General features: G+C 64.9%; 173 protein-coding genes and 1 pseudogene (1 of these 174 cut by a window edge). 91 read left to right on the top strand and 83 right to left on the bottom strand.

Translation table 11 applies throughout. The features are described 5' to 3' along the window. The 3 genes in view from MF4836_RS18170 to MF4836_RS18160 are tightly spaced (at most 13 nt apart) and all read left to right on the top strand, a layout consistent with a single transcriptional unit that may run on beyond the window. A protein-coding gene (locus MF4836_RS18170) for an ABC transporter substrate-binding protein (RefSeq protein ID WP_078471432.1) crosses the window boundary here: on the top strand, nt 1-415 show its 3' end. Its footprint begins 941 nt before the window's first position; the window shows 415 of its 1,356 coding nt (coding positions 942-1,356); the start codon falls outside the window, past its left edge; it ends in the stop codon at nt 413-415. Between the two features lie 3 nt (nt 416-418). Further along, nucleotides 419-1,186, top strand: a complete 768-nt coding sequence (locus MF4836_RS18165; protein ID WP_020300647.1) for an ABC transporter ATP-binding protein — start codon at nt 419-421, stop codon at nt 1,184-1,186. A gap of 13 nt (nt 1,187-1,199) precedes the next feature. Beyond that, nucleotides 1,200-2,636 carry an FAD/NAD(P)-binding protein gene (locus MF4836_RS18160; protein ID WP_078471431.1) on the top strand — a complete coding sequence of 479 codons (1,437 nt, stop codon included), beginning with the start codon at nt 1,200-1,202 and terminating at the stop codon, nt 2,634-2,636. Between the two features lie 3 nt (nt 2,637-2,639). Here MF4836_RS18160 and MF4836_RS18155 read toward each other — a convergent pair whose 3' ends face one another. From MF4836_RS18155 to MF4836_RS18135, 5 genes are all read right to left on the bottom strand, one after another. Beyond that, a complete protein-coding gene (locus MF4836_RS18155) occupies nt 2,640-3,749 on the bottom strand; it encodes a Gfo/Idh/MocA family protein (RefSeq protein WP_078471430.1) in 1,110 nt (369 codons plus the stop codon). A 271-nt stretch (nt 3,750-4,020) separates the two neighbouring features. Next, nucleotides 4,021-4,788 carry an SDR family oxidoreductase gene (locus MF4836_RS18150; protein WP_020300650.1) on the bottom strand — a complete coding sequence of 256 codons (768 nt, stop codon included), beginning with the start codon at nt 4,786-4,788 and terminating at the stop codon, nt 4,021-4,023. Between the two features lie 31 nt (nt 4,789-4,819). Further along, entirely contained in the window at nt 4,820-5,887 is a 1,068-nt protein-coding gene (locus MF4836_RS18145; protein ID WP_078471429.1) for a phosphotransferase family protein, read from the bottom strand. A gap of 159 nt (nt 5,888-6,046) precedes the next feature. Beyond that, nucleotides 6,047-6,997, bottom strand: a complete 951-nt coding sequence (locus MF4836_RS18140) for a 2-hydroxyacid dehydrogenase (protein WP_078471428.1) — start codon at nt 6,995-6,997, stop codon at nt 6,047-6,049. Nucleotides 6,998-7,150: 153 nt separating this feature from the next. Continuing rightward, nucleotides 7,151-7,693, bottom strand: coding sequence for a cysteine hydrolase family protein (locus MF4836_RS18135; protein ID WP_078471427.1), 543 nt, complete (start codon nt 7,691-7,693; stop codon nt 7,151-7,153). Between the two features lie 511 nt (nt 7,694-8,204). Here MF4836_RS18135 and MF4836_RS18130 point away from each other — a divergent pair. Next, a complete protein-coding gene (locus MF4836_RS18130) occupies nt 8,205-9,485 on the top strand; it encodes a serine/threonine transporter (RefSeq protein ID WP_078471426.1) in 1,281 nt (426 codons plus the stop codon). A gap of 169 nt (nt 9,486-9,654) precedes the next feature. Then, on the top strand, nt 9,655-11,325 hold the full coding sequence (locus MF4836_RS18125; RefSeq protein WP_443217353.1) for a SulP family inorganic anion transporter: 1,671 nt from the start codon (nt 9,655-9,657) through the stop codon (nt 11,323-11,325). A 51-nt stretch (nt 11,326-11,376) separates the two neighbouring features. Here MF4836_RS18125 and acnB read toward each other — a convergent pair whose 3' ends face one another. Further along, nucleotides 11,377-13,977: a bifunctional aconitate hydratase 2/2-methylisocitrate dehydratase gene (gene acnB, locus MF4836_RS18120; protein ID WP_078471425.1), complete on the bottom strand. Its 2,601-nt coding sequence runs from the start codon at nt 13,975-13,977 to the stop codon at nt 11,377-11,379. Nucleotides 13,978-14,385: 408 nt separating this feature from the next. Here acnB and MF4836_RS18115 point away from each other — a divergent pair, with 408 nt between their 5' ends. Beyond that, a complete protein-coding gene (locus MF4836_RS18115) occupies nt 14,386-14,856 on the top strand; it encodes a DUF1289 domain-containing protein (protein WP_078471424.1) in 471 nt (156 codons plus the stop codon). 189 nt (nt 14,857-15,045) lie between these two features. Here MF4836_RS18115 and MF4836_RS18110 read toward each other — a convergent pair whose 3' ends face one another. After that, complete coding sequence (locus tag MF4836_RS18110) at nt 15,046-15,909, bottom strand: universal stress protein (RefSeq protein ID WP_078471423.1); 864 nt, start codon at nt 15,907-15,909, stop codon at nt 15,046-15,048. Between the two features lie 225 nt (nt 15,910-16,134). Here MF4836_RS18110 and MF4836_RS18105 point away from each other — a divergent pair, with 225 nt between their 5' ends. From MF4836_RS18105 to MF4836_RS18075, 7 genes are all read left to right on the top strand, one after another. Then, nucleotides 16,135-16,740 carry a tRNA-(ms[2]io[6]A)-hydroxylase gene (locus MF4836_RS18105; protein ID WP_078471422.1) on the top strand — a complete coding sequence of 202 codons (606 nt, stop codon included), beginning with the start codon at nt 16,135-16,137 and terminating at the stop codon, nt 16,738-16,740. A 175-nt stretch (nt 16,741-16,915) separates the two neighbouring features. Further along, nucleotides 16,916-17,623, top strand: a complete 708-nt coding sequence (locus MF4836_RS18100) for a winged helix-turn-helix domain-containing protein (protein ID WP_078471421.1) — start codon at nt 16,916-16,918, stop codon at nt 17,621-17,623. Beyond that, on the top strand, nt 17,624-18,910 hold the full coding sequence (locus MF4836_RS18095) for an ATP-binding protein (RefSeq protein ID WP_078471420.1): 1,287 nt from the start codon (nt 17,624-17,626) through the stop codon (nt 18,908-18,910). Between the two features lie 90 nt (nt 18,911-19,000). After that, entirely contained in the window at nt 19,001-20,119 is a 1,119-nt protein-coding gene (locus MF4836_RS18090; RefSeq protein WP_078471419.1) for an AAA family ATPase, read from the top strand. After that, nucleotides 20,116-20,553, top strand: coding sequence for a bpX5 domain-containing protein (locus MF4836_RS18085; RefSeq protein WP_078471418.1), 438 nt, complete (start codon nt 20,116-20,118; stop codon nt 20,551-20,553). The genes MF4836_RS18090 and MF4836_RS18085 overlap by 4 nt, the downstream gene beginning before the upstream one ends. 1 nt (nt 20,554) lies before the next feature. Further along, nucleotides 20,555-22,378 (top strand): hypothetical protein, encoded by a 1,824-nt coding sequence (locus MF4836_RS18080; protein ID WP_078471417.1) that lies wholly within the window; start codon nt 20,555-20,557, stop codon nt 22,376-22,378. Beyond that, entirely contained in the window at nt 22,371-25,319 is a 2,949-nt protein-coding gene (locus MF4836_RS18075; RefSeq protein ID WP_078471416.1) for a bpX6 domain-containing protein, read from the top strand. The genes MF4836_RS18080 and MF4836_RS18075 overlap by 8 nt, the downstream gene beginning before the upstream one ends. Nucleotides 25,320-25,342: 23 nt before the next feature. Here the strand turns inward: MF4836_RS18075 and MF4836_RS18070 are convergent, their stop codons facing one another. After that, nucleotides 25,343-25,909, bottom strand: coding sequence for a GNAT family N-acetyltransferase (locus tag MF4836_RS18070; protein WP_078471415.1), 567 nt, complete (start codon nt 25,907-25,909; stop codon nt 25,343-25,345). A 312-nt stretch (nt 25,910-26,221) separates the two neighbouring features. On the opposite strand from MF4836_RS18070, the gene MF4836_RS18060 reads away from it, so the two are divergent. The 3 genes from MF4836_RS18060 to MF4836_RS18050 all read left to right on the top strand — a co-directional run bounded on the left by MF4836_RS18060 (nt 26,222) and on the right by MF4836_RS18050 (nt 28,908). Next, entirely contained in the window at nt 26,222-26,656 is a 435-nt protein-coding gene (locus MF4836_RS18060; RefSeq protein WP_078471413.1) for an HD domain-containing protein, read from the top strand. Between the two features lie 200 nt (nt 26,657-26,856). After that, nucleotides 26,857-27,396, top strand: a complete 540-nt coding sequence (locus MF4836_RS18055) for a CbrC family protein (RefSeq protein WP_078471412.1) — start codon at nt 26,857-26,859, stop codon at nt 27,394-27,396. Between the two features lie 156 nt (nt 27,397-27,552). Beyond that, on the top strand, nt 27,553-28,908 hold the full coding sequence (locus tag MF4836_RS18050) for an MATE family efflux transporter (RefSeq protein ID WP_078471411.1): 1,356 nt from the start codon (nt 27,553-27,555) through the stop codon (nt 28,906-28,908). A 55-nt stretch (nt 28,909-28,963) separates the two neighbouring features. Here the strand turns inward: MF4836_RS18050 and MF4836_RS18045 are convergent, their stop codons facing one another. Then, complete coding sequence (locus MF4836_RS18045; protein WP_078471410.1) at nt 28,964-29,686, bottom strand: pirin family protein; 723 nt, start codon at nt 29,684-29,686, stop codon at nt 28,964-28,966. Between the two features lie 249 nt (nt 29,687-29,935). Here MF4836_RS18045 and MF4836_RS18040 point away from each other — a divergent pair, with 249 nt between their 5' ends. Beyond that, nucleotides 29,936-30,886, top strand: a complete 951-nt coding sequence (locus MF4836_RS18040; RefSeq protein ID WP_078471554.1) for a GlxA family transcriptional regulator — start codon at nt 29,936-29,938, stop codon at nt 30,884-30,886. 186 nt (nt 30,887-31,072) lie between these two features. Continuing rightward, nucleotides 31,073-32,578 carry an ATP-binding protein gene (locus tag MF4836_RS18035; RefSeq protein ID WP_078471409.1) on the top strand — a complete coding sequence of 502 codons (1,506 nt, stop codon included), beginning with the start codon at nt 31,073-31,075 and terminating at the stop codon, nt 32,576-32,578. Here MF4836_RS18035 and MF4836_RS18030 read toward each other — a convergent pair. Then, nucleotides 32,543-35,365: an ATP-binding protein gene (locus MF4836_RS18030; RefSeq protein ID WP_078471408.1), complete on the bottom strand. Its 2,823-nt coding sequence runs from the start codon at nt 35,363-35,365 to the stop codon at nt 32,543-32,545. The genes MF4836_RS18035 and MF4836_RS18030 overlap by 36 nt on opposite strands. 350 nt (nt 35,366-35,715) lie before the next feature. Between MF4836_RS18030 and MF4836_RS18025 the strand changes: the two genes are divergently transcribed. Both MF4836_RS18025 and MF4836_RS18020 read left to right on the top strand, forming a co-directional pair. Continuing rightward, on the top strand, nt 35,716-36,282 hold the full coding sequence (locus MF4836_RS18025) for a flavodoxin family protein (protein ID WP_078471407.1): 567 nt from the start codon (nt 35,716-35,718) through the stop codon (nt 36,280-36,282). Between the two features lie 55 nt (nt 36,283-36,337). Continuing rightward, nucleotides 36,338-37,162 carry an alpha/beta fold hydrolase gene (locus MF4836_RS18020; RefSeq protein ID WP_078471406.1) on the top strand — a complete coding sequence of 275 codons (825 nt, stop codon included), beginning with the start codon at nt 36,338-36,340 and terminating at the stop codon, nt 37,160-37,162. Nucleotides 37,163-37,206: 44 nt separating this feature from the next. On the opposite strand, the gene MF4836_RS18015 is transcribed toward MF4836_RS18020, so the two are convergent. After that, the gene (locus MF4836_RS18015) at nt 37,207-37,692 is read right to left on the bottom strand and encodes a helix-turn-helix domain-containing protein (RefSeq protein WP_078471405.1); all 486 of its coding nucleotides are present in this window, start codon (nt 37,690-37,692) and stop codon (nt 37,207-37,209) included. 264 nt (nt 37,693-37,956) lie between these two features. Here MF4836_RS18015 and MF4836_RS18010 point away from each other — a divergent pair, with 264 nt between their 5' ends. The 6 genes from MF4836_RS18010 to ycaC all read left to right on the top strand — a co-directional run bounded on the left by MF4836_RS18010 (nt 37,957) and on the right by ycaC (nt 43,268). Beyond that, a complete protein-coding gene (locus tag MF4836_RS18010; protein WP_153050241.1) occupies nt 37,957-38,301 on the top strand; it encodes a hypothetical protein in 345 nt (114 codons plus the stop codon). A gap of 89 nt (nt 38,302-38,390) precedes the next feature. Continuing rightward, complete coding sequence (locus MF4836_RS18005; protein ID WP_078471403.1) at nt 38,391-39,302, top strand: LysR family transcriptional regulator; 912 nt, start codon at nt 38,391-38,393, stop codon at nt 39,300-39,302. Nucleotides 39,303-39,605: 303 nt separating this feature from the next. Continuing rightward, nucleotides 39,606-40,022 carry a DoxX family protein gene (locus MF4836_RS18000; RefSeq protein WP_078471402.1) on the top strand — a complete coding sequence of 139 codons (417 nt, stop codon included), beginning with the start codon at nt 39,606-39,608 and terminating at the stop codon, nt 40,020-40,022. Further along, nucleotides 40,015-40,656, top strand: a complete 642-nt coding sequence (locus MF4836_RS17995; protein WP_078471401.1) for an antibiotic biosynthesis monooxygenase — start codon at nt 40,015-40,017, stop codon at nt 40,654-40,656. Before MF4836_RS18000 ends, MF4836_RS17995 begins: the two co-directional genes overlap by 8 nt. Nucleotides 40,657-40,768: 112 nt before the next feature. After that, entirely contained in the window at nt 40,769-42,607 is a 1,839-nt protein-coding gene (locus MF4836_RS17990; protein ID WP_078471400.1) for an amidohydrolase, read from the top strand. A gap of 43 nt (nt 42,608-42,650) precedes the next feature. Next, on the top strand, nt 42,651-43,268 hold the full coding sequence (ycaC, locus tag MF4836_RS17985; protein WP_078471399.1) for an isochorismate family cysteine hydrolase YcaC: 618 nt from the start codon (nt 42,651-42,653) through the stop codon (nt 43,266-43,268). A 157-nt stretch (nt 43,269-43,425) separates the two neighbouring features. Here the strand turns inward: ycaC and MF4836_RS17980 are convergent, their stop codons facing one another. Together MF4836_RS17980 and MF4836_RS17975 are read right to left on the bottom strand one after the other, a co-directional pair. Continuing rightward, on the bottom strand, nt 43,426-44,856 hold the full coding sequence (locus MF4836_RS17980; protein WP_078471398.1) for a mechanosensitive ion channel family protein: 1,431 nt from the start codon (nt 44,854-44,856) through the stop codon (nt 43,426-43,428). A gap of 83 nt (nt 44,857-44,939) precedes the next feature. Beyond that, a complete protein-coding gene (locus tag MF4836_RS17975; RefSeq protein ID WP_078471397.1) occupies nt 44,940-45,959 on the bottom strand; it encodes an alpha/beta hydrolase in 1,020 nt (339 codons plus the stop codon). A gap of 159 nt (nt 45,960-46,118) precedes the next feature. On the opposite strand from MF4836_RS17975, the gene MF4836_RS17970 reads away from it, so the two are divergent. Then, nucleotides 46,119-47,000, top strand: a complete 882-nt coding sequence (locus MF4836_RS17970; protein WP_078471396.1) for a LysR family transcriptional regulator — start codon at nt 46,119-46,121, stop codon at nt 46,998-47,000. 176 nt (nt 47,001-47,176) lie between these two features. Next, on the top strand, nt 47,177-47,824 hold the full coding sequence (locus tag MF4836_RS17965) for a hypothetical protein (protein WP_078471395.1): 648 nt from the start codon (nt 47,177-47,179) through the stop codon (nt 47,822-47,824). A 51-nt stretch (nt 47,825-47,875) separates the two neighbouring features. On the opposite strand, the gene MF4836_RS17960 is transcribed toward MF4836_RS17965, so the two are convergent. Further along, nucleotides 47,876-48,763, bottom strand: coding sequence for an NAD(P)/FAD-dependent oxidoreductase (locus MF4836_RS17960; RefSeq protein ID WP_078471394.1), 888 nt, complete (start codon nt 48,761-48,763; stop codon nt 47,876-47,878). A 152-nt stretch (nt 48,764-48,915) separates the two neighbouring features. On the opposite strand from MF4836_RS17960, the gene MF4836_RS17955 reads away from it, so the two are divergent. Further along, a complete protein-coding gene (locus tag MF4836_RS17955; RefSeq protein ID WP_078471393.1) occupies nt 48,916-49,380 on the top strand; it encodes an Rrf2 family transcriptional regulator in 465 nt (154 codons plus the stop codon). 9 nt (nt 49,381-49,389) lie between these two features. Here the strand turns inward: MF4836_RS17955 and MF4836_RS17950 are convergent, their stop codons facing one another. Then, nucleotides 49,390-50,010, bottom strand: coding sequence for a LysE family translocator (locus tag MF4836_RS17950; protein WP_078471392.1), 621 nt, complete (start codon nt 50,008-50,010; stop codon nt 49,390-49,392). 310 nt (nt 50,011-50,320) lie between these two features. On the opposite strand from MF4836_RS17950, the gene MF4836_RS17945 reads away from it, so the two are divergent. Further along, on the top strand, nt 50,321-50,797 hold the full coding sequence (locus MF4836_RS17945; RefSeq protein ID WP_443217358.1) for a GAF domain-containing protein: 477 nt from the start codon (nt 50,321-50,323) through the stop codon (nt 50,795-50,797). A 168-nt stretch (nt 50,798-50,965) separates the two neighbouring features. Continuing rightward, nucleotides 50,966-51,586, top strand: a complete 621-nt coding sequence (locus tag MF4836_RS17940; protein ID WP_078471390.1) for a LysE family translocator — start codon at nt 50,966-50,968, stop codon at nt 51,584-51,586. 21 nt (nt 51,587-51,607) lie between these two features. Here MF4836_RS17940 and MF4836_RS17935 read toward each other — a convergent pair whose 3' ends face one another. Next, nucleotides 51,608-52,504: a DMT family transporter gene (locus tag MF4836_RS17935; protein ID WP_078471389.1), complete on the bottom strand. Its 897-nt coding sequence runs from the start codon at nt 52,502-52,504 to the stop codon at nt 51,608-51,610. 134 nt (nt 52,505-52,638) lie between these two features. Between MF4836_RS17935 and MF4836_RS17930 the strand changes: the two genes are divergently transcribed. Together MF4836_RS17930 and MF4836_RS17925 are read left to right on the top strand one after the other, a co-directional pair. Next, complete coding sequence (locus MF4836_RS17930) at nt 52,639-53,970, top strand: aminotransferase-like domain-containing protein (protein WP_078471388.1); 1,332 nt, start codon at nt 52,639-52,641, stop codon at nt 53,968-53,970. 84 nt (nt 53,971-54,054) lie between these two features. Beyond that, on the top strand, nt 54,055-55,254 hold the full coding sequence (locus MF4836_RS17925) for a PrpF domain-containing protein (protein WP_078471387.1): 1,200 nt from the start codon (nt 54,055-54,057) through the stop codon (nt 55,252-55,254). 14 nt (nt 55,255-55,268) lie between these two features. Here MF4836_RS17925 and MF4836_RS17920 read toward each other — a convergent pair whose 3' ends face one another. The 6 genes from MF4836_RS17920 to MF4836_RS17895 all read right to left on the bottom strand — a co-directional run bounded on the left by MF4836_RS17920 (nt 55,269) and on the right by MF4836_RS17895 (nt 60,032). Beyond that, complete coding sequence (locus MF4836_RS17920) at nt 55,269-55,718, bottom strand: WapI family immunity protein (RefSeq protein WP_178102964.1); 450 nt, start codon at nt 55,716-55,718, stop codon at nt 55,269-55,271. A 30-nt stretch (nt 55,719-55,748) separates the two neighbouring features. After that, a complete protein-coding gene (locus MF4836_RS17915) occupies nt 55,749-56,075 on the bottom strand; it encodes a low molecular weight protein tyrosine phosphatase family protein (protein ID WP_078471386.1) in 327 nt (108 codons plus the stop codon). Between the two features lie 151 nt (nt 56,076-56,226). Beyond that, complete coding sequence (locus MF4836_RS17910; RefSeq protein WP_078471385.1) at nt 56,227-57,006, bottom strand: DUF4272 domain-containing protein; 780 nt, start codon at nt 57,004-57,006, stop codon at nt 56,227-56,229. 38 nt (nt 57,007-57,044) lie between these two features. Continuing rightward, on the bottom strand, nt 57,045-57,332 hold the full coding sequence (locus MF4836_RS17905; protein WP_078471384.1) for a barstar family protein: 288 nt from the start codon (nt 57,330-57,332) through the stop codon (nt 57,045-57,047). A gap of 46 nt (nt 57,333-57,378) precedes the next feature. Further along, nucleotides 57,379-57,978: a helix-turn-helix domain-containing protein gene (locus tag MF4836_RS17900; RefSeq protein ID WP_161955751.1), complete on the bottom strand. Its 600-nt coding sequence runs from the start codon at nt 57,976-57,978 to the stop codon at nt 57,379-57,381. Between the two features lie 92 nt (nt 57,979-58,070). After that, complete coding sequence (locus MF4836_RS17895) at nt 58,071-60,032, bottom strand: oxidoreductase (protein ID WP_078471382.1); 1,962 nt, start codon at nt 60,030-60,032, stop codon at nt 58,071-58,073. 214 nt (nt 60,033-60,246) lie between these two features. Between MF4836_RS17895 and MF4836_RS17890 the strand changes: the two genes are divergently transcribed. Then, on the top strand, nt 60,247-61,296 hold the full coding sequence (locus MF4836_RS17890) for an ABC transporter substrate-binding protein (RefSeq protein ID WP_078471381.1): 1,050 nt from the start codon (nt 60,247-60,249) through the stop codon (nt 61,294-61,296). A 72-nt stretch (nt 61,297-61,368) separates the two neighbouring features. After that, nucleotides 61,369-62,181, top strand: coding sequence for a class II aldolase/adducin family protein (locus MF4836_RS17885; RefSeq protein ID WP_443217350.1), 813 nt, complete (start codon nt 61,369-61,371; stop codon nt 62,179-62,181). 130 nt (nt 62,182-62,311) lie between these two features. Here the strand turns inward: MF4836_RS17885 and MF4836_RS17880 are convergent, their stop codons facing one another. From MF4836_RS17880 to MF4836_RS17850, 7 genes are all read right to left on the bottom strand, one after another. Next, nucleotides 62,312-63,106, bottom strand: coding sequence for a hypothetical protein (locus MF4836_RS17880; protein ID WP_078471380.1), 795 nt, complete (start codon nt 63,104-63,106; stop codon nt 62,312-62,314). Between the two features lie 166 nt (nt 63,107-63,272). Then, the gene (locus MF4836_RS17875) at nt 63,273-63,626 is read right to left on the bottom strand and encodes a DUF2493 domain-containing protein (protein WP_078471379.1); all 354 of its coding nucleotides are present in this window, start codon (nt 63,624-63,626) and stop codon (nt 63,273-63,275) included. Continuing rightward, nucleotides 63,614-65,317 (bottom strand): Na/Pi cotransporter family protein, encoded by a 1,704-nt coding sequence (locus tag MF4836_RS17870; protein ID WP_078471378.1) that lies wholly within the window; start codon nt 65,315-65,317, stop codon nt 63,614-63,616. The genes MF4836_RS17875 and MF4836_RS17870 overlap by 13 nt, the downstream gene beginning before the upstream one ends. 28 nt (nt 65,318-65,345) lie before the next feature. After that, a complete protein-coding gene (locus MF4836_RS17865; RefSeq protein ID WP_078471377.1) occupies nt 65,346-65,552 on the bottom strand; it encodes a hypothetical protein in 207 nt (68 codons plus the stop codon). An 84-nt stretch (nt 65,553-65,636) separates the two neighbouring features. Further along, a complete protein-coding gene (gene mgtA, locus MF4836_RS17860) occupies nt 65,637-68,354 on the bottom strand; it encodes a magnesium-translocating P-type ATPase (protein ID WP_078471376.1) in 2,718 nt (905 codons plus the stop codon). A 284-nt stretch (nt 68,355-68,638) separates the two neighbouring features. Next, nucleotides 68,639-68,929, bottom strand: a complete 291-nt coding sequence (locus MF4836_RS17855; protein ID WP_078471375.1) for a hypothetical protein — start codon at nt 68,927-68,929, stop codon at nt 68,639-68,641. 412 nt (nt 68,930-69,341) lie between these two features. Next, complete coding sequence (locus MF4836_RS17850; protein ID WP_078471374.1) at nt 69,342-69,698, bottom strand: hypothetical protein; 357 nt, start codon at nt 69,696-69,698, stop codon at nt 69,342-69,344. A 396-nt stretch (nt 69,699-70,094) separates the two neighbouring features. Here MF4836_RS17850 and MF4836_RS17845 point away from each other — a divergent pair, with 396 nt between their 5' ends. The 7 genes and pseudogenes from MF4836_RS17845 (at nt 70,095) to MF4836_RS17815 (ending at nt 76,846) form a co-directional block, all read left to right on the top strand. Beyond that, nucleotides 70,095-70,400 carry a hypothetical protein gene (locus MF4836_RS17845; RefSeq protein WP_078471373.1) on the top strand — a complete coding sequence of 102 codons (306 nt, stop codon included), beginning with the start codon at nt 70,095-70,097 and terminating at the stop codon, nt 70,398-70,400. Next, nucleotides 70,393-71,298, top strand: a complete 906-nt coding sequence (ltnD, locus tag MF4836_RS17840; protein WP_020298321.1) for an L-threonate dehydrogenase — start codon at nt 70,393-70,395, stop codon at nt 71,296-71,298. The genes MF4836_RS17845 and ltnD overlap by 8 nt, the downstream gene beginning before the upstream one ends. 10 nt (nt 71,299-71,308) lie before the next feature. Next, a complete protein-coding gene (gene otnK, locus MF4836_RS17835; RefSeq protein WP_078471372.1) occupies nt 71,309-72,601 on the top strand; it encodes a 3-oxo-tetronate kinase in 1,293 nt (430 codons plus the stop codon). Nucleotides 72,602-72,621: 20 nt separating this feature from the next. Further along, nucleotides 72,622-73,260 carry a 3-oxo-tetronate 4-phosphate decarboxylase gene (otnC, locus tag MF4836_RS17830; RefSeq protein ID WP_078471552.1) on the top strand — a complete coding sequence of 213 codons (639 nt, stop codon included), beginning with the start codon at nt 72,622-72,624 and terminating at the stop codon, nt 73,258-73,260. Nucleotides 73,261-73,436: 176 nt separating this feature from the next. Beyond that, nucleotides 73,437-74,896 (top strand): annotated as a pseudogene (locus tag MF4836_RS17825) (GntT/GntP/DsdX family permease). 21 nt (nt 74,897-74,917) lie between these two features. Next, nucleotides 74,918-75,700 carry a 2-oxo-tetronate isomerase gene (gene otnI, locus MF4836_RS17820; protein WP_078471371.1) on the top strand — a complete coding sequence of 261 codons (783 nt, stop codon included), beginning with the start codon at nt 74,918-74,920 and terminating at the stop codon, nt 75,698-75,700. A 69-nt stretch (nt 75,701-75,769) separates the two neighbouring features. After that, nucleotides 75,770-76,846, top strand: a complete 1,077-nt coding sequence (locus MF4836_RS17815; protein ID WP_078471370.1) for an alpha/beta fold hydrolase — start codon at nt 75,770-75,772, stop codon at nt 76,844-76,846. A gap of 89 nt (nt 76,847-76,935) precedes the next feature. Here the strand turns inward: MF4836_RS17815 and MF4836_RS17810 are convergent, their stop codons facing one another. After that, on the bottom strand, nt 76,936-77,742 hold the full coding sequence (locus MF4836_RS17810) for a DeoR/GlpR family DNA-binding transcription regulator (RefSeq protein WP_078471369.1): 807 nt from the start codon (nt 77,740-77,742) through the stop codon (nt 76,936-76,938). Nucleotides 77,743-77,901: 159 nt separating this feature from the next. Here MF4836_RS17810 and MF4836_RS17805 point away from each other — a divergent pair, with 159 nt between their 5' ends. Beyond that, nucleotides 77,902-78,237 (top strand): hypothetical protein, encoded by a 336-nt coding sequence (locus tag MF4836_RS17805; protein ID WP_078471368.1) that lies wholly within the window; start codon nt 77,902-77,904, stop codon nt 78,235-78,237. Here the strand turns inward: MF4836_RS17805 and MF4836_RS17800 are convergent, their stop codons facing one another. Both MF4836_RS17800 and MF4836_RS17795 read right to left on the bottom strand, forming a co-directional pair. Beyond that, nucleotides 78,238-78,561: a hypothetical protein gene (locus tag MF4836_RS17800; protein WP_078471367.1), complete on the bottom strand. Its 324-nt coding sequence runs from the start codon at nt 78,559-78,561 to the stop codon at nt 78,238-78,240. A 59-nt stretch (nt 78,562-78,620) separates the two neighbouring features. Then, nucleotides 78,621-79,052 (bottom strand): SPOR domain-containing protein, encoded by a 432-nt coding sequence (locus MF4836_RS17795; RefSeq protein ID WP_078471366.1) that lies wholly within the window; start codon nt 79,050-79,052, stop codon nt 78,621-78,623. A 360-nt stretch (nt 79,053-79,412) separates the two neighbouring features. Between MF4836_RS17795 and fabV the strand changes: the two genes are divergently transcribed. The 6 genes from fabV to MF4836_RS17765 all read left to right on the top strand — a co-directional run bounded on the left by fabV (nt 79,413) and on the right by MF4836_RS17765 (nt 86,644). Further along, nucleotides 79,413-80,609 (top strand): enoyl-ACP reductase FabV, encoded by a 1,197-nt coding sequence (gene fabV, locus MF4836_RS17790; protein WP_020298331.1) that lies wholly within the window; start codon nt 79,413-79,415, stop codon nt 80,607-80,609. A gap of 270 nt (nt 80,610-80,879) precedes the next feature. Then, entirely contained in the window at nt 80,880-81,578 is a 699-nt protein-coding gene (locus MF4836_RS17785) for an AzlC family ABC transporter permease (protein ID WP_078471365.1), read from the top strand. Next, nucleotides 81,578-81,889, top strand: a complete 312-nt coding sequence (locus MF4836_RS17780) for an AzlD domain-containing protein (protein ID WP_020298333.1) — start codon at nt 81,578-81,580, stop codon at nt 81,887-81,889. The genes MF4836_RS17785 and MF4836_RS17780 overlap by 1 nt, the downstream gene beginning before the upstream one ends. A gap of 53 nt (nt 81,890-81,942) precedes the next feature. Continuing rightward, nucleotides 81,943-82,932, top strand: coding sequence for an SMI1/KNR4 family protein (locus MF4836_RS17775; RefSeq protein ID WP_078471364.1), 990 nt, complete (start codon nt 81,943-81,945; stop codon nt 82,930-82,932). Beyond that, nucleotides 82,929-83,888 (top strand): NUDIX domain-containing protein, encoded by a 960-nt coding sequence (locus tag MF4836_RS17770; RefSeq protein ID WP_078471363.1) that lies wholly within the window; start codon nt 82,929-82,931, stop codon nt 83,886-83,888. The genes MF4836_RS17775 and MF4836_RS17770 overlap by 4 nt, the downstream gene beginning before the upstream one ends. 179 nt (nt 83,889-84,067) lie before the next feature. Further along, on the top strand, nt 84,068-86,644 hold the full coding sequence (locus MF4836_RS17765; RefSeq protein ID WP_078471362.1) for a bifunctional diguanylate cyclase/phosphodiesterase: 2,577 nt from the start codon (nt 84,068-84,070) through the stop codon (nt 86,642-86,644). A 3-nt stretch (nt 86,645-86,647) separates the two neighbouring features. On the opposite strand, the gene MF4836_RS17760 is transcribed toward MF4836_RS17765, so the two are convergent. Both MF4836_RS17760 and MF4836_RS17755 read right to left on the bottom strand, forming a co-directional pair. Further along, complete coding sequence (locus tag MF4836_RS17760) at nt 86,648-88,060, bottom strand: DUF2252 domain-containing protein (protein WP_078471361.1); 1,413 nt, start codon at nt 88,058-88,060, stop codon at nt 86,648-86,650. Nucleotides 88,061-88,223: 163 nt separating this feature from the next. Continuing rightward, a complete protein-coding gene (locus tag MF4836_RS17755; protein WP_238596156.1) occupies nt 88,224-88,781 on the bottom strand; it encodes a hypothetical protein in 558 nt (185 codons plus the stop codon). Nucleotides 88,782-88,998: 217 nt separating this feature from the next. Between MF4836_RS17755 and MF4836_RS17750 the strand changes: the two genes are divergently transcribed. Next, nucleotides 88,999-89,925: a pyridoxal-phosphate dependent enzyme gene (locus MF4836_RS17750; RefSeq protein ID WP_078471359.1), complete on the top strand. Its 927-nt coding sequence runs from the start codon at nt 88,999-89,001 to the stop codon at nt 89,923-89,925. Here MF4836_RS17750 and MF4836_RS17745 read toward each other — a convergent pair. Both MF4836_RS17745 and MF4836_RS17740 read right to left on the bottom strand, forming a co-directional pair. Further along, entirely contained in the window at nt 89,919-90,734 is an 816-nt protein-coding gene (locus tag MF4836_RS17745) for an AraC family transcriptional regulator (RefSeq protein ID WP_078471358.1), read from the bottom strand. The genes MF4836_RS17750 and MF4836_RS17745 overlap by 7 nt on opposite strands. 100 nt (nt 90,735-90,834) lie before the next feature. Then, nucleotides 90,835-91,236, bottom strand: a complete 402-nt coding sequence (locus MF4836_RS17740; RefSeq protein WP_078471357.1) for a hypothetical protein — start codon at nt 91,234-91,236, stop codon at nt 90,835-90,837. Nucleotides 91,237-91,360: 124 nt separating this feature from the next. Here MF4836_RS17740 and MF4836_RS17735 point away from each other — a divergent pair, with 124 nt between their 5' ends. Together MF4836_RS17735 and MF4836_RS17730 are read left to right on the top strand one after the other, a co-directional pair. Continuing rightward, entirely contained in the window at nt 91,361-92,149 is a 789-nt protein-coding gene (locus MF4836_RS17735) for a DeoR/GlpR family DNA-binding transcription regulator (protein ID WP_078471356.1), read from the top strand. 71 nt (nt 92,150-92,220) lie between these two features. Further along, nucleotides 92,221-94,341 carry a hypothetical protein gene (locus tag MF4836_RS17730; RefSeq protein ID WP_078471355.1) on the top strand — a complete coding sequence of 707 codons (2,121 nt, stop codon included), beginning with the start codon at nt 92,221-92,223 and terminating at the stop codon, nt 94,339-94,341. Here the strand turns inward: MF4836_RS17730 and MF4836_RS17725 are convergent. Then, nucleotides 94,338-95,210, bottom strand: a complete 873-nt coding sequence (locus MF4836_RS17725; protein ID WP_078471354.1) for a LysR substrate-binding domain-containing protein — start codon at nt 95,208-95,210, stop codon at nt 94,338-94,340. The two genes, MF4836_RS17730 and MF4836_RS17725, sit on opposite strands and share 4 nt — an antisense overlap. 107 nt (nt 95,211-95,317) lie before the next feature. On the opposite strand from MF4836_RS17725, the gene MF4836_RS17720 reads away from it, so the two are divergent. Together MF4836_RS17720 and MF4836_RS17715 are read left to right on the top strand one after the other, a co-directional pair. Beyond that, nucleotides 95,318-95,677: a carboxymuconolactone decarboxylase family protein gene (locus MF4836_RS17720; RefSeq protein WP_421547043.1), complete on the top strand. Its 360-nt coding sequence runs from the start codon at nt 95,318-95,320 to the stop codon at nt 95,675-95,677. Nucleotides 95,678-95,682: 5 nt separating this feature from the next. Next, on the top strand, nt 95,683-96,060 hold the full coding sequence (locus tag MF4836_RS17715; RefSeq protein WP_078471352.1) for a tautomerase family protein: 378 nt from the start codon (nt 95,683-95,685) through the stop codon (nt 96,058-96,060). 144 nt (nt 96,061-96,204) lie between these two features. On the opposite strand, the gene MF4836_RS35815 is transcribed toward MF4836_RS17715, so the two are convergent. Together MF4836_RS35815 and MF4836_RS17705 are read right to left on the bottom strand one after the other, a co-directional pair. Then, a complete protein-coding gene (locus MF4836_RS35815; protein WP_238596155.1) occupies nt 96,205-97,218 on the bottom strand; it encodes a hypothetical protein in 1,014 nt (337 codons plus the stop codon). A gap of 34 nt (nt 97,219-97,252) precedes the next feature. Further along, a complete protein-coding gene (locus MF4836_RS17705) occupies nt 97,253-97,954 on the bottom strand; it encodes a fimbrial biogenesis chaperone (RefSeq protein ID WP_161955749.1) in 702 nt (233 codons plus the stop codon). 502 nt (nt 97,955-98,456) lie between these two features. On the opposite strand from MF4836_RS17705, the gene MF4836_RS17700 reads away from it, so the two are divergent. The 12 genes from MF4836_RS17700 to lapD all read left to right on the top strand — a co-directional run bounded on the left by MF4836_RS17700 (nt 98,457) and on the right by lapD (nt 110,679). Continuing rightward, nucleotides 98,457-99,551 carry a methyl-accepting chemotaxis protein gene (locus tag MF4836_RS17700; RefSeq protein ID WP_443217349.1) on the top strand — a complete coding sequence of 365 codons (1,095 nt, stop codon included), beginning with the start codon at nt 98,457-98,459 and terminating at the stop codon, nt 99,549-99,551. A gap of 42 nt (nt 99,552-99,593) precedes the next feature. Next, a complete protein-coding gene (locus MF4836_RS17695; RefSeq protein ID WP_020294535.1) occupies nt 99,594-99,959 on the top strand; it encodes a response regulator in 366 nt (121 codons plus the stop codon). A gap of 4 nt (nt 99,960-99,963) precedes the next feature. Then, nucleotides 99,964-100,281: an STAS domain-containing protein gene (locus MF4836_RS17690; protein WP_078471350.1), complete on the top strand. Its 318-nt coding sequence runs from the start codon at nt 99,964-99,966 to the stop codon at nt 100,279-100,281. A gap of 3 nt (nt 100,282-100,284) precedes the next feature. Next, the gene (locus MF4836_RS17685; protein WP_078471349.1) at nt 100,285-102,318 is read left to right on the top strand and encodes a chemotaxis protein CheA; all 2,034 of its coding nucleotides are present in this window, start codon (nt 100,285-100,287) and stop codon (nt 102,316-102,318) included. 18 nt (nt 102,319-102,336) lie between these two features. Beyond that, the gene (locus MF4836_RS17680; RefSeq protein WP_078471348.1) at nt 102,337-103,971 is read left to right on the top strand and encodes a methyl-accepting chemotaxis protein; all 1,635 of its coding nucleotides are present in this window, start codon (nt 102,337-102,339) and stop codon (nt 103,969-103,971) included. An 11-nt stretch (nt 103,972-103,982) separates the two neighbouring features. After that, complete coding sequence (locus MF4836_RS17675) at nt 103,983-104,501, top strand: chemotaxis protein CheW (RefSeq protein WP_078471347.1); 519 nt, start codon at nt 103,983-103,985, stop codon at nt 104,499-104,501. Further along, on the top strand, nt 104,491-105,315 hold the full coding sequence (locus MF4836_RS17670; protein WP_078471346.1) for a CheR family methyltransferase: 825 nt from the start codon (nt 104,491-104,493) through the stop codon (nt 105,313-105,315). Before MF4836_RS17675 ends, MF4836_RS17670 begins: the two co-directional genes overlap by 11 nt. Next, nucleotides 105,312-105,803: a chemotaxis protein CheD gene (locus tag MF4836_RS17665; RefSeq protein ID WP_020294529.1), complete on the top strand. Its 492-nt coding sequence runs from the start codon at nt 105,312-105,314 to the stop codon at nt 105,801-105,803. Before MF4836_RS17670 ends, MF4836_RS17665 begins: the two co-directional genes overlap by 4 nt. Then, entirely contained in the window at nt 105,800-106,852 is a 1,053-nt protein-coding gene (locus MF4836_RS17660; protein WP_078471345.1) for a protein-glutamate methylesterase/protein-glutamine glutaminase, read from the top strand. The genes MF4836_RS17665 and MF4836_RS17660 overlap by 4 nt, the downstream gene beginning before the upstream one ends. A gap of 249 nt (nt 106,853-107,101) precedes the next feature. After that, a complete protein-coding gene (locus MF4836_RS17655) occupies nt 107,102-107,758 on the top strand; it encodes a response regulator transcription factor (protein ID WP_043228240.1) in 657 nt (218 codons plus the stop codon). Nucleotides 107,759-108,004: 246 nt separating this feature from the next. Then, nucleotides 108,005-108,721: a cysteine protease LapG gene (gene lapG, locus MF4836_RS17650; protein ID WP_020294526.1), complete on the top strand. Its 717-nt coding sequence runs from the start codon at nt 108,005-108,007 to the stop codon at nt 108,719-108,721. Between the two features lie 11 nt (nt 108,722-108,732). Beyond that, nucleotides 108,733-110,679: a cyclic di-GMP receptor LapD gene (gene lapD, locus MF4836_RS17645; RefSeq protein WP_078471344.1), complete on the top strand. Its 1,947-nt coding sequence runs from the start codon at nt 108,733-108,735 to the stop codon at nt 110,677-110,679. A gap of 55 nt (nt 110,680-110,734) precedes the next feature. Here lapD and MF4836_RS17640 read toward each other — a convergent pair whose 3' ends face one another. Further along, nucleotides 110,735-111,073, bottom strand: a complete 339-nt coding sequence (locus MF4836_RS17640) for a tryptophan synthase subunit beta (RefSeq protein ID WP_078471343.1) — start codon at nt 111,071-111,073, stop codon at nt 110,735-110,737. 124 nt (nt 111,074-111,197) lie between these two features. Further along, nucleotides 111,198-127,793, bottom strand: coding sequence for a retention module-containing protein (locus MF4836_RS35380; protein WP_078471342.1), 16,596 nt, complete (start codon nt 127,791-127,793; stop codon nt 111,198-111,200). Between the two features lie 344 nt (nt 127,794-128,137). Between MF4836_RS35380 and MF4836_RS17630 the strand changes: the two genes are divergently transcribed. The 3 genes from MF4836_RS17630 to MF4836_RS17620 are packed head-to-tail and all read left to right on the top strand — an operon-like array spanning nt 128,138 to nt 133,062. Next, entirely contained in the window at nt 128,138-129,490 is a 1,353-nt protein-coding gene (locus MF4836_RS17630) for a TolC family outer membrane protein (RefSeq protein ID WP_043228256.1), read from the top strand. Between the two features lie 52 nt (nt 129,491-129,542). Next, nucleotides 129,543-131,696 carry a type I secretion system permease/ATPase gene (locus MF4836_RS17625; RefSeq protein ID WP_078471341.1) on the top strand — a complete coding sequence of 718 codons (2,154 nt, stop codon included), beginning with the start codon at nt 129,543-129,545 and terminating at the stop codon, nt 131,694-131,696. After that, nucleotides 131,686-133,062 (top strand): HlyD family type I secretion periplasmic adaptor subunit, encoded by a 1,377-nt coding sequence (locus MF4836_RS17620; protein WP_078471340.1) that lies wholly within the window; start codon nt 131,686-131,688, stop codon nt 133,060-133,062. The genes MF4836_RS17625 and MF4836_RS17620 overlap by 11 nt, the downstream gene beginning before the upstream one ends. Nucleotides 133,063-133,256: 194 nt before the next feature. Here the strand turns inward: MF4836_RS17620 and MF4836_RS17615 are convergent, their stop codons facing one another. The 7 genes from MF4836_RS17615 to MF4836_RS17590 form a co-directional block, all read right to left on the bottom strand. Beyond that, entirely contained in the window at nt 133,257-134,204 is a 948-nt protein-coding gene (locus MF4836_RS17615; RefSeq protein ID WP_078471339.1) for a sensor domain-containing diguanylate cyclase, read from the bottom strand. A 134-nt stretch (nt 134,205-134,338) separates the two neighbouring features. Further along, complete coding sequence (gene dapA, locus MF4836_RS17610; protein WP_078471338.1) at nt 134,339-135,241, bottom strand: 4-hydroxy-tetrahydrodipicolinate synthase; 903 nt, start codon at nt 135,239-135,241, stop codon at nt 134,339-134,341. A gap of 303 nt (nt 135,242-135,544) precedes the next feature. Beyond that, the gene (locus tag MF4836_RS35545; RefSeq protein ID WP_178102963.1) at nt 135,545-135,718 is read right to left on the bottom strand and encodes a hypothetical protein; all 174 of its coding nucleotides are present in this window, start codon (nt 135,716-135,718) and stop codon (nt 135,545-135,547) included. A 28-nt stretch (nt 135,719-135,746) separates the two neighbouring features. Further along, complete coding sequence (locus MF4836_RS17605) at nt 135,747-136,796, bottom strand: dihydroorotate dehydrogenase (RefSeq protein WP_078471337.1); 1,050 nt, start codon at nt 136,794-136,796, stop codon at nt 135,747-135,749. Nucleotides 136,797-136,818: 22 nt separating this feature from the next. Beyond that, nucleotides 136,819-137,751: a DUF6282 family protein gene (locus tag MF4836_RS17600; RefSeq protein ID WP_078471336.1), complete on the bottom strand. Its 933-nt coding sequence runs from the start codon at nt 137,749-137,751 to the stop codon at nt 136,819-136,821. A 32-nt stretch (nt 137,752-137,783) separates the two neighbouring features. Beyond that, the gene (locus MF4836_RS17595) at nt 137,784-138,554 is read right to left on the bottom strand and encodes an HpcH/HpaI aldolase family protein (protein WP_078471335.1); all 771 of its coding nucleotides are present in this window, start codon (nt 138,552-138,554) and stop codon (nt 137,784-137,786) included. Beyond that, a complete protein-coding gene (locus MF4836_RS17590) occupies nt 138,551-138,955 on the bottom strand; it encodes a cupin domain-containing protein (protein WP_078471334.1) in 405 nt (134 codons plus the stop codon). The genes MF4836_RS17595 and MF4836_RS17590 overlap by 4 nt, the downstream gene beginning before the upstream one ends. A gap of 264 nt (nt 138,956-139,219) precedes the next feature. On the opposite strand from MF4836_RS17590, the gene MF4836_RS17585 reads away from it, so the two are divergent. The 4 genes from MF4836_RS17585 (at nt 139,220) to MF4836_RS17570 (ending at nt 144,689) form a co-directional block, all read left to right on the top strand. After that, complete coding sequence (locus MF4836_RS17585) at nt 139,220-140,650, top strand: NAD-dependent succinate-semialdehyde dehydrogenase (protein ID WP_078471333.1); 1,431 nt, start codon at nt 139,220-139,222, stop codon at nt 140,648-140,650. A gap of 30 nt (nt 140,651-140,680) precedes the next feature. Next, nucleotides 140,681-142,273: a GMC family oxidoreductase gene (locus MF4836_RS17580; RefSeq protein ID WP_078471332.1), complete on the top strand. Its 1,593-nt coding sequence runs from the start codon at nt 140,681-140,683 to the stop codon at nt 142,271-142,273. A 59-nt stretch (nt 142,274-142,332) separates the two neighbouring features. After that, on the top strand, nt 142,333-143,676 hold the full coding sequence (locus tag MF4836_RS17575) for an MFS transporter (RefSeq protein WP_078471331.1): 1,344 nt from the start codon (nt 142,333-142,335) through the stop codon (nt 143,674-143,676). Between the two features lie 191 nt (nt 143,677-143,867). Next, the gene (locus MF4836_RS17570; protein WP_078471330.1) at nt 143,868-144,689 is read left to right on the top strand and encodes an IclR family transcriptional regulator; all 822 of its coding nucleotides are present in this window, start codon (nt 143,868-143,870) and stop codon (nt 144,687-144,689) included. Nucleotides 144,690-144,739: 50 nt separating this feature from the next. Here MF4836_RS17570 and MF4836_RS17565 read toward each other — a convergent pair whose 3' ends face one another. From MF4836_RS17565 to MF4836_RS17545, 5 genes are all read right to left on the bottom strand, one after another. Further along, nucleotides 144,740-145,555 carry an ABC transporter permease gene (locus tag MF4836_RS17565; protein ID WP_078471329.1) on the bottom strand — a complete coding sequence of 272 codons (816 nt, stop codon included), beginning with the start codon at nt 145,553-145,555 and terminating at the stop codon, nt 144,740-144,742. Beyond that, nucleotides 145,555-146,763 (bottom strand): ABC transporter permease, encoded by a 1,209-nt coding sequence (locus tag MF4836_RS17560; protein WP_078471549.1) that lies wholly within the window; start codon nt 146,761-146,763, stop codon nt 145,555-145,557. Before MF4836_RS17560 ends, MF4836_RS17565 begins: the two co-directional genes overlap by 1 nt. A 17-nt stretch (nt 146,764-146,780) precedes the next feature. Further along, on the bottom strand, nt 146,781-147,827 hold the full coding sequence (locus tag MF4836_RS17555; protein ID WP_078471328.1) for an ABC transporter substrate-binding protein: 1,047 nt from the start codon (nt 147,825-147,827) through the stop codon (nt 146,781-146,783). 90 nt (nt 147,828-147,917) lie between these two features. After that, entirely contained in the window at nt 147,918-149,042 is a 1,125-nt protein-coding gene (locus MF4836_RS17550; RefSeq protein ID WP_078471327.1) for an ABC transporter ATP-binding protein, read from the bottom strand. 47 nt (nt 149,043-149,089) lie between these two features. Next, complete coding sequence (locus MF4836_RS17545; RefSeq protein ID WP_078471326.1) at nt 149,090-150,460, bottom strand: aminotransferase; 1,371 nt, start codon at nt 150,458-150,460, stop codon at nt 149,090-149,092. 396 nt (nt 150,461-150,856) lie between these two features. On the opposite strand from MF4836_RS17545, the gene MF4836_RS17540 reads away from it, so the two are divergent. Further along, nucleotides 150,857-151,639, top strand: a complete 783-nt coding sequence (locus MF4836_RS17540; RefSeq protein WP_020296126.1) for an IclR family transcriptional regulator — start codon at nt 150,857-150,859, stop codon at nt 151,637-151,639. Here the strand turns inward: MF4836_RS17540 and MF4836_RS17535 are convergent, their stop codons facing one another. The 14 genes from MF4836_RS17535 to MF4836_RS17470 all read right to left on the bottom strand — a co-directional run bounded on the left by MF4836_RS17535 (nt 151,640) and on the right by MF4836_RS17470 (nt 161,318). Further along, on the bottom strand, nt 151,640-152,359 hold the full coding sequence (locus MF4836_RS17535; protein ID WP_078471325.1) for a class I SAM-dependent methyltransferase: 720 nt from the start codon (nt 152,357-152,359) through the stop codon (nt 151,640-151,642). It lies immediately after the preceding gene. A gap of 137 nt (nt 152,360-152,496) precedes the next feature. Next, the gene (locus MF4836_RS17530; protein WP_078471324.1) at nt 152,497-153,654 is read right to left on the bottom strand and encodes a glutathionylspermidine synthase family protein; all 1,158 of its coding nucleotides are present in this window, start codon (nt 153,652-153,654) and stop codon (nt 152,497-152,499) included. Between the two features lie 13 nt (nt 153,655-153,667). Continuing rightward, on the bottom strand, nt 153,668-154,384 hold the full coding sequence (locus MF4836_RS17525) for a DUF1190 domain-containing protein (protein WP_078471323.1): 717 nt from the start codon (nt 154,382-154,384) through the stop codon (nt 153,668-153,670). A 20-nt stretch (nt 154,385-154,404) separates the two neighbouring features. After that, nucleotides 154,405-154,833 (bottom strand): DUF350 domain-containing protein, encoded by a 429-nt coding sequence (locus MF4836_RS17520; RefSeq protein WP_078471322.1) that lies wholly within the window; start codon nt 154,831-154,833, stop codon nt 154,405-154,407. 15 nt (nt 154,834-154,848) lie between these two features. Next, nucleotides 154,849-155,499, bottom strand: coding sequence for a DUF2491 family protein (locus MF4836_RS17515; RefSeq protein ID WP_078471321.1), 651 nt, complete (start codon nt 155,497-155,499; stop codon nt 154,849-154,851). 80 nt (nt 155,500-155,579) lie between these two features. Continuing rightward, the gene (locus tag MF4836_RS17510; RefSeq protein ID WP_078471320.1) at nt 155,580-156,143 is read right to left on the bottom strand and encodes a rhomboid family intramembrane serine protease; all 564 of its coding nucleotides are present in this window, start codon (nt 156,141-156,143) and stop codon (nt 155,580-155,582) included. A gap of 78 nt (nt 156,144-156,221) precedes the next feature. Beyond that, a complete protein-coding gene (locus MF4836_RS17505; RefSeq protein ID WP_078471319.1) occupies nt 156,222-156,920 on the bottom strand; it encodes a PspA/IM30 family protein in 699 nt (232 codons plus the stop codon). A 25-nt stretch (nt 156,921-156,945) separates the two neighbouring features. Further along, a complete protein-coding gene (locus MF4836_RS17500; protein ID WP_078471318.1) occupies nt 156,946-157,635 on the bottom strand; it encodes a YjfI family protein in 690 nt (229 codons plus the stop codon). Between the two features lie 113 nt (nt 157,636-157,748). After that, nucleotides 157,749-158,468 carry an anti-sigma factor gene (locus MF4836_RS17495; RefSeq protein WP_078471317.1) on the bottom strand — a complete coding sequence of 240 codons (720 nt, stop codon included), beginning with the start codon at nt 158,466-158,468 and terminating at the stop codon, nt 157,749-157,751. Next, on the bottom strand, nt 158,465-159,019 hold the full coding sequence (locus MF4836_RS17490; RefSeq protein WP_078471316.1) for a sigma-70 family RNA polymerase sigma factor: 555 nt from the start codon (nt 159,017-159,019) through the stop codon (nt 158,465-158,467). The genes MF4836_RS17495 and MF4836_RS17490 overlap by 4 nt, the downstream gene beginning before the upstream one ends. Nucleotides 159,020-159,127: 108 nt before the next feature. Further along, complete coding sequence (locus tag MF4836_RS17485; RefSeq protein WP_078471315.1) at nt 159,128-159,670, bottom strand: DUF3455 domain-containing protein; 543 nt, start codon at nt 159,668-159,670, stop codon at nt 159,128-159,130. A gap of 112 nt (nt 159,671-159,782) precedes the next feature. After that, on the bottom strand, nt 159,783-160,247 hold the full coding sequence (locus tag MF4836_RS17480; protein ID WP_078471314.1) for a hypothetical protein: 465 nt from the start codon (nt 160,245-160,247) through the stop codon (nt 159,783-159,785). A gap of 19 nt (nt 160,248-160,266) precedes the next feature. Beyond that, a complete protein-coding gene (locus tag MF4836_RS17475) occupies nt 160,267-160,758 on the bottom strand; it encodes a GNAT family N-acetyltransferase (RefSeq protein WP_078471313.1) in 492 nt (163 codons plus the stop codon). Then, entirely contained in the window at nt 160,758-161,318 is a 561-nt protein-coding gene (locus tag MF4836_RS17470; protein ID WP_078471312.1) for a GNAT family N-acetyltransferase, read from the bottom strand. The genes MF4836_RS17475 and MF4836_RS17470 overlap by 1 nt, the downstream gene beginning before the upstream one ends. Nucleotides 161,319-161,429: 111 nt before the next feature. On the opposite strand from MF4836_RS17470, the gene MF4836_RS17465 reads away from it, so the two are divergent. After that, nucleotides 161,430-162,017, top strand: a complete 588-nt coding sequence (locus MF4836_RS17465; protein ID WP_078471311.1) for a LysE family translocator — start codon at nt 161,430-161,432, stop codon at nt 162,015-162,017. Between the two features lies 1 nt (nt 162,018). Here the strand turns inward: MF4836_RS17465 and MF4836_RS17460 are convergent, their stop codons facing one another. From MF4836_RS17460 to MF4836_RS17445, 4 genes are all read right to left on the bottom strand, one after another. After that, nucleotides 162,019-162,852 carry an AraC family transcriptional regulator gene (locus MF4836_RS17460; RefSeq protein WP_078471310.1) on the bottom strand — a complete coding sequence of 278 codons (834 nt, stop codon included), beginning with the start codon at nt 162,850-162,852 and terminating at the stop codon, nt 162,019-162,021. A gap of 124 nt (nt 162,853-162,976) precedes the next feature. Beyond that, nucleotides 162,977-165,457, bottom strand: coding sequence for a TonB-dependent siderophore receptor (locus tag MF4836_RS17455; protein ID WP_078471309.1), 2,481 nt, complete (start codon nt 165,455-165,457; stop codon nt 162,977-162,979). A gap of 106 nt (nt 165,458-165,563) precedes the next feature. Continuing rightward, entirely contained in the window at nt 165,564-166,559 is a 996-nt protein-coding gene (locus tag MF4836_RS17450) for a FecR domain-containing protein (protein WP_078471308.1), read from the bottom strand. A 3-nt stretch (nt 166,560-166,562) separates the two neighbouring features. Then, nucleotides 166,563-167,105, bottom strand: coding sequence for a sigma-70 family RNA polymerase sigma factor (locus MF4836_RS17445; protein WP_078471307.1), 543 nt, complete (start codon nt 167,103-167,105; stop codon nt 166,563-166,565). Nucleotides 167,106-167,273: 168 nt separating this feature from the next. Here MF4836_RS17445 and MF4836_RS17440 point away from each other — a divergent pair, with 168 nt between their 5' ends. Both MF4836_RS17440 and MF4836_RS17435 read left to right on the top strand, forming a co-directional pair. Further along, nucleotides 167,274-168,632, top strand: coding sequence for an XAC2610-related protein (locus MF4836_RS17440; protein ID WP_078471306.1), 1,359 nt, complete (start codon nt 167,274-167,276; stop codon nt 168,630-168,632). Between the two features lie 113 nt (nt 168,633-168,745). Next, the gene (locus tag MF4836_RS17435) at nt 168,746-170,845 is read left to right on the top strand and encodes an EAL domain-containing protein (RefSeq protein WP_078471305.1); all 2,100 of its coding nucleotides are present in this window, start codon (nt 168,746-168,748) and stop codon (nt 170,843-170,845) included. Between the two features lie 10 nt (nt 170,846-170,855). Here the strand turns inward: MF4836_RS17435 and MF4836_RS17430 are convergent, their stop codons facing one another. Beyond that, entirely contained in the window at nt 170,856-173,327 is a 2,472-nt protein-coding gene (locus MF4836_RS17430) for a hypothetical protein (RefSeq protein WP_443217357.1), read from the bottom strand. A 257-nt stretch (nt 173,328-173,584) separates the two neighbouring features. On the opposite strand from MF4836_RS17430, the gene MF4836_RS17425 reads away from it, so the two are divergent. From MF4836_RS17425 to MF4836_RS17410, 4 genes are all read left to right on the top strand, one after another. Next, nucleotides 173,585-173,842 (top strand): transmembrane sensor/regulator PpyR, encoded by a 258-nt coding sequence (locus MF4836_RS17425; RefSeq protein WP_078471548.1) that lies wholly within the window; start codon nt 173,585-173,587, stop codon nt 173,840-173,842. Continuing rightward, nucleotides 173,829-175,001: an NnrS family protein gene (locus tag MF4836_RS17420; protein ID WP_078471303.1), complete on the top strand. Its 1,173-nt coding sequence runs from the start codon at nt 173,829-173,831 to the stop codon at nt 174,999-175,001. The genes MF4836_RS17425 and MF4836_RS17420 overlap by 14 nt, the downstream gene beginning before the upstream one ends. Before the next feature lie 114 nt (nt 175,002-175,115). After that, entirely contained in the window at nt 175,116-176,084 is a 969-nt protein-coding gene (locus MF4836_RS17415; protein WP_078471302.1) for a GGDEF domain-containing protein, read from the top strand. 57 nt (nt 176,085-176,141) lie between these two features. After that, entirely contained in the window at nt 176,142-176,741 is a 600-nt protein-coding gene (locus MF4836_RS17410) for a SagB/ThcOx family dehydrogenase (RefSeq protein WP_078471301.1), read from the top strand. A gap of 209 nt (nt 176,742-176,950) precedes the next feature. On the opposite strand, the gene MF4836_RS17405 is transcribed toward MF4836_RS17410, so the two are convergent. From MF4836_RS17405 to gloB, 7 genes are all read right to left on the bottom strand, one after another. Continuing rightward, nucleotides 176,951-178,561: an ABC transporter ATP-binding protein gene (locus tag MF4836_RS17405; protein ID WP_078471300.1), complete on the bottom strand. Its 1,611-nt coding sequence runs from the start codon at nt 178,559-178,561 to the stop codon at nt 176,951-176,953. Between the two features lies 1 nt (nt 178,562). Further along, the gene (locus MF4836_RS17400) at nt 178,563-179,582 is read right to left on the bottom strand and encodes an ABC transporter permease (RefSeq protein WP_020296098.1); all 1,020 of its coding nucleotides are present in this window, start codon (nt 179,580-179,582) and stop codon (nt 178,563-178,565) included. 1 nt (nt 179,583) lies between these two features. Continuing rightward, entirely contained in the window at nt 179,584-180,657 is a 1,074-nt protein-coding gene (locus MF4836_RS17395) for a microcin C ABC transporter permease YejB (RefSeq protein WP_078471299.1), read from the bottom strand. A gap of 1 nt (nt 180,658) precedes the next feature. After that, nucleotides 180,659-182,509 (bottom strand): extracellular solute-binding protein, encoded by a 1,851-nt coding sequence (locus MF4836_RS17390; protein WP_078471298.1) that lies wholly within the window; start codon nt 182,507-182,509, stop codon nt 180,659-180,661. After that, on the bottom strand, nt 182,506-184,335 hold the full coding sequence (locus MF4836_RS17385; protein WP_078471297.1) for an extracellular solute-binding protein: 1,830 nt from the start codon (nt 184,333-184,335) through the stop codon (nt 182,506-182,508). The genes MF4836_RS17390 and MF4836_RS17385 overlap by 4 nt, the downstream gene beginning before the upstream one ends. Before the next feature lie 331 nt (nt 184,336-184,666). Continuing rightward, nucleotides 184,667-186,100, bottom strand: coding sequence for a transglycosylase SLT domain-containing protein (locus MF4836_RS17380; protein WP_078471296.1), 1,434 nt, complete (start codon nt 186,098-186,100; stop codon nt 184,667-184,669). Between the two features lie 99 nt (nt 186,101-186,199). After that, on the bottom strand, nt 186,200-186,967 hold the full coding sequence (gene gloB, locus MF4836_RS17375) for a hydroxyacylglutathione hydrolase (RefSeq protein ID WP_078471295.1): 768 nt from the start codon (nt 186,965-186,967) through the stop codon (nt 186,200-186,202). Between the two features lie 65 nt (nt 186,968-187,032). Between gloB and MF4836_RS17370 the strand changes: the two genes are divergently transcribed. The 5 genes from MF4836_RS17370 (at nt 187,033) to MF4836_RS17350 (ending at nt 192,147) form a co-directional block, all read left to right on the top strand. Next, nucleotides 187,033-187,791 (top strand): class I SAM-dependent methyltransferase, encoded by a 759-nt coding sequence (locus MF4836_RS17370; RefSeq protein WP_078471294.1) that lies wholly within the window; start codon nt 187,033-187,035, stop codon nt 187,789-187,791. A gap of 95 nt (nt 187,792-187,886) precedes the next feature. Beyond that, nucleotides 187,887-188,339, top strand: a complete 453-nt coding sequence (rnhA, locus tag MF4836_RS17365) for a ribonuclease HI (protein ID WP_078471293.1) — start codon at nt 187,887-187,889, stop codon at nt 188,337-188,339. A 72-nt stretch (nt 188,340-188,411) separates the two neighbouring features. Beyond that, complete coding sequence (gene dnaQ, locus MF4836_RS17360; RefSeq protein ID WP_020296090.1) at nt 188,412-189,173, top strand: DNA polymerase III subunit epsilon; 762 nt, start codon at nt 188,412-188,414, stop codon at nt 189,171-189,173. A gap of 119 nt (nt 189,174-189,292) precedes the next feature. Next, a complete protein-coding gene (locus tag MF4836_RS17355) occupies nt 189,293-191,548 on the top strand; it encodes an Orn/Lys/Arg decarboxylase N-terminal domain-containing protein (protein WP_078471292.1) in 2,256 nt (751 codons plus the stop codon). Between the two features lie 14 nt (nt 191,549-191,562). Beyond that, on the top strand, nt 191,563-192,147 hold the full coding sequence (locus MF4836_RS17350; RefSeq protein WP_078471291.1) for a GNAT family N-acetyltransferase: 585 nt from the start codon (nt 191,563-191,565) through the stop codon (nt 192,145-192,147). Here the strand turns inward: MF4836_RS17350 and MF4836_RS17345 are convergent. Both MF4836_RS17345 and MF4836_RS17340 read right to left on the bottom strand, forming a co-directional pair. Further along, a complete protein-coding gene (locus MF4836_RS17345) occupies nt 192,144-193,037 on the bottom strand; it encodes a LysR substrate-binding domain-containing protein (protein ID WP_078471290.1) in 894 nt (297 codons plus the stop codon). The genes MF4836_RS17350 and MF4836_RS17345 overlap by 4 nt on opposite strands. A gap of 89 nt (nt 193,038-193,126) precedes the next feature. After that, entirely contained in the window at nt 193,127-193,363 is a 237-nt protein-coding gene (locus tag MF4836_RS17340; RefSeq protein ID WP_078471289.1) for a hypothetical protein, read from the bottom strand. 229 nt (nt 193,364-193,592) lie between these two features. On the opposite strand from MF4836_RS17340, the gene MF4836_RS17335 reads away from it, so the two are divergent. Next, the gene (locus MF4836_RS17335) at nt 193,593-194,150 is read left to right on the top strand and encodes an NADPH-dependent FMN reductase (RefSeq protein WP_078471288.1); all 558 of its coding nucleotides are present in this window, start codon (nt 193,593-193,595) and stop codon (nt 194,148-194,150) included. A gap of 132 nt (nt 194,151-194,282) precedes the next feature. Then, nucleotides 194,283-195,569, top strand: a complete 1,287-nt coding sequence (locus MF4836_RS17330; RefSeq protein ID WP_078471287.1) for an arsenic transporter — start codon at nt 194,283-194,285, stop codon at nt 195,567-195,569. A gap of 1 nt (nt 195,570) precedes the next feature. Here MF4836_RS17330 and MF4836_RS17325 read toward each other — a convergent pair whose 3' ends face one another. Both MF4836_RS17325 and MF4836_RS17320 read right to left on the bottom strand, forming a co-directional pair. Next, nucleotides 195,571-197,013 carry an efflux transporter outer membrane subunit gene (locus tag MF4836_RS17325; RefSeq protein ID WP_078471547.1) on the bottom strand — a complete coding sequence of 481 codons (1,443 nt, stop codon included), beginning with the start codon at nt 197,011-197,013 and terminating at the stop codon, nt 195,571-195,573. A gap of 53 nt (nt 197,014-197,066) precedes the next feature. Continuing rightward, complete coding sequence (locus tag MF4836_RS17320; protein WP_078471286.1) at nt 197,067-197,876, bottom strand: helix-turn-helix transcriptional regulator; 810 nt, start codon at nt 197,874-197,876, stop codon at nt 197,067-197,069. 587 nt (nt 197,877-198,463) lie between these two features. Here MF4836_RS17320 and MF4836_RS17315 point away from each other — a divergent pair. The 3 genes from MF4836_RS17315 to MF4836_RS17305 all read left to right on the top strand — a co-directional run. Next, nucleotides 198,464-204,877, top strand: a complete 6,414-nt coding sequence (locus MF4836_RS17315; RefSeq protein WP_078471285.1) for a non-ribosomal peptide synthetase — start codon at nt 198,464-198,466, stop codon at nt 204,875-204,877. Between the two features lie 291 nt (nt 204,878-205,168). Continuing rightward, nucleotides 205,169-227,962, top strand: a complete 22,794-nt coding sequence (locus tag MF4836_RS17310) for a non-ribosomal peptide synthetase (RefSeq protein WP_078471284.1) — start codon at nt 205,169-205,171, stop codon at nt 227,960-227,962. Next, nucleotides 227,959-230,686: AMP-binding protein (locus tag MF4836_RS17305; protein ID WP_153050240.1), on the top strand; the 2,728-nt coding region annotated here is incomplete at its 3' end. The genes MF4836_RS17310 and MF4836_RS17305, both read left to right, overlap by 4 nt.

Raw genomic sequence — 230,686 nt, 5'->3', positions numbered from 1 at the left:
CCCGGGCAAGAGTGATCTCAAGGACCTGAAAAACTTCGGCAGCGTCTACTACAACTCCGGGCTGGTGAATGCCGCCGTGGCGGTCGAGGCGATCCGCACCGCCCAGGGCAAGTTCGGCAAGCGCCCGCTCAACGGCGAGGAAGGGCGCTGGGGCCTGGAACATCTGAATATCGACGATGCGCGGCTCAAGGCCATGGGTTACCTGGGTCTGATGCAGAACCTCAAGCTCTCTTGCCGTGACCACGAAGGCGGCGGTTCGGCCCGGGTGCAGCAGTGGGACGGCAGCCAGTGGACCCTGGTCAGCGAATGGATCGCCGCCGATCGCGCTTTGCTGCGGCCGCTGATCGACGAAAAGTCGGCCGCCTTCGCCAAGGAAAAAAACCTCACGCCGCGCACCTGCACTGGGGATGAATAAGCCATGAGCCACGCCGCCAGCGCCGTTTCGAGCGACCCGCTGTTACAGGTCCGGGACATTGAAGTGATCTACGACGGCGCGATTCTGGCCGTGGCCGGGGTCTCCCTGAGTGTGCCCAGGGGCGGCATCGTTGCCTTGCTCGGGGCCAACGGCGCGGGCAAGAGCACCACGCTCAAGGCCATCTCCGGGCTGGTGCGGGCCGAGCGCGCGGAGGTCAGCCGGGGCAGCATCGAGTTTCTCGGCCGCGACACTGCGGGCGTCGACCCCAGCCACCGGGTGCGCCAGGGCATGGTCCATGTGCTGGAGGGGCGCCATGTGTTCCCGCAGTTGACGGTGGAAGACAACTTGCGCAGCGGCGGGTTTGTCCGGGGCCTGAGCCGGCGCGAACTGGCTCAGGACCTGGAGCGGATCTACGCCTGGTTCCCGCGCCTGAAAACCAAACGCAAGACCCAGGCCGGCCTGACCTCCGGCGGCGAACAGCAGATGGTCGCCATCGGCCGCGCGCTGATGACCCGTCCTACTTTGGTACTGCTCGACGAACCGTCCATGGGTTTGGCGCCTATTATCGTCCAGGAGATTTTCCAGATCGTCGCCCAGCTCAATCGCGAGGCGCAGGTGAGCTTTCTGATCGCCGAGCAAAACATTAATGTGGCGCTCAAATATGCTTCCAGTGCCTACGTGCTCGACACCGGGCGCGTGGTGCTGTCGGGCAGCGCCGACGAGTTGCTGGCCCGTGGCGACCTGCATGATTTCTACCTAGGTAAACACTGACCGTGAGAACCCCATGAGCGAACCACACAACGCCCAGGTCCACCCCGAGACCGGCAGCGCCGATATCCTGATTGTCGGTGGCGGGCTCAGCGGAGCCTTGCTCGCCGGGCAGCTGTTGCGCTTGCCGGGACGGCGCCGGGTGGTGGTGCTCGAGTCGCGCAGCGAGCTGGGGCGCGGCGAGGCCTACAGCGCGGTGGAGTTGGGCCATACCCTGAACGGCAATGCTGCGCGCATGAGTGTCGACCCGGACAACGCCGATGACCTGACCCAATGGCTGACCCGCTACCTGGCGGACGGCGGCTGGCCCGAGGCGCACGAGCAAGGGGTGCCGATCAGCGAGTTGTTTCCGCCACGGGGCCTTTTCGGCCTGTATGCCCAGCAATGGCTGGCCCAGGCCGAAGCGCTCGGCGCGCGCGAGGGATCGACCGTGCGCCATGTCCGAGGCGAAGTGGTGGACCTTGAGATCGATGCCGACGGCACGCTGCTGACCCTGGCCGATGGACGCCAACTGCGAGGCGCCTATGGGGTGCTGGCCACCGGCATGTTTCCCGCCGCGCGCACGCCGCAGACCGAATCCAGTGGCTTGAATGCAGCGGCGCTGGACCCCTGGGATGTGCAGGCCATGGCCCGGCTGGACCCGCAGGCGAGGGTGCTGATCATCGGCTCCGGGTTGACCATGGTCGATGCCGTGGTGTCCCTGGAACAGGCCGGGCATCGCGGGCCGATCGAGGTGTTTTCCCGCCATGGCCTGTTGCCCCATGTCCGTCGCCAGCCGCCGGTGTGGGAAGACTTCCTGGCCCGGGATCCGGGTATTCGCAGCCCCCGGCAATTGCTGCGCGAGCTGCGCCGTCAATGTAGGGCGGCAATTGCCCAGGGGATTGACTGGCAGGCACCTTTGGACACGGTGCGTGCCCATATCGGCCGCCTGTGGAGCCAGGCCAGCGACCGCCAGCGCCGCCAGTTCGTGCGCCATGTACGGCCCTGGTGGGAGAGCCATCACCATCGCTCGCCACCCTTGAGCGCCGAGCTGGTGGCGCGCCTGCATGAGCAGGGCCGGTTGCGGATCCACGCGGCGTCGTTCCAGGGCCTGGAGCCTGGAGCGGGTGGGCGCCTGGCAATTCGCATCCGCCGCCGTGGGGAGTCGCACACCACCCAGGTGCCGGGTGATGCGCTGATCAACTCCAGCGGTATCGAATACGACTGGCGCCGGGTGGCGCGCGCGCTGCCCCGGCAATTGCTGGCCCGGGGCCTGATCCAGCCCGGCCCGCTGGCCCTGGGGATTGCCGCCGACCCCGGTGGCGCGGTGCTGGATGCCCAGGGGCAGGTGTCCAGTCGCCTATTCGCCATGGGCCCGCCACTGCGTGGCCTGTGGTGGGAAAGTACCGCCGTGACCGACGTCGCCCTGCAGGCCAAGCACCTGGCGGCACGCCTGGCCGCGCTGCCCCTGTAGCCGCTACGGCAGGCTGACCCAGCGTTGTTCCAGGGCCGCTAGGCGGATGGCCGTGGCCAGGCGCTCGACTTCCCAGGCCTCCTGGAAGTCGGTGCCGCCCAGGCCCTGGCCGGCTACGGCCATCAGCAGCTCGTGAACCTCCAGGGTCTTCAGTTCGTTGTAACCCAACTGGTGGCCGGGAGCGGGGCTGAAGGCGGCGTAGCCGGGCAGGTCGGGGCCGGCCAGCAGGCGCTGGAATCCTGCTTCGCCGGCACGGTACAGCCGCAGTTCGTTGAGTCGTTCCTGGTCGAAGGCCAGGGTGCCGCGAGTGCCGCTGATCTCGAAGCTCAGGTGGTTTTTGTAGCCATGCTTGAGCCAACTGCTGCTGAACGTCCCCCGGGCGCCGTTGGCGAAACGCAACAGGGCGTGGGCCTGATCGTCCACGGCAATCGGCCGTTGTTCCTGGCTGCCGTTGCTGGCCGGGCGCTGGCGGTGCACGGTCTGGGTGTCGGCGCATACGGCGCTGACCGGGCCCATCAGGTAGCGGGCCATGGCCAGCAGGTGGCTGCCAAGGTCGGCCAGGGCGCCGCCGGCGTGCTGCGGGTCGCAGCGCCAGGACCAGGGCGAAGCCGAGTCGGCCATGAAGTCTTCGCTGAACTCACCCTGGAAGCTGAGCAACTGCCCCAGTTCGCCAACCTCGATCAGCTCGCGAGCGCGGACGATCATCGGGTTGTGCTGGTAGTTGTAGCCGACCCGAGTCACCACGCCAGCAGCCTTGGCCGCCTGCTGCATCTGTTCGGCCTGCTCGACGCTGACTGCCAGCGGCTTTTCGCAATACACCGCTTTGCCGGCCGCCAGCGCAGCCATCGCCATGGGGAAGTGCAGGTGGTTGGGGGTGGTGATGGCCACCAGGTGCACCTTGGGGTTGGCGATCAACTGCTGCCAGTCGCCGTGGGCCCGCTCAAAACCCCAGGCCGCCGCGCAGTGTTCGGCCCGCTGGCAATCGGCATCGGCCAGGGCGGCCAGGTGCAGACGCATGGGCAATTCGAACACCGCGCTTACATGACGAAACGCCAAGGCGTGGGCCCGGCCCATAAAGCCGGTGCCGATCAGACCAATTCCAAGCTCATGCATAGCCGCGCCCTTCAGAATTTTTATTTTAAGAAGGGCTATTTATGGAATAAATATTCGCTAATTGCAATCCGTGGAATAAAAATTCACACGCGCCAGTAACCGCTGCCGAGCCCGCGAGGCTGCAACAGGCGCCATTGCATTTCAGTGTGATTGGGTTGTTCGGGAGGGCCAGCGCAGCCTAGCGGCAGCGGTTACAAGTGCTAGGCTGCGCTGGCCGCAACAGGCGCCATGGTCTTTCAGATGGAGTCGTGTCGTCCGACAGCAGACGAACTCAGGAAAGGAACCCGCCATCCACATTCAAGGCCACGCCGGTGGTGTAGCTGGAGGCATCGCTGGCCAGGTACAGCACGGCGCCGGCCATTTCGCTGGGGTCGGCCACGCGCTTGAGGGGGATTTGCGCCAGTGCGGTCTTGAGGATGGCGTCATTCTTCACCAGGGCCGAGGCGAATTTGGTGTCGGTCAGGCCCGGCAGCAGGGCGTTGCAACGGATGCCGAACTGCGCGCACTCCTTGGCGAAGACCTTGGTCATGTTGATCACCGCAGCCTTGGTCACCGAATAGATGCCCTGGAAGATCCCCGGCGATATGCCATTGATCGACGCCACGTTGATGATGCTGCCGCCACCGTTGTCGCGCATCAGCTTGCCGGCTTCCACCGACATGAAGAAATAGCCGCGAATGTTCACGTCGACGGTTTTCTGGAACGCGCCCAGGTCGGTGTCCAGCACGTTGCAGAACTGCGGGTTGGTGGCCGCGTTGTTGACCAGGATGTCCAGGCGCCCGAATTGCTCGCGAATGCCGGCGAAAACCTGGCTGATCTGCTCCATTTCCCCGATATGGCAGGCAATCGCCGTGGCCTTGCCGCCGTCGGCAATGATGGCGTCGGCCACGTGCTGGCAACCTTCGAGCTTGCGGCTCGACACAATCACGTGGGCACCTTGCTGGGCCAGAAGCTTGGCGATGGCTTCACCGATACCGCGGCTGGCGCCGGAAACGAAAGCGATCTTGCCATCGAGGTCGAACAACTGGGTCTTGGACATGGTTATTCCTTGTTGTAGGCGAGGGGCGCCATCAGAGGCTGGATTTCTGGATGACTTGCAGGCTCATCTGCTCCAGCAGTTTGTTCATGTGAATGAACTGCGCGAAGCGTTTGTCCTGGGTCTGACCGTGGAAGAAGCGGTAGTAGATCTGCTGCACGATGCCCGCCAGGCGGAACAGGCCGTAGGTGTAATAGAAGTCGAAGTTGCCAATCTCGATGCCTGAGCGCTCGGCGTAGTAATCGACGAACTGCTGGCGGGTCAGCATGCCCGGGGCGTTGCTCGGTTGCCGGCGCATCAGTTGCACTGCTGGTGGGTCGCCGGCTTCGATCCAGTAGGCCAGGGTGTTGCCCAGGTCCATCAGCGGATCGCCGAGGGTGGTCAGCTCCCAGTCGAGCACGCCGATGATCTGCATCGGGTTGGCGGGGTCGAGGATCACGTTGTCGAAGCGGTAGTCGTTATGCACGATGCTCGAGGTCGGGTGGTCGGCCGGCATCTTGTCGTTGAGCCAGGCTTTCACCGCTTCCCATTTCGGCGCGTCCGGGGTCAGGGCTTTCTCGTAGCGGTCGCTCCAGCCGCCGATCTGGCGTTTGACATAGCCTTCGGGCTTGCCCAGGTCGGCCAGGCCGCAGGCGTTGTAGTCCACGCGATGCAGTTCGACGAACTTGTCGATAAAGCTCTTGCACAGGGCTTGGGTCTGGTTCGCGTCCAGGCCCAGCTCCGGCGGCAGGTCCGAGCGCAGGATGATGCCCTTGACCCGTTCCATCACATAGAACTCGGCGCCGATCAGCGACTCATCGGTGCAGTGCACATAGGCTTTGGGGCAGTAGGGGAAACCGTCTTTGAGCTGATTGAGAATGCGGTACTCGCGGCCCATGTCATGGGCCGACTTGGCCTTGTGGCCGAAGGGCGGGCGGCGCAGGACGAACTCCTGTTCCGGGTATTCCAGCAAGTAGGTGAGGTTCGAAGCGCCGCCCGGAAACTGGCTGATCTGCGGTGTACCGCTAAGGCCTGGAATATGCGCCTTGAGGTACGGATCGATCAGGTTGGCATCAAGTTCTTCGCCGGAACGAGTACGGGTGGACTGGTCAGTAAGCGCCATGCTTATCCCTTCTGCTTATTCTGGAGGCCAGAGATTATTGGCTAATCTAATGCGCACACCGGGCCGCCACAATCGTGGCGGGCCTTTATAGGTGAGCGTGTTGCCGGGCAATCATTGCTTTTGATACAAGCGTTTGAAAACCCCAGGCCTGACTCTAGTTCAGTTCGGCGCAGGCAGGGTGAGGGGCGTCAGCAAGGGTTGGCCGGAGAAGTAGGCCCGCAGGTTTTTACCGACCATTTCCACAGTGTCGCGGGCGGCTTCCGGCGAATGGCCGGCGACATGGGGCGTCAGCACCACGTTGTGCAGCCCCTTCAACTCCTCGGGAACCTGGGGCTCGTGATCGAACACATCGAGGGCCGCGCCGGCGATGCTGCGCTGCTCCAGGGCGTGCAGCAGGGCGGCGGTATCGACCACGCTGGCGCGGGCGATGTTCACCAGAAAACCATCGGGCCCGAGGGCCGCCAGCACCTGTTTGTCGATCAACTGCCGGGTGTCGGTGCCGCCCGGGGTGGCGATGACCAGGTAATCCGATTGGCGCGCCAGCTCGGCCGGGGTTTCGCAATAGTGGTAGGGCAGGTCGGTGCGCGGCCGGCGGTTGTGGTAGCTCACGCTCATGTCAAAGCCCAGGGCGCAGCGTTTGGCGATGGCCAGGCCCACCGCGCCCAGGCCGAGAATCCCCAGGCGTTTGCCGGCCAGGGACGGGCGCATGACCTTGGGCCATTCGCCACGGCGCACAGCGGCATCGGCCCGGGGAATGTCACGCACCAGGCTCAGCAGCAGCGCCAGGGCATGGTCGGCCACCGACGAGGCGTTGACTCCGGCGCCATTGGTCACGGCAATTCCGCGGTTGCTGGCGGCCTGCAGGTCGACCTGTTCATAACCGGCGCCGATCACGCAGATGATTTCCAGGTGCGGCAAGGCGGCGATTTCTTCGGCATGCAGGCCCAGCGGACCACGGGTCAGCACGGCGTTGATCTGCCCGGCATGGGTCTTGATGGCTTGGGCGCGCTCACTGGGCGTGGGTGCGAGGATCAGGTGAAAGCCTTGGGCTTCGAGAATTGGCAGGTATTCGTTGATGGTTTCAACCAGGACCAGAACAGTGGCGGGCATGGCGGGTTCCTGAGGCGGAGGACAGGGCGCTCAAGAGTGCTGGTTGGAGGGGCTTTTGGCAATCGCCGTCGGTGCGCAAAGGTTCAGGCCAGAGGCCTCGCAATCAGGTCTTGAGGAAAAGCCCGCCAGGGCGGCGGGCTGATCAGGGTGGCGTCAGAACGCGATATCCACGGTGTTTTCCAGGCGTACGAAGGCACCGTTGAGGGTGGCGTTGTGGTGATCGATGATCGCCTTGGCCGTCAGCACGGGAGTGTCCATGCAAGTGTGGGCATCGGCTACCAGCACGGGCGCAAAACCCAGGTCTGCGGCGGCGCGGCAGGTGCTGTCGATGCAGTATTGAGTCTTCATGCCGACGATCACCAGTTGGCCGATGTCGGCAGCGTGCAGGCGCTCGGCCAGTTCGGTGCCGAAGAAGCAGTTGGGGCGGGTCTTGTCGAACAGGGTGTCGTGTTGCTCATCCAGCTCCAGTGTCGGCAGCAACTGCCACAACGGGCTGCCGGCATGAATGGGCGACTCGGCCGGGCCGGTGTGGCGCACGGCGAAGATCGGCACGCCGGCCTGGCGGGCGCGGCGGATCAGTTGGTTGATGTTTTCCAGTACGCGTTCGCGTTCGAAAGGTTTGTCCGGGCCGTTGAACAGTCCGACTTGCATGTCGACGACCAGCAGGGCGGGGCGCTTGGCTTGGGCTGATGGCATGGTGTTTCTCCTTGAAAGCCAGCTGGACGGAGAAACAAAAGGCCCCGTCCATCGCTGGCGGGGCCTTGGTGTCACTGCGCTGTATTCAACTCTCGCAGCCACCATCCGACCCGCCGAAGGCAGTCGTGGTGGTGGAGGTGGGGTTGAGCGCGTAAATATTCATGGGGTCCGATCATGCCGTCGTCGCCCCAGGGCTGTCAACGTCGCGCGCGCCATTCACACTGGTCCCTGTAGCCGCTGCCGAGCCCGCGAGGCTGCGCTGGTCGGAGCGGGCGCCGTGGAGTGTCAGGTATGGACACGTTGCTGCTGATGGCCAGCGTCCGAACGCGGCCCGAGCCGTCGGCAGCGGCTATAGCCATGCCGGCAAATACACCGTTCCTCAGCTAAGTCTTTGCTTCTGTTACCGAATCCCGGACAATCGCGCCCCTGTTTCGACCAGGGCGCTGCCTGTCGGGTTTTCCGACTCGTCCTGGCCGAGTGGCAAATGACCGGAATGCGGAGATCCGACCGGATGAATGATCAGGCCAATAGCGTTGATCAACGCTTTGAAGCGGCAGCCCCAGCGACCCTCAGTCGCTGGGATCGCCATGACACCACCTGGATGCTGGGCCTGTTCGGCACCGCCATCGGTGCGGGTACCCTGTTTCTGCCCATCAACGCGGGCCTGGGCGGTTTCTGGCCGCTGCTGATCCTGGCGCTGCTGGCATTCCCCATGACTTTCTACGCCCACCGGGGCCTGACCCGCTTCGTGCTTTCCGGGCGTGACGGTGCGGACATCACTGACGTGGTGGAAGAGCATTTCGGGCTCACCGCCGGCGCATTGATCACGCTCCTGTACTTCCTCGCGATCTTCCCGATCCTGCTGATCTACAGCGTGGCCCTGACCAATACCGTCGACAGCTTCATGACCCACCAGCTGCACATCGCGCCGCCGCCCCGGGCGATCCTGGCCCTGCTGCTGATTTTTGGCCTGCTGGCGGTGGTGCGCTGTGGCGAGCAGGTGATCGTCAAGGCCATGAGCCTGATGGTCTATCCGTTCATCGTTGCCTTGCTGTTCCTGGCGGTGTTCCTGATCCCGCACTGGAATGGCGGCATCCTCGCCACCGTCAGCGATGTCCCCGCGCCTTCGGCCTTCCTGCATACCCTGTGGCTGGCGATTCCGGTGATGGTGTTTTCGTTCAACCATTCGCCGATCATCTCGGCCTTTGCCGTGGACCAGAAGCGCCGCTATGGCGAACACGCCGAACAGCGCAGCTCGCAGATCCTGTCCCGCGCCCACCTGTTGATGGTGGGCATGGTGCTGTTCTTCGTCTTCAGTTGCGTGCTGACCCTGTCGCCGGCGCAACTGGCCGAAGCCAAGGTCCAGAACCTGTCGATCCTGTCCTACCTGGCCAACCACTTCAACAACCCGACCATCGAATTCGCCGCGCCGTTGATTGCGTTCGTGGCCATTGCCAAGTCCTTCCTCGGCCACTACATCGGTGCCAGCGAAGGCCTCAAGGGCCTGATCGGCAAGAGCGGCCGGCGCCCGGGATCGAAAACCCTGGACCGGGTCACCGCCGCTTTCATGCTGGTGATCTGCTGGGCCGTGGCGACCCTCAACCCGAGCATCCTGACGATGATCGAGACCATGGGCGGCCCGGTGATCGCGACGATCCTGTTCCTGATGCCGATGTACGCCATCCACAAGGTGCCGGCCATGGCTCGTTATCGCGGTCAGGCTTCCAATGTCTTCGTGACCCTGGTCGGCCTGGTGGCGATCTCGGCGCTGGTGTATTCCCTGAGCGTCTGATCTGCCGAGCTCCACTGACCGCCCCGGGTTGCCGCCCGGGGCGGTTTTTTTTGCCTGGAACAAGGCGCGACATAGGCACGCTCGCCGAGATATCTGATTGATATCAAGAGTCTTGCCGCGATAGCGACTAAGCTTGGGGGCCACGATCGACCTCCAGGATTGCATCGCCTTGCCGTCTCCCGAACTCCCTGTTGTCCAGCGTCCGGAACGCTCCCGTGACCTGCTGGCCGGCCTGTCCATTGCCGGCCTGTTACTGCCCGAGGCGGTTGCCTATTCGAGCATCGCCGCCTTGCCGCCCCAGGCCGGGGTGATTGCCCTGTTTGCCGGCCTGCTGTGTTATGGCCTGCTGGGTAACAGCCGGTTTGCGATTGTCTCCGCGACCTCTTCTTCCGCGGCCGTGCTCGCGGCGGCGACCCTGTCTCTGGCCGGCGGTGACAGTGCCTTGCGCATGAGCCTGGCGTTTGCGCTGGTGCTGTTGACCGGCGGCTTCTTCGTCCTGGCCGGATTGTTCCGCCTGGGCGGGGTCACGGCCTTTATCGCCAAGCCGGTGCTGCGCGGCTTTGCCTTCGGCCTGGCCCTGACCATCGTCATGAAGCAGGTGGCCAGCGTGGTCGGGGTCCACCTCACGGACCCCAACCTGGTGCGGTTCCTGCCGCAGTTGCTGGAGCAACTGCCGCAGTGGAACTGGGCCGGCGCCGCCGTGGCGCTCACCGCGTTGCTGGTGCTTTGGCTGTGCGGGCGGATTCGCTACCTGCCGGGCGGGTTGCTGGTGGTAATCCTCGGCATCGCCGCCGGGCAGTGGCTGGACCTCGAGGCCCACGGGGTCAAGCTGATCGGGGTGATTGAACTCAAGCTGGAAGTGCCGAACCTGCCGGTGCTGCCGTTTGCCGACTGGTTGCGCCTGGGGGAGCTGGGCTTTGCCATGGTGATGATCCTGTATGCCGAGTCCTATGGCTCCATCAGCTCATTTGCCCTGAAGCACGGCGACCGGGTGTCGTCCAACCGAGACCTGCTGGCCCTGGGCGCGTCCAACCTGCTCTCGGGGCTGTTTCACGGGATGCCGGTCGGCGCCGGTTATTCCGCGACCTCGGCCAACGAAGCTGCCGGCGCCACCTCGCGCCTGGCGGGGCTGACGGCGGCACTGGTGATGCTGGTGATCGTGCTGACGGTATTGCCCTATATCGCCCTGACCCCGGAGCCGGTGCTGGCGGCGATCGTGATTCACGCCCTGGGGCGAGGCCTGAGTCTGGAGCCCCTGGGGCGTTATTTCATCTGGCGTCGCGACCGGCTGCTGGTGATCTGCGCGGTGGCCGCGGTGTTGGTGCTGGGGGTGCTGGACGGCCTGCTGATGGCGGTCGGGGTGAGTATCGTGCTGATGCTGCGCCAGCTTTCGGGGGCGGATATCCAGATTCTCGGGCAGTTGGGCAGCGGGCATGATTTTGTCGACCTCAATCGCCATCCCCAGGCCCGGCAAGTCCCCGGGGTGTTGATCCTGCGGCCGAGCGAGGCGTTGTTCTTTGCCAACGCGGAACGGATCCTGGGCGGTGCGCTACGGCTGATCCGGCATGCCGAGGCGCCGGTGCACACGGTGGTGCTGAGCCTGGAGGAATCCCCCAACCTGGACGGCACCAGTATCGAGGTCCTGGACGATTTCTTTCTGCGGGTCAGCCAGGAACACAAGGGCCTGGCCCTGGCCCGGGTCAAGCACAGGGCGCGGGCCGCCTTGCTTGCGCTGCCTTCGACCGAGGCCCTCGGGGTGCTGATCAGCGGCACCAGTGTCGATGACACGGTGCAGGCGGCGCTCAATCTCCGGCCCGCCGAGGACAAATCCCAGGCATAAAAAAACGCCGCGTATTGTGGAATACGCGGCGTTCTTCAGTGCTTTACAACGTTAGGCTTGGATCACCGGAATGTTGGCATTCGCGGCAGCCTCACGGAATTCGGCGATCTGGTCAAAACTCAGGTAGCGATACACATCGCTGGCCATGGTGTTGATCTGAGCGGCGTATTCCATGTACTCCTCGACGGTCGGCAGGCGACCCAGGATCGAAGCCACCGACGCCAGCTCGGCCGAAGCCAGGTAGACGTTCGCGCCATCACCCAGACGGTTCGGGAAGTTACGGGTCGAAGTCGACACAACGGTCGAGTTCGGCTCTACGCGTGCCTGGTTACCCATGCACAGCGAGCAGCCCGGCATTTCCATGCGCGCGCCAGCCTTGCCGTAGATGCCGTAGTAGCCTTCTTCGGTCAGTTGGTGAGCGTCCATCTTGGTCGGCGGCGACAGCCACAGACGGGTTGGCAGCTGGCCCTTGACCTGATCCAGCAGCTTACCGGCAGCGCGGAAGTGACCGATGTTGGTCATGCACGAACCGATGAACACTTCGTCGATCTTCTCGCCAGCAACGCTGGACAGCAGACGGGCGTCGTCCGGGTCGTTCGGCGCGCAGAGCACAGGCTCCTTGATTTCAGCCAGGTCGATTTCGATGACTTCGGCGTATTCGGCGTCGGCATCAGCCACCATCAGCTCAGGGTTGGCGATCCAGGCTTCCATCGCTTGAGCACGACGTTCCAGGGTCCGCGCATCGCCGTAGCCTTCGCCGATCATCCAGCGCAGCAGGGTGATGTTGGAGCTCAGGTACTCGGTGATCGACTCTTTCGACAGCTTGATGGTGCAACCGGCAGCCGAACGTTCGGCCGAGGCGTCGGACAGCTCGAAGGCTTGTTCGATGCTCAGGTTGTCCAGGCCTTCGATTTCCAGGATGCGGCCGGAGAAGGCGTTCTTCTTGCCTTTCTTTTCTACGGTCAGCAGGCCAGCCTGGATCGCGTAGTAAGGAATGGCGTGAACCAGGTCACGCAGGGTGATACCCGGTTGCATTTCGCCCTTGAAGCGCACCAGGATCGATTCCGGCATGTCCAGTGGCATAACACCCGTGGCGGCGGCGAACGCTACCAGGCCGGAACCGGCCGGGAACGAGATGCCCATCGGGAAACGGGTGTGGGAGTCACCACCGGTGCCGACGGTGTCCGGCAGCAGCATGCGGTTCAGCCAGCTGTGGATGATGCCGTCGCCTGGACGCAGCGATACACCGCCACGGGTCATGATGAAGTCAGGCAGGGTGTGGTGGGTGGTCACGTCGATCGGCTTTGGATAGGCCGCGGTGTGGCAGAACGACTGCATCACCAGATCGGTGGAGAAGCCCAGGCACGCCAGGTCTTTCAGTTCGTCACGGGTCATTGGACCGGTGGTGTCCTGGGAGCCGACGGTGGTCATTTTCGGTTCGCAGTAAGTACCAGGACGAACGCCTGCTACGCCGCACGCCTTGCCGACCATTTTCTGCGCCAGGGTGAAACCCTTGGTGCTTTCAGCCGGTGCTTCAGGCTTCTTGAACAGGTCCGACGGTGGCAGACCCAATTCGGTACGGGCTTTCTCGGTCAGGCCACGGCCGATGATCAGCGGGATACGGCCGCCGGCACGAACTTCGTCCAACAGGACCGGGGTCTTCATTTCGAAGGTGGTCAGGACTTCATCGGTGCCGTGTTTGCAGACTTTGCCAGCATGGGGGTACAGGTCGATCACGTCGCCCATGTTCATGTTGGTAACGTCGAACTCGATAGGCAGTGCGCCGGCATCTTCCATGGTGTTGTAGAAGATGGGAGCGATCTTGCTGCCGAAGCAGAAGCCGCCAGCGCGCTTGTTCGGCACGTAAGGAACGTCGTCGCCGAAGAACCACAGTACGGAGTTGGTGGCCGACTTACGCGACGAACCGGTACCGACCACGTCACCGACGTAGGCGATCGGGAAGCCTTGGCCGCGCATTTCTTCGATCTGCTTCATCGGGCCGGTCTTGCCTTGCTCGTCCGGCACGATGCCTTCGCGAGCCATTTTCAGCATGGCCAGGGCGTGCAGCGGGATGTCAGGGCGGGACCAGGCATCCGGGGCAGGGGACAGGTCGTCGGTGTTGGTTTCGCCGGTGACCTTGAACACGCGCAGGCTGATCTTGTCGGCCAGGGTTGGGCGGTTCTTGAACCACTCGCCGTCGGCCCAGGACTGGATCACGGCTTTGGCGTGCTGGTTGCCGGCCTTGGCTTTTTCAGCCACGTCGTGGAACGCATCGAACATCAGCAGGGTGTGCTTGAGTTGGGCGGCAGCGACCGGCGCCAGCTCGGCGTCGTCCAGCAGTTCGACCAGGGTCACGATGTTGTAGCCGCCTTGCATGGTGCCGAGCAGTTCAACAGCGCGTTTCTTGTCGATCAGAGGGGAAGTGGCTTCGCCCTTGGCCAGGGCAGACAGGAAACCGGCCTTGACGTAAGCAGCTTCGTCAACGCCTGGTGGAATGCGGTTGGTGATCAGGTCAACGAGGAATTCTTCTTCGCCAGCCGGAGGATTTTTCAGCAGCTCGACCAGGCCTGCGGTTTGTTCGGCGTTAAGCGGCTGGGGAACGATACCCAGGGCTGCACGCTCTTCGATATGTTTGCGGTAGGCTTCAAGCACAGTTATTACCCTCATCAGTGGTCCCAAATGGGTGTCCGGGACGCTCATCCCGAAATTGCCGTACTCATGCGCTGCGTGGCGTTGTGGGCCACTTAGCCAGAATTACCGACAATTCCTTACAGAAGCTGCTTTCAAAGTTTTACGCCTGCAGAACGGGGAGCTGATGAGGGTTGGCGTTGGGCTTTTCCCCGCTGGAAAAACCCTTCGCCAACACCGTTCTGAAGGAACGACTGTGCTCGTGACGCTTTGAAAACAGCTTCAAACGGACATTGGCGCCTAAAAAGGCTGGCTGATTCTACGGGAAAAAAAATTTAAAGGTAAGTTAGGCCCCGAAGTTTGAGGGGTGATCAATGTTAGACAAAGGGCTAACATGCGCTCCTGTTTTGCTTTTCCGCGTACTCCCTACCTATGCCCAATCAGACTATCAAGACTCCCTGCGTCGGCCTCTGCTCCACTGTCTACGGTGATTTGGTGTGCCGTGGCTGCAAGCGCTTCCACCATGAAGTGATTCACTGGAATGGCTACAACGAGGAAGAAAAACGCGCGGTGTGGCTGCGTCTGGAACAGCTGCTGGTGCAGGTGATGGCCGGCAAACTGGAGATTTTCGACGCCCAGCGCCTGCGCGGGCAGCTGGAGGCGCGCAAGATCCGCTTTGTGCCGCACCAGTCGCAATACTGCTGGGCCTACCAGTTGATCGCCCGTGGGGCGCGGGTCATCAGCCAGCTGGATGCCTACGGGATGGTGTTGCTGCCGGAGTTCCGCGACTGGAGCCTGCCGGAACTGCGCGATGCCATTGATCGGGAATTCTTCCTGTTGTCGGAAGCCCACTACCAGCGCTACATCGCGCCGGGGTTTCTCAAGGACGCATTTGGCGCCTGAGTGAACACCTGTGGCGAGGGGATTTGCTGTGGCGAGGGAGCTTGCTCCCGCTGGCCTGTGCAACAGGCCCCAACCCTGTCACGTCAAGCTGCCTGACCCACCGCCGCGCCCTCATTTACGGCCGCTGCGCGCCCGTGCGGGAGCGAGCTCCCTCGCCACAAGAGCGCAATGCCCGCGCTAACAGGCTTTTCAGCCCTTGGCCGCCAACTCCTCCAGGTGGTCCATCATTTCCTGCGGCTTGAGCACCAGCACGTCGCTTTCCAGGGAATCGAGCACCACTTCCGCGGTATTGCCGATCAGGGCGCCCGACAGCCCGGTGCGTGCCACGGTGCCGATGATGGTCACCGCCGCCTGCAACTGGTGGGCGGTGTGGGGGATCAGCACATCCGCCGGGCCTTCTTCGATATGCAGGTGCGCGTCGTCGATGTCGAATTCGGCCTGGAACGCCTTGCACTGCTCGCGGTAGCGCGCCTCGATGGTTTCCTTGAGTTGGAACACCGGGTCGGCCGCCGACAGCATGGGCGAGGGGTGGGCGCTGATCACATGCAGCCGGGCCTTGGCCAGGCTGGCGATGTCGAAGCCGTGGTCGACGATGCTGTTGTGCAGGGCGCGGTGTTCGCCGTCGGTGTTGCCGACGTCGATGGCCGCCAGGATCACCTGGCCGGCCCAGGGCTTGGAGGTCTTGACCAGCAGCACCGGGGTCGGGCAGTAGCGCAGAAGCTTCCAGTCGGCAGGGGTGAGCAGGGCCTTTTTCAGCGGGTTGTCGGCAAAGTGCTGCTTGATCACCAGGCCACAGCCCTCGGCCTGCTGCACGTCGATGATGGTCTGGTGCAGGCTGTCATTCCAGGCCTGCTCGGTGGTCACGCTGTAGCCCTCGCTCGACAGGCTGCTCTTGAGCACGCTGAGCAGCGCCGAATGCTCGTGCTTTTTATCGCAGACCAGCAGGTGCAGGTGGGCCTGGGTCACCCCGGCGATCAGCTTGGCGCGCTTGAGCGCGAGGCTTTCGGAATGCTCGGGCTCGATAACCACCAGGATGCTGCGGATGGCTTGCATGTCGGGATCTCCAGAAGGGATGAGGGCGTGCCTGCACAACTATAGTTGCTGCGCACCGGGCAGGATGTTGATGCACATCAAGCGGCGCGACTGGTGGTCTGTGGCGCGGCCGGTATAATCGGCGCCCTTCGCCGTGAACCTTTTGTCCGTGAGCCTCATGTTATTGACCCGTGATATTGCCGCCGCCCTGCCTTGTGAGTCCTTTGCCCCGCTGGAAATGCAGCTATGAGTCTGCCGGAAATTCACGAGTTCCTCGGCTGCCGCACCCCGGATGGCTGGGTCCAGGCCGCGCTGGCGGATCAGGAAACCCTGCTCATCGACCACAAGAACTGCGAGTTCAAGGCCGCCAGCACCGCCCTGAGCCTGATCGCCAAGTACCACTCCCATGTCGACCTGATCAACCTGATGTCGCGCCTGGCGCGTGAAGAGCTGGTGCACCACGAGCAGGTCATGCGCCTGATGAAAAAGCGCAAGATCGAGCTGCGCCAGCTGTCGGCCGGGCGTTATGCCTCGGGCCTGCGCAAGGTGGTGCGCAGCCACGAGCCGGTAAAGCTGGTGGACACCCTGGTGGTCGGGGCCTTTATCGAAGCTCGCAGCTGCGAGCGTTTCGAGGCCCTGGTGCCGCACCTGGACGAAGAGTTGGGCACGTTCTATTTCGGCCTGCTCAAGAGCGAGGCCCGGCACTTCCAGGGTTACCTGAAGCTGGCCTACCAGTACGGTGACGCCAAGGACATCGCCCAGGTCATCGAGCGGGTGCGCGCGGCGGAGCAGGAACTGATCGAGTCGCCGGACGTCGAGTTCCGCTTCCACAGCGGCGTGCCTACTCTGTAAAACGGATCGGGTCCGTGTAAAAAAACAGGCAAATTGTAAAAAACTCTTAAAAGAATGAAAGTTCGCGCAAAGCCGGCCGCAATGGCCGGTTTTTGCGTATTGGCGTAGCCGTGGATTCACCTGTTGGGCCCTATAATGCGCGCACTGAAAATGGGCGGGTCGCAGACGGGTACTTATGGATAACCTGGGTCTTGGCAAAGTATTGCTGGTGGAGGATGACGAAAAGCTCGCCGGGCTGATCGCGCACTTCCTTTGCCAGCACGGATTTGAAGTCCGCACCGTGCATCGCGGCGACGTGGCGCTGGCCGCGTTCCTTGAGTTCAAGCCGAAAATCGTCGTCCTCGACCTGATGCTGCCGGGGCAGAGCGGGCTGCACGTGTGCCGGGAAATCCGCGCGGTGTCCGACACCCCGATCGTGATCCTCACCGCCAAGGAAGATGACCTGGACCACATCCTGGGTCTGGAGTCCGGCGCCGACGATTATGTGATCAAGCCGATCAAGCCGCCGGTGCTGCTGGCTCGCCTGCGCGCCCTGCAACGGCGCCAGGTGCCCGAGGCGCCGGCGCGCGGCAACTTGGAGTTCGGCAGCCTGAGCATCGATCGCAGTTGCCGCGAAGTGCGCCTTGAAGGCGAAGGGATCGAGCTGACCACCATGGAGTTCGAACTGCTGTGGCTGCTGGCCAGCTCGGCGGGCAAGATCCTGTCGCGGGACGACATTCTCAACCGCATGCGCGGGATCGCCTTCGACGGCCTCAACCGCAGCGTCGACGTCTATATCAGCAAGCTGCGGGCCAAGCTCAAGGACAACCCGCGCGAGCCGCTGTGCATCAAGACCATCTGGGGCAAGGGCTATCTGTTCAATCCGTTCGCGTGGGAGCTTTAGATGCTGCGGCTTTTCCTGGGCTTGTACATTGTCCTGGCCATTGGTTTTGCCGGGGCCATCACGGCGGTCGACCATATCTTCACCACGGTGCTCAGTGACCCGCTGGAAGCCTATAACCGTGATGCGGTACGCGGCCCGGCCTACAGCCTGACGGAGAAACTGCGGCCCTACGACAGCCAGGGGCGCGAGCAGCAACTGGAACAGCTCAAGCCGCACTATGGCTTGCAATTGAAGCTGGTGCAGGCCGCTGAACTGGGCCTCAGCGCCCGGGAGCAGGCGCTGCTGGACAGCAACCAGCTGGTGGTGCGCCAGACCTTCACCGAGTTCATCGCCAACATCGACGGCGGCCCGCAGCTGCTGAGCATCAAGCTGCCGGAAGAACCCTCGCTGACCATCCTCTACACCATCGCCGCCTATGCCTTGCTCGGCGCGTTGGTGGGCATCGTCCTGTACTTCTGGGTGCGCCCGCACTGGCGGGACCTGGAGCAGCTGCGGCTGGCCGCCGAGCGTTTTGGCAACAACGACCTGGGCACGCGCCTGCACCTGTCGCGGCGCTCGAACATCCGTGACCTGGCCGAGCACTTCAACCGCATGGCCGGGCGCATCGAGGGCCTGATCGCCAACCAGCGCGAGCTGACCAACGCGGTGTCCCACGAGCTGCGCACGCCGATTGCCCGGTTGTCCTTTGAACTCGACCAGCTCCGGCAGCAACCCGACCCCCGGGAAAACCGCGAGCTGATCGCCGATATGTACTCGGACCTCGGCGAGCTGGAGGAAATGGTTTCCGAGCTGCTGACCTATGCCAGCCTCGAACGCGGGGCCACGGTGATCAAGCGCGAAGATATCCAGGCCCACAGTTGGCTCGACAGTGTGGTGGGCAGTGTTGCCCTGGAGGCCGAGGCGGCCGGGGTGCAACTGCGGGTTCGCACCTGCCAGGTCGATTCGATCCGCATCGAGCCACGGTTTATGGCGCGGGCCGTGATCAACCTGCTGCGCAACGCGATTCGCTATGCCGAACAGCGGGTCGAGGTGTCGCTGGTGCGCCAGGGCGACGGTTATGAAGTGCGGGTCAACGACGACGGGCCCGGGGTGCCGATCGACGGGCGGGAGAAGGTCTTTGAACCCTTTTCCCGCCTCGATGCCAGCCGCGATCGGCGCACCGGCGGCTTTGGCCTGGGCCTGGCTCTGGTGCGGCGGGTCTCGCAATCCCATGGCGGGCATGTCGAAGTCGGTGATTCGGAGTGGGGCGGTGCCTCGTTCCGCATGACCTGGGCCCATCTGGAATAAGGCGCCGCCCGACGCCCCGGCGCAATGCGCGCTTTGCGATCAGGGGCGGATCAGGCAGAATCCTGCGCTTTGATTTCAGGGAAGACAGTGATGATCGCCTCATTGCAGAGCGCCGCGGCGCAGGTTCGAAGCGCGGTCCGGGTCGCCACTGAAGGCCTGGTAGGCCGTGAGCAACTGGCCGAGCTGATTGTGCTGGCCGCCGTCGCCCAGGAGCACCTGCTGGTGATCGGCCCGCCGGGCACTGCGAAAAGCGCCGTGGTGCGGCGTGTCGCCCAGTCCATGGGCGGGCGCTACTTCGAATACCTGCTGGGCCGGTTCACCGAGCCTTCGGAGCTGTTTGGCGCGGTCGACCTGAAAAAACTGCGTGAAGGTACGGTCGAGACCGATGTCAGCGGCATGCTGCCCGAGGCCGATATCGTGTTTCTTGATGAGGTGTTCCTCGGCTCCACGGCCATTCTCAACACCCTGCTCGGGGTGCTCAACGAGCGGCGTTTCCGCCGTGGCCACACCCAGATCCAGTGCCCGTTGCGGGTCTGTGTCGGCGCCGCCAACGGCCTGCCGGACGACGAGGCCCTGGCCGCGTTCGGCGACCGCTTCCTGCTGCACCTGTTTGTCGAATCGGTGCCGGACAACCAGCTCGAAGCCATGCTCAGCGGCGGTTGGCAGTCCGAGCAGCGTCCGGTTCAGCAATTACTGGGGCTGAGCCAGCTCGACACCCTGAGCCAGGCGCTGAAAAGCGTCGACCTCGACCAGGCGCGGCCACTGCTGGCCACGGCCATCCGCCGTCTGCGCGAAGCGGGCATTGCCCTGTCCGACCGGCGCATCGTCAAGTCCCAGCGCCTGATCGCCGCCGCCGCGCTGTTGAGCCGCCGCACCCAGGCCACCGACGCCGACCTGTGGCCGCTGCTCTACGTGCTGCCGACCCAGGAAACCCAGCAACGCGGGCGCGAAGTGCTGCGCGAGCTGTTTGCCGCGTCGAGCAACAGCCATCTGTTCAGCGCGGTGGAGGAGGCGACCTTGCAGCCGCTGTCGCGGGTCAATCGTCTGCAGGAAACCGCCCTCGAACTGTTGCAGCGCCCGCTGGCCGATCACGCCGCCGTGGAAAGCCTGCTGCGGGAAATCGACGCCAATTTCGACAGCGCCACCTTGCCCGAGCCGTTGCAAGGCCTGCGGGGCCAATTGGCCAGCCAGTTGTCTGGCGGCGCATGACGCAAGCGCCTGGATTGAGCTGGAACTGGCAGCCCCGGGCCGAGCCGGTTGTCGCCCGCGCGGCGGTGGCCTGGGGCGATGTCGCCCGGCGCCTGCACGCCCGACTGCAACAGCTGCCGGCCCCCCAGGCCGCGCGGCTGCAAGCGACGGCCAATGCCCAGGTACTGCTGGTGCTGGGCGAAGAGGCCGATCTGCCGTGGATCGAAGGCTTGCAATACGCCGCGCCCGACCCTGAGGCTCCGCAGCTCTGGCTGCCGACCCACTACCAGCCCGACGTGCCGCCAGCGTTGCTGGCTCAGGCGTTGCTGGCGCGTTGTTCATCGACGCCGCTGCTGCTCTGGCACCAGCCGAAGGCGCTGATCCCCCGGCACCGACAACTGCCGGTCAGCGCGCAACACCTGGCGCGAATCGCCGCCTACTGGGCGGAGCCCTGACATGCAATTACCTCAAGCGCTGGAACCCTGGAGCGAATGGCTAGGCTGGTTCGCTCCCGAACTGCTGCCCGGGTTCGCCGATTTGCTGGGACGGATCAACTCGGTGCTCGGGCCGTTGCGTGGTCGCCAGCAAAATGGTGTGCCCGAGCCCGACGGCCTGGGCGACTTGCAACGCCGAGGGCCCTACGAGCGGCTGTTGTCCAGCGAATGGCTGCTGGCGGAGGAAGTGCCCGATGAGTTTCTGCGGCGGGCCGCCGGTGGCGAGCATCTGTTTGTCGCCCCGCAGTACCGCGCGCATCAGGCCAATGCGCTGATTGTGGTGCTGTTTGATGCCGGTCCATTGCAACTGGGTGCCTCGCGCCTGGTGCATGTGGCACTGCTGATCCTCCTGGCGCGTCGGGCGCGGGAAGCCGGCGCGCAGTTTCGCTGGGGCATCCTGCAAGCCACGCCGCGCCTGTACGAGCTGGACTCGGTGGCGCAGATCAAGCGCCTGCTGGACCAGCGGGTGTTTGCCTGCGTCAGCGCCGCGCACTGGCAGGCCTGGAGGGAATGGCTGGGGCAGCAGGAGCTGGCGGCGGGCGAATGCTGGGCGGTGGGGCAACGCCTGCCAATCGACGCCAACGACCCGCTGTGCAGCCACCGGGTACAGGTGCAGCGGGACCTGGATGGCAGCGCCCTGAGTTTCGAGGTGCTGGGTTCCGGGCGTGCCCGGTTGCAGTTGCCAATGCCCGACAACGCAGCAGCCATGGGTTTGCTGCGGGGCGAATTCGACAGCGTGCAAGCCGCCCCGGTGCGTCATGACGAGGCCGCGCCACGGGTGGCCCTGACCCTGCCACCGGTGATCTCCAGTGCCGGCAACTATGTGGCCCTGGCGCTGCTGGGCCAGCCCGGCGCAGTGGTGATCAAGCTGCCCACCGAGCAGCAGAAGAAGAAAATCGAGATCCGTCGCCACCTCTGGGCGGCCGGTCGCAGCCCGCTGAGCATGGCCTTTCTCAGTCGCACCTTTGGCGCGGTGCTCAGCGATGAGCAGCAGTTGGTGTTCTGGAAAATGTCCGGGCTGGTGAATGTGCCACGGCCGGGTATCGAGCAGCTGAAGATCCCGCCGGGCACCGCCAGCCTGCTGCCCACCGCCTGGCTGCGCAGCCGCGACGCCGGGCGTCTGTACCTGCTCGATACCCAAGGCCATTTGGCGTTCTGGACCATGCGGGTCTACCCGCTGCGCGCCGATCAAGAGCTGGGCAAGACCCATTTCCTCGCCGACCGGGTGCTGGGCATGGCCAAGGTCGAGCACGAAACCCTGGTGTATGTCCGCAATGAGCGTGGCCAGTTGCAGGCCCACACCGCCGGGGTCAATGGCGGCGGGCTTGACCGCTTCGTGGTGGGCGCTGCCGAGGGCGTCAGCCAGGTGCTGATCGCCGCCGGTTTCGCCTGGCGCCACGGCTTCGGGGCCTGTGCCTTGCTGACGGTGAACAAGGGCAGTGAAAGCTGGCGCCTGCTGACCCCGGCCAGTTACCCGGCCCCGCACGAGCAGAGCAGCCTGGCCCCGGGCTGGCGTGGGCTGGGCCTGGTGCGCAAGGACGAGAGCTGTTCGATGCTGCTGATGGGCCCCGACCAGCAGACCTTTGCCCTGTACTTCGAGGGCCGCCAGGAGGTGCTGTTCAGCACCAGCCACCCGGTGGTCAAAAGCAGTTTCTGCCCGATCAGCGGGTTGCTCGCGGTACTGACCGGCGCCCGCGAGCTGCTGGTGTACTCGGTGCGCCAGCGCAAAATGCGCCTGCAGCTGTTCTGTAACCTGGCGCCCGAGAAGGATGCAGCCCATGCATGAGCCAGGCCTGGAGCCGATACGCCATCCGCTGTTGCGTGGCCGGCAGCGCATCGAAGGCCTGTGGTTCAGTGCCGAACGCTGCCCGGAACCCGAGCGTCGGCGCCTGATCCTCAGCCACTGGCAGGCCGGGGCGCGGCTCTACCGCTTTGCCCAGGGCGATCTGCTGCGCTTTGCCGCCCCCCAATCGGTGCTGTGCGAGGCATTGCTGGGCTGGCCCCTGATTCGTCACGGCCGGGCCCTGTGTTCGGCGCAGCTGGATGCCGGGGAAATCGCTCGGCTGCCGGCGGCCGACCTGTGGCTGGTGCGCGGCAGCCAGGTCCTGACCTTGCACCTTGGCGACGGGCAGTTGATCGAACCCGGGCGCTGGCTGGAGGTCGGTGACTACCCGCTGCTCGACACCTTCGATTGTGTGGTCGCGCTGCCGGCCCCGGTGTTGCAGCCCATCGCCGTGGAAGCCGACCTGCGGCAGGTGCTCGGGCCTGCGCTGGCGGCGCCGGACCCGGAGCGCGCCGCGGTGATGCAGGCGATGATCGAGCGCCAGCAGCAACAACAGCGCGAGGGGCGGCAGGCTCCCGCGAGCCCCGCGAACACCGGTGCCAGCCCTGGGGCGCGGACGGGCAGCGGTATCGGCGGCATCGGTGGGTTCTGGGAAAAACTGCTGCTGGCGGGCCTGGTCCTGGCGGGGCTGTTGGCGTGGCTCAAGCCCTGGATCCGCGATCGGGCCAGCAGCCTGCCGAGCGCGGCGAGTCCGGAGCCGCTGAAGTCGGCGGGCGATTTCGGCGGCTGGATCCTGGCCCTGGTGCTCAGTGCCATCCTGTTCACCGCCCTGCTCGCGCTGCTGGGCAAGCTGCTGCGGCGTAACAGCCAGGGCTGGGCGCCGTCGGCGCCGGCCAGTGCCGCCGCGCCGGCCGCCCCGGGCATCCGTCAGCGGGCCCAGGCCGGGCGCGCCAAACCGGCCCAGTGGCGGCGCTGGCTGAGCCGCCTGACCCTAGGCTCGCGCCTGCGGGATCTGTACGGCAAGCGCCAGGCGGCCTATCTGCGGCGCATGCTCGACATGTTCGAGCGCGGCGACTTGCAAGAAGCCCTGCGTCACGCGATCCCCCTGGGGGGCGAGCCCTCCGGCGAGCAGGCTTTCGGCACCCCCGAACGGCGCCAGGAACTCAAGCTCGGGGAGGCCCGTGGGGCGAGTCGGGCGATGTTGTTTCCCGATGACATGCAAGCCCATCTGCGGCAGCTGTATCGGCAAAGTTTTACCCGCCTGGATCGGGAAGGGCGGATCGAAGAGGCGGTGTTCGTGCTCGCCGAGCTGCTGCACGCCCGCCAGGAGGCCCTGGATTACCTGGAGCGCCACCAGCGCTTTACCCAGGCCGCCGAACTGGCCCTGGCCTGGGACATGTCGGCGCCACTGATCGTGCGCCTGCTGTGCCTGGCCGATGACTGGCCACGGGCATTGCAGGTGGCGCGCCGGGACGATGCCTTCAACGAAGCGGTGTTGATGCTTCAGGGCAAATGGCCGGAAATCGCCAACAAACTGCGCCTGGAATGGGCCGAGGCGCTGACCAGCAAGGGCCTGTGGTTGCAGGCGGTGGAGGTGATCTGGAACCTGCCGGATGAACGGGAGCGCGCAGCCCGCTGGTTGCTCGATGCCGAAGCCGCCGGTGGCGGGCTGGCGGCAGCGGCCCTGGTCAAGCGCGCGATCCTGCTGCCCGACACCCTGGAGACCTACCGCGGCTATGTGCAGCAACTGCGCGATGACCCGCAGCGCTGCGAGGAGCGCGCGGTGCTGGTCCGGGCGCTGTTGCAGCACCGCAGCCATGGCGGTTCCCTGGCCTGGCTGGCGGGGGCCATTGTGCATGCAGTGCTGGCCGACGTGGCGCAAGGCCTTGGCCCGTTGCTCGCCCATCAGGTGCAGTTGCTGGTCAAGTTGAGCAGCGACAAGCTGCTGCGCGTTGACCTGCCGACCCAACTGTTGCAGCGCTCCAAACCGACACCGCTGCACTCGGTCCTGTCGACCCTGGAATGGGTGGCCGGGGAGAGCGGCAGCCGGGTGATTTTCGATGCGGTGCTGCTGGACGATGAGCGCTACCTGCTGGCCTTGGGCGAAGCCGGGACGCTGGTGGTCGATCGCCACGGCGCGCCCCTGTTCAGTCTGGCGGCCCCGGCCTGGCACATTGTGCTGGGCCATAGCCGGCAGGTGGCCCTGGTGCTGGCCCGGCGCGATGCGGTGTGGCGCGTGAGCAAGCTGGACCTGGTGCAGCGTCGGGTGATCGACCTCGGGGTGCTGGTGATGGAGCATTTTTCCCGAAGTTTCGATGGCTGCGCCTGGACCATAGGCGCCGAGCGCCAGGTGCGGGTGGTGGATGTCGATCGCGGGTTCGAGACCTTGTGGCACGTCAGCGACCTGCCGGGCAGCCTGTTGGGGATCAACGGCGACGCCGAACACGAGTACCTGTTGCTGGATGCCGGGGAGCGCGGCAGCGAGCGCTGGCATTACCGGTTGCCGGGGCGACGCTTGCAGGGTCGCGATGATGTGCCGCCGCTGACCGAGGTCGGCCAGTTCCAGGTGCTGACGGCCTCCGGGGATGTGTTGCAGGGCTCGATCAAGGACGGCGACAGCGCCGAGTCGACCCTGGTGCTGGCCGTGGGCGGCAGTCGCAAGAGCTGGTACCTGCCGGGCCTAGGCGAAGACCTGTTTCATCCGCCCCAGGTGTTTGCCAGCCAGAAGTGGCTATTGATCGATTACCTGGTCGGCGAGCACGAGCAGCGCTGGCACTTTATCAGTCGCAGCGACGACCGCCTGGCGGCGACCCTGACCTGGCCGCAACAGAGCATCGCCCACCTGCGCATGGGTGATTCCCACTGGCTGCTGTTCGACCGCGAGGGGCGCCTGTGCCATATCGATGTCGACACCTGCGAAGTGCGCCACCTGAGCATCCATTGAGCCGCGCCCCTGGTTCCAGGGGCTTACAGGTCCAGGCTGTGGATCACCTGGGTGGCGTCGTCCGGGTCGGTCCTGTGGCTGAAGCCCAGGGCGCTGGTCAGCTCGCGGATGCTGCGGTTGGCGGCGCTGTCCACCGAGTACAGGTGTTTGAAACCATTGCTGCGGGCTTCGTCGATCAGGTGCTGCAACAACAGCGCGCCGAGGCCGCGTTGTTGCCAGTCATCGGCCACGGTCACCGCGATCTCGCAGACATCCGCGCCATCCCCGGCCTGGGCATAACGGCTGATGCCGATCTCCCGCAGGCTGCCGTTGTCGTGGACCAGCGCGACAAAGGCCACTCGCTCCCGGGTGCCGACATCCATCAACTGGTCCAGCAGGCGGCCGTCGACTTCCTTCACTTCACCCAGAAAGCGCTGATGCCGGGTCAGCGGCGAGAGGTTTTCGATAAAGGCTTTTTCACGCTCGCGGTCCTGGGCGCGCAACGGACGGATCAGCACCGGGCTGCCGTCGTTCAGGCGATCGATCCAGTGCTGGCCCTGTTGGGCCGGAAATGACAGCGGGGCAGGGCGCAGGCTTGAGGTGCTGGGCATGGTCGAGTCTCTGAAAAGTGAAAGGGTTGCTGATCATTTACGCCTGTGGCGCGGGCGGCACTTGATCAGGGTCAAGCCTTGCGTGGGCGGCTCGACGGATCCGATCACCGGTAGGGCGGGCAGGCAATTTATGTCGCAGGTGGAACTGCGGGCGCCAAAGGCGATCTGTTGCTGGCCCTGGCACGCAATTGATGGCGGCAGACGGCTCGGGGCGCTTAAGATCGAGCACCGCGGATCACAGGAGGTATCCATGAACAACACCGGCACAGTACTCACCCACGGCCATCGGCCCCGCGCAGCAAGGGTCAGCCCATGAGCACCCTGGAGCGAGCCATCGCCATTGCCGCCCAGGCCCACGAGGGCCAGTTCGACAAGGGCGGTTCGCCCTATATCCTGCATCCGCTCAAGGTCATGATGCGTGTCTCGACGCTTGAGGAACGCATGGCCGCGGTGTTGCACGACGTGGTGGAAGACACCCCGGTGACCCTCGACGAATTGCGCGAACAGGGCTTCAGTCAGGCGGTGCTGGCAGCCATTGACGCCCTGACCAAGCGCGAGGGCGAAGACTACCCGCTGTTCGTCGAACGTGCCGGCCGCGACCCCATCGCACGGGTGGTAAAACTGGCGGACCTGGCCGAAAACAGCGACCTGGCGCGCCTGCACAACCCCACCGAAAAAGACTTCCAGCGCCTGGAAAAATACCGCAACGCCATCGCCTACCTCACCGACCTCCACCCACCCTTGTAGCCGCTGCCACAGGCTGCGCTGGTCCTCTGGAACACCGCACCTGCACCTGACCCGACACGGCGCCCATGCCGGTCAGCGCAGCCTCGTGCCTGCGCGGTAGCTACAACGCGGTGAGCGGTACAGGACAAGATGGCGAGTGACTCTTGCGTCGACTGATGGCAGGCTTCAGGGCGAAATCGCCTGAGCCAGGAGCTGTCCAGATGAATCTGCCCCATTTCAATTACCACCCCGACCCGGTCGCCAGCGGTTCCGTCGAGCCGTCCGAGGCCAGCTGCATCTGTTGTGAGCGGCCCCGAGGCTTGATCTACGTGGGCCCGGTGTACGCGGTGGAAGAGTATGAAGAGAGCTTCTGCCCTTGGTGCATTGCCGATGGCAGCGCCCATGAAAAATTCGCCGTGACCTTTACCGACGAAGACAGCATCGGCCCCGACGACGATGACCTCGACGAACAGGTCCGGGACGAAATCAGCCAGCGCACCCCCGGCTTCAATGGCTGGCAGCAGGAGCAGTGGCTGACCCATTGCGGCGACGGTGCGCAGTTTCTGGGCAAGGCCGGTCACGCCGAACTGCTGGAACTGGGGGCCGAAGCGATCCTCGCGGTGCAGGATTCCACCGGCCTGCCCAACGGCCCGCAATGGGAAGGTTTTTTCAATGCCCTGGATAAACACCAGGGCCCGACGGCCTACCTGTTCCGCTGTCGCACTTGCCAGGCACTGGCGGCGTATCAGGATAACCACTGAGGGCTGCGCCAGGCGCCGCGTCTGCCTGGCTTGAGTCGAGCCGTGGCCCGTCCCCCTGGACGTGCCGCTGCCGGCTGTTTCGTCCCGCCCCTTGACCGCCCATGACGTAGAATCTTCCTGCCTGCCCCTCATTTGCCGCCGAGACCTGCCCCCTCCATGCAAACCCCCACACAACGCCCGCTATGGAAGATCTACCTGGCGTTTCTCGCGCCGATGGTGCTGTCCAACTTCCTGCAATCGATGTCGGGCACCCTGAACAGCATTTACATCGGCCAGATGCTCGGCACCCAGGCCTTGGCGGCGGTCTCGGGGATGTTCCCCATCGTGTTTTTCTTTATCGCCCTGGTGATCGGCCTTGGCGCCGGGGCCGGCGTGCTGATCGGCCAGGCCTGGGGCGCGCGGGAGCCGGGCACGGTCAAGGCGATTGCCGGTGCGACCCTGTTGCTGGGGGCGATCATCGGCTTGCTGGCGGCGGTGGTGGGCAGCCTGTTTGCCCGGGAAGCCTTGCAGGGCTTGGGCACCCCGGCGGATGTGCTGGAGGACGCGGTGTCCTATGCCCGGGTGATGATGCTGACCATGCCGCTGCTGCTGGTATTTGTGCTGTTCACCCAACTGCTGCGCGGGGTCAGTGACACGCTGTCGCCGCTGCTGGCCCTGGTGGTGTCGACCTGCGTCGGCCTGCTCCTGACCCCGGCGCTGATTCGCGGCTGGCTGGGGCTGCCGAGCATGGGCATCCAGAGTGCGGCGTTGGCCGGCCTGGCGGGCAATATCGCGGCCATGGCGGTCCTGGCCTGGCGCCTGAACCGCAAGCGGCATGTGCTGGCGCTGGACCGTGGGCTGTTCGCGGCCATGCGCCTGGACCTGAACATCCTCGGCAAGGTGCTGCGCATCGGCCTGCCGACCGGCTTGCAGATGGTGGTGATCTCGCTGTCGGAGCTGGTGATCCTGGCCCTGGTCAACCAGCACGGCTCCCAGGCCACGGCGGCCTATGGTGCGGTGACGCAGATCGTCAACTACGTGCAGTTCCCGGCGCTGTCGATTGCCATTACCGCCTCGATCCTCGGCGCCCAGGCGATTGGTGCCGGGCGCCTGGAACGTATCGGGCCGATCCTGCGCACCGGGTTGCTGATCAACGTCTGGCTGACCGGCGGCCTGGTGCTCCTGGGTTACTTGTTGTCCCACTGGCTGCTTGGGCTGTTCATCACCGACCCGGCAACCCAGGCTCAGGCCCAGCACCTGTTGCACATCATGCTCTGGAGCATGCTGGTGTTCGGCTTCCAGGCGGTGGTGGGCGGCATCATGCGCGCCAGCGGCACGGTGCTGATGCCGGTGACGATTTCGATTTTCTGCATTCTGGCGATCGAGGTGCCGGCGGCCTATCTGTTCAGCGCGCACTTCGGCCTTGAGGGGGTGTGGATGGCTTTCCCGGTGACCTATCTGTGCATGCTGGCGTTGCAGAGCGCCTACTACAAACGGGTCTGGCAGCATCAGAAGATCCAGCGCCTGATCTGATCCACGCCACAACGCAACCCGGCAGGGGACGTCGCCCGTGCCGGGTTGCTGTGGGTCATGGCAATTGCGGCAGGTCCTGAGGTCGCAGGTCGAATACCAGGACTTCGGCATCCTCGCCCTGGTCGAGGTGGATTTCCCGCTCATTGCGCAACCGCGCGCCGTCGCCTTCCTGCAACCGCTGGCCATTGACCGTCAGACTGCCGCGCGCCACGTGGATGTAGGCGTAGCGCTCGGCGTCCAGGGTCAGGCTGGCGGCTTCGGCGCCGTCGAACAGACCGGCGTAGACCCGCGCGTCCTGGCGCACATGCAGCGAACCCTCGGCCCCGTCCGGGGAGATGATCAGCTGCAAGCGTCCGCGTTTTTGCTGCGCGCTGAAGTGCTCCTGCTGATAACGCGGTTCGGCGCCGCTGACCTGGGGCACGATCCAGATCTGCAGGAAGTGCACCGGCCGGGTCGAGCTGTGGTTGAACTCGCTGTGGGCCACGCCGCTGCCGGCACTCATCAATTGCACATCGCCGGGACGGATCACCGAACCGGTGCCCAGGGTGTCCTTGTGTTCCAGGGCGCCTTCGAGCACATAGGAGAAAATCTCCATGTCGCGGTGCGGGTGCTGGCCGAAACCCTTGCCGGCGGCGACCCGGTCGTCATTGATCACCAGCAGGTCGGAAAAACCCTGTTCCTTTGGGTTCCAGTAGTTGGCGAAGGAAAACGTGTGGAACGACTTCAACCAGCCATGGTTGGCGGCGCCGCGGTCCGAGGCTTTGCGAAGGGTAAGCATAAGGTCTTCTCCTGAAGGGGAGCGGGGCTGCGAGATGCAGGGCTCCGGCGTTGAGAAGAAGGTTAATGGTTACCGGTCGGCTCAAAAAGCGCCTGAAAGTTGAATGACTGTCGCTTTTGGGTTGACAGTGGGTGAGCGGTATTTACCCCCGAGTTGCGGAATATTCCACCCGGGGCGAGACCTTCGCCATAATGCGCGGGCCTGATTCCAGGCCTGCAAGCTTTGCCTCCGACGAGTGCCTTCTTTGTGATCAAAACCGTGGCTATGGTGCTGTTTCCGGACTTCCTCCTGCTCGATATGGCCGGGCCCCTGGAGGTGTTTTCCATCGCCAACCGTTACCTGCCCGACGCCGACCATTACCGGATTTCGACCATCGGCACCGAGCGGACGGCGCTGCGCGCCTCGAACGGGGTGCTGGTGCATGCCGACCACCCTCTGGAGCAGTCTCTGGACAGCTATGACCTGCTGCTGGTGCCGGGCGGGCCGGGGGCCTACAACCAGCAGCACCAGCCGTTGCTGGCCTGGCTCGAATCGGCGCCGCAGCGTGCCCGGCGCTACGGTTCGATCTGTACCGGGGCCTTTATCCTGGGGCATGCCGGGTTGCTCGACGGCCACCGCGTGACCACCCACTGGCACTACACCGAACGCCTGGGCAAAAGCTTCCCCAAGGCCCTGGTCGAGACCGATCACATTTACCTCCAGGACCGTCGGCTGATCACCTCCGGCGGGGTCACGGCGGGCATCGACCTGGCGCTGTCCATCGTCGCCCAGGACCATGGCAAGAAAGTCGCCCTGGAAGTGGCCAAAGTGTTGCTGGTGGTGATGAAACGCCAGGGCAGCCAGGCCCAGTTCAGCCCGCTGGTGGCGGCCGTAGCGCCCCAGGACTCGCCGATTACCCGGGTGCAGAACCATGTCCTGGAGCACCTGGAAGAAGCCTTCAGCATCGAGCGCATGGCCAGCCTGGCGGCCATGAGCGCGCGGCATTTTGCCCGGGTCTTTGCCCGCGAGGTGCAGATGACGCCCATGGAGTTTTTGCAGAGCGCGCGCATCGACCGCGCCCGCAGCCTGCTGGAAAGCAGCGACCTGCCGCTGAAGACGGTGGCCTTTCGCAGTGGCTTTGGCAGCGTGCGGCACATGCGCTTTCTGTTCGGTGAAAAACTCGGCCTGACCCCGACCCAGTACCGCCAGCAGTTCAGTTGAGGGGCGGATGGCCGTGCAGGGCACCGTGATGTCCGTGCCGCTCCCCGTGCCAGCATTGCCCTGCCATGTGTGCCTGCCAAGATAGCGTCGAGCCCTCTGGAAAAGGATGCGCAGAGCTTGGCCTGGCCCGTCCGCCGATTGAGGACGCAGTGCCTGGCCAGGTCATTTCGCGCCACAGTGCATGACATGAACCGCCTTGAACCCCATGACCCCGACGCGGTGCTGCGTTTCGGGCCTTTCACCCTGCAGCGCCAGCAACGCCTGGTCAGTGAAGCGGGGCGGCCGCTGCCGTTGGGCGGACGGGCCCTGGAACTTCTCCTGGTGCTGGTGGAGTGCGCCGGCCAGTTCGTCAGCAAGGACACCTTGATCGCCCGGGTCTGGCCGCACAGCGTGGTCGAGGAGATCAACCTGCGGGTGCACATCGCCGCGTTGCGCCGGGCCCTGGCCGATGGCCGCGACGGCCAGCACTACATCGTCAACCTGCCGCAGCGCGGCTACTGTTTTGTGGCCCCGGTGTATGGCCGCGCCCCGGGCGAAAGCCTGGCCAGCGACCCGACGCCTTCGGGCCCACGGCACAACCTGCCGGCGCGGCTGAGCCCGGTGATCGGTCGTGAGGAACTGCTGGGCAGCCTGCTGCGGCGGCTGTCGGGGCAGCGCCTGGTGACGCTGGTCGGCCCGGCCGGGGTCGGCAAGAGCACCCTGGCCCTGCGCCTGGCCGAATTGCGTTTGCCACGCTGTCGCGATGGCGCCTGGCGGGTCGACCTGGGAGCGCTGCGCGAACCGGCGGCGCTGATCAAACACCTGGCGCACGGCCTGGGGCTGAGCCTGGAACCCGAAGGTTCGCTGAGCGATCTGTGCCGGCAACTGGCCCCGCGGCAGATGCTGTTGGTGCTGGACGGCTGCGAGCACCTGCTGGCGCCGTGCCGGGCCCTGGTGCTGGCGCTGTTGCAGGCGGCGCCCCAGGTGTCACTGCTGCTGAGCAGCCGCGAGCCGCTGCGGATAGCCGCCGAGTGGGCACAGGCGGTGCCGGTGCTGGCGCTGCCACCGCTGTCGGCGCTGCGCAGCGTGAACCAGGCACTGGCCTATCCGGCGGTGCAGCTGTTTGTCAGTCGGGCCCGTGCCGGGCAGCAGGGCTTTTGCCTGCGCGAGCAGGACCTGCTGGCCCTGCGCGATATCTGCCGGCGTCTGGATGGCCTGCCCCTGGCCCTGGAATTGGCGGCGGCCCAGGTCGCGGCGCTGGGCATCCAGGGCTTGCAGGCCCAGCTGGAGAACGGCTTGCAGGTGTTGGGCAAGGGCCGGCGCACGGCCGTGGAGCGGCATCAGACCCTGAAGGCCGCCCTGGACTGGAGTTATGAACGCCTGAGCCTGCCCGAGCAGTGGCTGTTCCAGCACCTGGCGTTGTTTCCCGGCGGCTTCAGCCCGGCAGCGGTCAGGCGCAGCGTGGTCGGCAGCGCCCTGGAGCACGCCGACCTGAGTCACCTGTTGAGCCGCCTGGCGGCCAAGTCCCTGCTGAGCCTGGAACCGCGACCGGGTGCCCTGCGCTATCGGTTGCTCAACACCACCCGCGCCTACACCCGCGACAAACTCGATGACCCGTTGCAGTTGCAGCATTTGCAGCAGCGTTATGCCCATTACATCGGCTGCCCGAGTTGGGTCTCAGGCCGCGAGCTGGCGTTGCAGGTCGTCGAGTAGGAGCCGCACCTGCATCAGGTCGGGGGTGGCGAAACCTTCAGTGAAGCGCGCGTAGATCGGCTCCAGCACATCCCGTGCCTGCTGGTAGCGACCCTGCTGCTGCCACAGCCGCGCCAGTGAGGTGGCGCTGCGCAGCTCCCAGGCCAGGGCGCCCTGGCGCCGAGCCACGGCCAGCGCCTCGAGCAATACCCCTTCGGCGCTGCGGGTCTGTTGCGGGCAATCCTGGCTCAGCAGGTTGTCGGCCCGTACCCGCAGAATCTCCGGTGCGCTCCAGCCGGCGGCACCGCTGTTGGCGCGTTGCAGCAGGGCGTCGTCCACCACCTCGGGGCGCAGGGTCAGCATGATGTCGCGGATCAGCCCGTCGCCCTCGGCAGTTTCGGGGTCGGCGCCGCCGGGGGTTGCTTCCAGCACCTGGGCATAGTGCCGGCCCCAGGTGTGGAACAGCCGCACCGAGTGTTTCTGCGCCTGTTGCAGCAGCAGTTCGAGCAAGGCCCGGGCCGTCGGCGCGTCGCCGTTGTAATGGGCGATGACGCAGCCGGACAGGGCCAGGGTGTAGCAGATCGAGGTGCCATGGTTGATCTGCAACGCCAGTTCCAGCGCCTGGCTGGCGGTGCGCCAGGCCTGCTCCGGAAAACCTTGCAGCCACAGGATCCGCGCGAGGATGGTCAGGGACGCCACGCTCTGGTCGTACTGCACGCCAAAACCGTGGGTAAAGCGATTGAGGTGGCCACTCTGGGCCATGCGCTGGATCACCTGTTCGGCGTTGTGCCGGGCCAGCACCTGGTCCCCGACAAAATGCTGCGCCAGCACCTGCAAGCGCTGGGCGCTGAGGGCCAGAACCGGTTCCTCGTGGGGCCCCAGGCGCTCGAAGTGCCGGCTCTGCTCCTGGGCCTGCCGGTAGTTGCCGCAGCACAGGTTGACCGCCATCAGCCCCGAGACGGCCTTGAGCTGGCCGAGCAGGTCGGCGCAGTGTTCGGCCAATTCCCGGGCACTGACAAAGGCCTGAAGGGTGTGCGCGGTGGCGCCGCGGGTGTGGTACGAAAAACTGCCCATGGCCAGCTGCAGGCTGATGTTCAGGCGCGGGCAGGGCGTGGCGAACTGCTCCAGCAGGGCCAGGGCCTTGCTCACGAACAGCCCGTGCTCCTTGAGCAGCGACAGTTCCTGCCACAGCGGCATGGCACTGGCGGTCAGGCGGATGGCCAGGATCTGCGGGCCGTGGGGGCCAAGGCCCCAATCGAGCGCGGCGCGGATGTCTTCGCGGTGCGGTGCATAGCGGCTGATCCACTGTGCGCTGGGGAGCAGCTCCCAGTCATGTTCGGCCTGTTTCATCAGGGCCAGGCAGCGTGCGGCGTGGCGTTCGCGGGTGGCGAACAACTCGGCGGCAGCGGCGAGTTTCTCCCGGGCGTAGCTGCGGGTGGTGTCCAGCAGGCGGTACGCCACCTCGTCGTCGCCGGCTTCCACATTCAGCAACGACTTGGCCACCAACTGCGTCACCGAACCCAGCACCTCGCCGGGGGCGATGTGTTCGCCGCCAATCACCGCCGCCGCCGACTCCAGGGTAAAGCTGCCGCGAAACAGCGCCAGGCGCCGCAGGCAGATCTGTTCGCAGGGGGTGAGCAGGGCGAAGCTCCAGTCCAGGGTGGCGCGCAAGGTCTGCTGGCGCGGCAGACTGCAGTCGCGGCCACGGGTCAGCAGGCGAAAGCGCCCCTGCAACTGGGTCAGGAGCCCGGGCAGGCCAAAGCGGGCGATTTGCGCCGCCGCCAGTTCCAGGGCCAGGGGAATGCCGTCCAGACGACGGCAGACCTCGATGGCCAGAGGCAGCTCGGCGTCGCTCAGTTCGAAGGTTTCCTGGTTCGACAGCGCCCGTTCCAGCAGCAATTGCAGGGCCGGGTAGCCGAGGGCCCGGGCGCGGTCCGGGGGGTCGGTCGCCGGTGGGCAGGCCAGGGAATCCAGACGCTGCACAGACTCGCCCTCGGCCCGCAGGCTTTCGCGGCTGGTGGTCAGGATGTGCAATTGCGGGGCGCTGCGCAGCAGGGTCTCGCTGATCAGGGCGATGGCATCGAGCAGGTGCTCGCAATTGTCGATCACCAGCAGCATCTGCCGCTCGCGCAACTGCTCGGCAATGCCTCCCAGCGGGTCCTGGTCACGGGGGGTGAGGTCGAGCAGGGCCGCGAGGTTGGGCACGATCAGCGCCGGGTCGTTGAGCGGCGCCAGGTCCAGCAGGCGGATGCCGTCGCGGTAATGGCCGATCAGCAACTCGGCGACGCGCAGGGCGACGGTGGTCTTGCCGATGCCGCCGGCGCCGGTCAGGGTGATAAAACGCTGTTGCGGCAGCTGTTGCACCAGGCTGTCGATCAAGGCCTGGCGCCCGATCATCCGCGTGCGTCGCAGCGGCAGGTTGTGGCCGAGGCTGGCATGGGGCAGGGGGGCGCTGTGGCAGGGCGCCGGTTCGATGCTCAGGGGGGCGACAAAACTGTAGCCGCGCTGAGCCACGGTGACGATGTAGCGCTGGCCGGCCTGGCCATCGCCCAGGGCCTTGCGCAAGGCCGCCATGTGCACCCGCAGGTTGCCGTCCTCGACGACGCTTTTGGGCCAGACACGGGCGATCAGTTCCTGTTTGCTCACCACATTGCCCGCGTGTTCCAGCAGGATCAGCAGGATATCGACCGCCCGCTTGCCCAGGCGCAGCGGACGCCCGGATTCCAGCACCAGGCGCTGTTGCGGGTGGATGCGATAGGGGCCGAAATGCACGGCCTGGTCGCTGGCAAGGGGCTTGTACTGACTCATGGGGCGGTCTCTTTTTCGGCTCGCGAAGCCCACGGCCACACCCGACCCAGGCGGGCAGTGCGCTGACTGGCGATGAACCTGAGCATATTCCTCAGGTTTTACCCGCTGCGCAACGAGGACCGCGCCCGCTGCACGCCGGCGATTTTCCTCCAGGGCGCGTCGCAGAGCGGTTGCGCGCCGGATTTACGGGGCATTGCCGATCGTCTGCTGGCGGCGCAGGGGCCAGAAAATTAACAACGTTTAACTCGTACTGACGCGGGCCCAAGCCCAACCATTGGCGGATTAGAGGCCGTGCCACGGAGTCGCCCGGGCGCCCGGAACCGGCAGGGCCAGCCATCGAGGATGCCAGGATGAGCAGGGTGGCGATTGTCTATCACAGCGCGTACGGCCGGACCCGCAGCCTGGCCGAAGCGGTGTTGGCCGGTGTCGAGAGCCAGCCCGGGAGCCATGGCTGCCTGATCGCGGTGGAGCAGGTGCAGGAGCACTGGGACGAGCTGCACCGCGCCGACGCGATTATCTTCGGCGCGCCCACCTGCATGGGCAGCCTGTCGGCGCCGTTTCGCGGGTTTATGGACGCCACCGCCGCCTTCTATCTGGCCCAGCCCTGGCGCGACAAGCTGGCGGCCGGGTTCACCCATGCCGACAGCCTCAGCGGCGACACCCTCAACAGCCTGCTGCAACTGGCGGTGTTTGCCTCTCAGCACGGGATGATCTGGGTCGGCCTGGGCCTGCTGCCTGGCACCGGCGGCGAAGGCTCGTCCCTGAACCGACTAGGCTGTTCCCTGGGTGCCATGGCCCAGTCGTTGCCCGAACACTCGCCCCAGGCGGCGCTGGCGCTGGCCGACCGACGCACCGCGGCCTGTCTCGGCCAACGCGTGGCGCAGATTGCCGTGCGCCTGCGGCCTGATCCCGATTGACCCGGCGCTCGGCGCCGATTGTTGTTCGTCCGACCCACCCACGAGGAATCCCACCATGAGCACCTTTACCACCCGCGATGGCAGCGAGATCTACTACAAGGATTGGGGCAGCGGCCAGCCCGTGGTCTTCAGCCACGGCTGGCCCCTGAACGCCGACAGCTGGGAGGCGCAGATGTTGTTCCTGGCGTCCCGAGGCTACCGGGTGATCGCCCACGACCGCCGGGGCCACGGTCGCTCCAGCCAACCGTGGGACGGCAACGACATGGACACCTATGCTGACGATCTGGCGCAACTGATCGAACTGCTGGACCTGCAGGACGCCGTGCTGCTGGGCTTCTCCACCGGCGGTGGCGAGGTGGCGCGTTACATCGGTCGTCACGGTACGGCGCGGGTGGCCAAGGCCGGGCTGATTTCTTCGGTGCCGCCGCTGATGCTCAAGACCGAGGCCAACCCCAAGGGCGTGCCGCGCGAGGTCTTCGACGGCTTGCGCCAGGGTTCGCTGGCGGACCGTTCGCAGCTCTACCGTGACCTCGCCAGCGGGCCGTTTTTCGGTTTCAACCGGCCGGGGGCCGAGGTGTCCCAGGGCCGCATCGACTGGTTCTGGATGCAGGGCATGCTCGCCGGGCATAAAAATGCCTATGACTGCATCCAGGCGTTTTCCGAGACCGACTTCACCGAAGACTTGCTCAAGTTCGATATCCCGACCCTGGTGGTGCACGGTGACGACGACCAGATCGTGCCCATCGAAACCGCCGGTATCGCCTCGGCGCGCCTGGTCAAGGGCGCCCAGCTGCTGGTGTACCCGGGCGCGCCCCATGGCCTGACCGACACGCACAAGGAGCGTTTGAACGCCGATTTGCTGGCGTTTATCCAGGGCTGAAGGTAGCCGGCGCGGGCAAGGCCCGCGTCGGCCGGATTACCGGCTCAGGTAGGTGCTGCCGAAGCGCGCCCGCAAGCCATAGTTGAAGAGCCCTCGCTGAAACCTGGCAGGGCGTTGCGCGTCGCGGCGAGCCGCAGTTGGTGGCTGCGCCAGGTCATGGGGTTGACCCCTTCGCTGCGAGTGAACATATGGCAGAAGTGGGCCTGATCGCAGAAGCCGCATTCCTGGCTGATCTGGGTCAGGTTGAGGGTGGAGCGGGTGATCAGTTCCTTGGCCCGGGCGATGCGCTGCTGGCGGATCCATTCCTGGGGCGAAAGGCCGGTGCTGCATTTGAAGGCGCGGGAGAAATGGCTGCGTGACAGCGCGCAGGCGCGGGCCAGCTCGCTCACTTCCAGGCTTTGCGCCAGGTTGGCCAGGATCAGTTGCTTGATCAGGCGCTCGCGCCGCGCGCACAGGCCTCCGGTGGCGGGCCTTGGGCTGTTCGGCTGGCCATTGTCGAAGCACAAGGCAGGTTGCTCAAGTCGGGCCATGACAAGTATCCGTGGTCGATGGGAACGCACATGCCGGGTCGGTCGCCTTGCTCGAAAACACGTTCCCGGTGCGGTGGAAAAAAAACCGGGGTAGACCTGGGTATTTTTCGCCCCGGGGCGCGGGCTGACGAGTTAAACGTTGTTAATTTCAGCGTTGGCGCGGGCTATCCGTTACTGGCCATGGTGGCTATCGAGAGCAGTGATTTCTGCGGCGCCGGGAGGCTGCCCACAATGGCGCCATTCACTGTCCCGGAGCTTCTCGCCATGTCTCGCCACCCTTTATCCCTGCGTTGCGCTGCAATCACTGGCGCCCTCCTGATGCTAGCCGTGCTGGCGGGCTGCGCCAGTTCCCGGCCGGCGTTACTGATGGATAACAGCCAGGCCCGGCAGATTGAATGCCACGGTGTGTTCGGCAGCTGGGCCGGGTGCCGCAGCGAGGCCGTGGCGGTGTGTGGTGGCGGGGCGTATCAGGTGCTGAGCCGCAATCGCGAGGAGGGCGCCTCGGAGGCGCAAGTCGATGCGTACAACGCCGAGGTCGCCTTCCAGGAGCGCAGCATGCTGGTGCGCTGCGGTGTCGAGGGGCCGCTGCGGGTCGCGCTCAACGGATGACGGCGGGCACAACACAGCACAGGCGTCCAAGGCAAAACCGCTGCGCTGTGTTCAGGTGCGGGTTTGCCCTCCTGTGCCCGGACCGATTTATGAACCGCAATGACCTGCGCCGCGTCGACATGAACCTGCTGGTGATTTTCGAAGCCCTGATGTTCGAGAAGAACCTGACCCGGGTGGCGGAAAAGCTGTTTATGGGCCAGCCGGCGGTAAGCGCTGCCCTGAGCCGCTTGCGCGATCTGTTCGATGATCCATTGCTGTTGCGCAACGGCCGGGGCATGGAACCCACCGCCCGGGCGCTGGCGATCCTGCAGGAGCTGCAACCGGCGATGGACACCATTTCCGGCGCGGTCAGCCGAGCCAAGGCGTTCGACCCGTCCAGCAGCTGCGCGGTGTTTCGCATCGGTTTGTCGGATGACGCCGAGTTCGGCCTGTTTCCACCTTTGCTCAGCCAACTGCGCGAAGAGGCCCCGGGGATCGTCGTGGTGGTACGCCGCGCCAACTACCTGCTGATGTCGTCGTTGCTGGCCAGTGGCGAGATCTCGGTGGGGGTCAGCTACACCACCGACCTGCCGGCCAATGCCAAGCGCAAGAAGCTGCGGGATATTCCGTGCAAGGTCTTGCGCGGCGACAACCGCCCCGAGCCCCTGACGCTGGACGACTACTGTGAACGGCCCCATGCCATGGTCTCGTTTTCCGGTGACCTGAGCGGCAATATCGACCTTGATCTGGCGCGGGTCGGACGTGCACGCCGGGTGGTGCTGGCAGTGCCGCAGTTCAGCGGCCTGCGGGCGCTGCTGGCCGGCACCGAAATGCTCGCCACCGTGCCCGATTACGCCGCCTGCGCCCTGACCGAAGGCAGTGCCCTGCGCGCCGAAGATCCGCCGCTGCCGATCGATGCCGCCGAACTGTCCATGGTCTGGAGCGGCGTCCACGACAACGACCCCGCCGAACGCTGGCTGCGCTCGCGCATCGCCGAGCACATGTCCCAACCCATGGCCTGAAACCCAGCGCCTGTTCACCGACCCACCCCGAGGCAGGTGCCTGTAGCCGCTGCCACCAGGTTCGGGCGGTGTTCGGACGCTGGCCCTCAAGACCGCCTCACTACACCTGACCTTTCACGGTGCTTGTTGCGGCCAGCGCAGCCTCGTGCCTGGGCAGCGGCTACGGAGGGCGAGGTCATCCTTGCTGATTCGGCCCTCGGAAAGAGAGCACGTACATGCAATTTTTCTGCGGCAACGGGTCGCACACTGGGCGCTCGATCAAACAACGCGGCCCGGGGAGGGGTATCCAATGGTGTTCGAGCAATGACGCGCTCAACCGGTGAGGCGCGGGCCCAGGACTTTGGCCTGTTGTTCCTGCGGGTCAGTGCCGCGCTGTTTCTGCTGTGGGTCCACGGCTTGCCCAAGTGGCTGCACTACAGCGCCGAAGTGTCGCGCATCGAGGATCCGTTCCACCTCGGCGCCGACCTGACCCTGTCCCTGGCGATTTTCGCCGAAGTGCTGTGCCCGCTGTTGATCGTGGCCGGTGTCCTGGTGCGCCTGGCCTGCCTGCCGGTGTTGCTGCTGTTGGCGGTGGCGCTGCTGCTGGTGCACCCGGATTGGAGCCTGGAACAGGGCCAGTTCGCCTGGCTGTTGCTGATCCTGTTTACCAGCGTGCTGATCGCCGGCCCCGGGCGTCTGGCGCTCAATTCACGTTTCAGTGGAGTACTGCGCCATGTCTGAACGGATTGCCGAACCCTCTATGCCCCAGCCGCGGCCGGGCCTGGATGAAGTCGTGACCCTGGTGGTCAAGCACCGGATCAAGGCCGGCCACGAGGCGGACTACGAAGCCTGGCTGCGCGGCATTGTGCGGGTGGCCGGGCAATGGCCGGGGCATTTGGGGGTGGATGTGGTTCGCGGCCGGCTGGGCGGGCTGGCGCACTTCACTTGCGTGCTGCGCTTTTGCTCGACCGAAGCCATGCAGCGCTGGCTCGACTCGCCGCAACGCCTGGCACTGATCAACCAGGCCGCACCGATGCTGGCCGATGGCGACCAGACCGAGGTCGCCGCGCTCAATGAATTCTGGTTCGCCCCCCTGGCCGACGCCGCGACACCGCCGCCGCGCTGGAAGCAGGCGGTGGTGACCCTGTGCGTGATCCTGCCGCTGACCCTGCTGATCCCGCTGCTCTGGGGCCCGGTGCTGCGCCTGCATCCCTGGCTTTCCAATTACCTGGTCAGCACCTTTGTGGTGACCCTGACTATCGTGTTGCTGGTGGTCTACCTGTTGATGCCGGCCGCCACCCGGCTGTTCGCGCCCTGGCTGCAGGCTTCCAGCGCCCATGAACACCTGGAGCCCGAGCATGGCCAGCAAGGATGACCCGAGCGATCCACGGCGGCGCCAGCTACTGGCGGCCGGCTCGTTGCTCAGCGCCGCGGCGGCTTTCTGGCCACGGCTGTCTTTTGCCTCATCACCTTTACAAGGAAACCCGATGAACGCCGATCTGATTCTGTTCAATGGCCAATTCCATACCGTGGACCGCGAAAATCCCCGGGCCAGTGCCGTCGCCATCAGCCAGGGGCGCTTTGTCGCCGTGGGCACCGACGCCCAGGCCATGGCCCTGCGCGGCAGTGGCACCCAGGTCATCGACCTCAAGGGCCGCACGGTCATCCCCGGGCTCAACGACTCGCACCTGCACCTGATTCGCGGCGGCCTCAACTACAACCTGGAGCTGCGCTGGGAAGGCGTGCCGTCCCTGGCCGATGCCTTACGCATGCTCAAGGATCAGGCCGACCGCACGCCGACCCCGCAGTGGGTGCGGGTGGTGGGCGGCTGGAACGAATTCCAGTTCGCCGAAAAACGCATGCCGACCCTGGAAGAACTGAACCAGGCCGCCCCCGACACCCCGGTATTCGTCCTGCACCTGTATGACCGGGCCTTGCTCAACCGCGCCGCCCTGCGCGTCGCGGGCTACACCAAAGACACGCCGAACCCGCCCGGCGGCGAGATCGTGCGCGATAGCAACGGCAATCCCACCGGCATGCTGGTGGCGCGGCCCAACGCGATGATCCTGTATTCGACCCTGGCCAAGGGGCCCAAGCTGCCCCTGGAGTACCAGGTCAACTCGACCCGGCAATTCATGCGCGAGCTCAACCGCCTGGGCCTGACCAGCGCCATCGACGCCGGTGGCGGTTTCCAGAACTACCCCGACGACTACGCGGTGATCGAGCAGTTGGCCAAGGACCAGCAACTGACGGTGCGCATCGCCTACAACCTGTTCACCCAGAAGCCCAAGGAAGAGCTCAGCGACTTCAAGAACTGGACCGGCAGCGTCACCCTGCACCAGGGCGACGACTACCTGCGGCACAACGGCGCCGGCGAGATGCTGGTGTTTTCGGCGGCGGATTTCGAAGACTTCCTCGAACCCCGTCCCGACCTGCCGCTGACCATGGAACAGGAGTTGGAGCCGGTGGTGCGCCATCTGGTGGAGCAGCGCTGGCCGTTCCGCCTGCACGCCACCTATGACGAATCGATCTCGCGCATGCTCGACGTGTTCGAGAAGGTCAATCGCGACATCCCGTTCAACGGCCTGCCCTGGTTTTTCGACCATGCCGAGACCATCACCCCGAACAACATCGAGCGCGTGCGGGCCCTGGGCGGCGGCATTGCGATCCAGGACCGCATGGCGTTCCAGGGCGAATACTTCGTCGAGCGCTACGGGGCCAAGGCCGCCGAGGCCACGCCGCCGATCAAGCGCATGCTGGCCGAAGGCGTGCCGGTGGGTGCGGGCACCGACGCCACCCGGGTCTCCAGCTACAACCCCTGGACCTCGCTGTACTGGATGGTCAGCGGGCGCACCGTCGGCGGCCTGGAGCTGCACGCCGAGGGCCTGCCACGCCTGACTGCCCTGGAACTGTTCACCCACGGCAGCGCCTGGTTCTCCTCGGAGCAGGGCAAGAAAGGCCAGATCAAGGTCGGCCAACTGGCGGACGTGGCAGCGCTGTCGGCGGACTTTTTCAGCGTCGACGAAGAGGCCATCAAGTGGATCGAGTCGGTGCTGACCGTGGTCGGCGGCAAGGTGGTGTACGGCGCCGGTGACTTCGAGGACCTGGCGCCGACCCGCGTGCCGGTGCTGCCGGACTGGTCGCCGGTGGTCAAGGTCCCGGGCCACTGGCGCCCGACCTCGCCGTTGCAGGCTCAGGTGCACCAGTGCAGCGGCCCGTGCGGCGTGCATGCCCACAGCCATGAGCGGGCGCGCCTTTCCAATGTGCCGGTCAGCGACTTCCAGGGTTTCTGGGGCGCGTTCGGCTGCTCGTGCTTTGCCTTTTGAATCCGCTATTCCCCGAACCCAAGCACCCCCAAAGGAGTTACCCATGACTTACAAACGCTTGAACAAAGATGAAGCAGTGGTGCTGTTGGTCGATCACCAGACCGGCCTGATCTCGCTGGTGCAGGATTTCTCGCCCAACGAATTCAAGAACAACGTGCTGGCCCTGGCGGACCTGGCCAAGTTCTTCAAGCTGCCGACCATCCTCACCACCAGCTTCGAGCAGGGCCCCAACGGCCCGATCGTGCCCGAGCTCAAAGAGATGTTCCCGGACGCGCCATACATTCCGCGCCCTGGCCAGATCAATGCCTGGGACAACGAAGACTTCGTCAAGGCGATCAAGGCCACCGGGCGCAAGCAACTGATCATCGCCGGGGTGGTGACGGACGTCTGCGTGGCGTTCCCGACCTTGTCGGCGCTGGCGGAAGGTTTTGATGTGTTCGTGGTGACCGATGCGTCCGGCACCTTCAACGAAACCGTGCAGCAGGCGTCCTGGGCGCGCATGACCGCGGCCGGCGCGCAGATGATGAACTGGTTCTCGGTGGCCTGCGAACTGCACCGCGACTGGCGCAACGACATCGAAGGCCTGGGCAACCTGCTGTCCCAGCGCATCCCCAACTACCGCAACCTGATGAACAGCTACACCGCGCTGACCGCCAAGTAAGCGTCGGACCCCAACCGCTTGCCTACCCCAGGCAAGCGGTTTTTTTGTGCCCGCTGTAGCCGCTGCCGCAGGCTCGGGCCGCGTTCGGACGCTGGCCCTGACAGGCGCCGCGTATGGCAGGTGAACTCCGGTGGTGCGCTCAGCCAGAGCCCCATCCTCAATTGCGTTTTTGCAGCCAGCCGAGGAAGCCGCTTTTGCGGGTGTCGACGGGTTTGCCCAGCAGCACCGAGCGGCTGCTTTGCTGGCGTACGGCCTGGAGTTTGTTCAGGGCGCTGTTCACCTCCTTGCGCTGGGCCATGCAATCGCGGGTCAGGGTTTTGTCCAGGCGGTAGACGATGCAGGAAGTCAGCGCAGTAAAGCGGGCCTGGGATGGGGTGTCGGCGAGGATGCTCTGTTCGCCCATGACCTCGCTGGGCCCCATGCGTCCGGCTTCGACCTGGCGGTTGCCCTCGGTCACGGTGGCACTGACCACGCCGGTGGCGATCACCAGCAGGGCCTCGGGCACTTCGCCCAGTTCCAGGATCACTTCGCCAGCGGCGTACTGCCGGGGCGTCATGGCCTGGGCCATCAGGTCCCGTTCATGGCCATCCAGCGAACGAAAGACCTTCACCTCATCCAGCAACACCCTGGCCCTGGAACTGGGCTCGGCGAAACCTTCGGGCTGGCGCGAAATGCCGGCGGCCTCCAGGTGCCGGTGCGCCAGGTCGAACAACTGATTGCGCACCTGACCCTTCTGCCCCAGTTCGGCGATAAACCCGCTGGCGACATATTCCGACAGGCTCTCGCCGGCCTCCTTCAGCAGCACCTTGGGCGGCGGGTCGAGCAGCAGGCTGTTGCTGCCCTGCAAGGCCCGCTCCAGGGCATCCAGCACCCGCCGTGGACGAATGTGATTAGGCACCTTGATGCTGATCGACACCCCGTGCCGGTTGCTCGGCCGGCTGAGGTTGACCAGCTTGGCCTTGGCCGCCACCGAATTGGGAATCACCGCCGTGGTGCCGACGCTGGTCAGCAGGTGGGTGGCGCGCCAGTCGATGTCCAGCACCTTGCCTTCGACGCCGTCGATCATGATCCAGTCATCCACCTGATACGGCTTGGTGGTGTTGAGCACGATGCCGCTGAACACATCGCTCAAGGTGCTTTGCAGGGCCAGGCCGACAATGATCGCCATGGCCCCGGACGTCGCCAGCAAGCCCTTGACCGGCAGCTCCAGGACATACCCGGCCGCGGCGACAATCGCCACCAGGAACACCAGGGCGCCAATCACGTCCTGCAACAGGCGGCCGCTGTGGCCGATACGGCGGATCAGCACCAGGCCGATCAGTTCGGTCAGCACCCGCGCGGCGTACAGCCACCAGATGATTGCCAGCGCCGTGGCGCCCAGTTGCAGCACGTTGTTGTCGGGCCAGCCTTGTGCCTGCAACGGGCTGACGCCGGCATTGATGATCAGCGCGCTGTACCCCAGAAACAGCGCCAGGCGCAGGGCAACCCGCGGCAGGCGCTGCGCGAAGGGCACGAGGTGCCACAACAGCGCGTCCACCAGCAGCAGGCAGGCACTCCAGAGCAACAGGTGATGAGCGAGAAAAGTCATGGCGGCACCGCACGGAAGGAGGGCAAAAAGGAGAGGAGTCGGGCAGGCGACCGCGAAGTCGACGGCCCGGCGTCAGGTATGGCTCAGTTGAGGTGCGCCTTGAGTTCGGCGGCGGCCTGGCGGACCGCGGCCTGGACTTCGGGAATGCTGCTCAGCGGATTGAGCAGGCCGAAGTCGTGGATCATGCCGTTGTAGCGCACCGCCGTGACCGCGACTCCGGCACTGTCCAGCTTGCGTGCATAGGCTTCGCCTTCATCGCGCAGCACGTCGAACTCGGCGGTCTGCACCAGGGCCGGCGGCAGGCCGCGCAGCTGTTCGATGCTGGCCTGCAGCGGCGAGGCGTGGATCTCGGCGCGTTGCTGTGGGTCGCTGGTGTAGCTGTCCCAGAACCAGTTCATCATGCCCCTGGTCAGGAAGTGGCCCTCGGCAAACTGCTGGTACGACGGGCTGTCGAAGCGGGCGTTGGTCACCGGCCACAGCAGCAGTTGGAAGCGCAGGTCCGGGGTCTTCTGCTCCTTGGCCATCAGCGCCACCACCGCCGCCATATTGCCGCCGACGCTGTTGCCGGCCACCGCCAGGCGACGGCTGTCGACGCCGATTTCCCGGCCGTGCTCGGCGACCCAGCGGGTGGCGGCGTAGGCCTGATTGATCGCCGTCGGGTACCGGGCTTCAGGCGACGCGGTGTAGTCGACGTAGACCGCCACGGCACCGGAGCCCAGCACCAGGTCGTGGATCAGGCGTTCGTGGGTCGGGTAATCCCCCAGCACCCAGCCGCCACCGTGGAAGAACATGAACACCGGCAGCTCGCCCCGGACCTTGGCCGGGCGCACTATTTTCAGCTGCACCGGCTGCCCGGCTACCTGAATGCTGCGTGAACTGACCTCAACCCCGGACAGGTCGACCTTGACCGAAGCCTGGGCTCCGCTGAGCACTGCGCGGGCGTCCCTGGGGCTCAGTTGTTCCAGCGGCTTGCCGCCCCCGGCGGCCAGGGCGTCGAGGAAGGCCTGGGTCTGGTGCTCCACCCCCGGGCTGTCAGCGGCGAAGGCGCTGTTCACGGACAAGGCGAGGAGGCTGGTAGCGAGGACTTTTTGCAGAGTGTTCATGGGCGGCAATCCTTTCGAAAAATTGAGTTTTTAGTTGTTTATTCAATGGGTTGCGCTGTGGTGTGAAGGGTCTCAGCGACAACCTGTGCTCAGATTAATCTGATGCCTAATCGTGAAAAAGCCGCTATAAAGCGTTTGACTGTCAACCGAGACGTGACAATGAACCCGTTTGAAGACATGCGTATTTTTTGCCAGGTGATGGACTCCGGCAGCTTCACCGCGGCGGCCGACAAGCTGGGGTTGTCCAAGCAGTTCGTCAGTCGCCGCCTGATGCAGCTCGAAGAACGCCTGGGGGTGCGCCTGCTCAACCGCTCCACGCGTCGCCTCGACGTCACGCCCCTGGGCCAGAACTACTACGAGTCGGCGCTGCGCCTGCTGGGCGAGGTCGAGGAGGTGGAGCAGGGCATTGCCGGGCAGAACAGCGAACCGCGCGGCACCCTGCGCCTGAGTGCGCCGCTGTCGTTCGCCCTGGCGCACCTGGGGTGCCTGTTGCCGCTGTTTTTGCAGCGCTACCCCCAGGTGTCGGTGGAGGTCGACCTCAGTGACCGTCCGGTGGACCTGCTCAGCGAAGGTTATGACCTGGTGCTGCGCATCGGCGTGCTTGAAGACTCGACCCTGATCGCGCGCCGCATCGCCACCATCCAGCGGGTGTACTGCGCCAGCCCGGGCTACCTGGCCAGCCGTGGCGTGCCGCAACACCCCGAGCAACTCAGTGGCCACGATTGCCTGCCCTATGGTCATGGACGCCAGGTGCAGTGGCGCTTCCAGGTCAAGGGCAAGCCCATGAACATCAACGTCGGCGGGCGTATGCGGGTCAACAATGGCGAGTTGCTCAAGGACGCCGCCGTTGCCGACCTGGGCATCACCTACCTGCCGACCTTTATCGTCGGTCAGGCGCTGCAGGATGGGCGCCTGGTGCGGGTGCTGGAAGACTTCGAGCCCGAGCCCCTGACCTTGTCGGCGGTCTACCCCCAGCATCGCCAGGGTTCTCGACCGGTGCAGGCCTTGATCGAGTTCCTGCGCGAACGGCTGATGGATTGAGCGCGGCCCTCAGCGCCGGGGCAAAGTGCCACGTGCGCATGGCGGCGCCCGCACAAGTGGTTTATATTCCGCGCCGCTCACGCCCGGGCTTTTTTCCGCCTGGGGTGTGGAGTCTCCATTCCCAAGGATTCGGGTGCGCAACGGACCCGTTTCGTTCTGACAAAGAAAGGAAATCAATGTCTTCTCAACTTCTGCGTGCCGCGTTCGTTCTGGGCGCTGTCGCCATTTCTTCCCAGGCCAGCGCTGCCCCTGATTTCGCCGCGTGCTTCAGCCTCAAGCCAGGTGTTTCCTTCGGCGCCGAAGGCACCACGGTCAGCATCGAAAAAGCCAAGTTCATGGGTCAGGACGCGATTGCGGTGACCCAGTCCGAAGGGGGCGTCAGCTCCGCCAGTTTCTACGACGCCAGCGGCCGCAAATTGCTGGGCAACGTGCGCTACGGGATCTCCGCCATGGGCGGCGATGCCAAGGCGCCGCTGATGACCGAGTCCTACAGCAAGGCACCGGAGTTTCCGGGCAAGGCGGCACCGGGCGCCAAGTTCAAGCTCAGCGGCAGCGGCAAGCTGGAAAACCATGCCGACGAGACCAGCACCCCGCTGGAATACGAAGGGTTCAGCGACTACACCTTTGTCGGCTTCGAAGACCTGCCGACCAAGATCGACTACAAGGACCGCACCTTCAGCAACACCTGCCACCTGAGTGCAGAGTTCGAAGGCGGGCGCATGGAAGCGTGGTACGCCCCGGGTTTTGGTCGGGTCAAGTTCGAGCGCTACTCGGGTGATTCGCTGCTGATGGCCGAAGAAATCGACTCGGTGATCCAGGAGTAAACCCCTGCGCCGCCCACGCCTTGCGGTGTCGGGCGGCGTTGCACCTGGGCCTTAGCGCAGCACCAGCGATTGGTGCGTCGCCGCGCCGGCCCGGGCGCCATCCCCCACGGCGATCGCCACCGAGCCGAACGCCAGCGCCGCATCGCCGCAAGCGAACACCCCGCCAACGCTGGTTTCGCGGCTGGCATCGGTCTTGATGAAACTGCCCATCGCCCCGGCTTCAAGCTCGCAGCCCAGGCGCTCGGCCAAAGGGCTGGCCAGGTGGGTGCGCGGTTGGGTGAACAGGCCCTTGAGGCGGATCACCCGCTGGTCGACCAGCACCACATCGGCCTGATCGCCGCTGATATGGCTCAGCCGTTGCTCCTCCAGAGTCACCCCGCGTTTGGCCAGTTGTGCCCGTTGCTCGGCATCGGGCACGAACACGCCATTGGTAAAGAACGTGGTGGGGCCCCATTCGGGCAGCAGCAGGGCGTGATGCATGGCCAATTCGGAGTTGGCCAGCACGCCGATCGGCCCGCCCTCGAGTTCATAGCCATGGCAGTAGGGGCAGTGGAAGACGCTTTGACCCCAGCGCGATGCCAGGCCTTCGATTGCCGGCAGTTCGTCGACCACGCCACTGGCGAGGATCAGCCGCCGGGCGCTGTAGCGCTGGCCATCGAGGGTGTCGACCTCGAACAACCCGGCTTCCTGGCGCCCATGGCTGGCGATTGCCGAGACCCAGGTCACCGTGGGGTAGGCCAGCAACTGGTTGCGCGCATCGTTGGCGATGTCGGCGGCGGGGCGTCCGTCCTGGCCAAGAAAGCCGTGGGAGTTGCCGGCAAAACGGTTGCGCCGTTGCGCCGAATCCAGCACCAGCAGCGTTCGTCGCGCCCGCGCCAGCTGCAAGCCGGCAGACAGCCCGGCATAGCTGCCGCCCACAATAATCACGTCGTACACCATGCAATACACCTTCAGTGGGGTCCCTTGAAGGGCTTCAAGGATTTCACGACACACCGTAAGTTACGTGAAAGTTGCCTGTCAACACTCTCGTAACTTCACTGGTTGCAAGCGATACTCGGTCCGCCCCGATTCAGGCCGACCACGAGGACAGGATGAGAACCGACACCCGACTTTCCCGCATGCTGCATGTGCTGATCCACATGGACCGCCACCAGCAATGCGCGACTTCCGAGACCATCGCCCGCATGCTCGGAACCAACCCGGTGGTGGTGCGCCGGACCATGGGGCTGCTCAAGGAGCAAGGTTATGTGCGTTCCGAAAAGGGCCATCAGGGCGGCTGGACCCTGACCTGCAGCCTCGCCGACATGACCCTGCTGGACATTCACCAGGCGCTGGGCGCGACCTCGATCTTCTCCATCGGCCTGTCCACCGACCACCCGGAGTGCCTGGTGGAGCAGGCGGTGAATGCAGCCCTCACCGACGCCTTCGATGCGGCCCAGGCGCTGCTGCTCGAGCGCCTGGGGCGGGTGACCCTGGCCGAGCTGGCCGAGGATTTCGACCGGCGCTTTCAAACCACCCTGAGCGACGCCGCCGCACCAGACGCCGACCGGGCTTGAGGCCGCGGCTCAGCGTTTGCTGAAGGCCAGGCGCGCGGCGAACAACAGAAACAGCGTGCCGGTGGTGCGGTCCATCCAGCGCATCACCGGCGCTCGTTGCAGGACGGCACTCAGCGGGCGGGTGGCGCCGATCAACAGCAGCGACCAGGCCAACCCCAGCACCACATGGATGGCCACCAGGCCAAAGGTCCACGGCACCAGTGGGCTGCCCTGGGGGATGAATTGCGGCAGGAACGATACATAGAAAATGCCGATCTTGGGGTTGAGCACATTGCCCAGCATGCCCTTGAGAAACCAGTTGGCGCCGCGCTGGCCCGGGGTCTTGGCTGCCGCCATGGTGCTGCGCGGCGCCAGCAGCATGTTCAGCCCGAGCCAGCACAGATAAGCCGCGCCGCAGTACTTGAGGGCGGTGTAGGCCAGTTCGGAAACCATGATCAACGCGCCCAGGCCAAACGCCACCGCCGCGCCCCACAGCAGGCAGCCGGCGTTGATCCCGAGGGCCGCCTGAATCGCCTGGCGCTTGCCTTCGACCGTGGCCGTGCGCAGCACCAGGGCGGTGTCGAGCCCGGGGGTGATAGTCAGGAGCGTGGCGGCCAGGGTGAAGGCCAGGAGGCTGTCGGCAATGGTCATGGCAAGGTTTCGCGGCGGGATGTGGCGGGCAGATTAGCACCTGGCCAGCCTGAACCTTTTCCCTCGGCCGCTTTCTATCCCAAATCACCGCTCCCCGGCGCCCGGGGTCTTGCACGCAGCCGGTCATTCGTCGCAGCAGGCTCAAGCCGAGGGTGCTGTTGCCGATCATTTCATAGCACTGGCCTGTCATGCCTCGAGCGGTTCGGCACAACCCGCAAGCGGCCGATGGCAACCGCAGGACTTTCAGGGGGCGCTATGGCGTCCATGCCGGGGGAGGGTGTTTTATCCATTATTGTCAGGAGTGTTGGTCATAAAAAATCTTACCGCTGAAGAACGGGCTGCGATTGCTGAAATAGAAGTCACCTCAAATATCCTGAGGCTGACCACCCGTTTGACCCGTATGCGATTCGCCGCGATTTCCAAGATGACCGACACCCATTGGGTCGCCTGCGCGGTGCATGACGAATTGCAGTTCGGCGTGAATGTGGGCGATGAACTCTTGATCGAGGCCACCCTGTGCAATCAGCTGCGCCTGGCCCGCAAGCCGATCGTGATCGAACACGCCAGCCTTGACCCGGTGTTCTCCGAACACCCGCTGCCCAAGCACCATGGTTTTGAAAGCTACATCTCACTGCCGATCGTTTTCGCCGACGGCACGGTTTTCGGCACCTTATGCGCCCTCGATACGTTGCCCAGAAAACTGGAAAACCCGGAGACCATGGAGTTGCTGAGTATCTTCACCCGACTGATCGGCACCACGCTGGATCTGCAGCGTAAAACGGTTTGAAGCGCGGTTGGTTAAAACCCCCAGGGCGGCCAACGAAACCCTGAATGAGTGATGGGGGGGTGGACTATGGAAGGGTGGCTTGCACTGGCGCTTGCATCGCGCCCGGATGCTCTTTAAGTTTTCCGGTCTTGACTAAAAACCGTCACCCCACCTGCACTTGGAGCTCCCATGAACCTGGCCACCCTGGCGCTGTTCCTCCCGGCCTGCTTCGCCCTGAATATGGCCCCCGGGCCGAATAACCTGCTGTCGGTCAGGAATGCCACGACCTACGGCTTTCGCACGTCGTGCCTGGCTGGCGTGGGTCGGCTGCTGGCGTTTTCGCTGATGATCGCCCTGGCGTCGGCCGGGCTGGCGGTGGTGCTGCAAGCCTCGGAGCTGCTGTTCTACGGGATCAAGATTCTCGGTGCGGGCTATCTGTTGTACCTGGCGCATCAGTTATGGCGTGCAGATACCCGGGTCGAGGCCGAGAGCAACACCGCGTCCCTGGGGTTGCTGGCCCTGGCGCGACAGGAGTTCCTGGTGGCCATCGGCAACCCCAAGGCCATCCTGATTTTCACTGCGTTCCTGCCGCAGTTCGTCGATCCGGCTGCACCGATCTCTGCGCAGTTCCTGGTGCTGGGCGGGTTGTTCCTGGTGCTGGAGTGGATCGCCATCAGTGGCTACGCCTTTATGGGGCTGTACATGCGGCGCTGGTTTGCCCAGCCCGCGGGCAAGCGCATCTTCAATCGCTGCTGCGCCGCCTTGTTGTCGGCGGCGGCCTCGGTGCTGTTGCTGGCGCGCCGCGCCTGAGTCTCGCGAAGGTGCGCCGGGCTAGCGGGAAAACCGCTTGGCCCCGGCCACGCAGGCGATCACGGCCACGGTGACCCCGAGCATGCCCAGGCTGACCTGTTCGTGGAGCAGGGTCGCGGCCAGCGCCAGGCCGAAGAAGGGTTGCAGCAACTGCAACTGGCCGACGGCGGCAATGCCGCCCTGGGCCAGGCCGCGATACCAGAACACGAAGCCGATCAGCATGCTGAACAGCGACACGTAGCCCAGGCTCAACCAGGCCGGCAGGCTGATGCCGGCAAAGCGGGCCGGGGCCAGCAGCCAGGTGGCCCCGGCCATGACCGGCAAGGCCAGCACCAGCGCCCAGCAGATCACCTGCCAGCCGCCCAGGCTGCGCGATAGGCGGGCGCCTTCGGCGTAACCCAGGCCACAGATCAGCACCGCCAACAGCATCAGGATGTCGCCTTCAGGCGCTGCGCTCAGGCCCTGGGACAGGGCGAAACCCATCACCAGCGCGCTGCCCAGGATCGAGAACAGCCAGAACACCGGACGCGGCCGTTCGCCGCCGCGCAACACGCCGAACACCGCCGTCGCCAGGGGCAGCATGCCGAGAAACACGATGGAGTGGGCGGAGGTCACATATTGCAGGGCCAGGGCGGTCAATAGCGGAAAGCCCAGCACCACGCCGATGGCGACAATCAACAACGGCAGCACCTGGCTGCGGGCAGGGCGCGGCTGCTTGAACGCGAGCAGCATGCACAGCGCCAGGAGGCCGGCAATGGTGGCCCGGGCGACGGTCAGAAACACCGGGTCGAACTCCAGCACCGCGACCCGGGTCGCGGGCAGCGAGCCACTGAAAATAATCACGCCGATCAATCCGTTGAGCCAGCCGCTGGAGGTTTTTTCCAGAGTCGGGTGGGTTGGGGTCGATGTCTGTTCCATCAGGGGCACACTCGATTGCAGGGAGGGAAAGGGCAGGGCCAGGGTCAGGATTGCAGTGGCATGACGGGTGGCATGAAGCGCATGCTATGACCCGCTCCCGATACAATCAAAAAATTGTCATGGATACATTGCTCATGCCTCGCGCCCGCTATAAAGCCCTGGTTGATAGCTTCGCCGCCGACATTCGTGCTGGGCGCCTGGCGCCCGGTACGCGCCTGCCGACCCATCGCCAACTGGCGGCCGAGCACCGCCTGGCCCTGGTCACTGCCAGCCGGGTCTACGCCGAACTGGAGGCCATGGGCCTGGTCAGCGGCGAAACCGGGCGCGGCACCTTTGTCCGGGAGACCGCGCTGCCACCGGGTCAGGGTATCGACCAGCCGGATGTGGTGGCGGGCATGCTCGACCTCAACTTCAACTACCCCTCGGTTCCCGGGCAGGCCGACCTGCTGCGCACGGCCCTGCGCCAGTTGGCGTTGTCCGGTGACCTGGAATCCCTGCTGCGCTACCAGCCCCATGCCGGGCGTTTGCATGAGCGGGCTGGCGTCGCACATCACCTGCTGAGCCGCGGGTTGCAGGTGCAGGCCGAGCAGGTGCTGATCGTCAGCGGCGCCCAGCATGGCTTGGCGGTGGCGCTGATGGCGCTGCTGCAACCGGGGGATGTGATCGCCGCCGACGCGCTGACCTACTCGGGGTTCAAGGTGCTGGCCGAATCCCTGCACCTTGAAGTGCTGCCAATCCCTGCAACGGCCGAGGGGCCGGACCTCGACGCCCTCGACCAACTGTGCCGCCAGCGTTCGGTGCGGGCGGTCTACACCATGCCGACCCTGCACAACCCCATGGGCTGGGTGATGGCGCTGGAACAGCGCCGGCAACTGGTTGCGATTGCGCGCGAGCATGGGCTGTCGATCATCGAGGATGGGGCCTATGCGTTTCTGGCCGCCGAGGCGCCGCCGCCGATTGCCGCCCTGGCGCCGGAAAGAACGCTGTATGTGTCCGGGTTTTCCAAGAGTGTCGCCACCGGCCTGCGGGTTGGTTTTATCGCCGCGCCCCTGCCGCAGGTGCCGGCGCTGGAGCGCAGTATCAGGGCCACCACCTGGAACACCGCAGGGATGCTGACGGCGATTGCCTGTGCCTGGATCGACGATGGCACGGTCGCTCGGCTGGAGGCGCAAAAGCGCGCCGACGCCGAGGCCCGGCAGGCCCTGGCCGACCAGGTGCTGGCGGGGTTGCCGGTGGTGCGCCACCCCTCTTCGTACTTTCTGTGGCTGCCCCTGGCCGAAGAGGTCCGCGCGGACCAGATCGCCATGGAGTTGCTGCGTGAGCAGGTGTCGGTGTCCACGGCCGAACCGTTCGCCACCTCGGCCCATGTTCCCCATGCGCTGCGCCTGGCCTTGGGCTCGCTGGAGATGGGGGCGTTGCGCGAGGCCTTGCTCAAGGTGCGGCGGGTGGTGGGTGCCTATTCATGAGCGGCGCTGGCGCAGGGCTGGTCAAAAGCCGGGCAACGGCTTTAGGCTTTGCCCCCTGACTTCGCCAATCGCCCCGAGCCGACCATGAACACAGACCCGCAGCGCTGCACGCTTGACGCCGGCATTCTTCAGTTTCCGGTGTTTCACATGCGCGGCGGCACCTCGACCGGGTTGGTCCTGGCCCGGGAGGCGGTGCCCGAAGACGAAGCGCTGCTGGAGGAGTTGCTGCGCCACCTGATGGGCGTGCCGCTGGTGGGGGAATGGCCGGGCAACACCCAGATCACCGGGCTGGGCCGGGGCATCCCCACCAGCAACAAGGTGTTTATCGTCGAGCGAAGGCCCGGCGAGACGCGCATGACCAGCACCCTGGCGCAACTGGCGGCCGGCAAGAGCCACATCGACTGGAGCGTCAACTGCGGCAATATGTCGGCCGCCTTGCCGCTCTATGCCCTGGCCCGGGGCTGGCTGGCACCTGAGGAGCCGACGGCGCAGATCGAAATCTTCAATACCAACACCCGGACCACGCTCTATGCGCGCCTGGGGTTTGCCAATGGCCGTCTGCTCAGCGACACCCGGATCCCTGGGGTCAACGGGGTGTTTCCCGGGGTCGATCTGTTTCTGCACGACCCGGTGGGGGCCAAGACCGGGGCGTTGTTTCCCAGCGGCCTGCGCCGCGACAGGCTCAATGGCATTGCCGCGACCTGCATCGACGTCGCGGTGCCGATGATCATCGTCAACGCCGCCGACCTGGGCAAAAGCGGTTATGAAACGCCAGCGCAACTGGACGCCGATCCGGTGTTCAAAGCGGCCCTGAGCGATCTGCTGGTCGAAGGCGGCCAGCGCATGCAACTGCGCAATCGCAGCGGCGCCCTGATGAGCGCCGATGAACTGCGGCGCAGCGAGACCCTGCCAAAAATCTGCATCGTCAGCCCGGCACAGGCCGGTGGCCACATCAACACCCGCTACTTCACCCCGCAAAGCGCCCATCCGTCCCTGGCGGTTTCCGGTGGCTGCTGTCTGGCGGCGGCGTGCCTGATCGAGGGCACGGTGGCCCATGACGTGCTCAGCGCGCCCCAGGCCCTGGGCGCCAGCGTGGGTGAATTCCCACTGTCGATCGAAAACCCTGCCGGCGTGCTCGACACCCTGATCACCGCACGCCTGGACGGCGAGCAGGTGCTGATCGACGCGGCGGCCTATCGGCGCAGCGCCCAGGTGCTGGTGCGCGGCAGGATGGCGCTGTACAGCGCCTCGGCGGCCTTGAGTGAGGCCTTGCTGGCGCGCTGATGTCGCTCAGCGGTTCAAGGCACAACCGGGAAGCGTGCGATCAATCCCTGGACCCTGGCTTGCAGCACCTCGGGCCTGTTGGTGGACAGCGGCACCTGCAACGACACGCCTTCCAGGCGTTGCTCGGCGCTGGCCCAGGGGGGCGCGGCCTCGTGGGACAACACCAGCTCCAGGACCGGGTGCGGCCCGGGGTTGAAGTGAAACGCCAGGCAAGGCTCGGTGAAGTAGCAGGACTGGATGGCCGGCGCGCCGGGATCCAGGGCCCCCAGCCAACGTTCCAGTTTCAGCAGTTCCTGGGTGGTCAGGCAGGGGTCGACAAAGCTCCAGCTGCCGCGCGGGTCTTCGATCCGGCCGCGAACCTGCAGCCAGTTGGCATCCAGGCGATCCGTGTGCCCGGGGAACTGATAGTTCTCGATCTCCAGCAGCACATGGCAGGTCGGCAGGTCGAACAGTTCCAGGGCCATAGCGGCTTGATCCTTGAATGACGGTGGGGTTCAGTCTGGCAAAAACTGCGGCACCTGCTTGCGCAGGATCTCGATCAACTCCGGGGCCATGAACTCGAAATCATCGGGGATGTTCAGGCAGATGATCTTTTTGTCCCGCAGGTGCGGCTTGAATTTGCTCGATAGTTTGCTGCGGTGCCGGGGTTCCATGACCAGGATCAGGTTCGCCCACTCCAGAAGTTCCGGGCACACCGGCACCTGGGCATCGTGGTTGATCCCGGCCGAGGCGGTCTCGACCCCCGGCCAATCGGCGAACACCTGCTCGGCAGTGGGGCTGCGCAGGCGGTTCTGACTGCAGATAAACAACACATTGACCATCCGATGGCTCCTTGAAAAAAACAGGGTCGTGCATCAGGCCTATCAGTGAGCAGCCAGCGCTTCAGGTGGGGCGAGGGTGCTGGCGGCTGCTGGGCCGGCCGGCGCTGCGCAGCGGCCAAGTAATGAGGCCGTAGCGCAGGCGGTTTTCCTGTCAGGTATCGGTATTGACGTCGTCCCATTCCTGACCCATGTAGCCCATCAACCAGTTGAATGCGTAGTGGCGTTCATAGGTCACGCTGGCGTCGAGGCCGGCCGGGGGCGCGGTGTTTTTCATGCGGGCTTCGACCACATTCCAGTCATAGCGGTAGGTGCGGTCGGTCTGGTCGAGGACTTCTTGCAGCGGGCGCGGCTTGGCGTCGGCGATAAACTCCTCAGGGGTGCGCTTGAGCATGATGGCCGCGGCGCTGTTGACGTCGCAGACGTTCTGCGGCTTGTCCAGGGTGTCGACATAGCCCAGGGCCCAGAGCAGGACCCAGGCCGATTCGTAGCGCCAGGAGAACTTGATGCGCTGCTCTTCGGAGGGCTGGGGGTTGGCGATAAACAGGCTTTCTTCCGGGGTAAAGCGCGGGGCCAGGTTGTAGCCCTCGACCAGTTTGTCCACCGTCGGCTGGTCCAGGCCGCTGCCCTTGGCCGCGACCACCAGCAAGGCCATGGCGCGGTAGGCGACGGCGTCAGTGCTGCGCGGGTGGGCGTTGGCTTGGGTGGCGATCGCCGGCAGGCCCGCCGGCAGCGGCACGCCCTCGGCACGCAGCAGGGCTTCGGAGCGCTCCTTGCGGGCGCTGCCCTCGGCCGAGACCTGCTGGTCCATGGCGTGGATCTGCTGCTTGCGCTCTTCGAAGGACTTGGTCTGGGCCTGAGCCAGCGAACCGTGGAGGGTGGCCGCGACCAGCAGTAGGCCAGCCAGGGTGTTGTTGCGGGAGATAAAGGCCATTCGAGGGATCTTCTTCCTTGTTGGGTAAGGGGTGTGGCTTAGCGGTAATGGGTTTGGCAGGCCTGTTCGGGATAGAGCTGCTTGAGTCGCTCCAGGCACTCCTGAATCATCCGCGCCTCGCGGGGCAGGCGTTCGGCGAACCCCGGCCAGTGCTCGAAAACCAGCTGTTCGGGCATCTCCACCAGGGCGCTGATGGCGTCCCAGAAGGCGTCCCAGTTGCAGCCATACCAATGCGGGAAATCCAGGGCATCGCGCAGCAGTGCATGCAGCTGCGGTGCGTCCTGGATGTTGGCCAGGTCGATCTGGAGCGAGGGCAGGCGGCTCATGGGGCGTTGTGCCGGATCAAATGGTGCATGACTTATGGCCTGAAAACTAAAAGGTTGGGGGGGTGATGACCCACAGCACCAGCGCATCGACCTCGCCCGGGTTGCCGTAGCGATGGGGTTCCTGGCTGGAAAAACTGAAGCTGTCGCCCTCGTTGAGCTGGAAGTGCCGTTCACCGACCCACAGCTCAAAGCTGCCGGCCAGCAGGTAGCCGGCTTCTTCGCCTTCGTGGCTGTAGCTGAGCTGGCTGTAGGTGCCCGGAGGAAAACGCGAATGCAGGAACTCCAGCTGCCTTGTCGGCTGCGGGGTCAGTAACTGGTCGACGATGCCGTTTTCGTAATGCACGCTCATGCGGTTTTGCCGGCGCACCACGTAACCCTGGTCTTCAGGCGCGGTATTGGTTTCGCTGGCGAAGAACCACTGGATGGTCACGCCCAGGCTGCGGGCGATGTTGAACAGCGCCGGAATCGACGGATACGCCAGGTTGCGTTCCAATTGGCTGATGTAACCCGCAGTCAGCTCGCTGTTTTGCGCCAGCTCGGTCAGGGTCATGCCGCGGCGTTTGCGCAGGCCGCGGATCCGTGTGCCGAGAAACTGCGGGCCCGCCGCGTTGCCGTCGGGTGGGGGCGCGCTGGTGGCAGGCGGCATCTTGCTGCTGTTGCTCATGGCGTGCTCCGAACCGTGGAGGTGGGCGCGCCGGGGCGCCCGATCCTGGAAAAGGTGCGGAGTATAAAACAGCCTTACAGCTCCCAGGCGACTTTCAAGCCTTCGTAGATCGCTTCTTCGGCGGTGCGCGGCGCCAGGCAGTCGCCGATCCGGCGAAACTCCACCAGCCCCTGCAGCTCGTCGCCCAGGGTGTCGACCACTTGGTGACCCTGGCACAGCACCAGGCTGTCGATGTTTTCCAGGAGCATGGGTTCGCCGCTGGCGGTGTGTTGCAGGTACACCGTGTTGTCGTCGCAGCCGTACAGGCGCGCATAGGGAATGATCGGGATGGCCAGTCGATGCAGCTCGCCGGCCAGTTGGTCGCGCACGTAGAGCGGCAGGTTTTCCCCGCAGTGGGTGCCGTTGACCGCCAGTTGCACCTGATGCCCGGCGCGGACCAGGCGTTCGGCGATGCCGGGGCCGATCCAGTCGCAGCGCCAGTCCACCACCACCACCGAGCGCCCCAGTTGCACCTCGTCGCGCAGCACCTGCCAGGCATCCACCACTTGCAGTTCGCCGCCACGCTCAAAGGCCGGCCAATAGGGCTCGGCGCCGGTGGCAATGATCACCAGGTCCGGGCGCTCGCGTTCCACCAGCGCCCGGTCGACCCGGGTATTGCGCACCACCCGCACCCCGGCCAGTTGCATCTCGCGTTGCAGGTTGGTGCTGGCGCCGCCGAACTCGCTGCGCCGTGGCAGCAACTGCGCCAGCAGCACCTGGCCGCCCAGTTGCGCACTGGCCTCGTAGAGCGTGACCTCATGCCCCCGTTGCGCGGCCACCGCGGCGGCCTTCATCCCGGCCGGGCCGCCGCCGGCGACCATGATTCGCTTGGGCCGGGCGCTGCTGTGCAAGGTGCCGAATTGCAGCTCGCGCCCGGTTTCCGGGTGCTGGATGCAGGAAATCGGCAAGCCTTTATGGAAGTGGCCGATGCAGGCCTGGTTGCAGGCGATGCAGGCGCGCACATCTTCAGCGCGCCCGCTGTCGGTCTTGTTGGGCATTTGCGGGTCGCAGATCAGCGCACGGGTCATGCCGCACACGTCGGCCTGGCCACGGGCCAGGATCAGTTCGGCTTCCTGGGGCTGGTTGATGCGCCCGGTGACAAACAGCGGAATCTGCAGGCCGGCCTTGAAGGTCCCGGCCTCACGGGCCAGGTACGCGGCCTCGATCGCCATCGGCGGCACGATATGCACTGCGCCGCCCAGGGATGCCGAGGTGCCGGCGACGATGTGCACGTAATCCAGCTCCCGTTGCAGGGCCTGCACCGCGGCCAGGGAATCGTCCTCGCTCAGGCCCTCGGGGTCGCGTTCATCGGCGCTGATGCGCAGGCCGATGATGAACTGCTCGTCGGTGCTGGCGCGGATCGCGGCGATCACCTCGCGGACAAATCGCAGGCGTTGCTCCAGGTCGCCGTTGTAGCCATCGCTGCGCTGGTTGACCCGGGGGTTGATGAATTGCGCCGGCAGGTAGCCATGGCTGGCCACCACCTCCACGCCATCCAGCCCGGCCTGGTGCAGGCGCCGGGCGGCACTGGCGTAACCGCGGATGATTTCGTCGATCATCCCCTGGTCGAGAGCCCGGGGCATGACCCGGAACCGTTCATTGGGCACCGCCGAGGCCGAATAGGCCACGGCCAGCAGGCCGTCGCTGGACTCCATGATCTCGCGCCCCGGGTGGAAGATCTGCGACAGCACCAGGGTGCCGTGGGCGTGGCAGGTTTCGGCCAGGCGCCGGTAGCCGTCGATGCAGGCGTCATCGGTGGCCATCAGCACGTGGGAGGTGTAGCGCGCACTGTCATGGACCCCGGCCACCTGCAGCACGATCAACCCGACGCCGCCCTCGGCCCGCGCCCGGTGGTAGGCGATCAACTGCTCGTTGACCAGGTTGTCGGTGGGCATGGAGGTGTCGTGACCGCTGGACATGATGCGGTTCTTCAGGCGTTTGCCACGGATCTGCAACGGCTCGAACAGGTGCGTGAAGGCGGAGGACGGCGTCGACATGGGAAAGCTCCAGGCGGGCCGAAGACGCGAAGGCGGGTATTCGGCATTTTTATTATTGGCCTATAGAAATTTACCCTCAGTAAAAAATCAACTTGTTTTTTTACTTGTGGTTGCAGTAGCTTCGTTTTGTGCCCGCTCCTGGGGCCACCCTCACAACAATAAAAAAGGACCCTGGCGGCGATGACCCAAGGGGGACCTGCACGAGGAACCAATGATGAAATCGAACACGCGCAAACAGGGCCTTTATCCGTTGTTCCTGCTGCTGGCTGCCGGGCTGGGCAGCGCCCAGGCAGCGCCGGACATGGTGGTGGTCGGGTACGGCGGAGCCGGACAAAAAGCCCAGGACGTGGCGATCTTCCAGCCCTTCAGCAAGGCCGACGGCAGCAAGCTGATCCAGAGCGAATACAACGGCGAGATGGCGCGGATCAAAGTCATGGTCGACACCGGCAGCGTCGACTGGGATGTGGTGCAGATCGAAGGCCCGGATTTGATGCGCGGCTGCGAGGAGGGCATGTACGAGCGCCTTGACTGGAAGGTCCTGGGGCATGCCGAGCAGTTGATTCCCGATGCCGCGCAAGACTGTGGCTCAGCGGCCCTGGTCTGGAGCGTGGCGATTGCCTATGACCGCCAGAAGCTGGCCCAGGCGCCAACCTCTTGGGCGGATTTCTGGGACGTGAAGAAAATCCCCGGCAAGCGTGGCCTGCGCAAACGCGCGGTGTACAACCTGGAGTTCGCCCTGATGGCGGACGGGGTCAAGGTCGAGGACGTGTACAAGGTCCTGGCGACCCCCGCCGGTGTCGACCGCGCGTTCGCCAAGCTGGGTGAGCTCAAGCCCTACATCCAGTGGTGGGAGGCCGGCGCGCAACCGGCGCAATGGCTGAGCGCCGGCGATGTGGTGATGACCTCGACCTACAGCGGTCGGATCGCTTCGGCGGCCCAGGGTGGCAGCCCCCTGGCGCTGGTCTGGCCGGGCAGCCTGTATGGCATGGATTACTGGGCGATCATCAAGGGCTCGCGGCACGTCGACCAGGCCAAGCGCTTTATCGCCTTCGCCAACCAGCCTGAGGTGCAGGTCAATTACGTGCAGCAGATCCCCTATGGGCCGACCAATACCCAGGCGGCGGCGCAGCTCGATCCGAAGCTGGCGCAATGGGTGCCGACCTCGGCGCAGAACCTGACGGGGGCGTTGTCGATGAACGTCGAGTTCTGGGTCGATCATGGCGAGGAGCTCGAAGAGCGCTTCAACGCCTGGGCCAGCAAGTAGTGGCGGGGCGGGCTGGACGTCCGTTGGCGTCCAGCCCTATTGTTCGCGCAGCCGATCAGCCTGGAGAACCTGATGATGAACACCCTTGCACCGCCGCTTGGCGCCGTCCCTGCAACTGCCGGCCCCGAGCGCAGCGCCACTGAACAGCGCCTGCGCGAAGAGCTGGCGGCCTGTTACCGGTTGGTTGCGCACTTTCGCATGACCGACCTGATCTTTACCCATATCTCGGTGCGCCTGCCGGGGCCGGAACACCATTTCCTGATCAACCCCTATGGCCTGATGTTCGACGAAATCACCGCGTCGAACCTGGTCAAGATCGGCCTCGACGGGCGTGCGGTGGAGGCCTCGCCATACCCGGTGAACCCGGCGGGGTTCGTGATTCACAGTGCGATCCACGGCGCCCGCGAGGATGCCCAGTGCGTGCTGCACACCCACACCCGCTCTGGTTGCGCGGTGGCGGCGCTCAAGTGCGGCTTGCTGCCGGTGAACCAGATTTCCATGGAGTTTTACGGGCGCGTGGCCTATCACGATTACGAAGGCGTGGCCCTGGACATGGGCGAGCAGCAACGGTTGGTGGCGGACCTGGGAGACAAACCGGTGCTGATGCTGCGCAACCATGGTCTGTTGACCGTGGGCGAGAGCGTCAGCCAGGCGTTTCTGCGCATGTATTACCTGGAGAAAGCCTGCGAAATCCAGCTCGCGGCCCAGGCTGCGGGAGAGCTGGTGTTGCCACCGGCGGATGTGTGCAAATACACCGAACGCCAGTTCAATGACCCCGCAAGGCCCCTGGAAGAGGGTGAGCTCAACGACCCCGACGCGATGCAATTGGCCTGGTCCGCTCTGCTGCGCCTCCTCGACCGCACCGCCCCCGATTACCGCCAATAACCTTGTAGCCGCTGCCGCAGGCTCGGGCCGCATGCGGACGCTGGCCCTGTAAAACGCCGTATTGCTCTCGGGTGGATTACGGCGCCCATGAGGGCCAGCGCAGCCTTGTGCCTCGGCAGCGGCTACAGGGTTAGAAGCGCAGGGTGGCGCCGGTGCTTAGCCAGCGGTCGCGGGTCTGGTTGAGGTTTTGTCCGAGCACGAGGTCGAGGTCGATGCGTTGACCGACATGCAGCCTGGGCCCGGCTTGCCAGGCGTTATCGCCGCCACGCTGGCCGTAGCGTTCGGCGATCAGGGTCAGGCTCTCGGCCAGGTCGTACTCCAGTCCTGTACCCCAGGTCCAGCGGTGATTGCGCTGACCGTCATCGTAGGCATGGCTCCAGCCGGCGTTGAGGTTCAGGCGCAGGGCCTGGATGGGCGAGTAGGTCAGGGGCAGGTTGAAGTCGGCGCCGTCAAAGGCGTGGCTGCGGTTCAGGGCCACGTGCGCCGAGGTGGCCAGGGCCAGTTGCAGGCCGAGGTCTTCACGGTCCCACAGTTGCGCCTTGAGCTGCGGACTCAGTTGCGTCTCGGACGCGCCGTCTTCCCGACCGTGCTGCACTTCGACGCCCAGTTGGGCCCAGGGCAGGGCCTGGAAGGTGCAGGCCGGCGACAGCACGGTCTGCTGGCTGGAATGGTCATGCCGATTGCTCTGGTGCCAGAGGTCGACGTTGCATTCTCCCGGGGCGTTGATCCCGCCATCGTCCACCACATAGGCACCCCCCGCGGCACGGGCGGTGGAGAACAGGGACAGCAGCACGATCAACACCAGGATCAGGCTGATGAACTGCAGGTTACGCCGCAGCATCCGTACCCGGGACGGCGGCAGGCTGTTGCTGATGGAAGTGAATGGGCCCGGGTTGGGGGCGCTATGACGCTTGGGCTTGAGCATGGTGGAACTCCGTCAGGGTTGGGGCGATGCGCCCTGCGTGCTGGCACGCAGGGGGCGTTCGAAAGGGGACGCAGGTGGTGAGCGGATCAAGGCCCGCAAAGGGGGCGCAGCGCCTGCTGGGTTCTTCGTTCATGAGGAAGGCTCGTTGTGGGTGGAAAGGGGTGGGTTATTGCCGGTCAGTGACCGACAGGGTCTGAATGCCCTGGGCCTTGGCCCGGGCCAGCAGTTCTTCGGTGTCCTCGCCGCCGGGCAAGGCAATCACCAGGTCCGGGCGACTGTCCTTGAGCATGAAGGCATTGCGCAGGCGCTCGGCGTGTTTGCCGTGGAGCTGCCAGTTGGGCGGATAGCGCACGATGTCGGCACCGATCTCTCGGGCCCAGTCTTCGATTTCCGCCCCCAGGAACTGGCTCCCGCCGTGAATCAGTACCCGCACTTCGTGCATGCGCTGGAAGGCTTCCAGCACCCGCCGGCACAGGTGGGTGTCGGCGTAGTGGCGCCCGGCGCAGATCAGGATGCGCATTGCTCTGGTTCCTTGCGGTCAATGGTGTCGGGAGCGTCTGCCAGGCCGTCACCGGCCAGGCTGCTATTGATGTCGCGTTCCCCGGCGCGTTCCAGGGCCGGGTACGCCAGGGCGGCGATGTGGTGATGCACGCGGCGGTAGTCGCGCAGCAGGCGCTGGAAAATATCGCCGGACTCGGCCCAGGCGCTCTTGTCTTCGCGCAAGGTCCGGAAGTGCTCGCGACTGGCCATGGCTTCGAGCCTTCTCACCACTTCCTTGCGGCTGACCAGCTGGTGTGCGGTGGGCAGGTCTTCGCGCAGGAATACGGTCACCGCCAGGCTCAGGCTTTCGAGGACTTCACGGTGCAACGGGTACAGGGTGCCGAGTTCAAAGGCCGAGAAGTGCTCGCCCCGACGCAGGCGCCGCGCCGCCAATTGCGCGAGGCTGGTGGAGAGAATGTCGCCGGCGTGTTCCAGGTTGATCACGAACATCAGGATCTCCTGGGAACGGTCGGCATCCTGGTCGCTGATGCCTTCCTTGCCGATATCCGCCAGGTAGGCGCGGATCGCCGCGCTGAGCAGGTCCAGGGACTGGTCGATGCGCCGCACTTCATCGGCGCTGGCCTGCTCCGAAGTGCGCAGCAGTTGCAGCACCCGGCTGAGCATGCTCGACAGCATGTCGGCCATGCGCAGGGCTTCGCGGGCGGCGTTGGCCAGGCCGATGTTGGCCACTTCCAGGCCGGATTCGTCCAGGTACAGCGGCATCCCGGGGTCGACCACCCGCTCGGGCTCCGGCAGCAGCCGGGTGAGCAGGGCGGCAAGGGGCCCGGTGAGGCCGATGAACAGCAGGGCCAGCACCAGGCTGAAGGCGCTGTGCACACCCACCACCAGCAGTGCCGGTGGCAGTTGGCCGAGGAGTTGGGGCTGGGCCAGCAACGGCACCCAGGGCAACAGCATCAGCACCCCGCTCAGGCGCACCAGAAAATTGCCCAGGGGCAGGCGCCGGGCGACGCTGGAGCCGGCGTTGACCAGCGAAGGCAGCGCGCCGCCGATGTTCACCCCCAGCACCAGGGCCATGCTGGTAGAGGGTGAAAGCAGGCCGGCGCCGGCCAGGGACGCAACCAGCAACACCACCGCGACGCTGGAGTGGCAGACCCAGGCCAGCACCGTGGCCACCAGCAGCGCCAGCAGCAGTTCGCCGTCCAGGCTGCGCATCAGCAGTTGGAATATCGCCGAGCCTTCGACGTCGCCCAGGGTGGCGCCGAGCATGCGCAGGGCCAGCAGCATCAGGCCCAGGCCGATCAGGGCGCAGCCCAGGCTTTCGAAGCGTGAGTCGTCCCGCAGGCGGAACACGATAAAGCCGACCAGCAGCACCAGCGGGGTGACGATCGAGATATCGAAACTCAGCAGTTGCACCACCAGGGTCGAGCCGATATTGGCGCCCAGCATCACTGCCAGCGCCGGCGCCAGGCTCAGGGTCCCGGCGGCGGTAAAAGAAGTGGCCATCAGGCTGACGGCGGTGCTGCTCTGCAGCACCCCAGTGATGCCGATGCCACAGGCCAGGGCCATCCAGCGGTTAGTCAGGTTTTGCCCCAGCCACTGACGCAACTGCGTGCCGAAACCGCGCAGCAGGGCCGAGGAAATCATATGGGTGCCCCACAGCAACAGGGCGATGGAACCAGCGAGATTGATTAGCAGAGTAGTTCCCGACATGAGGACTCTCCTTGAACTGTTTCATTGTCTAGCGGGCCGCAACCCGGATCGAGGTGCGGTTGATGGCGCTGCTGAACGCCAGGAGAAATCGGACTTCAACCGCGCTCAGCCAGCCCCTGGCATAGAGCCGGACGCTGAGGGCGGTGAGTAGCCTGGCGCTGTTCGACAGGCCGATCACCAGCAGTGCACGCAGGGCCCGATCAAGTGGTTGCCACAGGTATTGGATCAGTCGCATTGCTGTTCTCCCCAGGGTGTTGGGAGGAGCCATTGCCGATCCAGGGTGGCCGCCAAACCGGCCGGCCACCCTGGGCTCAGGTGCTTAGAACCACTGCTTGAAGCGGCGGATGTAGATGGTCTTCATGGTCTGGGCCACGACGCAGTAGCAGAGCAGGGTGCCGACCAGCCACGGGAAGTATTCCCACGGCAGCGGTACCAGGCCGACCATCGCGCCCAGCGGCGAGAACGGTACGTAGATCCCCAGCGCCATCACCAGGCCGGTGGCCAGCATTACCGGCAACGCAGCGGTGCTCTGGATGAACGGGATCTTGCGGGTCCGCAGCATGTGCACCACCAGGGTCTGCGACAGCAGGCCTTCGATGAACCAGCCGGATTGGAACAGGGCGGCCATTTCCACGCTGTTGGCGGCGAACACGAACCACATCAGGGCGAAGGTGGAGATGTCGAAGATCGACGAGGTTGGCCCGATCCACAGCATGAAACGGCCAATGTTGTTGGCGTCCCACTTGCGCGGCTTGCTCAGGTATTCCTTGTCCATCTTGTCCCACGGCAGGGCCAGCTGGGAGAAGTCGTACATCAGGTTTTGCAACAGCAGGTGGATCGCCAGCATCGGCAGGAACGGGATGAAGGCACTGGCCACCAGCACCGAGAACACGTTGCCGAAGTTGGAGCTGGCGGTCATGTTCAGGTACTTCATGATGTTGCCGAAGGTCTCGCGACCCTTGATCACCCCTTCCTCCAGCACCATCAGGCTCTTTTCCAGGAGAATGATGTCTGCCGATTCCTTGGCGATATCGGTCCCGCTGTCCACCGAGATACCGACGTCGGCATCGCGCAGCGCCGGAGCATCGTTGATACCGTCGCCGAGGAAGCCCACGGTGTGCCCGTTGGCCTGCAGGGCCTTGAGCACCCGGGATTTCTGCAGCGGGGTCAGCTTGGCAAAGACCGTGCGCTCTTCCACCAGGCGGCTGAGGGACACGTCATCCATTTGCTCGATGTCGCGACCCAGTACCGGCACGCCGACTTCCAGGCCGACTTCGCGGCAGATCTTGGCGGTGACGATCGGGTTGTCGCCGGTCAGGACTTTGACCACTACGCCGTTTTCACGCAGGGCGGCAATGGCCGGACCTGCGGTTTCCTTGGGCGGATCGAGGAAGGTCAGCAGGCCTTCGATGACCAGCTCGCGTTCGTCGCTGGCGTTGTACTGCGTACGGATCGCGTCGGGTGCCAGGTCGCGGGTGCCCACCAGCAGCACGCGGAAACCGTCGCGGTTGTATTCCTCGGCCTGCTCCAGCAGTGCGGCGCGGCGCTCGGCGTCGAGTTCGACGACCTTGCCGTCCTGGCGTACCTGGGTAGCGGTTTCGAGCATTTCCTCGACCGCGCCCTTGCACACCATCAGGTGATGGCCGGTGTCGTCCGCGAGGATCACCGAGAGACGGCGACGCACGAAGTCAAACGGCAGTTCGTCGACCTTGGTCCAGGCCTGGGGCGGGCTGAACTTGGGGTTTTCTTCGGCGAAGCGCACCACGGCGCGGTCCATCAGGTTTTTCATGCCGCTCTGGTGGTAGCTGTTGAGCCAGGCCAGTTGCAGCACCTGGTCGCAGCGCCCGCCGGCAATGTCGACGTGACGTTCGAGGATGATCCGGTCCTGGGTCAGGGTGCCGGTCTTGTCGGTGCAGAGCACGTCCATTGCGCCGAAGTTCTGGATCGCGTTCAGGCGCTTGACCACCACCTTGCGCTTGGCCATGGCGGCGGCGCCCTTGGCCAGGTTGGCGCTGACGATCATCGGCAGCATTTCCGGGGTCAGGCCGACGGCCACCGCCAGGGCGAACATGAAGGCTTCGGTCCAGTCACCCTTGGTGAAGCCGTTGATCAGCAGCACGATCGGCACCATCACCAGCATGAAGCGGATCAGCAGCCAGCTGACGCTGTTCACCCCACGGTCGAACGCAGTCTGGGTGCGGGTGCCGACAATGGAGCGGGCCAGGGAACCGAAGTAGGTGCGCGAACCGGTGGCCACCACCACGGCCGTGGCGGTGCCGCTGACCACGTTGGTGCCCATGAAGCAGATGTTCGGCAGGTCGAGCAGGTCCTGCTGGTCGGCGGCGACGCTGCTGGCGGACTTTTCCTGGACCGCGCCCAGGGTGTCGTACTTCTCCACCGGCAAGGCTTCGCCGGTCAGCACGGCCTGGCTGATAAACAGGTCACGGGATTCGATCAGGCGGATATCGGCCGGGATCATGTCGCCCGCCGACAGGCGCACGATGTCGCCCACGACCAGGTCGCGCATCGGCACTTCGCGCAGTTGGGCCTGCATGCCCATCTGCTCGCGGCGCAGGACTGCGGCGGTGGTCCGCACCATGGCCTTGAGGGCCTCGGCGGCCTTGGCCGAACGGTGTTCCTGCCAGAAGCGCATCAGGCCGCTGGCCAGGACCATGACCAGGACAATGATGACCCCGGTGAGGTCGGTTTCTTCACCGTCTTGCAGCGGCAGCCAGAAGTCAGTGATGAAGCTGATGCCGGTCAGGGTCATCAGCACATAGATGAAGGGGTTGTTGAAGGCCTGGAGCAATTGCACCAGGGCGTGGGGTGGGTGGTCGTGGGCCACTTCGTTGAAGCCGTCCCGGTGCAGGCGGCCCTCGGCGTCGAGTTCGGTCAGGCCATTGGTGTTGGATTTGACGTTGCCCAGGGTCACGTCAAGGCTGTTCTGGGCTTCCCGGGCCGCACGCATCGACAGCTTGTTTTCGTCGCTGGACGCGTTGCCGTTGTGGGCCTTGGGTTTTTTTACTGCTGTAGTCATTGCGTGTGCTCCTGCCGCAGTCTTGCGGCACGACACACAAACAACTCACCTGATTAAAGACGAGCGAAAGTATGTCGAGCCGCAAGTAAGCGATCGATTCAGGTAGTTGCGTGTTATTGGTTTTAACGTTCGCTGCATACTCCGTGACAATGGATATACAGCGAACCTACTACTGGCCTCTTCCATAACAGGCTCCCATTGATTTGATTTAAAGCGGGCAACAGTAAGTTGCCGAATTCCTTATATAAGGAAAACGCTCGGGAAGAACACGAAGTGTCTTCGGATCAGTGGAAAGTGCGGGTTCCGAGGTACAGGCTGTAGATCATCCCGGCCTGCTGGAACAGCTGCGCGATACTCCGACTCGGTGGGTCCTGGCTGTCATCGACACACCAGCGTTGCTGGAGCTGACCGGTGGCCGGGCAGACGCGCCAATTGGACCGCAGGTGAGCCTGGGTACGGGCGCAGGGGGTGGAGAAGGGCGAGCGTGCCGCGACGCTGCGCTCACGGCACAGCTTGACGCGCATCGTCGAAGCAAAGGCGCGTACGCCTGGCATTACTGTGGATTTGAAGTTCATAACATTACCTCGCGACCGGACTGGCTCCGGTGGAGGCAAGTTACGATGGAGCATCAAGCTCTAGCGCAGCTCACCCGACCGAAGAGTCGAGTCCCGTCATTGCCTGGGTTAGTGCCTGGTTCTGCGCAGAGGCAGCGGCCAGACAGCGTCTAGATACTGTGTCCATTGGCTTCTTTAGTGAGTTGAAAAATGGCCGGTGTTGCCGGCCCGCGCAATTTACTGGCGAGGGGGGTTGAAGTCAACATTAAAACCACCCGGATGAGTGTATTAATTGGCGTCAGACAGGAAATGTACAGGAAGTCGGCTGATTTATGGCAGTGTGCTATTTGTTGTCGTGGTTCATTGCGCCGTTATTACAAGTCAGTGCTCAGGGACTATATCCGTGAGCACTGTTGTAATTAATGAAGGGAGATTATGGCGCGCTCAATTGCCGGGATATATCCCGATAAGTCTGACTGTCGGTGGCAGCCAGTAATTGCCGACCGTCATTGAAGGTGCCGAGAAACGTCACTTCGGTCTGGGTGCCTGCCATCAGGTAACCGGCAATTGCGCCCACCGGCCCCAGGAGCATGGCCCCGGCGATGCCGAAGCTCAGTGCATCCTTGTTGGCGACGGAATCCTGGGTGGCGATTTCCAGGGTCTTGAAGGCCGAGGCCTTGAGCACCACGCCGGGGGAAGTATTGAAGGCGGTCTTCAGCTTGAAGCTGCCGTTGCGGTATTCGCCATCACCTTGCAGGAAGTCACCTGCGAGAACTTGGATCGTTGCCATGTCGAATCATCCTTATCCAAACATTGCGGGACTCAGCATCAGGCACCAGCCCGGCAAGGGGGTCAACGCCAGTGCGATGAGGGGCGCTACCGTCAGTCGGTGGCTCTGTGTCCTGAGCATCGACCCGGCCCTGGGCGCTTGAACTGATCCAGGTCAGGGTTGCAGGCGCTGTTCGGCCGATTATCGAGGCTGGCCGACGCGCGGTAGAACCGTCGCGCCACTGACGCCGAGCGGGCGGTATCGGTGGTGGCGGTTGCGCAGCGAGGCAGGTTGGGGAGGGTGGGTGTGTGAGTGGCGATGTTAAAAAATGTTAGATTGAAAAATAACTTCACATAATCCGTTCATTGGTGGATTATCTGTTCCAACCTGACAACAAAACCAAGCAGGATGGCCCTCATGTACGACAAGGCCCCGTTGCACCCGCCGAGCGCCAAGGCTCCTCGGTCGACCCACACCCACTCTTTGCATGCCTCGCTGCGCGTTGCCCGCCCCGAACCCGTCGAGCTGCTGGCCGCCGCCTTTGGCGTCAGCCCCGCGGTAATCCGGCACGCCGTATCGCTGCTCGCAGCTCCCGTCGCCGCACAGGCGCTGCCCGGGAGTGCGCTGATCAGCGCCAACCTCTATTCCCTCGACGCGGCCCGCCGCCTGCGCGCTGCCGCGCAGGGTACGCCGTCGCCTATTTCTGGAGTTGCTCATGAATAACAAAAACGTCGGTGTCGTCGGTCTCGGTGCCATGGGCCTGGGTATCGCCCGCTCGCTGTTGCGCAGCGGCTTCAATGTGCATGCCTGCGATGTGCGCGCCGCGGTCACCGAGCAATTCGCCAGTGAAGGCGGGGTGGCTTGTGCCAGCGCCGCGCAGATGGCCGCCGAATGTGACGTGATCATCACCGTGGTGGTGAACGCCGAGCAGACTGAAAGCGTGTTGTTCGGCGACGGTGCGGCGGTTGCGGCCCTGCGCCCCGGCAGCCTGGTGATCGGCTGTGCCACCGTGGCCCCGACCTACGCCGTGGACCTCGGGCAGCGCCTGGCCGAGCAAGGCCTGCTGTACCTCGATGCGCCGATCTCCGGTGGTGCGGCCAAGGCGGCGGCCGGCGAAATGACCATGATGACCTCGGGTCCGGCCGAAGCCTACGCCAAGGCCGAGGCGATCCTGGCCGGCATGGCGGGCAAGGTCTACCGCCTGGGCGATGCCCATGGCCTGGGGTCCAAGGTCAAGATCATCAACCAGTTGCTGGCCGGGGTGCACATTGCCGCCTCCGCCGAAGCCATGGCCCTGGGCCTGCGTGAAGGGGTCGACGCCGACGCCCTGTACGAAGTGATCACCCACAGCGCTGGCAACTCGTGGATGTTTGAAAACCGCGTGCCGCACATCCTCAAGGCCGACTACACGCCGCTGTCCGCGGTGGATATTTTCGTCAAGGACCTGGGCCTGGTCCTGGATACCGCCCGCGCCAGCAAATTCCCGCTGCCGCTGTCGGCCACCGCGCACCAGATGTTCATGCAGGCTTCCAGCGCCGGTTTCGGGCGCGAGGATGACTCGGCCGTGATCAAGATTTTCCCGGGCATCGAGTTGCCGACCGCCAAGCCCGAGTCTGTATGAGGACCGCCCCATGAGCCCGACCCTTTCCCGCCCGTTGCTGGGCTGCATCGCCGATGACTTCACCGGCGCCACCGACCTGGCCAACATGCTGGTGCGCGGCGGCATGCGCACGGTGCAAAGCATCGGCATCCCCAGTCTCGAAGTGGCGGCGGAGCTGGATGCCGACGCCATCGTCATCGCCCTCAAATCCCGCACCACGCCGGTCAATGACGCGGTGGCCGAGTCCCTCGCCGCACTGAACTGGCTGCGCGAGCAAGGTTGCGAGCAGATCTTCTTCAAGTACTGCTCGACTTTCGATTCCACCGCCGCCGGCAATATCGGCCAGGTCAGCGAGGCTCTGCTCAAGGCCCTGGGCAGCGACTTCACCCTGGCTTGCCCGGCATTTCCGGAGAACGGCCGGACCCTTTTCCGTGGCCACCTGTTTGTCCAGGACCAGTTGCTCAGCGAGTCGGGCATGCAGCATCACCCGCTGACGCCGATGACCGACGCCAACCTGGTGCGCGTGCTGCAATCCCAGACCACACAGAAGGTTGGCCTGTTGCGCTACGACAGCATCGCCCAGGGCGTCGAGGCGGTCCGGACGAGGATCGCCGAACTGCGGGCCCAGGGCGTGGGCATGGCCATCGCCGATGCGCTGTCCGACCAGGACCTCTATACCCTGGGCGCCGCCTGCGCCGACCTGCCGTTGCTGACCGGTGGCTCGGGGTTGGCCCTGGGCCTGCCGGAGAACTTCCGCCGGGCCGGCAAGCTGCGTGACTTCGATGTGTCGAGCCTGCCGACTGTGGCCGGTGGCGAAGTGGTCCTGGCCGGCAGTGCCTCGGTGGCGACCATTGGCCAGGTTGCGGCCTGGCTTGAAGCCGATCGCCCGGCCCTGCGTATCAATCCGATGGCCCTGGCGGCCGGCGAACCGGTGGTGGCGCAAGCCCTGGCCTTTGCCCGCGAGCACCAGCACACCGTGTTGATCTACGCCACCAGCACCCCCGACGAGGTCAAGGCGGTGCAGCAGCAACTGGGTGTCGAGCGTGCCGGGGCCCTGGTGGAAAATGCCCTGGGCGAGATCGCCAAGGGGCTGCGCCAGGCTGGCGTGCGGCGCTTTGTGATTGCCGGTGGCGAAACTTCCGGTGCAGTGGTCAAGGCCCTGGGCGTGCAGCTGTTGCAGATCGGCGCGCAGATCGACCCAGGCGTGCCGGCCACTGTCAGCGGGGGCGACGAGCCGCTGGCCCTGGCCTTGAAATCCGGCAACTTCGGCGGTCGGGATTTCTTCGCCAAGGCCCTCAAGCAACTGGCTGGAGATGCCCAATGAGCACGGCAGTCAAAAGCGCCCTGAGCAAGGAAAACGCCCTGCGCGAAGAGATCTGCGACGTCGGTCGCAGCCTCTATCAGCGCGGCTATACCGTGGGCAGCGCGGGCAATATCAGTGCGCGCCTGGACGATGGCTGGCTAATCACCCCGACCGATGTCTGCCTCGGGCGCCTGGACCCGGCGGCCATCGCCAAGGTCAACCTGGCGGGGGAGTGGGTGTCCGGCGACAAGCCGTCCAAGACCCTGGCCCTGCATCGCCAGGTCTACGATCGCAACCCGGGCGTGGGCGGGGTGGTGCACACCCATTCCACGCACCTGGTGGCACTGACCCTGGCCGGTGTCTGGCAGGCGGATGACATCCTGCCGCCGCTGACCCCGTACCAGGTAATGAAGGTCGGGCACATCCCGTTGATCGGTTACCAGCGCCCCGGTTCGCCGAAGGTCGCCGAGCAGGTTGCGCAACTGGCCAACCGAGTGCGTGGCGTGATGCTTGAGCGCCTGGGCCCGGTGGTCTGGGAAAGCTCGGTGTCCAGGGCCAGCTACGCCCTGGAAGAACTCGAAGAAACCGCGCGCCTGTGGCTGATGACCCAGCCCCGGCCGGAACCGCTGAGCCAGGCGGCCCTGGACGAGTTGCGCGAGACCTTCGGTGCCGCCTGGTAGGGCACCGGTATTCACTTGACCCAACGTAAATGCAGGCAGGCCATGGGAGAAGCGTCGCGACTCCAGTGGAGACCGGTCTGCCTGAAAAACAATAACAACAGGACTTCACCCATGACGTATCCCGACTGCAGTCTCGTTAACACACTACCCCTGGTCTGCGACGGAGGGTTGGCATCATGAGCCCGCTGATCCTGATGCTGATCGCCGGCGTGGGCATCGCCATGCTGTTGTTCCTGGTGCTCAAGTACAAGTTCCAGCCCTTTGTCGCGCTGATGCTGGTGAGCATCCTGGTGGCGCTGGTGGCCGGGGTCAACCGGCAGACCTGGTGGCCACCATTGAAGGCGGCATGGGCAAGACCCTGGGCCACATCGCGATCATCATTGCCCTGGGCGCGATGATCGGACGCATCATCGAGCTTTCCGGTGGTGCCGAGGCCCTGGCCAAGACCCTGATCGAACGCTTCGGCAACCGCCGTACGCCGCTGGCGCTGACCATTGCCGGCTTCATCATCGGCGTGCCGGTGTTCTTCGAGGTCGGGGTCATCATCCTGATGCCGCTGGCCTATGGCCTGGCCCGCAAGGCGCGCAAGCCGCTGCTGATCTTCGCCCTGCCGATGTGCGCGGCGCTGCTCACCGTGCACGCGTTCCTGCCGCCTCATCCGGGCGCCGTGGCCGCCGCCAGCCAACTGGGCGCGGACCTGGGCCGGGTGCTGATGTTCGGCCTGCCGCTGACCGCTTTCCTGTGCTACGTCGGCTACCGTGTGGCCGGGCGCATGACCCGTCGCTTCTACCCGATGACTGACGATATCCGTGCGGAAGTCTATGGCCCCCACGTTACCAACGCCGACCTCGAAGCCTGGAACAACGGCTCCAGCCAAACCAGCGCCCAGGCCACCGCGGCCGTGTCCCACATGGGCCTGGAAGAGTCCACCAGCAGCATCGTATCCAAGCTGCCGCCGGCGCCACCACCGGGTTTCGGCCTGATCGTCAGCCTGATTCTGCTGCCGATCATCCTGATTCTCCTGGGCACCCTGGCCACTTCGCTGTTGCCCCCAGAGTCGACCTTGCGCGGGATCATGACCGTGCTCGGCGCGCCCCTGGTGGCGCTGTTGATCGACACCTTGCTCTGTGCCTGGCTGCTGGGTTCGCGTCGCGGCTGGAGCCGTTCCCAGGTGTCGGATGTGATCGGTTCGGCCCTGCCGGGCGTGGCCATGGTGATCCTGATCGCCGGTGCCGGCGGTGTGTTCGGCAAGGTCCTGGTGGACACCGGGATCGGTGCCGTGGTCTCCGACATGTTGCGCACCACCGGCCTGCCGGTGCTGGCCCTGGGCTTTTTGCTGACCATGCTGCTGCGTGCGGTGCAAGGTTCGACCACCGTGGCCCTGGTGACCACCGCCGGGATCATCGCGCCGCTGATCGCGACGCTCAACCTGACCCCCAACCACATGGCCCTGCTGTGCCTGGCCATGGGCGGTGGCGGGTTGGCGATGTCCCACATCAACGACGCCGGCTACTGGATCTTCACCAAGCTGGCCGGGCTTAATGTCGCCGACGGCCTGCGTACCTGGACCGTGATCACCACCTTGCTCGGCACCTTGGGTTTCTTGATTACCCTGTTGATCTGGCCTTTTGTCTGACCCTTTGTCCCAGGAGTTAACATGCCTCGTTTTGCTGCCAACCTCAGCATGCTCTACCCGGAACACGAGTTTCTCGACCGTTTCGCCGCCGCCGCGGCCGATGGTTTCGAAGCGGTGGAGTACCTGTTTCCGTACGACTACAGCGCCCAGGAACTCAAGCAGCGCCTGAGCGACAACGGCCTGGTCCAGGCCTTGTTCAACGCGCCACCGGGCGACTGGGCGGCGGGCGAACGGGGCACCGTGAGCCTGCCCGGGCGCGAGAGCGAATTCCGCGCCGGTTTCGACCGCGCCCTGGAATACGCCGCCGTGCTGGGCAACTCGCGGATCCACGTGATGGCCGGCTTGCTGCCGTCCGAAAGCGACCGTGCGCGGCACCACGGCGTGTACCTGGAAAACCTGGCCTATGCCAGTGCCCAGGCGGCCAAGGTCGGGATCACGGTATTGCTCGAACCGATCAATACCCGTGACATGCCGGGCTTTTTCCTCAATCGCCAGGACCAGGCCCAGGCCATCTGCCGGGAAGTCGGGGCCAGCAACCTCAAGGTGCAGTTCGACTGCTACCACTGCCAGATCGTCGAAGGCGACCTGGCGGTCAAGCTGCGTCGGGATTTTTCCGGCATTGGCCATATCCAGATCGCCGGCGTGCCGGACCGTCACGAGCCGGACCTCGGGGAGCTGAACTACCCGTACCTGTTCAACCTCATCGACGAGCTGGGGTATGACGGCTGGATCGGCTGCGAATACCGCCCACGGGGCGACACCTCGGCCGGCCTGCAATGGCTGCGCGACTGGAAGGCCCGCTAAACCCTCGATGCACCCCCTGCGCGCCGCTCGCGCAGGGGCTCCCAGAACAAAAACAACAGGACTCATCCCATGCAGCGCTTCGCTTCCCGGCCCGCTATCGGGCTGCTGTTTTCCCTGCTTTTCGCCGGCTCCACCCTCAGCGCCGCGCCCTTGCCGGCGGCCACCGAAGGGGACTGGGTAGCCCCCGAGTTCACCTTCCATAGCGGTGAAAAGCTGGCCAACCTGAAACTGCACTACATCACCCTCGGCAATCCGAAAAACCCGGCCATCCTCTACCTGCACGGCACCTACCGCCCTGGCAGCGATGTGCTGAGCAAGGATTTTGGCGGCGAACTGTTCGGCCCCGGCCAGCCGCTGGACGCCAGCAAGTACTACATCATTTCCACCGATGGCATCGGCGTCGGCCAGTCGAGCAAACCCTCGGACGGGCTGCGCACCAAATTCCCCGCGTACAACTACGCGGACATGGTCCAGGCCCAATACCGGCTGGTGACCGAGGGCCTGGGGGTCAAGCACCTGCGGCTGGTCATCGGCAATTCCATGGGTGGCATGCAGACCTGGATGTGGGGCCAGACCTGGCCGCAGATGATGGATGCCCTGGTGCCCATGGCTTCGCAGCCGACCGAGATGTCGTCGCGCAACTGGATGATGCGCCGGCTGCTGGTGGAGTCGATCAAGCAGGACCCGGCCTGGAACAACGGCAACTACAGCGCCCAGCCGCCGTCCCTGCGCCTGGCCAATGCGCTGTTCAGCGTCGGCACCAGCGGCGGCACCCTGGCGTATCAGGCGGCTGCACCGACCCGGGCCCTGGCCGACAAACTGGTGGATGAACGCCTCGCCGCGGCGCAAAGCGCCGACGCCAATGACTTTATCTACCAGTGGCAATCGTCCGCCGACTACAACGCGGCCCCGGGCCTCGGCAAAATCCAGGCCCCGGTGCTGGCGATCAACTCGGCTGATGACGAGCGCAACCCGCCGGAAACCGGAACCCTGGAAGCCTCGCTGCGCCAGCTCAAGAACGCGCGGCTAGTGCTGATCCCGGCCAGCGCCGAGACCCGCGGCCACGGCACCACCGGCATGGCCAGGTTCTACGCCAGGGAGCTGGGCCAGTTCATGCAACAAACCGAAAAAGCCCACCCCCTGTAGCCGCTGCCGAGGCATGAGGCTGCGCTGGCCGGGGCTGTCGTCGTGGTGTGTCAGGTGTATGGATGTCGCGTCAGCGGCTGCAGGGTCGTTTACTCGGGGAGCAGCAGCTCGACGCCTTGTTTGCGAATCCCGTCTGCTGCTGCCGGGGCCAGGGCGGCGTCGCTGATGATGACGTCGAACTGCTCCAGGCCGGCGATGCGGTACATGCTGAAGGTGCCGTATTTCGAACTGCTGGCCACCAGCACCACCTGGGACGCCGACTGCATGGCCACCTGCTTGACCTCGACCTTCAGCGCCGAAGGAGTGGTGATGCCACGGCGCAGATCCCAGGAGCTGGTGGACATAAAGGCAATGTCGGTCACCATCTGGCGCAGGGTGGTCACGGCCAGGCCGCCGACGCAGGAATGGTTGGAGTGGTCGAGCTGGCCACCGGTGTGGATCACAGTCACCTGCGGCGCCTCCATCAACGCTTGCACCACCCCGAAGTCATTGGTGACCACGGTCATGCCCGAGAGGGCCTTGATGTAGGGCACGATTTCCAGGGTGCTGGTGCCTGCGTCCAGGTACACCGTCATGTCCGGGCGCAACAGGCGGGCGGCCAATTTGGCCATGGCCTGCTTCTGCGGCAGCTCGACCACCGCCTTGGACTGGTGGCTTGGCTCGCTGTGCAACTGGCTGGCGATGCGCACCCCACCGGTTACCGAATAGGCCCGGCCTTCCTGCTCCAGCAGGGCGATATCGCGGCGCACGGTCATGTGCGAGCAATCGAACATTTCCATCAACTGATGCACGCTCAGCACCTGGTGCTTGCGCAACTGACGCAGGATCTGCTCGCGACGTTGCTCCGGAATCATCGGCGCGCCATTGTCGGTGGCGATGTCCTTGGGATTGGGCATTCGGGCTCCAGGGTGGCTTGACTGCACAGGCAGGAAAACGGGAATACATAGTAGCGAATCCCACACCGGCGGACGAGGGATTGTGCCGTGCCGCTGAGGTTTTTTCAGGGGCCAGGTTATGATCCCCAACCCCTGAAATTGTTCCGAGGACCTGCCCCCATGTGCACCCCGAAAAACTACTGCAACGGCTGCCTGCGCGTCAGCCTGGAACCTCGGGAAATGCGCATGAGCCACTGGCTGTATGGGCCCAAGGTCGAGGACCTGAGCCAGGGCCGGGTGCTGCTGGATCTGAGCGCCGGGCAATGGGACTTGCTGGCGGCGGATGAGTCGGCATTGGGCCTCGATCTGCGCCTGCGCAAGTACCCCGGGGATCGCCGGGAAGTGACCCTGAACATTCACCTGGCCGACCTGAGCCTGTGGCTCGATGGCCAGGCGGTCGCCGAGGCTGAGCTGGAGGCGGCGCTGGATGCCGCCCTCGACCGACCCCAGGGCTAGTCAGCCCGTGGCCGCCTCGATCAGTTGCGCATAGGCCTGGGCTTCAAGTTCGCCGCTGCCGCTGATGGCTTCGCCGGTTTCGTTGTACAGCGCAAAGTCATGCTGTTCGTCGCCGATGCTGGCGGCGCCGTCCAGGCCCAGCAACAGGCTGTACAACTGGTCGGTCAAGGCGCCATCAATCACCGCCAGGACCTGGGCCTTCTGGTGCGCTGTCAGCGCCAGGGCCTGCAACTGCTGGCCGACCTGGGTCCGGTCGTCGTGCAGGCTGTGCAGGTAGTGGTCTTTTTGCTTTTTGCAGTTGGCGACCAGGGTCTTGGCATCCATCGGCGAGGGCTCCTTGTGCTGGCAAGTACGAGGCTGAGGTAGGGGGGAGGTGAGCAAGTTCAGGCTTCTTCCCGAGGCAGGGTTCCCAGCAGTTCGCGGGCGCCAAAAATCGCCGGGCCGCTGACGAACACGCGAAACCGCGGGTCGTCGGGGCCGCCGTAGGGAATCCGGTCCTGGGTGGGATTGAGTCCCGCCGCGTGCAGCTCGGCATACAACTGCTCGGCCCGGGCCTGGCTGCGGAAAAAACCGACGCAGTGGTTATGGGGCAATTCCAGTATCAGTTGCAGAAAGTAGCGACAGGCCTGGTCTTCATCCTTGGACACATACTCCGGAGGCTCCGCCTGGCCGCGTTCGGTGTAGAACACGCGCCATTGCGGGCCGTGCCTGACCAGGCAGAAGGCGTCGGAGGCGCCCCGGTCGGAGCCAATGCTGTACGAGCGTGGGTTGCAGCCGGCGTCATGCAGCAGTTTTGCCAGTACTTGGGTATCCATGACGCGAGTGTTTTCCTTGGGCTTCATTCGGGGCTGACGCGGGCAAGGCGCGTCAGGCGGGCCATTGTGGCCAATCCGCGATCGGCTCGATAGCCCGGCGTGCTTCGGGATTTTCGCGCGCGGCACCCCGTGGGCGCAGGGTAACTGGTAGAGTTTCGCCGCTTGCGGCTACGCAATCCGGGTACGGGGCACTAGAATCCCCGGGTTGTACCCACCGTGATCAGTTGAATAACGAGTCTAAATTGGCTGCATTGCCAATCTCGCCGTGACGCGAAGGCGTTCCGAGCGTCTATGAACTTGAACTCGTGACACTGCTACAGCCCGTATTGGCTCTTGGCATATTGAATTTGGAGATTGTGTATGGTCATCAAACCCCGCGTTCGCGGCTTTATCTGTGTGACGACCCACCCGGTCGGCTGCGAGGCCAACGTCAAGCAACAGATCGACTACGTCACTGAACAGGGCGCCATCGACGCTGGGCCAAAGAACGTACTGGTGCTCGGCGCATCCACCGGCTACGGCCTGGCGGCGCGGATTACCGCGGCCTTCGGTTGCGGCGCCAACACCCTGGGGGTGTTCTTCGAGCGCGGCAGCGTTGACGGCAAGCTCGGCACCGCCGGCTGGTACAACACCGCCGCTTTCCACAAATTTGCCGAAGAAAAAGGCCTGTACGCCAAGAGCATCAACGGTGATGCGTTCTCCGATGCGGTCAAGGCCGAGACCATCGAGACCATCAAGCGTGACCTGGGCAAGATCGACCTGGTGGTCTACAGCCTGGCTGCGCCGCGCCGTACCCACCCGAAAACCGGCGAAGTCCTGAGCTCGACTCTCAAGCCGCTGGGCAAATCGGTGACCCTGCGCGGTGTGGACACCGACAAGGAAATCGTCAAGGAAACCACGCTGCAGCCTGCGACCCAGGAAGAAATCGACGGCACTATCGCGGTCATGGGTGGCGAAGACTGGCAGATGTGGATTGACGCGCTGCACGACGCCGGCGTGCTTGCCGAAGGCGCGAAAACCACCGCCTTCACCTACCTGGGCGAGAAGCTGACCCACGACATCTACTGGAACGGTTCCATTGGCGAAGCCAAGAAGGACCTGGACCACAAGGTCATCGGCATGCGCAAGCAACTGGCAGACCTGCACGGCGACGCCCGCGTATCGGTGCTCAAGGCCGTGGTGACCCAGGCCAGCTCGGCGATCCCGATCATGCCGCTGTACCTGTCGCTGCTGTTCAAAGTCATGAAAGAGCAGGGCAGTCACGAAGGTTGCATCGAACAGGTTTACGGTCTGTATAAAAACAGCCTCTACGCCGAGACTCCGGTGATCGACCAGGAAGGCCGCCTGCGTGCCGACTACAAGGAACTGGAGCCGCAAGTCCAGGACCGGGTCAAGGCGCTGTGGGACCAGGTCACCAGCGAAAACCTCTACGAAATGACCGACTTTGTCGGCTACAAGCAAGAGTTCCTGCGCCTGTTCGGGTTCGAGATCCCGGGTGTCGACTACGAAGCCGACGTCGATCCGGACGTGAAGATCGCCAATCTGGTGCAAATGTAAGCCGCACCGTCTTGCGCGTGACCCCCAACGCCCCTCCCTCGTGAGGGGCGTTGTCATTTGTGGCCGTTGCCTTAACCGGGTTGCCCATGACACCCCACGGCGCCCTTGAGGGCCAAGCGGCGACACGCGATGTTTGTAGCCGCTGCCGCAGGCAGCGCTGGTCCGACGCCGGCGGCGTCCGCCATGACACGCGTAAATGCGCAAGATTGTTCAAGCCAATAGCCTCCGGGGCTGGCACAGTCGCTGTCCATTTAGGGAATGCAGGGTTCTATGTCCAGCCAGCTTTTGCCGCGCGCCGCCTTTGTGCGCGGTGCCATTGCCATCATTCCGCTGTCCCTGGCGACCGCGCCCTGGGGGCTGCTCGCCGGGTCCATGGCCATCGAGGCCAATCTCACGCCGCTGCAAGGGCAGGGGCTGTCGGGCATCGTGTTTGCCGGTGCCGCGCAATTGGTGGCGATCGGCATGCTCAAGGGCGGTGCGGGGATTTTCTCGATTCTGCTGACCACCTTGCTCCTGACCTCCCAGCACTTGCTCTACGGCATGAGCCTGCGTTCGGTGATTTCGCCCTTGCCGGGGCGCTGGCGCATGGGGCTGGGCTTTTTGCTTACCGACGAGTTGTTCGCCCTGATCAGCGCCCATGACCGGGAGCAGTTCAACCGCTGGTACGCCCTGGGCGTGGGCCTGACCTTTTACGTGGCCTGGAACCTGTTCACCCTGGCCGGCATCGTCCTCGGCAAGAGCATTCCCGGGCTGGAGCACCTGGGCCTGGACTTTTCCATCGCCGCGACCTTTATCGCCCTGATCACGCCCCTGGTGCGCAACGTGCCGACCGTGGTCTGTGTCGCCGTCTCGCTGTTCTGCTCGGTGCTCTTCAGCTACTGGCAGTGGGGGTCGGCGCTGGTTCTGTCGGGGCTGGCGGGCATGACCGCAGGCTTTATCTGCAACAAGCTGTATCGGGAGCGCACATGATGGTCTGGGCAGTGATTTTCGGCATGGGGTTCCTGGTCTTCCTCAACCGCTACGTGTTTCTCGAACCGCGCCTGCCGCTGCGCCTGGGCAGCAACGCCCGGCAGTTTCTCGGCTTTGCCGTACCGGGCATGCTGACCGCGATCTGCGGGCCGATCGTGTTCATGCCCGACCACCAGTTGAACCTGCAATGGCACAACCCGTACCTGCTCAGCTCGCTGGTGGCCATCGCGCTGGTGGTTTTCACTCGCAACACCTTGCTCAGCATGTTGTTGAGCATGGCGTTCTTTTTTCTGCTGCGCTGGTGGATGTGAAGAGCGGTTGAGGTAGCCTTGGCGCCTGCCTTTTACCGCAAGGGATGCACTGGATGAGCGAGCTGCTGCACGATATCGACCTGGCGAGTTTCTGGGAGCCGAACACAAGCGGCGACAGCCATGACCAGCCGCCGGACGATCAGCTGATCGCCGAGCTGGAACAGGCCCTGGGCTACCGCCTGCCGGCGTCCTATATCGCCTTTATGAAACGCCACAATGGCGGCCGGCCCCAACTGAGCTGCTTCCCCACCGAGGAGTGGACGTCCTGGGCCGAGGACCATTGCGCCATCGACAGCTTCCTCAGCATCGGCCGCCGCCAGCGCTCGTCGTTGGGGGGTGAGCACGGCAGCCGGTTCATGATCGAGGAGTGGGGCTACCCGGACCTCGGCGTCTACATCTGCAACTGCCCCTCGGCCGGGCACGACATGATCGCCCTCGACTACCGCGAGTGCGGCCCGCAAGGTGAGCCGCAGGTGGTGCACGTCGATCAGGAAGGCGATTACCAGGTGACGGTCCTTGCCCGCAACTTCGAGGCATTCGTCCGTGGCCTGGTGTCGCCCGAGGTCTATGACACCTCGGAGCAGGACTATCTCGATGACCGGCTGAAGGTCTGCGAGGCGCCGTTTTCCGAGGTGCTGGGCGAATTGATCAGGCATTTCCACGGGCTGCCCGACACCGGCGCGGCGATCCGCCGGGTGGCGTTGCAGATCGTCGAGCAGAAACGTTATTTCGCCCTGCACGCCGACCCCTTGTCGCAGCTGCTGTACGACCTGCAGTTCTGGCTCTACCAGAGTCGGCATCCGGTGCAGACCCAGGAGCAATACCTGGCCATCTACAGCGAGATGATCGCCTTCGGCAAAGGCTTCGGCACCGGCGGTTATGCCCCCGGGTTTATCACCGACTGGTGGGCCGCCCGGGTTGAGGGCGGGCAACTGCGGCAGGGCGATGCAGGTTTTGCCCTGACCCAGGCTCATATCAACCGCATGCTCGAGCAGCTGGCAGAGGTGCCGAGCCATACCGACCTGAACAAGGACCTTGCATGAGTCAGCCCCGGGTACAGATCACCGACGAACAGTTACTCTCGGACAACTGGTACATCCTCAAGAAGTACAGTTTCAACCTGCAGCGCCGAGACGGCAGCTGGCAGGTGCAGACCCGCGAGGTGTATGACCGCGGCAATGGCGCGACCATCCTCCTGTACAACCTGGCGCAGCGCACCGTGCTCCTGACCCGCCAGTTCCGCATGCCGGCGTTCGTCAATGAGCACAGCGGGTTTCTGATCGAGGCGGCGGCCGGGTTGCTGGACAACGCCAGCCCCGAGCAGCGGATCCGCCAGGAGGCCGAGGAAGAGACCGGCTACCGGGTGCAGGCGGTGGAAAAAATCTTCCAGGCCTTCATGAGCCCGGGCTCGGTCACCGAGCGTATCCACTTCTTCATCGGCCAGTACCAGGCCCGGGACCGCATCGGCGACGGCGGTGGGCTGGAGGAGGAGGGCGAGGACATCGAAGTCCTGGAACTGGGCTTCGAGCAGGCCCTGGCCATGGTCAAGTCCGGCGAGATCATCGATGGCAAGACCATCATGCTCTTGCAGTACCTGGAGCTGCACCTGATGGCGCCGCGCAGCCTGATGATCCTGGTCGCCGGCCCGTACCGCGCCGGCACCGACGATGACCCGGCACGCCTGGCGGCCAACGTCGAGGCCATGGAACAATGCGCCGCCGACCTGCTCAAGGCCGGGCATTTTCCCGTGCTGGGGGAGTGGGTGGCGTTGCCCATGACCCGTTTGGCGGGTTCCCGCGCGGTGGGCGACGAACTGTACAACGCCCATTTCCACGCTTACGCCGAAGGCCTGTTGCAACGCTGCGACGCGGTGCTGCGCATCGGTGGCCCCTCGGCGGGCGCCGACCGTATGGTGGCCCATGGTGAGCAGTTGGGCTTGCCGATCTACCGTGGGCTGGAGCAGGTCCCGCCATTCGTGGCGGCCACCGCAGAGGCCTGACCCTCACCTTCGCCGGGGTCCGGACGCAAGACCGGGCGTCGGCCAGGGTGGGTCGTGGCCGGGTTTCTGCAATTTGCACACTGGCTCGCGGAAAAAACTGTCTATCGTCAAAGGGCAGGTGAGAGCAGCACCGGGGTCGCCGAGGTTGGCGGCGGTGTCGCGCTCGCACCCGGAGGATTATGGACAATCTCAGCGTCGACCCCGAGCAACGACCCGCGACCCGGACCTCCAACCTGTCCCTGACCCGCGCCACCCTGCTGGGCTGTTCGTTACTGTTGCTGGCGATCTTTCTGCTCACCAGCGGCCTGCTGATCTATATCGCCCTGGGCCAGAACCGCGAGGCCGAGGCGCACAACCGTTTCGATATCGACAAGGCGCTGCAGGTTTTCGATAAATCCGCGCGTTCCACGGTCAAGGACTATGCCTTTTGGGGCGACGCCTACCGACACCTGCACCAGAGCGTCGATACCGACTGGGCATTTGGCCGGCAGAACCTGGGGTCGACGCTGTTCAGCGACCTGGGATTTGACGGCGTGTTCGTGCTCGACCCAAGCAATCGCCCGGTGTATTCGCTGATCGAGGGCCGGTTGCAGACCGCCGCTCCACCGGATTGGCTCCGCGATATCCCACCGCAGTTGCTGGAGCGCGCACGCCAGAGTGCGTCCAGCGATGAAGCGACCAGTCGCTTTGTCGACCTGCAAGGCACCCCGGCCCTGATGGCTGCCGCGGCCCTGACCCCAGGCACCGATCCAACGGTCGAGGCCGACAACGGGCCGGCCTCGGTGCTGGTGTTCGTCGCGCGCCTGGGGCCTGAGCGCCTGGCGGCCCTGGGTCAGGATTTTGGTGTCGAGCAGTTGCACGTCGGCGGTACGCAGGCCGACCTGCCCGCGCTGCGCCTGCCCGACGCCGCCGGGGTGCTGCAATGGGTGCCGGCGCGGCCCGGGCAGCAGTTGCTGGTGCTGGTCTTGCCGCTGCTCGGCATCGCCGGGCTGGTGTTTGCCCTGATGACCGCCTTCATCCTGCGCCGGGCCACGGCGGCGGCCCGGGCCATGGATGCCCACTACAACTCGTTGCAGGCCAGCCGCTGGGCATTGGCGGCCAGCGAGGAGCGCTTTCGCGATGTGGCCGAGGCGGCTTCCGACTGGATCTGGGAACTCGACGGGCAACTGCGTTTTACCTACCTCTCCGAGCGCTTTGAAACCATCACCGGCCTGTCCCGCACCACCTGCCTGGGGCGTCCGGTGGATGAGGTGCTGACCTCCGACCAGGGGCCCTTGTCGCAATGGTTCAAGGACCATGCGCGGCGGGCCAATGCCATCGTCCAGTGCAACTACTTCGCGGGGGATGGCCAGCCACGGATCTGCCGCCTGTCGGTGCGCGAGATGGAGGGCCGGGGCTATCGTGGCACCGCCAGTGACATCACCGAAGAAGTCGAGGCCCGCAGGCGCATCGAATACCTGTCCCAGCACGATGCCTTGACCGGCCTGGCCAACCGCTCGCGGATGCAGGAGTTCATCGAGGGCAAGCTCAAGGCCACGCCGACTTTGGAGGAACCGCTGCTGATGCTGAGCATCGACCTCGATCGCTTCAAACCGGTCAACGACCTGCTCGGGCATGCCGCCGGGGATCAGGTGCTGAACCAGGTCTCCCAGCGCCTGCAACAGTGCCTGCGCAGCGACGACCTGGTGGCACGCATCGGCGGCGACGAGTTTGTGCTGGTGGTGGCCGGCATGCGTTCCCAGGACGAAGTCGAGAGCCTGTGCCGGCGCCTGATCGAACGCATCGAGGAGCCGTTCCAGATCGCCGAGCACGAAGTGTTTATCAGCGCCAGCATCGGCATCGCCATGGCCCCGGCCGACGCCATCCTGGCCGAGGAGCTGCTGCGCTACGCCGATATCGCGCTGTATGAAGCCAAGGACGCCGGGCGCGCCACCTGGCGCTTTTATGCCGGCGACATGAACGCGCGGATCATCGAGCGCCGCCAGCTCGAAAGCGACCTGCGCCACGCGATCAAGCATGGCGAGCTGCGCCTGGACTTCCAACCGCGCTACCGCATCGAGGGCCAGCGGCTGGCCGGGGCCGAGGCGCTGGTGCGCTGGCAGCATCCGCAGCGTGGGCTGCTGGGGCCGGATCGGTTTATCCATATCGCCGAGGAAACCGGCTTGATCCTGCCTCTGAGCAACTGGGTGCTGCAGCACGCCTGCGAGGCGGCGGCGAGTTGGCCGGAAGAGGTGATGATCTCGGTCAACCTGTCGCCCACCGAATTCCAGCGCGGGCACCTGGTGGCGCGGGTCAAGGCGGTGCTGGCCGAGACCGGGCTGAACCCGGCGCGCCTGGAGCTGGAGCTGACCGAAAGCGTGATGCTCGACGATGCCCAGGGTGCGCTGGTCATCATGCAGGGCCTCAAGGCCCTGGGGGTGCGGCTGCTGATGGACGATTTCGGCACTGGCTACTCGTCCCTGAGTTACCTGCGCTCGTTCCCGTTCGATGGCCTGAAGATCGATCGCAGTTTCGTCGGTGGCCTGACCGCCAGCGGCGGCGACCATTCGATCATCCAGGCGATTGTCGGCCTCGGCCGCGCGCTGTCGCTGACGGTCACCGCCGAGGGCGTGGAAACCATCGACCAGTTGCAGGCGCTGGGCGCCATCCGTTGTGACGAGGCCCAGGGGTTCTACCTCAACCAGCCGATGGATGCCCAGGCCATCAAGGCCCTGCTGGGCGCCCGGGACCCGGCCGCAGACACCACACCCCACTGAGGTTCAAGGCAGATGGTCGGCGGCAAAGTCCGCCTCTGAACGCGCCTGCAAACGGCCCTTGCGACAGGCTTGCTGGAAGCGTTCGAAGTCGCGCTCGTTTTGTGTGGCATAGGCCTTGGCGTACTGCCACAGGGCCTCGGCCAGGGTCTCGCTCTTGCCGATGTAGCCGCTGATCAGCGGCGCCTGCCCCGAGGCCTTGGCGTGGGCCCGAGCCAGGGCCCGGCCGCAGATCCGCGCGTAGGCGCCGAAGGTCTCGGCGTCGAAGGTTTCCAGTTCCGCCGAGACCTTCATGTCGCGCAGTTGGCGCACGTAGAAATGCCGGCCATTGGGCCCGGTGGTCCAGCCCAGGAACAGGTCGCTGGCCGACTGCATCAGGCGCTGGCCCTCGACCACGCGCTGGCCGTTATGACTGGGGCGCGATTTGCCGCGCACGTAGCCGGCCAGCACCGAACGCCGGGCTTCCTTGAATTGCAGGAACAGCGGCCGCTCCTGTTCGTCGGTCAGCAGCGACACCAGGCAGCGGGTGCCGACACTGCCCACGCCCACCACCTTGAACGCCAGGTCGCGAGCCTTGAAGCGCGCCAGCAGGTCGCGCCGGTCGGCCTGCAAGGTGCCGCGATAGTCGCGCATCAAGGTCTCGTACAGCGGCCGCCAGTCCCCCAGGCGCATCCAGTCATCGTCAGCGTCGAGCAGGGTGGTGTTCTGGTGCAGGTGGAAGATTTCCGGCAGATCGTCGCGAATCCGCAGGCGGCCACGGGCATCGCGCTCGCTGATCTTGGGCAGCAGCTCGGCGTGGGTGCGCCGCTCGGCCTTGTCCATGGCGCGTTGCACGTGCTCCAGGGTGGCGCGGTTGGACTGCGCCTGTTCCAGCAGGTCTTCATAGGTCAGGGCGTCGTACCAGATATCCAGCGCGCTTTCCCCGGCGCAGTTGGCCATGCTGCGCTGGTAGGCGCCCACCAGTTGCCGGCACAGTTCTTCCTCGACCGCTTCGCCGTGGCGCAGGTCGCGGGCGGCGATCAGAAAACTCGCCACCAGGCGCTTGAGGTCCCACTCCCAGGGCCCGGGGTGGACTTCATCGAAGTCGTTGACGCTGAACAGCAGGTTGCGTTCCGGGGTGGCGAAACCGCCGAAATTCATCAGGTGGCAATCGCCGCAGATGGTCGAGGACAGCCCCATGTCGGGGGTGGTGGAAAGGTCATGGGCCTGGAGCAGGGCATTGCCGCGATAAAAGGTGAAGGGCGGGACCAGCATGCGCCCGTAGCGCAACTCCACCAGCGAGCGCACCCGGCCCTGGCTTGAGGCTTCGATCAGTGGCAGCGGGTCGCGCTTGATCTTGCCGGGGGCGGCCTGGCTGCTGCGCGGGCATTGCTTGCGGGCTTGCTTGCCGAGTTTCAGACGGTCGTCGACGCTGCTCATGGGGGGCGGGTTTCCGGGGGGCGAGGCAGGTGCCGCTTGGCAGCGCGCCGAGGGCCGACGGCCTTCGGCATCGCTGATCACGGCGGGAGGTTGGATGAAACGCTAGCAGGAATCCGCCGCTTGGCCAGGGCCCCGCGTTGCCCCAGGCGCGACGGGCCAGGGCTTAGCGCGATGGCAGGTCGCGGCGGTAAATCGTCAACTCGTTATTGCTGGCCAGGACCAGGATCGTGCCGCAGGGAGAAAAGCCGAAGGCGCGCATTTCCCGTTCGATCGCCAGTTTGTGCATGACGCCAGGCCGGTCGTGGAGGTTGCCGTACAGCCAGGAGCCCGGCTCCACCAGAAGCAGATGCTGTTCCGGCCAGCACAGGGTCACGCTTTCGACCATCCAGCCATCGCTGGTGCCCAGCAACAGGCCACCGCCGTTGATGCCGCTCATGCGCAGGGTCTTGCCGGCCAGCGGGCCGATGCCTGGGGTTTCCAGGTGCAGGTCGCTGTCAAAACCTTCGCGGTAGTCGCGGGCGATTTTCTCCCCGCTGTGGCAGTCGATCACGCTGCGCCCTGCGCTGGACGTCACCAGCAGCAACGGCAGGTCGCGGTCGAAACCCACTTCTAGCAGGCTGCCGGCGGCCATCTCGGTGACGAGCTTCCAGGGCAGCGGCGCGGGGCTGAGCGGCATCTGCGCGACCTTGTGGCGTATGGCATCGAGGGAGTCTTGGGGCATATCGAATAGTCCGCTGGGCAAGGGGGCGATGGTGGTGGCCGGCGCCGGGCCGGTTAGGGGAGCCTGCGCAGCTCAGGGCGCCCCGGGGGGGACGAAAGCAAGGCCGCCCATGCATTTACCAGACTCGGGGCCGGGCCTGCAATTTTTTACAAGCCGGGGGCGGTATCGACTCAGTAGCCTGGGGGTCTATTTCCTGCTGTCAAAAAAGGCTGATCCGATGCTGCATATCCGCACCCCGTTGATTCTTCACCCCGGCCTTTCGAGCCCGACCCGGCGCATCTGGCTCAAGCTGGAAAACCTGCAACCCAGCGGCTCGTTCAAGATGCGCGGCATGGGCCTGATGTGCAGCCAGGCGGCGGAGCAGGGCAAGCGTCGGGTGATCTGTGCCTCGGGTGGCAATGCCGGGCTGGCCACGGCCGTGGCGGCCACCCGCCTGGGCCTGGGCGCCTGCATCGTGGTGCCCGATACCACCTCGCCGATGACCCGGCAACGGATCGCCGCCATCGGCGCCGAAGTGATCGTCCACGGCTCGGTCTGGGACCAGTCCAACCAACTGGCCCTGGAGCTGGCCGAAGACCCGGACAGCCAGTACGTGCCGGCCTTCGATCACCCGATCCTGTGGCAGGGGCACAGCAGCATGGTCGATGAAATTCTCGAAGACTGCCCCCAGGTCGACACCCTGGTCGCCTCGGTGGGCGGTGGTGGCCTGCTTGCCGGGTTGCTCACCGGGCTCAAGCGCCATGGCCGCACCGATTGCCGCATCGTCGCCTGTGAAACCCAAGGCGCGGCGTCCTTTGCCGCAGCGCTCGCGGCCGGGCATCCGGTGCAGCTGGATGAGGTCAAGACTGTCGCCAGCACCCTGGCCGCACGCCAGGTGGCACTCGGGCCGGTGCAGATGATCGCTGAGTTCCAGCACCGCAGCGTGGTGCTGTCGGATGCCGAGGCGATCATGGGCGTGGTGCGCTACGCCGATGATCTGCGGCAATTGGTCGAACCCTCCTGCGGCGTGTCGCTGGCGGTGGCCTACCTCGATCACCCGGCCCTGGCCGAAGCCCGGGATGTGGTGATTGTGGTGTGCGGCGGGGTGAGTATCAGCGCGCAGCAGGTTGTCGACTGGCAGGTGCCTGCCGCCACCCATCAGTAATCCGACGGCGCGACCTTGTAGGCCAGCTTGAACGCCCGGTTGAAGTGGCTCTGGTCGTAAAAACCGACCTCGGCCGCGACCTGGGCGATGCTCTGGCGCCCGCTGGCGAGCAAGCGGCAGGCGCTTTCCAGGCGCAGCCGCAGCAGCCAGGCGTAGGGCGTGATGCCGGTGGTCTTGGAAAACCGCCGCAGAAACTGAAAGCGGCTCAGCCCGCAGAGACCGGCCAGGTCCTCCAGGCTGATCTTCTGCGCCAGGTGCGCGTGGCAGAAATCCAGCAGCGTGGCCCATTGTCGGTGGCCGAGTTTTTCATCGATCGCCTCCGGCTTGACGCTCTGGGAGTGCTCCAGCAGTGACTTGACCAGGTGCAGTAATTGCTCATCGGTGGCCAGGGCCGACATCGATGAGTTGCCCGCCAGGCTCTGGTGCACCAGGGCCAACTGCTGCCACCACTGGGGCGCGCGAATCAGCGCCGGCCGCAGGTGCAGCGGCTGATCGTCGCCACTGATGTCCCGGACCATGGCCGTCATCAGCTCGGCGCTGATGCGAAATGTCTTCAGGGTGTGAATCGCGCCACTGGCGGTATCGCCCGCGCCGTCGTGGATTTCGTGGGCCGGCATGAACGACACCGAACCCCGCTCCAGGCACGCCGACGTGCCGCGATAACCAATCTTCTCCATGCCCCGGGTCACCAGGCCGACGTGAAAGTCGAGGTGGAAGTGGCGCTTGAAACAAAAACCGCCGAGGTCGGCTTCACCCAGCACCAGCCCCGGGGTTTGCGTGACCTGATGGTATTGAACGCGGCCTGGCATGGGGGACTCTGGGGTTTTCTCGGGGCGGGGGAGCGATCATAAACCAGCCGGGGCAGGGCGCGACACCAGCAGATTACGGAGTGCAAGGCAGGGTTTGAAATTACGCGTCACGCAGCAAGTCGCGAGAGTTGAGGAGTTCGTAGGCGATTTCCGGGTTTTTTTCCAGGCCGCGGCGAATGGCGGCGGGGATTGACTGGCGGGTCTTGCGGCACAGGCCCGGCAGCTCGTCGATATGGATGCCGATGCCGCGCATGCTGCGCACCTCGTTGAAGCCCGGGGCGATCTCCAGGCGGATGCCCAATTGCTCGTAGAGCCGGCGTTGCAGGAATTCGAGGTCTTGCAGGCTCTTGAGGTTTTCCAGGCGCTCGAGCAGGCGCTTTTCTTCCTGGCGGGTCAGGCCGAGGATGCGCAGGTCCGCCTCGGGTTGGTCGAGCAGGCGCTCGCGCTCGCAAATGCAGGCACCGGGTGGGCAGGGTTGACGGAGCGGGGGAATGGGCGTCATGGGGCCAATCATAGCCACCTGTTATCGGCTTTGCCCATGGGCAGCGGAGAAAGCCCCGACGACGCATTGTGCTCGGCCCCGGGTTTGGCTAATCTCGCGCAAACCCGCATAAGCAGGCACAAACATGCGCAGTGAACATTCCCTAGCCGAACTGCCTTCCCTGCGTCGGCAGAAAATCCTGCTGCTGCTCGAACGCGACGGCAAGGTCATGGCCGCGCAGTTGAGCCAGCATTTCGCCGTATCCGAAGACACCATCCGCCGCGACCTGGCTGAACTGGCCAGCGCCGGCCTGGTGCAGCGGGTGCATGGCGGCGCGCTGCCGCGCCCGCGGGACACCGGCAAGGACTACCTGACACGCATGGGGGAAGTCAGCGAGATCAAGCGTCAGCTGGCGCAACACGCGGCGCGACGGGTGGAGGATGGGCAGATCGTGCTGTTCGATTCCGGCACCACCACCCTGATGATCGCCCAGTCCCTGGCGCCCCGGCTGACGATCACCGCTGTCACGGCCTCACCGATGATCGCCATGACCCTGGCCGAACACAGTGGGATCAAGGTGATTCTTGCCGGCGGCCAGCTCAACCCGATTACCATGGCGGCCACCGGGCACGAGGCGCTGCGGCTGATCCAGGGCATCAAGGCCGACCTGCTGTTCACCGGGGTCTGCGCGATCCACCCCCAGGTCGGCATCAGCACGTTGCATTTCGATGAGCTGCCGCTCAAGCAGGCCATGCTCGACAGTGCGTCCCAGGTCATCGCGGTCACCACCGCCGACAAACTGGGTGCCGTCGAGCCCTTTGTCGTCGCGCCCTGCAACCGACTGCACAGCATGATCACCGAGCGCTACCTGGCCTCGGGTGATATCGAGGCGTATCGGCAGCAGGGGATCGAGGTGCTGCAGGTGGATGGCTGAGGGCGTGGCGGTGGAGCCTGGCAGGGCGGTACTCGGGATCAGCGGATCAAACAGGCAGGGAGCGGGTCAACGTGGTGGCTGACGGCAAGAAATACGCAAGTCCCCAGGCAACGGGCGGCGCGGGAAACAGCTTTGAACATCGGGTCCAGGCCTATTACCTGTTGCTGCTGATAAATGGCCATCCGACCGGCCTGGGCCTTGGGCCGCTGGTGCAGATTCAGTTCCAGGGCCAGATGTCCGGCCTGGCCACCGATGACATCATCTGCACCCATCAGCTTGGAGATACCCGGACCCGGGTCTATATGCAGTGCAAGATCACCTTGCATGCCCGGGCCTCCGATAGCGCTTTCTGCAAGGCGCTGACCGGGGCCTGGGGCGACTTTGCGGGGGGCAGTGATAGCGACGGTGGGCCTTTCACCCGCGGCGTCGATCGGCTGGTGGTGGTCTATGATCCGGCGACCTCGAGCGAGTCCATGAAAGACGCCGCGCACGTGACCGAACTGGCAAGAGCTTCCGTCGGTGCACAGGATTTCGCGCACAAGTGCACGTACAAAAAAACCAGCAAGATGCTGGACACCATCAGGACCGTGGTCATGCCGCAGGCCCAGGGCGGCGAAGAGGAAGCCACGCAGCTCTGGGCGTTCTTGAAGTCGCTGTGGTTTTACCGTCACGACCTGAACGCCGAAGGCTCAGTGGAAAACAGCGCCATTATGGCGATGATTGCCGGCCACTTCGGCACTAAGCCATCGCCCACATTTATCTGGGCGAGGTTGGTGTTGCTGGCGACGCAATTGAATCGCAATGGCGCAACCGTGGACCGACAGACGATCCTGGAGCATCTCGGCCCCGAGCTGGCCACCCGCACCGAGCCTGACCCAGGCCGGGTGAACGTGCGTGCGGCCAGGCCGTTCCTGCTTCCATCCAGCGCTGGTCTGCCGGGGATTGCGCGCTTCCCATTCAATTCGCCGCTCCAGGCTTTCGAGAAAATACCCGAGCTTCAGGGGTTCGATTTCCATGGGGTGACCGCCGAGCCGGTGTCGGCCTTGCTAGCATTGCGCGGGCTGAGGGTGCGCGCCTATTTCGAAGAGGACCGCATCAGCGCGTCCCGGGTGTTCCAGGACGCTTTGCAGCGCAGCCTCTGGGCGCTGGACAGCATGGCCGGCAGTTTTGATGACAAAGCCTGCCTGGCGTTGTTTGTGCTGCTCAATGCCGACAATCCGCAGTTGCAGTATCAGGCGGTGTTGTGGGCGCGGGGTTATCGGATCAGCGACCTGAAAGCGTCGAACGAGGTGGTGGAGTCTCTTGAGAAAATCGATTTCTACTTCAATCGCGGCGTCTTCGGTCGGGAGTGGCGGTTGCAGGATGCCGAAAGAGCCAGGGTGATCCGGTCTGGGGTTCGTGAGTTGTGCACGTTCGATATTACCCGTGAGCTGCAAGCCAAGTCTTTCAGGGCTATGACCGGACAACCCGAGCCACCTGAGTGCGAAGATCCGCAGGAGTTGGACCGCTTCTGGTCCATGCGCTGGAATGCATTCGATCTCGGCTACGACTATCGCCATCCTGAGCACCACACCGCCTCCCAGGCAGGGATTGCCGGGGTCGTCACATTCGAGGCCCTGATGCGGGTGGTGCAGGGTGGTTGCGTCAGTGAAGCCCTGGGCCACTACAAACTGTGCACGTCGGAACTGACGTTTGATCGCTTGCTCAGTGCCCGGGTCGATCTGGCGGCCCACGTAGCCAGGGGCATGCAGCGCTTGTCGGCCAATGACTCTCTGGTGCTGGCCGAACTGGACAAGCTGTTGGAAGCCAGCCTGGCCGGTGCCGAGGCGGGCTTGTCCAGGGGCCGCTTGACGGTATTGCCCGTGCCACGGGAGTTCCGATTGTTAGCCGATGAGGTGTTTGACCTGGACTTCGAAAACATCAGCCTGCTGCCGGCGTTCGAAGAACAAGCCCGGGCCGCCCATGGGGCCACCCGCAGCGAGCAACTGGAGTTCGTGGCGGAGTCGGTCAGGCACCGCCCGCCGTACACCGCGCCCTATACCCTGATGGGCAGCGGCAGCCTGTATGCCGACTTGATCCTGGCCAGGATGTTGCGCAGCAAGTTGTTCGCCAACAGCCGCAGCGAAGGCGAGGCGGCCAATATGCATGGGCTTGGGGTCGAGCAGTTGCGCATCACCAAGGTCTTTGATTAGTCCACGGTCTGGCGTTCCAGGCTGGCGGCAATCAGCGTCGCCAATTGCTCGACCTCCGGCGCCGGCCGTTGCTGCGCGCGGTGCAGCCTGTAGCCCAGGGTCGGCAGCGGCGGCAGGCCGTCGAGAACCTGCAGATGAGCGGGAAGGCCGATGCGGGTGCGCAGGGTGACGCCCAGCCCGGCGCTGACGGCGGCCCACAGGCCGCTGACGCTGGGGCTGGTCAGGGCGATGCGCCAGGGGATGCGGGCCTGGTCCAGGGCCTGGGTCGCGGCGCTGCGCAGCACGCAGGGTGCATCGAACATCACCAGGGGTAACGGCGACTCCTGTGATGCCGGCAGTTCGGGCAGTTCCCGAGTACCGATCCAGTGCATTTGCGCGGCGCCCAGGGGCTGGCAGTGGGCCGTGCGTGCTCCGCTGTCCCAGGCCAGCGCCAGGTCCAGGCGGGCGCTGTCGATCAGGCTCAGCAGTTCGGTGTTGCGGGCGATGCGCACCTCCAGGGTGACCCGAGGATGGACCTTGGCAAAACGCCGCAGTACATCGCTGAGCAGGTGTTCGCCGAAGTCCTCCTGCAACCCCAGGCGCACGCTGCCTTCGATCTGCGTGGCCTGCAGGTCGGCGAAAAAATCGTCATTGAGCTGCAACAGGTGCCGGGCCTGACCGAGCAGGCTTTCGCCCACCGCTGTCAGCACCAGGCCACGGCCGGATTTCATCAGCACCGGGCTGCCGACCTGCTCTTCGAGTTTTTTCAGTTGGGCGCTGACGGCCGAGGTCGAGCGGCCGAGGCGGTCGGCGGCCTTGGCGAAGCTGTTGAGCTCGGTGCCGGTGACGAAGGTGCGCAATACATCGAGATCAAAGGTCGGGCGGCGCATGGGATAGTCCAGTAAATCGGGATTGTTGATCTTGAGTAATCTGATATTCGGGATGATCCTGGCTTGATAGTTTGCCTCCGTCAAATTCAATTTCAGGAGTGCCAACCATGAGTTTCGCAATGAGCCCGACCTCAACAGATCGACCTGCGCCAACATTCACCGGGAAGTTCGCCGAACTGACCCAGGACCTATTGTTTGGTGATATCTGGCAGCGCCCCGAGCTGTCGCCACGGGAGCGCAGCCTGGTGACGGTGGCGGCGTTGGTGGCGCTGTATCGGCTGGAGCAGTTGCCCTTTCATTTGCAGCGGGCGCGTGACAACGGTGTGAGCACGGCGCAGTTGAGCGAAGTGATCACCCACTTGGCGTTCTACTCCGGTTGGCCAACAGCGGCTTCGGCCTTGATGCTGCTGGAACAGGCCGCTGGCGAGCAGCAGCCTGTCCCGCAACCCGCCGCAGAACAGGAGTAAGGCCCATGCCATTCGCCCGTATCTCCCTGCATCGGGGCAAATCCCGGGACTACCTGCAACGCCTGTCCGAAGGCGTGCATCAGGCCTTGGTGGAGGCGTTCGAGGTGCCGCCAGACGACTGCTTTCAGGTGATCCACCAACATGAAGCAGGCGAGTTGATTTTCAATGCGCACTACCTGGGCGGACCGCGCACTGACGATTACCTGCTGATTGTGATCACCGCTGGCCGGCCTCGCACGGGCGAGACCAAGCGGCGTTTTTACCGGGCGTTGGTCGAGCGCCTGGAGCAATCCCTGGGGCTGGACCCGGAGGATGTGATGGTGGTGATCAGCAGCACCGAGGCACAGGATTGGTCCTTTGCCGGTGGGCGTGGCAACGAGTGACTTTAAACAATTGGCCGGCCCTGATGAGGGGGGCAGCTAAAGGGCTGGGGTGGGTGTTGCAGGCGAGTGACATGGCCAAGCCCCTTGAACAAAGGGGTGCTTTCATTGGCCGTAGGTGTGCTGGATAGGCGCATTGCAAACAGCCTAACGATGGAAGAACTCCATGATCACCCCACCGGTGAACGTGCCGATCCTGGGTTTGTCGGTGCGCCAGATCAAGTTGGCTTCCAGGTCCTGACTACGAGATATGTCCTTACTGGCGTCGAACATGGGTGATTCCCGGTTGAAAGGGATGCGAATGCCGTTTCTGCGCAGTTCGAAGGCTACCGAGTTGAAGGGTTTGTTATTCACGTCATGGGGGATAAGCAGGTCTTCGCCGGGGCTGATGGTGCTGAAGTTGGCAGGCTTCATATAGGTGCTCATGCTGAAGACGGTGTCGTCGTTACAGCGCCTGGTGGCAGTAAGAGTCAGTTTGCGGTGGCTGGCCACTTTGTTGGGAGTGGCCTGCCCACTGTAGAGGGTTCCGAAGTCGATGTTTTGAGTGGAGAAACTTACCGTGGCCGGGCACAGAATATAGTTGATGAGGTTCATGTTGCGTACAGTCAGGCTGTAACTTTTTCTAGGGTCCGTCATCCCCGGGCTGTCGCCGCTTATCTGGAATGCCTTGTAGTTTATAAGTTGGGTGATGGGGCCGCTGCTATTGGTGCCGGGTGCGCTCTTTTTTACGAGGAACAGACTGTAAGTCATCGGCACATCATATTCGTGGCAGCCATCGCCCCCGGTATTGCAGTTAATTTTTACATTGGTGTTTATCCGGCAGCCTTGTGTCTGGGAACACCGATAGTCCGTCCCGTTGTAGTTGACCCCCATCTCGACATGTGGGCCCAGGCTGCTGTTACTCGTATCGTCAGGGCTAAGCTTGAGCATTACGTACTGCCATGAGTCGTTTGTGTCCAATCTGCATTTAAGGGTCAGCGAAGTACTGGTGGAGCGCCAAAGAACGGTGCCCGCTGCTGCTTCATTGGGCACGCTGATGGTATTGGGTATGTCGGTATATGCCTGGGTAATACCGTTCGAAGCACAATTCATTGTCGCCTGGCTGTTCTCTATAAAGCCGAACAGCAACAGTGTGATCAATAGTAGTTTTAATGGGTTCATGTATAAGCGCCGGTTTCCAGGTTTATTCTCTGGCTCAAGGTTTGACCTCGCCATGGCTACTGCTGCTTGACAGCCTTGCTCGCTGTTCCTTGGAGCTGCCGCCGTCGCTGATGGCCTGGTAGTCGACGCTGGTTGGGGGCTGCTTGCAGTCCAGGGCCAGGGTCTGCTCGGAAAAGGGCGCGAGCATCAGGTGGATCGTGGGCGGTGCACAGGGTTGGTGGCGAGCATCGAGGGGCTCGATGTCGGTGAAGGTCACGTGATAAGGCGAAGGGTTGGCCAGCAGGGCCTTGGGTGACCCTTGTTCGGTCAGCAGTTTCCAGCTCACTTCGGCCGCAGCCCTGGCCGGATTCCTTTCCAGCGGCGGCCGGTAGAACACCTTGAAGTGATGCAGCGGTGCAATCTGCAATTGGTTGGTCCCGCTCTCCGCAGCGTCGGGCAGTTTGAGTACATCGAGCAGCAGGTAAGTCTCGCGGTCATCGGGCAGCCCGTGGCCCTGATAAAAGATTTCGATGGATTTGCGTTGCCCGGGCTGGATCAGCAGCAAGGGGTTGGAGATCGCCAGCGGGATGTTCCGGATGTCTCGCTTATCGCCCCAGTTGAGGCTCAGTTGCATCAGTGCCGGCTCCTTGCCCAGGTTGACGATGTTGACCGGCCAGCGCTGTTGGCGGCCATCGAGAATCAGGCGGGTGCGGCCATCGTTGAACGACAGGTCGGCCTGGACAGTGGGGGGAAGCACCAGTGCGCAAACCAATGCGGCAGCCCGTAACAGACTAGCCAGGGTTGGGTTCAGGTGGCGGTTGGTCAATGGGCGCGTCATGGGGGCGGTAGTCTGCGAATTAGGCGTGTGTTTAACCTGATTAAGCGGTTGGCCGCGTCTTACAAGGTGTGTTTGTAGCGGCGGGCAGGCTAGGTTTTCCTTTGCGCGATGGATATAGGAACAGTCCTAATTGCACAGGCGGGCCCGGCTGCTCGTGGGGTGTCGCGCGGCCGAGTGCAGGCCAAAACCTGCGGCGCCCTTAAGGCGATTCCCTAAGCGGCGACAGTTTTTTGTACGCGGTTTTTTTGGCGCGAGCGGCAAGCGCTTTGGGCTGGACCGATCCGGGCATGGGCGGCGGAATTTTTATGCCCTGGAAGCGTCATGTGCCCAGCAGCCGGGCTGCTGAATGGATTAAGGGTTATCCTTATGTTGATCTCAATGTGCCATCGGTACTATCTGCGCACTTCGACGGGTGCAGTGGATGCCGACAATGCGGATTTATCTAGGGGTTTGGTTGGGGCTCGCGCTCAGTGTCACAGGGCTGATCCTGGCCTCGCCTACGCTTACGATAGCTGCTCTTGTCTTCAGCGCCCTGTTGCTGATTGGTCTGCGCCCGGTGCCACGGCCGTTGTCGCCAGCGACCGAACCGCTGATCGAAGTCGTCGCCGATAACGCCGCGTCACCGTTGCAGAACCTGGTGCAGGCCATTGCTCCCAGCTGGCACGAGAGCCTCGGCCGCAGCCGGGAATTATTGCACTCCAATATCACCGAGCTGTTCCACAGCTTCCACAATATCGCCGCACGCCTGGACGGCAGCCTGAGCAGTTCCGAAGGCGTGCTCGGCAGCGGCGGGGTGGGCGAAAGCCTGCGCGACGCCAACCAGCGGCTGCACGAAGTCAGCGCTTCGTTTCAGGCCAGCAGCCAGCGTCAACAGGAACTGCTCGGCACCATCAGCCACCTCGACACCTACACCAGCCAGTTGCAGCAGATGGCCAAGCGGGTCCAGGACATTGCCAGCCAGACCAACCTTCTGGCCCTCAACGCGGCCATCGAAGCCGCCCGCGCCGGGGAATATGGGCGGGGCTTTTCGGTGGTGGCCGATGAGGTGCGCAAGCTGTCCACGCTGTCGGCGGAAACCGGGCAGGGGATGGACGCCAAGGTCGGTGAAATCAACCACGCGATCCAGGACACGATTGCCGCCGCGGCCGAGCTGGGCAACAGCGAGCAGAGCAACCTGGACTTCCTTAACCGCTCGGTAAGCGACGTCATGGCGCGCCTGGGCGACAACCTCAATCAGCTGTCCGACGTCTCCGGGGCTTTGCAGCGCGAGGCTCGGGATACCCAGCACGACATCCAGGCGATCATGGTCAACCTGCAGTTCCAGGACCGCACCGACCAGATGCTCGACCACGTACAGCTGGACCTGCGGCAACTGCTGGCGGCCATCGACCAGGATGACCCGAGCCTGCACGACCCCAAGGCCTGGCTCGAACGCCAGCGCCAGCGATTTACCACCCATGAAGAGCGTCACGGCCAGTCCCAGGGCGCGACTGTGAACGAGGTGACGTTTTTCTAGGGCCCCGACTTTCAAGCGTTTTCATTTCCCAAGGAGCGGCATATGGCCAAGACAATTCTGATCGTCGACGACTCGCTGTCGATGCGCCAACTGGTAAAGATGAGCCTCACCGGGGCCGGGCATGAGGTGATCGAGGCCTGCGATGGGCGCGATGCCCTGAGCAAGCTGGATGGGCGCAAGGTCAACCTGATCATCAGTGACGTGAACATGCCCAACCTCGACGGCATCGGCCTGGTGAAGGCGGTCAAGGCGCGCAATGAATACCGCTTTACGCCGATCATCATGCTCACCACCGAAAGCGAGCAGGCGAAGAAGGCCGAAGGCCAGGCGGCCGGCGCCAGGGCCTGGATCGTCAAGCCGTTCCAGCCCCAGCAGTTGCTGGCGGCGGTCGACAAGTTGCTGGGTTGAGCCGGTGTTCACGCTGACGCCCTCGGCCTTCGACGGCCCAGCCCGGTTGCAGGTGGCCGGCGACCTGACCATCTATCAGGTGGCCGAGGCCCGGGAAGCGCTCCTGCAGTTGCTGCCCTTCGACGCCCCGGCCTGGCAGCTGGACCTGAGTGCGATCGAAGAATTCGACAGCGCCGGCGTGCAGTTGCTGCTGGTGCTGCAACGCAACCTGTCGAGCAACGGCAGCCCGGTCAGCGTGGTCGGCTGCGCGCCGCAGGTGCATGAGCTGATCGAGCTGCTGCGCCTGGAAACCCTGTACCCCGCAGCACCAACCGAGGATTGAGCGATGCTCAGTGGCGACCAGTGGAACCAGTTGCTCCAGGGTTTTCTCAGCGAAGGGCGCGACCTGCTCAAGGACGCTGAAGACAGCTTGCTGTGCCTGGAAAGCGCCCCGCAGGATGACGCGGCGATCAACAGCCTGTTTCGCGCCGTGCATACGCTCAAGGGCTCGGCGGGGATCTTTTCGCTGACGCCCCTGGTCAGCCTGACCCATCACCTGGAAAGCCTGCTGATGTCGGTGCGCGACGGCCAGCGCCAACTGACGCCGGCCCTGACCTCGCTGATGCTCAGTTGCATGGATGAGCTCACTGCCATGATCGAGCGCGTCGACCCCGACAGCGGCCTGCTCGACACCGACCAGGGGCAGCAGGCGATCCTGCTGACGGCCTTGGCCGAAGCCCAGGACCTGGCCCCCCACAGCCCTTCGTTGGAGCAAGCCGACGAGCCCGGCACGGCCCTGGCTGAAGCCGAGGGCGACGCGGTGCTGTGGCAGATCTCCATCGGCTTTGCCCAGGACCTGTTGCGCAATGGCTTCGACCCGGCGGCGTTTTTGCGCTACCTCAAGCGCCTGGGGGACATCGTCACCCTGCAGACCCTGACCCGGCAGTTGCCGGACCTGCACAGCTTCGATCCCGAGAGCTGTTACCTGGGCCTGGAGCTGACCTTGCGCAGCACCGCGAGCGAGGCGCAGATCCGCGAGGTGTTCCAGTTTATCGAGGACTTCTGCAGCCTGGGCATCGTGCCCCTCGAACCCCTGCCAGCCGCCGCGGAACCGGCCGTGGCACCTGTCGCGCCGCCACTGGCCGCGCCCGCCATGACCGTGGCCAATCGCGAGCGCCGGCCCCAGGACACCGCCCTGGTCAAGGTTGCGGCGCACAAGCTCGATGAGTTGATCAACCTGGTGGGGGAGCTGGTGATCAGCACTGCCGGCGCGCAGATGCAGGCCCGGCGCAATGGCGACCCGGCCTGCATCGAAAGCACCCAGGCGCTGTTCCAGTACGTGGAGCAGATCCGCGACAGCGCGCTGAAGCTGCGCATGGTCGAGGTCGGCGAGACCTTCAATCGGTTTCACCGCGTGGTGCGCGATGTCAGCCAGGAGCTGGAAAAAAAGATCCAACTGAGCATCCGCGGCGGCGAGACCGAGCTGGACAAGTCGGTGATCGACAAAATCGCCGACCCCCTGACCCATCTGGTGCGCAACGCCATCGACCACGGCATCGAAACCCCCGAGGAACGCCTGGCGCTGGGCAAGCCCGCCGAGGGCAAGTTGAGCCTCAACGCCTATCACGACTCGGGGATGATCGTGCTGGAAATCAGCGACGACGGACGCGGCCTGAACACTGCACGCATCCTCGAAAAAGCCGTGGCCAAGGGCATGGTCGAGGCCGACGCGCAACTGAGCGAGCAGCAGATCCACCTGCTGATTTTCGAAGCCGGATTCTCCACCGCCGAACAGGTGTCCAACCTCTCCGGACGCGGCGTGGGCATGGACGTGGTGCGCAGCGCCATCGACCAGTTGCGCGGGGTCATCGAGATCGACTCCAGCGCCGGCCAGGGCTGCACCTTTCGTGTGCGCCTGCCGCTGACGCTGGCGATCATCGACGGCTTTCTGGTGGGGGTGGGCGACGACAGTTTCGTGATCCCGCTGGACATGGTCACCGAATGCATGGAGGCCAGCGACAGCGCCTTCGAGGGCGGTTACGGCTACCTCGACCTGCGCGGCAAACCCTTGCCCTGTATCGCCCTGGACCGCCATTTCGGCCTGCCTGGCAGTGGCGTGCGGCGGCGCAATATCGTGGTGGTCAGCCAGGGCCGGCAACAGGCCGGGCTGATCGTCGACCACCTGCAGGGCGAGCTGCAGACGGTGATCAAACCCCTGGGCCAGATGTTTCGCCACCTGCGCGGCATCAGCGGCTCGACCATTCTCGGCTCCGGTCATGTGGCGCTGATTCTTGATATCCCCAGCCTCTTTCGACACCTGCAAACCCGCATCGACGGGGCCCCGCGGCCGGCACTCGGCCTTGCAGAAACCCTTGCCTAGCCTTTCAGGAGAAACACCATGCAGTTCATTCGCAACATGAAGATAGGCATCCGGTTGACCTTGGGGTTCCTGGTGGTGGTGGCCTTGACCGCCGCCATCGGGTTTATCGGCATCCGCAACCTGGAGCAGGTCAATGACCTGTCCGACCGGATGTACGAGCTGGACGTCACCGGCCTGAGCCAGTTGCAGGAGGCCAATATCCAACTGATCACTGCCGGGCGCTCGATGCGCCACAGCCTGTTGGCCACCAGCCAGTCCGGGCGCGAGCAGGCCGCCAGCCAGGCGCGTGCCGCCCTGGAACAGACCGCGAGCCTGATCGCCAAGGCCCGCACCAGCTTTATCACCAAGGAAGGCCAGGCCAAGATCGACCAGCTGCAAGGCCCGCTCAAGGAGTACCAGGAGCTGGTGCAGCAGGTGCTGGGCATGCATCAGCAATCCGGGCAGTTACAGGAGACCAGCGACATCACCGACCTGCTGCCCAAGGCTGTGGTCAGTGGCGACGCGGTGGACCAGATGATCGGCCAGGTGACCCGGCACAAGCAGGAGCGGGCCAGCGAAGCCAACCAGCAGATCAGCGACATTGCCGCCAACTCCCGGGTGCAGATGATCTCGCTGGTGGCGGTGGCCACCTTGATGGGCATGCTGATCGGGGTGCTGGTCACCCGCAGCATCACCCGTCCGCTCAACGGCGCAGTGGCGGCGGCCAACCGCATGGCCGCCGGCGACCTGAGCCAGGATCTGGCAGTCACCAGCAAGGATGAAACCGGGCAATTGCTCAGCGCCATGCAGAACATGACCCTGCGCCTGCGCAGCATCCTCGGCGATGTGCGCAGCGCAGCCGATGCGTTGTCTTCGGCGTCGGAGCAAGTCAGCTCGACTTCGCAATCCCTGAGCCAGGCCGCCAACGAGCAGGCGGCCAGCGTCGAGCAGACCAGTGCCTCGGTGGAGCAGATGTCGGCCTCCATCACCCAGAACACCGAGAGCGCCAAGATCACCGACGGTATTGCCGGCAAGGCCGCCAACGATGCGGTGCAGGGCGGTGGCGCGGTGAGCGACACGGTGCTGGCGATGAAGCAGATTGCCGACAAGATCAGCATCATCGACGACATCGCCTACCAGACCAATCTGCTGGCGCTCAACGCCGCCATCGAAGCGGCCCGCGCCGGTGACCATGGCAAGGGCTTCGCGGTGGTTGCCGCCGAGGTGCGCAAACTCGCCGAGCGCAGCCAGGTCGCGGCCCAGGAGATCGGCCAGGTGGCCAGCAGCAGCGTGCACCTGGCGGAACAGGCCGGGCGCCTGCTGGGGGAGATCGTGCCCAATATCCAGCGCACCTCGGACCTGGTGCAGGAAATCACCGCTGCCTCCCAGGAGCAGAACGGCGCGGCCGGGCAGATCAACATTGCCATGGGCCAGATGAACCAGATCACCCAGCAGAACGCCGCGGCCTCGGAAGAGCTGGCCGCCACCGCCGAAGAAATGAACGCCCAGGCCGGGCAATTGCAGGAGTTGATCGGCTTCTTCCGCTTCGAGCAGGACGCCCTCGGTGCCCAGCGCCCTCAAGCCCGTGGCCCGGAGCCTTTCAAGAGTGCGCCGGCAAGCTGGAGCAAAAGCAGGACGGCGGTCGATGAAGGCCAGTTCGTCAGCTTCAACTGAGTGACCTGCCCATGACCTCACTGCACTCCAGCGCTGTCGCGGACAGCGCCCTGGCCACCCGGATCCAGCACCTGTCGTTTCGCGTGCGCGAGGCGGCCTATGCCTTGCCCATCGAACTGGTGCGGGAAATCATCGAATACGCCCATGTCACCGCGGTACCGATGATGCCGGCTTTTATCCATGGCGTGATCAACCTGCGCGGCAACGTGGTGCCGGTGCTCGACATGGCCGCGCGCTTTGGTTTCGAGCTGACCCGGCCGGACAATCGCACCTGCATCGTGATCATCGAGCTGGCCCTGGGCGAGAGCGTGCAACGCATCGGCCTGGTGGTGGACGCGGTGGACGCGGTGCTGGATATCGACCCGTCCCAAGTGGTGCCGGCACCGCCGTTCGGTGTTGGCATCCGCACTGATTTCATCGCCGGCATGGCCCGGGGCGAAGAGGGCTTCACCATCATCCTGGCGATCGCCCAGGTGCTGTCCCTCGACGACATTTCCCAACTGAGCCTTGCGGTGCTCAATGGCCGCTGAGCCCGTGCCGGGCCTGCGGCTGCCGGAGTTGGCCGACAGCCAGTTTCGCCTGCTGCAACGCCTGATGCTCGAGGCTTCGGGCATCGCCCTGGCGGCCAATAAGCGGCCGCTGGTGGCCGGGCGCCTGATGAAGCGCCTGCGCCATTACCAGTTGCCGGGCTACGAGCAGTACCTGCAGTTGCTGGAGCAGCCGCAACACCTGGCCGAGCGCCGGCTGGTGGTGGACCTGCTGACCACCAACGAGACCTACTTCTTTCGCGAACCGGCGCATTTCGCTTTTTTTGGCCAGTGGCTGGCCAAGCGCAAAGGCGCGCTGCGGATCTGGAGCGCGGCCTGTTCCTCCGGTGAAGAGCCCTACAGCCTGGCGATGGCGGTCAGTGAGCACGGGACCACCCAGGACTGGTCGATCCTGGCCAGCGACCTGAGCCTGAGCATGCTGGAACGCGCCGCCAGCGGTATCTACGACCTGGCCCAGGCCCGGCATTTCCCCGAGGGCTGGCTGCACCGTTATTGCCTGAATGGCGTCGGGGCCATGCACGGGCGCTTTCGGGTCCAGGCCGCGCTGCGCCAGCGGGTCAGCCTGCGCGAGGTGAATCTGGTACAGCCCCTGCCCGAGGGCGTGGGGCCGTTCGAGGTGATCTTCCTGCGCAATGTGCTGATCTATTTCGACAACGACGAGAAGCAGCGCATCGTACGCCGCCTGGTGGAGCAACTGGTGCCCGGCGGCCTGTTGTTTATCGGCCACGCCGAAAGCATTCATGGCTTCGGCCTGCCGCTGCGCCTGCTCAGTCCTTCGGTGTACCAGCATTTATGAAACCGGCCTTGTTCCTCAACCCTGGCGAGTATTTCTTCGGCCGTCACGAGGGCACCGTCAGCACCCTGCTCGGCAGTTGCGTGTCGGTGGTCCTGTGGCACCCGCGCTGGCGCCTGCTGGCGGTCTCGCACTACCTGCTGCCGAGCGATCCGCAGGCGCGCAACGGCCTCGACACGCGCTACGGCGAGGCGGTGTTCAAGCGTATCCATGCCGATATGCTGCGCCACGGCACGCGCCCCTGCGAGTACCGCAAGGGGCTGTTCGGCGGTGGCAGCCTGGTGCGCTTCGAACCGGCGGGCGGGCGCAAGGTCGGCCACAGCAACAGCGCCTTCGCCCGGGAGCAATTCAGCCTGCGCAACTGGTCGCTCGATTACTGCGACCTCAATGGCGAGCACTACCGGCGCCTGCAGGTCGACGGCCGCAGCGGCGTCGTGGCCTGCCAGCGCAATGCCTCGGGCGCGCTGCCGGCACGGGCGGGTGGGCGGTGATCAAGGTGTTTATCGTCGATGATTCGGCCTTGGTGCGTCAGGTCCTCAGCACCTGCCTGGGCAACCACCCGGGGATCGAGGTGATCGGCCTGGCCGCCGACCCGCTGTACGCCATCGACAAGATGCGCCGCGACTGGCCGGACGTGCTGATCCTCGATATCGAGATGCCGCGCATGGATGGCCTGACGTTTTTGCGGCAGATCATGAGCGAGCGCCCGACCCCGACCATCATCTGCTCGACCCTCACCGAGCAGGGCAACAGTGTCGCGGTCGAGGCCCTGGCTGCCGGCGCGGTCGGGGTGTTCACCAAGGCCCGGCTGGGGCTCAAGCAAAGCCTGGAGCAACTGGCCAGCGAGCTGATCCGCAAGGTCGAGGAGGGCGCCCGCAGTCGTCCCCGGGTCTTGCCCAGCGCTCCTCGGGTGGCGCCGCCAAGCCCCGCCGTGGCGCCCATCAGCCTGTTGCGCACCACCGAACGCATCGTCGCCCTGGGCTGTTCCACCGGCGGCACCCAGGCCCTGGAGTTTGTCTTGCGCCAGTTGCCGCGTGACTGTCCCGGGATTGTGATCGTTCAACATATGCCGGAGAAGTTCACCGCCGATTTTGCCCGGCGTCTGAACAGCCTGTGTCAGATCGAAGTACGCGAGGCCAGGCACCTGGATCGCGTGCACGATGGCCTGGCGCTGCTGGCGCCAGGTGGCCTGCACATGCAGCTCAAGCGTAGCGGGGCGCATTACCAGGTCGAGGTGCTCGACGGGCCGCCGGTCAACCGGCACAAGCCCGCGGTGGATGTGTTGTTCCGCTCGGTGGCGCGGCAGGCCGGGCCCAACAGCCTGGGGATCATCATGACCGGGATGGGCGACGACGGCGCGCGGGGCTTGCTCGCCATGCGCGAAAATGGCGCCCATACCGTGGCCCAGGACGAGGCCAGCTGCGTGATTTTCGGCATGCCCAGGGAGGCCATTCGCATGGGCGCCGCGCAACAGGTCGAACCGTTGTCCCATGTGCCGAAACTGATCCAGCAATTCGCCGGCAGCCCGCGCCACACCTGAGGCTGGCCTGGCCGGGTGCGGCCCCCCGCGCGGATAACCGGGCGGCGCAGCGGGATCATCGACGACGCCTGGGTCGCCGCGCTCGGCCTGGCCGGTGTGTTGCATTGCACAGCGGTCAGGGGCGCAGGCTGGCCCACTGCCTGACCCCGGCTTTGGCAGTCTGCAATTCATCAAGGCGATCACGCCGGCTATAAAAATACTGCAACGCCTTGGCGTTGTGCCCTTATCCATGTGACTGGGCTGAAGCCTATGCTGTGTCGAATTTTGCTTGCCAACGATTACCCGGTGGTCCGTGCCGGAATGAGGGCCTTGCTGGAGAAGAAAACCGAATATGAAGTCATCGCCGAAGCCGGCGACAGCCACAGCGCCATCGAGCTGGCCTCACGCCTGTTGCCGGAAATCGTGCTGCTGGACCTGGTCCTGGAGCGCCACGCCTGTATCGACTTGCTGAAGACCTTGTCCCTGAGTTCGCCCGCCAGCCGGGTGCTGGTGCTGTCGATGCACACCGACAGTCCCTTCGTCATGCAGTGCCTGCAACTGGGGGCCCACGGCTACCTGCTGCGCAGTGCCAGTGTGATCGAGCTGGAGCTGGCCCTGGAGACCCTGCGCCAGGCCGGGCAGTACCTGTCCTCGGCGGTGGTGCCCCTGGTGATCAACCACGCCATCAAGCGCCAGCATGAACCCAGCCTCAAGGCGCCGAACAAGGTGCTCACGGCGCGCCAGCTGGAGATCCTGCGCCTGATCGCCCGGGGCGAAAGCACGCGCAATATCGCCCAGGGCCTGGGCTTGAGCGTGAAGACCATCGAGGCCCATCGCTCGCAGATGATGCATCGCCTGCGGATCCACGATATCGCCGGGCTGGTGATGTTTGCCGTGCGCAAGGGCATCGTCCAGCTCAACGATTAGCCATCGCCGCAAACCGCCACCCGATAATGGCCAGCGCACCTCCCCTGTAGCCGCTGCCGCAGGCTGTGCTGGCCCGTCCAAATAACCCACCTTGCTCGGCGTTCATGCCAGCCAGCGCAGCCTCGTGCCTCGGCAGCGGCTACAGGGTGTTTTGCTGGGGCGGTGAGGGGACGGACCGTTGGCGGAAGTGATTTCACTGTGCCATTGTTTTTTGCCCGGCATACCCGCAACATGGCCGCACCTTCAATGCTGCAAGCTTGGATAATCGCAGTGGCGATACGCTTTAAACTCCCTCGGATCCTGTATGGTCTTGCCATCGCCCTGTTACTGGGTGGCAGCCTGCTGGGCGACTTGCTTGCCGATTGGGATTTCAGCCAGATCAGCCGCCGCGCCGAGGCGCTCTATGGGCCGCTGGGCCCGGGGCGGCAACGGATCGATGCCTGGCAGCAACTGCTCGCGACGCAGAAACAGGTCAGCGAGACGGAGCAACTCAAGGTGGTCAACCTGTTCTTCAACCGTCAACTGCGCTACGAGGAAGACATCGACCTGTGGCACGAGACGGATTACTGGGCCACGCCCATCCAGTCCCTGTGGAAAGGGGCCGGCGACTGTGAAGACTACGCCATCGCCAAGTATTTCAGCCTGCGCCACCTTGGTGTCGCGGCCGACAAGTTGCGCATCACCTACGTCAAGGCCTTGCGCCAGAACCGCGCGCATATGGTCCTGACCTATTATTCCAGCCCCGAAGCCATGCCCCTGGTGCTGGACAGCCTGATGGACCCCATTCTGCCCGCCAGCCAGCGCCCCGACCTGCTGCCCGTCTACGCCTTCAACGGCGAGGGGTTGTGGTTGACGGGGGCGGCGGGCAACAAGAAAGTCGGTGACACCAAGCGCCTGTCGCGTTGGCAGGATGTCTTGAAGAAAATGACCGCCGAAGGGTTTCCGGCCAGTTCGGATAATTAACAGGAGCCACGATGTCACTGTTCAAACAATTGCTGATCGCTATCTGTGTGTTTCTCGTGGTCGCGTTCAGCGGTAGCTTCATGGTCAGCCTGGAAAGTTCGCGGGCGCAGTACGTCAATCAGTTGCGCTCCCACGCCCAGGACGCGGCCACCGCGCTGGCCCTGTCGCTGACGCCGAACATCGATGACCCGGCGATGACCGAGTTGATGGTCAGCTCGATTTTCGACAGCGGCTACTACGCCAGCATCCGTGTGATCGACCTGAGCAATAACCAGGTGCTGGTGGAGCGTGCCGCCGAGCCGGATGCCAGTGGCGTGCCGGCCTGGTTCGTGAACATGATCGGCCTCGCGCCGGCGGGCGGCGATGCCATCGTCAGCCGAGGCTGGCAGCAGGCCGCGCGGGTCGAGGTGGTCAGCCACCCGATGTTCGCCCTGGCCAAGCTCTGGCAGAGCGCATTGGGCAGCCTGGGCTGGCTGCTGGTCTGCGGCGCCCTGAGCGCGGTCCTGGGGGCCTTGCTGCTGCGCCGTCAGCTCAAGCCGCTGGACTATATGGTCGAGCAGTCCCATGCCATCGCCCGGCGCGAGTTTCTCAGCCTGCCCGACCTGCCGCGCACCCCCGAGTTGCGCCGGGTGGTACAGGCCATGAATCAGATGGTGGAGAAGCTCAAGGCGTTGTTCATCGAACAGACCGAGCGCAGCGAGAAGCTGCGGGTGGAGTCTTACCAGGACAGCCTGACCGGGTTGGCCAACCGACGTTATTTCGAAATGCAGCTGCACTCCCGGGTCAGCAACCAGGAGGAGGCCAGCTCCGGCTACCTGCTGATGTTGCGGGTCAATGACCTGGCCGGCCTCAACCAGCGCCTGGGCGGCCAACGCACCGACCAGTTGCTGCAGGCGGTGGGCCAGCAACTGGTGCGGACCTGCGCCAAGTACCCGGAAACCCACAACCTGATCACCCGCAGCCGTGGCGGCGAGTTCGCGGTGCTGGCACCCGGCCTGGTGCGCGACGAAGCGCTGCAACTGGCCCAGGAACTGGAAAGCACCCTGCAGAGCCTGCGCGAAACCGGCGCCACCGATATGCCGATCGTGGCCCACATCGGGCTTGCGCCCTACAACCCGGGCGATGCCTCGGCGGACCTGCTGAAGCTGGCCGATCAAGCCCTGACCCAGGCCGAAGGCAGTGGCGAGCAGAGCTGGGTGTGCCTGGAACACAGCACCCCGGGCACGGTCAGCGATGACTCCCACAGCTGGCATACCCTGCTGGATGCGGCGCTGGACCAAGGGCGCTTCCAGTTGTTTTTCCAACCGGTGGTCAGCAGCAGCGACACCCATCAGGTGCTGCACTACAAGGTCCTGTCACGGCTGCTGGACAACCAGGGCCAGGCCATTGCCGCCGGCCGCTTCCTGCCGTGGATGGAACGCTTCGGCTGGTCGACGCGGCTTGACCGGCTGATGCTGGAGCTGGTGCTCAAGCATCTGGCGCACCACGACCAGGCCCTGGCCCTGAACCTTTCGGCCGCCACCCTGAATGACCCGCAGGCCCTGGAGCGGGTGTTCGAGCTGCTGGCCCAGCACCCGGCACTGGGGCCACGCCTGACCCTGGAAATCGGCGAAGAACAAGTGCCCGAGCAAGCCCAACTGGAGCACCTGAACCGGCGGATCCACAGCCTGGGCTACAGCCTCAGCCTGCAGCGCTTCGGTGGCCGTTTCAGCATGATCGGCAACCTTGCGCACCTGGGCCTGGCCTACCTGAAAATCGACGGCAGCTACATCCGCGCCATCGACCAGGAAAGCCACAAGCGTCTGTTTATCGAAGCCATCCAGCGCGCCGCCCACAGCATTGACCTGCCGCTGATTGCCGAGCGCGTGGAAACCGAGGGTGAATTGCGGGTGATCCGCGAGATGGGCATAGAAGGGGTGCAAGGCCAGCTGTTCGGTGAACCAGCGCCCTGGAAGTGAAGCCTTGAAGGTCACGCCTCCTTGACGGGCAAGCCGTGAAGGAGGCGCGAGGCAATCAGATCAAACCGGTTTCGTCATCGTCGATCAGATGATTCAACCCGCCCAGCGCCGTCCGTGCCTGGGTCCGATCCATCAACTTGGCCTGGGCCGCTGGCGGCAGGTCAGTGACGCGGATCACGCCTTTGCTGGTCAGCACCTGGATCAAGTCATCAAGTACCCGGATCATCTCAAGGTCACTATGCTTGAGCTGCTTGAGGCTGGTCTCGATCACGTCATTGGCAAACCACGACTGGATCTCATGGTGGTCAGCCGGCAGCGTCTCGGTGGCTTCGGCATAGGCCACCGCCTCGACGCGCACCAGTGCGCCTTGTTGATCACGTTGCACGTAGAACATCAGCGTTCTCCCAATAAAAAAATCCCTGCGGGCGCTGCACGCAGCACCCGCAGAGATTACACACATTTGCCCGAGGCTGATGCCAACCGGTCGCCAGTCCCGAAAGATTGGCGACCCCTGGTGATCAGTCGTGGTGCTTGACGGTCAGGTCACCACCGGCGATCAGGTTGTTGATCGCGCTGCTGCCACTGCCCCAGCTGGCGCCCTCGACCTTGATCGTGACGTCCGCAGTGCCGCCGCCATTGGCGGTGAACGACCCGGTGCTGCTGACTTGCAGGGTTGAAGTACCCGACGAGTCGGTGGTCAGCTTCAGGTAGCTGGACAGGTTGTTGTCGTTATTGCCTTGCAGCAGGTCGGACAGGTCCAGCTTGTCGCCCTCGGAGTGCTTGAAGTCAGTGATGACGTCGTTGCCGGTATCCCCTTTGAGCCAGACGAAGGTATCGGCCCCTGCGCCGCCGGAGAGGATGTCATCACCCTTGCCGCCGACCAGGATGTCGTTGCCCGCGCCGCCATAGAGCTTGTCGTTGCCGCCCTGGCCGAACAGGATATCGTCGCCGGCATTGCCGATCAGGGTGTCAGCGCCGTCCTTGGTGCCGTAGATGTTCGAGGCACTGGCCAGCGCACCGACGTCAGCGACGTGCTCGGTGATGAACTGATGCAGGGCACGGTCGTCGATCTGATCCACCGGCTTGGACAGTTGGTCAGCTGCAAATTGCTTGAGTGCGGAACCGCCCTCGAGGTTTTTGTAGCTGATCAGGTCACCGAACAGAATGTCGTTGCCCGAGCCGCCGTTGATGGTGTCGGCGCCGGCATCGGCGGTGTGGCCGGTGATGGCGTCGGTCAGCTTGGCGGTGTCGATGGTGGTGACGACTTTGTCGGTGTCGAACTGCTGCAGCACGCTTTTGTTGATGTCGGAGCCCAGGCCGATGGCTTCCACCACGACTTTGTCGGTGACCGCGTTGGACAGGTCGTTATAGGCCGTCTTGGCCAGGTTGAGCGCCGTGTTGCTGCCGCTGGCATACCCGGCGATGTCGAAGCCGCCGTTGCTGCCGGCCACCACATAACCCTCAAAGGTCTGCGTACCGCGGTAGTCATACGAGTAGACCTTGCCATCGGCATCGACAATGACCTGGGTGCTGCCATTGATCGTTGCGGTGACCACGATGCCTTTGTTCAGGGCATAGGTCGAGTTGTTGACCTTGTCATCGAAGTAGACGTTGTTGCCACCGCCCCAGTACCGGGTCGTGCCCAGGTTCGCGTCGCCATACGTCGCGTTGTAGATGTTCGGCGCGCCATCGGTAATGAAGTACGTCAGGTTTTTTGCGCCCGCGTTGCTGGTGGCTTCGCTGCTCTTGAACCAGGCCGCCGCACTGTTGAACGCATCCTGATAGTTGGTCAGGTCGTTCGGGTTCGACGACATCTGGTTCAGCACCGCCTGCAGGGCAGCCTTGGCGGCAGCCTGGTCGGCGAGGTTGACCGAGACCTGGGCCTCGACCTTGGTATCGAAGTCGATCAGCAGCACCTTGACGATGCCGGAGTCGCTTTTGTTGGCATTGCTGATCAAGGTGTCGAACAGGGTCGAGAGCTGGGTCTTGATCGAGTTCATGGACTTGTCGCCGATACTGCCCGAGGTGTCGACGATAAACGCGATGTTGTAGTTGCTGCCCGGGGTGACGATGCCGCCTTTGTCGCCCACTACCATGTTGTTGACGTTGGAGCTGCTCAGGTTGATGACATCGTCGCTGCCGCCGCCTTCGGTAATCACGTAGGGCTGTGGCGCCACGGTGATGGTGCTGGTGGCCACGTTCGAGTTCAGGCTGTCGGCACCGGCGTTATCCTTGACCGAGATCTCGATGGTGCGATCGCCGGTGGTTGGGTACTTGCTGCCGTTGGAGAACTGGAACGACTCGATCAGCGTCTTGTAGCTGCTCGAATCGGCCGCGCCCGACAGGGTCAGCACGATTTTACCGCTGGTGTCGGTGCCGACCTTGGTCACGGTGATGCCGTTGTAAGTGCCACCAACGTTGACCAGGCTCGAGGTGAGCTGATCGCCCACGCTGGCATTCTTCAGGGTGATGGTCGCGCTTTGCATCTGGCTGTTGTCGACATCGGCGATGTTGACGCTGCCGGTAATCGCCACGCCGCCGCTCGCACGCTCGGTGAGGGCGCCGTTGTAGCCGGTTTTGGTTGCGCCGTCAGCAGTGTTGAGGTCCAGGGTCGGCGCGTCGTTGACCGGGGTCACGGTAATGGCGCCGCCAACGGCTGGCGAGGTCAGCGGGTTGCTGCCATCGGCGTTGCCGCTGTCGGTGGCGGTGTAGGTGAAGTTCGCCGTGCCGTTGAAGTTCAGGTTCGGCTTGAAGTACAGCGTCGCCTCGCCATTGGTTGCGTTGATGGTGCCGGTGAACGGCTTGGTCATCGCGGCGTCGGTGAAGAACGTACCGTTGGTAGGGGTGCTGACGGTGAACGACTTGACGTTGGCCAGGCCGTCGACATCGGTGGCGCTCAACTTGACGGCGATCCCCGAGGTCGGGTCTTCGGCACCGGTCGCCGTGGTCGCAATGGCCACAGGCGCATCGTTGACCGGGGTCACGGTAATAGCACCGCCGACCGCTGGCGAGGTCAGTGGGTTGCTGCCATCGGCGTTGCCGCTGTCGGTGGCGGTGTAAGTGAAGTTCGCCGTGCCGTTGAAGTTCAGGTTCGGCTTGAAGTACAGCGTGGCCTCGCCATTGGTCGCGTTGATGCTGCCGGTGAACGGCTTGGTCATCGCGGCGTCGGTGAAGAACGTACCGTTGGTAGGCGTGCTGACGGTGAAGGACTTGACGTTGGCCAGGCCATCCACATCGGTCGCGCTCAACTTGACGGCGATCCCCGAGGTCGGATCTTCGGCACCGGTCGCGGTGGTGGCGATGGCCACAGGCGCATCGTTGACCGGGGTCACGGTGATGCTGCCGCCAACGGCTGGGGAGGTCAGCGGGTTGCTGCCGTCCGCATTGCCACTGTCGGTCGCGGTGTAGGTGAAGTTCGCCGTGCCGTTGAAATTCAGGTTTGGCTTGAAGTACAGCGTCGCCTCGCCGTTGGTGGCGTTAATGCTGCCGGTGAACGGTTTGGTCATCGCGGCGTCGGTGAAGAACGTACCGTTGGTAGGCGTACCCACAGTGAACGACTTGACGTTGGCCAGGCCGTCGACATCGGTGGCGCTCAACTTGACCGGGATACCCGAGGTCGGGTCTTCGGCACCAGTCGCGGTCGTTGCGATAGCCACAGGTGCGTCATTGACCGGGGTCACGGTGATGGTGCCGCCGACCGCAGGCGAGGTCAGTACACCACTGCCATCAGCGTTGCCGCTGTCGGTCGCGGTGTAAGTGAAGTTCGCCGTGCCGTTGAAGTTCAGGTTCGGCTTGAAGTACAGGGTCGCCGAACCGTTGCTGGCATCGATGCTGCCAGTGAACGGCTTGGTCATCGCCGCATCGGTGAAGAAGGTGCCGTTGGTAGGCGTGCTGACGGTGAAGGATTTGACGTTAGCCAGACCATCCACATCGGTCGCGCTCAACTTGACTTCGATACCCGAACTCGGATCTTCAGCACCCGTTGCGGTGGTGGCAATGGCCACCGGTGCATCGTTGACCGGGGTCACGGTAATGCTGCCGCCAACCGGTGCCGAGGTCAGTACGCCACTGCCATCAGCGTTGCCGCTGTCGGTGGCGGTGTAGGTGAAGTTGGCGGTGCCGTTGAAGTTCAGGTTCGGCTTGAAGTACAGCGTGGCTTCGCCGTTGGTGGCGTTGATGGAGCCAGTGAATGGCTTGGTCATCGCGGCGTCGGTGAAGAACGTACCGTTGGTAGGGGTGCCCACCGTGAACGACTTGACGTTGGCCAGGCCATCCACATCGGTGGCGCTCAACTTGACTTCGATACCCGAAGACGGATCTTCAGTACCGGTCGCCGTGGTCGCAATGGCCACTGGCGCATCGTTGACCGGGGTCACGGTGATGGTGCCGCCGACCGCAGGCGAGGTCAGTACGCCGCTGCCATCAGCGTTGCCGCTGTCGGTGGCGGTGTAGGTGAAGTTGGCGGTGCCGTTGAAGTTCAGGTTCGGCTTGAAGTACAGCGTGGCCTCGCCGTTGGTCGCGTTGATAGTGCCGGTGAAGGCCTTGGTCATCGCGGCATCGGTGAAGAACGTACCGTTGGTAGGCGTGCTGACCGCGAAGGATTTGACGTTGGCCAAACCATCGACGTCGGTGGCGCTCAACTTGACGGCGATGCCCGAGGTCGGGTCTTCGGCACCGGTTGCGGTGGTGGCGATGGCCACCGGTGCATCATTGACCGGGGTCACGGTGATGGTGCCGCCGACCGCAGGCGAGGTCAGTACGCCGCTGCCGTCAGCGTTGCCGCTGTCGGTCGCGGTGTAGGTGAAGCTCGCCGTGCCGTTGAAATTCAGATTCGGCTTGAAGTACAGCGTGGCCTCGCCGTTGCTGGCGTTGATGCTGCCGGTAAACGCCTGGGTCATCGCCGCGTCGGTGAAGAAGGTACCGTTGGTAGGCGTGCTGACGGTGAAGGATTTGACGTTAGCCAGACCGTCCACATCGGTGGCGCTCAACTTGACTTCGATACCCGAAGACGGATCTTCAGCGCCGGTCGCGGTGGTGGCGATGGCCACAGGTGCGTCGTTGACCGGGGTCACGGTGATGCTGCCGCCGACCGGTGCCGAGGTCAGTGGGTTGCTGCCGTCGGCGTTGCCGCTGTCGGTAGCGGTGTAGGTGAAGTTGGCGGTGCCGTTGAAGTTCAAGTTTGGCTTGAAGAACAGGGTCGCCGAACCGTTGCTGGCATCGATGCTGCCAGTGAACGGCTTGGTCATCGCCGCATCGGTGAAGAAGGTGCCATTGGTAGGCGTGCTGACGGTGAACGACTTGACGTTAGCCAGGCCATCGACATCGGTCGCGCTCAGCTTGACGGCAATGCCCGACGTCGGGTCTTCGGCACCGGTCGCCGTGGTCGCATTGGCCACTGGCGCATCATTGACCGGGGTCACGGTGATGGTGCCGCCGACCGCAGGCGAAGTCAGTGGGTTGCTGCCGTCCGCGTTGCCGCTGTCGGTCGCGGTGTAAGTGAAGCTGGCAGTACCGTTGAAATTCAGGTTCGGCTTGAAGTACAGCGTCGCCTCACCGTTGGTGGCGTTGATGGTGCCGGTGAACGGTTTGGTCATCGCCGCGTCGGTGAAGAAGGTGCCATTGCTTGGCGTACCGACCGTGAACGACTTGACGTTGGCCAGGCCATCCACATCCGTGGCGCTCAACTTGACTTCGATACCCGAAGCCGGGTCTTCAGCACCCGTTGCGGTGGTCGCGATAGCCACCGGCGCATCGTTGACCGGAGTCACGGTGATGCTGCCGCCAACCGCTGCCGAGGTCAGTGGGTTGGTGCCGTCGGCATTGCCGCTGTCGGTGGCGGTGTAGGTGAAGCTGGCAGTACCGTTGAAGTTCAGGTTCGGCTTGAAGTACAGCGTGGCCTCGCCATTGGTCGCGTTGATGCTACCGGTAAACGGTTTGGTCATCGCCGCATCGGTGAAGAACGTGCCGTTGGTAGGCGTGCCGACGGTGAACGACTTGACGTTGGCCAGGCCATCGACATCGGTCGCGCTCAACTTGACTGGAATACCCGAGGTCGGGTCTTCGGCACCGGTCGCCGTGGTGGCAATGGCCACTGGCGCATCGTTGACCGGGGTCACGGTGATGCTGCCGCCAACCGCTGGCGAGGTCAGTGGGTTGCTGCCGTCCGCGTTGCCGCTGTCGGTGGCGGTGTAGGTGAAGTTGGCGGTGCCGTTGAAGTTCAGGTTCGGCTTGAAGTACAGCGTCGCCTCGCCATTGGTGGCGTTGATGGTGCCGGTGAACGGCTTGGTCATCGCGGCGTCGGTGAAGAACGTACCGTTGCTTGGCGTGCCCACGGTGAACGACTTGACGTTGGCCAGGCCGTCGACATCGGTTGCGCTCAACTTGACCGGGATACCCGAAGTCGGATCTTCCGCGCCGGTCGCGGTGGTGGCGATGGCCACAGGGGCATCGTTGACCGGGGTCACGGTGATGCTGCCGCCGACCGGTGCCGAGGTCAGCGGGTTGCTGCCGTCGGCGTTGCCGCTGTCGGTAGCGGTGTAGGTGAAGTTGGCGGTGCCGTTGAAGTTCAGGTTCGGCTTGAAGTACAGCGTCGCCTCACCGTTGCTGGCGTTGATGATGCCGGTAAAGGGCTTGGTCATCGCGGCGTCGGTGAAGAAGGTGCCGTTGCTTGGCGTGCCCACGGTGAACGACTTGACGTTGCTCAGGCCATCCACGTCGGTAGCGGAGAGCTTGACTGCAATGCCCACGGTCGTGTCTTCGGCACCGGTCGCGGTGGTCGCGATCGCTACAGGCGCGTCGTTGACCGCCGTGACCACGATGCTCACTTTGCCGGTGGTGACTTCTTCAACCTGGGTGCTCAGCTCTTTGGCCGTGGCGGTCACGGTCAGGTCGAAGCTGGCGGTGGCGTCCTTGGCCGGGGTCACGGTCAGGGTGCCCAGGTTCCAGTTGCTGACATCGTACTGGGTGGTTGCACCGGTCGAGGTGTAGCTGTGGCCGGTGGTGCCGTCGGTGATCACGGTGCCTTTTGGCAGGCCGCTGATTTCCACCTTGTGGGATTCCGAGCCATCGTTGTCGACGAAGGTGGTGGTGATCGGGCTGACCTTGATGCTGCTGTCTTCCAGGCCGTGGTTGTACACGTAGCCGGTGTAATAGCCTTCGCCATTGACCACGTGGGCGTCGTTGAACACCGCGCCGGCGTCTTTCAGCGCCTCGAGGCTGGTGTAGGTCTGCACGCCGCTGCTGCCCAGGGCCATCGAAGGACCGTTGTCGATCGAGACGTTGACGTTGTAGTTGCCCGGACCGTTCTGGTTGTAGTGGTAGATGTCGAGGGTGTAGTAGCCCGACTCGGACGGAACGAACGGGGTCGCGTTGATCCCGGCGCCGTGGCTCCAGGTCTCGGTGGAGACCAGTTTGCCGCCCACGGTGACCGCCAGGCTGTCATCGGCAGTGCCGGTGAAGCTGTAGCTCTTGCCGGCTTCCAGGTAAATCAGGCCGGAGACCTTGGTCGCGGTGAACTGGGACACATCGCCATTGCTTACGTTGCTGATTACGCCAGTGGAGGTGGCGCTGTCAGCGGTCTTGGCGTTGATGACCCGGATCAGGTCGCTGGATTGAGCGACGCCACTGCCGTCCCGGCCCAGTGCATCAGGCAGGTTCTGGCCGTTCCAGGTCTGAATGATCAGGCCGGTCGGTACATTGCCATATTGGCCGATGGTCACCACCGGCACGTCGGTCACCGGGTGGATATCCACGGTGATGGTCTTGGTGTCGCTGTAGGCGCTGCCGTCGGTGGCCTGGAACTTCAGTTCGGTGTAGTCACCCTGTTTGTTGCCGACGCCGCTGGTGCCGAAGCTGTTATCGCCCGACTCGTTGGCTGCGGGGGTGTAGCGCACGTTGTGACTGTCGAAGTCGGCCTGGCTGAAGGCCTTGCCGGCTGAAGTGTCGGTTTTCAGGTCGGCTGCGGTGAGCGTGACCCAGGCACCGTCGACTTTGTATTCAATGGAGCCGTTTGGCAGGCTGGTGAAGACCACTTTCGGGTCTGTCGAGTCGATGTCCTGGACGCCAAAGGTGTTCCAGCTCAGCTCGATCGAGGTGTCTTCATTACCGGCGATGGCGCCATCGACTGCGGTCGGCGCGTCGTTGACCGGGGTCACGGTGATGACACCGCCCACCGCTGTCGATGTCAGCGGGTTGCTGCCATCGGCGTTGCCGCTGTCGGTGGCGGTGTAGGTGAAGTTCACCTGGCCGTTGAAGTTGGCGTCCGGCTTGAAGTACAGGGTGGCCGAACCGTTGTTCGCCGCGATGCTGCCAGTAAAGGCCTGGGTCATCGCCGCGTCGGTGTAGAAGGTGCCATGGGCCGGTGCGCTGACGTTGAACGAAGCAACGTTGGCGATGCCATCGACGTCGGTGGCATTGAGGTGAACCTCGATGCCGCCCACTTGATCTTCGGCGCCGGTGGCGCTGGTAGCGATGGCCACTGGCGCATCGTTGACCGGGGTGACGGTGATGGTGCCGCCGACCGCAGCCGAGGTCAGCACGCCGCTGCCGTTAGCGTTGCCGCTGTCAGTGGCGGTGTAGGTGAAGTTCACCTGGCCGTTGAAGTTCAGGTCAGGCTTGAAGTACAGGGTCGCTGCACCGTTGTTCGCGGCAATGCTGCCGGTGAAGGCCTGGGTCATTGCAGCGTCGGTGTAGAAGGTGCCGTGGGTTGGCGCGCTGACGTTGAACGAGGCGACGTTGGTGATGCCGTCGACATCGGTGGCGCTCAGCTTGATTTCGATGCCGGTCGCTTGATCTTCCGCACCGGTGGCGCTGGTGGCGATGGCCACTGGAGCGTCGTTGACCGGGGTCACGGTGATGGTGCCGCCGACCGCTGGGGACGTCAGTACGCCACTGCCATCAGCGTTGCCGCTGTCGGTGGCGGTGTAGGTGAAATTCACCTGGCCGTTGAAGTTGGCGTCAGGCTTGAAGTACAGGGTCGCTGCACCGTTGTTGGCTGCGATGCTGCCAGTAAAGGCCTGGGTCATCGCCGCGTCGGTGTAGAAGGTGCCATGGGCCGGTGCGCTGACGTTGAACGAAGCAACGTTGGCCAGACCATCGACGTCGGTGGCGTTGAGGTGAACCTCGATGCCACCCACTTGGTCTTCGGCGCCGGTGGCGCTGGTGGCGATGGCCACAGGAGCGTCGTTCACCGGGGTGACGGTGATGGTGCCGCCGACCGCAGCCGAGGTCAGCACGCCGCTGCCGTCAGCGTTGCCGCTGTCAGTGGCGGTGTAGGTGAAGTTCACCTGGCCGTTGAAGTTGGCGTCCGGTTTGAAGTACAGGGTGGCCGAACCGTTGTTCGCCGCGATGCTGCCGGTAAAGGCCTGAGTCATCGCCGCGTCGGTGTAGAAGGTGCCATGGGTTGGCGCGCTGACGTTGAACGAAGCAACGTTGGCCAGGCCATCGACGTCGGTGGCATTGAGGTGGACTTCGATGCCGTCCACCTGGTCTTCAGCACCGCTTGCAGTGGTGGCGATGGCGACTGGAGCGTCGTTGACCGGGGTGACGGTGATCACGCCGCCCACGGCAGGCGAGGTCAACACGCCACTGCCATCGGCATTGCCGCTGTCGGTGGCGGTGTAGGTGAAGTTCACCTGGCCGTTGAAGTTGGCGTCCGGCTTGAAGTACAGAGTCGCTGTACCGTTATTGGCTGCGACGCTGCCGGTAAAGGCCTGGGTCATCGCCGCATCGGTGTAGAACGTACCGTTGTTCGGTGCGCTGACGTTGAACGAAGCAACGTTGGCGATGCCATCGACATCGGTGGCATTGAGGTGGACTTCAATGCCGCCCACTTGGTCTTCAGCACCGGTGGCGTTGGTCGCGATGGCGACCGGCGCATCGTTGACTGGAGTGACGGTGATGGTGCCGCCGACCGCAGGGGAGGTCAGTACACCGCTGCCATCGGCATTGCCGCTGTCAGTGGCGGTGTAGGTGAAATTCACCTGGCCGTTGAAGTTGGCGTCCGGCTTGAAGTACAGAGTCGCCGAACCGTTGTTGGCTGCAATGCTGCCGGTAAAGGCCTGGGTCATCGCCGCGTCGGTGTAGAAGGTGCCATGGCTTGGCGCGCTGACGTTGAACGAAGCAACGTTGGCAAGGCCATCGACGTCGGTGGCATTGAGGTGGACTTCGATGCCGCCCACCTGGTCTTCCTGGCCCACAGCCGTAGTGGCGATGGCCACCGGTGCGTCGTTGACCGCTGCCACGGTAATGCTGCCGTTGACCGCAGGCGAAGTCAGCGGGTTGCTGCCATCGGCATTGCCGCTGTCGGTGGCGGTGTAGGTGAAGTTCACCTGGCCGTTGAAGTTGGCGTCCGGCTTGAAGTACAGGGTGGCTGCGCCATTGCTGGCCGCAACGCTGCCGGTGAAGACCTGGGTCATCGCCGCGTCGGTGTAGAAGGTGCCGTTGTTCGGCGTGCTGACGTTGAACGAAGCAACGTTGGCAATGCCATCGACATCGGTGGCGGACAGATGGACTTCGATGCCCGTTGGCTGGTCTTCGGTCCCTGCAGCGGTGGTGGCGATGGCCACCGGCGCGTCATTGACCGCAATCACGTTGATTGGCAGGTTGATCGACTCGGACTTCGGATCGGCTGTGCCGTCCTGCGCCGTGGCGGTAACGGTGAGGTTGACCACGCCATTGGCGTTCGGCGCCGGGTTGTAGACCAGGGTCGTCTTGTTCCAGGTGCTGATGTCGACGCTTTGATTGCCCGCCGTCGCGGTAAAGGTGTGGACGCCATCGGTGATGGTCGAGTTCACCGGTACGCCGCTGATTTCCAGCTTGAGCGACTCGGAGCCGTCCTTGTCGGTGGCATAGGCGTCGATGGTCGACAGCTTGATCGCATGGTCTTCCAGACCCACGTTCAGCACCTGGGTGACGTTGATGTTGTCCATCACGCCGCCCAGCGAGTTGTTGGTGTCGCCGGCCGGAGCCTTGAACTCGAGCTTGGCATCACCGTCGGTGGTGACCGGTACCACGAAGGTGTAGGTCTTCATGCCGACGGTGGTGGTGTCCAGGGTGCCGACTTTGACGCCGCCCCAGAACACGTCGATCACCGAGTTGTTTTCAGCGCCGGCACGCGGCGAGTAATCAACCGAGATGCTGTAAGCCGTGCCTGCTTCGGCCTTGATGATGGTGTACAGGCTGGCATCGTCGCCGGCGTCTTTCTCCAGTTCGATGACCTTGCTGTTGCCTGGGGTCTCGACCCCGTAAATGCTGCTTTGGCCGATTTCGACCTTGCCATCGGCGTTGCCGGTGAGCCACTGGGTAGTCGGGCCGCCATTGCCGGCCGCGTTGTTGGCGTCGCCTACGGCAATCGTGCCCCAGGAACCGTTGAGGTTGGCGCTGTCGAAGTTGATCGAGGTTACGCTGCCGCCGCCGATCAGGCCCAGGTGCGGGGTGTCGGTAACCGGGTTGACAGTGATGTCGGCGGTGGTCACTGGGCTCGGTTTGCCGTCATTGTCCACGGCAGTGAAAGTCAGATGGGTGCTGCCACTCCAGTCGCCAGTCGGGTCGAAGTACACCGCGGCCTTGCCGTCGGCGCCAGCCGGCACCGAATCGCCCACTTTGAGCTCGGTGGTCAGGGTCGCGTCGCTGTACAGCTTGCCGTTCTCCGGCAGGGCGGTGATGACGAACTTGGCGACGGTGCCGTCCACATCGCTGCCGCTCAATACGATGGTGGCCGCATGGTCTTCGTCGGTGGTGGTGGCCGCAGCCGACGCCGTCGGGGCATCGTTGACCAGGTCGATGGTGACCTTGCCGGTGGCGGTGCCGGTTTCCGGTTTTTCAACGGCCGGATTGCTGCCGCCGTTGTCGGTCACTTCGATGGTCACGCCACGATCGGTGCCCACCGGGTTGTTGCCCGGGCTCTGGAACGTGATGGCTTCAACCAGCTTGATGAAGTCGGCGGCGCTGCTGCCGGTTTTCGCATCGCTGGTGAGGGTGTAGACGATTTTGCCGTCGGCGGCGCTGCCGCTTTGGGTGATGGTGATCCCGGCAACCGCCAGCGCCTTGAGGGCGTCGGCATTGCTCAGCAGGTCGCCCACCGCCAGATGATCGACCGTGACCACGACTTTGCTGAAGGTGGTGTTGTCGACGTCATTGATGGTCAGGTTTTCGACCAGGGCCACCGGGTCTTTCTGCTCGGTGAAAGTGGTGCTGCTGAACTCCACTTTAGGCGCGTCGTTCACCGCGGTTATGGTGATCACGCCGCCGACCGCAGGGGAGGTCAGTACGCCGCTGCCATCGGCATTGCCGCTGTCGGTGGCGGTGTAGGTGAAGTTCACCTGGCCGTTGAAGTTGGCGTCAGGCTTGAAGTACAGGGTCGCCGTGCCGTTGTTGGCTGCGATGCTGCCGGTGAAGGCCTGAGTCATTGCGGCGTCGGTGTAGAACGTACCGTTGTTCGGCGCGCTGACGTTGAACGAGGCGACGTTGTCGATGCCATCGACATCGGTGGCATTGAGGTGGACTTCGATGCCGCTGGTTTGATCTTCCTCACCGCTCGCGCTGGTGGCGATGGCCACTGGAGCGTCGTTCACTGGCGTGACGGTGATTACGCCGCCCACGGCAGGCGAGGTCAGTACGCCGCTGCCATCAGCGTTGCCGCTGTCGGTAGCGGTGTAAGTGAAGTTCACTTGGCCGTTGAAGTTGGTGTCCGGCTTGAAGTACAGAGTCGCTGCACCGTTGTTGGCTGCGATGCTGCCGGTAAAGGCCTGGGTCATCGCCGCGTCGGTGTAGAACGTACCGTTGTTTGGCGTGCTGACATTGAACGAGGCGACGTTGGTAATACCGTCGACATCGGTGGCATTGAGGTGGACTTCAATCCCGCCCACTTGGTCTTCAGCACCGCTGGCGCTGGTAGCAATGGCCACTGGAGCGTCGTTCACTGGAGTGACGGTGATCACGCCGCCCACGGCAGGCGAGGTCAACACGCCGCTGCCATCGGCATTGCCGCTGTCAGTAGCGGTGTAGGTGAAGTTCACCTGGCCGTTGAAGTTGGCATCCGGCTTGAAGTACAGAGTCGCCGAACCGTTGTTCGCCGCGATGCTGCCGGTAAAGGCCTGAGTCATCGCCGCATCGGTGTAGAACGTGCCGTTGTTGGGCGCGGTGACATTGAACGAGGCAACGTTGTCGATGCCATCGACATCGGTGGCGTTGAGGTGGACTTCGATGCCACCTACTTGATCTTCAGCACCGGTGGCGCTGGTGGCGATGGCCACCGGAGCGTCGTTCACCGGAGTGACGGTGATTACGCCGCCCACGGCAGGCGAAGTCAGCACGCCGCTGCCATCAGCGTTGCCGCTGTCGGTGGCGGTGTAGGTGAAGTTCACCTGGCCGTTGAAGTTGGTGTCCGGCTTGAAGTACAGGGTTGCCGAGCCATTGTTCGCTGCAATGCTGCCGGTAAAGGCCTGAGTCATTGCGGCGTCGGTGTAGAACGTACCGTTGTTCGGTGTGGTGACATTGAACGACGCGACGTTGTCGATGCCGTCGACATCGGTGGCGTTGAGGTGGACTTCGATGCCGCCTACTTGATCCTCAGCACCGGTGGCGCTGGTAGCAATGGCCACTGGAGCGTCGTTGACCGGAGTGACGGTGATCACGCCGCCCACGGCAGGCGAAGTCAGTACACCGCTGCCATCGGCATTGCCGCTGTCGGTGGCGGTGTAGGTGAAGTTCACTTGGCCGTTGAAGTTGGTGTCCGGCTTGAAGTACAGGGTCGCCGTGCCGTTGTTGGCGGCAATGCTGCCGGTAAAGGCCTGAGTCATCGCCGCATCGGTGTAGAAGGTACCGTTGTTCGGTGCGGTGACATTGAACGAGGCAACGTTGTCGATGCCGTCGATATCGGTGGCCGACAGATGGACTTCAATACCGCCCACCTGGTCTTCGGCACCGGTGGCGCTGGTGGCGATGGCGACTGGCGCGTCGTTGACCGCATTCACGGTGATCACACCGTCTACCGCCGGTGAGGTCAGCACACCGCTGCCATCGGCATTGCCGCTGTCAGTGGCGGTGTAGGTGAAGTTCACCTGGCCGTTGAAGTTGGCGTCCGGCTTGAAGTACAGGGTCGCCGAGCCGTTGTTGGCGGCGATGCTGCCGGTGAAGACTTGGGTCATCGCCGCGTCGGTGTAGAACGTACCGTTGTTCGGCGTGGTGACGTTGAACGAGGCAACGTTGTCGATGCCGTCGACGTCAGTGGCCGAGAGATGGACTTCGATACCGGTAGTCTGGTCTTCATCGCCGGTGGCGCTGGTGGCAGTCGCTACTGGAGCGTCGTTGACCGGGGTCACGGTGATCACGCCGCCAACCGCAGGCGAAGTCAGTACGCCGCTGCCGTCAGCATTGCCACTGTCAGTGGCGGTGTAAGTGAAGTTCACCTGGCCATTGAAGTTGGCGTCCGGCTTGAAGTACAGGGTCGCCGTGCCGTTGTTGGCGGCAATGCTGCCAGTAAAGGCCTGAGTCATCGCCGCGTCGGTGTAGAACGTACCGTTGTTCGGCGCGGTGACATTGAACGAGGCAACGTTGTCGATGCCATCGATATCGGTGGCATTGAGGTGGACTTCAATGCCGCCCACTTGATCTTCAGCACCGCTGGCACTGGTAGCGATAGCGACGGGCGCGTCGTTCACCGGGGTCACGGTGATGGTGCCGTCGACGGCTGGCGAGGTCAGCACGCCGCTGCCATCAGCGTTGCCGCTGTCGGTGGCGGTGTAGGTGAAGTTCACCTGGCCGTTGAAGTTGGCATCCGGCTTGAAGTACAGGGTCGCCGTGCCGTTGTTGGCTGCAATGCTGCCTGTGAAGGCTTGAGTCATTGCGGCGTCGGTGTAGAAGGTGCCATGGGTTGGCGCGCTGACGTTGAACGAAGCAACGTTGGCCAGGCCATCGACATCGGTGGCATTAAGGTGGACTTCGATACCGCCTACTTGATCTTCAGCGCCAGTGGCATTGGTAGCAATGGCTACTGGAGCATCATTCACCGGGGTCACGGTGATCACGCCGCCGACGGCAGGCGAGGTCAGTACGCCGCTGCCGTCAGCGTTGCCGCTGTCGGTGGCGGTGTAGGTGAAATTCACCTGGCCGTTGAAGTTGGCGTCCGGTTTGAAGTACAGAGTCGCCGCGCCATTATTGGCCGCAACGCTACCGGTGAAGACCTGGGTCATCGCCGCGTCGGTGTAGAAGGTGCCGTTGTTCGGTGCGCTGACGTTGAACGACGCGACGTTGTCGATGCCGTCGATATCGGTGGCCGACAGATGGACTTCAATGCCGCCCACCTGGTCTTCGGCACCGGTGGCGCTGGTGGCGATGGCGACTGGCGCGTCGTTGACCGCATTCACGGTAATCACGCCGCCGACCGCAGGGGAGGTCAGCACGCCGCTGCCGTCAGCATTGCCGCTGTCGGTGGCGGTGTAAGTGAAGTTCACCTGGCCGTTGAAGTTGCTATCCGGCTTGAAGTACAGGGTCGCGGCGCCGTTGTTGGCGGCGATGCTGCCGGTGAAGACCTGGGTCATCGCCGCGTCGGTGTAGAACGTACCGTTGTTGGGCGCAGTGACATTGAACGAGGCGACGTTGCCGATGCCGTCGACATCAGTGGCCGACAGATGGACCTCGATGCCGGTGGCCTGGTCTTCATCGCCGGTGGCGCTGGTGGCGATGGCGATTGGCGCGTCGTTGACCGGGGTGACGGTCAGGTCCAGGGTGCTGCTCGAACCGGTGTTGGTGGTGTAGCCGATTTGCGGCACATCACCGTTGTAGTCTTTGACCGGGGTGAAGGTGTAGTCGCCATTGGCGGCGATGCTGATGCTGCCGACGCCCGCGATGGTGGCGATCTGGCCCGCGTTATAGGTGGCACTGCCCACGTTGAAGGTGGCCACGCTCAAGGTGTTGTCGATGTCGCTGTCGTTGGTCAGGACGTTGCCATAGGCAATTCCGTCCTCGGCAATGGTCTGGCGGTCGGCAACCAGCACGCTCGGGTCGTCGACGGCGACCACGGTGGTTTCGGCCGCCTTGGGGTTGATGGCCAGGTCTTCGTAGTTGCCGCCGGTGGCGCCGGTAATGGTGGTGCTGAGGTGCAGGTCTTTGCCGTCGGCCAGGTTGGCGGGCGTATCGACGCTGACGGTGCCGGTGGTATCACCGGCTTTGATGGTGATGGTGGTGTTGTTCGACAGGGTGATGGTGACGTCAGTCTGCGCCGCGTTGGTCACGGTGGCGGTGTAAGTGATTTTGTCGCCTTCATCGACCGACGCATTCGCGCTCAACGACACGGTGGTGGTGTCGATGGTGTCGGTGATCTGGGTCACGGCCGGAGCCGGATCGGTGGTGATGATCAGGTTGCCGCCGCCGGAGGTGCCGGCAATGGTGGCCGAGACCGTCGAAGCATCCAGATAAGGCGTGTCGTTGCTGGCATAGGTCACGTTCAGCACGCCAGCGGTCTGGCCGGCTGCGATTACCACGGACAGGCCGTTGGACAGCGTCACGGTCAGGTCGCTGGTGGGCGCCTGGGTGATGAATACGGTGTAGGAGATGACCCCGCCGGCTTCAGTAATGGTCGGCGTGGCGGTCAGGGTAATGGTGACGTCGCGCGGGGTGCTGCCGTTATTGTCGATGTTGCCGACAGTGAAATCGTTGCCGATGGCCGCCGCGGCGTTCAGGCCGGTGGTCGGGTAGCCGATGGTAGGGTCGACTTCGCCTGCGGTGGCTTCGAGCAGGATAAAGCTGTGGCCGCCGCCGGCGGCACCGTCTCCACCTGCGGCGGTTGGGCCGGCAGCGGTGGCTTCGAGGTCTTGGGTCGGGTCGGCACCGGCAGCGATGGCTTGCTGCAGTTCGGCGACCGAAGGGGCGGCCTGGGCGGTGGCTTCACTCAGGTTGGTCGTGGAGTCAGGAGCGTTCGCGCTCCACTGACTGTCGCGACCCAGATCGAGAACGCGGCCATCGGCCAGCTCCAGCGACACGGCGCCTTCAGGTCCGGTCTGGACTTGTTCCCCGGCAAACAGACGATCCCCTTCTACCAGCAGACGGCGAATCCCTTCTGGGGACACTGCGAATACTTGACCGACAATGCTTTTGACGACGGCAACGCTGCTCATTAAAGGACTCTCCGTGTATTACCGTGTGGGTATCCATCATGCCGACCGGCTTTTTTCGTTAGTGCCGATTCAATTGCTGGAGTACGTTTGATTCTAAGAATTAATATTGGCGTCAATAATTTGTTGAGATGTTGACTAAATTACTTTTCCGTCAAGGTATTGACCTATTTGGCGTCATCCTAAACAATCTGTTCGGTAATGTCACATTGATATTTAAGCGGCATCGCGACTTTCTGTTTGTGTCCTCCAGTTCCCACGACAAACGGTCATTTCGATTGCCATTCCAATGCAGTAGGTCAATGTTTGCTGCATTTTTAAGCAAAAATTTCCGGGAAATAATCAGAATGCGTTTGCACTTATTCAAGGCTCTTCCTTTCGCTCTAGCCGCAAGTTTCGTCCAAGCACAAACCCTGCCAGAGGCCATGCAAAAAGCACTGGATGTTCACCCGGAGATCCAGGCAGGCATCAATGCGCGTATTGCCGCCGATTACCAGCTGCGTGCCGCCAAGGGCGGATACCTGCCTAAAGTCGACGTACTGGGCGGCTACGGTCGCGAACGCTCGGACAACACCTCGACTCGTGCCGAAAGCAACAGCCATGAATGGAAGTCCTTGAATCGCGGCGAATCGACTATTCGCCTGCAACAAAATCTGTTTGACGGTTTTGCCACGCAAAGCGAAGTAGGGCGCCAACAAGCCACCGCCAACTCCCGTGGTTATTCGTTGCTCAATACTTCCGAGCGCACCGCGCTGACTGTTGCCCAGGTTTATCTGGATGTCCTGTCCCGTCGCGAGATGGTGCAGTTGGCAGAAGACAACTTGAAGAGCCACGAACGCATCTTTGATCAGATCCAACTGCGCACTAGTCGCGGCGTCGGCAGAATGGCAGACATGGACCAGGCAGAAGCCCGTCTGGCTCAGGCGCGTAATAACTTGCTGACTGAACAGACCAACTTGGCGGATGCGCAAACCAACTACTTGAGCGCCGTGGGCCAGATGCCCGACGAGCTGGTGGCCCCCCAGGGTTTTGTTGCCCTGATGCCCGCCAGCCTCGAAGAAGCACGGCGCCAGATGATCGAGGACAGCCCGGTCCTGCGCTCCGCCGAGTCCGATATCGCCGCTGCCGAGAAACAGTACGAAGCCGCCAAGTCGACCTTCTACCCACGTTTCGACGCCGAGCTGGCGCGTTCTGCCAACAACAACCTTGGCGGTGAAGAAGGGCACGACAACAGCTACTCCGCCATGCTGCGCATGCAGTTCAACCTGTACTCGGGCGGCAGCAACAAGGCCGATCTGCAATCCAAGGCGTCCCAGGCCACCCAGGCCCTGGACATCCGCAACAACGCCCTGCGTGAGCTGACCCAGGAGCTGGGCCTGGCCTGGAACGCCTACAACAACGCCACCGCCCAGGTGCCGATCGCTCAGCAATACGTGGACCGCAGCACCAAGGTGCGCACCTCGTACCAGCAGCAGTTCAGCCTCGGCGAGCGGACCCTGCTCGACCTGCTCGACAGCGAAAACGAGCTGTTCAGCGCTCAGCAGCGCCTGGTGCAGATCCGCAACCTGCAGCTCTACACCCAATATCGGATCAAAGCCGACATGGGTCAGTTGCTGAAAAGTCAGGGCGTAGTCGCACCGATGGCATCAGTTGTGCAGAATGATATTAAACCGATGGTAAACCTGCCGCGGATGGACTGATTCTTGACGGAGTTGGGCCATTCACCTGCTTAAGCGTTAAGAGAGTGTCAGCTTGGATTCTGAAATAGGTTCGGTGCAACTTACCCATGACCCGCGCAGTCAGCATGATGATCCATTGCTCGACGGCTTGTTGACACTCTGTTCGCTGCATCACAAGCCCGCCAGTCGGGCGATGCTCACCACCGGCTTGCCCTTGGCCGCCCAGCGCCTGGGCGCCGAGTTGCTGCCCCGCGCCGCGGCTCGGGCCGGCCTGCAGGGGCGCCTGCTGCAGCGCAAGCTGGAGCAGATCCCTTCCATAGCGCTGCCAGCCATGCTCCTGCTTAAGGAAGGGCGGTGTGCGGTATTGCTCGGCTGGGAAGGCGACACCGCGCGTCTGCTGCTCAGTGAAAGCGACGGCGGCGAAGTGCGGGTTGACCGCGAATTGCTGAGTCAAGATTACAGCGGTCGGGTTTTCTTCGCCCAACCGCAACATAAATTTGACGTTACCAACGGCACGCTGATCCCGCGTGCCCATTCCTGGTTTCGTGAAACCCTCAAGCGCTCGCGTTGGCTGTATGCCGACGCCATCGCGGCGAGCCTGGTGATCAACCTGATTGCCCTGGCGGCGCCACTGTTCGTGATGAACGTGTATGACCGCGTGGTGCCGAACCAGGCCACTGCCACCCTGTGGGTGCTGGCCATTGGTATCTGCGGTGCCTACCTGTTCGACCTGCTGCTCAAGGGCCTGCGCAGCCTGTGCCTGGACCTGGCCGGTAAAAAGACCGACCTGATCATTTCGGCGACGCTGTTCGAGCGCATCGTCGGCATGGCCATGAAAGTGCGTCCGGCGCGGGTCGGCAGCTTCGCGCAGAACATCCATGAGTTCCAGGGGATGCGCGACTTCCTGACCTCGCTGACCCTGGCCAGCCTGATCGACTTGCCCTTTACCCTGATTATCCTGCTGGTGATCGCGCTGCTCGGTGGCCACCTGGTGTGGATCCCGATCGTCGCCTTCCCGCTGGCCCTGGGTATTGGTCACCTGCTGCAAAAGCCGTTGACCGCGACCCTGGAGCGGACCATGGCCCTGGGCGCCGAGCGGCAGTCGAGCCTGATTGAAACCCTCGCCGGGCTGGATGCGGTAAAGGTCAACAACGCCGAGAGCGAGCGCCAGTACCAGTGGGAACAGACCATTGGCACCCTCAGTCGCCTGGAGCTGCGAGTCAAAGTTCTGTCGGGCCTGGCTATGAACATCACCCTGCTGATTCAGCAGCTGGCCGGCGTGGCGATGATCATCTTCGGCGTGTACCAGATTATTGACGGCACCCTCAGCATGGGCGGCCTGGTGGCCTGCTACATGCTCAGCGGTCGCGCCCTGGGGCCGCTGGCCCAGCTGTCGGGCCTGTTGACCCGTTACCAGCAAGCCAAAGTGACCATGGTCTCGGTCGACCAGATGATGGAGTTGCCGCAAGAGCGCAACTTCGACGAGCGCCCCCTCAGCCGCCAGGTGCTGCAAGGTGCGATGGAGTTCCGCGCGGTCGATTTCACCTACCCGAACCAGCAGACCCTGGCCCTGCGTGGGGTCAACCTCAACGTTCGGCCGGGGGAAAAGATCGGCATCATCGGCCGCAGTGGTTCGGGCAAGAGCTCGCTGGCCAAGTTGCTGGTCGGCCTGTACCAGCCGGACTCGGGTTCGTTGCTGGTGGACGGCGTAGACATCCGCCAGATCGATGTCAGCGAGCTGCGTCATAACATTGGCTATGTGGCCCAGGACATCCAGCTGCTGGCCGGTACCCTGCGCGACAACCTGGTGTCGGGTGCGCGTTACGTGGATGACGAAATGGTCCTGCAGGCCGCAGAGCTGGCCGGCGTCCATGAGTTCGCCCGGTTGCATCCGCAGGGTTATGAACTGCAGGTCGGTGAACGCGGACAGAACCTTTCCGGTGGCCAGCGGCAGAACGTGGCCCTGGCCCGTGCGCTGCTGCTCAACCCGCCGATCCTGTTGCTCGATGAGCCGACCAGCGCCATGGACAACACCGGCGAAGAGCGCCTCAAGCAGCGGCTGCAGGCCGTGATCGAAAACAAGACGGTGATTCTGGTGACCCACCGTGCCTCGCTGTTGAGCCTGGTGGATCGCCTGCTGGTGATCGACCGTGGCCAGATACTCGCGGACGGCCCGAAAGCCGCCGTCATGGAAGCGCTGAAAAAGGGGCAGATCAGTGTTGCTTAAATCAGGCCCAGGCCGCTTCAAGGATGCAATCCTCGGTTACTTCAAGGGCGGCGACGCGCTTGACGATCAGCCGTTACCCGAGGTCGAAAAGGCCCTGATCGACGATGCACCACGCATCGTGCGTCTGACCATCTGGGGGGTGATCGGCTTCTTCGTGTTCCTGCTGCTGTGGGCGCACTTTGCGATTATCGACGAAGTCACCAAGGGCGAAGGCAAGGCCATCCCCTCGTCGCGGATCCAGAAAATCCAGAACCTGGAAGGCGGCATCGTCGCCCAGATCTACGTGCACGAAGGGCAGATCGTCGAGGCCGGTGCCCCCCTGGTGCGCCTGGACGACACGCGCTTTGCCTCCAACGTCGGTGAAACCGAAGCCGACCGGGTGGCCATGGAGCTGCGGGTCGAGCGCCTCAGCGCAGAAATCGACAACCGCCCGCTGAACATCACCGAGGCTGCACGCAAAGCCGTGCCTAATCAGGTGTCCAACGAAGAGTCGCTGTACCAGAGCCGACGCCAGCAACTGTCGGATGAAATCGGCGGCCTGCAGCAGCAACTGGTGCAGCGTCAGCAGGAGTTGCGCGAGTTCGGTTCCAAGCAGGAGCAATACCGCAACAGCTTGAACTTGCTGCGTCAGGAAATCGGCATGTCCGAACCCCTGGTGCAGCAGGGCGCGATTTCGCCGGTGGAAGTGCTGCGTCTCAAGCGGTCCGAGGTGGAAACCCGCGGCATGCTCGATGGCACCACCCTGGCCATTCCCCGTGCCCAGGCCGCGATCAATGAAGTACAGCGCAAGATCGACGAAACCCGCGGCAAGTTCCGCAGTGAAGCCCTGGCGCAGTTGAATGAGGCGCGCACCAACCTGAGCAAGGCCCAGGCCACCTCCAAGGGCCTGGAAGACCGCGTCAGCCGGACCATGGTGTCCTCGCCGGTGCGTGGCATCGTCAAGCAGATGCTGGTCAACACCGTGGGCGGGGTGATTCAGCCCGGCAGCGATATTGCCGAAGTGGTGCCGTTGGACGACACCCTGCTGGTGGAAGCCAAGATCCGCCCGCAAGACATCGCCTTCCTGCATCCGGGCCAGGAAGCGATGATCAAGTTCACCGCCTACGACTACACCATCTACGGTGGCCTCAAGGGCAAGCTGGAGCAGATTGGTGCCGACACCGTGCAGGATGAAGATAAGAAGAACACCTTCTACATCATCAAACTGCGCACCGACCGCAGCCACCTGGGCACCGATGAAAAGCCGTTGCTGATCATCCCGGGCATGGTTGCGTCGGTTGACATCATCACCGGCAAGAAAAGCATCCTGAGCTACCTGCTCAAGCCCATCATCAAGTCTCGCGCCGAAGCCATGCACGAACGCTGATCCCGCTGTAGCCGCTGCCGAGCACCGGGAGGCTGCGCTGTCCATGACAGACGCCGAATTACCCTGAGTGAATCGCGTTGGCCTTCCGGGCCAGCGCAGCCTCGCGGGCTCGGCAGCGGCTACAGGGCATCATTCAGCCCAATGCCGCTGGCCGGAACAGACGCCGACATCACCAAGGCAACCGGCATTCGGTGCTACTTGCCAAATGCGGCGTATACCGCGCCCATGCGCCCCTGATCCTTGGCCTGGTACAGCAGGCGGTCGACCTGTTCGACGAAGTCCAGGGCCGAGGTGTCCGGGGCGGCGAGGGTGGTGCCGACGCCAAGGCTCAGGCTCAGCAGGTCGCTGACGCTGGAGGCGGCGTGCGGGATCTGTTGCTGGCGCACCAGGTGCAGGCATTTATCGGCCACCCGTTGCGCCGCCAGGGCGTCGGTTTCCGGCAGCAGCCAGACAAACTCCTCACCGCCGATACGCGCCACGAAATCCCGCGGGCGGTTGGTCGCCAGGGCCAGGGTCTGGGCCACGCGGCGCAGGCAGTCGTCACCCTGGATATGGCCGTAGTGGTCGTTGTACTGCTTGAAGTAATCGATATCGAGAATGATCAGGCTCAGCGGCAGCTGGCTGCGCTGGGCTCTGGCCCATTCACGTTCCAGCACGGTGTCGAACATGCGCCGATTGGCGATCCCGGTCAGGCCGTCCTGGAAGGAATATTCTTCGAGCTGCTTCTGCAATCGCAGCAGATGCTCTTCGGTTTTCTTGCGCTCGCTGATGTCGAACATAAACCCCACCAGCGCCTCGACTTCGCCGTCCTTGCGCACCACATGCACCACGTCGCGGATCCACACATAGTCGCCGCTCTGGGTCAGGGCCCGGTAATCGGCTTCGTGGTCGACCCCGGCGCGGGATTGAGACACGCAGAACTCCACCACATAGTCGCGATCGTCCGGGTGCATGCGCTCCACCCAGTCATTGACCCCGACCCAACTGCCCTGGGGCCAGCCCAGCAGGCGTTCGATCTGCGGGCCGATGTAGCTGAAGGTCATGGTCTGCCAATCGATGCGCCAGGGAATGGCCTGGGTCGATTCCAGCAGGGTCTTGTAGACATCGCTATCGGTTGCGGCGGGCACGTGGCTTGAGGTCATGGCGGGCGAGATCTCGGCGAGGAAAAACCAGCGGCAGCATGCTGGCGATTCTCGCCGTGAATCAAGGCCTATCGCTGCTCGGGCGATGGAAGGTGCGGCGTGTTCGCCGCTCCCTTCATCACCTGCCGTCGACCCTACAGGGCGAGGCTGGCCGCTGCCGGTTTTGCCCCGGCGTTCTGCAGCGCCGCGAGCCGCTCGCGCAGTTGCAGAACGGTGTCGGCGCTGCTGTTGTGCATGGGCGCTCGCAGTTCGTCATTGATCAGGCCCTGCAACGCCAGGGCGCTTTTGACCGGCGCCGGGTTGGGCTCGACGAACAGGTTCTGGATCAGCGGCAGCAAGCGGAAAAACGTCTCCCGGGCTTCAGCCAGCCGACTGTCAGCCACCTGTTGATGCAGCTGCACGAACAGCTCCGGGTGAATATGCGCCGACGCGGCGATGGCCCCGGTGGCCCCCAGGCACAGTGCGCTGAAGATCTGCGGGTCTTCGCCGCACAGCAGGTCGACATCGCCGCTGGCCAGCAGCGCCAGGGTGGTCTGCAGGTTGCCGCCACAGTCCTTGATCGCCACGATCCGTGGGTGCTTGACGATCGCCAGCAGCGTGTCCTGGTGCAGGGTCACTCCGGTGCGATAGGGAATGTCGTAGAGAATGATCGGCACGCTGCTGGCGTCGGCCACGGTGCTGAAGAAGGTGTGCAGCGCGGCCTGGGACGGGCGGATGTAGTAGGGCGCCGGCACCAGCAGGCCGGCGATCGGACGTTGCAGGATCTGCTGTTGCTGGTGCAGCAGCTCCGTCAGGTTATTGCCCGCCAGGCCCATCATCACCTGATGCCCGGGCGCCAGTTCCAGCACCGCGTCGAGCACCGCCAGTTGCTCGGTCTTGCTCAAGGCCGCCGCCTCGCCGGTGGTGCCGCACACCACCAGCCCGGCGACGCCGCTGCGCAGCAGGTGCAGGGTCAGGCGGCGCAGCGCGACAAAATCGATGGCGCCCTGGTTGAAGGGCGTGACGATGGGGACCCAGATTCCTTGAAACGATGACATGCGTGTTCTCCTGATGGTTGACCGTTGGGTCGCCGCCAGAAGAGTAGAGGGGAATCAAGCAAGGGCAGGGTGTGCGTAGCGCTCGTGTCCGGTCAGCTCATCTGACGGGACACAGCGCCCCGGTCACATGAGCGACTGTTTCTTCGATTTAGAGGTGCAAGCCAGGCGAACCCCGGCCTTGGCAGTCAAGCCAATGGCACAGAAATGGGGGTTGCAGGCTGGGGACATGAATACACACTCGTTAATCAGGCGCACATTTTTAAAAGCTGGCACCGGGTTTGTCAATTGCCGATTGGCGCGGGTTCACACCAGCATCAGTCGCCAGGACTCGACGATCTCATGGGCGATGCGCCGCCACCGCGAGCGCGGCCCGGCCCGCTGCCCGCAGCGGTCCACGGTGAGCGTGCCGCGCAACTGCCGCGCCGCCTCGGGTGACAACCAGTGCCAGCGCTGGCCGGCGGGCAGGTGGGATGGCATGTCGTTGCTCCTGATTGGATGAAGGCGTTCAGTCGGTGCTCGGGGCGAAACCCTGCCAATAGTCCGGTCGGTCGTCCTGCTGCTGATAGCTTTGCACCTGATCGGCCGCGCGCCCCAGCAGCTCGCCGGCGCTGCAGCCGTGGCGGGTCAGGTAGGCGTCGAGTTCGTCGATGGCCCGGCGCAACACGTCGTAGCCGCCGGTGAACACCGCCGAGGTCAGCTCGGTGGCACAGGCGCCGGCCAGCAGAAAACGCGCCACGTCCAGGCCGCTGCGGGCGCCATTGGTGGCGATCAGCGGGAAGTCGCGGCCCAGTCGCCGGCGGGTCAGCATCAGCCAGCGTGCGGTCAGCGGCAGGGCCCAGCTGCCACCGATCGCGGCCGAGGTGCCGAGCAGGGGACGCTGGCTGTCCAGGTCTGGAATGAAGCCCATGAAGCGCCCCATCATCACCACGCTGTCGGCACCGCCGCGGCGCGCAGCCTCGGCCAGGCCGACCACGTCTTCGCTTTGCCCGGTGAGCTTGATCCACAGCGGCAGGCGCGTGGCCTGGCGGATCCTGGCGACGATCTGCTCGATCCGCGCGCTGCCGCGCTCCAGCACAATCGCGCCTTTGGCGGCTTCTTCGCCGTGGGGTGCACCGATGTTCAGCTCCAGGGCGCGCAGGCCGGCCTGTTCGATCTGCATGGCAAACTGCGCGCAGCGTTCCAGGTCGCCGAGGATCAGGCTCGGGATGACATAGGCGTCCTGCTGGCGGGCCTGTTGATCGAGCCCGACCAGTTCATCCAGCCAGCCGTCGAAGTCTCGCTGGACCAGGCCCGAGCGGCCGAACAGGCTGGCCTCGGGAGGCGGCTGGAAATTCCACGGCAGGCGATTCCACTGGGCATCGAGCAAGGTGTAGTCGGTCTTGTCCAGTTGCTGCTTGGCGGCGGTCGATTCGTTGGTCGACTTGGCGATCACCGCCCCGGCCCCGGTGGCCAGGGCACGCTTGATCGCCGCCGCATTCATGGTGTGTTCCCCGGCGCCACAGATCACCGGGTTCTTCAGGGCCAGGGCCCCGATGTGCGTCGTCAGACGGCTCATGTTCGCTCCTCGAAAGCCCGGCTCAGATGTTCATCAGGCGGGCGGCGTTGAGGGAGGTCATCTTGCGCACGTCGTCGTCGCTGTGGCCCAGGTCGAGGACGCTGGCGATCACGCTGCGAAAGCCGTCGACGATTTTCGGGTTGCCCTGCTGGCCGAGGTCCGAGCCGAGGATGGTCAGGTCCACGGTGCCGGCCTCGATCACCTGGGCCAGAAACTCACCGTCGTAGAATTTGAACTTCGACCCGGGCACCCACATGCACATTGAATGCTCCATGTACACGCCCTCGCTGGCCAGTTGGCGCATGTCGTCCAGGGTCGCGTCGACCACGTAGGTCGGGTGGTTGACCAACAGGCGCTTGACCCCGCGCTTGCGTGCCTCCTCGAACAGCGGCCAGATTTCCCGGATATTCAGGTGCCCGGCAGACAGCACCACGTCTTCGGCGGCGATCAGGTCGAGGATGCCTTTGACCTCTTCGCGCAGCTTGCCGTCGTCGTCCAGCACCGTGAGCGGGATCGGCTGCAGCATGCGCTGGGTGGTCTGGGGGAATTTGTCGACGAACTTCACGTCCTGGTGATGGTGGGCAATGTGGTTGGCCGAAGAAAAGGTCGGCATCCACACCAGCTTGGCGCCGAGTTTCAGGCCGTGTTCCACCGCGTGGATATTCAGCCCGCCCACCGAGTTGTTCAGTGGCACGCCGGACAGCATCTGCACGTTCAGCTCGCTGAAGTGTTTGTTCAGCAGGCTGGTGACGGGCGTGCAGGAGTAGTAGTGGTCCTTGAGCAGCACGGCCTTGAGGCCGGCGGCGGAGGCTTCCTGCATGGCTTCGATATGGTCGCAGTAGCGGGGCATCACCGAGGGGCCGCTGTGGCAATGCAGGTCGATGGCGCCGCGTACCAGGCTGTCGATCCGGGCTTCGCGTTCAGGGTTGTCGAGGGGCTTGAGGGTGGCGTTCATGATCGGGGCACCTGTGGGTAAGGGGGCTGTGTTCAGCGTGCGAATAACGGGCGAAAGGCCTGGGCCTGCGCGGTCCAGCCGGTGCGCAGTAGGGCCTGGTCCGAGCCGAGGATGAAAAAGCTCGCGCCGTGGGCGGCGTAGCGCGGGACGTCTTTGAGGTCGGCGACGAACAGCCCGGCGGCCTTGCCGGCACGCCGCGCCACCTGCAGGGTGTGCAGGGTCGCCTGTTCCACCTCCGGGTGGTCGAGGTCGAAACGGCGCAGGGACACCGCCAGGTCGGCGCGCCCGACAAACAGGCAGTCCACCCCGTCGACAGCGGCAATCTGCTCCAACTGCGACAGGGCGCTGGCGTCCTCGATCTGGCAGATCAGCGCGGCGCGACCGTCGTGAAAGTCCACGTGCCGGGCCAGGGGCAGGGCGCCGTAACCACCGGCGCGGGGCGAGTTGGAAAAACCGCGATTGCCGTCCCGGTAGCGGGTGGCGGCGACGATTTCCCGGGCCTGGTCGGCCTGGGTGATGTGCGGCAACACCAGCCCGGCGGCGCCCAGGTCCAGGGCCTGGAGCAGGGTCCCCGGACGGCTGTCGGGCACGCGCACCAGACCGGCGACCGCCGCGGCCCGGCAGGCCAGCAAGGCGATGTCGAGGCTGCTGCCGGTGAAGGCCGCATGCTCGGCGTCCAGCACCACTGCATCGAGGCCGGCGCCCCCGGCAATCTCAATGCCGGCATGGGCCGGGGTCTTGATGAAACTGCTCAGTAACGGCTCGCCGTCGAGCAACCGCTGACGCCAGGTCAGGCTGCTCATAGGGCACCGGACTCACGGGGCTCAGGGGCGCTGAATTCCGCCGCCTGATACTCCACCAGGTGCTGGTAGTCGTCGCGCAATGGCGAGAACACGTCGAGGTTCATCACCACCTCGTCGCCCAGGGGCTCGGCGTAGTGCACCACGTGGGGCGGGATGCGCAGCATGCTGCCCGGGCCGCCTTCGACCACTTCGTCACCCAGGTGAAAACGCACCCGGCCCTGCACGATGATCACCAGTTGCTCGAAGGTGTGGCTGTGGGGGAACACGTCCATCCCCGGGGTCAGCCAATTCATTACGCAAAGGGTGTCGTCGCCGCGGAAGCCGACACGCTCGACCCCCTTGCGCACGGTTTCGCGGGGCAGGTCATTCCAGTTGTGCAGCAGGGCCTGGGCCAGGTTCATGGTGCATCTCCTCAGTCTTCGGGGCAGCGCAGGCGGGCTGTCCGATTTTGTTTTTGTTTCTTTCTGAAGAATAGTGTTTCTTCTGTCGATAAAAGCTACTCCCGAAAAACCAGCCCCGTCAACTGCCCGCCAATAACTTTTAAAGCCCAATGCAATGACTTGACAGGGGCAAAAGCTGCGCCCTAGGATTGTGTCATTCAAAAAAACAACGTTTCGCACAGAAGAATACAAGGCGAAACCTTTCCAGCAGCGCGAGGAGCCACGATGCGTGTTATCCAATCCATCCTGATCGACGGCCACTGGTCCAGCGGCAGCCATGAACAACAAGGGGCCGTGTTCAACCCGGCCACGGGCGAGCAGATCGCCAGCCTGGGTTTCGCCAGCCCGGCGGACCTCGACCTGGCCCTGGCCGCGGCCGCCAGGGGCTTTGAGGTCTGGCGCAAGACATCGGCCTATGAGCGTTCGAAAATCCTGCGCCGGGCCGCCGACCTGGTGCGCGAGCGCTCCCAGGCCATTGCCGAACTGATCACCCTGGAACAAGGCAAGCCCCTGGCCGAAGCACAGATGGAGGCCTTTGGTGCCGGCGACCATATCGACTGGTACGCCGAAGAAGGGCGCCGGGCCTATGGGCGGGTGATTCCGCCGCGCCAGCGCGGTGCCCGGCAGATCGTGCTGCGCGAGCCGATCGGCCCGGTGGCGGCCTTCAGTCCGTGGAATTTCCCGGTCAGCCAACTGGTGCGCAAGATTGCCGGTGCCCTGGCTGCCGGGTGCTCGATCATCGCCAAGGGGCCGGAAGAAACCCCTTCGTCCTGTATCGAACTGTGCCGGGCGTTCCAGGATGCCGGGGTGCCGCCCGGGGTGTTGAACCTGGTGTTTGGGGTGCCGGCGCAGATTTCCGAGTACCTGATCCACTCGCCGGTGATCCGCAAGATCTCTTTCACCGGTTCGGTGCCGGTGGGGCGTGCCCTCGGTGCCCTGGCCGGGCAGCAGCTCAAGCGTTGCACCCTGGAGCTGGGCGGGCATGCGCCGTTCATTGTCTGCGACGACGTGGATGTCGAGGCCGTGGCGGCCTTGGGCGCCGGCTTGAAGTTCCGCAATGCCGGGCAGATCTGCGCCTCGCCGACCCGCTTTTTTGTCCAGCGCAGTGTCTATCCGCAGTTTGTCAGCGCCTTCAGCAAGGCTGGCGCGGCCTTGAGGGTGGGCGCCGGCCACCTGGCCGACAGCCAGATGGGGCCCCTGGCCAATCCGCGTCGGGTGGCGGCAATGCAGGCCTATGTCGACGATGCCCTGGCCGTGGGCGCAACCCTGGCCGCAGGTGGGCGCCCGTCCGAGGCGCCGGGTTTCTACTTTGCGCCCACGGTGTTGACGGATGTGCCGGACAACGCCCGGGTGATGCACGAAGAACCCTTTGGCCCAATTGCCTCGATCGTGCCGTTCGATGACCTGCAACAGGTGATCGACCAGGCCAACGCCTTGCCCTTCGGCCTTGCAGCCTTTGCCTTCACCCGCTCGATCGCCCGCGCCACCCTGCTTGCCGACGAGCTGCAAAGCGGCATGGTCTCGATCAACCACTTCGGCATCGCCGCGCCGGAAACCCCCTTCGGCGGGATCAAGGACAGTGGTTATGGCAGCGAGGGCGGTAGCGAAGGCCTGGACGCCTACCTGACCACCAAGTTCGTCAGCCAGGTCGGCTGAGGCTGTTCGCGACGTATCAGGAGTGTTGCCATGGACACCCATGACTTTATCGTCATCGGCGCGGGCTCGGCCGGTTGCGCGCTGGCGGCCCGGCTGGTGCAGGCCGGCAAGCGCGTGCTGTTGCTGGAGGCCGGCCCGGCGGACAACCATCCGTACATCCACATCCCGGGGACCTTTGTCCGGATCCACGGCACGTGCCGCACCTGGATGTACAAGACCGAGGCCGAGCCCTTCGTCAACGGACGTCAGGTCTACATTCCCCAGGGGCGAACCCTGGGCGGTGGCAGCTCGGTCAACGCGATGATCTATATCCGTGGCCAGGCCGAGGACTATGAGCAGTGGCGCGACGCCGGGTGCCCGGGTTGGGGCTGGCAGGATGTGTTGCCGGTGTTTCGCCGCTCCGAGGCCAATGCCCGACTGGGCGGCGAGTTGCACGGCCAGGGCGGGCCCTTGAAGGTCAGCGACCCGCGCCATCGCCACCCCTTGAGCGAGGCGTTCGTCAGCGCCGCGCAGCAGGCCGGGGTGCCGCTGAGTCAGGATTTCAATGGGGCGCGGCAGGAGGGGGTGGGGTTCTATCAGACCACCACCGCCGACGGGCGCCGGGCCAGTTCCGCCGCGACCTATTTGCGCGGGGTGCGCCACAGCCCGCTGCTCAAGGTGCTGACCGGGATGCACGTCACCCGCTTGCTGCTGGAGGGGCGACGCGTGGTGGGCGTCGAAGCCCGCAGCCAGGCGGGAGCCTTGCAGCGTTTTGCCTGCAACGCAGAGGTCATCCTCAGTGCCGGGGCCATTGCCTCGCCGAAAATCCTCCTGCTGTCGGGCATCGGTCCGTTGCAGCATTTGCACGACATGGGCATCTCGCCGGTGCTCGACCTGGACGGCGTGGGGCGCAACTTCCAGGACCACTTGAGCGCCTCGGTCTACGGCCAGACCCGTGAGCCCATCAGCCTGCTGGGCCATGACAAAGGGCTCAAGGCGCTGAATCACGGCTGGCAGTACCTGACCCGGCGCCAGGGCCTGCTGGCGTCCAACGTGGTGGAGAGCGGCGGCTTCGTCGACACCCGTGGCTGTGGCCGGCCCGACGTGCAATACCACGTGGTGCCGGCCCTGGTCGGGGATGTCGATCGCTTGCCGCCGGCGGGCCACGGCATCTCGGTCAACCCCTGTGCGCTGCGCCCAAAATCCCGGGGCCGGCTGCTGTTGCGCAGCCGCGATCCGTTCGACCCGGTGTCACTGCGGGCCAATTACCTCAGCGACCCGGATGACATGCTGACCCTGATTGCCGGGGTCAGGCTGGCGCAGAAGATCATGCGCGCGCCGGCCCTGGCGCGCCTGCTCAGCGGCCCGTTGCTGCTGGCCGATCGCGACGATTTGCCGGAGCAGGACTACGCCGACTATGTGCGCAGCGTGGCCAAGACCGTGTTCCACCCGGCAGGCACTTGCAAGATGGGCAGCGACGCGCAGGCGGTAGTCGCTGCCGATCTGCGGGTGCGCGGCATCGACGGCCTGCGGGTCGCCGATGCCTCGGTGATGCCGAGCATCGTCAGCGGCAACACCAATGCGCCGAGCATCATGATCGGCGAGCGCTGCGCCGACTTTATCCTGCAGCGCCCAGCCGCCTGATTCCCCGGGATGCCGGGGCGCGGCAGCGATTCTCTACAACAACAATAAAGAGAGCCTCGATGAACCTACTTTCGCGTAGCACCTTCGACAACGAGCCCGACTGGCGGCTGTACAACAGGATTGCCTGGCGCATCCTGCCGTTTCTGTTTGTGTTGTACGTGGTGGCGTTTCTCGACCGGGTCAATGTGGGGTTCGCCAAGTTGCAGATGGCCGCCGACATCGGCCTCAGCGATCTGGCGTTCGGCTTTGGCGCCGGGGTGTTTTTCATCGGCTACTGCCTGTGCGAGATCCCCAGCAACATGCTTCTGCAAAAGCTCGGTGCACGGTTCTGGATCGCACGGATCATGGTGGTGTGGGGGCTGCTGTCGATCTCCATGATGTTTATCCAGACCCCCACCGCCTTCTACGTGCTGCGCTTTTTGCTGGGCATGGCCGAGGCCGGGTTCTACCCCGGGGTGGTGCTGTACATGACCTACTGGTTCCCGTCCTGCGCGCGTTCCCAGGGCATGGCCTATTTCAATCTGGGTATTGCCATGGCCGGGGTGCTGGGCAGCCCGCTGTCGGGCTGGATCATGCAGAACTTTGCCGGCGACCTGGGGCTGGCCGGCTGGCAATGGCTGTTTTTGCTGGAGGGCTTGCCGGCGGTGATCCTGGGGTTTGTGGTGTTCTTCTACCTGGATAACGGGCCCGGCCAGGTCAAGTGGCTGAGCCCGGCGCAAAACCTGCGGGTCCAGGAGCAATTGCGTGAAGAGCGCCAGCGCAACCAGGGCCAGGGGGCCGACCACCGTTTTCGCGCGGCCTTCGTCAACAAGGGCATCTGGTGCCTGATCGTCACCAACTTCACCTTGCTCTGCGGCACCTACGGCGTGTCGTTCTGGATGCCGCAGATCGTCAGGAACCTGGGGGTGCAGAGCCTGTTCGATACCGGCCTGATCGCGGCGATTCCGTTTGCCGTGGCCTCGGTGTGCATGATTGTGGTCAGCAAGCATTCGGACAAGACCCGCGAACGGCGCTGGCACGGCACCCTGTGCGTGGTGGCGTCGGCCTGCGGACTGATCTTCAGCGGGTTGTTCCATGACAACGCCTACCTGTCCCTGGCCGGGTTGAGCCTGGCGATGGCCGGTGGTTTGTCGGCGTTCTGCGTGCTGTGGGCGCTGCCCGGGGTCTTGCTGACCGGCACCGCCGCTGCGGCGGGGATCGCCCTGATCGCCACCGTCGGCAACCTCGGCGGTTATGCCAGCCCGTTCATGATGGGCTGGGTCAAGGACAGCACCGGGCACCTGGAGTACGGCCTGTATGTGTTGGCGGCCATTACCCTGCTGGGGGCGGTGAGCATGTTCGCCGTGCCGCAGTTACGAGGCGGGGCACGGCTGGCGCCAGGGGGCAGGGCACTCAAAGTCTGAATCGACGGCGTCGGCCAGGCCACACCCGGAGCGCGTTTTCCCCAGGGAAACCGCGCTCCGGGTGTTGTGCGTTGTGCAATCAGCTGTTTCTTCAGGCGATACAATCGGCAAGAATAGCGAAATGCTTTTTCGGCGAAGAGCGGCGCAGGAACGGGGTTCCTGCCCCCATGCGACACAAATAGAGGTGAACAGTGAAGGCAGAAGATAAGGATGGCAAGGAAGGCACCAGCAGTGGCCCGGTGCTGCTGGAGTCGGTGGAAATGGTGTTCCGCCTGCTCGACGAACTGACCGCTGCCCGGCGTCCGCTGGGTGTGACCGAACTGGCGCAGCTGTTGCAGACCGCCAAGCCGCGCACCTATCGTCACCTGGCCTCGATGCGCCAACTGGGGATTCTGGAACAGGACCCCAGCACTGAAAAATACCTCCTGGGTTCACGCCTGGTGGCCTACGGCGAGGCGGCCAGCGAGCAGTTTGACCTGCGGGCCCTGGCCGATCCTTACCTGACCCGGATCCGTGACAACACCGGGCAGAGCGCGCTGCTGGCGGTGGCCACCCATGATTCGGCGCTGGTGGTGTCCTGTGTGGAGTCCAAGGCCAATGTGTGCATCTCGGTCAAGCCGGGCAACCGCGTCTTGCCCTACTGCTCGGCCCAGGGCCGCACGGTGCTGGCGTTTTCCGATGCGGCGACCCAGCAGCGGGTAATGCGGCGCAAGATGCCGCGCCTGACCGAGAACACCATGTGCGACCCCGAGGCGCTGGCCGAGCGCCTGGCGCTGATTCGCGAGCGGCTGTACGACGATGCCGACGGCGAAATCACCGTCGGCATCAATGCCCTGTGCTGTCCGTTGTTTCGCGAGAATGACGTGATTGTCGGCACCATCGGCATCGTCGGCCCCAGCTCGGCGATCCCGGTGCCGCCCCCGGCCAATATGCTCAAGGAATTGCAGGCCGCCGCCGCAGAAATCAGCGAACGCCTGCACGCCGCGACCTACACCCGCAAACCGGCGCGCTAGGCCCGAGGTTCCAGGCTCCTACAGACCGGGCCTGGAACCGGGGCCGGGCTTCAGGCGGGGTCTTTTGCGGGTTGGCTCAGGCGCCGCGACAGCATCAGCAGCAAGGTGGCGAACAGCACCATGATGGTCGCCGCCGCCAGCAACACCGGGCTCAGGGATTCGCGGGCCGTGGTGAACATTTCCCGGGGCAGGGTGCGCTGGTCGGGGCCGGCCAGGAACAGGGTGACCACCACCTCATCCAGGGACGTGGCGAAGGCGAACAACCCGCCGGAAATCAGCCCGGGGGCAATCAGTGGCAGGGTGATCTTGCGCAAGCAGATCCAGGGTGTTGCGCCCATGCTGGCCGCTGCCCAGAGCAGGCGCTGGTTGAGCCCGACCAGTGCCGAGCCGACGTTGATCACCACGAAGGGCACGGCCAGGGTGGTGTGGGCCAGGACCAGGCCGGTAAAGGTCCGGGTCAGGCCCAGGCTGGCAAACACGAAGTACATCCCAACCCCGACAATCACGGCCGGCACGATCATCGGCGCAATCAATAGCACCTCGATAAACCGTCGCCCCGGCAGCCGTTCATGGCTCAGCCCGAGGGCCGCGAGGCCGCCGAGCACCACCGCGAGCAAGGTGCTGAGGCAGGCGATGGCAAAGCTGTTGAACAACGCCCCCAGCCATTGGCTGGAACCGAAGAACGCCTCGTACCAATGCAGGGTCAGGCCGCTGATGGGCAGCGACATATAGCGGCTGTCGCTGAACGACAGGGGCAGCACGATCAGGATCGGCAGCACCAGGAAAGCCAGCACCAGCCAGCCGCTCAGGGACAGGCTGAAAAAGCCGAACACGCTCAGGGCGCCGGCGTTAGGGTTCTTGACCATCAGTGTCTCCCCTGGGAGCGGCCACGGGCGAGCCGGGCCTGGATCAGATAGAGCAGGGTGGTGACCGTCAGCAGGACGATGCCCAGTGCGGACGCCAGGCCCCAGTTCAAGGTGCCAGTGGTGAATTGGGCGATGTAGTAGCTGATCATCTGGTCGCCGGGGCCGCCGATCAGCGCCGGGGTGATGTAAAAGCCCAGGGTCACGATAAACACCATCAGCGCGCCCGCCGCCAGGCCCGGCAGGACCTGGGGCAGGTACACCCGGAAGAAGGTGAACAACGGCCGTGCGCCCATGGAATAAGCGGCCTGGACCAGCAGCCGGTTGCTCGACTGCATGGCTGCCAGCAACGGAAACACCATGAACGGCAGCATCACGTGGACCAGCGCCAGGATCACCCCGAAGCGGTTGTACAGCAGGCGCAGCGGGCTATCGATCAACCCCAGGTACAGCAACGAGGTATTGACCACGCCCTGGTCCTGCAACAGCACCATCCAGGCCGTGGTGCGCACCAGAATCGAGGTCCAGAACGGCAGCAGGATCAACAGCAGCAACAGGTTGCGCGTGCGCGGCGTGCGCCGGTCGAGGTAGGCGCACAGCGGGAATGCCAGCAGCACGCAGATCAGCGTGGTGGCCGCGGCAATGGCGAAGGTGCGCAGCAGTATCGAGCGGTACAGGCCTTCTTCACCCTTGCCGACGATGCCCTGGTTGTAGTCGTGCTTGAGGTCCAGCGCTGACAGCAAGTGGTAACTGCCGACCGGTCCGCTGGCGCGCTTGAAGCTTTGCCAGGTTTCGTTTTCCAGCCAGCGCGGGTCAAGGGCCGCGAACCCCTGGGCGCTGCCATCCAGGCTGGCGGCGCCGCGCTTGGCGGTGGCGAGCATGGCGCGCAACTGCGGTGCCTCATAGGACAGACGGCGGGCGAGCCCCGCCAGGTCCTTGGCCGACACCTGTTGCAGGTCGGCACTGAACGGGCGCAGCAGGCGCTCATCAGGCGCCGAGCGGCCATCCCATTGCTTGAGCGCCAGGGCGGTTTGCGGCAGTGCGTCGGGCAGCTCGCTGTCGGCCACGCCCCGCCACAGCAGAGTGGCGATCGGGCCGACGAAGGTCAGCAGTAAAAACAGCACCAGGGGCGCGAGCAGGGCATAGGCGCGCCACAGCGCGCGATGATTTCTGCGTGCCACGACCGGCAGTGCAACAGCGAAGGTGGTCATCTCGAGGCCTCGGATAGTTACTTGGCCGACCAGGCGGTCCACTTGGCATTCAACTCATCGACCCGGTCGACCCAGAACTTGTCGTCGATCTGCAGCACGTTGGCGCTGTTCTGCGGCGCGCTGGGCATGTCCGCGAGGACCTTGGGGTCAACCTGGGCGATGCCCTTGATCGTGGTAATACCGGTCGGTTGCAGGGCCGGCCAGAGCTTTTGCTGGTCGGGGTTGCCCATCTCCTTGAGCAGGCCGTAGGCGGCTTCCGGGTTCGGCGAATTGCGCAGGATCACCCAGCTGTCCATGGTCTGCAGCGACTGGTTCCACACCAGGCCAAAGGGCTTGTGATCCTGGTTGATGGCATTGGTCACCCGGCCGTTGTACGAGGTGGTCATCGCCACTTCACCGGAGGCCAGCAGCTGCATGGGCTGGCCGCCGGATTTCCAGAACAGCAACTGATCCTTGATCTGGTCCAGCTTGGCGAAGGCGCGGCTGACCCCGGCCGGGGTGTTGAGCACTTTGTAGACCTCGGCCACCGGCACGCCGTCGGCCATCAGGGCGATTTCCAGATTGCCCTTGGGGCCCTGGCGCAGTGCGCGTTTGCCCGGGTACTTCTTCAGGTCGAAGAAGTCGCCCCAGCCCTGGGGTGTGCCGGCCAGTTTCGACTTGTCATAACCCAGGACGAAGTTGTAGACCGCGGCGCCGACCCCGCACTCGCTGATCGCCGAGGGGATGTAGGTGTCCTTGCCGCCGATGCGCGCAAAGTCCAGGGGCAGGAACAGGTCCTCGCTGCACCCCAGTTGCAGGTCTTCGCCCTCGACCTGGACCACGTCCCAGCCGCTGTCCGGGCCTTCGGCCTTGGTCCGCAGGATGCCGATGCCGCTGTCCCAGGAGTCTTCCTGGACCTTGTTGCCCGAGGCCTTGGCGTAGGGCGCAAAAAAGATCTGCCGTTGCACGTCCTGGTAGCTGCCGCCCCAGGACACCACGGTCAGGTCGCGGGCCTGTGCGGCGGCTGAGACCAGGCCGAGGCAAAGCAGGGTGGAACAGGTGAAAAGCGATCTGCGGTTGAACATGATTTGACTCCAGAGCTGGTTTTTAATCGTTCTTGTGGCAGCAATAGAAAGGCGTGATGCAGCTGTTTGTTGTTATGCAAGGCCGGTGTTTCAGGGCAGGATCAGCGCGTGCTCCCGTGGCAGCGCCAGCCCGACGCGCTCGCCCGGCAGGGGCAGGGCGCGCTGCAGGCTGCCGGGGTTGAGCTTGAGCATCAGCGGTGCGCCGCTGGGCAGGACCAGGTGCAAGCTGCAATGGGCGCCGTGGAAGATGCTGTCCACCAACTGCGCGTGCAGCGCCGGTTCGCCGGGGTTGGCCAGGCGCACGTTTTCCGGGCGAATCGCCAGGGCGGCCGGGTCGCCGACCGCCAGGGTCGCGCTGGCGTACGGCACTTCGTGCAGCGAGCCGTCTTCCTTGAGGCGGATACCCGCGCTGCCGTTGCCCAGGTGGCTGATCCGGCCCTCGAGGAGGTTGGTCTCACCCAGGAAGTTGGCCACGAAACGGCTGCTGGGGCGGTTGTAGATCGCTTCCGGCCTGTCGATCTGGGCGATTTTGCCTTCATGGAACACCGCGACCCGGTCGGACAGGGTCATGGCTTCGTCCTGGTCATGGGTGACGTAGACAAAGGTGATGCCGAGCTGGCGATGGATGCTCTTGAGCTCCAGTTGCATGCGTTCGCGCAGGGCCTTGTCCAGGGCGCCCAGGGGTTCGTCCATCAGCAACATGCGCGGGCGATAGACCAGGGCCCGGGCCAGCGCCACCCGTTGCTGCTGCCCGCCCGACAACTGAGCCGGGCTGCGCGAGGCAAAACCGCCCAGTTGCGCCAGCTCCAGGGCTTCGCCGACGCGCTGGGTGCGTTCTGCGGCCGGAACATTGCGCAGGTTGAGGGGGAAGGCCACGTTCTGTTCCACGGTCATGTGCGGAAACAGGGCGTAACTCTGGAACACCACGCCCATGTCGCGCTTGTAGGCCGGCAGTCGGCTGATGTCCTGGCCATCCATGAGGATCCGCCCGCGATCCGGTGCGTCGAAGCCGGCCAGCATCATCAGCGTGGTGGTCTTGCCCGAGCCGCTGGGGCCCAGCAGCGAGAGGAATTCGCCCTGGGCAATCTGCAGGTTCAGGTCGTTGACCACCCAGCTGCGCTCGTCGTAGGTCTTGTGCACGTTTTCAAAGCGCACCAGGGCCGTATCGCCCGTTGCGGGGGCTGCCGTCGAGGCCTGGGGGGACGCTGCGTTCATGGGCTCGGCTCGTTGTCTGATGGGTTCTTTGAGCAAGGGCGCGGCGCTCATTGCGCCAGCTCCGCGTACACCTCGTCCAGGGACTCGGCGACGGCCGTGAGGATGACCTCGACCTGGGCCGCGTCGATGATCAGCGGTGGCGCCATGACCAGGGTGTCGCCCAGAGCTCGCAGCAGCACACCGCGCCGTTGCAGGGCTTCGGCGACCCGGGCCGCGACTTTGAGGTGCGCGGGGAAGGGTTCGCGGCTGTCCTTGTCGGCGACGAACTCCAGGGCCGCCATCAGGCCGATGCCGCGGGCTTCACCGATCAACGGATGGTCGGCAAAGGCCCGGACGCCCGCCTGGAACCGCGGCGCCACGGCGGCGACATTGCCCAGGATGTCCAGCTCGTCGTACAGGGCCAGGGTTTCCAGGGCCACCGCCGCCGCCACCGGGTGGCCGCCGTAGGTGTAGCCATGGCCGAAGCCGCCCAGGACGTTGCTCTGGTCGGCAATGGCCTGGTAGATCGTGTCGCTGATCAGTAAAGCAGAAATGGGTTGGAAGGCCGCCGACAGGCCCTTGGCGCAGGTCAGCATGTCCGGTTTCAGGCCCATGGCCTGGGAGCCCCAATAGTGCCCGGTACGGCCGAAGCCGCAGATCACCTCGTCGGCCACCAGCAGGATGTCGTACTTGCGCAGCACGGCCTGGATCTTGGCGAAGTAACCGGTGGGCGGGACGATGACGCCCCCGGTGCCCATCACCGGTTCGGCGAAGAACGCGCCGATGGTTTCCGGGCCGTGCTCGAGGATGGTCTGTTCCAGCTCGGCGGCCAGGCGCGTACTGAAGGCTTCTTCGCTCTCCCCGGGCTGGCCCTGGCGATACAGGTGCGGGCAGCGCACGTGGATCACATCGGCCAGCGGGTCGCCCCAGCCTTTATGCATGTTCGGCAGGCCGGTAAGGCTGGCGGCGGCCAGCGTGGTGCCGTGGTAGCCGCGCTGGCGGGCGATCAGCCTGTGCTTCTGCGGCTGGCCGATGGCCGTGTGGTAATAGCGCACCAGCTTGATCGCGCTGTCGATGGCTTCCGAGCCCGAGCTCTGGAAGATCACTTTGCTCAAGGTCGAGGGCGCCCGCTCGATCAGCGCGGTGGCCAGGTCAATCACCGGTTGGGTGGTGCGGTGAGCGAAGGTCTGCTGGTAGGGCAGGGTCAATAACTGCTGGTAGGCGGCCTGGGCCAGGCGCGGCTGGCTGAAACCCAGGGTCGCGCACCACAGGCCCGACATCCCTTCGATAAAGCGTTGGCCTTGGGTATCGAATACGTAGATCCCCTCGCCACGCTCCATGACCAGGGGGCCGACCTGTTCGTGCAGTCGCAGGTTGGTCTGGGGGTGCAGGTGGTGGGCGATGTCCTTGCGGGCAAGGGCTGAATCGAGCGCCGTCATAATCTGTTCCTCGTGCATGAATCGTAAGCGTATGCGTGACGTGGTTTCATATTTACGAGGATTTATACTGAGCGTCAAACGATATTTTATTTCTTACAGGAAAATACTGTTTCTCTGAGTGAGCATTTTTTTGGTTTTCTTTGATAGCGGTTGCAGCCGAGTTTTGGCTTTTTCAATCAGATCAATGGCTTATTTCATTGGCTGGCCGCGTTGCGCCTGCCCAGGTTAGGCGTTGGCTTCAACCGTTCGCGGGCTTGGCCGGCAATCTCTTGCTTTTCAGCCTGTGGCGTGAGAAATAACCGAGATCAAGAAACGTGCGTACCGCCTGGCGAAACGAATCAGGTTGCAGGAAACTTGCCAGCAAGGGCCACCACACGACTTTTTCAGGGAGCGGTAATGAGCGACGAAACAGGCAAGGGCGGAGTGCGCTCCGTGCAATTGGCGCTGGACGTGCTGGAGCAGGTTGCTGCGGCATCGGGCGAGATCGGCGTCAGTGAGCTGGCGCTGAAGCTGTCCACCACCAAGGGCTCGGTGTTCCGGCACCTGAAAACCCTGGTGGAACGCGGTTACTTGAGCCAGAACCCGGCGACTTCGCGCTACCGCCTGGGGATTCGCGCCTATGTCCTGGGTCAGGCAGCGGCCTCGGGCATCGATCTGCTGAGTGCCTCGGCCGATGCAATGCGTGATTTGCGCGAGGAGCTGGGGCTGTCGGTGGTGCTGTCGGTGCTCGAAGGCGGGCGCCTGACGGTGGTCACCACCAGCCTGGGCAAAGCGTCGCTGGAGATCGGCGTGCGCCCGGGCACCGAGTTGTCCATGCACTGCAATGCCCAGGGCAAGCTGGCACTGGCGCACTCGGACAAGTTGCTGGCGCAGTTGGTCCATGGCGCGCCGTTGCAGCGCTTTACCGAGCACACGGTGGTGGAGGTCGCCGAGCTCCAGCGCCAGGTGCACGAAGCCCGGGCCCGGGGCTATGCGCTGGCCATCGAGGAAGAGACCCTGGGTATCTGCGCCCTGGCGGCGCCGATCTTTGGTGCCACCCATGAGCTGACCGGAACCCTGGCGCTGGTCGGCACCTTGCAGCACATTCCCCGGGTGCCGCCCGCGCCTTATGTTGAAGCTGTGCGCCGGGCGGCCCTGAGGATTTCCTGGAACCTGGGCTACAAGGGCGCGCTCGGCTGATCAGTCGACGTTGCGTTCGGCCAGCCAGGCGCCCCAGAACAGGCTCGAGAAAAACCGCGTCGGCGCACCGAAGCCGGCGTCAGCCAGCAGTTGCGCGATGGCCGCTTCCGAGGCTGGTGGGTCGGCACCCTGGAGGATTTTGCCAAGCTTGGCCTGCACCTGCTCGGCGCTGGCCCCCTGTTGCCGCCAGCGCTGGCCCCAGGCCGCGAGCAGCAGGGGGTGGCTGGCGTAGGGTTGCTGGTTGCCGGCCAGAATCAACGGCGCCCCCGGTTTCAGGCGCTGAGCGAGCTGGGCGAGGATCTTCTGTTTCGCGGCTTCACCCGGCAGGTGATGGAGGACCCCGACCAGCGTCGCGGCGTCATAGGCTTCGCCCTCGGCCAAGTCGTCGAGGGTGCCCAGGTGCACGTCGGTGCGTTCCAGCAAGTCACGGGCCTGGAGTTGGCTGACGGCAAGTTCGAGCATCGCCGCCGACGGGTCGACGGCACAGAACTGCCACAACGGCTCCAGCGCCGCGCAAGCCAGAATCTCCTGGGCGGTGCCGCCAGCCCCCACCACCAGGATCCGCGCCGGTTGCCCGGATCCCAGATGCGCCGCCAGCATGCACGCCAGCAGGTCATGGCAGGCGTCGTAACCAGCCAGGGCGATGCGGCTCTGTTGGGCGTATTCATCGGCGCGCGAGGCGTCGAACTTGTCCACGGACGGATTGGGCGAGTTGGGCATGTCAGCTCCTTGGGTTCAGGTGCTGCTTACCTTAAATGCCCTATTAGGATAAATGAAATTCATGTTTCGACTGGGATGCATTCCTGGCTGGAATGCCTGCTCCGGGCGGAGCAGGGAAGGCAAAAGGGCGAGTTGCGTCAGTCGAGAATCAGGTGCGGCAGGAAGCGGCTGGAGTCCTTGGTGATCAGGCTGTTGTCTTCACGCACGCCAATGCCAGCGGCCTGGTCGCCAATCACCCAGGAGCCGATCAGGGTGTAGCTGTCATCAAAACGCGGCAGCGGGGCCAGGGCCTGGAGGATAAAGGGCGCGTCGGTGTAAGGCCCGTCTTCCTTGACCACCTGATCGTCGGCGGTGCGCAGTTCGATATTGGCCCCCTCGCGGGAGAAGAACGGCTTGCGCACCCAGCCCTTGGGCACCGCACTGTTGGGGTGCGGGTCGAGGTAGCTTTCCAGCAGGTTCGGGTGGCCCTGGTTGAACTCCCAAAGCAGCGGCAGGATGCCCTTGTTGGAGATGATCGCCTTCCAGGCCGGCTCGAAGAACTGCGTGTCGCACTGGGCGATGGCGGCGCCGAAGGGTTCGTGGAAGATGAACTCCCAGGCATGCAGCTTGAACAGGTGCGGGATCCAGCGTTCTTCCAGGTCGACGAAGCGTCCTTCGGCGTTGAGGCCGATGTCTTCGATGTCGATATGGCGCGATTCGATGCCGACCTGTTCCGCCACCAGCCGCAGGTAGTCGGTGGTGGCCTTGTCTTCCACCGACTCTTTCATCGAGGCGAAGTAGAACGGGCGCTTGATCCCCAGCTGGGCGAAGGCCTGGTGCAGGCGGGTGTCGATGCTGTTGAACTGGTCGGCATGCCGCGGCAGCAGGCCACGCTCGATATTCTGCTCCAGCCAGCCCCACTGGAACGCGGCGGTTTCATAGAGGCTGGTGGGGGTGTCGTAGTTCAGCTCCAGCAGCTTGGCCGGTCCCGTGCCGGCATAGGAAAAGTCCAGGCGGCCGTACAGGTGCGGGTGGCCTTCGAGCCAGGAGTTGCACACCAGGTCGTGAAACGCCGGCGGGATGCTCAGGCGTTCCAGCAACTCTTCGCTGCGCGCCACCTTGTTCGCCAGGTCCATGCACATTTCATGGATCTCGGTGGTCGGGTCCTCAAGGTCGTTTTCGATCTGCTTGAGGCTGAACTGATAGTAGGCACTCTCGTCCCAATAGGCTTCGCCATCGATGGTATGGAACATGAAGCCGAGCTTTTCTGCGGTCTGCCGCCAGTCCGGGCGTTCCTTGAAGGGGATCTTCTGCATCGCCGTAGTTTCCTTAGCTGCTGGAGCGCCCCGAGCTTTTGCTCGATCCGCCCCAACCGCTGCGGGCGCTGGCCTGGCTGCCGAAACCGCCGCGCGAGGTGGAGGAGGCGACGGAGATCGGCCGCGTGTTCTTGAAGCTGTTGCCCATCTGCGCCTGGCGCGACCGGCTGAAGGTCGAGCCGGAGTCGATGCGTTGATTCAGCGTCGAGTTGGCGTAACCGCCGCGGTCGTCGCGGTAGCGGTACACCGGTTCGGAGTAGTAGCTGCGATTGCCGCCGCTGAGCATATTGCCGATCAGCAGCCCGGTCAGCAGGCCGTTGGTCGAGCCGCCGGAACCGCCGGAGTTGCCCGAGTTGCCGGCGTCCATGCCCGCAGCCTTGGCCCGGTCGAGGTCGGCCTGGGTGAAGGTGCCGTCGGCGGAGATCTGGAAGCCGCCGAGTTTGGGGATGAACTTGCCGTTGGACTCCTGCTGGCACCAGTTCTCGACGAAATCGGCGTCGCAATCGGCCTGGTTGTCATACAGCGGCGCGCGGCTGCGGTGTTCGGCCATGGCCTTGATATAGGCGTCGGAGCAGATGTCGACCGGGAGCTTGCCGTCGACGCATTCCTGCACCGACTGGAAGTTGAATTTCTGTTGCACGGAAATGGTATCCGGCTCGGAGTTGCAGCCGGAAATCGCCAGGGCCACCGAGGTCGCCAGGGACAGCTGAACGTATTGACTTCGTTTCATCACGGACTCCGTTCAGGCCATCAGTTCTGGGAAGGGGTCATGCAGGCGGCATTGAGCAGGCCGACGCTGATGGCCACTGCTGCCACGTAGATGCCGGCGGCGACTTCACCCCGGCGGATGCGTTCCGAGGTGCCCTTGAGCACCAGGCTGGTCATGAAGAAAGCGAGCATCTGCACCACGGCGGCGATCAGCGCCCAGACCACGAAGTCCAGCAGGCTGATGGAGTAGGCGATGACATTGCTGGCCGGAATCGCGAAGCCGATGATCGCGCCACCCAGGGCAATGGCGGCGGCGACGTTGCCTTCGCGGATCAGCTCGAATTCCTTGTGCGGCGTCAGGCGGGTGTAGACGAACTGGAACAGGCCGAACAGCACCGCGGCGCCGAGGATGTAGGTGACAAAGCCGATCACGGCGAATTTGTTCAGGGAAATCGAAAGTGCTTCAAGCATGGGCCTGGTCCTTGGTCAGAGAGGTTGCAAGTCGGTCATGTACAGCGAGATGCCGAGGGAAGTGCTGAGGCTGATGCTGCCTTCGGCGTCTTCTTCCACGGAAAACAGCAGGAACTCGCGGCGATCGGTGAGGCCGGTGTCCCGCGCATAGAGCATGGAGCGGTGTTCGACGACGTAGGACTGATCCGGGTTGCTGACCCGTTCGCTGAAGGCCACCAGTTCGGTCTGACCGGCTTCGGTGCCCCATTCGCGACTGTATTCGGCGCCGTCATGGCTGTAGCCGGGCAGCCCGATCAGGCTGTTGGGGCCGGCCAGGCGGCGCAACTCGGCTTCGCTGCTGATGGTCACGTAGCTCAGGTAGTTGAACAGGATCACCGATTCGACCTGGCCGTCGACCGCGCCGCTGGTGTGGATCTGCAGCCAGTAGTCTTCGTCGTTCATGTAAAAGCGCGACAGCCAGTTGGACTGGCCGAGGTCGACCACGCCCTGGCTCCAGATCTGCTGGGTGTCGGGAATCACCACCGCGCTCTTGCCGTCGAGCAGCAGCTTGAGGGTTGGGTCGAAGCTGACGGCCAGCCCTTGGGCCAGGCCCAGGGGACCGACGGCGGGCAGGCTCGCCTGGGCTTTCGGGGCTTCAAAACCGAGGAATTGTTTAAACCATCCCATTGCTGATGTCCTTGAGGCGAGTGGGGCGATGCAACGCTCAGCGCTGCCGGGCATGGCGCGCGGCAAGTGTGAGCGAGGGGTTACCGGGGCGCATTAGACATCGCCCGCGGGCGCGAGAAAAGGCTTTTCGCGGCGACGAAGCCGGCGAAGGCACCGGCGATATGCCCTTCGAAGGACACGCCGGCGCGGGGGATAAAGCCGAAAATCAGCCCCGAATACAGGAACATCACCACGCTGGCGGCCAGCAGGCTGCCCCAGCTGCGCAGGAACCAGGCACGGGCCAGGATGTAGGCCCACAAACCGAAGACCCAGCCGCTGGCGCCCACGTGGATGCCCCTGAAACCGAACAGCCAGACCAGGGCGCCGCCGAGCAGGATGATGGTCAGGCTGACGCTGACAAAGCGCTTCAGGCCTTCGGTCATCACCAGGGCACCCAGCAGCAGGAAGGGCACCAGGTTGGCCGCCAGATGGCCGAATGAACCGTGCAGGAAGGGCGACAGGACAATCCCCGGCAAACCCTGCAGGGTACGGGGGATCAGGCCGAAAATATTCAGGCTATAGCCAAGGGCGCTGTTGAGCACCTGTACCGCCAGCATCAGCAACGCCAGCCCGGCCAGCGTCTTGAAGCCTTTCACTGCATCCATCCTGGCCCTCCTGAAGGCCGTTATGCCAAGACCTATAGCCGCTGCCGAAGACTCGGGCAGCGGCTATAGGTGGGCTGATTACTCGGCCGACTGTTTTTTCAGACGGTCGAGAATCGCGTTGGCGCTGCCCTGGTTGGGGATGATGTTGGCTTCCTGCAGGCGGCGCTCCAGGTCGTTGCCATTGGCGGAATCGGCCAATTCTTCATGGGCTTCGAGCTCGGCGGCGCGCTGGTCCTGTTTGGCTTGCAGGCGGCTCAGGGTGCCGACTGCGGTTTCCAGCTTGCCATTGGCCCCGCCGCTGGCGATGGAGGCACTGACCTGGGCTTTCTGCACGCTTTCCCGGGCCTTGGCCATGTCCACTTGCTGGCGCAGGCTCTTGATCCGGGCTTCGGCCTTGGCAATGTCCTTGCGCATCTTCTCGGCATAGGTGCCGAATTCGGCAGACTGCTTCTGCTCGGCGTCGAGGCTGGTGGTCAGGCCGGAGATGGCTTCAGCCACTTCCAGGGCCAGGTCTTCGCGGTTGGCCTGCAAGGCGGCCATGGCCTTGGATTCCAGGTCGGCGATCTTGGCGTTGTACTCGGCAACGCGCTCGGACGACAGCTTGTGCTTGGCCATGATGGTCACCAGCTCGCGCTTGGCGTTGGCCAGGGCGCTGTCGGCGTCGCGGATTTCCTGATCGAGGATACGCAGGGCCTGTTGGTCGGCAATGGCTTCGCCGACTTCGTTGGCGCCGCCGCGCAGGGCAGTAAAGAGTTTGTTCCAGATGGACTGAGTCATGGTGAAGGCTCCAGGTTCGGGAAAATCAGTTGAAGAAGCTTTCGAAGGCTTCAGTGGCGCGTTGTACGTTGTCGATCAGGGTGCGCACTTCGGTCACCACGTTGGTCAGGTTGGAACCCGAGCTCAGCGCGCCGAACATGTTGTAGACCGTCTGGCCATTGGGCATCGACTCGATGCCGATCGACGACAGCGGGAACATTTCCCGGCTGCGCAGCACGGCGTCGTTGAAGCGGACCACGTCGTTGATCGATTCCAGATCCACCAGCACGGTGTCGACGATGATCTGCTCGCCCACCACCGCGATGTAAATCGGCAGGCCGCCGTATTCGTTCATCTGCAACTTGATGCTCTGCTCGGAGCCTTGCATCAGGGTCAGGGTGATTTCCCGCGAGGTCACCTCATCGAGTGCCTGCAAGGCGCTGAAGAGACGATCGATGGACCAGTTTTCACCTGCAATCATGTTGTTCTCCAATACCGGTGAGCCAGCCATCAGCGGCTGGCGCAGCTTCTTCTCGAGTTCCTTGAGCACGCTGCGGTTTTCCGGCAGCACCCAAGTTTCGTGTTTCACATAACCCGCGGCGCTGAGGCCGGCACGCATCTGCTTCATATAGAAGCTGGATGGTTTCTTGCTGGAGGCCTTTGCGGGCTCTCCTGGTCGGCTCTCTGAATCCGCCGTTGAATCGTCGGGCGGGCTTGCGGGGAGGCGGGTTTTCATTGGGGTGTCTCCGTGTCTCAGGTATCACGCGTGAGAACACTACAGATCAATTCGCTGATTCTCAATAGCTCACGCGTGAGATTTTGTTACGGCGAGAAATACCCGTTCGCGGCCTAGATGACTTTCACTGCGCGGCCAATGAATTGCACCGGGCCTGTGGGTTTGCCGATGGCTGAGCCGGTGCTTTGTTCCAGGGTCAGCTCGAACAACTGGTTGGCTTCCAGAGGGGGCAGTTTGTCCAGGGGCACGTGCAGGGTCTGCCCGGGCTTGACCAGGCCCAGGGAAACCGGGCCTTGCCAGTCGTCGCCCTTGGTCCAGAATTCCAGGGCCTTGTCCGCCGGAACTTGGGCAATTCCCAGGGGGATCAGCTGGATTTCCCGTGGGTTGCTGGCCTGGACCACCCAGCCGGGGGCCTGGTTTTGCGGTGCCACCAGCACCACCAGGTAGGTCGGTGTGCTGACCGGCACGGCCCGGGTCAATAGCAGGCTGCCCAGAATCAGGCTGACGGCCAGCCCGGTCGCCGCCAGCCCGCGCCACAGCGGGAGTAGATTCCACCAGGCGGATACCGAGGCGCGGGGAGGGGCGTGTGATCGGGGTTGGCTGTCGCCGAGGCTGCGTTCGATCCGGCTCCACAAATGCGCCGAAGGGGGGTGCGGCGCGGCCAGTTGGGTCAAGGGATGCAGGCGCTGTTCCCAGGCATCCACCGCAGCGCGCAGCCGCGGTTCGCTGGCCAGACGACGTTGCAGGGCGTCGCGCTGTTCGCCCTCCAGGGTACCCAGCACGTATTCGCCGGCCAGTTGCTCCAGGGTGTCGTCTGTCGGCTCGCGGTTCATCCCATGCACTCCCGCAGTGCCGTGAGGCTGCGCTTGATCCAGGCTTTGACGGTGCCCAACGGGGTGCCCAGCTTGTGTGAAATCTGCGCGTGGGAGTAACCGTCGACATAGGCCTTGAGAATGCACTCGCGGCGCGCCGGTTCCAGTTGCTCCAGGCAGTGCAGGATGCGCCCGCCCTGGGCCAGCTGTTCGCCGTGGGGCTCGGCCGGCCACTCATGCAAGGCGTGCAGGGCCTCGGCTGCGGCCTCGTCGACCTGCACTTCGCGGCCCTGGCGCCGCAGGAAATTCAATGCCAGGTGCCGGGTGATGCTGAAGATCCAGCCCCGGGCGTCGCCGCGCAGCGGATCGAAGCTGGCGGCGCCGGTCCAGATCTTGAGGAAAGCGTCGTGCACGATGTCTTCGGCCAGCGCGGTATCGTGCACCAGGCGCCTGGCCACGCCCAGCAGGCGCGGGCCTTCCTGCTGGTACAACGCCTGCAGCGCCTGACGCTCGCCGCGGGCGCAGGCGGCGAGGCTGGCTTCATAGTCGAACAGCGTCTCGGGCAAGGACACAGGTTTTGGCCGTCTACAGGTGGTCAGCGCCCCAGCCGGGTGGCCGGGGCTCGCGAAAGGCAGCGTAGACGAGTTCAGGTCCGGCCATTTCGCTGTTTGTGTTACCGCTTATTTGGCGGCCCAGAAAATATAGTCAGCCTGGTATTGCACCTGCTCGCGCTGGCCCTTGTTGGCGCTGGTGCAGGCCGCGCTCGGCGCCACGCCACCCTTGAGCGCCACCCGCTGGACATAGCTGACGCCGGTCATGGCGCCCTTGCCGTCGGCCGGGTTGGCCTTGACCAGTTGATAGGGCAGGTTGCCTGCGCTGGAGGGGGCGACCGCCACCTGGGTGCCGGTGATTGTCGAGCCGTCCTTGGCCTGCCAGGTGGCGGGAGGGCCAAAGTAGCTGCCGACCGGCTTGCCGCTGCGATCATTGAGCACCGCCTTGGGACCGACGAAAAACCATTCGGTCTGGCCGGCGGCGTTGTCCTTGTCCCGGCATTCATAGGTGATCTCGCCGACGCCGACGGTTTCCAGGGCGATGGTGTGCCCGGCAGGCACCCGCACGCTTTCCGGCAGCTCGGTCTCGGCCTGGGCGGCGGGCATCGCCAGGAGCCAGGCGCTGGCGGCAAGGGGAGTGGCGACAAGGCTGAACAAGTGTTTGGCATTCATGGGTAGCGCTCCAGAAAGGGGGGGGTAGCCGGGCAGCATCAGGGGGCTGCTGTCTGTACTACCCGCCAGGCGGCGATCTGGATGCAGGGTGCGGAAAATAAATATCCGGGCCTTAACGGCCGCTCGCATCAGGCGCCGGCAAGTCCCGCGCGCAGTGCCGCAGGCGCGCCGCCTCGTCCGCTTGCAGCACCCGCTCGGCCGGGGTCAGGGTCCGTTCGGCATAGACCCGGCTGACAAACAGGATGGCATCGTTGCCGTCCGGCTCGGTGGGGTAGTCCGGGTGGGCGCTGATTTGCCCGAGCAGCGCCTGGGTCACCGGCAGTACATGAAAGTGCACGCTGAAGCCCTTGGAGAACCCCAGTTTGTAGAACACCACCTTGACGGGCGCGTATTGCGCCTGCAGCAGGCTCTCGGTCCAGGCCAGTGCCGGGCCGAGGGCGAGCAGCGCCTGGGGCGCGAGGTCAACGATGTCGCTGGCCTCGGCGACCGAGGAAACGATCAAACTGCCCGGATAGCGGGCGTCACGGCGATAACTGACCTGCCAGTGTTCGCTCGACAGGATGTGCAGCGGGTCCATGCAGAAGGCTCTCTTTCGTCTAGGGGTGATTGAAACTGTACAGGGTGCAGGGGTAGCCATCGGCGCTGATGGCTTGGCAATCGAAGGTACCACCGCTGAGGGTGGGCATGACCCTGGCCCAGAACATCCGTGCCGGCTGGTTGGCGTCGATATGGACGATTTGCCAGGCGCCCGGCAGTTGCTCGAGCAATCGGGCGCTGACCGCGCGCCCCAGGCCCTGGCCGCGAAACCTGTGGCTGATAAACAGGTAGCCCAGGTTGTAGCGGGTGCTCGCCGCGTGCACCCGGTCATCGACGCAGGCCATCCCGGCCAGCTCGCCGTCGACACGGATCAGCCATGGGCGGGTATGGGGCGAGCGCCAGTAGTCGTCCTGGGACTGGATCTCGTACAGGCCGTGGCGCCCGAGTTTGAGGGGCAGCCAGGCGCTGAGTTCATAAAGGTAGAACTGCAACAGATGGTCGAGGATATCCAGTTCGTCGCGCTGGGCCGGGCAGAGTTCGAAGGCCGGCATCAGGCGCCACCGGGCCGTGGGTGGTGGGCGAGGTAGTCCTCGGCGTCCAGGCGATACAGCAGGCTGGGCGCGAGGTCGGGGAAATCCTCGAGTTCGCCGTACAGGCTCAGCCCCAGGCGTTCCAGGGCGCGCCGCGAAGGCAGGTTGTCGGGGCGCACCAGGCCGATTACGGCCGGGCGTTGCAGGCGGTGGAACGCCAGTTCCAGGGCGGCGGTCGCCATCTCGTTGGCATAGCCCTGGCCCCAGGCGGGCACCGCCAGGCGAAAGTACAGGTTGAGCCCGGTGCGTTCGCCAAAGCGCGAATCCATGATCCCGCCAAACCCCAGGATCTCTTCAGGGCGTTCACGCCGGCACAGCGCCCAGTAACCAAACCCCTGTTGTCGCCAGTGTTCGATCCAGCCCTGCACCTTGTCCCGACAGGCGTCGCGGCTGGCTGCGCCATTGGGGTTGAAGCGGTTGGTTTCGGGGTCGCCATGGATCGAATGGACCGCATCCAGGTCGGCCAGGGTCGGCATGCGCAACAGCAGGCGTGGGGTGTACAGCGGCGGGACGGGGCGCATCGGCTTATTCCATGGGCGCGGCTTGGGGCCGGGGGCAGTTTTCTTCAATACAGGGGGCGGGCCGGGCATCTACCGTGCTGGCCAGACATTGTGATGGGGAGAAGGTAGGTGATGAGCGTTATATTTTCCATGGCGGCCTTTGCCCTGGCCTGTTCGATTACCCCCGGCCCGGTGAATATCGTGGCCTTGAGTGCAGGTGCCCGGTTCGGTTTGCGGGCCAGCCTGCGGCATGTGACCGGCGCGACCCTGGGCTTCATTCTGTTGCTGGTGCTGATCGGCCTGGGGCTGCATGAGCTGTTGTTGCGCTGGCCGTGGCTGACCCGGGGGATCCAGCTGTTTGGCGTGGGCTTTTTGCTGTTCATGGCCTACAAGCTGGCGCGGGACAGTGGCCAGATCGACACCCAGGGCAACGGTCGGGCGCCGTCGATGCTGTATGGCGCGCTGATGCAGTGGCTCAATCCCAAGGCCTGGCTGGCCTGCGTGGCCGGGATGGGGGCCTTTGCCGCCAATGGCGAGGCTCGGCTGGTGTGGCTGTTTGCGGCGGTGTACCTGGTGATCTGCTACCTGTCGGTGGCCTGCTGGGCCTACGCCGGCACCTTCTTGCGCCAGTACCTGGAACACCCCGGGGGCGTGCGCCGTTTCAACCGCAGCATGGCTGCATTGCTGGTGCTGAGTGCCGGCTACCTGCTGCTGCCCTGAGTCAGGCGCGGTACTGCCCGGGCGTCGCTGACAGGTGCTGCTTGAACGCGCGTTGCAGGTGGGCCTGATCGGCAAAGCCGGCTTCGGCGGCCACTTCGGCGATCGCCGCGCCCTGGCGCAGCCGCAGGCAGGCGAGTTGCACCCGCTGGTTGACCAGGAAAGCGTGGGGCGTCATGCCGTAGTGCTGCTTGAACGCACGGTTCAGGTAAGACGCCGACAGCTCCGCGGCCTGGCAGATATCGTGCATTTTCAGGGCGCGGGTACAGTTGTCGCGGATGTAGTCGGCGGCGCGTTCCAGCTTGTGCCTGGGCTCGGGCAGCGGCGCGCAACCGGGCTCGAGGTGCTGGTGCAAGGTGCGGAAAAAATCCGCGACCTGCTGCTGTTTGTCCAGGCTCGACAGCTGTTCATCCAACAGCACGGCATAGAGCTGGTTGACCCGGGCAAACAGCTGCGGGTCGTTGCTCAACGGCGTGGAATAGGGCTGGAAACCCGGGCCCTGGCTGAACCCTGTCTGTTGCTGCAAGGCCGTCAGCCAAGGGGTGTCGACATACAGCATGCGGTACGACCAGGGCTGGTCCTCGATCGGGTTGCAGGCGTGCACCACGCCTGGGTTGATCAGCACCACGCTACCGGTGCTGACGTGAAAGGTGCGGTGCTCATGCACGTAGGTGCTGTGCCCGGCGGTGATGGTGCCGAAGGAGAATTGTTCGTGGGAGTGCCGGGCATAGCAGGCCTTGCGGCCATCGGCGATGGCCCGGGCCTCGATAAAAGGCAAGGCTGCATCGCGCCAGAAATGGGGTGCCTGGTCGAAGTGCTGGGCGCCTGACGGCTTCATCGCGGGGCTTCCTTGGGGCGGGCCGGGGTGAACGAGTGTCAGGCGCCGGCCCGGCCGGATCAAGTGTTTTCAAACCTGTAGCCGCTGCCGAGCTTCGCCGGCTCGGCAGCGGCTACAGGTCAGGTCAGAAATCCCATTTGGTGGTCAGTTGCAGGCTGCGGGGTTCGCCATAGAAGCCGGTGCTGAAGTTGCCAATGCCGGTGTAGTACTTCTTGTCGAAGAGGTTCTTCACGTTGAGGGTCGAGCTCAGGTGCTGGTTGAACTGGTAGCGGGCCATGGCGTCGACCAGGAAGTAGCCGTCCTGGGTAAGGCGTGAGTCATGGCCGCCGTTGACCGTGTCGTTCGGGTCGGGCTGGAACACATTGCCGTAGAACTCGCTCTGCCAGTTGACGCCGCCGCCGATGGTGAGTTTCTGCAGGGCGCCGGGCAACCGGTAGCTGCTGAACACCCGGGCCACCTGCTGCGGCGCGGTGCTGCGCAGGACCGAGCCATAGACATAGTCGTTGTTGACGTCGCGGGTGTGGTTATAGCTGTAGCCGGCGCTGAGGTTCCAGCCTTCCAGCAGCTCGCCGGCCAGTTCCAGTTCGAAGCCCTTGGTGGTGGCGCCCTCGGCGGCGCGGTAGATGGCGTCGGTGCCGAAGCCGCTGACGATCTGCGCAACGTTGTCCTGCTCGATCCTGAACACGGCGAAGCTGGCATTGACCCGGCCGTCCAGGTACTCGGCCTTGATCCCGGCCTCGTAGCTGTCGCCTTCGATGGGGTCGAGGACCTGCCCGCTGGCGTCCTTGCTCATTTGCGGTTGATAGATATTGGTGTAGCTGGTGTACACCGAGTACGTGTCGTTGAGGGCATAGACCACGCCCGCGTAAGGCGTCACTACCCCGGTCTGGTGGTAGCCGGTGCGCATGTCGGCCTGGGCCGGGTCGTAGAAGTCGGTGAAGTCCGAGGCTTTGAAGTCACTGATCCGCCCGCCCAGGATCAGCGACAGGTCGTCGGTGGGTTTCAGCCGGGTGGCGAGGTAGGCGCCGGTCTGGCGTTTGCTGATCTTGTCGCTGCCGGCGCGGGGAATATCCGGCTTGGCGAACTTGCCGTTCCAGTCATAAATGCTGCTGCCGAGCAGCGGGTACACCGAACCGTAGACCGGGTCGTTCTGGCGCGCGTTCATCGAGGTGAAACCGGCGATCAGCTCATGTTCGCGGCCGAGCAGGGTGAAGGGGCCGCTGAGGTTGATGTCGATATTGTCCTGGGTCTGGTCACCGACGAACTTGCCCATGTACATGAACATGCCGTCACCGGTGGCCGCATCCGGGTTGCCGCCGCTGGCCGAGCCGAGCAGGGTGTCGTGCTCGCGGTGCTTGCGGTCGTAGCTGACTTTGAGTTTCCAGTCGTTGGCCAGCTTCTGTTCCAGGGACGCGAACAGGGTCTGTGTCTGGAAGTCGCGGCGGCTCCAGTCGGTGCCGGGGTTGAAGGAGCGCGAGAAACGGGTGCGCGAGCCGTCGCTGTTGTACATCGGGAAGCCGGTCCAGCTGGCACCGCGAGAGCGGGTGTTCTGCTGGTACATGCCGAAGGTCAGCAGGGTGTCGGGGGTCAGGTCCATTTCCAGGACGCCGTAGGCGATGTCCTTGGTGTTCTGGTAGTGGTCGAGGTTGGATTGGCGTTCCTGATAGACCCCGACAAAGCGCCCGCGCACGTTGCCGCTTTCGGTCAGCGGGCCGGAGATATCGCCCTCGCTGCGGTAGTTGTCCCAGGAGCCGACGGTACCGGTGACCGAGGCCTTGAAGTCCCGGGTCGGGCGTTTGCGGATCAGGTTGACCGTGGCCGATGGGTCGCCCGAGCCGGTCATCAGGCCGCTGGCGCCCTTGATGATTTCGACCCGGTCGAAGGTCGCCATATCGGTGCTGGTGGTGCCGTAGTCGTAGACCCCGTCGTAGGTCGAGTTGACCCCGTCGTACTGGAAGTTGGTGATGGGCATGCCCCGGGTCGAGAACTCCCAGCGCTCGCTGTCGTAGTTCTGCACGCTGACCCCGGGGGCGCGACGCAGCGTGTCGGCAATGCTGGTGGCGCCCTGGTCATCCATTTGCTGGCGGGTGATCACGGTCACCGACTGCGGCGTTTCGCGCAGGGACAGGGCCAGGCCGGTGGCCGACGACGTGGCGCCGGTGGTGTAGGACTGGGTGCCCTCGGTGGTGGCGCCCAGGCCCTGGGCCGAGACAGTGGTGGCCCCCAGTTCCACGCGCCCACTGCCCTCGGGCAGGCTCTGCAGCACATAGCCGCCGCTGCTCAGGGGCTGTGCTTGCAGGCCGGAGCCCTGGAGCAGGCGCTGCAAGCCTTCAGCGACGCTGTAGTTGCCGCTGAGCCCGGCGCTGCGCTTGCCCTGTGCCAGCTCGTTCTGCCCGGCGAGGAAGATCCCGGCCTGTTCGCAGAAGCTGTTGAGTGCCGTCACCAGCGACCCCGGGGCAATGTTGAAGGCGCGGGTCTGGTGTTCACTGGCGGGCGCTTCGGCGGCCTGGGCCGGCAGGGGTGCCAGGCACAGCAGGGCGGCGGGGATGGCCAGGGCCAGGGGGCGCAACGGGAAGCGCAAACGCAGGGTGGTGGGTGACGGCATGGGGGTCCCTTTGGATCAATTCGATCGGCAATGTGAGTGCTGCTAAGGGGTTAACCGAAGCAAACATCGAAAAGGGAACCGCAGGTCAAAAAAAATCTTCAGGCGCTCATGCCCTGGCTTCGAGGCTGACCCACCAGGGCGCCAGGCGCCGGACCCGGATCGGCAGCGCGGCCTCCAGCAGACGCAGGGCCTGATCGCTGTCGTGCAGCGGGAACGAGCCCATCACCGCCAGGTGCGCAATGGCCTGATCGCAGCCCAGGTGCCCGCTGCGGTAATGCCCAAGCTCTTGCACCAGTTGCCCCAGGGCCAAGTTGTCGGCCAGCAACAGGCCTCGGCTCCAGGCTTCGCGGGCGGCGCTGGCGTGCTGACTCGGGCCCAGGCTGCAGCGGTCGAAGGCCAGTTGCCGGCCGGCCTCGACCACCTGCACCTGGCCACCGTCGGCGGTGCGCACCTCGACCGCCCCGGCATACACATTGAGCAGGGTGCGTTGCGGCTCCCGGCGCACACTGAAGCGCGTACCGAGCGCGCGCATCTGCCCGTGCTCGCTGTGCACCAGGAAGGGCCGTTGCAGCGCATCCCGGGCGGTGTCGATCAGCACTTCACCCAGGTGCAGGCGCAGCAGGCGTTGCTGCGGGTCGTAGCGCACGTCCAGGGCGCTCAAGGCATTGAGCCAGATCCGGCTGCCGTCGCTGAGCAGCGCTTCGCGGGTTTCGCCGGTGCCGGTGGTGTAGTCCGAACTCCAGCGGCTCAGGGCATCGGGCAGCGCGGTGCCGCGCCAGGTGCCCCAGCCCAGCAGGCTGGCGCCGCCGAGCAAGAGCAGGCCACGCATACTCTGGCGGCGTGACAGCCCCGCGCGAGCGCCGTGGCGCAGGGCCTGGCTGGCGGCCTGTTGTTCGCCGGCGACCTGCAGTGGCGCAAAACGCTGGCTGACCCGCTCCACGTAACACCAGGCCTGCTGGTGTTCCGGGTTCTGTTCGATCCACTGCTGCCAGCGCTGGCGCTCGTGCTCGGTGGCCTGCGGATCGTGCAGCTGCACGAACCATTGCGCGGCCTGTTGCAGGCTGGCGTGGCTCAGGGTGCCGCGCCTGGCTTCATTGGCCATGGGTCATTGCACCAGCAGGCCGTCGAGCTCGGCTTCGAGCATCGCGCAGTGCATCAGGGCCTGGGCCAGGTATTTCTTGACCATGCGTTCGCTGACGCCGATTTCCACGGCGATGGCCTTGTAGGGCATGCCGTGCAGTTGCGCGAGGACAAAGGCGGCGCTGACCCGCTGCGGCAGGCGCGCGAGCATGGCATCCACTTCGTACAGGGTCTCGATGATAATCGCCCGCTGCTCCGGCGACGGTTGCAGTGGCTCGGGGCGCGCGGCAAGGGCCTGCAACCAGGCCTGTTCCAGTTGCCGGCGGCGCCAGTGATCGATGCACAGGCCACGGGCAATGGTTGCCAGGTACGAACGCTGGTGCACCACGCAGGCCAGCACCGGCGGGCGCTTGAGCACCCGGACGAAAATGTCGTGGGCCAGGTCGGCGGCGTCGCAGGCGTTGCTCAGGCGACGGCGCAGCAACTCGTACAGCCAGCGATGGTGGGTGCTGTAGAGGGTCTGGACCAGGGCGGTATCGGGGGGCAGGGGTGAAAGCACGATGTCCATCCGGCGTGGGGGCGCCTTGGGTGCAAATAGGAATTGATCGCGATTTAAGCAAAAGGGTCAGTCCGGTGCAAATGATATTGGTTTGCTTTTGCATCGGGTTCGTTTCAGTAACCGGTGCTTGCCGTTAAACTGCGCGCCCCCGATTGTTTTGCAAGGATGCCGCTCCCCATGTCTATCCGCCCCGTGCTGGTGGTTGCCGGCCTGCTGCTGGCCACTGCGGCCGCCGCCGAGCCGCTGGTGTATCAGTTGACTGACCCGGCGCAGAAATACCGCGTCGAACTGCGTTTTGCCCAGCCCCCGGCCGACAGCTACGAATCGGCGCCGGCCACGGTCAGCCTGCGTGACAAAACCAGTGGCGAACTCCTGCAAACCCTGGATTCGCCTGCCGCTTATGCCACCCTCAAGCAGGACGGCAGCCTGTCCACCGGGCAGGCGCCGATGTACGGCGACCAGAGCGCGCTGTTTTTCGATGACTTCAACTTTGATGGCGAACAGGACCTGGCCCTGCGCAATGGCAGCGAGGGCGGTTATGGCGGGCCGTCCTACGATGTCTACCTGTTCGACCCCGGCACCCGGCGCCTGCAACTGAGCCCGGCGTTTTCCGACCTGACCCGTAATGGGCAGTTGGGCATGTTCGACACCGATCGCCAGGCCCAGCGCCTGCACACCTGGTCCAAAAGCGGCTGCTGCTGGCATCAGGACGCCAGCTGGAAGGTGGAAAACAACCTGCCGCTGATGGTCGAGGAGCGGATCGAGCAGGGCTACACCCCAGCGCCCGAGGAGGGCTTCATGCCCCGGGGTTATTTCAACGTCACCTACCGTGCCCTGGTCGACGGTCAGTGGCAGGAGCATTCACGACTCGAGAGCCCGGTCAGCGAGGCGCCGCAAGTGTTCAGGGGCACCCTCGAGGGCAAGATTCCGGTCGAGCTCTGGTGGCAGCGCCAGGGCGAAGTGCTGGTGGGCGAAGTGCGTTATCCCAGAGGCGGCAGCGGCCAGCCGATCCTTCTGGTGGGGGGCGACTATGAGACCGGCAGCGTGACCCTGGTGGAGTCCGGCAGCCATGGCGAGATCACCGGCACCTGGTATGTGCAGACCGAAAACAACCCGCAGGGCAAGCGTGAGGCGGTCTGGGTCCAGGGCGCGAAGCGCTTTAACGGGATGCTGCAGGAAACCCCTGGCAAGGTCGCCGAGGACAAGCTCGGGCCGGTGGCCGATGAGCAGCGCAGCGGACGCTACCTGATGCGTGACGCTGCCGAACAGCGCAGCGCCGAGTTGATCCTGACCCTGGTGCCCGGCACCGAGCCCCATGCCCTGGGCAGTGTCGATGTGAGCATGCGCCTTGAACGCCCCGGCGTGGCGCCGCTGCTGATGCAGCAACGGGTGCCGCTGACCGCCAGCAACCTGGCTATAGTCTGGGACCCGCAAACCCGGCGCGGCTACCGCTTGCAGTTGCTCAAGGGCGCGCTGCTGATGTCGGGCAACTACGAGTACCGCGACTTGCGCGGGACCTACGTCAAGCAGCCCTGAGCCACGAGGAAAATAGCCCTTGCGGGTCGGTGTTTCTTCAGTGTTAGCTTCACTCTCGGCAGCTTTCGAGCAGGCCAGCGCTTGTCCGGGTGTTGCAAGGGAGGGGTAACCAGATGCCGAAAACCCTGTTCAGGCTGTTCTTCACCCATCGCCTGGCGGCCCTGGCGGGCGCCGAGTCGTTGCGGGCGATTCGTGAAGGGTTGTTGTGGTTGCTGCCTTGCCTGCTGGTCTCGGCCAGTTTTCTGATCCTGGCCCAATGTGCCCGCGCCCTGGGCCTGCCGGTGCAGGTGTCGGAGATGTTCGCCGGCCTGCATACCCAGATCAACTCGGTGCTACCGCTGCTGGTGGCAACGTCCATCGGCTACATGTTGGCCATCCGCTACCGCTTGCCGCAATTGCCCGTGGCCCTGCTGTGCCTGGCCCATGTGGTGATCGCCAGCTATCTGTTGCGTGATTACCCGTTGGCGGCGGCGACCTTCGTCCTGTTCATCGCCATCGCGTCGCCCCTGGTCACGGTGCCGATCATTGCCTGGCTGCACCGTCGGCGCTGGACCCGCCTGGTGCACGAAGACCTGGTGGGCTACAACCTCAAGGGCACCATCAATATGGTGCTGCCGGGGGCGGTGACCGTGCTGCTGCTGGTGTGCGTGCTGCAATTGCTGCTGCAGATTCCGCAGTTCGCCTACATGCAGCAGCCCATGAGTCTCGGCTCGCTGGACAGCCCCTACCGCAGTGCGGCCTTGCTGACCTCGGCCAATTCGATCCTGTGGTTTTTCGGGATTCATGGCTCGTACGCCATGCAGCCACTGTTCGACGTGATGGACCAGGCCGTGGCGATGAATGCCAGCGACCTGGCCGCCGGGCAACCGGTGCGCTTCGCCCTCAACAGCGGCCTGCTGGGTTGCTTCGCCTTTATCGGGGGCTCGGGCGGATCGCTGGCCCTGGTGCTGGCCATCCTGCTGTTTTCGCGCAATCAGTCGATGCGCCTGCTGGCGGTGGCGAGCCTGCCGCTGTCGCTGTTCAACGTCAACGAACTGTTGCTGTTCGGCTTGCCGATCATCCTCAATCCACGCCTGCTGGTGCCTTTTGTGCTGGTGCCGATGGTCAACGCCACCCTGGCGCTGGGCGCGGTGCAACTGGGCTGGGTGGCGCCGTCGGTGGCCACGGTGCCGTTCACTGCACCGGTGCTGCTCAATGCCTATCTGAGCACTCAGGGCGACTGGGGCGCGGTGTTGCTGCAGGTGGTGCTGCTGGGCCTGGGCACCGTGATTTATGTGCCCTATGTACGCGCGATTCAGCGCCAGAGCGCGGAGAACGCCAAGGTCTACCTGAGGACCTTCGACACCACCTTTCACGGCCTGGAAGAAAAGGGCCGTCTGTTCGAACTCGATCCGGTGGTGGCCTCCTATAAGGCCGCGGCCCTGCGCGCCCATGCGTTCTCCCGGGTGCAGCAGCTCAGCGAGTACGAGTTCCACCTCGAGTACCAGCCCCAGGTGTCCCAGCGCACGGGGCTCTGCACCGGCTGCGAGGCGTTGCTGCGGGCGCGGGATCGCGGCGGCAGCGAGCAGTCGCCCTGGGAACTGTTGCAGTGGCTGGGCCAGGCCAAGCTGATGGCGGATGTGGACTTCTGGGTCGCCTCTCAGGCGGTGCGCCAGCACCTGAGTTGGCAGAAAAGCGGTTTCGAACTGCCGATCACGATCAATATTTCCGGCGCGACCCTGGCCTCCGCCGAGCACAGCGAACGCCTCCTGGAAATCCTCGCCCGGGCCCAGGGCCGGGTCTCGGTGGAGGTCACCGAAGATGCGCTGGTGGGCGATGTGCTGATCACCCAGCGCCTGATCGGCAAGCTGCATGCCATGGGTGCTCGGTTTTATATCGACGATTTTGGCACCGGCTTTTCCGCCTTGAGTTACCTGCATCAGTTTGCCGTGGACAGCATCAAGATCGACCGCAGTTTTGTCCTCGCCCAGCACGAAGCCAAGGGCGCCCAGGTGCTCAATGGCCTGTTGCGGTTCTGCGAGACCCTGGACCTGGGAGTGGTGGTCGAAGGCGTCGAAACCCGCGAGCAACTGGACTTTCTACAGTCCAGCTCGGAGCTGATCATCCAGGGCTGGTACTTCAGCAAGGCCTTGCCGGCGGCGCAGATCCCCCAATTTGTGATCGACACTGCGCAGCGCGTGCAGGCCACGCGCCGACCGTTGACCGAAGGCTGAGGAAGCGGCCTCAGCGCCGGGCGGCGGGGCCGGTAAAGTCGATGCAGTCCGGGCGCGGCAACGCTTGCCAGGCCTCCAGGTCGGCCTGATCGGCGGCGCGCAGCCACAGGCCGTGATGCTCGATCAGCGGCTCGGCGGGCAGGCTCAGCAACTGGGCCAGGTCGAGCTTCAGCAGGTGGCCGGAATCGCTATCGCGCTCGGGCTGCCAGTCCCGTTCAAACAGGCGAACACTCAGGCGGTCGCCGACAAACGCTTCGAACTGCGGCCGGTTGTGCAACGGCTGCGCCGCGATGCGCAGGCTGCGCTCGCGCACATCGAGCAGCAGCAACTGCCAGCCCCGGCCGTTTTGATCGCGTCCCTGGGTCTCGCTCAACAGGCGGGTCAGTGCCAGGTAGCGCCCGTCCCCGGACCAGATCATCGACGGCGCCAGGTCCTTCAGCGCGCAACCCGAGGCCGTCAGCAGGTGCCCGCCGAGGCGCGGCATGCTCGGCCGCAGCCAGCTGTCGGCGTACTCGGTCTGGCAGCCGAACAGCCAGGCGGCATCCTCCCCGCCAGGGCTGGGCTGGATGAAATCGCCGTCGGCCACCGCGGCTTGCGGGCGCTGCACTCGACGCCAGTCCGGCAGGCGCTGCAGGTGTCCAGCTTCGATCTGCAAGGTCGCGACCTGGTAGTACAGGCGTGAGTCCTCGCGGTAACGGCAGAACGACGCGGCGGTTTCGGCAGGGCCTGCCGGCTGGTTGCAGCGCTGTAACGGGTGGCTGTGCAGCGACTGGTCAAGGCGTCCGGCAATCAGCGCCAGGCTCAGGCGGGCATCGCGAAAATCGAGGATTCGCGCCGCGAGCATGGGCGGACCTGGGATCAGCCGACGCTGTTGCACATCCGCCACCAGCACCTGGCCGGCCACCGCTGGGGCCTGGGTAAAGGGCAGCAGGGCCAGGTAGCGCTGGCAGGTGGATACCCGGTGGTCGAGCAGCCAACTGCCCGGCAGGCTCCAGTCGCCGATCTGGCACTGGTAGCCGCCGAGGCCGTCCGGGTTGTCGCTGAGCCAACTGAAGCGAGCCCGCACCTCGTCGAGCAAGGGCTGGGATTCGATCTGGGCGCTGCCGCGCTGGCCCTGGCTGTCCAGCGGCAGCACCAGGCGGATCCGCGCCAGGGGCAGGTCGGCGACCTGGACCCGGCCCAGGGCGTCATGGCCGACCTGAGTCTGGGTGTCGCCGTGGATGCTCTGCAGTTGGTAGCCGTAGGTCCCGTAGTCCGGCTGGGCGCAGTCGAGGTAGGCGTCGAAGCGCAGGTGCTGATGGTCCAGGGCCAGCAGGCTGTACCAGTAGAAGGACGGCTCCTGCGGGCTCGCCTGCCAGGGCTCGGGCAGCGCCCGCCAGCCCCGGTCGAGTTGCCACAGCCAATAGCCGCGGGTGTCGCTGGCCGGGTCGTCGGCCAGGCAGGCAAACCCGTCGCCGGCCGCGCTCCACACCCGCGGGCTGTCGGCCCCGAGCAGCAGGCCGGAAGGCTGGCCGTCGAGGCTCAGGTGATAGCGGGGGCTGCGCAACGGCTCCAGGGGTCGCTCCAACGTGCGCAGGCTGTCAGGCAGGGCAATCTGCCCCGTCAGGCTGTGCTTGCCCTCGGGGCTGTGTTCTTCCAGCCCGACCCGGGCCACGGCCTGCTGCCAGGCGCCGGGCTCGAGCCACAGGTCGGCGATCGGCACCAGGTCCACCGCCCGCGCGCCCTGCAGCAAATCTTGCAGCGGGTCCTGGCGCGTGCCGTTGTCCACCAGCGGGCTGTAGCGACCGCCGAGGCCCGCTGCATCGAAGCGATCGAGTTCCCAGAACTCACTGTGGGCGCAGTGATAGACCCGGCGCTGCTGGCGGTCGAGTATCACCAGCCCCCAGTTCTGGCGCGACGGCACTGGGGCGGCGAAGTAGCGCCCGTCCTCGCTGAAGCGCGCCGAGGCGCCCAGGCCCTCCAGCAGCACACCATCGGGGAACAGGTAGTCGCAATAGGTCGGGCCGCCCATGGCGATTTCACCCTGGTTGAACACCCGGATCGGCTCGCCTTCCGGGGTCACTTGCGGTTCGTTGCCGCCCCAGGCGCTGGGGCCGGAGCCGCCGTTGTCGCCCTGGGTGACGCGGGCCAGGCCCAGGCGCCGCTCCAGACTGCTGATAGCCGCCATCCCGGCAACGATGCTGACAAACGCCGCGGCAATGTCCCAGTACGCCGGCAGCGCCCGGCCCAGGCTGAACCCCAGGCCGAACACCGCGCTGATCAGCAGACGGATCCAGCCCTGGGCCAGGGTGCTCCAGCCCAGGCGCGCGCTGAGCCAGGCCAGCAGTGCGCAGCTGGCGACCACTAGTAACGCCAGGGGCGGCGGCAGCAGGGTGACAAAAAAGATCGGCAGCAGCAGTGCCAGCAATTGCCAGAGCAGCTGCAGCAACAGGCGGCCCAGGCTTTTTTCGGCACTGACGGGAGCGGGACGGTTAGCCACCAGGAGACATCCTTGTGCGCAAGAGGGGACGGCGCCCAAGGGGGCGGGCGCTAATCGGGCAAATCTACGCCTTTGGCGCAGAAAAAGGCAGCCTGGCTTTATGGGTCATTATGACTGCGTAGATAGTCATAAGGACTTCGAAAATAAGATGTCATTATGACTCGAATGATTTTATCTAGCTGAATTTAAAGGCGTTATTGGTTGGCATGAATACTGATACTACAAGGCTATATCCGAAGCGCTGTCGAGGAGTATCCATGATGATCCGTGACTTCAGTTCACCGCAGCAGGTCCTGCAGCTGTCGAGCAAGGTGCTGGCCCTGGGCGCGTTGTTATTGGTGGTGGGCGTGTATGGCGCCTATTTCTATTCGGGGCCGGCGCCGATTGGCGCATTGGTGTCCCTGCACACCCTGGTGATTCTCGGGCCGACCTTGCTCAAGGTCGGTTATGTCATGCGTTTACTGGCCCAGCGCCGGTTGTACGCAGAGCAGGGGAGTGCAGCCTGTGTCATGGCGTAAGTCTTACCTGAGCTGGACCGGTCGGCCGCTGTGGAGCCTGGGCTTTCGCCCGTTTTTTCTCGCCGGGGCCGGCTTTGGCTGCATCGCCCTGGCGCTCTGGGGGATGTGGCTGTACGGGCGTTTGCCCGGCGTGCAGCCGCTGGGCGGGATGCTGGCCTGGCATCGACACGAGATGCCCTTTGGTTTCGCCACGGCGATCATTGCCGGTTTTCTGCTGACCGCGGTGCCGAACTGGACCGGGCGCCCCGGCATCAGCGGCGGGCCGTTGTTCGGGCTGTGGCTGGTCTGGCTGGTGGCGCGCCTGGCGTGGTGGCTGCCGTTGCCGGCTCCGCTGCTGCTCGGGCTGCAAGGGCTGTTTTTACCGCTGCTGGCGTGGGTCCTGGGCCGTGAACTGGTGGCCGCCGACAAACGCGACAATTACCCGATCGTCGCGGTGCTGGGGCTGTTGGCGCTGTGCCAGGGCCTGACCCTGTGGGGCATCGCCGAGAATGACCTGGCTTATCAGCGGCGCGGCGTGCTGGCGGCCCTGTGGCTGGTGGCGGCGCTGCTCAGTGTGATTGGCGGGCGGGTGATTCCGTTCTTTATCCAGCGCGGCCTGAACCGCCCGGCCAGCCCGGCGGACCGCCCCTGGACCACGCGCCTGCTGTTGATCACCACGTTGCTGCTGGCGCTGTCCATCGGCCTGGGCCTGGGTGAGCTGCCGACGCCCTGGCTGGTGCTGCCCTATGGTTTGCTCCTGGTCTTGCACGTGCGGCGGCTGTGGCGTTGGCATGACCGCGGCCTGTGGCGCGTGCCGCTGTTGTGGTCGCTGTACTCGGCCTATGCCTGGCTGGCCCTGGCGGCGCTGGCGATGGGGCTCTGGCACCTCGGTGTATTGCCGTACCAAAGCCTGGCCAGCCATGCCCTGGCGGTGGGCGGGTTGGGCGGTCTGGTGCTGGCGATGATCGCCCGGGTCAGCCTGGGGCATACCGGGCGCCCCCTGCGCGCGCCGATAACGGTGGTGATCGGCTTTGGCCTGATGCTGCTGGCGGCCTTGTGTCGGGTGCTGCTGGTGCCGTTCAACGGCTGGGCGCTGGGGTTGTCGGCGGCCTTGTGGTGCGCGGCCCTGGCTTTGTTTCTGCTGAGTTACAGCGGGTTGTTGCTCAAGCCCAGGCTTTGAGCCTTGAGGTGCCTGGAGGGCGGACGTCGGCGGCGGATCGGTAAAACGGTTGGGAGTGAAAGGGGGCGGTGGTCTACGCTAAGCAAAAAAGTTAGCCGCCCAATGGAGTTCGCGATGTTGTCCCCAGCCAAGCCCGCCAATGAAGCTGCGCGGGTGAAGACCCTACATGCATTGAAGCTGCTCGATACCGAGGCCGAAGAGCGTTTCGACCGGCTGACCCGCCTGGCCAAGCGCCTGTTCGGCGTGCCCATTGCTCTGGTCAGCCTGGTGGACAGCGAGCGCCAGTGGTTCAAGTCCTGCATGGGCCTGGAGGCCAGTGAAACCTCGCGGGATATCTCATTCTGCGGGCATGCGATTCTCGGCGAGCAGATCCTTTTGGTCAGCGATGCCGAGCTCGACGACCGTTTCCATGACAACCCACTGGTGGTCGGCGAGCCGGGGATTCGCTTCTACGCCGGCTGTCCGCTGACCGTGGCCGATGGCAGCAAGCTCGGCACCCTGTGCCTGATCGACGTCAAGCCACGGGATCTCGACGACGAGGAGCGCGGGCTCCTGCGCGACCTGGGACGCATGGCCGAGCAGGAACTGGCGGCGGTGCAGATGGCGAGCATGGATGAGCTGACCCTGCTGTCCAACCGCCGTGGTTTCGTGGCCCTGGCCCGCTATGGCCTGGCGGCATGCCAGCGCCTGGCCAAACCCGCGACCCTGCTGTTTTTCGACCTCAACGACTTCAAGCAGATCAACGACACCTACGGCCATGCCGAAGGTGACATGGCACTCAAGACTTTCGCCGATGTGCTGCGCATCGCCTTTCGCGAAAGCGACGTGATCGGCCGCCTGGGTGGCGACGAGTTCGTGGCGCTGCTGACCGGTTCCAACCATATCGAGACCTCGGCGATCATGGCCCGCCTGCAAGAGATCCTCGACGAGCGCAACACGACCCTGCAGCGCGGCTACGACTTGCGCTTCAGCGTCGGCCTGGTGGAGTACGACCCCGAGAGCCAGCAGAGCGTCGAAGACCTGCTGGCCGAGGCGGACAAGGCGATGTACGTGCACAAGCAGGCGCTGCGCAAAAAACTTTGATCGGGGCCTTGGCGAAGCTGTTAACGTCAGGCTCTTTTTCAGCCTGGAAGACGCCCCATGGATGCCCGCGCCAGTGACCTGCTGCACAGCCTGTTGTCGAACCGACGCAGCCAGCGCGATTTCAGTGACCAGGGCCTGGCCCTGGCACAGCTGAACTCGATCCTGCTGGCCGGCCAGGGCAACACCTCGCCCGACGGCAAGCGCGGCGCACCTTCGGCGCATGCCTTGCATCCTCTGCGCCTGCGGGTGATTGCCCGGCGCGTGGAGGGCCTCGCCCCCGGTGTCCACGACTTCGACAGTGCCTCGGCCACCCTGCATCAGGTCGGCCCGGCGTTGAGCCCGGGCAGCCTCAACGCCGCGGCCCTGGGCGATGAAACCTGGCTGGAGCAGGCCGCCGCCGTGGTGGTGATCATCGCTGACCGCGAGTTGGCGATCCGGCATTTTGCCGAGCAGCAGGCCGATGGCCTCCGGGGTGCGCGCTACGTGGATTTCGAGGCCGGCGCGGTGACCCAGAACATGTACCTGGCCGTGACGGCCGTCGGATTGGGCGCGGTGGTGGTGATGGGCTTCGATGACCTGTCGATGAACGCCACCCTGGGCCTCACAGGCAGCGAGGCGGCAGTGGCGTTGTTTTGTGTTGGGCAGCCTCGGCGCTAGGTGAATAGCCACCCAGGGGCGAGGGAGCAAGCTCGCGTTCGGCCGCTTAGCGGTCGCAAGGGGGTGCACTGCGTCGGGTCAGATGCGTCGAGGTGGTAGGGATTGGGCCCGCTGCGCGGGCCAGCGGGAGCAAGCTCCCTCGCCACACAAGGGCAGCATTGCGCTACCCATTAACGGGTTTCGCTTAACGCTGTGGCGAGGGCGGGGCCTTATTCGGCTCCATCGGGCACCAGAAACGCGGCTTCCAGCAACTGCCGGGTGTAGGGGTGTTGCGGCGCGGCGAAGATGTCCCTGGCGTCGCCCTGCTCCACCACCTGGCCGTGCTTGATCACCATCAGTTGATGACTCAGGGCCTTGACCACTGCCAGGTCATGGCTGATGAACAGGTAGGTCAGGTTGTATTTGCTTTGCAGCTTGCGCAGCAGCTCCACTACCTGGCGTTGCACGGTGCGGTCCAGGGCCGAGGTCGGTTCGTCGAGCAGGATCAGCCGTGGCTTGAGCACCAGGGCCCGGGCAATGGCGATGCGCTGGCGCTGGCCGCCGGAGAACTCATGGGGGTAGCGATTGCGGGTCTCGGGGTCGAGGCCGACTTCCTTGAGGGCGTCGATGATTGCCTGTTCCTGCTCGGCCTCGGTGCCGATCTTGTGGATGCGCAGGCCTTCGCCAACGATCTGGCTGACGCTCATGCGCGGGCTGAGGCTGCCGAACGGGTCCTGGAACACCACCTGCATTTCCCGACGCAGCGGGCGCACCTGTTGCTGCGACAGGCTGTCCAGCGCCTGGCCTTCGAAGCGAATCCCGCCCTTGCTGCCGATCAGCCGCAGGATGGCCAGGCCCAGGGTCGATTTGCCCGAGCCGCTTTCGCCGACGATGCCCAGGGTCTGGCCCTGGGGCAGGCTGAAATTGATGCCGTCCACGGCCTTGACGTAGTCCACGGTGTTGCGCAGAAAGCCTTTCTTGATCGGGAACCAGACTTTCAGGTCGTCGACCTCCAGCAGTGGCGGCCCGACTTCGTTGCCGGCCGGGATGCCGCTGGGTTCCGCCGCCAGCAACTCCTGGGTGTAAGGGTGCTGCGGCGAGCGGAACAGCTCGGCGCACGACGCCTGCTCGACAATCCGCCCGCGCTGCATCACGCACACCCGGTGGGCGATGCGCCGCACCAGGTTCAAGTCGTGGCTGATCAGCAGCAACGCCATGCCCAGGCGGGCCTGCAATTCCTTGAGCAGTTCGAGGATCTTCAACTGCACGGTGACGTCCAGCGCGGTGGTCGGCTCGTCGGCGATCAGCAGCTCCGGCTCGTTGGCCAGGGCCATGGCGATCATCACCCGCTGCCGCTGGCCGCCGGAAAGCTCGTGGGGCAGGGCCTTGAGCCGCTTGTGCGGTTCAGGGATGCCCACCAGCTCCAGCAGTTCCAGGGTGCGTCGGGTCGCGACCTTGCCGCTCAGGCCCTTGTGCAGGCCGAGCACTTCATTGATCTGCTTCTCGATGCTGTGCAGCGGGTTGAGGGAGGTCATGGGCTCCTGGAAGATCATCGCGATCCGGTTGCCGCGGATATGGCGGAGGGTCTTCTCTTTCAGGGTCAGCAGGTCCTGGCCGGAATAAGTGATGGTGCCGGAGGGGTGGCGCGCCAGGGGGTAGGGCAGCAGGCGCAGGATCGAGTGCGCGGTCACCGACTTGCCGGAGCCGCTTTCGCCCACCAGGGCCAGGGTTTCGCCGCGCTTGATGTCGAAGCTGATGCCTTCGACCACCCGTTGCTGTTGCTCGCCGACCACAAATTCGACGGCGAGGTCGCGGACTTCGATCAGATTGTCCTGATTCATCTCATTTCCTCGGGTCGAAGGCATCGCGAGCGGACTCGCCGATAAACACCAGCAGGCTGAGCATGATCGCCAGCACGGCAAAGGCACTGATGCCCAGCCACGGAGCCTGCAGGTTGGATTTGCCCTGGGCCACCAGCTCGCCCAGGGACGGTGCGCCCGGGGGCAGGCCGAAGCCGAGGAAGTCGAGGGCGGTCAGGGTGCCGATGGCGCCGGTGAGGATGAACGGCATGAAGGTCATGGTCGAGACCATGGCGTTGGGCAGGATATGGCGGAACATGATCGCGCCGTTCTGCATCCCCAGGGCCCTGGCCGCGCGCACGTATTCCAGGTTGCGCCCGCGCAGAAACTCGGCGCGCACCACGTCCACCAGGCTCATCCAGGAAAACAGCAACATGATCCCCAGCAGCCACCAGAAGTTGGGCTGCACGAAACTGGCAAGGATGATCAGCAGGTACAGCACCGGCAGCCCGGACCAGATCTCCAGGAAGCGCTGCCCCACCAGGTCGACCCAGCCGCCGTAGAAGCCCTGCAGGGCGCCGGCGATCACGCCGATGATGGAACTGAGCACGGTCAGGGTCAGGGCGAACAGCACCGAAATCCGGAAGCCGTAGATCACCCGGGCCAGCACATCGCGGCCCTGGTCATCGGTGCCCAGCAGGTTGTCCGCCGAGGGCGGTGCCGGGGCCGGGACCCGCAGGTCGTAGTTGATGCTCTGGTAGCTGAACGGGATGGGCGCCCAGAGCACCCAGGCATCCTTGGCCGCCAGCAGCTCGCGGATATACGGGCTCTTGTAGTTGGCTTCCAGGGGAAATTCACCGCCGAAGGTGGTTTCCGGGTAGCGCTTGAGCGCCGGGAAGTACCAGCTGTCGTCGTAATGCACCACCAGCGGCTTGTCGTTGGCGATCAGCTCGGCGCCCAGGCTCGCGCCAAACAGGATCAGGAACAGCCACAGCGACCACCAGCCACGCTTGTTGGCCTTGAAGCGCTCGAAGCGCCGACGATTGAGGGGGGACAGTTTCATCTCAATGCTCCCGGCTTTCGAAGTCGATGCGCGGATCGACCAGGGTGTAGGTGAGGTCGCCGATCAGTTTCACCACCAGCCCCAGCAGGGTGAAGATGAACAGGGTGCCGAACACCACCGGGTAATCGCGGTTGATCGCCGCTTCAAAACTCATCAGGCCCAGGCCGTCGAGGGAGAAGATCACTTCCACCAGCAACGAACCGGTGAAGAAAATCCCGATAAAGGCCGAGGGGAAGCCGGCGATCACCAGCAGCATGGCGTTGCGGAACACATGGCCGTACAGCACTTTGCGCTGGGTCAGGCCCTTGGCCTTGGCGGTGATTACGTACTGCTTGTTGATCTCGTCGAGGAAGCTGTTCTTGGTGAGCAGGGTCATGGTCGCGAAGTTGCCGATCACCAGGGCCGTCACCGGCAGGGCCAGGTGCCAGAAGTAGTCGAGGATCTTGCCGCCCCAGCTCAACTGGTCGAAATTGTTGGAGGTCAGCCCGCGCAAGGGAAACCAGTCGAAGTAACTGCCGCCGGCGAACACCACGATCAGCAGGATGGCGAACAGGAACGCCGGGATCGCGTAGCCGACGATGATCGCCGAGCTGGTCCAGACATCGAAGTGACTGCCATGACGGGTGGCCTTGGCGATCCCCAGAGGGATCGACACCAGGTACATGATCAAAGTGCTCCAGAGCCCGAGGGAGATGGACACCGGCATCTTTTCCTTGATCAGGTCCACCACCTTGGCATCGCGAAAGAAGCTGTCGCCGAAATCCAGGGTCGCGTAGTTCTTGATCATGATCCACAGGCGTTCCGGCGCCGACTTGTCGAAGCCGTACATCTTCTCGATTTCCTTGACCAGGGCCGGGTCCAGGCCCTGGGCGCCGCGGTAGCTGGAACCGGCCACCGAGACTTCGGCGCCGCCGCCGGCAATGCGGCTGGTGGCGCCTTCGAAACCTTCGAGCTTGGCGATCATCTGCTCCACCGGCCCGCCGGGCGCGGCCTGGATGATGACAAAGTTGATCAGCAGGATACCCAGCAGGGTGGGGATGATCAGCAGCAGTCGACGAACAATGTAGGCCAGCATCTTATTGCTCCACGCCGGCCGGTTGGGCCGGGTCCTGGCTGCTTGAGGTCACGGCGGGCTTGGCGTCGGGCTTGATCCACCAGGTGGCGGTGCCGATGTCGTACTTGGGCGAGACCTTGGGGTGGCCGATATGGTCCCAGTAGGCCACGCGCCAGGTCTTGATGTGCCAGTTGGGGATCACGTAGTAGCCCCATTGCAACACCCGGTCCAGGGCGCGGGCATGGGCCACCAGGCTCTGTCGCGAGTCGGCGTTGATCAGGTCTTCGACCAGGGCGTCGATGGTCGGGTCCTTGAGGCCGATGAAATTGCGGCTGCCCGGCTTGTCGGCGCTGGAGGACTGCCAGAACTCGCGCTGCTCGTTACCCGGCGAGTTGGACTGGGGGAAGCTGCCGACCACCATGTCGAAATCCCGCGAGCGCAGGCGGGTGATGTACTGGGAAACGTCGACCCGGCGGATCACCAGGTCAATCCCCAGGTCGCTGAGGTTGCGCTTGAACGGCAGCAGCACCCGTTCGAACTCGGTCTGTGCCAGCAGGAATTCGATCACCACCGGCTTGCCCTGGGAGTCGACCATCTTGTCGTCGACGATACGCCAGCCGGCTTCCTGCAGCAGCTGGTAAGCCTGGCGTTGCTGGGCGCGGATCATGCCGCTGCCGTCGCACACCGACGGCTCGAAGGCTTCGCTGAAGACCTGGGCCGGCAGCTTGCTGCGCAGCGGGCCGAGGACTTTCAGCTCTTCGGCATCGGGCAGGCCGGTGGCCGCCATCTCGGAGTTTTCAAAGTAGCTGCGGGTGCGGGTGTAGGCGCCGTTGAACAGCTGCTTGTTGGTCCATTCGAAGTCCAGCAGCAGGCTCAGGGCCTGACGCACCCGCACGTCCTGGAACACCGGGCGGCGGATGTTGTAGACAAAGCCCTGCATGCCGGTGGGGTTGCCGTTGGCGATCTGCTCCTTGATCAGCCGGCCGGCGGCGACGGCGGGGGTGTTGTAGGCGGTGGCCCAGTTCTTCGCGCTCATCTCCAGCCAGAAGTCGAATTGCCCGGCCTTGAGCGCCTCCAGGGCCACGGTGTTGTCGCGGTAATAGTCGGTGGCCATGACATCGAAGTTGTAGAACCCCCGGTTGATCGGCAGGTCCTTGCCCCAGTAATCCTTGACCCGCTCGTAGCGGATCGAACGCCCGGCCTTGACCTCGGACACCTTGTACGGGCCGCTGCCCAGGGGGATCTCCAGATTGCCCTTGGCGAAATCGCGATTTTCCCACCAGTGCTTGGGCAGGACGGGCAACTGGCCGAGGATCAGCGGCAACTCGCGGTTGTTGTTGTGCTTGAACTTGAACAGCACCCGCAGCGGGTCCTCGGCCACCACTTCGGCGACGTCGGCGTAATAGCCCCGGTACAGCGGCGCGCCGGATTTGATCAGGGTCTGGAAGGTGAACACCACGTCCTCGGCACGTACCGGATGGCCGTCATGGAAGCGCGCCTCAGGGCGCAGGTAGAAGCGCACCCAGCTGTTGTCCGGGGCTTTTTCGATCTTGCCGGCGATCAACCCGTACTCGGTGAAGGGCTCATCCAGGCTCTGGCGCATCAGGGTGTCGTAGATCAGGCCGATATTGTCCGCCGGCACGCCTTTGTTGATAAACGGGTTGAGGCTGTCGAACGCGCCGAAGCCGGCTTCGCGGAAGGTGCCGCCCTTGGGCGCATCCGGGTTGACGAAGTCGAAGTGCTTGAAGTCGGCGGGGTATTTCGGCGGTTCGCTGTACAGGGTCAGGGCGTGTTGCGGGGCGGCCTGGGCCAGGCAGGCCAGGGTCGAGAGCAACAGGCCGCTGGCCTGCAGCAGTGCGCGCATGGTCATCATTGGGCTTTCTCCGAAGACTTCAGCCACCACGCGCTCAGGCCCAATTGGTAGGGCGGCGTGGTGACGAAGGCGAACCGGTTGCGGTACGCCAGGCGATGATAATTGAGGTACCAGTTGGGAATGATGTAGTGCTGCCACAGCAGCACCCGATCCAGGGCCCGGCCGGCGGCCAGTTGTTCGTCGCGGGTCTGGGCGGCGAGCAGTTGTTCCAGCAGGTGATCGACGATTGGATTGGCGATGCCCGCGTAGTTCTTGCTGCCCTTGACCCCGACCTGGCTCGAATGGAAGTACTGCCATTGCTCAAGGCCGGGGCTCAGGGTCTGGTTGAGGGTCATGAGGATCATGTCGAAATCGAACTGGTCCAGGCGCTGCTTGTACTGCGCCCGATCCACCGTGCGCAGGCGTGCATCGATGCCGATGCTGGCGAGGTTCTCGATATAGGGCTGCAGGATCCGCTCCAGGTTCGGATTGACCAGCAGCAACTCGAACCGCAGCGGCTGGCCCTGGCTGTTGACCAGGCGCTGGCCATTGAGCTTCCAGCCGGCTTCGCCGAGCAGGTTCAGGGCGCGGCGCAGGGTATCCCGGGGAATGCCGCGGCCGTCGGTCTGGGGCAGGCTGAAGGGCTGGGTGAAGAGCTTGGCCGGCAATTGCTCGCGGTACGGCGAAAGCATCAGCCACTCATGGCCGACCGGCAGGCCGCTGGCCGAGAACTCGCTGTTGGGGTAGTAGCTCGTGGCGCGCTTGTAGGCGCCGCTGAACAGGGTGCGGTTGGTCCATTCGAAGTCGAACATCAGCCCCAGGGCTTCGCGCACCTTGACCTCGGCGAAGGTGGCACGCCGGGTGTTCATGAACAGGCCCTGGGTCTGGGTCGGAATCTGGTGCGCAACCTGGGCCTTGATCACATCGCCGCGATTGACTGCCGGAAAGTTGTAGCCGTTGGCCCAGTTCTTGGCCTGGTGCTCGATGTAGATGTCGAACTCGCCGGCCTTGAAGGCTTCGAAGGCCACGTCGCTGTCGCGGTAGAACTCGACTTCGACCCGGTCGAAGTTATTGAAGCCCCGGTTCACCGGCAGGTTCTCGCCCCAGTAGTCCTTGACCCGCTCGAACACCAGTTGGCGGCCGGGCTGGACCCGGGTGATGCGATACGGCCCGCTGCCCAGGGGCGGCTCGAAGGTGGTGGCCTTGAAGTCCCGACCCCTCCAGTAGTGCTGGGGCAGCACCGGCAGCTCGCCCATGCGCAGGATCAGCAAGGGGTTGCCGGCGCGCTTGAACACAAAGCGGATCCGCAGCGGGCCGAGGATGTCGACCCGTTGCACTTCCTGCAGGTTGGTGCGGTATTGCGGATGGCCTTCCTTGAGCAGGACCCGGTAGGAAAACGCCACGTCCCGGGCGGTGATGGGCGTGCCGTCGTGGAAGCGCGCTTCGGGCCGCAGGTTGAACACCACCCAGCTGCGGTCCTCGCTGTATTCGATGGAGCGCGCGATCAGGCCGTAGCTGGAAGTGGGTTCGTCGCCGGAAGGGGCATACAGGCCGGTGCCGACCATCAACGGCTCATTCAGCTCGTTGACCCCGTATTGCAGGAAGTTGGGGGTGGTGACCGGGCTGGTGCCCTTGAAGGTGTAGGGGTTGAGGGTGTCGAAGGTGCCAAAGGCCATGACCCGCAAGGTGCCGCCTTTGGGCGCTGCGGGGTTTACCCAATCGTAATGGGTGAATTTGGCCGGGTACTTGAGCGTGCCGAACTGCGCATAACCATGACTTTCGGTGATCGTTGCGCTTGCGGGAAAGCTCAAGGCCAGACTGATTAGGAGCAGGAGGAGGGGACGCATCAAGTCAGAGATCCGATCCAGGCGGCTTGGGCTTTGTGCTCGGTACAGTAACAGCTTGTATCAGCAGGAAAAAGGCCGTTGTAGCGGGCTTTCTAAGGCTTGGACAGGGGGATGGGGCGGGTGAGGCTTTCTGTTGCCGGGGAACCTGCTCGCGCGGGCTGCTGTAGCCGCTGCCGAGGCACGAGGCTGCGCTGGTCGCCATGAGCGCCGTGCAGCCTCAGACAGATGAGGTCAGGGGGAAAGGCTTGCCAGCGCTGCGCACTGGAGCGGGAGCAAGCTCCCTCGCCACAGCAGTCTTCCTGCTCAGCGCAAGCCCTTTGAGCGTCATCTATCAGTGCGGCAGGTAAACCGTCAGCATCTGCCCAGGCTTGAGGGCCTGGCCGGCGCGCGGGTTCCAGCGCTTGAGGTGCTGCATCTCGACGTTGAAGCGCTTGGCGACCATGTACAGCGAGTCGCCTTGCTTGACCTTGTACTGGGTCGACTTCTTGTTGTTGGCTGCGACCACCGTGGTGGTGCGGCCTGAAGTACGCCGGGTCTTGTCCTGCATGACCAGGGTCTGACCGACCTTGAGGTTCTTGCCGGTCAGCTGGTTCCAGCGTTGCAGGTCCTTGACCTCGACCTTGTTGGCCTTGGCGATGGTGCCCAGGTTGTCGCCGCGCTTGACCCGATAGGTGCGCTTGACGCCCGCGATCTCGGCGCGGGTTGCGCCTTCGAACACCGGCTTGAGCGGACGCTGGCTGATCAGCTCTTCAGGACGCATGGTCGACAGGCTGGTGGTCAGCAACTGCGCCTTGGACGTTGGCACCAGCAGGTGTTGCGGGCCGTCGATGGTGGTGCGCTGCTTGAATGCCGGGTTGAGCTGGAACAGTTCGTCCTCGTCGATATTGGCCACCGCCGCGACCTTGGACAGGTCCATGCGCTGGTTGATCTCGACCACCTGGAAGTACGGTTCGTTGGCGATCGGGTTGAGGTTGACCCCGTACGCCTCGGGGGACAGCACCACCTGAGACAGGGCCAGCAGCTTGGGCACGTAGGCCTGGGTTTCTGCCGGCAGCGGCAGGTTCCAGTAATCGGTGGGCAGGCCGAGTTTTTCATTGCGCTCGATGGCCCGGCTGACCGTGCCTTCGCCGGCGTTGTAGGCCGCCAGGGCCAGCAGCCAGTCGCCGTTGAACATGTCGTGCAGGCGGGTCAGGTAGTCCATGGCCGCGGTGGTCGAGGCGGTGATATCGCGCCGGCCATCGTAGAAACGGGTCTGGCGCAGGTTGAAGTAGCGACCGGTGGAAGGAATGAACTGCCACAAGCCCACCGCATCGGCCCGGGAATAGGCCATGGGGTTGTAGGCGCTTTCAATCACGGGCAGCAGGGCCAGTTCCAGCGGCATGTTGCGTTCTTCAAGGCGCTCGACGATGTAGTGGATGTAGAGGCTGCCGCGCTCGCCGGCGTTTTCCAGGAACGATGGGTTACTGGCAAACCACAGGCGCTGTTGTTCGATGCGAGGGTTGACGCCCAGGCCGTCCTGCAACTGGAAGCCCTGGCGCATGCGTTCCCAGACATCCTGGGGTACTTGCGGGCTGGGTTTTTCACTGAGCCAGATCGGCTTCTGCTTGATCCGGGCGTTGAAATTCTGGGTATGGCTGGCTTCGGTCTGGGGGACGTGGCTGGTGCTTTGGCAGCCCGCCAGGGTGGCGGACACAGCCACCGCGATAGCTTGAGCCAATCGCGTCAATGCGTCTGAATTGATGGTTTTACGAATAGATGACGACATTGGCTGGAAGTAAGTTCCGGGCAAAAATGTCGGGCGATTCTAGGAACCGCCCGAGGTTCGGTCAACCATTCAGAATTTTTGTACCAAGCAGCAGGGGTCTTAGAACTTATCTTTCCATGCCCTCAAGGCCGCAAAAACCGCACTCTGCGACGGGTTATCCCGGCCATTCCGTTCGTCAGCTTTTTGTTTAACGGATGTTTCCGCGGTGCGTAGAAAAGGGTTGGTGAGTTTTTCCAGGGCCAGGGTCGAGGGCAGGGTCATGCGCCCGTCCTCGCGCAGTTGGATGACCGTCGCCAGGCGCTCGGCGATGTCCGGGTTATGCGGCTCCACGGCCTGGGCGAACTTGAGGTTGCTCAGGGTGTACTCATGGGTGCAGTACACCCGGGTCTCGGCCGGCAGCGCGGCCAGGCTGGCGAGGGACTGATGCATCTGCTCCGGGGTGCCTTCGAACAGCCGTCCGCAGCCGGCGGCGAACAGCGTATCGCCGCAGAACAGCAGGCCGTCGTGGTAATAGGCGATATGCCCCAGGGTGTGCCCGGGCACGCTCATGACCTGAAATTCGCAGCCGAGTACGCTGACCCGGTCTTGGTCATCGAGCGCCACGTCGCGCCCGGGGATGTTTTCCCGGGCCGGGCCGTAGACCGTGGCGCCGCTCAACTGCTTGAGCTGCTCCACGCCGCCGACGTGATCGTGGTGGTGATGAGTGATCAGGATGTCGCTGAGGACCCAGCCGGGGTGCTGTTGCAGCCAGGCCACCACCGGCGCCGCATCACCCGGATCGACCACCGCGCAACGTTGGAGGTGCTGATCTTGTAACAACCAGATGTAGTTATCGGTGAAGGCGGGCAGGGCACTGATCTGTATCATCGTCGGATTCGCCAAGCGGAAAACAATGGCGCATCTTAGAACTTCTTGGCGGGTTGGAGAATGCAATGACCGATAAAGCGTTCGCTCAGGCCGATCCTGACTGGCTGGCTTTGATCAGCGCGGCCCGTGACTGGCTGTCCGGCCCACTGGGCCAATTTTTGCTCGATGAAGAACGGCGCATGCTCGATGACGAGCTGGGGCGTTTCTTTGGCGGTTACCTGGTGCATTACGGGCCTTCGGCGCAAACCCCGCCTGCAGCCCCTCAAGTGCAGCGCAACGTGCGCCTGGGCGCGCCCCTGCCCGGGGTGGAGATTGTCTGCGAAGAGCAGGCCTGGCCCCTGAGCGAGCACGCCGCCGACGTGGTGGTGTTGCAGCACGGCCTGGATTTCTGTCTGTCGCCCCATGGCCTGCTGCGCGAGGCGGCCAGCGCGGTGCGCCCGGGTGGCCATTTGCTGATTGTCGGGATCAACCCCTGGAGCAGTTGGGGCTTGCGCCATGTCTTTGCCCACGATGCCTTGCGCCAGGCGCGCTGCATTTCCCCGTCACGGGTCGGCGACTGGCTGAATCTGCTGGGCTTCGCGCTGGAGAAACGCCGCTTCGGGTGCTATCGTCCGCCGCTTGCTTCACCGGCGTGGCAGGCCCGCCTGGCCGGCTGGGAACGCAAGGCCGGTGACTGGCAACTGTCGGGCGGCGGCTTCTATCTGTTGGTGGCGCGCAAGATCGTGGTCGGCCTGCGCCCGGTGCGCCAGGTGCGGCGCGAGCCGATGGGCAAGCTGGTGCCGATGCCGATGGCCAAGGTCAACCGCCGTAACGTCGAACCCTGAAACTTTCTTTTTATTGCAGGCCGGGCTTTCCGGTCGCGGACTGCGTCGCCCGATCAGCGGCCGGCCGCACGGCATTCTTGATGGATAGGTTGTAAATGAGCGATAGCGTAGAACTCTTTACCGATGGCGCCTGCAAGGGCAACCCGGGCCCTGGCGGCTGGGGCGCGTTGCTGGTGTGCAAGGGCGTTGAAAAGGAGTTGTGGGGCGGCGAAGCCAATACCACCAACAATCGCATGGAACTGCTGGGCGCCATCCGTGGCCTTGAAGAGCTCAAGCGGCCCTGCGAAGTGACTCTGGTGACCGACTCGCAGTACGTGATGAAAGGCATCACCGAGTGGATGGTCAACTGGAAGAAACGCGGCTGGAAAACCGCAGCCAAGGAACCGGTCAAAAACGCCGACCTGTGGAAACTCCTGGACGAGCAAGTCAACCGCCACACCGTGACCTGGAAATGGGTCCGCGGGCATATCGGCCACCACGGCAACGAACGGGCCGACCAACTGGCCAACCGTGGCGTCGATGAAGTGCGCGGCTACAAACAGTCCTGATCCCCTCACGCGCGTCATCCGCCCCGGGCGTGCTAAAATCGCGCCCTTTGAAACATTGAGACCTGAGCACTGATGGCCAACAGATCTGTTGTACTCGATACCGAAACCACCGGCATGCCGGTGACCGACGGCCACCGGATCATTGAAATCGGCTGCGTCGAGTTGATGGGTCGACGCCTGACCGGGCGTCACTTCCACGTGTACCTGCAACCGGATCGCGAGAGTGACGAAGGCGCCATCGGCGTCCACGGCATCACCAACGAATTCCTGGTGGGCAAGCCGCGTTTTGCCGAGGTCGCCGACGAGTTCTTCGAGTTCATCAAAGGCGCACAGCTGATCATCCACAACGCGGCGTTCGACGTTGGTTTCATCAACAACGAATTCGCCTTGATGGGCCAGCACGAACGAGCTGACATCACCCAGCACTGCACCATCCTCGACACCCTGATGATGGCCCGTGAGCGTCACCCGGGGCAGCGCAACAGCCTTGATGCCCTGTGCAAACGCTACGGCGTCGACAACTCCGGCCGTGAATTGCACGGCGCCTTGCTCGACTCGGAGATTCTCGCCGACGTCTACCTGACCATGACCGGCGGCCAGACCAGCCTGTCCCTGGCGGGCAACGCCTCGGACGGCAACGGCTCCGGCGAAGGATCGGGCAACCGCGCCAGTGAAATCCGCCGCTTGCCGGCAGACCGCCAGCCGGCGCGAATCATTCGGGCCAGCGAAGCGGAGCTCGCCGAGCACCAGGTACGCCTGGAAATCATCGCCAAATCCGCCGGCGCGCCGGCACTCTGGACCCAGTTGGCCGAGGCCAAGGCCCAGCAGCAGTAGTTGTGCTCGCGCGACCTTTTATTGTCGAAGGTCGCAGCGGGGCTTACACCCAGCGGCTCAAGCCTCTACCCTGAGGTGATTGGCGGGCCAAGGTCCGCCGCCTCAGGACACCCCGCCCCATGTACAAAGACCTGAAATTCCCGGTGCTGATCGTGCACCGCGACATCAAGGCTGACACCGTTGCCGGTGATCGGGTGCGCGGTATCGCCCGGGAACTGGAGCAGGAAGGCTTCAGTATCTTTTCCGCCGTGGATTACGCCGAAGGCCGCCTGGTGGCCTCGACTCACCACGGCCTGGCCTGCATGTTGATCGCTGCCGAAGGCGCGGGCGAAAACACCCACCTGTTGCAGAACATGGTCGAGCTGATTCGCCTGGCCCGGGTGCGTGCGCCCCACCTGCCGATCTTCGCCCTGGGCGAGCAGGTGACCCTGGAGAACGCCCCGGCCGACGCCATGAGCGAACTCAACCAGTTGCGGGGCATCCTTTACCTGTTCGAAGACACCGTGCCTTTCCTCGCCCGACAGGTGGCCCGCGCCGCGCGCAATTACCTGGATGGCCTGCTGCCACCGTTTTTCAAGGCCCTGGTGCAACACACCGCCGACTCCAACTACTCCTGGCACACCCCGGGCCATGGCGGCGGCGTGGCTTATCGCAAGAGCCCGGTGGGGCAGGCGTTTCATCAGTTCTTTGGCGAGAACACCCTGCGCTCGGACTTGTCGGTCTCGGTCCCGGAGCTGGGTTCACTGCTCGATCACACCGGGCCCCTGGCCGAAGCCGAAGCCCGCGCTGCGCGCAATTTCGGCGCCGATCACACGTTTTTCGTGATCAATGGCACCTCCACCGCGAACAAGATCGTCTGGCATTCCATGGTCGGTCGCGATGACCTGGTGCTGGTGGACCGCAACTGCCACAAGTCGGTGTTGCACTCGATCATCATGACCGGGGCCATCCCCCTGTACCTGTGCCCGGAGCGCAACGAGCTGGGGATTATCGGGCCGATTCCCTTGAGCGAGTTCAGCCGCGAGTCGATCCAGGCCAAGATCGACGCCAGCCCGTTGACCCGGGGCCGGCCGCCCAAGGTCAAGCTGGCGGTGATCACCAACTCGACCTATGACGGCCTGTGCTACAACGCCGAGCTGATCAAGCAGAGCCTGGGCAACAGTGTCGAGGTGCTGCATTTTGACGAAGCCTGGTACGCCTACGCGGCGTTCCACGAATTCTTTGCCGGGCGCTACGGGATGGGCACCACGCGCTCCGCCGACAGCCCGCTGGTGTTCACCACCCACTCGACCCACAAGCTGCTGGCGGCCTTCAGCCAGGCCTCGATGATCCACGTGCAGGACGGTGGCGCGCGGCAACTGGATCGCGACCGCTTCAACGAAGCCTTCATGATGCACATCTCCACCTCGCCGCAGTACAGCATCATCGCCTCGCTGGATGTGGCCTCGGCCATGATGGAAGGCCCGGCCGGGCGTTCGCTATTACAGGAGATGTTCGACGAAGCCCTGAGCTTTCGTCGCGCCCTGGCCAACCTGAGGCTGCACATCGCCGCCGATGACTGGTGGTTTTCCATCTGGCAGCCGCCCCGGGTCGAGGGCATCGACCAGGTCCACACCCAGGACTGGCTGCTGGAGCCCGAAGGCGAGTGGCACGGCTTTGCCGGGGTCACCGACGACTATGTGCTGCTGGACCCGATCAAGGTCACCCTGGTGATGCCCGGCCTGACGGCGGGCGGTGCCCTGAGCGACAAGGGGATCCCGGCGGCGGTGGTCAGCAAGTTCCTCTGGGAGCGCGGCCTGGTGGTCGAGAAGACCGGGCTCTATTCGTTCCTGGTGCTGTTCTCCATGGGCATCACCAAGGGCAAGTGGAGCACCTTGCTCACCGAACTGCTGGAGTTCAAGCGCAATTACGACGCCAACGTCAGCCTCGGCAACTGCCTGCCGAGCGTGGCGCAGATCAACCCGGCGCGTTACCAGGGCATGGGCCTGCGCGACCTGTGCGACCAGCTCCATGCTTGTTACCGCAGCAACGCCACGGCCAAGCACCTCAAGCGCATGTACACCGTGCTGCCCGAGGTGGCGCTGAAACCGGCCGACGCCTATGACCACCTAGTGCGTGGCGAAGTCGAGGCGGTGTCGATCGACGCCTTGCAGGGACGGGTCGCCGCCGTGATGCTGGTGCCGTACCCACCGGGGATTCCGCTGATCATGCCCGGCGAGCGGTTTACCGAGCAGACCCGGTCGATCATCGATTACCTGGCGTTCGCCCGTACGTTCGACAGCAGTTTCCCTGGCTTCGTCGCCGACGTGCACGGCTTGCAACATGAAGATCAGGGCAATGGACGGCACTACACTGTCGATTGCATCAAGGTTTGAGGACGTTCCCCGCTATGCAGCCAGCCATGAATCCCAAGTACCCCGGCCTGTCGGTGCGGGTCGCCGACGACGGGTTTTCCGCCTATATCTGGGGCAGTGACTTCAGTTTCGAAGTCACGGCGTACGCCCAGGCTGAAACCGGCAAGGCGGTGGCGCAGTGGCCGCTCACGTCCATCGATCCATACCGCAAGTGCTATGGCATCGACCCGGAGGAGTTCAGCAGCTACCGCGACGCGGCCGACAGCGCGATTTTCATGGCCTACCTGGACGATCAGCCGGTGGGGCATGTGGTGGTCAGCACCAACTGGAACGGTTACGCCCATATCGACGAGCTGGCAGTGCATGCACCGGCGCGGCGCCACGGGGTGGCCAAGGCGCTGCTGGATGTGGCGCAGTTCTGGAGTCGCAAGAAAAAACTCCCGGGCATCATGCTCGAAACCCAGAACAACAACATCGGTGCCTGCCGCCTGTATGAACGCTGCGGCTACGTGATTGGCGGGGTCGATCACCTGCGTTATCGCGGCATCGACCCGCAGACCTCGGAAGTGGCGATTTTCTGGTACCGACTGTTCGCCGACGAGTTCGCCGCCCAGGGTTAGCCGGCGAGCAGGGCTTCGGCCTTCTCCGTCAGCAGTTCGAGCAGGGCGCTGATCACGCTGGACGGCTCGCGCTGGTGCAGGCTCAAGGCATACAGCGTCACGCTGATCGGTGGCGACAGCGGGCACACGTCAAGGCCGCCGCTGCGTGCGCCAAGGGCCGTGAAGGGGTCGACAATCGCCAGGCCTTCGCCGGCTTCGACCATGCTGCGCATCATCTGATAGGTCTGGACCCGGGTCTGGATCACCGGGCTGGGGCGAATATTCTGCAGCTTGCTGTCCAGGGTCACGCTGAGCGGGTCCTGGCCCTCCAGGCCGACCATCGCCTGGCCGGCGAGGTCTTGCAGGGCAATGTACTTCTGCTTGGGCTGCAGCCAGCCGTGGGGCGCGAGCAATTGCAGCTTGCCCTGGGCCAGGGGTTGGCAGTGGATATCGCGGTGTTCGGGGTTGTGCAGGCTCAGGCCCAGGTCGCAGTCGCGCAGCAACAGGCGTTTGACGATCTGGCGGGTGCCGTGGCTGGCCAGGCTGCAGGGGGTGTCGGGAAAGCGCCGGCGCAGGGCGGCGATGCTTTGCGGCAGCAGTTGCTGGGCCAGGGGCGGGGTGCCGTCGACCCGCAGCGGGGGTGCCTGATACTGCTTGAGGCTGTCAGCCAGGCGTTGCACGGGTTCGAAGGCGTCGTAGATGCCACTGATCCCGGCCTGCAACTCACGGGCTTCGCGAGTGGCCTGCAGACGTCCGCGGACGCTGGCGAAGAGCATGAAGCCCAGCTGGCTTTCGGCATCGCGCAAAAGCGCCTCGACCTCGGCCACCGACAATTGCAACAGCTCGGCGGCGGTGCCCAGGTGCCCGGTTTGCAGGAGCGCCTGAATCACTTCGATATGACGTAAACGCATGCTTGAAGTCCATGTCCAGCCAGTGAGGGATTCAATCGCTTGAATCCTAACTCAAGTCCGCGCATATGACTTCTGCTCATGACACCGGGTTATGAGGCAATGAAGGTCTCGGGTTCGCGAATGATGGTGATGTCCGATTGCACCAGCAGAAACTGGTTGTCGTCGAGTTTTTTGACGCGGTCGCCAATGGCCAGACGGTAGGTGGTAACAGGCTCGGAGCCGGTGAGACCGTCTGCCGACGGGGTGGATTCCTGGAATTCATGCACCGAATAGACGCGGCCTTCTGCGTCTCTTGCATGAAACTGTCCGACGAGTACTGCTGCCATCTTTTAGAGCCTCTGGAGATAAATCACTCAATTTGCGGTTCTGTAGACCGTGCTTGGGCGAGGTAAGTTTTGTACCGGTAAAAAAATAGTCCGCCGCCGCAAAGGGCAGTGCCGGGCCGGGCTGAAACAGGCTCTGGGGCACCATCAATTTGTGCGAACGGGGTGGCAGGATCGACCCGCGGTCATTTATAACTAGCGTCTTGTTCAACCAGATAGTCAGGAAGCAACCATGAGCAACGTTTACACGATTGCAGTGCTGGTCGGTAGTTTGAGAAAAGCCTCTATCAACCGCAAAGTGGCACTGGCGCTGGCTGAACTGGCGCCTGCCAACCTCAAATTGAACATCGTCGAGATCGGCGACCTGCCGCTCTACAACGAAGACATCGATGCTGCACCGCCGGCAGCCTACAGTACTTTTCGGCAACAAGTGAGCGCATCCGACGCGGTGTTGTTCGTGACCCCGGAATACAACCGCTCGGTGCCCGCGCCCTTGAAGAATGCGATTGACGTCGGTTCGCGGCCATATGGCCAGAGCGCCTGGAGCGGCAAACCGGGTGCGGTGATCAGTGTTTCCCCCGGTGCCATCGGCGGTTTTGGCGCCAACCACCACCTGCGCCAGTCCCTGGTGTTTCTCAACGTGCCCTGCATGCAACAGCCGGAAGCCTACCTGGGCGGCGCGGGGTCGGCGTTCGATGACAACGGCAAGTTGTCCGAGGCCACCCGGCCATTCCTGCAGAGCTTTATCAATGCCTACGCGCAGTGGGTCGAGCAGCACAAAAAAGCCTGACCCGCAGTCGCCGGCTTCCACGAAGTCGGCTCGCGGGGCTTATGCGCGTCATGTCCGCTGAACCGATCGATCCCCTGATCTCCCCATTCCATGGGTCCGACTAGCTGTCGGGCCCACTCAAGGCTGTTGCCCATGTTGACTGCTGGACTGATTTTTCTGCTGACCATTACCCTGGTGATCTGGCAACCCAAGGGCCTGGGCGTCGGCTGGAGCGCGGTGCTGGGCGCGGTCCTGGCCCTGTTGCTCGGGGTGGTGCACCTGAGCGATATCCCGCTGGTGTGGCAGATCATCTGGAACGCCACCGGCACCTTTGTCGCACTGATCATCATCAGCCTGCTGCTGGATGAAGCCGGCTTTTTTGCCTGGGCCGCGCTGCATGTGGCGCGCTGGGGGAGGGGCAGTGGACGACGCCTGTTCGCCTTTATGGTGCTGCTGGGGGCGCTGGTGTCGGCGCTGTTCGCCAACGACGGGGCGGCGTTGATCCTGACCCCGATCGTGATTTCCATGCTCCTGGCCCTGCGTTTTTCCAAGGCCGCGACCCTGGCCTTCGTCATGGGCGCGGGCTTTATCGCCGACACCGCCAGCCTGCCGCTGGTGGTCTCGAACCTGGTGAACATCGTCTCGGCGGACTTTTTCAAGATCGGTTTCAACCGTTACGCGGCGGTGATGGTGCCGGTCAACCTGGTCAGCGTCGCGGCCACACTGGGGGTGCTGATGTGGTTTTTCCGCCGCGACATCCCCCGTGCCTACGACCCCGAACAGCTGGAGCCGGCGCACAGCGCGATCCGCGATAAACCGACCTTTATCGCCGGCTGGTGCGTGCTGCTGATCCTGTTGCTCGGCTGTTTTGCCCTGGAGCCCCTGGGCATTCCCATCAGTGCCATCTCGGCGGTGTGTGCCGCCTTGCTGCTGGCGGTGGCTGCCCGCGGGCATCGGATTTCCACGCGCAAGGTGCTCAAGGACGCGCCATGGCAGATCGTGATTTTCTCCCTGGGTATGTACCTGGTGGTCTACGGCCTGCGCAATGCCGGGCTGACCCAATACCTGGCCGGCTGGCTGGACAGCTTCGCGACCTGGGGCATCTGGGGCGCAGCCATGGGCACCGGGTTGTTGAGTGCCTTGCTGTCTTCGATCATGAACAACCTGCCGACCGTGCTGATCGGCGCGCTGTCGATCGATGCCAGCCAGGCGCAGGGGGTGGTCAAGGAGGCGATGGTCTACGCCAACGTGATCGGCAGCGACCTGGGGCCGAAAATCACCCCGATCGGCAGCCTGGCCACCTTGCTCTGGCTGCACGTGCTGGACCGCAAGGGCATCCATATCGGCTGGGGTTATTACTTCAAGGTCGGCATCGTCCTGACCTTGCCGGTGTTGCTGCTGACCCTGGCGGCGCTGGCCCTGCGCTTGTCGCTGGGCTGAACTAGCCGCCGGCGCCGTGCTGCGGCGCCGGCAGCCTGGCCAGTTCGGGGGACTCCTGCCAGCCGCCGCCCAGGGCGGTGTACAGGTTCACCTCGGCCATCAGTTGCGCCAGCCGGTCATTGATCAGGTCCTGCTGTGAGCTGAACAGCGAACGTTGTGCGTCGAGAAACACCAGGTTGCTGTCCAGACCCATGCGGTAGCGGTGTTCGGCCATGTTGTAGTAGTCCTGGGTCGCCTCCACCAGGCGTCGCTGGGCATCGAGCTGCTGCTGGTAGGTGCTGCGAGCGGCAAGGCCGTTGGACACTTCCTGGAACGCGGTCTGGATCGACTTTTCATACTGGGCGACCCGGATGTCCCTTTGCAGCCGGGAGTAATCCAGGCTGGCCCGCAGGCTGCCGGCATTGAAGATCGGCAGGTTGATCTGCGGCTGGAAGGTCCAGCCCCCGGAGCCACCCTTGAATAACCCGGACAGTTCCAGGCTGGAAGAGCCGGCGTTGGCGGTCAGGCTGACACTGGGGAAAAACGCCGCGCGGGCCGCACCGATATTGGCGTTGGCGGCCATCAACTGATACTCGGCCTGGAGGATATCCGGGCGCCGTTGCAGCAGGTCGGAGGGCAGGCCGGCCGGCACGGCGACTATCAGATCGTTGGCCAGGGGCTGACCGGGCAGCGCCGGGGAGACCTCGGCCCCCACCAGCAGGCTCAGGCTGTTCAGGTCCTGGGCCACCTGGCGTTGATAGCGGGCCAGGCTGGCCCGGGCGCTTTCGACGCTGGTGCGCGCTTGCAGCACATCGAGGTTGGACAGCTTGCCGGCGGTGCCGCTGCGCGCGGTCAGGCGCAGGCTTTCCAGGTTGGCCTCCAGGGTCTTGCCGCTCAGCACCAGCAGCTCCTGGTCGGCGCGCCAGGTCAGGTAGGCGTTGGCCACGTTCGCCACCAGGCTGATCTGGGCGCTGCGTTGCGCCTCTTCGGTGGCCAGGTAGCTGAGCATCGCCTGCTTGCTCAGGCTGCGCACGCGGCCGAAGAAGTCCAGCTCGTAGGCGCTGATGCCCAGGGTCGCGGAATAGGACGACTTGATCAGCGGCTTGCCGGTGCCTGTGATGGCGGGCGGCAGGCGCTGGCGGCTGCCGCTGCCGTTGGCGCTCACGGCAGGGAACAGGTCGGCGCGCTGGATCCGGTACTGCGCCTGGAACGCCTCGACATTCAAGGCCGCCACCCGCAGGTCGCGGTTGTTGTCCAACGCGCTCTGGATCAACTGCCGCAAGGTCGGGTCACGAAACAGCTGATGCCAGTCGGTGCTGCTCGCCAGGGCGCGCGACCCCGTGTCGCCGGGCGCCTGGGGGTAGAGCGCGGGCGCCGGTGATGGCGGTTGCTGGTAGTCCGGGATCAGCGAGCAGCCGCCCAGCAGCCACGTCAACAGCACCAGGGACAGGGCTGACCTGGGCAGTGAGCGACTTTCCCCAAGGGTGAAGCAGCTGCCTGATGCCGAAGTGCGGCGGATCACGCGCCGACCATCCACTTGGCCAATCCATGGCGGCCGCTTACCCCCAGCTTGGCGGCGGCACGCTTGAGGTAGGTTTCGATGGAGCTGTTCTTGAGGCTGAGTTTTTCCGCCAGTTGCGGCACCGTGCCGCCGCTCAGTAGCCCCAGGCACACCTCTTTTTCCCGGGCCGAGAGGGTGATGTCATTGCGCGACAGGCGCTCGTCGAACTCGCGTTGCAACAGCGCCTGCTCCGGCAGCGCCGGCAACCCGCCGGCCCAGGCCTGGCCCAGGGCGGCATTGCGGTTGGCCTGGGCGTGACGCTCGATCAGCGGCAGCAGGGTTTGCGACAGGCTCTTGAGAAACGACAGTTCGGACAGGGAAAACACCCGCAGATGGCGCGGTCGGTAAAAGGAAATGACGCACCGTCGATTGGACGTGCGCGACACCAGGCTGCACTGATGGGAGGTTTCGCGGACCGTATGGCGGCTTGCAGGATCGCCGGCCCGGGCGTTCACCTGGATCAGCAGCGCGTCGTCCATTTCGAGCATTTTTTCCAGCAGGGGCTGGGCGTTGCGTTGCCAGGAGGCGGGGCAGGGGCTGTCCTCGCGCAGGGTGGCGCTGCCCAGGGGCTTGATGTCCAGCAGGGAGGCGAGTTCTTCATCGAGGGTCCATTCGCTGAGTTCGACTCGGGTTACCGGAACGCGTTTTTCCACCAGGTGCAGCATATTGGCGGCGAATCGGTCGTTGCCGGTGCTGGAGATCAGCTCGCCCAGTTCGAAGTAGAACGGCGGGCTTTCGATGGTTCCGATACTGCTGGTCAGACTCATATCCTTATCATCCTTGATGTAGACAGATCGTCGAACGTTGAACGGGGGCAGTGGGGGCTGATCAGTTCTCCATGAAGCTGAGCCAGCACCCGACATTTCATTAAATCCCATGGAATTGTCTGAGGTCTGTACGGGAACACCGGGACAAACGCTGCCATGAAAACCACGGGATTAATTTGACGCTTGCGCTGATTGGCCGCCTTATTGTTCTGGGAAGTGTTTGTAACCTTCTGAAAGTAATGGGTTTGTTTTTTTGACCCGATGACGACCAGGCGAGCGGCGTGCCTGAGCTATGGCGGATTTCCTACAGCCATATAAGCCAAGCTTCTGGAACTTTCTGCTTGCGCCCGATCCAGGCACCCGAGCTGTCCCGACTGGCGCCAAGCTGCTTCCTTCCCGGGGCCTAGGCAGCGCGGCAGGTTGTCCGGGTTTCGGGTGTCACGCGGGTGTTGGGGCTGATGCTTAAATCCCGTGATACCCCCCCATCGTCGGCGCCGCGCCTGAGGCCAGCACTTCGCGCGCGCTGCGGGGCCATCACATGAGAAGGATCTTATGACGCTTTTTTCTGCCGCCCCGGGTGCCCGTCCATGAACCCGGGCCCAGCGACTCCGCACACCTTTGCCCTGACCGTCGCCCAAAGCGATATCTGGCTCGACCAACTGAGCCGGGCGGATTCGCCGCGTTACAACATCGGCGGCTATGTCGAGCTGGAGGGGCCGGTGGATCCCGGGCTGATGCAGCGCGCCATCGAGCTCCTGGTGCACAAGCATGACGCCCTGCGCACCGTGCTGCTGGCCGATACCGGCCCCGACGGCCTGCCGTTGCAGACCTTCGCCCGCGAAGTGCCGGTGCACATGCCGCTGCATGATGTTTCCCGGCACACCGAACCGATGGTTCAGGCCCATGCCCTGATGCAGCAGCAAATGGCCCGGGTCTATGGGCTGTATGGCGCGCCCCTGTTCCGTTTCTTCCTGGTCAAGCTCAGTGCCAACCATTACCTGCTGGGCACCCAGGCCCATCACCTGATTCTCGATGGCTGGGGCTTCGGCCAGATGCTGGATTCCCTGGGCGGAATCTACAGCGCCCTGGTCCAGGGCCAAGCCCCGGAGCTTGAGGCCGCGTCCTATATCGACTTCATCCACGACGACGCGCGCTACCACAGCTCGCCGCGCTACGCCCGTGATCGTGCCTACTGGCTGGACAAATACCGCAGCCTGCCCGAGCCGCTGCTGGTGCCGCGCTATCGCGAGCGTTACCCGCGCCATGGGGCGCCGGGCGGGAGCATGGTCCGGGCTTTCCCCGGGGCCCTGCATGAGCGCATGCAACAGCAGGCGAAAACCTGGCAGGCCTCGGTCTTTCATGTGCTGCTGGCGGCGCTGTATGTCTACTTCACCCGCACCGGCGAGCGTGACGAATGGGTGGTTGGCTTGCCGATTCTCAACCGCTCCAACGCACGATTCAGGTCGACCCTGGGTCTGTTCACCCAGGTCAGTGCAGTGCGCCTGGCCTTTGGCCGGGAGCTGACCTTTGCCGAGCTGGTGGCGGCGATCCGCGATGGGCTGAAACAGGATTTTCGCCACCAGCGGTTTTCCCTGAGTGAAATGAATCGCGCGCTGGGCCTGTGGCGCGAGGACCGTGGCCAGGTGTTCGACCTTTCGGTGTCCTATGAGCAGGACGACCATGATTACCGTTACGGCGAGGCCCGGGCCCAGGCGATCAAGGTGCCGAACAACCACGAGCCGATGCCGCTGGTGATCCACCTGCGCAGCAACCGCTACAACGACCAGGCGTGGATTCACTACGTCTACAACCAGGCCTATTTTCAGGAGAACGACGTCGAGGCCCTGGCCGAGCGTTTTATCCATGTGCTGGAACAGGGGCTGGCTGACGGCGCGCGGAGGGTTGGCGAGTTTTCCCTGGTCACCGCGCACGAGGCGGCGCAGATCCGGCAATGGAACGCCACAGAGCGTCACTACCCGGACCGCCGGACCCTGCACGGCCTGTTCGAGACCCAGGCGCGGCTGAGCCCGGAAGCGCCGGCGGCGGTGCACGGTTCGCAGTCCGTCAGCTACGCCGAGCTGAATCGCCGCGCCAATCAGTTGGCCCACCTCCTGCTGAGTCAGGGAGTGCAGCCGGGAGACCGGGTGGCGGTCCTGCTGCCACGTTCCCTGCCGTTGCTGGTCAGCCAGTTGGCCATCAACAAATGCGCGGCGGTCTATGTGCCGCTGGATATTCAGGCCCCTGGCCAGCGCCAGGGTTTTATTCTCGAAGACAGCCGGGCGCGGCTGCTGCTCAGCCATGGCGACCTGGTCCTGGAGTGCCGGACCCCGCGCATCGATCTGGAGCAACTTGGCCTTGAACGCCAGCCGGCGCACAACCCGGAGCTGGCGCAGTCGTCGCAAAGTGTCGCCTACCTGATGTACACCTCCGGCTCCACCGGCGTGCCCAAGGGGGTGCTGGTGCCGCATCGCGCCGTCAGCCGATTGGTGCTGAACAACGGTTACGCCGAGTTCAACCGCCATGACCGGGTGGCGTTCGCTTCCAACCCGGCGTTCGACGCCAGCACCCTGGAAGTCTGGGCGCCCTTGCTCAATGGGGGCTGCGTGGTGGTGGTCGAGCAAGAGGTGCTGCTGTCCAGCCAGGCCCTGGCGAAGTTGCTGCTGGAGCAGAACGTCAGCGTGCTGTGGATGACCGCCGGGTTGTTTCATCAGCACGCCGATGGCCTGATGCCGGTCCTGCATCGCTTGCGCTACCTGATAGTCGGCGGCGATGTGCTGGACCCGAACGTGATTGCCCGGGTGCTGGAGCAGGGTGCGCCGCAGCATCTGCTCAACGGCTATGGCCCGACCGAAGCCACGACCTTTTCCACCACCTTCGAGATCCGCCAGGTCGGGGCCGGAGGCATTCCCATTGGCCGGCCCATCGGCAACAGCCACGCCTATGTGCTCGATGCCCGCCAGCAGCCGGTGGCCGTGGGCGTGGTCGGCGAGCTGTATATCGGCGGCGCCGGGGTCGCTCAGGGTTACCTGAACCAGCCGCAGCTGACGGCGGAAAAGTTTCTCGCCGATCCCTTTGCCAGCGATCCCCGAGGGCGGATGTACCGCACCGGCGACCTGGCCTGCTGGCGCGCCGACGGCGTCTTGCTGTACCAGGGGCGCAATGACCAGCAGGTCAAGCTGCGGGGCTTTCGCATCGAGCTGGGGGAGATCGAAAGCTGCCTGGCGACGTGTGCCGGGATCAAGGACGCCGCCGTGCTGCTGCGCGAAGACAGTCCGGGCAACAAGCGCCTGGTGGCTTATTTCACGGTCCATGCCGGCGCTGGCGAGGTGTCGATCAAGAGCCTGCACGCCAGCCTGCAAGGCCGGTTGCCGGAGTACATGCTGCCCTCGGCCTACGTGCAATTGCCGGCGCTGCCGCTGACCGCCAACGGCAAGCTCGACCGCAAGGCACTGCCGCTGCCGGCGGCCTCGGCCGTGCTCAGCCGCGACTACGAAGCGCCCCGGGGCGAGGTCGAAATCACCCTGGCGCAGATCTGGGCCGAGGTGCTCCAGGTCGAGCGGGTAGGGCGCCACGATCACTTCTTCGAGCTGGGCGGGCATTCGCTGCTGGCGGTGAACCTGATCGAGCGCATGCGCCAGGCCGGTCTTGGCGCCGATGTGCGGGTGCTGTTCAGCGAGCCGACCCTGGCGGCGCTGGCGGCGGCGGTGGGCAACAGCCGGGAAGTCCAGGTGCCGGCCAACCGCATTGCCCCGGGTTGCACCCACATCACCCCGCAGATGCTGGCCCTGGTCAGCCTCCAGACGCAGGATATCCAGCGCATCGTCGCCGGTATCCCCGGCGGCGCGGCCAATGTGCAGGAGATCTACCCCCTGGCGCCCTTGCAGGAAGGCCTGCTGTACCACCACATCAGCGCCGAGCACGGCGACCCTTATCAGCAACACGCGATGTTCGCCTTCGCCAGCCGCGAACTCCTTGAGGCCTTTGCCCAGGCGCTGCAACAGGTGGTGGAGCGCCATGACATCCTGCGCACCAGCCTGGCCTGGGACGGCCTGGAGCAACCCATGCAAGTGGTGTGGCGCGAGGCGCGGCTGACGCTGGAGGAGGTGCGGCTGGAACCGCAGTCGGGGGATATCCTCGGACAGTTGGCCGCACGCTTCACACCCGCGTTGCGCCCGCTGGATATCCGCCAGGCGCCGATGATGGCCATGGCCTGGGCCGAAGACCCGCTGCAACAGCGCTGGATCGGCATGTTGCGCTTCCATCACCTGATCAACGACGCCACCTCGACGGCGGTGCTGATCGCGGAAATCCAGGCCCACCTGCGGGGTCAGCAAGGCCGATTGGCGCCTGCGGTCGCCTATCGCAACTACGTGGCCCAAGCCCGCCAGGCCAGTCGCCAGGCCGAGCACGAAGCCTTTTTTACCGCCTTGCTCGGCGACGTCGACGAACCAACCCTGGCCTTCGGCCTGCAGGCGTATCAAGTGGAGCGCGACGACCAGGAGCAGGTGCAGTGCCTGCTCGACACCGGGCTGGGGCGCCGCCTGCGGCGCCAGGCACGGCAACTGGGGGTGAGTGCGGCGAGCCTCTACCACCTGGCCTGGGCCCAGGTGCTGGGGTGTCTGTCCGGGCGCGATGACCTGGTGTTCGGCACGGTGCTGCTCGGCAGGTTGCAGGCTGGAGAGGGCGCGGACCGGGCCCTGGGCATGTTTATCAATACCCTGCCGCTGCGGGTCAAGCTGGCGGGGCGCAGTGTCCAGCAGGCGCTGCGCGAGACCCATGACGGCCTGAGCGCGCTGCTGGTCCACGAGCATGCGGCCCTGGCCCTGGCGCAGCGCTGCAGTGGTGTGGTGGCACCGACGCCGCTGTTCAACAGCCTGCTCAACTACCGGCATGCCCCGGCCTCCGTGGCCTTGGCCGGGCTGGCGGGTATCGAGCTGTTGAGCAGTGAAGAAATTGTCAGCTACCCGCTGAGCCTGGCGGTGGATGACCTGGGCGCGGGCTTTCACCTGTCTGCCCGGGCCCCGCGCGCGGTCGGCGCGCAACGTCTGCTGGATTACTTGCCGAGCGCCCTCGACGGCCTGGTGCAGGCCCTGGAACAGACGCCGCAGCAGCCCCTGGCGCAGGTGCCGATCCTGCCGCAGGCCGAACGTCGCCAGCTGTTGCAGGAGTTCAACGCCACCGTCGAGGCCTACCCCCATGACCAGACCCTGCATGCCCTGATCGAGGCCCAGGTCCGACGCACTCCCCAGGCGGTGGCCCTGGTGGCCGGCGAGCAGCAGCTGACTTACCACGAGCTCAATGCCCGGGCCAACCAGCTGGCCCATCACCTGCGCGAGCAAGGGGTGCAGCCCGATTCTCGGGTGGCGATCTGCGTCGAGCGCGGGCTGGAACTGCTGGTCGGCCTGCTGGGCATTCTCAAGGCCGGCGGCGCCTATGTGCCGCTGGACCCGGGTTATCCGCCGGAACGCCTGCACTACATGTTGCACGACAGTGCGCCGGTCGCGGTGCTGGTCCATGGCGCAACGCGGGCGCTGATGGAAGGCAGTCGGGTGCCGCTGATCGACTTCGACCGCTGCACCTGGCAGCACCAGCCTCACAGTGATCCCCAGGTGCCGGGGCTTGGGGTTTCGCACCTGGCCTATGTGATCTACACCTCGGGTTCCACCGGCACCCCCAAGGGGGTCATGATCGAGCACCGCGGCCTGGGCAACCTGCTGCACTGGAGTTCGGGCCTGTGCCCGGGGGCGGCCAGCGGCAGCCTGTTGCAGAAGGCCCCGTTCAGTTTCGACGGCTCGGTGTGGGAGCTGTTCTGGCCGTTGAGCATCGGCATGCGCCTGGTGCTGGCGCGCCCCGATGGGCACCGGGATCCGGCGTACCTGGCGCGGCTGATCCGCGAACAGGGGATCACCCTGGTGAAGTTTGTGCCGGCGATGCTGCAGCAGTTCCTCGAGCTGGATGAAGTCAGCCAGTGCCGGAGCCTGACCGACGTCTTCGCCGGCGGCGGCGAGCTGACCGCGGCCATGGCCCGGCGCTTCCAGCAACTGTTGCCCCAGGCTCGCCTGCACAACGTCTACGGGCCCACTGAGGCCACCGTCGACAGCAGCGCCTGGACCCTCGAACCCGGGGCCGAAGTGCCGCCGATCCAGCTGCCGATCGGCCGTCCCATCAGCAATACCCGGCTGTATGTGCTGGATGCCCATGACGCGCCGGTGCCCCTGGGTGTCAGCGGTCAGTTGCACATCGGTGGGGTCGGTGTGGCCCGGGGCTACCTGGGCCTGCCCGAGTTGATGGCCGAGCGTTTTATCGACAGTCCATTCGTGGCCGGCGACCGCCTGTATCGCACCGGCGACCTGGTGCGCTACCGCGCCGACGGCAACCTGGAATTCCTCGGGCGCAACGACTTTCAGGTCAAGCTGCACGGGCTGCGGGTCGAGCTCGGGGAGATCGAGGCGCGACTGGCCAGCCACCCGGCTTTGCGTGAAGTGGTGGTGCTGATGCGCGACGAGCGCCTGGTGAGTTACTACACCCAGCGCGGCGCGACGCCGGCGCCGACGGTCGAAGCCTTGCGCGCCCATGTGCTGGCGCAATTGCCGGAGTACATGGTGCCTTCGGCCTTTGTCCAACTGGCGGCGTTGCCCCTGAGCCCCAACGGCAAGCTGGACCGCCAGGCGCTGCCGGCACCGGGCCTGGATGCGGTGGTAAACCGGGGTTACGAGGCGCCCGAAGGAGCAGTGGAAATCACCCTGGCGCAGATCTGGGCCGAGGTCCTGAAGATCGAGCGGGTCGGGCGCCATGATCACTTCTTCGAGCTGGGTGGCCACTCGCTGCTGGCCGTGAGCCTGGTGGCGCGCATGCGCCAGGCAGGGCTGGAGGCCGATGCGCGGATGCTGTTCAACCAGCCGACCCTGGCGGCGCTGGCGGCGCGGATCCTGGTGCCGGTGCAGCAGGTGGACGTACCGCAGACCACCATTCCCCAGCTCAACCGCAAGCGGCGCCTGTAAGCCGCGCAGACCACCGTCAGGCCCCGCAGTTCGGGCCTGGCGGCCCGGCCGGGGGGCTTGTCCCGGCTTCCCATGTCATGTCCGCAGACGTCGATGGTTTAGTTTTTCGAGCCTGCGGGGTGCCCCGTCGGGCCCGATGTCCCTGTCACTTTTACAGACCACGGCCCACGCGTATCCCAGGTCGGCACCGAGTGCCGGGTGCTTCGGCGCGGCGGTCGCCGGCGGGGCACAGGTTGCAGCTGAACATGGACTTTCTCGACAACCGTTTCCGAATTCAAAGCAGGTTACCCAATGCACTTCAGCGAATTGATGGCAGTTCTTTCCACCCTGGCGATCCGTCTGCAAATGGAGGACGGCGATCTGGTTATCCTGGGTGATGACGCCGCGCTGGATGATGAGCTGTGGGACAGCCTGGTCCGGCACAAGGCGCAGTTGCTGGAGCTGGTGGCCGAGCATGCCGGCGACTGGTCGAGCCCGGCCTTTCGCATCACCCCGGACATGCTGCCGCTGGTGGACCTGGACCAGGCCGCCATCGAGCGTATCGTCGCCACTGTGCCGGGCGGTGCGGCCAACGTGCAGGACATCTACCCCCTGGCGCCGTTGCAGGAAGGCATGCTCTACCATCACCTGTCGGCGCAGCAGGGCGACCCCTACGTGCTGCAGACGCGCTTCGCCTTTGACTGCCGTGCGCGTTTCGAGGCCTTTGCCCAGGCGTTGCAATGGACCATCGACCGCCACGACATCCTGCGCACCGCCATGGCCTGGGAAAGTCTGGACTCGCCGTTGCAAGTGGTCTGGCGCCAGGCGCGCCTGGTGTGCGAGGAGATCGTCTGCGATCCCCTGGCCGGTGAGGTACTGAGCCAGTTGCAGGCGCGCCACGATGCCCGCCACTACCGCCTGGACCTGCAACAGGCGCCCCTGTTGCGCCTGGTGTTTGCCGAAGACCCGGCCCGGCAGCGGATCGTCGCGCTGCTGTTGTCGCACCACACCATCCTCGATCACAGCGCACTGGACGTGGTGCGCGAAGAGATTCTGGCCCATATGCAGGGCCGTGCCGGGGAGGTTCCGGTGGCGGTGCCGTTTCGCAATTACCTGGCCAAGGCGCGCATGGGCCAGAGCGATCAGGTGCACGAAGCGTTCTTCCGCGACATGCTCGGCGACATCGACGAGCCGACCCTGCCGTTCGGCCTGCGGGACGTGCAGGGCGACAGCCACGTCATCGACCACCTGCGGGCGCCGCTGGACAGCGCCCTGAGCCTGCGCCTGCGGGATCAGGCGCGGCAGCTCGGGGTCAGTGCGGCGAGCCTGATGCACCTGGCCTGGGCCCTGGTCCTGGGCCAGCTCTGCGGGCGCGACGTAGTGGTGTTCGGCACCGTGCTGCTCGGCAGGATGCAGGCCGGCGAGGGCGCGGATCGGGCCCTGGGGATGTTTATCAATACCCTGCCGCTGCGGGTCGACCTCGGCCACCTCGACGTGCGCGCCGGGGTGCGCGCCACCCACGCTCGCCTGAGCACCATGCTCAACCATGAGCACGCGTCCCTGGCGCTGGCCCAGCGTTGCAGTGGGGTCACCGCCTCGACGCCGCTGTTCAACGCCATTCTCAACTACCGCCACAGCGCCGCTGCCGACCTGGCCGAGGTTATCGAACTGGCCGAAGGCGTGCAGGTGCTGGGCTCCGATGAAGGCAGCAACTACCCGCTGACGTTCAACGTCGATGACCTGGGCGAAGGTTTCACCCTGACCCTGATGGTCGAGCGTTCGATTGGCGTGCAGCGCATCACCGACTACCTGCACACCACCCTGCAGCATTTGGTGGAGGCCCTGGAACAGACTCCGAGCCTGGCCTTGCGCGAGCTGTCGATGGTGCCCGAGGCTGAGCGCGAAAGCCTGTTGCGCGGGTTCAATGCTCACCAGTTGTCGTTCCCCAAGAGCCAGGCCGTGCACCGCCTGTTCGAAGCCCGGGTGGCGAGCCAGCCCGACGCCGTGGCGCTGACCCAGGGCGGGCAGGGCCTGAGTTATGGCGCATTGAATGCCCAGGCCAACCAGCTGGCCCACCACCTGCTGGACATGGGGGTGAAACCTGATGACCGGGTGGCGCTCTGCGTGCAGCGCGGCCCGGCGATGCTGGTGGGGATGCTGGGTATTCTCAAGGCCGGCGCAGGTTATGTGCCGCTGGACCCGGGGTTGCCGGAGGAGCGCCTGCGCTACCTGATCGAAGACAGCGCGCCCCGGGCGCTGCTGACCCAGGGCGCGCTGCTGGGGCAGTTGCCGACGCTGGACGTGGCGCTGATCGACCTCGACCACCCGCTGTGGCGCGAGCGACCGTCCACCGATCTGCCGCTGCCGGCCCTGACTTCGGCACACCTGGCCTATGTGATCTATACCTCGGGCTCCACCGGCCTGCCCAAGGGGGTGATGGTCGAGCACCAGACCCTGGAAAACCTGGTGCACTGGCACAACCAGGCCTTTGACCAGCACCCGGGCAGCCAGGTCTCCAGCGTCGCCGGTTTCGGCTTTGACGCCATGGCCTGGGAGGTCTGGCCGAGCCTGTGCGCGGGGGCGACCCTGCACCTGCCGCCCCGGGAGATCGGCAATGAAGATATCCAGCAACTGCTGGCCTGGTGGCAGGCGCAGCCGCTGGAGGTGAGCTTTTTGCCGACCCCGGTGGCCGAGTACGCCTTCAGCCAGCACCTGCAACACCCGACCCTGAAGACCCTGCTGATCGGCGGCGATCGCCTGCGCCAGTTCAACCAGGGCCAGACCTTCGCCGTGATCAACAACTACGGCCCCACCGAAGCCACGGTGGTCGCCACCTCGGGCGCGGTCCAGGTCGGCCAGGCGCTGCATATCGGCCGGCCGATTGCCAATGCTCAGGTCTACCTGCTGGATGAGCAGTTGCGCCCGGTGCCGGTCGGGGTTGCCGGCGAGCTGTACATCGGCGGCGCCGGGGTGGCCCGGGGTTACCTGCACCGGCCGCAGATGACCGCGGAGCGTTTCCTCGACGATCCGTTCAGCAACCAGCCCCGGGCGCGCATGTACCGCACCGGCGACCTGGCGCGCTGGCTGGCGGACGGCACGCTGGACTACCTGGGGCGCAATGACGACCAGGTGAAAATCCGCGGCATGCGCATCGAACTGGCCGAAATCGAGGCGCGGCTGGCCCTGCACCCCGAGGTCGAAAGCGCAGTGGTCCTGGCCCGGGAAGATGAGCCGGGGCATAAGCGCCTGGTGGCCTACTATCGGCCGCAGCTGGCGCCGTCCGACCTGGATAACGAGGCCCTGCGGGCCTGGCTCCACGAGCAGTTGCCGGAATACATGCTGCCGGTGGCCTATGTCGCGCTGGCCGACTGGCCCCTGACCGCCAACGGCAAGCTCGACCGCAAGGCCTTGCCGGCCCCGGGGCTCGAATCCTTTATCAGCCGCGATTTCGAAGCGCCCCTGGGGCCGGTGGAAACGGCCCTGGCGCAGATCTGGAAAGCGGTGCTCAAGGTCGAACAGGTCGGGCGGCATGACAACTTCTTTGAACTGGGCGGGCATTCACTGCTGGCGGTGAGCCTGATCGAGCGCATGCGCCAGGTCGGCCTGGGCGCCGATGTGCGGATCCTGTTCAGCCAGCCGACCCTGGCGGCCCTGGCGACGGCGGTGGGCAGCGGGCGCGAGGTCGAGGTTCCGGCCAACCGCATTGCCCTCGGCTGCCAGCGCATCACCCCGGACCTGCTGCCGCTGCTGGAACTGAGCCAGGAGGCCATCGACCTGATCGTCGCCAGCGTGCCCGGCGGTGCGGCCAATGTGCAGGACATCTACCCCTTGGCGCCCTTGCAGGAGGGCATTGTGTATCACCACCTGGCTGCCGGGGAGGGTGACCCCTACCTGTTGCAGACCCGTCTGGCGTTTGACAGCCACGAGCGCTTGCAGGTGTTCGCCGGGGTCTTGCAACAGGTGATTGGGCGCCACGATATCCTGCGCACTAGCGTGCTCTGGGAAAACCTGGAACACCCGCTGCAAGTGGTCTGGCGCCATGCCGAGCTGGTGCTGCAAGAGCTGACGCCGGACCCGGCGAGCGGGGATGTGCTGGAGCAGTTGCAACAGCGCTTCGATGCCCGCCATTACCGCCTGGATATCACCCGTGCACCGCTGATCCGTCTGGTGCACGCCTGGGATGCGGCGCAGCAGCGGGTGGTGGCGATTCTGCTGTTCCATCACCTGGCCATGGACCACACCGCCCTCGAGGTGGTGAGCCAGGAGATGCAAGCCCTGATCAGCGGCCAGGGTGCCAGCCTTGGGGCCGCTGCGCCTTATCGCAACTACGTGGCCCAGGCGCGCCTGGGGGTGAGCCAGGCCGAGCATGAGGCGTTCTTCCGGCAGATGCTCGGCGATATCGACGAGCCGACCCTGCCGTTTGGCCTGCAGGATGTGCAGGGCGACGGGCAGCCTATCGAGGAGGCCGCGCGCGCCCTGGAGCCGGCCCTGAACCGACGCCTGCGGGAACAGGCGCGAAGCCTGGGGGTGAGTGTGGCGAGCCTGATGCACCTGGCCTGGGCCCAGGTCCTGGGGCAACTCGGCAACCGCCGGGATGTGGTGTTCGGCACCGTGCTCCTGGGGCGGATGCAGGGCGGCGAGGGCGCCGACCGGGCCTTGGGCATGTACATCAACACCTTGCCGCTGCGGGTCGAAGTCGGCGCCGTGGCGCCACGGGCTGCGGTCAAGGCCACCCACGCCCGGCTCAGCGCGCTGCTGGGGCATGAACACGCGTCCCTGGCTCTGGCCCAGCGGTGCAGCGGGGTGACGGGGGCGGCGCCGCTGTTCAGTGCCTTGCTCAACTACCGCCATAGCCAGGCCGGCACCCAGCCCCAGGCCGGACCGCAGCTGTGGGACGGGATCGATGTCCTGGGGGGCGAAGAGCGCAGCAACTACCCGCTGACCCTGAGCGTCAACGACCGTGGCGACAGCTTTGACCTGAGCGTGCTGAGCCAGGCGCCGATTGATCCGCAGCGCATCTGCGGCTACATGCACACCGCCCTGGAACACTTGGTGCAGGCCCTGGAGCAGGGGGCGGCGGTCACCCTCGACCAGCTGTCGATCCTGCCGGCGGAAGAGCGCCAACAGCTGTTGCACCAGTTCAACCCGAGCCCTGCGCACTACCCGCGCGGGCAGACCATTCATGGCCTGTTCGAAGCCTGCGCGGCCGCCATGCCCGAGGCCCCGGCCGTGATCCAGGGCGCGCACAGCCTGAGCTATGGCCAGCTCAACCAGAGTGCCAATCAACTGGCCCACCAACTGCTGGCGCTGGGAGTGCAGCCTGATGATCGGGTGGCGATCAGTGTGCGCCGTGGCCCGGACATGCTCCTGGGCCTGCTGGCGATTCTCAAGGCCGGCGCCGCCTATGTGCCGATCGACCCGGCGCTGCCGGACGAGCGCCAGCACTACCTGCTGCAGGACAGCGCCCCGGTGGCGCTGTTGACCCAGGGCGAATGGCTCGGGCGCTGGGCGGCGACCGCGTTGCCACTGATCGACCTCGACCAGCGGCACTGGCTCGGCCAGCCCCGCAGCAATCCGCAACTGGCCGGGCTGACTCCGGCGCACCTGGCCTATGTGATCTACACCTCGGGTTCCACCGGCCTGCCCAAGGGGGTGATGGTGGAGCACCGGACCCTGGAAAACCTGGTGCACTGGCACAACCTGACCTTCGACCAACACCCGGGCAGCCAGGTCTCCAGCGTCGCCGGTTTCGGCTTCGACGCCATGGCCTGGGAGGTCTGGCCGGCCTTGTGCGTCGGCGCGACCCTGCACCTGCCGCCGGCCGAGGTCGGCAATGACAACCTCGAACTGCTGCTGGCCTGGTGGCAGGCGCAGCCGCTGGAGGTCAGCTTCTTGCCGACCCCGGTGGCCGAGTACGCCTTCAGCCGCCAACTGCAACACCCGACCCTGAAGACCCTGCTGATCGGCGGCGACCGCCTGCGCCAGTTCAGCACGGCCCAGACCTTCGCCGTGATCAACAACTACGGCCCCACCGAAGCCACGGTGGTCGCCACCTCGGGCGCGGTCCAGGTCGGCCAGGCGCTGCATATCGGCCAGCCGGTGGGCAATGCCCGGGTCTACCTGCTGGATGAACAGCAGCGTCCGGTGCCCCAAGGCGTGGTCGGCGAGCTGTATATCGGGGGCGCCGGGGTGGCGCGGGGTTACCTGAACCGTCCGCAGATGAGCGCCGAGCGCTTTATGGCCGACCCTTTCAGCGCTGAACCCGAGGCCCGCATGTACCGCAGCGGTGACCTGGCGCGCTGGCGCGCGGACGGCAACCTTGATTACCTGGGGCGCAACGACGACCAGGTCAAGGTGCGTGGGGTGCGCATCGAACTGGGCGAAGTCGAGAGCGCCCTGGCCAGCCACGCCGGGGTCAAGGAGGCGGTGGCGCTGGTGCGTGACGCGCGGCTGGTGGTCTATTTCACCGAGCAGGCCGAACAGCTGGATATCGAGCAACTGCACGCCCATCTGCAAGGCCGACTGCCGGACGCCATGGTGCCGGCGGCCTACGTTCGGCTCGATGCGCTGCCGTTGACCGCCAATGGCAAGCTCGACCGCAAGGCCTTGCCCGAGCCGGGAGCGGATGCGCTGCTCAGCCGTGGCTTCGAGGCGCCCGAGGGCACGGTGGAAATGGCCTTGGCGCAGATCTGGAAGGAGGTGCTCAAGGTCGAACAGGTCGGCCGCCATGACCACTTCTTCGAGCTGGGCGGGCATTCGCTGCTGGCGGTGAGCCTGATCGAGCGCATGCGCCAGGTCGGCCTCGGCGCCGATGTACGCATTCTGTTCAGCCAGCCGACCCTGGCCGCCCTGGCGGCTGCCGTGGGCAGTGGGCGTGAGGTCGAGGTCCCGGTCAACCGCATTGCGCCCGGTTGCCGGCACATCACCCCGGACCTGCTGCCACTGCTGGACCTGGACCAGGCCGCCATCGAGCGGATCGTCGCCGCCGTGCCGGGAGGTGCGGCCAATGTGCAGGACATCTACCCCCTGGCGCCGTTGCAGGAAGGCATCCTCTACCACCACATCACCGCGCAGCAGGGCGACCCCTATCTGCTGCAAACCCGCCTGGCCTTTGACAGCCTGCAACGCCTGCAGACTTTCGCCGGTGCCTTGCAGCAGGTGATCGAACGCCACGACATTCTGCGCAGCGCGGTGTTCTGGGAGGGCCTGGACACCCCGGTGCAGGTGGTGCTGCGCGAGGCCCGGCTGGTGGTGGAAGAGGTGGTGCCGCAGGTGGCGGACGCTGATGTGCTGCAACAGCTCGGCGCGCGATTCGACGCCCGCCACCATCGCCTGGACCTGAGCCGTGCGCCGCTGATCCGCCTGGCCTACGCCCAGGACCCGGCACAGCAGCGGGTGGTGGTGCTGCTGATGTTCCATCACATCGTTCTCGACCACACCGCCTTCGACGTGGTGCGCCAGGAAATGCAGGCCTGCCTTCTGGGCCAGGCCCGGGAGCTGGGGCCGGCGATGCCTTATCGCAACTACGTGGCCCAGGCGCGCCTGGGCGTCAGTGACGAGGAACATGAAGCGTTCTTCCGCGAGATGCTTGGCGATATCGACGCGCCGAGCCTGCCGTTCGGCCTGCAGGATGTGCAAGGCGATGGGCTTGCCATGGAAGAGGTGCGGCACCGGCTGCCGGCCACCCTGAGCCAGGGCTTGAGGCGCCAGGCGCGTCTGCTCGGGGTCAGTGTCGCGAGCCTGATGCACCTGGCCTGGGCCCGGGTGCTGGCGGTGGCCAGCGGCAACCAGCAGGTGGTGTTCGGCACCGTGCTGGTGGGGCGCATGCAGGGCGGTGAGGGGGCCGACCGGGCGCTGGGGATCTTTATCAATACCTTGCCGCTGCGGGTCGATGTCGGTGAGCAGGATGCCCGCGCCGGGGTGCGCGCGGTGCACGCGCGGTTGAGCGCGCTGCTCGGTCACGAGCACGCGTCCCTGGCTTTGGCCCAGCGTTGCAGCGCAGTGGCCGCGCCGCTGCCGCTGTTCAGCGCGATTCTCAACTACCGGCACAGTGCCGGCGCGGCAGCGCCGCTCGACGCACACCCGGCCTGGCAAGGCATGCAGACCCTGGCCCATGACGGGCGCAGTAACTATCCCTTGAGCCTGAACGTCGATGACCTGGGCGACGACTTGCAACTGGGCGCCATGACCGTGCAGCAGATCGGCGCGCAACGGGTCTGCGGGTACATGCAGACCGCCCTGGAATCCCTGTTGCAGGCCCTGGAGCAACGCTCGCCCATGGCCCTCAAGCATCTGCCGATCCTGGCACCGGCGGAACACGCGCAGTTGCTGCACGGCTTCAACGGCAGCGCGCTTGAATGCAACCTGGAACAGACGGTGCACGGCCTGTTCGAAGCCCAGGTGCAACGCACCCCGGATGCGCTGGCCCTGCAATCGGGCGCGCAATGCCTGACCTACGCCGGGCTCAATGCCCGGGCCAATCAACTGGCCCGGCATCTGCGTGACATCGGGGTCGGCCCGGATGTGCCGGTGGCGATCTGCATCGAGCGCAGCCTGGAGCTGGTGGTCGGCCTGCTGGCGATCCTCAAGGCCGGCGGTGCCTATGTGCCGCTGGACCCGGCCTATCCGCCGGAGCGCCTGGGCTACATGCTGCACGACAGTGCGCCCGCGGCGCTGCTGGTACACGGCGCGACCCGGGGCTTGGTGCAGTGGGCTGAGGGGCCGCTGATCGATCTCGAGCAAGCGGCCTGGCAGGCGCCTGCGCCAAGCCCCCCGGACAGTGCCGACCTCCAGGTACCGGGCCTGACTGCACGGCACCTGGCGTATGTGATCTACACCTCCGGCTCCACCGGCACGCCCAAGGGGGTGATGGTGGAGCACCGCGGGCTGGTCAACCTGCTGCACTGGAGCTCCGGGCTGTGCCCTGGCGCGGCGCAGGGCAGCCTGTTGCAGAAAACCCCACTGAGCTTCGACGCTTCGGTCTGGGAGGTGTTCTGGCCGCTGACCTCGGGCATGCGCCTGGTGCTGGCGCGCCCGGACGGGCACCGCGAGCCGCGCTACCTGGCGCAGTTGATTCGCGAGCAACGGATCTCGGTGATCCAGTTCGTGCCGGCCATGTTGCAGCTGTTCCTGGAACTGGACGAGGTCAGCCAGTGCAGCAGCCTGACCGATGTGTTCTGTGGCGGCGGCGAGCTGGGCGCGACCCTGGCCCGGCGCTTCCAGGCACGCCTGCCGGGGGCGCGGTTGCATAACGTCTACGGCCCGACCGAGGCCACGGTGGACAGCACGGTCTGGACCCTGGAGCCCGGGGCTACGGTGCCGGCGCTGCAACTGCCGATTGGCCGGCCGATTGCCAATACCCGCCTGTACGTACTGGACGCCGAGGACCAGCCGGTGCCGGTCGGCGCCAGTGGCCAGTTGCACATCGGCGGCGCCGGCGTGGCCCGGGGTTACCTGGGGCTGCCGGGGCTGTTGGCCGAGCGATTCATCGACAGCCCGTTCGTGGCCGGCGACCGCCTGTACCGCACCGGCGACCTGGTGCGCTACCACGCCGACGGCAACCTGGAGTTCCTCGGGCGCAACGATTTCCAGGTCAAGCTGCATGGCTTGCGCATCGAGCTGGGGGAAATCCAGGAGCACCTGGAGCGCTACCCGGGGATCAGGCAAGCGGTGGCGCTGGTGCGCGAAGACGTGCCCGGCGACAAGCGTCTGGTGGCCTACTTCAGCACCCACCCCGAGAGCACCGTGCCCGAGGTCGAGGCCCTGCGCCAACACCTGTTGCAGCAGTTGCCGGAGTACATGGTGCCGGGGCTGCTGGTGCCGCTGCCGGCATTGCCGCTGACGCCCAACGGCAAGCTGGATCGCCAGGCACTGCCGGTGCCGGATTCGTCGGCGCTGCTCAGTCGCGCCTATGAAGCGCCCCAGGGCGAGATCGAAACCACCCTGGCGCGGATCTGGGCTGAAGTGCTCAAGGTCGAGCAGGTGGGACGCCACGATCACTTCTTCGAACTGGGCGGGCATTCACTGCTGGCGGTGAGCCTGATCGAGCGCATGCGCCAGGTCGGCCTCAGCGCCGATGTGCGCATTCTGTTCAGCCAGCCGACCCTGGCCGCCCTGGCGGCTGCGGTGGGCAGCGGGCGCGAGGTCGAGGTTCCGGCCAACCGCATTGCCCTTGGCTGCCAGCGCATCACCCCGGACCTGCTGCCGCTGCTGGAGCTGGACCAGGACGCCATCGACCTGATCGTCGCGAGCGTCCCCGGCGGTGCGGCCAATGTGCGGGACATCTATCCCCTGGCGCCCTTGCAGGAAGGCATCCTGTATCACCACCTGATGGCCGAGCAGGGCGATCCGTACCTGTTGCAGTCGCAGATGGCCTTCGACAGCGTCGAGCGCCTGCAACTGTTCGCCCGGGCCCTGCAACACGTCATCGAACGTCACGATATCCTGCGCACCAGTGTGCTCTGGCAAGGCCTGGAACAACCACTGCAGGTGGTCTGGCGCCACGCCGAGCTGCACCCGCAGGAAGTGGTGCTGGACGCGGCGGATGGCGATGTACTGGGCCAGTTGCAGCAGCGCTTCGATGCCCGGCACTACCGCCTGGACATGACGCGCGCGCCGCTGATCCAGCTGCTGTTCGCCAAGGACCCGCTACAGCGGAGGGTGGTTGCCACGCTGTTGTTCCACCACCTGGCCATGGACCACACCGCGCTGGAAGTGGTGGGCCATGAACTGAGCGCATTTCTCGCCGGGCAAGGCGCGACCCTGGGCGCGGCGGTGCCTTATCGCAATTACGTGGCCCAGGCACGGCTGGGGGCCAGCGAGCAGGAACACGAGGCGTTTTTCCGCGACATGCTGGGGGACGTCGACGAGCCGACCCTGCCATTCGGCCTGCAGGATGTGCAGGGCGACGGGCGTGATATCGAGGAAGTCAGCCAGCGGCTGGAGGCCGACCTCAGCGGGCGTATCCGCAGCCAGGCGCGGGGGCTCGGGGTGAGTGCCGCGAGCCTGTTCCTCCTGGCCTGGGCCCGGGTGTTGAGCGTGACCAGCGGTCAGCGGCACCCGGTGTTCGGCACCGTACTGATGGGCCGCATGCAGGGCGGCGAGGGCGCCGATCGGGCCCTGGGGATGTTTATCAATACCTTGCCGCTGCGGGTGGATATCGACGCCACCTCGGTGCGCGACGGGGTGCGGGCGACCCATGCCCGGCTCAGCGCACTGCTCGGCCACGAGCATGCGTCCCTGGCCCTGGCCCAGCGCTGCAGCCAGGTGGCGGCGCCGCTGCCGCTGTTCAGCGCCATGCTCAACTACCGCCACAGTGCCCAAGCGCAGTCGGTTGCCCAGGCGCCGTGGCAGGGCATCCACACCCTGGCCAGCGAAGAGCGCAGCAACTACCCGCTGAGCCTGAACATCGATGACCTGGGGCAAGACTTCCGCCTGAACGTGATGACTCCGGCGCGAATCGGCGCCGAGCGCGTGTGCGGTTATATGCGCACCGCCCTGGAAAGCCTGGTCCAGGCCCTGGAGCAGGCACCGCACAGCGCCGTAGAGCAGCTGTCGATCCTGCCGGCCGCCGAGCGCCGGCAACTGCTGGGCGCCGGCCATGGCAGCCGCGAGCACTATGCCGTCGAGCAGACCCTGCATGGCCTGTTCGAGGCCCAGGTGCTGCGTACGCCGGACGCGGTGGCAGTGCGCGTCGACGCGCTGCAACTGAGTTATCGCCAGCTCAACGCCCGGGCCAATCAGGTGGCCCATCGCCTGTTGGGCCTGGGCGTACAGCCGGATGATCGGGTGGCGATCTGCGTCGAGCGCGGGCTGGAGATGATCGTCGGCCTGCTGGGGATCCTCAAGGCCGGCGCCGGTTATGTGCCGATCGATCCGGGCTACCCCGCAGAACGCATCGCCTACACCCTGGCTGACAGCGCCCCGGTGGCGCTGCTGGTGCAGGGCGCGACCCAGGCTCTGGTTGGCGAGTGCCCGGTGCCCCGGATCGACCTCGACAGCCATGCCCTGCGCGACGAGCCGCAGCACAACCCGCAGCTGCCGGGGCTCAAGGTCGAGCACCTGGCGTATGTGATCTACACCTCGGGCTCCACCGGCCTGCCCAAGGGGGTGATGGTCGAGCACCGCCAGGTGACCCGGTTGTTCGCGGCGACCCAAGGCTGGTTCGGCTTCAACCGCCGTGATGTGTGGGCGCTGTTCCACTCCTTTGCCTTCGACTTCTCGGTCTGGGAAATCTACGGCGCGCTGCTGCACGGCGGGCAGTTGCTGGTGGTGCCGCAACGGATCAGCCGCTCACCGGACGAGTGCTATGAACTGCTGTGCGACGCGGGGGTGAGCATCCTCAACCAGACCCCGAGCGCGTTCCGCCAGTTGATCGCGGCCCAGGGTCGCAGCGACCGCAAGCATTCCCTGCGCCAGGTGATTTTCGGTGGCGAAGCCCTGGACCCGGGCATGCTCAAGCCCTGGTACGAGCGCGTCGGCAACGCCGGCACGCGCCTGGTGAACATGTACGGCATCACCGAGACCACGGTGCACGTGACCTATCGCGCCCTGGAAGCCGCCGATGCCCTGGTGCCGGGTGTCAGCCCGATTGGTGGACCGATCCCCGACCTGCAGCTGTACCTGCTCGACCCGCAGCGCGAACCGGTGCCGGTGGGGGTGGTCGGCGAGCTCTATGTCGGCGGCGCCGGGGTGGCCCGCGGGTACCTGAACCGCGAGGCCTTGAGCGCCGAGCGCTTTATCGCCGACCCGTTCCACGCAGGCTCCGGCACGGTTGCGGGGCGCCTGTACAAGACCGGTGACCTGGGCCGCTGGCTGGCCGATGGCAGCCTTGAATACCTGGGACGCAACGATGACCAGGTGAAGATCCGCGGCTTCCGCATCGAGCTGGGGGAAATCCAGGCCCAGTTGGCGGCCTGCGAGGGCGTGCGCGAGGCCCTGGTCATCGCCCGCGAGGACGAACCCGGCGAACGACGCCTGGTGGCCTACCTGATTGCCGAGGACGGCCATGGGCCGAGCGCCGCGCACTTGCGTGAGCAACTGCTGGGCACCCTGGCCGAATACATGCTGCCCAGTGCCTTTGTCCTGCTGCCGGCCTGGCCCCTGACCGGCAACGGCAAGCTGGACCGCAAGGCGTTGCCGATGCCCGATGACGCGGCACTGGCCCGACGCGGCTACCAGGCCCCCCAAGGCGAGGTGGAGCAGCGGATTGCCAGCCTGTGGCAAGACCTGCTCAAGGTCGAGCGGGTCGGGCGGCATGACAACTTTTTCGAGCTGGGCGGCCATTCGCTGCTGGCGGTCAAGTTGATGGAACGCATGCGCCAGGCGCAGTTGCGGGCCGATATCCGGGTACTGTTCAGCCAGCCGACCCTGGCGGCCCTGGCGGCGGCCGTGGGCGGGGAGCCCGAGGTGCAGGTGCCGGCCAACCTGATCGGCGCCACCTGCACCGCGATCACCCCCGATATGCTGCCCCTGGCCGACCTCGACCCGGCGGCCATCGAACGTGTACTGGAGCGGGTGCCGGGCGGTGTCGACAACGTGCAGGACATCTACGCCCTGGCGCCGCTGCAGGCGGGGATCCTCTATCACCACCTGAGCAGTCAGGCCGGCGATCCGTACCTGCTGCAGTTGCAGCTCGGCTTCAGCGGCCTGGCGCAGGTCAAGGCCTTTATCGACGCCCTGCAAGGGGCGATTGCCCGGCATGACATCCTGCGCACCAGCCTGGTCTGGGACTGCCTCGACGAGCCGGTGCAGGTGGTCTGGCGCCAGGCGCCGCTGGCTGTGGAGCGGGTCGCGAGCGACCCGCAGGACGCCGATGTGCTGGGCCAGTTGCAGCAGCGCTTCGACCCCCGGCATTACCGCCTCGACCTGGGGCAGGCTTCGATGATGCGCTTTGCCTACGCCCGGGACGAAGCCCATGACCGGTGGCTGGGCGTGTTGCTGCTGCACCATATCTTGCTCGACCACACCTCGTTGGCGGTCCTGGTGCAGGAAATGAGCGCCAGCCTCGGCGGCCAGGCTGGGCACCTGGCGCCGCCGGTGCAGTACCGCAACTACGTGGCCCAGGCACGCCTGGGCGTCAGCCAGCACGCCCATGAAGCGTTCTTCCAGCAGATGCTCGGCGATATCCATGAGCCGACCCTGCCGTTCGGCCTGCAGGACGTGCAGGGCGACGGCAGTGGTGTCCAGGAGTCGCACCTGGCCCTGGAGCCGGCCCTGTGCCGGGCCCTGCGCGAGCAGGCAAGGCGGCTCGGGGTGAGCGCCGCCAGCCTGGTGCACCTGGCCTGGGCCCAGGTGCTGGGTCAGGTTTCCGGTCAGGACGAGGTGGTGTTCGGCACCGTGCTCCTGGGGCGGATGCAGGGCGGCGAGGGTGCCGACCGGGCCCTGGGCATGTTTATCAATACCTTGCCGCTGCGGGTCAGCGTCGGTGCGCTGACGGTGCTCGACGGCGTGCGCGCGACCCATGAACGGCTGGCGCAATTGCTTGGCCACGAGCACGCGCCCCTGTCCCTGGCCCAGCGTTGCAGCGGGGTGCCAGCGTCCACGCCGCTGTTCAGCACCTTGCTCAACTATCGCCACAGTGCGCCGGGCGCGGAGGCCGGCAACGGCCCTTCGGTGTGGGACGGGATCGAGGTGCTCAACGCCCGTGAGCGCAGCAACTACCCGCTGGTGCTTAACGTCGATGACCTCGGCGAACTGTTCGAACTGACGGTCCAGGCCCTGGCCGAGGTGGAAGGTGCACGGATCGGCGAGTACATGCGCTGTGCCTTGCACAACCTGGTGCACGCCCTGGAGCAGGCCCCGGCCACGCCGTTGCAGCAGTTGTCGATTGTCGCCCCCGCCGAGCGCGAGCGGGTGCTGCACGGCTTCAATGCCACGGCCCGGGCCTTCCCGGCGCAGCAGACCGTGCACGGGCTGTTCGAGGCCCAGGTGCAGGCCAGCCCGCAAGCGGTCGCCGCGGTGCACGGCGAGCAGGTGCTCAGTTATGCCGAACTGAACCGGCGGGCCAACCGCCTGGCCCATGGGTTGTTGCAGATGGGCGTGCAGGCGGGGGACCGCGTGGCGATGCTATTGCCGCGTTCGGTGGGGTTGCTGGTCAGCCAGTTGGCCATCAGCAAATGCGCGGCGGTCTATGTGCCGCTGGACATCAACGCCCCAGCCGAGCGCCAGCTGTTTATCCTGGCGGACAGCGCGGCGCGGCTGTTGCTGACCCAGAGCACTGAAGCCCTGGCGTGTCCGACGCAGCGTATCGAACTGGACCGCCTCGACCTCGAACACCTGCCAAGCCACAACCCGGACCTGGCGCAGTCGTCCGAAAGCGCGGTGTACCTCATGTACACCTCGGGTTCCACCGGCACTCCCAAGGGCGTGCTGGTGCCGCACCGCGCGGTCAGCCGCCTGGTGCTGAACAACGGCTATGCCGACTTCACCCCGCAGGACCGAGTGGCCTTTGCCTCGAACCCGGCCTTTGACGCCAGCACCCTGGAAGTCTGGGCGCCCTTGCTCAATGGCGGGCGAGTGGTGGTGGTCGACCAGGACGTGGTGCTGTCCAGCCAGGCCCTGGGAGCGCTGCTGCAACAGCAGAAAGTCAGCGTGTTGTGGATGACCTCCGGCCTGTTCCAGCAGCATGCCGATGGCTTGCTCGGCGCGTTCCGCCAACTGCGCTACCTGATGGTCGGTGGCGATGTGCTGGACCCGAGCGTGATTGCCCGGGTGCTGGAACACGGCGCGCCCCGGCACCTGCTCAATGGCTACGGTCCGACCGAGGCCACGACTTTCTCCACCACCTTCGAGATCAAGGCCGTCGCCGCCGGTGGCATTCCCATTGGCCGGCCGATCGGCAACAGCCGCGCCTATGTGCTGGATGCCCGGCAGCAGCCGGTGGCGGTGGGCGTGGTCGGCGAGCTGTATATCGGTGGAGCGGGGGTGGCCCTGGGTTACCTCAACCAGCCGCAACTGACAGCGCAGATGTTTATCGCCGACCCCTTTGCCGATGCCCCTCAAGGCTTGATGTACCGCACCGGCGACCTGGCCTGCTGGCGCGCCGACGGCGTGCTGCTGTACCAGGGACGCAACGACCAGCAGGTCAAGCTGCGGGGCTTTCGCATTGAACTGGGAGAAATCGAAACCCGGATCGCGGCCTGTGCCGGGGTCCGGGAGGCGGCGTTGCTGGTGCGCGAAGACGCCCCGGGCGACAAGCGCCTGGTGGCGTACTGCACGCCGCAGGTGGCCGGCGAGGCCCTGGATATCGAGGCCTTGCACGGTGCCCTGCAAGGCCAGTTGCCGGACTACATGCTGCCGGCGGCCTATGTCCAGCTGGAACGGTTGCCGCTGACCGCCAACGGCAAGCTCGACCGCAAGGCCCTGCCGGCACCGGACGCTTCGGCGCTGCTGAGCCGGGCCTATGAAGCACCACTGGGTGAGGTCGAAATCACCCTGGCGCGGATCTGGGCCGAGGTGCTCAAGGTCGAGCAGGTGGGGCGCCATGATCACTTCTTCGAGCTGGGCGGGCATTCGCTGCTGGCGGTGAGCCTGATCGAACGCATGCGCCAGGTCGGCCTCAGCGCCGATGTGCGGGTGCTGTTCAACCAGCCGACCCTGGCCGCCCTGGCGGCTGCGGTGGGCAGTGGGCGCGAGATCGAAGTCCCGGCCAACCGCATTGCCCTCGGTTGCCAGCGCATCACCCCGGACCTGCTGCCGCTGCTGGAACTGAGCCAGGAGGCCATCGACCTGATTGTCGCCAGCGTGCCCGGCGGTGCGGCCAATGTGCAGGACATCTACCCCCTGGCGCCCTTGCAGGAAGGGATTCTCTACCACCACATCAGCGCCGGGCAGGGTGACCCCTACCTGCTGCAATCGCGCCTGAGCTTCGACAGCCTGGAGCGCTTGCAGGCTTTTGCCGAGGCCTTGCAGCAGGTGATCGCGCGCCACGACATCCTGCGCACCAGCGTGCTCTGGGAAGGCCTGGAGCACCCCGTTCAGGTGGTCTGGCGCCATGCCGAGCTGCATGTGCAGGCGCAGCAGCTGGACCCGGCGGCGGGGGATATCGTCGAGCAATTGCAGGCGCGCTTCGATGCCCGGCACCACCGGCTGGACCTGGCCCAGGCGCCGCTGATGCGCCTGATTCATGCCGAGGACCCGCAGCATGGACGGGTGGTCAGCCTGCTGCTGTTCCACCACCTGGCCCTGGACCATACGGCGATGGAAGTGGTGGGCGCGGAAATGCGCGCGCTGCTGCTCAAGCAGCCCGGCGAGCTGGGCACGCCCATGCCGTACCGCAACTATGTGGCCCAGGCCCTGCTGGGGGCTGGGGAGCACGAACATGAGGCGTTTTTCCGCGACATGCTGGGGGACGTCGAAGAGCCGACCCTGCCATTTGGCTTGCAGGATGTGCAGGGCGATGGCCTGGATATCGACGAGGCGCACTGGCCATTGCCGGCGGCGCTGAGCCAGCGTCTGCGGGAGCAGGCGCGCACGCTGGGGGTGAGCGCCGCCAGCCTGATGCACCTGGCCTGGGCCCAGGTCCTGGGCCGGCTTTGCGACCGCGAGGACGTGGTGTTCGGCACCGTGCTGATGGGCCGCATGCAGGGCGGCGAGGGCGCTGACCGCGCCCTGGGGGTGTTTATCAATACCTTGCCGCTGCGGGTGACATTGGGCGAAACCGGCGTCCGTGACGGCGTGCGCGCCGTGCACCGGCGCTTGAGCGCACTGCTCGGTCACGAGCACGCGTCCCTGGCCCTGGCCCAGCGTTGCAGCCGGGTGGCGGTGAGTGCGCCGCTGTTCAGTGCCTTGCTCAACTACCGCCACAGCGCCCACGACGGGCTGCATGACGAGCAGGCGCCCTGGGCCGGCATCGAGCTGCTGGGGGGCGAAGAGCGCAGCAACTACCCCCTGAGCCTGAGTGTCGATGACCTGGGCCAGGGCTTTGCCTTGAGCGTGCTGGCGGTGGCGCACCTGGGGCCACAGCGCATCTGCGGCTATATGCACACGGCATTGGAGCACCTGGCCCAGGCCCTGGAGCAAAACCCGGGGCTGGCGCTGAACCGCCTGCCGATTCTGCCCGAGGCCGAGCGCCAGCAGTTGCTGGAAACCTTCAACGCCAATCGCCGGCATTACCCGCGCGGGCAGACCCTTCATGGCCTGTTCGAAGCCCGGGTTGCCGAGACTCCCGATGCGCTGGCCATGATCCAGGGCCCGCAGCAATTGAGCTATCGCCAATTGAACCAACAGGCCAATCAACTGGCCCGGCATCTGCTGGAGCTGGGGGTGCAGCCGGACGATCGGGTGGCGATCTCCGTGCGGCGCGGCCCGGCGATGCTGGTGGGGATGCTGGGGATTCTCAAGGCCGGCGCCGCTTATGTGCCCCTGGACCCGGCGCTGCCGAGGGAGCGCCTGCGCTACCTGCTGGAAGACAGCGCGCCCCTGGCGTTATTGACTCAGGGCGCACTGCTTGGGCAATTGCCGACCCTGGAGCTGCCGCTGATCGATCTGGACCAGTCGGCCTGGCACAACCCGGCGCTGGCCAATCCGCAGCTGGCACAACTGACCCCGGCGCACCTGGCCTATGTCATCTACACCTCGGGTTCCACCGGTTTGCCCAAGGGCGTGATGGTGGAGCACCGGACCCTGGAAAACCTCGTGCACTGGCATAACCAGGCCTTTGACCAGCACTCGGGCAGCCAGGTGTCCAGCGTCGCCGGCTTCGGTTTCGATGCCATGGCCTGGGAAGTCTGGCCGGCCCTGTGCGTCGGCGCGACCCTGCACCTGCCGCCGCCGGACGTCGGCAATGAAAACATCGAGCAGTTGCTGGCCTGGTGGCAGGCGCAGCCGCTGACGGTGAGCTTTCTGCCGACGCCGGTGGCCGAATACGCCTTCAGCCAACACCTGCACCATCCGACCCTGAAGACCCTGCTGATCGGCGGCGACCGCCTGCGCCAATTCCCCCGGGCCCAGAGCTTTGCGGTGATCAACAACTACGGCCCCACCGAAGCCACGGTGGTCGCCACCTCGGGCGCGGTGCAGGTCGGGCAGGCGTTGCATATCGGCACGCCCATGGCCAACGCCCGGGTCTACCTGCTGGACCGCCAGCAGCGGCCGGTGCCGGTGGGCGTGGCCGGCGAGCTGTATGTCGGCGGCGCCGGGGTCGCCCGGGGCTACCTGAACCGTCCGCAAATGACCGCCGAACGCTTCCTCGCCGACCCCTTCAGCCGCGAGCCCCAGGCGCGCATGTACCGCACCGGCGACCTGGCGCGCTGGCAGGCCGACGGCACCCTCGACTACCTGGGACGCAACGATGACCAGGTGAAAATCCGCGGCATGCGCATCGAGCTGGGGGAAATCGAAAGCGCCCTGGCGCGTCACCCTGGCCTCAACGAAGCGGTGGTGCTGGCGCGCCAGGATGAGTCGGGGCAGAGCCGACTGGTGGCGTATTTCACCGCCGCCGAGGGCCTGGATATCGAAGCGCTGCGGAGCGGGCTGCAAGCCAGCCTGCCCGGGCATATGGTGCCGCTGGCCTATGTGCAGTTGCCGGCCCTGCCGCTGACGGCCAACGGCAAACTGGACCGCAAGGCATTGCCGGAGCCGGCTGCGCAGCATCTGCTGAGCCGTGAGTACCAGGCTCCCCAGGGCGCCGTGGAAATGGCCCTGGCGCAGATCTGGCAGGAGGTGCTCAAGGTCGAGCAAGTGGGGCGTCATGACCACTTCTTCGAGCTGGGCGGGCATTCGCTGCTGGCGGTGAGCCTGATCGAGCGCATGCGCCAGGCCGGCCTCGGCGCCGATGTGCGAGTGCTGTTCAGCCAGCCGACCCTGGCCGCCCTGGCGGCTGCGGTGGGCAGCGGGCGCGAGGTGCAAGTGCCGGACAACCTGATCCCGGGCGCTTGCCCGCGCATCACCCCGGACATGCTGCCCCTGGTCGAACTCGACCAGGCCACCCTTGATGGCTTGCTGGAGCGGGTCCCGGGCGGCGCCGCGAATGTGCAGGACATCTACCCCCTGGCGCCGTTGCAAGAAGGCATTCTCTACCACCACATCACTGCCCGGCAGGGCGATCCGTACCTGTTGCAATCCCATATGGCGTTTGCCGACCGGGCGCTGTTCACGGCCTTTACCCAGGCCCTGCAACAGGTGATCGCGCGGCACGATATCTTGCGCACCGGGGTGTTCTGGGAAGGCTTGCAGCAACCGCTGCAAGTGGTGCTGCGCAATGCCGAGCTGGTGGTGCACGAGGAACGGCTGGACCCGGCCGCCGGGGATATTCTTGGCCAGTTGCACGGGCTTTGCGATGCGCGCCATCACCGTATGGACATCACCCGGGCACCGCTGATGCGGGTGCATATGGCCCAGGACCCGGTCCAGGGACGAATCGTCGCGGTGGTGCTGTTCCATCACCTGGCCCTGGACCACACCGCCATGGACGTGGTCGGCCATGAGCTGCGGGCCTTCCTGCAGGGCCAGGGCCAGAACCTGGGGACGCCGGTGCCGTATCGCAACTATGTGGCCCAGGCGCGCCTGGGTGTCAGCGAGCAGGAACACGAGGCGTTCTTCCGCGACATGCTGGGGGACGTCGACGAGCCAACCCTGCCGTTCGACCTGCAGGACGTGCAGGGCGACGGCGGCGGTATCGAAGAGCGCAGCCAGGCCCTGCCCAGTGCCCTCAGCGCCCGTCTGCGGCATCAGGCGCGGTTGCTCGGGGTCAGTGCCGCGAGCCTGTTCCACCTGGCCTGGGCCCGGGTGCTGGGCGCCACGTCCGGCAAGCAGGCGGTGGTCTTCGGCACGGTGCTGCTGGGACGGATGCAGGGCGGCGAGGGTGCGGACCGGGCCCTGGGCATGTTTATCAATACCCTGCCGCTGCGGGTCGAGATCGACGCTACCGGGGTGCGTGACGGGGTTCGCGCCACCCATCGCCGGCTCAGTGCCTTGCTTGGCCATGAACACGCGTCCCTGGCCCTGGCCCAGCGGTGCAGCGGGGTGGCGGCGCCGTTGCCGCTGTTCAGCGCCATGCTCAACTACCGCCATAGCCAGGACAGCAGTGCGCCCACGGCGCCACCGGCATCGGCCCACGGGATCGAGACCCTGGCCGGCGAGGAGCGCACCAACTACCCCCTGAGCCTGAACGTGGATGATCGCGGCGAAGGCTTCAGCCTGACCGCCATGACCCCGGCGCGGATCGGCGCGCAACGCATCTGCGGTTATATGCAGACGGCCCTCGAATCCCTGGCCGATGCCCTGGAACGGGCGCCGGACATGGCCCTGAACCGCTTGCCGATCCTCACCGGCGCCGAGCGTCAGCACCTGCTGCTGGAGCTCAACGCCACCGAGGTCGCCTATCCCCTGAACCAGACCCTGCACGGGCTGTTCGAGGCCCAGGTCGAGCGCAGCCCGCAGGCCCCGGCGCTGCTGGCCGGCGGGCAACAGTTGAGCTATCGCCAGCTCAACCTGCGGGCCAATCAGCTGGCCCATCACCTGCGGCGCCAGGGCGTGGGCCCGGACACCCGGGTGGCGATCTGCGTCGAGCGCGGGCTGGAAATGGTCATCGGCCTGCTGGCGATTCTCAAGGCCGGCGGCGCCTATGTGCCGATCGACCCGAGCTATCCGGCAGAACGTATCGCCTACATGCTCGAAGACAGCGCGCCGGTGGTGGTGCTGGTGCAAGCGGCGACGCAGCCGCTGGTGACGGCGGGGCTCGCTCCGTTGCTGGTCCTGGACCAGCCGCTGTGGCCGGCCGAGGCCCTGGACAACCCGCAGCTGCCTGAGCTGCACGCCGGGCACCTGGCCTACGTGATCTACACCTCGGGCTCCACCGGGCAACCCAAGGGGGTGATGAACGAGCACGGGGCGGTGGTCAATCGCCTGCTGTGGATGCAGCAGGCCTATGGCCTGACGGCGGCGGACGCGGTGTTGCAGAAGACTCCGTTCAGCTTCGACGTCTCGGTCTGGGAGTTCTTCTGGCCGCTGTTGACCGGCGCGCGCCTGGTGATGGCACGCCCTGAGGGGCACAAGGATCCGGCCTACCTGTGTCAGGTGATCCAGGCCGAGGGCATCAGCACCGTGCATTTTGTGCCGTCGATGCTCGACCTGTTCCTGGCCCACGGCGCGGCGCAGTCGTGCCGCGCCCTGGTCCGGGTGCTGTGCAGCGGCGAGGCGCTGCCGGGGAGTCTGGTGCGGCGCTTCAAGCAGCAGTTGCCGGGCAGCGAGTTGCACAACCTCTACGGGCCGACCGAAGCCGCCGTGGATGTGACGGCCTGGAACTGCGCCGGTCCCCTGGAGCAGACCCCGGACAACACGCCGATCGGCAAGCCGATCGCCAACACCCGCCTGTACCTGCTCGACGAGCAGATGCAGCCGGTGCCCCAGGGCGTGGTGGGCGAGCTGTATATCGGCGGGGTGCAGGTGGCCCGGGGTTATCTGAACCGTGGGCAGTTGAACGCCGAACGGTTCCTGGTGGACCCGTTCAGCCCCCTGGACAACGCCCGGATGTACCGCACCGGCGATGTGGCCCGCTACCGCGCCGACGGCAATATCGAGTACCTGGGGCGCAACGATGATCAGGTCAAGTTGCGGGGCCTGCGCATCGAACTCGGGGAGATCCAGGCCCGCCTGACCCAGTTGCCCGAGGTCAGGGAGGCCGTGGTCCTGGCCCGGGAAGACGTGCCGGGGGACAAGCGTCTGGTGGCCTATTACAGCACCCATGAGGCGGGCTCGCGGCTGGAGGTCGAGGCCCTGCGCGGGGAGCTGTTGCAGCACCTGCCGGAGTACATGGTACCGGCGCTGTATGTGCATCTACAGGCCTTGCCCCTGAGCCCCAACGGCAAGCTAGACCGTAAGGCGCTGCCGGCCCCGGGGCTGGAGGCGGCCATCGTCCGTGAGTACGAGGCCCCCCAGGGCGACACCGAAATCCTCCTCGCCAGGCTCTGGGCGCAATTGCTCAACGTGGAACGGGTGGGGCGCCACGACAACTTCTTCGAGTTGGGCGGGCACTCGCTATTGGCCGTGAGCCTGATCGGCCGGCTGCATCAGGAAGGCATGGAAGCCGATGTCAGGGCCTTGTTCGAACATCCGACCCTGGCCGGGTACGCGGCAATTACCGAAAGAATGGAGATCGTCCTGTGAGCGTGATCGAACTGTTGGCAACACTGAAGGCAAAAGACATCCAGCTCGCGGTTCGCGATGAGCAACTGATTGTCCAGGGCAATCGCCAGGCGCTGACCGAACCTGCGGTGATCGCCCAGTTGCGCGAGTACAAGCCGCTGCTGATCGAGATGATCCGCTCGGGGCAGTACTCGGCGCCCAGGTCCGGCCAGGTCGAGGTGCCGCCGAACGGCATTCTGCCCGGCTGCCGCCATATCACGCCGGACATGCTGACCCTGGTGCAGCTGGACCCGGCGACCCTGGAGCGGGTGCTCGCCAGTGTCCCGGGCGGTGCGGCCAACGTGCAGGACATCTATCCCCTGGCGCCCTTGCAGGAGGGCATTCTCTACCACCATGCCAGTGCCGGGCAGGGCGACCCCTATGTGATGCAGGCGCATTTCGCCTTTGACCACCTGCAACGCTTGCAGGACTTTGCCCAGGCCTTGCAGGGGGTGATCGAACGCCATGACATCCTGCGCACGGCGGTGCTCTGGGAAGGCCTGGAAACGCCGCTGCAAGTGGTCTGGCGCCAGGCCACGCTGGCGTTGCAGGCCGTGCCGCTGGCGGCAGCCGACGGCGATATTCTCCAGCAGTTGCACCAGCGCTTCGACGCCCGTCACTACCGCCTGGACGTGACCCAGGCGCCACTGATCCGCCTGGCCTATGCCGAAGACCCGGCCAACCGGCGGATCGTCGCCGTGCTGCTGTTTCACCATATGGCCCTGGACCACAGCGCCCTCGACGTGGTGCGCCAGGAGATGTGTGCCTTGCTCCTGGGCCAGGGCCATGTGCTGGGCCCGGCGGTGCCGTTTCGCAACTACGTGGCCCAGGCCCGGCTGGGCATGAGCGAGGAGGAGCACGAGGCATTCTTCCGCCAGATGCTCGGCGATATCGACGAGCCGACCCTGCCGTTCGGCCTGCACGATGTACAGGGCGATGGCAGTGCCATCGACGAATTCAGCCTGCCCCTGGAACCGGCCCTGTGCCAGCGCCTGCGAACCCAGGCGCGGTTGCTCGGGGTGAGCACCGCGAGCCTGTTCCACACCGCCTGGGCCCAGGTGCTGGGGGCGCTGTCGGGCAAGCGCAAGGTGGTGTTCGGTACGGTGCTGATGGGGCGCATGCAGGGCGGTGGCGACAACGACCGGGCCCTGGGCATGTTTATCAATACCTTGCCGTTCCGCTTCGACCTGGACGCCAGCGCCGTGCAGGACGCCGTCAAGGCGGCCCACGGACGGCTCACCACCTTGCTCCGGCATGAACATGCGCCACTGGCCCTGGCCCAGCGTTGTAGCGCGGTCGCGGCCCCGGCGCCGCTGTTCAGCAGCCTGCTCAACTACCGCCACAGCGCGCCGCCCAGTGCCAATCTGGTCGCGGCGTGGCAGGGCATCTCCAGCCTCGACTCCGAGGAACGCACCAACTACCCCCTGACCATGAGCGTCGATGACCTGGGCCAGGGGTTTGCCCTGACCTTGCTGGCCAGCCGCGAGGTCGATCCGCAGCGGGTTTGCGACTACTTGCGCACGGCCTTGGAAAACCTCGCGCAGGCCCTGGAGCAGGCGCCGCAGGGGGCACTGAACCTGTTGTCGGTCCTGCCTGGCGCCGAGCGCGAGCACCTGCTGCAAGGCTTGAATGGCAGCCGGGTCGACTACCCGCAAGGGCTGTGCATCGGCCAGCGGGTCGCGGCCCGCGCTGCCGAGCAGGCGGATGCCGTGGCGGCGCTGTACCAGGGGCAGCCACTGACCTATGGCGAACTCAATCGCCGGGCCAATACCCTGGCCCGGCGCCTGCTGGACCTGGGTGTGCAGCCCGATGACCGGGTGGCGGTGATCGCCCGGCGCGGCCTCGACACCCTGGCCGGCCTGCTGGCGGTGCTCAAGGCCGGAGCCTGTTATGTGCCGATCGACCCGGCCCAGCCCCTGGAACGCCTGAGCTACCTGCTCGATGACTGCACCCCGGTGGCGGTGCTGACCCAGGCCGGGCTGCGGCAGCGCTTGCCGGCCCTGTCCGTGCCGCTGATCGAGCTTGAGGACGGCGCCGCGGCAGGGGTGGCGTTCGCCGATCCGTCACTGGCGAATTTGACCGCGCAGCACCTGGCCTATGTGATCTACACCTCCGGTTCCACCGGCCTGCCCAAGGGGGTGATGGTCGAGCATCGGACCCTGGGCAACCTGGTGGACTGGCACAACCAGGCCTTCGACCTGGGCCCTGGGCGGCATACGTCGAGCCTGGCCGGCTTTGGTTTTGACGCCATGGCCTGGGAAATCTGGCCGGCGCTGTGTGCCGGCGCGACCCTGCATCTGCCGCCCGCCCGGGACGGCAACGAAGACCTGGACGAGCTGCTGACGTGGTGGCGCGCCCAGCCCCTGGACGTGAGCTTTCTGCCGACCCCGGTGGCCGAGTACGCCTTCAGCCAGAACCTGGGGCACCCGACCCTGCGCACCCTGTTGATCGGTGGCGACCGCCTGCGGCATTTCTCCAGGGACCCGGGGTTTGCAGTGATCAATAACTACGGCCCGACCGAAGCCACGGTGGTGGCGACCTCGGGTCGGATCGAACCGGGCCAGGTCCTGCCGATCGGCAAACCCATTACCAATGCCCGGGTCTACCTGTTGGACGAGCAGCAACGCCCGGTGCCTGGTCCTTATAACCCTCTGCAGCGTCCGACGAACCACACCGCTGCAAACCCCGATGCCGCCAGACGATGCA

Source organism: Pseudomonas sp. MF4836 (genome assembly GCF_002018875.1).
Taxonomy (GTDB): domain Bacteria; phylum Pseudomonadota; class Gammaproteobacteria; order Pseudomonadales; family Pseudomonadaceae; genus Aquipseudomonas.
The sequence above is the reverse complement of the archived record's forward strand: the minus strand, read 5'-3'. Positions and strand labels throughout refer to the sequence as shown.

What these genes read in the sequence shown, in the direction of transcription:
- MF4836_RS18010 (WP_153050241.1), top strand. Translation starts at nt 37,957, where the DNA reads ATGTCTCGCCACCCTTTATCCCTGCGTTGCGCTGCAATCACTGGCGCC.
- MF4836_RS17780 (WP_020298333.1), top strand. Translation starts at nt 81,578, where the DNA reads ATGGTCTGGGCAGTGATTTTCGGCATGGGGTTCCTGGTCTTCCTCAAC.
- MF4836_RS17925 (WP_078471387.1), top strand. Translation starts at nt 54,055, where the DNA reads ATGAACACAGACCCGCAGCGCTGCACGCTTGACGCCGGCATTCTTCAG.
- MF4836_RS17965 (WP_078471395.1), top strand. Translation starts at nt 47,177, where the DNA reads ATGTCTTCTCAACTTCTGCGTGCCGCGTTCGTTCTGGGCGCTGTCGCC.
- MF4836_RS17585 (WP_078471333.1), top strand. Translation starts at nt 139,220, where the DNA reads ATGCGTGTTATCCAATCCATCCTGATCGACGGCCACTGGTCCAGCGGC.
- MF4836_RS18100 (WP_078471421.1), top strand. Translation starts at nt 16,916, where the DNA reads ATGGATAACCTGGGTCTTGGCAAAGTATTGCTGGTGGAGGATGACGAA.
- MF4836_RS17990 (WP_078471400.1), top strand. Translation starts at nt 40,769, where the DNA reads ATGAACGCCGATCTGATTCTGTTCAATGGCCAATTCCATACCGTGGAC.
- MF4836_RS17350 (WP_078471291.1), top strand. Translation starts at nt 191,563, where the DNA reads ATGCAGCCAGCCATGAATCCCAAGTACCCCGGCCTGTCGGTGCGGGTC.
- MF4836_RS17905 (WP_078471384.1), bottom strand. Translation starts at nt 57,332, where the DNA reads ATGAGCCGCCTGCCCTCGCTCCAGATCGACCTGGCCAACATCCAGGAC.
- MF4836_RS17890 (WP_078471381.1), top strand. Translation starts at nt 60,247, where the DNA reads ATGAAATCGAACACGCGCAAACAGGGCCTTTATCCGTTGTTCCTGCTG.
- MF4836_RS17955 (WP_078471393.1), top strand. Translation starts at nt 48,916, where the DNA reads ATGAGAACCGACACCCGACTTTCCCGCATGCTGCATGTGCTGATCCAC.
- MF4836_RS18110 (WP_078471423.1), bottom strand. Translation starts at nt 15,909, where the DNA reads ATGCAAGCCATCCGCAGCATCCTGGTGGTTATCGAGCCCGAGCATTCC.
- MF4836_RS17745 (WP_078471358.1), bottom strand. Translation starts at nt 90,734, where the DNA reads ATGCCAGGCCGCGTTCAATACCATCAGGTCACGCAAACCCCGGGGCTG.
- MF4836_RS17750 (WP_078471359.1), top strand. Translation starts at nt 88,999, where the DNA reads ATGCTGCATATCCGCACCCCGTTGATTCTTCACCCCGGCCTTTCGAGC.
- MF4836_RS18080 (WP_078471417.1), top strand. Translation starts at nt 20,555, where the DNA reads ATGCAATTACCTCAAGCGCTGGAACCCTGGAGCGAATGGCTAGGCTGG.
- lapD (WP_078471344.1), top strand. Translation starts at nt 108,733, where the DNA reads ATGTCACTGTTCAAACAATTGCTGATCGCTATCTGTGTGTTTCTCGTG.
- MF4836_RS17500 (WP_078471318.1), bottom strand. Translation starts at nt 157,635, where the DNA reads ATGAAAACCCGCCTCCCCGCAAGCCCGCCCGACGATTCAACGGCGGAT.
- MF4836_RS17400 (WP_020296098.1), bottom strand. Translation starts at nt 179,582, where the DNA reads ATGAAACTGTCCCCCCTCAATCGTCGGCGCTTCGAGCGCTTCAAGGCC.
- MF4836_RS18095 (WP_078471420.1), top strand. Translation starts at nt 17,624, where the DNA reads ATGCTGCGGCTTTTCCTGGGCTTGTACATTGTCCTGGCCATTGGTTTT.
- MF4836_RS18055 (WP_078471412.1), top strand. Translation starts at nt 26,857, where the DNA reads ATGAATCTGCCCCATTTCAATTACCACCCCGACCCGGTCGCCAGCGGT.
- MF4836_RS17680 (WP_078471348.1), top strand. Translation starts at nt 102,337, where the DNA reads ATGCAGTTCATTCGCAACATGAAGATAGGCATCCGGTTGACCTTGGGG.
- MF4836_RS18115 (WP_078471424.1), top strand. Translation starts at nt 14,386, where the DNA reads ATGCCCAATCAGACTATCAAGACTCCCTGCGTCGGCCTCTGCTCCACT.
- MF4836_RS17765 (WP_078471362.1), top strand. Translation starts at nt 84,068, where the DNA reads ATGGACAATCTCAGCGTCGACCCCGAGCAACGACCCGCGACCCGGACC.
- MF4836_RS17845 (WP_078471373.1), top strand. Translation starts at nt 70,095, where the DNA reads ATGTACGACAAGGCCCCGTTGCACCCGCCGAGCGCCAAGGCTCCTCGG.
- MF4836_RS18015 (WP_078471405.1), bottom strand. Translation starts at nt 37,692, where the DNA reads ATGGCCCGACTTGAGCAACCTGCCTTGTGCTTCGACAATGGCCAGCCG.
- MF4836_RS18070 (WP_078471415.1), bottom strand. Translation starts at nt 25,909, where the DNA reads ATGCCCAGCACCTCAAGCCTGCGCCCTGCCCCGCTGTCATTTCCGGCC.
- MF4836_RS17885 (WP_443217350.1), top strand. Translation starts at nt 61,369, where the DNA reads ATGATGAACACCCTTGCACCGCCGCTTGGCGCCGTCCCTGCAACTGCC.
- MF4836_RS17310 (WP_078471284.1), top strand. Translation starts at nt 205,169, where the DNA reads ATGCACTTCAGCGAATTGATGGCAGTTCTTTCCACCCTGGCGATCCGT.
- MF4836_RS17370 (WP_078471294.1), top strand. Translation starts at nt 187,033, where the DNA reads ATGACCGATAAAGCGTTCGCTCAGGCCGATCCTGACTGGCTGGCTTTG.
- MF4836_RS17995 (WP_078471401.1), top strand. Translation starts at nt 40,015, where the DNA reads ATGTCTGAACGGATTGCCGAACCCTCTATGCCCCAGCCGCGGCCGGGC.
- MF4836_RS18020 (WP_078471406.1), top strand. Translation starts at nt 36,338, where the DNA reads ATGAGCACCTTTACCACCCGCGATGGCAGCGAGATCTACTACAAGGAT.
- dnaQ (WP_020296090.1), top strand. Translation starts at nt 188,412, where the DNA reads ATGGCCAACAGATCTGTTGTACTCGATACCGAAACCACCGGCATGCCG.
- MF4836_RS18060 (WP_078471413.1), top strand. Translation starts at nt 26,222, where the DNA reads ATGAGCACCCTGGAGCGAGCCATCGCCATTGCCGCCCAGGCCCACGAG.
- MF4836_RS17880 (WP_078471380.1), bottom strand. Translation starts at nt 63,106, where the DNA reads ATGCTCAAGCCCAAGCGTCATAGCGCCCCCAACCCGGGCCCATTCACT.
- MF4836_RS18000 (WP_078471402.1), top strand. Translation starts at nt 39,606, where the DNA reads ATGACGCGCTCAACCGGTGAGGCGCGGGCCCAGGACTTTGGCCTGTTG.
- MF4836_RS17675 (WP_078471347.1), top strand. Translation starts at nt 103,983, where the DNA reads ATGACCTCACTGCACTCCAGCGCTGTCGCGGACAGCGCCCTGGCCACC.
- MF4836_RS35815 (WP_238596155.1), bottom strand. Translation starts at nt 97,218, where the DNA reads ATGAACCCATTAAAACTACTATTGATCACACTGTTGCTGTTCGGCTTT.
- MF4836_RS18085 (WP_078471418.1), top strand. Translation starts at nt 20,116, where the DNA reads ATGACGCAAGCGCCTGGATTGAGCTGGAACTGGCAGCCCCGGGCCGAG.
- MF4836_RS17415 (WP_078471302.1), top strand. Translation starts at nt 175,116, where the DNA reads ATGTTGTCCCCAGCCAAGCCCGCCAATGAAGCTGCGCGGGTGAAGACC.
- MF4836_RS35380 (WP_078471342.1), bottom strand. Translation starts at nt 127,793, where the DNA reads ATGAGCAGCGTTGCCGTCGTCAAAAGCATTGTCGGTCAAGTATTCGCA.
- MF4836_RS17740 (WP_078471357.1), bottom strand. Translation starts at nt 91,236, where the DNA reads ATGACGCCCATTCCCCCGCTCCGTCAACCCTGCCCACCCGGTGCCTGC.
- MF4836_RS18140 (WP_078471428.1), bottom strand. Translation starts at nt 6,997, where the DNA reads ATGCCCGCCACTGTTCTGGTCCTGGTTGAAACCATCAACGAATACCTG.
- otnI (WP_078471371.1), top strand. Translation starts at nt 74,918, where the DNA reads ATGCCTCGTTTTGCTGCCAACCTCAGCATGCTCTACCCGGAACACGAG.
- MF4836_RS17435 (WP_078471305.1), top strand. Translation starts at nt 168,746, where the DNA reads ATGCCGAAAACCCTGTTCAGGCTGTTCTTCACCCATCGCCTGGCGGCC.
- MF4836_RS17565 (WP_078471329.1), bottom strand. Translation starts at nt 145,555, where the DNA reads ATGGTCAAGAACCCTAACGCCGGCGCCCTGAGCGTGTTCGGCTTTTTC.
- MF4836_RS17935 (WP_078471389.1), bottom strand. Translation starts at nt 52,504, where the DNA reads ATGGAACAGACATCGACCCCAACCCACCCGACTCTGGAAAAAACCTCC.
- MF4836_RS18030 (WP_078471408.1), bottom strand. Translation starts at nt 35,365, where the DNA reads ATGAGTCAGTACAAGCCCCTTGCCAGCGACCAGGCCGTGCATTTCGGC.
- MF4836_RS18005 (WP_078471403.1), top strand. Translation starts at nt 38,391, where the DNA reads ATGAACCGCAATGACCTGCGCCGCGTCGACATGAACCTGCTGGTGATT.
- MF4836_RS17975 (WP_078471397.1), bottom strand. Translation starts at nt 45,959, where the DNA reads ATGAACACTCTGCAAAAAGTCCTCGCTACCAGCCTCCTCGCCTTGTCC.
- MF4836_RS17960 (WP_078471394.1), bottom strand. Translation starts at nt 48,763, where the DNA reads ATGGTGTACGACGTGATTATTGTGGGCGGCAGCTATGCCGGGCTGTCT.
- MF4836_RS18025 (WP_078471407.1), top strand. Translation starts at nt 35,716, where the DNA reads ATGAGCAGGGTGGCGATTGTCTATCACAGCGCGTACGGCCGGACCCGC.
- MF4836_RS17870 (WP_078471378.1), bottom strand. Translation starts at nt 65,317, where the DNA reads ATGTCGGGAACTACTCTGCTAATCAATCTCGCTGGTTCCATCGCCCTG.
- MF4836_RS18155 (WP_078471430.1), bottom strand. Translation starts at nt 3,749, where the DNA reads ATGCATGAGCTTGGAATTGGTCTGATCGGCACCGGCTTTATGGGCCGG.
- MF4836_RS17450 (WP_078471308.1), bottom strand. Translation starts at nt 166,559, where the DNA reads ATGGCCAATGAAGCCAGGCGCGGCACCCTGAGCCACGCCAGCCTGCAA.
- MF4836_RS17770 (WP_078471363.1), top strand. Translation starts at nt 82,929, where the DNA reads ATGAGTCAGCCCCGGGTACAGATCACCGACGAACAGTTACTCTCGGAC.
- MF4836_RS17810 (WP_078471369.1), bottom strand. Translation starts at nt 77,742, where the DNA reads ATGCCCAATCCCAAGGACATCGCCACCGACAATGGCGCGCCGATGATT.
- dapA (WP_078471338.1), bottom strand. Translation starts at nt 135,241, where the DNA reads ATGTCATCGTTTCAAGGAATCTGGGTCCCCATCGTCACGCCCTTCAAC.
- MF4836_RS17440 (WP_078471306.1), top strand. Translation starts at nt 167,274, where the DNA reads ATGTCTATCCGCCCCGTGCTGGTGGTTGCCGGCCTGCTGCTGGCCACT.
- MF4836_RS18165 (WP_020300647.1), top strand. Translation starts at nt 419, where the DNA reads ATGAGCCACGCCGCCAGCGCCGTTTCGAGCGACCCGCTGTTACAGGTC.
- MF4836_RS17545 (WP_078471326.1), bottom strand. Translation starts at nt 150,460, where the DNA reads ATGACGGCGCTCGATTCAGCCCTTGCCCGCAAGGACATCGCCCACCAC.
- MF4836_RS17670 (WP_078471346.1), top strand. Translation starts at nt 104,491, where the DNA reads ATGGCCGCTGAGCCCGTGCCGGGCCTGCGGCTGCCGGAGTTGGCCGAC.
- MF4836_RS17920 (WP_178102964.1), bottom strand. Translation starts at nt 55,718, where the DNA reads ATGGCCCTGGAACTGTTCGACCTGCCGACCTGCCATGTGCTGCTGGAG.
- MF4836_RS17530 (WP_078471324.1), bottom strand. Translation starts at nt 153,654, where the DNA reads ATGCAGAAGATCCCCTTCAAGGAACGCCCGGACTGGCGGCAGACCGCA.
- MF4836_RS17425 (WP_078471548.1), top strand. Translation starts at nt 173,585, where the DNA reads ATGATCCGTGACTTCAGTTCACCGCAGCAGGTCCTGCAGCTGTCGAGC.
- MF4836_RS17755 (WP_238596156.1), bottom strand. Translation starts at nt 88,781, where the DNA reads ATGCCCCAAGACTCCCTCGATGCCATACGCCACAAGGTCGCGCAGATG.
- MF4836_RS17700 (WP_443217349.1), top strand. Translation starts at nt 98,457, where the DNA reads ATGCCGACAATGCGGATTTATCTAGGGGTTTGGTTGGGGCTCGCGCTC.
- MF4836_RS17775 (WP_078471364.1), top strand. Translation starts at nt 81,943, where the DNA reads ATGAGCGAGCTGCTGCACGATATCGACCTGGCGAGTTTCTGGGAGCCG.
- MF4836_RS18105 (WP_078471422.1), top strand. Translation starts at nt 16,135, where the DNA reads ATGAGTCTGCCGGAAATTCACGAGTTCCTCGGCTGCCGCACCCCGGAT.
- ycaC (WP_078471399.1), top strand. Translation starts at nt 42,651, where the DNA reads ATGACTTACAAACGCTTGAACAAAGATGAAGCAGTGGTGCTGTTGGTC.
- MF4836_RS17900 (WP_161955751.1), bottom strand. Translation starts at nt 57,978, where the DNA reads ATGCCGCCTGCCACCAGCGCGCCCCCACCCGACGGCAACGCGGCGGGC.
- MF4836_RS17590 (WP_078471334.1), bottom strand. Translation starts at nt 138,955, where the DNA reads ATGAACCTGGCCCAGGCCCTGCTGCACAACTGGAATGACCTGCCCCGC.
- MF4836_RS17475 (WP_078471313.1), bottom strand. Translation starts at nt 160,758, where the DNA reads ATGCCGGCCTTCGAACTCTGCCCGGCCCAGCGCGACGAACTGGATATC.
- MF4836_RS17335 (WP_078471288.1), top strand. Translation starts at nt 193,593, where the DNA reads ATGAGCAACGTTTACACGATTGCAGTGCTGGTCGGTAGTTTGAGAAAA.
- gloB (WP_078471295.1), bottom strand. Translation starts at nt 186,967, where the DNA reads ATGATACAGATCAGTGCCCTGCCCGCCTTCACCGATAACTACATCTGG.
- MF4836_RS17515 (WP_078471321.1), bottom strand. Translation starts at nt 155,499, where the DNA reads ATGGGATGGTTTAAACAATTCCTCGGTTTTGAAGCCCCGAAAGCCCAG.
- MF4836_RS17330 (WP_078471287.1), top strand. Translation starts at nt 194,283, where the DNA reads ATGTTGACTGCTGGACTGATTTTTCTGCTGACCATTACCCTGGTGATC.
- MF4836_RS17315 (WP_078471285.1), top strand. Translation starts at nt 198,464, where the DNA reads ATGAACCCGGGCCCAGCGACTCCGCACACCTTTGCCCTGACCGTCGCC.
- MF4836_RS18160 (WP_078471431.1), top strand. Translation starts at nt 1,200, where the DNA reads ATGAGCGAACCACACAACGCCCAGGTCCACCCCGAGACCGGCAGCGCC.
- MF4836_RS17950 (WP_078471392.1), bottom strand. Translation starts at nt 50,010, where the DNA reads ATGACCATTGCCGACAGCCTCCTGGCCTTCACCCTGGCCGCCACGCTC.
- MF4836_RS18035 (WP_078471409.1), top strand. Translation starts at nt 31,073, where the DNA reads ATGAACCGCCTTGAACCCCATGACCCCGACGCGGTGCTGCGTTTCGGG.
- MF4836_RS17600 (WP_078471336.1), bottom strand. Translation starts at nt 137,751, where the DNA reads ATGAACGCCACCCTCAAGCCCCTCGACAACCCTGAACGCGAAGCCCGG.
- MF4836_RS17850 (WP_078471374.1), bottom strand. Translation starts at nt 69,698, where the DNA reads ATGGCAACGATCCAAGTTCTCGCAGGTGACTTCCTGCAAGGTGATGGC.
- MF4836_RS17470 (WP_078471312.1), bottom strand. Translation starts at nt 161,318, where the DNA reads ATGCGCCCCGTCCCGCCGCTGTACACCCCACGCCTGCTGTTGCGCATG.
- MF4836_RS18050 (WP_078471411.1), top strand. Translation starts at nt 27,553, where the DNA reads ATGCAAACCCCCACACAACGCCCGCTATGGAAGATCTACCTGGCGTTT.
- MF4836_RS17480 (WP_078471314.1), bottom strand. Translation starts at nt 160,247, where the DNA reads ATGGACCCGCTGCACATCCTGTCGAGCGAACACTGGCAGGTCAGTTAT.
- MF4836_RS17930 (WP_078471388.1), top strand. Translation starts at nt 52,639, where the DNA reads ATGCCTCGCGCCCGCTATAAAGCCCTGGTTGATAGCTTCGCCGCCGAC.
- MF4836_RS17695 (WP_020294535.1), top strand. Translation starts at nt 99,594, where the DNA reads ATGGCCAAGACAATTCTGATCGTCGACGACTCGCTGTCGATGCGCCAA.
- rnhA (WP_078471293.1), top strand. Translation starts at nt 187,887, where the DNA reads ATGAGCGATAGCGTAGAACTCTTTACCGATGGCGCCTGCAAGGGCAAC.
- lapG (WP_020294526.1), top strand. Translation starts at nt 108,005, where the DNA reads ATGCTGCAAGCTTGGATAATCGCAGTGGCGATACGCTTTAAACTCCCT.
- MF4836_RS17655 (WP_043228240.1), top strand. Translation starts at nt 107,102, where the DNA reads ATGCTGTGTCGAATTTTGCTTGCCAACGATTACCCGGTGGTCCGTGCC.
- MF4836_RS17595 (WP_078471335.1), bottom strand. Translation starts at nt 138,554, where the DNA reads ATGAGCAGCCTGACCTGGCGTCAGCGGTTGCTCGACGGCGAGCCGTTA.
- MF4836_RS17320 (WP_078471286.1), bottom strand. Translation starts at nt 197,876, where the DNA reads ATGAGTCTGACCAGCAGTATCGGAACCATCGAAAGCCCGCCGTTCTAC.
- MF4836_RS18135 (WP_078471427.1), bottom strand. Translation starts at nt 7,693, where the DNA reads ATGCCATCAGCCCAAGCCAAGCGCCCCGCCCTGCTGGTCGTCGACATG.
- MF4836_RS17895 (WP_078471382.1), bottom strand. Translation starts at nt 60,032, where the DNA reads ATGTCGACGCCGTCCTCCGCCTTCACGCACCTGTTCGAGCCGTTGCAG.
- MF4836_RS17575 (WP_078471331.1), top strand. Translation starts at nt 142,333, where the DNA reads ATGAACCTACTTTCGCGTAGCACCTTCGACAACGAGCCCGACTGGCGG.
- MF4836_RS17715 (WP_078471352.1), top strand. Translation starts at nt 95,683, where the DNA reads ATGCCATTCGCCCGTATCTCCCTGCATCGGGGCAAATCCCGGGACTAC.
- MF4836_RS17395 (WP_078471299.1), bottom strand. Translation starts at nt 180,657, where the DNA reads ATGCTGGCCTACATTGTTCGTCGACTGCTGCTGATCATCCCCACCCTG.
- MF4836_RS17560 (WP_078471549.1), bottom strand. Translation starts at nt 146,763, where the DNA reads ATGACCACCTTCGCTGTTGCACTGCCGGTCGTGGCACGCAGAAATCAT.
- MF4836_RS17525 (WP_078471323.1), bottom strand. Translation starts at nt 154,384, where the DNA reads ATGAAACGAAGTCAATACGTTCAGCTGTCCCTGGCGACCTCGGTGGCC.
- MF4836_RS17460 (WP_078471310.1), bottom strand. Translation starts at nt 162,852, where the DNA reads ATGAAGCCGTCAGGCGCCCAGCACTTCGACCAGGCACCCCATTTCTGG.
- MF4836_RS17805 (WP_078471368.1), top strand. Translation starts at nt 77,902, where the DNA reads ATGTGCACCCCGAAAAACTACTGCAACGGCTGCCTGCGCGTCAGCCTG.
- MF4836_RS17390 (WP_078471298.1), bottom strand. Translation starts at nt 182,509, where the DNA reads ATGATGACCATGCGCGCACTGCTGCAGGCCAGCGGCCTGTTGCTCTCG.
- MF4836_RS17380 (WP_078471296.1), bottom strand. Translation starts at nt 186,100, where the DNA reads ATGTCGTCATCTATTCGTAAAACCATCAATTCAGACGCATTGACGCGA.
- MF4836_RS17520 (WP_078471322.1), bottom strand. Translation starts at nt 154,833, where the DNA reads ATGCTTGAAGCACTTTCGATTTCCCTGAACAAATTCGCCGTGATCGGC.
- MF4836_RS17785 (WP_078471365.1), top strand. Translation starts at nt 80,880, where the DNA reads ATGTCCAGCCAGCTTTTGCCGCGCGCCGCCTTTGTGCGCGGTGCCATT.
- mgtA (WP_078471376.1), bottom strand. Translation starts at nt 68,354, where the DNA reads ATGACTACAGCAGTAAAAAAACCCAAGGCCCACAACGGCAACGCGTCC.
- MF4836_RS17385 (WP_078471297.1), bottom strand. Translation starts at nt 184,335, where the DNA reads ATGCGTCCCCTCCTCCTGCTCCTAATCAGTCTGGCCTTGAGCTTTCCC.
- MF4836_RS18075 (WP_078471416.1), top strand. Translation starts at nt 22,371, where the DNA reads ATGCATGAGCCAGGCCTGGAGCCGATACGCCATCCGCTGTTGCGTGGC.
- MF4836_RS18130 (WP_078471426.1), top strand. Translation starts at nt 8,205, where the DNA reads ATGAATGATCAGGCCAATAGCGTTGATCAACGCTTTGAAGCGGCAGCC.
- MF4836_RS17875 (WP_078471379.1), bottom strand. Translation starts at nt 63,626, where the DNA reads ATGCGCATCCTGATCTGCGCCGGGCGCCACTACGCCGACACCCACCTG.
- MF4836_RS17640 (WP_078471343.1), bottom strand. Translation starts at nt 111,073, where the DNA reads ATGTTCTACGTGCAACGTGATCAACAAGGCGCACTGGTGCGCGTCGAG.
- MF4836_RS17815 (WP_078471370.1), top strand. Translation starts at nt 75,770, where the DNA reads ATGCAGCGCTTCGCTTCCCGGCCCGCTATCGGGCTGCTGTTTTCCCTG.
- MF4836_RS17555 (WP_078471328.1), bottom strand. Translation starts at nt 147,827, where the DNA reads ATGTTCAACCGCAGATCGCTTTTCACCTGTTCCACCCTGCTTTGCCTC.
- MF4836_RS17940 (WP_078471390.1), top strand. Translation starts at nt 50,966, where the DNA reads ATGAACCTGGCCACCCTGGCGCTGTTCCTCCCGGCCTGCTTCGCCCTG.
- MF4836_RS18150 (WP_020300650.1), bottom strand. Translation starts at nt 4,788, where the DNA reads ATGTCCAAGACCCAGTTGTTCGACCTCGATGGCAAGATCGCTTTCGTT.
- MF4836_RS17495 (WP_078471317.1), bottom strand. Translation starts at nt 158,468, where the DNA reads ATGAACCGCGAGCCGACAGACGACACCCTGGAGCAACTGGCCGGCGAA.
- MF4836_RS17665 (WP_020294529.1), top strand. Translation starts at nt 105,312, where the DNA reads ATGAAACCGGCCTTGTTCCTCAACCCTGGCGAGTATTTCTTCGGCCGT.
- MF4836_RS18045 (WP_078471410.1), bottom strand. Translation starts at nt 29,686, where the DNA reads ATGCTTACCCTTCGCAAAGCCTCGGACCGCGGCGCCGCCAACCATGGC.
- MF4836_RS17685 (WP_078471349.1), top strand. Translation starts at nt 100,285, where the DNA reads ATGCTCAGTGGCGACCAGTGGAACCAGTTGCTCCAGGGTTTTCTCAGC.
- MF4836_RS18090 (WP_078471419.1), top strand. Translation starts at nt 19,001, where the DNA reads ATGATCGCCTCATTGCAGAGCGCCGCGGCGCAGGTTCGAAGCGCGGTC.
- MF4836_RS17760 (WP_078471361.1), bottom strand. Translation starts at nt 88,060, where the DNA reads ATGAGCAGCGTCGACGACCGTCTGAAACTCGGCAAGCAAGCCCGCAAG.
- MF4836_RS17510 (WP_078471320.1), bottom strand. Translation starts at nt 156,143, where the DNA reads ATGGATGCAGTGAAAGGCTTCAAGACGCTGGCCGGGCTGGCGTTGCTG.
- MF4836_RS17735 (WP_078471356.1), top strand. Translation starts at nt 91,361, where the DNA reads ATGCGCAGTGAACATTCCCTAGCCGAACTGCCTTCCCTGCGTCGGCAG.
- MF4836_RS17355 (WP_078471292.1), top strand. Translation starts at nt 189,293, where the DNA reads ATGTACAAAGACCTGAAATTCCCGGTGCTGATCGTGCACCGCGACATC.
- otnK (WP_078471372.1), top strand. Translation starts at nt 71,309, where the DNA reads ATGAGCCCGACCCTTTCCCGCCCGTTGCTGGGCTGCATCGCCGATGAC.
- MF4836_RS17580 (WP_078471332.1), top strand. Translation starts at nt 140,681, where the DNA reads ATGGACACCCATGACTTTATCGTCATCGGCGCGGGCTCGGCCGGTTGC.
- MF4836_RS17550 (WP_078471327.1), bottom strand. Translation starts at nt 149,042, where the DNA reads ATGAACGCAGCGTCCCCCCAGGCCTCGACGGCAGCCCCCGCAACGGGC.
- MF4836_RS17540 (WP_020296126.1), top strand. Translation starts at nt 150,857, where the DNA reads ATGAGCGACGAAACAGGCAAGGGCGGAGTGCGCTCCGTGCAATTGGCG.
- fabV (WP_020298331.1), top strand. Translation starts at nt 79,413, where the DNA reads ATGGTCATCAAACCCCGCGTTCGCGGCTTTATCTGTGTGACGACCCAC.
- MF4836_RS17970 (WP_078471396.1), top strand. Translation starts at nt 46,119, where the DNA reads ATGAACCCGTTTGAAGACATGCGTATTTTTTGCCAGGTGATGGACTCC.
- MF4836_RS17345 (WP_078471290.1), bottom strand. Translation starts at nt 193,037, where the DNA reads ATGCGTTTACGTCATATCGAAGTGATTCAGGCGCTCCTGCAAACCGGG.
- MF4836_RS17455 (WP_078471309.1), bottom strand. Translation starts at nt 165,457, where the DNA reads ATGCCGTCACCCACCACCCTGCGTTTGCGCTTCCCGTTGCGCCCCCTG.
- MF4836_RS17535 (WP_078471325.1), bottom strand. Translation starts at nt 152,359, where the DNA reads ATGCCCAACTCGCCCAATCCGTCCGTGGACAAGTTCGACGCCTCGCGC.
- MF4836_RS17505 (WP_078471319.1), bottom strand. Translation starts at nt 156,920, where the DNA reads ATGACTCAGTCCATCTGGAACAAACTCTTTACTGCCCTGCGCGGCGGC.
- MF4836_RS17630 (WP_043228256.1), top strand. Translation starts at nt 128,138, where the DNA reads ATGCGTTTGCACTTATTCAAGGCTCTTCCTTTCGCTCTAGCCGCAAGT.
- MF4836_RS17855 (WP_078471375.1), bottom strand. Translation starts at nt 68,929, where the DNA reads ATGAACTTCAAATCCACAGTAATGCCAGGCGTACGCGCCTTTGCTTCG.
- MF4836_RS17410 (WP_078471301.1), top strand. Translation starts at nt 176,142, where the DNA reads ATGGATGCCCGCGCCAGTGACCTGCTGCACAGCCTGTTGTCGAACCGA.
- MF4836_RS17795 (WP_078471366.1), bottom strand. Translation starts at nt 79,052, where the DNA reads ATGGATACCCAAGTACTGGCAAAACTGCTGCATGACGCCGGCTGCAAC.
- MF4836_RS17485 (WP_078471315.1), bottom strand. Translation starts at nt 159,670, where the DNA reads ATGAATGCCAAACACTTGTTCAGCCTTGTCGCCACTCCCCTTGCCGCC.
- MF4836_RS17445 (WP_078471307.1), bottom strand. Translation starts at nt 167,105, where the DNA reads ATGGACATCGTGCTTTCACCCCTGCCCCCCGATACCGCCCTGGTCCAG.
- MF4836_RS17615 (WP_078471339.1), bottom strand. Translation starts at nt 134,204, where the DNA reads ATGACCTCAAGCCACGTGCCCGCCGCAACCGATAGCGATGTCTACAAG.
- MF4836_RS17720 (WP_421547043.1), top strand. Translation starts at nt 95,318, where the DNA reads ATGAGTTTCGCAATGAGCCCGACCTCAACAGATCGACCTGCGCCAACA.
- MF4836_RS17340 (WP_078471289.1), bottom strand. Translation starts at nt 193,363, where the DNA reads ATGGCAGCAGTACTCGTCGGACAGTTTCATGCAAGAGACGCAGAAGGC.
- MF4836_RS35545 (WP_178102963.1), bottom strand. Translation starts at nt 135,718, where the DNA reads ATGCCATCCCACCTGCCCGCCGGCCAGCGCTGGCACTGGTTGTCACCC.
- MF4836_RS17800 (WP_078471367.1), bottom strand. Translation starts at nt 78,561, where the DNA reads ATGGATGCCAAGACCCTGGTCGCCAACTGCAAAAAGCAAAAAGACCAC.
- ltnD (WP_020298321.1), top strand. Translation starts at nt 70,393, where the DNA reads ATGAATAACAAAAACGTCGGTGTCGTCGGTCTCGGTGCCATGGGCCTG.
- MF4836_RS17465 (WP_078471311.1), top strand. Translation starts at nt 161,430, where the DNA reads ATGAGCGTTATATTTTCCATGGCGGCCTTTGCCCTGGCCTGTTCGATT.
- MF4836_RS17865 (WP_078471377.1), bottom strand. Translation starts at nt 65,552, where the DNA reads ATGCGACTGATCCAATACCTGTGGCAACCACTTGATCGGGCCCTGCGT.
- MF4836_RS17980 (WP_078471398.1), bottom strand. Translation starts at nt 44,856, where the DNA reads ATGACTTTTCTCGCTCATCACCTGTTGCTCTGGAGTGCCTGCCTGCTG.
- MF4836_RS17915 (WP_078471386.1), bottom strand. Translation starts at nt 56,075, where the DNA reads ATGGTCAATGTGTTGTTTATCTGCAGTCAGAACCGCCTGCGCAGCCCC.
- MF4836_RS17605 (WP_078471337.1), bottom strand. Translation starts at nt 136,796, where the DNA reads ATGAGCCGTCTGACGACGCACATCGGGGCCCTGGCCCTGAAGAACCCG.
- MF4836_RS17725 (WP_078471354.1), bottom strand. Translation starts at nt 95,210, where the DNA reads ATGCGCCGCCCGACCTTTGATCTCGATGTATTGCGCACCTTCGTCACC.
- MF4836_RS17910 (WP_078471385.1), bottom strand. Translation starts at nt 57,006, where the DNA reads ATGGCCTTTATCTCCCGCAACAACACCCTGGCTGGCCTACTGCTGGTC.
- MF4836_RS17405 (WP_078471300.1), bottom strand. Translation starts at nt 178,561, where the DNA reads ATGAATCAGGACAATCTGATCGAAGTCCGCGACCTCGCCGTCGAATTT.
- MF4836_RS18145 (WP_078471429.1), bottom strand. Translation starts at nt 5,887, where the DNA reads ATGGCGCTTACTGACCAGTCCACCCGTACTCGTTCCGGCGAAGAACTT.